199 protein-coding genes, 1 rRNA gene and 2 pseudogenes (1 of these 202 running past the window's edge) are annotated in these 203582 nt (G+C 68.5%); 95 read left to right on the top strand and 107 right to left on the bottom strand.

Going from position 1 to position 203582, the window contains the following annotated elements:
- Positions 1-291 (bottom strand): 16S ribosomal RNA (locus ACIQF0_RS24485); the annotation flags it as partial.
- A gap of 577 nt (positions 292-868) precedes the next feature.
- Positions 869-2143, bottom strand: a complete 1275-nt coding sequence (tyrS, locus tag ACIQF0_RS24480) for a tyrosine--tRNA ligase (protein WP_401032789.1) — start codon at positions 2141-2143, stop codon at positions 869-871.
- Between the two features lie 112 nt (positions 2144-2255).
- On the opposite strand from tyrS, the gene ACIQF0_RS24475 reads away from it, so the two are divergent.
- Positions 2256-2657: a hypothetical protein gene (locus ACIQF0_RS24475; protein WP_401032834.1), complete on the top strand. Its 402-nt coding sequence runs from the start codon at positions 2256-2258 to the stop codon at positions 2655-2657.
- Here the strand turns inward: ACIQF0_RS24475 and ACIQF0_RS24470 are convergent.
- Positions 2641-3936, bottom strand: a complete 1296-nt coding sequence (locus tag ACIQF0_RS24470) for an SMI1/KNR4 family protein (RefSeq protein ID WP_401032788.1) — start codon at positions 3934-3936, stop codon at positions 2641-2643. The two genes, ACIQF0_RS24475 and ACIQF0_RS24470, sit on opposite strands and share 17 nt — an antisense overlap.
- Positions 3937-3979: 43 nt before the next feature.
- Between ACIQF0_RS24470 and ACIQF0_RS24465 the strand changes: the two genes are divergently transcribed.
- Positions 3980-5023 (top strand): toll/interleukin-1 receptor domain-containing protein, encoded by a 1044-nt coding sequence (locus tag ACIQF0_RS24465; RefSeq protein ID WP_401032786.1) that lies wholly within the window; start codon positions 3980-3982, stop codon positions 5021-5023.
- On the opposite strand, the gene ACIQF0_RS24460 is transcribed toward ACIQF0_RS24465, so the two are convergent.
- Genes ACIQF0_RS24460 through argC form a run of 9 tightly spaced genes read right to left on the bottom strand, consistent with a single transcriptional unit; the run spans position 5015 to position 12883 of the window.
- On the bottom strand, positions 5015-5617 hold the full coding sequence (locus ACIQF0_RS24460; protein WP_401032784.1) for a DNA-3-methyladenine glycosylase: 603 nt from the start codon (positions 5615-5617) through the stop codon (positions 5015-5017). The two genes, ACIQF0_RS24465 and ACIQF0_RS24460, sit on opposite strands and share 9 nt — an antisense overlap.
- Positions 5607-6998 (bottom strand): argininosuccinate lyase, encoded by a 1392-nt coding sequence (argH, locus tag ACIQF0_RS24455; RefSeq protein WP_401032782.1) that lies wholly within the window; start codon positions 6996-6998, stop codon positions 5607-5609. Before argH ends, ACIQF0_RS24460 begins: the two co-directional genes overlap by 11 nt.
- 12 nt (positions 6999-7010) lie before the next feature.
- On the bottom strand, positions 7011-7277 hold the full coding sequence (locus ACIQF0_RS24450) for an argininosuccinate synthase (protein ID WP_396425839.1): 267 nt from the start codon (positions 7275-7277) through the stop codon (positions 7011-7013).
- Positions 7270-7755: an arginine repressor gene (locus ACIQF0_RS24445; protein WP_360046870.1), complete on the bottom strand. Its 486-nt coding sequence runs from the start codon at positions 7753-7755 to the stop codon at positions 7270-7272. The genes ACIQF0_RS24450 and ACIQF0_RS24445 overlap by 8 nt, the downstream gene beginning before the upstream one ends.
- A complete protein-coding gene (gene argF / locus ACIQF0_RS24440) occupies positions 7752-8684 on the bottom strand; it encodes an ornithine carbamoyltransferase (protein ID WP_360046869.1) in 933 nt (310 codons plus the stop codon). Before argF ends, ACIQF0_RS24445 begins: the two co-directional genes overlap by 4 nt.
- Positions 8681-9814 carry an acetylornithine transaminase gene (locus tag ACIQF0_RS24435; RefSeq protein WP_360046880.1) on the bottom strand — a complete coding sequence of 378 codons (1134 nt, stop codon included), beginning with the start codon at positions 9812-9814 and terminating at the stop codon, positions 8681-8683. The genes argF and ACIQF0_RS24435 overlap by 4 nt, the downstream gene beginning before the upstream one ends.
- Before the next feature lie 20 nt (positions 9815-9834).
- Complete coding sequence (gene argB / locus ACIQF0_RS24430; protein ID WP_401032779.1) at positions 9835-10704, bottom strand: acetylglutamate kinase; 870 nt, start codon at positions 10702-10704, stop codon at positions 9835-9837.
- Positions 10701-11873 carry a bifunctional glutamate N-acetyltransferase/amino-acid acetyltransferase ArgJ gene (argJ, locus tag ACIQF0_RS24425; RefSeq protein ID WP_360046867.1) on the bottom strand — a complete coding sequence of 391 codons (1173 nt, stop codon included), beginning with the start codon at positions 11871-11873 and terminating at the stop codon, positions 10701-10703. The genes argB and argJ overlap by 4 nt, the downstream gene beginning before the upstream one ends.
- Positions 11870-12883 (bottom strand): N-acetyl-gamma-glutamyl-phosphate reductase, encoded by a 1014-nt coding sequence (argC, locus tag ACIQF0_RS24420; RefSeq protein ID WP_401032776.1) that lies wholly within the window; start codon positions 12881-12883, stop codon positions 11870-11872. The genes argJ and argC overlap by 4 nt, the downstream gene beginning before the upstream one ends.
- A 117-nt stretch (positions 12884-13000) precedes the next feature.
- Here argC and ACIQF0_RS24415 point away from each other — a divergent pair, with 117 nt between their 5' ends.
- The 3 genes from ACIQF0_RS24415 to ACIQF0_RS24405 are packed head-to-tail and all read left to right on the top strand — an operon-like array spanning position 13001 to position 16618.
- Positions 13001-14497 carry a sensor histidine kinase gene (locus ACIQF0_RS24415; RefSeq protein ID WP_401032774.1) on the top strand — a complete coding sequence of 499 codons (1497 nt, stop codon included), beginning with the start codon at positions 13001-13003 and terminating at the stop codon, positions 14495-14497.
- A complete protein-coding gene (locus ACIQF0_RS24410; RefSeq protein WP_401032772.1) occupies positions 14494-15966 on the top strand; it encodes a sensor histidine kinase in 1473 nt (490 codons plus the stop codon). Before ACIQF0_RS24415 ends, ACIQF0_RS24410 begins: the two co-directional genes overlap by 4 nt.
- 10 nt (positions 15967-15976) lie before the next feature.
- On the top strand, positions 15977-16618 hold the full coding sequence (locus tag ACIQF0_RS24405; protein WP_401032771.1) for a response regulator: 642 nt from the start codon (positions 15977-15979) through the stop codon (positions 16616-16618).
- Here the strand turns inward: ACIQF0_RS24405 and sthA are convergent, their stop codons facing one another.
- Positions 16619-18034, bottom strand: coding sequence for a Si-specific NAD(P)(+) transhydrogenase (gene sthA / locus ACIQF0_RS24400; RefSeq protein ID WP_401032769.1), 1416 nt, complete (start codon positions 18032-18034; stop codon positions 16619-16621).
- A gap of 83 nt (positions 18035-18117) precedes the next feature.
- Between sthA and ACIQF0_RS24395 the strand changes: the two genes are divergently transcribed.
- Positions 18118-19155: a 2-oxoglutarate and iron-dependent oxygenase domain-containing protein gene (locus ACIQF0_RS24395; protein ID WP_401032768.1), complete on the top strand. Its 1038-nt coding sequence runs from the start codon at positions 18118-18120 to the stop codon at positions 19153-19155.
- Here ACIQF0_RS24395 and ACIQF0_RS24390 read toward each other — a convergent pair.
- Positions 19121-20125, bottom strand: a complete 1005-nt coding sequence (locus tag ACIQF0_RS24390; protein WP_401032766.1) for a hypothetical protein — start codon at positions 20123-20125, stop codon at positions 19121-19123. The genes ACIQF0_RS24395 and ACIQF0_RS24390 overlap by 35 nt on opposite strands.
- A gap of 146 nt (positions 20126-20271) precedes the next feature.
- Between ACIQF0_RS24390 and ACIQF0_RS24385 the strand changes: the two genes are divergently transcribed.
- Together ACIQF0_RS24385 and ACIQF0_RS24380 are read left to right on the top strand one after the other, a co-directional pair.
- Positions 20272-20940: a DNA alkylation repair protein gene (locus tag ACIQF0_RS24385; RefSeq protein ID WP_360046859.1), complete on the top strand. Its 669-nt coding sequence runs from the start codon at positions 20272-20274 to the stop codon at positions 20938-20940.
- 10 nt (positions 20941-20950) lie between these two features.
- Positions 20951-21514, top strand: coding sequence for a GNAT family N-acetyltransferase (locus ACIQF0_RS24380; protein ID WP_401032764.1), 564 nt, complete (start codon positions 20951-20953; stop codon positions 21512-21514).
- On the opposite strand, the gene ACIQF0_RS24375 is transcribed toward ACIQF0_RS24380, so the two are convergent.
- The 3 genes from ACIQF0_RS24375 to pheS form a co-directional block, all read right to left on the bottom strand.
- Complete coding sequence (locus ACIQF0_RS24375; RefSeq protein ID WP_401032762.1) at positions 21483-21980, bottom strand: hypothetical protein; 498 nt, start codon at positions 21978-21980, stop codon at positions 21483-21485. The genes ACIQF0_RS24380 and ACIQF0_RS24375 overlap by 32 nt on opposite strands.
- Positions 21981-22350: 370 nt before the next feature.
- A complete protein-coding gene (gene pheT / locus ACIQF0_RS24370; RefSeq protein WP_401032760.1) occupies positions 22351-24828 on the bottom strand; it encodes a phenylalanine--tRNA ligase subunit beta in 2478 nt (825 codons plus the stop codon).
- Between the two features lie 5 nt (positions 24829-24833).
- Complete coding sequence (gene pheS / locus ACIQF0_RS24365) at positions 24834-25901, bottom strand: phenylalanine--tRNA ligase subunit alpha (RefSeq protein ID WP_360046855.1); 1068 nt, start codon at positions 25899-25901, stop codon at positions 24834-24836.
- Positions 25902-26039: 138 nt separating this feature from the next.
- Here pheS and ACIQF0_RS24360 point away from each other — a divergent pair, with 138 nt between their 5' ends.
- The 3 genes from ACIQF0_RS24360 (at position 26040) to ACIQF0_RS24350 (ending at position 31037) form a co-directional block, all read left to right on the top strand.
- A complete protein-coding gene (locus ACIQF0_RS24360) occupies positions 26040-27803 on the top strand; it encodes an HSP90 family protein (RefSeq protein ID WP_401032759.1) in 1764 nt (587 codons plus the stop codon).
- A gap of 2 nt (positions 27804-27805) precedes the next feature.
- Entirely contained in the window at positions 27806-30508 is a 2703-nt protein-coding gene (locus ACIQF0_RS24355) for a hypothetical protein (protein WP_401032757.1), read from the top strand.
- Positions 30509-30617: 109 nt separating this feature from the next.
- Complete coding sequence (locus ACIQF0_RS24350) at positions 30618-31037, top strand: hypothetical protein (protein ID WP_401032755.1); 420 nt, start codon at positions 30618-30620, stop codon at positions 31035-31037.
- Between the two features lie 15 nt (positions 31038-31052).
- On the opposite strand, the gene ACIQF0_RS24345 is transcribed toward ACIQF0_RS24350, so the two are convergent.
- From ACIQF0_RS24345 to infC, 5 genes are all read right to left on the bottom strand, one after another.
- The gene (locus tag ACIQF0_RS24345) at positions 31053-31970 is read right to left on the bottom strand and encodes a S41 family peptidase (protein ID WP_401032833.1); all 918 of its coding nucleotides are present in this window, start codon (positions 31968-31970) and stop codon (positions 31053-31055) included.
- Position 31971: 1 nt separating this feature from the next.
- Positions 31972-32814 (bottom strand): TrmH family RNA methyltransferase, encoded by an 843-nt coding sequence (locus ACIQF0_RS24340; RefSeq protein WP_401032831.1) that lies wholly within the window; start codon positions 32812-32814, stop codon positions 31972-31974.
- Entirely contained in the window at positions 32811-33200 is a 390-nt protein-coding gene (gene rplT, locus ACIQF0_RS24335) for a 50S ribosomal protein L20 (protein WP_319976984.1), read from the bottom strand. The genes ACIQF0_RS24340 and rplT overlap by 4 nt, the downstream gene beginning before the upstream one ends.
- A 79-nt stretch (positions 33201-33279) precedes the next feature.
- On the bottom strand, positions 33280-33474 hold the full coding sequence (rpmI, locus tag ACIQF0_RS24330) for a 50S ribosomal protein L35 (RefSeq protein ID WP_030481724.1): 195 nt from the start codon (positions 33472-33474) through the stop codon (positions 33280-33282).
- A gap of 50 nt (positions 33475-33524) precedes the next feature.
- The gene (infC, locus tag ACIQF0_RS24325; protein WP_360046850.1) at positions 33525-34136 is read right to left on the bottom strand and encodes a translation initiation factor IF-3; all 612 of its coding nucleotides are present in this window, start codon (positions 34134-34136) and stop codon (positions 33525-33527) included.
- Between the two features lie 287 nt (positions 34137-34423).
- Between infC and ACIQF0_RS24320 the strand changes: the two genes are divergently transcribed.
- Positions 34424-34765 carry a DUF1844 domain-containing protein gene (locus ACIQF0_RS24320; RefSeq protein WP_090012317.1) on the top strand — a complete coding sequence of 114 codons (342 nt, stop codon included), beginning with the start codon at positions 34424-34426 and terminating at the stop codon, positions 34763-34765.
- Here ACIQF0_RS24320 and ACIQF0_RS24315 read toward each other — a convergent pair.
- The 6 genes from ACIQF0_RS24315 to ACIQF0_RS24290 all read right to left on the bottom strand — a co-directional run bounded on the left by ACIQF0_RS24315 (position 34759) and on the right by ACIQF0_RS24290 (position 38443).
- A complete protein-coding gene (locus ACIQF0_RS24315) occupies positions 34759-35418 on the bottom strand; it encodes a hypothetical protein (protein ID WP_401032754.1) in 660 nt (219 codons plus the stop codon). The genes ACIQF0_RS24320 and ACIQF0_RS24315 overlap by 7 nt on opposite strands.
- Complete coding sequence (locus tag ACIQF0_RS24310) at positions 35415-36005, bottom strand: hypothetical protein (RefSeq protein WP_401032753.1); 591 nt, start codon at positions 36003-36005, stop codon at positions 35415-35417. The genes ACIQF0_RS24315 and ACIQF0_RS24310 overlap by 4 nt, the downstream gene beginning before the upstream one ends.
- A 77-nt stretch (positions 36006-36082) precedes the next feature.
- Positions 36083-36232, bottom strand: coding sequence for a hypothetical protein (locus ACIQF0_RS24305; RefSeq protein WP_401032751.1), 150 nt, complete (start codon positions 36230-36232; stop codon positions 36083-36085).
- Positions 36233-36338: 106 nt separating this feature from the next.
- Positions 36339-36719 (bottom strand): RidA family protein, encoded by a 381-nt coding sequence (locus ACIQF0_RS24300; protein ID WP_030481733.1) that lies wholly within the window; start codon positions 36717-36719, stop codon positions 36339-36341.
- A gap of 11 nt (positions 36720-36730) precedes the next feature.
- A complete protein-coding gene (locus ACIQF0_RS24295) occupies positions 36731-37477 on the bottom strand; it encodes an IclR family transcriptional regulator (protein WP_360046846.1) in 747 nt (248 codons plus the stop codon).
- Positions 37478-38443: a sugar kinase gene (locus tag ACIQF0_RS24290; protein ID WP_360046845.1), complete on the bottom strand. Its 966-nt coding sequence runs from the start codon at positions 38441-38443 to the stop codon at positions 37478-37480.
- A 97-nt stretch (positions 38444-38540) separates the two neighbouring features.
- On the opposite strand from ACIQF0_RS24290, the gene ACIQF0_RS24285 reads away from it, so the two are divergent.
- The 4 genes from ACIQF0_RS24285 to ACIQF0_RS24270 all read left to right on the top strand — a co-directional run bounded on the left by ACIQF0_RS24285 (position 38541) and on the right by ACIQF0_RS24270 (position 45106).
- Positions 38541-39821 (top strand): amino acid deaminase, encoded by a 1281-nt coding sequence (locus tag ACIQF0_RS24285; protein WP_401032749.1) that lies wholly within the window; start codon positions 38541-38543, stop codon positions 39819-39821.
- Positions 39822-39834: 13 nt separating this feature from the next.
- Positions 39835-41418, top strand: coding sequence for an amidohydrolase family protein (locus ACIQF0_RS24280; RefSeq protein WP_401032747.1), 1584 nt, complete (start codon positions 39835-39837; stop codon positions 41416-41418).
- Positions 41415-42818, top strand: a complete 1404-nt coding sequence (locus tag ACIQF0_RS24275) for a gluconate:H+ symporter (protein WP_360046842.1) — start codon at positions 41415-41417, stop codon at positions 42816-42818. The genes ACIQF0_RS24280 and ACIQF0_RS24275 overlap by 4 nt, the downstream gene beginning before the upstream one ends.
- Before the next feature lie 197 nt (positions 42819-43015).
- Positions 43016-45106, top strand: a complete 2091-nt coding sequence (locus ACIQF0_RS24270) for an alpha-galactosidase (protein ID WP_401032745.1) — start codon at positions 43016-43018, stop codon at positions 45104-45106.
- A gap of 48 nt (positions 45107-45154) precedes the next feature.
- Here the strand turns inward: ACIQF0_RS24270 and ACIQF0_RS24265 are convergent, their stop codons facing one another.
- Positions 45155-46318: a hypothetical protein gene (locus ACIQF0_RS24265; protein WP_401032744.1), complete on the bottom strand. Its 1164-nt coding sequence runs from the start codon at positions 46316-46318 to the stop codon at positions 45155-45157.
- Between the two features lie 72 nt (positions 46319-46390).
- The gene (locus ACIQF0_RS24260) at positions 46391-47551 is read right to left on the bottom strand and encodes an FAD-dependent oxidoreductase (protein ID WP_401032742.1); all 1161 of its coding nucleotides are present in this window, start codon (positions 47549-47551) and stop codon (positions 46391-46393) included.
- 76 nt (positions 47552-47627) lie between these two features.
- On the opposite strand from ACIQF0_RS24260, the gene ACIQF0_RS24255 reads away from it, so the two are divergent.
- Genes ACIQF0_RS24255 through ACIQF0_RS24240 form a run of 4 tightly spaced genes read left to right on the top strand, consistent with a single transcriptional unit; the run spans position 47628 to position 51893 of the window.
- The gene (locus tag ACIQF0_RS24255; protein ID WP_401032740.1) at positions 47628-48224 is read left to right on the top strand and encodes a TetR family transcriptional regulator; all 597 of its coding nucleotides are present in this window, start codon (positions 47628-47630) and stop codon (positions 48222-48224) included.
- A 34-nt stretch (positions 48225-48258) separates the two neighbouring features.
- Complete coding sequence (locus tag ACIQF0_RS24250; protein WP_401032738.1) at positions 48259-49509, top strand: VWA domain-containing protein; 1251 nt, start codon at positions 48259-48261, stop codon at positions 49507-49509.
- Positions 49506-50696, top strand: coding sequence for a vWA domain-containing protein (locus ACIQF0_RS24245; RefSeq protein ID WP_401032736.1), 1191 nt, complete (start codon positions 49506-49508; stop codon positions 50694-50696). The genes ACIQF0_RS24250 and ACIQF0_RS24245 overlap by 4 nt, the downstream gene beginning before the upstream one ends.
- A gap of 9 nt (positions 50697-50705) precedes the next feature.
- The gene (locus ACIQF0_RS24240) at positions 50706-51893 is read left to right on the top strand and encodes a hypothetical protein (protein ID WP_401032734.1); all 1188 of its coding nucleotides are present in this window, start codon (positions 50706-50708) and stop codon (positions 51891-51893) included.
- On the opposite strand, the gene ACIQF0_RS24235 is transcribed toward ACIQF0_RS24240, so the two are convergent.
- The 3 genes from ACIQF0_RS24235 to uvrA all read right to left on the bottom strand — a co-directional run bounded on the left by ACIQF0_RS24235 (position 51890) and on the right by uvrA (position 55545).
- Positions 51890-52354 carry an SRPBCC family protein gene (locus ACIQF0_RS24235; protein WP_360046834.1) on the bottom strand — a complete coding sequence of 155 codons (465 nt, stop codon included), beginning with the start codon at positions 52352-52354 and terminating at the stop codon, positions 51890-51892. The genes ACIQF0_RS24240 and ACIQF0_RS24235 overlap by 4 nt on opposite strands.
- A gap of 129 nt (positions 52355-52483) precedes the next feature.
- Positions 52484-52666: a hypothetical protein gene (locus ACIQF0_RS24230; RefSeq protein WP_360046833.1), complete on the bottom strand. Its 183-nt coding sequence runs from the start codon at positions 52664-52666 to the stop codon at positions 52484-52486.
- The gene (gene uvrA, locus ACIQF0_RS24225; RefSeq protein ID WP_360046832.1) at positions 52666-55545 is read right to left on the bottom strand and encodes an excinuclease ABC subunit UvrA; all 2880 of its coding nucleotides are present in this window, start codon (positions 55543-55545) and stop codon (positions 52666-52668) included. The genes ACIQF0_RS24230 and uvrA overlap by 1 nt, the downstream gene beginning before the upstream one ends.
- Before the next feature lie 224 nt (positions 55546-55769).
- On the opposite strand from uvrA, the gene ACIQF0_RS24220 reads away from it, so the two are divergent.
- The gene (locus ACIQF0_RS24220; RefSeq protein WP_401032731.1) at positions 55770-56522 is read left to right on the top strand and encodes a maleylpyruvate isomerase family mycothiol-dependent enzyme; all 753 of its coding nucleotides are present in this window, start codon (positions 55770-55772) and stop codon (positions 56520-56522) included.
- Between the two features lie 47 nt (positions 56523-56569).
- On the opposite strand, the pseudogene ACIQF0_RS24215 reads toward ACIQF0_RS24220, so the two are convergent.
- Positions 56570-57529: pseudogene (locus ACIQF0_RS24215) on the bottom strand (acyltransferase family protein); the annotation flags it as partial.
- A 139-nt stretch (positions 57530-57668) separates the two neighbouring features.
- Here ACIQF0_RS24215 and ACIQF0_RS24210 point away from each other — a divergent pair.
- Positions 57669-58346 carry an MBL fold metallo-hydrolase gene (locus ACIQF0_RS24210; protein WP_401032729.1) on the top strand — a complete coding sequence of 226 codons (678 nt, stop codon included), beginning with the start codon at positions 57669-57671 and terminating at the stop codon, positions 58344-58346.
- Positions 58347-58359: 13 nt separating this feature from the next.
- Here the strand turns inward: ACIQF0_RS24210 and ACIQF0_RS24205 are convergent, their stop codons facing one another.
- Entirely contained in the window at positions 58360-59490 is a 1131-nt protein-coding gene (locus ACIQF0_RS24205; RefSeq protein WP_401032727.1) for an HIRAN domain-containing protein, read from the bottom strand.
- A 216-nt stretch (positions 59491-59706) separates the two neighbouring features.
- Here ACIQF0_RS24205 and ACIQF0_RS24200 point away from each other — a divergent pair, with 216 nt between their 5' ends.
- The gene (locus tag ACIQF0_RS24200; protein WP_401032725.1) at positions 59707-60807 is read left to right on the top strand and encodes a hypothetical protein; all 1101 of its coding nucleotides are present in this window, start codon (positions 59707-59709) and stop codon (positions 60805-60807) included.
- An 11-nt stretch (positions 60808-60818) separates the two neighbouring features.
- Here ACIQF0_RS24200 and ACIQF0_RS24195 read toward each other — a convergent pair whose 3' ends face one another.
- Complete coding sequence (locus ACIQF0_RS24195) at positions 60819-61400, bottom strand: hypothetical protein (protein ID WP_401032723.1); 582 nt, start codon at positions 61398-61400, stop codon at positions 60819-60821.
- Between the two features lie 113 nt (positions 61401-61513).
- Between ACIQF0_RS24195 and ACIQF0_RS24190 the strand changes: the two genes are divergently transcribed.
- The 5 genes from ACIQF0_RS24190 (at position 61514) to ACIQF0_RS24170 (ending at position 66448) form a co-directional block, all read left to right on the top strand.
- Complete coding sequence (locus tag ACIQF0_RS24190) at positions 61514-63106, top strand: hypothetical protein (RefSeq protein ID WP_401032721.1); 1593 nt, start codon at positions 61514-61516, stop codon at positions 63104-63106.
- Between the two features lies 1 nt (position 63107).
- Complete coding sequence (locus tag ACIQF0_RS24185; protein WP_401032719.1) at positions 63108-64394, top strand: hypothetical protein; 1287 nt, start codon at positions 63108-63110, stop codon at positions 64392-64394.
- A gap of 45 nt (positions 64395-64439) precedes the next feature.
- Positions 64440-65396 carry an amidase family protein gene (locus ACIQF0_RS24180; RefSeq protein WP_401032717.1) on the top strand — a complete coding sequence of 319 codons (957 nt, stop codon included), beginning with the start codon at positions 64440-64442 and terminating at the stop codon, positions 65394-65396.
- Positions 65393-65713: a hypothetical protein gene (locus ACIQF0_RS24175; protein WP_401032715.1), complete on the top strand. Its 321-nt coding sequence runs from the start codon at positions 65393-65395 to the stop codon at positions 65711-65713. Before ACIQF0_RS24180 ends, ACIQF0_RS24175 begins: the two co-directional genes overlap by 4 nt.
- A gap of 78 nt (positions 65714-65791) precedes the next feature.
- Entirely contained in the window at positions 65792-66448 is a 657-nt protein-coding gene (locus ACIQF0_RS24170) for a hypothetical protein (protein ID WP_401032713.1), read from the top strand.
- Here the strand turns inward: ACIQF0_RS24170 and ACIQF0_RS24165 are convergent.
- Positions 66445-66987 (bottom strand): NAD(P)H-dependent oxidoreductase, encoded by a 543-nt coding sequence (locus tag ACIQF0_RS24165; protein WP_360046826.1) that lies wholly within the window; start codon positions 66985-66987, stop codon positions 66445-66447. The two genes, ACIQF0_RS24170 and ACIQF0_RS24165, sit on opposite strands and share 4 nt — an antisense overlap.
- Before the next feature lie 62 nt (positions 66988-67049).
- On the opposite strand from ACIQF0_RS24165, the gene ACIQF0_RS24160 reads away from it, so the two are divergent.
- From ACIQF0_RS24160 to ACIQF0_RS24145, 4 genes and pseudogenes are all read left to right on the top strand, one after another.
- The gene (locus ACIQF0_RS24160; protein ID WP_401032711.1) at positions 67050-67640 is read left to right on the top strand and encodes a TetR/AcrR family transcriptional regulator; all 591 of its coding nucleotides are present in this window, start codon (positions 67050-67052) and stop codon (positions 67638-67640) included.
- Positions 67641-67644: 4 nt separating this feature from the next.
- Positions 67645-68022 carry a DUF1801 domain-containing protein gene (locus tag ACIQF0_RS24155; protein WP_401032709.1) on the top strand — a complete coding sequence of 126 codons (378 nt, stop codon included), beginning with the start codon at positions 67645-67647 and terminating at the stop codon, positions 68020-68022.
- Between the two features lie 11 nt (positions 68023-68033).
- Positions 68034-68477 (top strand): annotated as a pseudogene (rnhA, locus tag ACIQF0_RS24150) (ribonuclease HI); the annotation flags it as partial.
- A gap of 274 nt (positions 68478-68751) precedes the next feature.
- Positions 68752-69165, top strand: a complete 414-nt coding sequence (locus tag ACIQF0_RS24145; protein ID WP_401032707.1) for a PPOX class F420-dependent oxidoreductase — start codon at positions 68752-68754, stop codon at positions 69163-69165.
- 109 nt (positions 69166-69274) lie between these two features.
- Here ACIQF0_RS24145 and ACIQF0_RS24140 read toward each other — a convergent pair whose 3' ends face one another.
- Both ACIQF0_RS24140 and ACIQF0_RS24135 read right to left on the bottom strand, forming a co-directional pair.
- Complete coding sequence (locus ACIQF0_RS24140; protein ID WP_401032705.1) at positions 69275-69898, bottom strand: class I SAM-dependent methyltransferase; 624 nt, start codon at positions 69896-69898, stop codon at positions 69275-69277.
- A complete protein-coding gene (locus tag ACIQF0_RS24135; RefSeq protein WP_401032703.1) occupies positions 69895-71031 on the bottom strand; it encodes a PLP-dependent aminotransferase family protein in 1137 nt (378 codons plus the stop codon). The genes ACIQF0_RS24140 and ACIQF0_RS24135 overlap by 4 nt, the downstream gene beginning before the upstream one ends.
- A gap of 74 nt (positions 71032-71105) precedes the next feature.
- Between ACIQF0_RS24135 and ACIQF0_RS24130 the strand changes: the two genes are divergently transcribed.
- The 3 genes from ACIQF0_RS24130 to ACIQF0_RS24120 are packed head-to-tail and all read left to right on the top strand — an operon-like array spanning position 71106 to position 72794.
- Complete coding sequence (locus tag ACIQF0_RS24130; RefSeq protein ID WP_401032701.1) at positions 71106-71561, top strand: GyrI-like domain-containing protein; 456 nt, start codon at positions 71106-71108, stop codon at positions 71559-71561.
- 37 nt (positions 71562-71598) lie between these two features.
- On the top strand, positions 71599-71910 hold the full coding sequence (locus tag ACIQF0_RS24125) for a metalloregulator ArsR/SmtB family transcription factor (protein WP_330273547.1): 312 nt from the start codon (positions 71599-71601) through the stop codon (positions 71908-71910).
- Between the two features lie 2 nt (positions 71911-71912).
- Positions 71913-72794: an SRPBCC domain-containing protein gene (locus tag ACIQF0_RS24120; RefSeq protein WP_401032699.1), complete on the top strand. Its 882-nt coding sequence runs from the start codon at positions 71913-71915 to the stop codon at positions 72792-72794.
- Positions 72795-72848: 54 nt separating this feature from the next.
- Here ACIQF0_RS24120 and ACIQF0_RS24115 read toward each other — a convergent pair whose 3' ends face one another.
- The 4 genes from ACIQF0_RS24115 to ACIQF0_RS24100 form a co-directional block, all read right to left on the bottom strand.
- On the bottom strand, positions 72849-74372 hold the full coding sequence (locus ACIQF0_RS24115; RefSeq protein ID WP_401032698.1) for a hypothetical protein: 1524 nt from the start codon (positions 74370-74372) through the stop codon (positions 72849-72851).
- 347 nt (positions 74373-74719) lie between these two features.
- On the bottom strand, positions 74720-75583 hold the full coding sequence (locus ACIQF0_RS24110) for a helix-turn-helix transcriptional regulator (RefSeq protein WP_401032696.1): 864 nt from the start codon (positions 75581-75583) through the stop codon (positions 74720-74722).
- Between the two features lie 167 nt (positions 75584-75750).
- The gene (locus tag ACIQF0_RS24105; RefSeq protein ID WP_401032829.1) at positions 75751-75915 is read right to left on the bottom strand and encodes a DUF397 domain-containing protein; all 165 of its coding nucleotides are present in this window, start codon (positions 75913-75915) and stop codon (positions 75751-75753) included.
- 133 nt (positions 75916-76048) lie between these two features.
- A complete protein-coding gene (locus ACIQF0_RS24100) occupies positions 76049-76876 on the bottom strand; it encodes a hypothetical protein (RefSeq protein WP_401032694.1) in 828 nt (275 codons plus the stop codon).
- 71 nt (positions 76877-76947) lie between these two features.
- Between ACIQF0_RS24100 and ACIQF0_RS24095 the strand changes: the two genes are divergently transcribed.
- Positions 76948-77682 (top strand): class I SAM-dependent methyltransferase, encoded by a 735-nt coding sequence (locus ACIQF0_RS24095; protein WP_401032692.1) that lies wholly within the window; start codon positions 76948-76950, stop codon positions 77680-77682.
- Here ACIQF0_RS24095 and ACIQF0_RS24090 read toward each other — a convergent pair.
- Positions 77661-77873, bottom strand: a complete 213-nt coding sequence (locus ACIQF0_RS24090; RefSeq protein WP_360046812.1) for a hypothetical protein — start codon at positions 77871-77873, stop codon at positions 77661-77663. The two genes, ACIQF0_RS24095 and ACIQF0_RS24090, sit on opposite strands and share 22 nt — an antisense overlap.
- 29 nt (positions 77874-77902) lie before the next feature.
- Positions 77903-78964: a DNA polymerase IV gene (locus tag ACIQF0_RS24085; RefSeq protein WP_401032690.1), complete on the bottom strand. Its 1062-nt coding sequence runs from the start codon at positions 78962-78964 to the stop codon at positions 77903-77905.
- A 10-nt stretch (positions 78965-78974) separates the two neighbouring features.
- Here ACIQF0_RS24085 and ACIQF0_RS24080 point away from each other — a divergent pair, with 10 nt between their 5' ends.
- Entirely contained in the window at positions 78975-79421 is a 447-nt protein-coding gene (locus tag ACIQF0_RS24080; RefSeq protein WP_401032688.1) for an NUDIX domain-containing protein, read from the top strand.
- Here ACIQF0_RS24080 and ACIQF0_RS24075 read toward each other — a convergent pair.
- From ACIQF0_RS24075 to ACIQF0_RS24065, 3 genes are all read right to left on the bottom strand, one after another.
- Positions 79408-80571, bottom strand: a complete 1164-nt coding sequence (locus ACIQF0_RS24075; RefSeq protein ID WP_401032686.1) for an endonuclease — start codon at positions 80569-80571, stop codon at positions 79408-79410. The genes ACIQF0_RS24080 and ACIQF0_RS24075 overlap by 14 nt on opposite strands.
- Before the next feature lie 71 nt (positions 80572-80642).
- Entirely contained in the window at positions 80643-81548 is a 906-nt protein-coding gene (locus tag ACIQF0_RS24070; protein ID WP_401032684.1) for an NADP-dependent oxidoreductase, read from the bottom strand.
- Positions 81549-81627: 79 nt separating this feature from the next.
- The gene (locus tag ACIQF0_RS24065) at positions 81628-82137 is read right to left on the bottom strand and encodes a DinB family protein (RefSeq protein WP_401032682.1); all 510 of its coding nucleotides are present in this window, start codon (positions 82135-82137) and stop codon (positions 81628-81630) included.
- A gap of 49 nt (positions 82138-82186) precedes the next feature.
- Here ACIQF0_RS24065 and ACIQF0_RS24060 point away from each other — a divergent pair, with 49 nt between their 5' ends.
- Genes ACIQF0_RS24060 through ACIQF0_RS24045 form a run of 4 tightly spaced genes read left to right on the top strand, consistent with a single transcriptional unit; the run spans position 82187 to position 85766 of the window.
- Positions 82187-83329 carry a GNAT family N-acetyltransferase gene (locus ACIQF0_RS24060; protein ID WP_401032681.1) on the top strand — a complete coding sequence of 381 codons (1143 nt, stop codon included), beginning with the start codon at positions 82187-82189 and terminating at the stop codon, positions 83327-83329.
- Positions 83330-83369: 40 nt separating this feature from the next.
- Positions 83370-84035, top strand: a complete 666-nt coding sequence (locus ACIQF0_RS24055; RefSeq protein ID WP_401032679.1) for a hypothetical protein — start codon at positions 83370-83372, stop codon at positions 84033-84035.
- Positions 84023-84619 (top strand): TetR/AcrR family transcriptional regulator, encoded by a 597-nt coding sequence (locus ACIQF0_RS24050; protein WP_401032677.1) that lies wholly within the window; start codon positions 84023-84025, stop codon positions 84617-84619. Before ACIQF0_RS24055 ends, ACIQF0_RS24050 begins: the two co-directional genes overlap by 13 nt.
- A 4-nt stretch (positions 84620-84623) precedes the next feature.
- Entirely contained in the window at positions 84624-85766 is a 1143-nt protein-coding gene (locus ACIQF0_RS24045; protein WP_401032675.1) for a cysteine desulfurase-like protein, read from the top strand.
- Here the strand turns inward: ACIQF0_RS24045 and ACIQF0_RS24040 are convergent.
- Entirely contained in the window at positions 85759-87372 is a 1614-nt protein-coding gene (locus ACIQF0_RS24040; RefSeq protein WP_401032673.1) for a hypothetical protein, read from the bottom strand. The two genes, ACIQF0_RS24045 and ACIQF0_RS24040, sit on opposite strands and share 8 nt — an antisense overlap.
- Before the next feature lie 81 nt (positions 87373-87453).
- On the opposite strand from ACIQF0_RS24040, the gene ACIQF0_RS24035 reads away from it, so the two are divergent.
- Both ACIQF0_RS24035 and ACIQF0_RS24030 read left to right on the top strand, forming a co-directional pair.
- Positions 87454-87639 carry a hypothetical protein gene (locus ACIQF0_RS24035; RefSeq protein ID WP_330273531.1) on the top strand — a complete coding sequence of 62 codons (186 nt, stop codon included), beginning with the start codon at positions 87454-87456 and terminating at the stop codon, positions 87637-87639.
- Positions 87626-88546, top strand: coding sequence for a YihY/virulence factor BrkB family protein (locus tag ACIQF0_RS24030; protein ID WP_401032670.1), 921 nt, complete (start codon positions 87626-87628; stop codon positions 88544-88546). The genes ACIQF0_RS24035 and ACIQF0_RS24030 overlap by 14 nt, the downstream gene beginning before the upstream one ends.
- Here ACIQF0_RS24030 and ACIQF0_RS24025 read toward each other — a convergent pair.
- On the bottom strand, positions 88517-88882 hold the full coding sequence (locus tag ACIQF0_RS24025) for a hypothetical protein (protein WP_360046799.1): 366 nt from the start codon (positions 88880-88882) through the stop codon (positions 88517-88519). The two genes, ACIQF0_RS24030 and ACIQF0_RS24025, sit on opposite strands and share 30 nt — an antisense overlap.
- A gap of 136 nt (positions 88883-89018) precedes the next feature.
- On the opposite strand from ACIQF0_RS24025, the gene ACIQF0_RS24020 reads away from it, so the two are divergent.
- Positions 89019-89693, top strand: coding sequence for a GNAT family N-acetyltransferase (locus ACIQF0_RS24020; protein WP_401032668.1), 675 nt, complete (start codon positions 89019-89021; stop codon positions 89691-89693).
- Here the strand turns inward: ACIQF0_RS24020 and ACIQF0_RS24015 are convergent.
- The 3 genes from ACIQF0_RS24015 to ACIQF0_RS24005 all read right to left on the bottom strand — a co-directional run bounded on the left by ACIQF0_RS24015 (position 89690) and on the right by ACIQF0_RS24005 (position 91402).
- Positions 89690-89905 carry a hypothetical protein gene (locus tag ACIQF0_RS24015; protein ID WP_360046797.1) on the bottom strand — a complete coding sequence of 72 codons (216 nt, stop codon included), beginning with the start codon at positions 89903-89905 and terminating at the stop codon, positions 89690-89692. The two genes, ACIQF0_RS24020 and ACIQF0_RS24015, sit on opposite strands and share 4 nt — an antisense overlap.
- Positions 89902-90060: a hypothetical protein gene (locus tag ACIQF0_RS24010; protein ID WP_401032665.1), complete on the bottom strand. Its 159-nt coding sequence runs from the start codon at positions 90058-90060 to the stop codon at positions 89902-89904. Before ACIQF0_RS24010 ends, ACIQF0_RS24015 begins: the two co-directional genes overlap by 4 nt.
- An 85-nt stretch (positions 90061-90145) precedes the next feature.
- Complete coding sequence (locus ACIQF0_RS24005; protein ID WP_401032663.1) at positions 90146-91402, bottom strand: helix-turn-helix domain-containing protein; 1257 nt, start codon at positions 91400-91402, stop codon at positions 90146-90148.
- Positions 91403-91499: 97 nt separating this feature from the next.
- On the opposite strand from ACIQF0_RS24005, the gene ACIQF0_RS24000 reads away from it, so the two are divergent.
- Complete coding sequence (locus ACIQF0_RS24000; RefSeq protein WP_401032662.1) at positions 91500-92255, top strand: EI24 domain-containing protein; 756 nt, start codon at positions 91500-91502, stop codon at positions 92253-92255.
- Here the strand turns inward: ACIQF0_RS24000 and ACIQF0_RS23995 are convergent.
- Complete coding sequence (locus ACIQF0_RS23995; protein WP_401032660.1) at positions 92245-94209, bottom strand: beta-propeller domain-containing protein; 1965 nt, start codon at positions 94207-94209, stop codon at positions 92245-92247. The genes ACIQF0_RS24000 and ACIQF0_RS23995 overlap by 11 nt on opposite strands.
- Before the next feature lie 56 nt (positions 94210-94265).
- Positions 94266-95072 (bottom strand): S1 family peptidase, encoded by an 807-nt coding sequence (locus ACIQF0_RS23990; protein WP_401032658.1) that lies wholly within the window; start codon positions 95070-95072, stop codon positions 94266-94268.
- A 169-nt stretch (positions 95073-95241) separates the two neighbouring features.
- Between ACIQF0_RS23990 and ACIQF0_RS23985 the strand changes: the two genes are divergently transcribed.
- The 7 genes from ACIQF0_RS23985 (at position 95242) to ACIQF0_RS23955 (ending at position 104197) form a co-directional block, all read left to right on the top strand.
- Complete coding sequence (locus ACIQF0_RS23985; protein ID WP_360046791.1) at positions 95242-95616, top strand: FKBP-type peptidyl-prolyl cis-trans isomerase; 375 nt, start codon at positions 95242-95244, stop codon at positions 95614-95616.
- Positions 95617-95757: 141 nt separating this feature from the next.
- Positions 95758-96288: a YbaB/EbfC family nucleoid-associated protein gene (locus ACIQF0_RS23980; protein ID WP_401032655.1), complete on the top strand. Its 531-nt coding sequence runs from the start codon at positions 95758-95760 to the stop codon at positions 96286-96288.
- Positions 96289-96323: 35 nt separating this feature from the next.
- Complete coding sequence (locus ACIQF0_RS23975) at positions 96324-96632, top strand: type VII secretion target (RefSeq protein WP_360046789.1); 309 nt, start codon at positions 96324-96326, stop codon at positions 96630-96632.
- Positions 96632-101437: a hypothetical protein gene (locus tag ACIQF0_RS23970; protein WP_401032653.1), complete on the top strand. Its 4806-nt coding sequence runs from the start codon at positions 96632-96634 to the stop codon at positions 101435-101437. Before ACIQF0_RS23975 ends, ACIQF0_RS23970 begins: the two co-directional genes overlap by 1 nt.
- Positions 101438-101444: 7 nt before the next feature.
- Positions 101445-102305, top strand: a complete 861-nt coding sequence (locus ACIQF0_RS23965) for an immunity 49 family protein (protein ID WP_401032651.1) — start codon at positions 101445-101447, stop codon at positions 102303-102305.
- Positions 102306-102321: 16 nt separating this feature from the next.
- Positions 102322-103167, top strand: coding sequence for an immunity 49 family protein (locus tag ACIQF0_RS23960; protein ID WP_401032649.1), 846 nt, complete (start codon positions 102322-102324; stop codon positions 103165-103167).
- Positions 103168-103297: 130 nt separating this feature from the next.
- A complete protein-coding gene (locus ACIQF0_RS23955) occupies positions 103298-104197 on the top strand; it encodes a hypothetical protein (protein WP_401032647.1) in 900 nt (299 codons plus the stop codon).
- Here the strand turns inward: ACIQF0_RS23955 and ACIQF0_RS23950 are convergent.
- On the bottom strand, positions 104194-104715 hold the full coding sequence (locus tag ACIQF0_RS23950) for a hypothetical protein (RefSeq protein WP_401032645.1): 522 nt from the start codon (positions 104713-104715) through the stop codon (positions 104194-104196). The two genes, ACIQF0_RS23955 and ACIQF0_RS23950, sit on opposite strands and share 4 nt — an antisense overlap.
- Before the next feature lie 53 nt (positions 104716-104768).
- Between ACIQF0_RS23950 and ACIQF0_RS23945 the strand changes: the two genes are divergently transcribed.
- On the top strand, positions 104769-105314 hold the full coding sequence (locus tag ACIQF0_RS23945) for an HdeD family acid-resistance protein (RefSeq protein ID WP_401032644.1): 546 nt from the start codon (positions 104769-104771) through the stop codon (positions 105312-105314).
- On the opposite strand, the gene ACIQF0_RS23940 is transcribed toward ACIQF0_RS23945, so the two are convergent.
- The gene (locus ACIQF0_RS23940; RefSeq protein ID WP_401032642.1) at positions 105256-106425 is read right to left on the bottom strand and encodes a glycosyltransferase 87 family protein; all 1170 of its coding nucleotides are present in this window, start codon (positions 106423-106425) and stop codon (positions 105256-105258) included. The genes ACIQF0_RS23945 and ACIQF0_RS23940 overlap by 59 nt on opposite strands.
- Positions 106426-106581: 156 nt before the next feature.
- Here ACIQF0_RS23940 and ACIQF0_RS23935 point away from each other — a divergent pair, with 156 nt between their 5' ends.
- Genes ACIQF0_RS23935 through ACIQF0_RS23925 form a run of 3 tightly spaced genes read left to right on the top strand, consistent with a single transcriptional unit; the run spans position 106582 to position 108226 of the window.
- Positions 106582-107166 carry a DNA-binding protein gene (locus tag ACIQF0_RS23935; protein ID WP_401032640.1) on the top strand — a complete coding sequence of 195 codons (585 nt, stop codon included), beginning with the start codon at positions 106582-106584 and terminating at the stop codon, positions 107164-107166.
- A gap of 27 nt (positions 107167-107193) precedes the next feature.
- On the top strand, positions 107194-107850 hold the full coding sequence (locus ACIQF0_RS23930) for an RES family NAD+ phosphorylase (RefSeq protein ID WP_093596775.1): 657 nt from the start codon (positions 107194-107196) through the stop codon (positions 107848-107850).
- 4 nt (positions 107851-107854) lie between these two features.
- Positions 107855-108226: a hypothetical protein gene (locus ACIQF0_RS23925; RefSeq protein WP_401032638.1), complete on the top strand. Its 372-nt coding sequence runs from the start codon at positions 107855-107857 to the stop codon at positions 108224-108226.
- Here the strand turns inward: ACIQF0_RS23925 and ACIQF0_RS23920 are convergent.
- Entirely contained in the window at positions 108219-108377 is a 159-nt protein-coding gene (locus tag ACIQF0_RS23920; protein WP_401032836.1) for a hypothetical protein, read from the bottom strand. The genes ACIQF0_RS23925 and ACIQF0_RS23920 overlap by 8 nt on opposite strands.
- Positions 108378-108453: 76 nt before the next feature.
- Positions 108454-110313 (bottom strand): alpha/beta fold hydrolase, encoded by a 1860-nt coding sequence (locus ACIQF0_RS23915; RefSeq protein WP_401032636.1) that lies wholly within the window; start codon positions 110311-110313, stop codon positions 108454-108456.
- An 89-nt stretch (positions 110314-110402) separates the two neighbouring features.
- Here ACIQF0_RS23915 and ACIQF0_RS23910 point away from each other — a divergent pair, with 89 nt between their 5' ends.
- Entirely contained in the window at positions 110403-111605 is a 1203-nt protein-coding gene (locus tag ACIQF0_RS23910; protein ID WP_401032634.1) for an amidohydrolase family protein, read from the top strand.
- Positions 111606-111800: 195 nt separating this feature from the next.
- Here the strand turns inward: ACIQF0_RS23910 and ACIQF0_RS23905 are convergent, their stop codons facing one another.
- Positions 111801-112805, bottom strand: a complete 1005-nt coding sequence (locus ACIQF0_RS23905) for a TerC family protein (protein ID WP_360046778.1) — start codon at positions 112803-112805, stop codon at positions 111801-111803.
- A gap of 527 nt (positions 112806-113332) precedes the next feature.
- Here ACIQF0_RS23905 and ACIQF0_RS23900 point away from each other — a divergent pair.
- The 3 genes from ACIQF0_RS23900 to ACIQF0_RS23890 are packed head-to-tail and all read left to right on the top strand — an operon-like array spanning position 113333 to position 117112.
- Positions 113333-116008, top strand: a complete 2676-nt coding sequence (locus ACIQF0_RS23900; RefSeq protein ID WP_396425798.1) for an alpha/beta fold hydrolase — start codon at positions 113333-113335, stop codon at positions 116006-116008.
- Positions 116001-116189 (top strand): hypothetical protein, encoded by a 189-nt coding sequence (locus tag ACIQF0_RS23895; protein WP_360046776.1) that lies wholly within the window; start codon positions 116001-116003, stop codon positions 116187-116189. The genes ACIQF0_RS23900 and ACIQF0_RS23895 overlap by 8 nt, the downstream gene beginning before the upstream one ends.
- The gene (locus ACIQF0_RS23890) at positions 116186-117112 is read left to right on the top strand and encodes an ABC transporter permease subunit (RefSeq protein ID WP_360046775.1); all 927 of its coding nucleotides are present in this window, start codon (positions 116186-116188) and stop codon (positions 117110-117112) included. Before ACIQF0_RS23895 ends, ACIQF0_RS23890 begins: the two co-directional genes overlap by 4 nt.
- A gap of 3 nt (positions 117113-117115) precedes the next feature.
- Here the strand turns inward: ACIQF0_RS23890 and ACIQF0_RS23885 are convergent, their stop codons facing one another.
- Entirely contained in the window at positions 117116-117508 is a 393-nt protein-coding gene (locus ACIQF0_RS23885) for a VOC family protein (protein ID WP_360046774.1), read from the bottom strand.
- 56 nt (positions 117509-117564) lie between these two features.
- Between ACIQF0_RS23885 and ACIQF0_RS23880 the strand changes: the two genes are divergently transcribed.
- Positions 117565-117945, top strand: coding sequence for a VOC family protein (locus tag ACIQF0_RS23880; protein WP_401032631.1), 381 nt, complete (start codon positions 117565-117567; stop codon positions 117943-117945).
- On the opposite strand, the gene ACIQF0_RS23875 is transcribed toward ACIQF0_RS23880, so the two are convergent.
- The 5 genes from ACIQF0_RS23875 to ACIQF0_RS23855 form a co-directional block, all read right to left on the bottom strand.
- Positions 117942-118289, bottom strand: coding sequence for an MmcQ/YjbR family DNA-binding protein (locus tag ACIQF0_RS23875; protein ID WP_360046772.1), 348 nt, complete (start codon positions 118287-118289; stop codon positions 117942-117944). The genes ACIQF0_RS23880 and ACIQF0_RS23875 overlap by 4 nt on opposite strands.
- A gap of 8 nt (positions 118290-118297) precedes the next feature.
- Complete coding sequence (locus ACIQF0_RS23870) at positions 118298-118729, bottom strand: MarR family winged helix-turn-helix transcriptional regulator (RefSeq protein ID WP_319977063.1); 432 nt, start codon at positions 118727-118729, stop codon at positions 118298-118300.
- Between the two features lie 156 nt (positions 118730-118885).
- The gene (locus tag ACIQF0_RS23865; RefSeq protein WP_401032628.1) at positions 118886-119554 is read right to left on the bottom strand and encodes a DUF6193 family natural product biosynthesis protein; all 669 of its coding nucleotides are present in this window, start codon (positions 119552-119554) and stop codon (positions 118886-118888) included.
- Between the two features lie 55 nt (positions 119555-119609).
- On the bottom strand, positions 119610-121772 hold the full coding sequence (gene uvrB, locus ACIQF0_RS23860; RefSeq protein WP_319977065.1) for an excinuclease ABC subunit UvrB: 2163 nt from the start codon (positions 121770-121772) through the stop codon (positions 119610-119612).
- 55 nt (positions 121773-121827) lie between these two features.
- Positions 121828-122922 (bottom strand): DUF5685 family protein, encoded by a 1095-nt coding sequence (locus ACIQF0_RS23855; protein ID WP_360046768.1) that lies wholly within the window; start codon positions 122920-122922, stop codon positions 121828-121830.
- A 50-nt stretch (positions 122923-122972) separates the two neighbouring features.
- Here ACIQF0_RS23855 and ACIQF0_RS23850 point away from each other — a divergent pair, with 50 nt between their 5' ends.
- Positions 122973-123482 (top strand): DUF402 domain-containing protein, encoded by a 510-nt coding sequence (locus ACIQF0_RS23850; protein ID WP_360046767.1) that lies wholly within the window; start codon positions 122973-122975, stop codon positions 123480-123482.
- A gap of 88 nt (positions 123483-123570) precedes the next feature.
- On the top strand, positions 123571-124089 hold the full coding sequence (locus ACIQF0_RS23845; RefSeq protein WP_093596810.1) for a DUF402 domain-containing protein: 519 nt from the start codon (positions 123571-123573) through the stop codon (positions 124087-124089).
- On the opposite strand, the gene coaE is transcribed toward ACIQF0_RS23845, so the two are convergent.
- From coaE to rpsA, 3 genes are all read right to left on the bottom strand, one after another.
- The gene (coaE, locus tag ACIQF0_RS23840; RefSeq protein ID WP_401032625.1) at positions 124065-125213 is read right to left on the bottom strand and encodes a dephospho-CoA kinase; all 1149 of its coding nucleotides are present in this window, start codon (positions 125211-125213) and stop codon (positions 124065-124067) included. The genes ACIQF0_RS23845 and coaE overlap by 25 nt on opposite strands.
- A gap of 10 nt (positions 125214-125223) precedes the next feature.
- Positions 125224-125769, bottom strand: a complete 546-nt coding sequence (locus ACIQF0_RS23835) for a hypothetical protein (RefSeq protein ID WP_401032623.1) — start codon at positions 125767-125769, stop codon at positions 125224-125226.
- A 677-nt stretch (positions 125770-126446) separates the two neighbouring features.
- Complete coding sequence (gene rpsA / locus ACIQF0_RS23830) at positions 126447-127937, bottom strand: 30S ribosomal protein S1 (protein WP_319977070.1); 1491 nt, start codon at positions 127935-127937, stop codon at positions 126447-126449.
- Between the two features lie 179 nt (positions 127938-128116).
- Here rpsA and ACIQF0_RS23825 point away from each other — a divergent pair, with 179 nt between their 5' ends.
- The 5 genes from ACIQF0_RS23825 to ACIQF0_RS23805 all read left to right on the top strand — a co-directional run bounded on the left by ACIQF0_RS23825 (position 128117) and on the right by ACIQF0_RS23805 (position 133081).
- Entirely contained in the window at positions 128117-128950 is an 834-nt protein-coding gene (locus ACIQF0_RS23825; RefSeq protein WP_360041091.1) for a class I SAM-dependent methyltransferase, read from the top strand.
- 11 nt (positions 128951-128961) lie between these two features.
- Entirely contained in the window at positions 128962-129882 is a 921-nt protein-coding gene (locus ACIQF0_RS23820) for a GNAT family N-acetyltransferase (protein WP_401032620.1), read from the top strand.
- A 78-nt stretch (positions 129883-129960) separates the two neighbouring features.
- Complete coding sequence (locus ACIQF0_RS23815; protein WP_401032618.1) at positions 129961-130590, top strand: hypothetical protein; 630 nt, start codon at positions 129961-129963, stop codon at positions 130588-130590.
- The gene (locus tag ACIQF0_RS23810; protein ID WP_401032616.1) at positions 130587-132503 is read left to right on the top strand and encodes a YhgE/Pip family protein; all 1917 of its coding nucleotides are present in this window, start codon (positions 130587-130589) and stop codon (positions 132501-132503) included. The genes ACIQF0_RS23815 and ACIQF0_RS23810 overlap by 4 nt, the downstream gene beginning before the upstream one ends.
- On the top strand, positions 132500-133081 hold the full coding sequence (locus ACIQF0_RS23805) for a TetR/AcrR family transcriptional regulator (RefSeq protein WP_360041103.1): 582 nt from the start codon (positions 132500-132502) through the stop codon (positions 133079-133081). The genes ACIQF0_RS23810 and ACIQF0_RS23805 overlap by 4 nt, the downstream gene beginning before the upstream one ends.
- Here the strand turns inward: ACIQF0_RS23805 and ACIQF0_RS23800 are convergent.
- Both ACIQF0_RS23800 and ACIQF0_RS23795 read right to left on the bottom strand, forming a co-directional pair.
- The gene (locus tag ACIQF0_RS23800) at positions 133072-133575 is read right to left on the bottom strand and encodes a hypothetical protein (RefSeq protein ID WP_401032614.1); all 504 of its coding nucleotides are present in this window, start codon (positions 133573-133575) and stop codon (positions 133072-133074) included. The two genes, ACIQF0_RS23805 and ACIQF0_RS23800, sit on opposite strands and share 10 nt — an antisense overlap.
- Positions 133575-134159: a DUF4328 domain-containing protein gene (locus tag ACIQF0_RS23795; protein WP_401032612.1), complete on the bottom strand. Its 585-nt coding sequence runs from the start codon at positions 134157-134159 to the stop codon at positions 133575-133577. The genes ACIQF0_RS23800 and ACIQF0_RS23795 overlap by 1 nt, the downstream gene beginning before the upstream one ends.
- 120 nt (positions 134160-134279) lie before the next feature.
- Here ACIQF0_RS23795 and ACIQF0_RS23790 point away from each other — a divergent pair, with 120 nt between their 5' ends.
- Positions 134280-134756: a hypothetical protein gene (locus ACIQF0_RS23790; protein ID WP_401032610.1), complete on the top strand. Its 477-nt coding sequence runs from the start codon at positions 134280-134282 to the stop codon at positions 134754-134756.
- 4 nt (positions 134757-134760) lie between these two features.
- On the opposite strand, the gene ACIQF0_RS23785 is transcribed toward ACIQF0_RS23790, so the two are convergent.
- The 10 genes from ACIQF0_RS23785 to ACIQF0_RS23740 form a co-directional block, all read right to left on the bottom strand.
- Positions 134761-135273 (bottom strand): hypothetical protein, encoded by a 513-nt coding sequence (locus ACIQF0_RS23785; protein ID WP_401032608.1) that lies wholly within the window; start codon positions 135271-135273, stop codon positions 134761-134763.
- Positions 135270-135842 carry an AAA family ATPase gene (locus tag ACIQF0_RS23780; RefSeq protein ID WP_360041118.1) on the bottom strand — a complete coding sequence of 191 codons (573 nt, stop codon included), beginning with the start codon at positions 135840-135842 and terminating at the stop codon, positions 135270-135272. The genes ACIQF0_RS23785 and ACIQF0_RS23780 overlap by 4 nt, the downstream gene beginning before the upstream one ends.
- Before the next feature lie 87 nt (positions 135843-135929).
- Entirely contained in the window at positions 135930-136133 is a 204-nt protein-coding gene (locus ACIQF0_RS23775) for a cold-shock protein (protein ID WP_086665400.1), read from the bottom strand.
- A 181-nt stretch (positions 136134-136314) separates the two neighbouring features.
- Positions 136315-136830: a hypothetical protein gene (locus ACIQF0_RS23770; protein ID WP_360041121.1), complete on the bottom strand. Its 516-nt coding sequence runs from the start codon at positions 136828-136830 to the stop codon at positions 136315-136317.
- A gap of 37 nt (positions 136831-136867) precedes the next feature.
- Positions 136868-137914, bottom strand: a complete 1047-nt coding sequence (locus tag ACIQF0_RS23765) for a Gfo/Idh/MocA family protein (protein WP_401032605.1) — start codon at positions 137912-137914, stop codon at positions 136868-136870.
- Positions 137915-137919: 5 nt separating this feature from the next.
- Positions 137920-138390 (bottom strand): hypothetical protein, encoded by a 471-nt coding sequence (locus tag ACIQF0_RS23760; RefSeq protein WP_401032603.1) that lies wholly within the window; start codon positions 138388-138390, stop codon positions 137920-137922.
- Positions 138387-139214: a carbohydrate ABC transporter permease gene (locus tag ACIQF0_RS23755; protein WP_401032601.1), complete on the bottom strand. Its 828-nt coding sequence runs from the start codon at positions 139212-139214 to the stop codon at positions 138387-138389. The genes ACIQF0_RS23760 and ACIQF0_RS23755 overlap by 4 nt, the downstream gene beginning before the upstream one ends.
- Positions 139211-140026, bottom strand: a complete 816-nt coding sequence (locus ACIQF0_RS23750; protein WP_401032599.1) for a carbohydrate ABC transporter permease — start codon at positions 140024-140026, stop codon at positions 139211-139213. Before ACIQF0_RS23750 ends, ACIQF0_RS23755 begins: the two co-directional genes overlap by 4 nt.
- Entirely contained in the window at positions 140026-141276 is a 1251-nt protein-coding gene (locus ACIQF0_RS23745; protein WP_401032597.1) for an ABC transporter substrate-binding protein, read from the bottom strand. The genes ACIQF0_RS23750 and ACIQF0_RS23745 overlap by 1 nt, the downstream gene beginning before the upstream one ends.
- A gap of 9 nt (positions 141277-141285) precedes the next feature.
- Positions 141286-142551 (bottom strand): Gfo/Idh/MocA family protein, encoded by a 1266-nt coding sequence (locus ACIQF0_RS23740; RefSeq protein ID WP_401032595.1) that lies wholly within the window; start codon positions 142549-142551, stop codon positions 141286-141288.
- 116 nt (positions 142552-142667) lie between these two features.
- Between ACIQF0_RS23740 and ACIQF0_RS23735 the strand changes: the two genes are divergently transcribed.
- Positions 142668-143573 (top strand): nucleoside hydrolase, encoded by a 906-nt coding sequence (locus ACIQF0_RS23735; RefSeq protein ID WP_401032593.1) that lies wholly within the window; start codon positions 142668-142670, stop codon positions 143571-143573.
- Here the strand turns inward: ACIQF0_RS23735 and ACIQF0_RS23730 are convergent.
- From ACIQF0_RS23730 to ACIQF0_RS23720, 3 genes are all read right to left on the bottom strand, one after another.
- Positions 143566-145032 (bottom strand): hypothetical protein, encoded by a 1467-nt coding sequence (locus ACIQF0_RS23730; protein WP_360041141.1) that lies wholly within the window; start codon positions 145030-145032, stop codon positions 143566-143568. The two genes, ACIQF0_RS23735 and ACIQF0_RS23730, sit on opposite strands and share 8 nt — an antisense overlap.
- A gap of 176 nt (positions 145033-145208) precedes the next feature.
- Positions 145209-145670 carry a hypothetical protein gene (locus ACIQF0_RS23725; protein ID WP_401032591.1) on the bottom strand — a complete coding sequence of 154 codons (462 nt, stop codon included), beginning with the start codon at positions 145668-145670 and terminating at the stop codon, positions 145209-145211.
- A gap of 24 nt (positions 145671-145694) precedes the next feature.
- Positions 145695-146207: a GNAT family N-acetyltransferase gene (locus ACIQF0_RS23720; RefSeq protein WP_330273482.1), complete on the bottom strand. Its 513-nt coding sequence runs from the start codon at positions 146205-146207 to the stop codon at positions 145695-145697.
- Between the two features lie 77 nt (positions 146208-146284).
- On the opposite strand from ACIQF0_RS23720, the gene ACIQF0_RS23715 reads away from it, so the two are divergent.
- Together ACIQF0_RS23715 and ACIQF0_RS23710 are read left to right on the top strand one after the other, a co-directional pair.
- Complete coding sequence (locus ACIQF0_RS23715; RefSeq protein ID WP_360041147.1) at positions 146285-146731, top strand: helix-turn-helix domain-containing protein; 447 nt, start codon at positions 146285-146287, stop codon at positions 146729-146731.
- 86 nt (positions 146732-146817) lie between these two features.
- Positions 146818-148278: an alkaline phosphatase family protein gene (locus tag ACIQF0_RS23710; protein ID WP_401032589.1), complete on the top strand. Its 1461-nt coding sequence runs from the start codon at positions 146818-146820 to the stop codon at positions 148276-148278.
- Here ACIQF0_RS23710 and ACIQF0_RS23705 read toward each other — a convergent pair.
- Positions 148275-151274, bottom strand: coding sequence for an AfsR/SARP family transcriptional regulator (locus tag ACIQF0_RS23705; protein WP_401032588.1), 3000 nt, complete (start codon positions 151272-151274; stop codon positions 148275-148277). The genes ACIQF0_RS23710 and ACIQF0_RS23705 overlap by 4 nt on opposite strands.
- Positions 151275-151362: 88 nt before the next feature.
- Positions 151363-151965 (bottom strand): TetR/AcrR family transcriptional regulator, encoded by a 603-nt coding sequence (locus ACIQF0_RS23700; protein WP_401032586.1) that lies wholly within the window; start codon positions 151963-151965, stop codon positions 151363-151365.
- Positions 151966-152028: 63 nt separating this feature from the next.
- On the opposite strand from ACIQF0_RS23700, the gene ACIQF0_RS23695 reads away from it, so the two are divergent.
- Both ACIQF0_RS23695 and ACIQF0_RS23690 read left to right on the top strand, forming a co-directional pair.
- The gene (locus tag ACIQF0_RS23695; RefSeq protein ID WP_401032584.1) at positions 152029-152475 is read left to right on the top strand and encodes a DUF1453 domain-containing protein; all 447 of its coding nucleotides are present in this window, start codon (positions 152029-152031) and stop codon (positions 152473-152475) included.
- Complete coding sequence (locus tag ACIQF0_RS23690; RefSeq protein WP_401032583.1) at positions 152462-153676, top strand: aminotransferase class V-fold PLP-dependent enzyme; 1215 nt, start codon at positions 152462-152464, stop codon at positions 153674-153676. The genes ACIQF0_RS23695 and ACIQF0_RS23690 overlap by 14 nt, the downstream gene beginning before the upstream one ends.
- On the opposite strand, the gene ACIQF0_RS23685 is transcribed toward ACIQF0_RS23690, so the two are convergent.
- From ACIQF0_RS23685 to polA, 5 genes are all read right to left on the bottom strand, one after another.
- Positions 153660-154724 carry an Hsp70 family protein gene (locus ACIQF0_RS23685; protein WP_401032581.1) on the bottom strand — a complete coding sequence of 355 codons (1065 nt, stop codon included), beginning with the start codon at positions 154722-154724 and terminating at the stop codon, positions 153660-153662. The two genes, ACIQF0_RS23690 and ACIQF0_RS23685, sit on opposite strands and share 17 nt — an antisense overlap.
- 56 nt (positions 154725-154780) lie before the next feature.
- A complete protein-coding gene (locus tag ACIQF0_RS23680) occupies positions 154781-155950 on the bottom strand; it encodes a DUF2716 domain-containing protein (protein ID WP_401032579.1) in 1170 nt (389 codons plus the stop codon).
- Positions 155947-156576, bottom strand: a complete 630-nt coding sequence (locus tag ACIQF0_RS23675) for a SecDF P1 head subdomain-containing protein (protein ID WP_401032577.1) — start codon at positions 156574-156576, stop codon at positions 155947-155949. The genes ACIQF0_RS23680 and ACIQF0_RS23675 overlap by 4 nt, the downstream gene beginning before the upstream one ends.
- Before the next feature lie 41 nt (positions 156577-156617).
- Entirely contained in the window at positions 156618-157775 is a 1158-nt protein-coding gene (locus tag ACIQF0_RS23670; protein ID WP_401032575.1) for a glycosyltransferase, read from the bottom strand.
- 172 nt (positions 157776-157947) lie between these two features.
- The gene (gene polA, locus ACIQF0_RS23665) at positions 157948-160734 is read right to left on the bottom strand and encodes a DNA polymerase I (protein WP_401032573.1); all 2787 of its coding nucleotides are present in this window, start codon (positions 160732-160734) and stop codon (positions 157948-157950) included.
- Between polA and ACIQF0_RS23660 the strand changes: the two genes are divergently transcribed.
- On the top strand, positions 160727-161086 hold the full coding sequence (locus ACIQF0_RS23660) for a hotdog fold thioesterase (protein WP_360041733.1): 360 nt from the start codon (positions 160727-160729) through the stop codon (positions 161084-161086). The genes polA and ACIQF0_RS23660 overlap by 8 nt on opposite strands.
- Before the next feature lie 77 nt (positions 161087-161163).
- Positions 161164-162336, top strand: coding sequence for a lipase family protein (locus tag ACIQF0_RS23655; protein WP_401032571.1), 1173 nt, complete (start codon positions 161164-161166; stop codon positions 162334-162336).
- Positions 162337-162790: 454 nt separating this feature from the next.
- Here ACIQF0_RS23655 and ACIQF0_RS23650 read toward each other — a convergent pair whose 3' ends face one another.
- From ACIQF0_RS23650 to ACIQF0_RS23630, 5 genes are all read right to left on the bottom strand, one after another.
- Positions 162791-163507, bottom strand: coding sequence for an ABC transporter ATP-binding protein (locus tag ACIQF0_RS23650; protein WP_360041183.1), 717 nt, complete (start codon positions 163505-163507; stop codon positions 162791-162793).
- Positions 163504-164325 carry an ABC transporter ATP-binding protein gene (locus ACIQF0_RS23645; protein WP_360041186.1) on the bottom strand — a complete coding sequence of 274 codons (822 nt, stop codon included), beginning with the start codon at positions 164323-164325 and terminating at the stop codon, positions 163504-163506. The genes ACIQF0_RS23650 and ACIQF0_RS23645 overlap by 4 nt, the downstream gene beginning before the upstream one ends.
- Positions 164322-166034: a branched-chain amino acid ABC transporter permease gene (locus tag ACIQF0_RS23640; RefSeq protein ID WP_401032568.1), complete on the bottom strand. Its 1713-nt coding sequence runs from the start codon at positions 166032-166034 to the stop codon at positions 164322-164324. Before ACIQF0_RS23640 ends, ACIQF0_RS23645 begins: the two co-directional genes overlap by 4 nt.
- Positions 166031-166945, bottom strand: a complete 915-nt coding sequence (locus ACIQF0_RS23635; RefSeq protein ID WP_360041192.1) for a branched-chain amino acid ABC transporter permease — start codon at positions 166943-166945, stop codon at positions 166031-166033. Before ACIQF0_RS23635 ends, ACIQF0_RS23640 begins: the two co-directional genes overlap by 4 nt.
- A 77-nt stretch (positions 166946-167022) precedes the next feature.
- Positions 167023-168249, bottom strand: coding sequence for a branched-chain amino acid ABC transporter substrate-binding protein (locus tag ACIQF0_RS23630; RefSeq protein ID WP_360041195.1), 1227 nt, complete (start codon positions 168247-168249; stop codon positions 167023-167025).
- A 225-nt stretch (positions 168250-168474) separates the two neighbouring features.
- On the opposite strand from ACIQF0_RS23630, the gene ACIQF0_RS23625 reads away from it, so the two are divergent.
- Positions 168475-170106 (top strand): hypothetical protein, encoded by a 1632-nt coding sequence (locus ACIQF0_RS23625; RefSeq protein ID WP_401032565.1) that lies wholly within the window; start codon positions 168475-168477, stop codon positions 170104-170106.
- Here the strand turns inward: ACIQF0_RS23625 and ACIQF0_RS23620 are convergent, their stop codons facing one another.
- From ACIQF0_RS23620 to ACIQF0_RS23605, 4 genes are all read right to left on the bottom strand, one after another.
- Positions 170107-170718, bottom strand: a complete 612-nt coding sequence (locus tag ACIQF0_RS23620) for an ANTAR domain-containing response regulator (RefSeq protein ID WP_093596918.1) — start codon at positions 170716-170718, stop codon at positions 170107-170109. It abuts the gene before it with no gap.
- Positions 170719-170760: 42 nt separating this feature from the next.
- Positions 170761-171582, bottom strand: coding sequence for a hypothetical protein (locus ACIQF0_RS23615; protein ID WP_401032563.1), 822 nt, complete (start codon positions 171580-171582; stop codon positions 170761-170763).
- Positions 171583-171786: 204 nt separating this feature from the next.
- Positions 171787-172329, bottom strand: coding sequence for a hypothetical protein (locus ACIQF0_RS23610; RefSeq protein ID WP_401032561.1), 543 nt, complete (start codon positions 172327-172329; stop codon positions 171787-171789).
- A gap of 56 nt (positions 172330-172385) precedes the next feature.
- Positions 172386-172742: a PLDc N-terminal domain-containing protein gene (locus ACIQF0_RS23605; protein ID WP_401032827.1), complete on the bottom strand. Its 357-nt coding sequence runs from the start codon at positions 172740-172742 to the stop codon at positions 172386-172388.
- Between the two features lie 484 nt (positions 172743-173226).
- On the opposite strand from ACIQF0_RS23605, the gene ACIQF0_RS23600 reads away from it, so the two are divergent.
- From ACIQF0_RS23600 to ACIQF0_RS23590, 3 genes are read left to right on the top strand one after another with little or no spacing between them, the layout of a single operon-like run.
- Positions 173227-174813: a thiamine pyrophosphate-binding protein gene (locus tag ACIQF0_RS23600; RefSeq protein ID WP_401032560.1), complete on the top strand. Its 1587-nt coding sequence runs from the start codon at positions 173227-173229 to the stop codon at positions 174811-174813.
- A gap of 29 nt (positions 174814-174842) precedes the next feature.
- The gene (locus ACIQF0_RS23595; RefSeq protein ID WP_401032558.1) at positions 174843-176222 is read left to right on the top strand and encodes an ArnT family glycosyltransferase; all 1380 of its coding nucleotides are present in this window, start codon (positions 174843-174845) and stop codon (positions 176220-176222) included.
- An 18-nt stretch (positions 176223-176240) separates the two neighbouring features.
- A complete protein-coding gene (locus ACIQF0_RS23590) occupies positions 176241-176726 on the top strand; it encodes a DUF664 domain-containing protein (protein WP_401032556.1) in 486 nt (161 codons plus the stop codon).
- A gap of 16 nt (positions 176727-176742) precedes the next feature.
- Here the strand turns inward: ACIQF0_RS23590 and ACIQF0_RS23585 are convergent, their stop codons facing one another.
- Positions 176743-177660, bottom strand: a complete 918-nt coding sequence (locus ACIQF0_RS23585; RefSeq protein WP_401032554.1) for a LysR family transcriptional regulator — start codon at positions 177658-177660, stop codon at positions 176743-176745.
- A gap of 82 nt (positions 177661-177742) precedes the next feature.
- Between ACIQF0_RS23585 and ACIQF0_RS23580 the strand changes: the two genes are divergently transcribed.
- The 6 genes from ACIQF0_RS23580 to ACIQF0_RS23555 all read left to right on the top strand — a co-directional run bounded on the left by ACIQF0_RS23580 (position 177743) and on the right by ACIQF0_RS23555 (position 184385).
- Positions 177743-179227 carry an aldehyde dehydrogenase family protein gene (locus ACIQF0_RS23580; RefSeq protein ID WP_401032552.1) on the top strand — a complete coding sequence of 495 codons (1485 nt, stop codon included), beginning with the start codon at positions 177743-177745 and terminating at the stop codon, positions 179225-179227.
- A 43-nt stretch (positions 179228-179270) separates the two neighbouring features.
- On the top strand, positions 179271-180368 hold the full coding sequence (locus tag ACIQF0_RS23575) for an NAD(P)/FAD-dependent oxidoreductase (protein WP_401032825.1): 1098 nt from the start codon (positions 179271-179273) through the stop codon (positions 180366-180368).
- Between the two features lie 8 nt (positions 180369-180376).
- The gene (locus ACIQF0_RS23570; RefSeq protein ID WP_401032550.1) at positions 180377-181495 is read left to right on the top strand and encodes a Glu/Leu/Phe/Val dehydrogenase; all 1119 of its coding nucleotides are present in this window, start codon (positions 180377-180379) and stop codon (positions 181493-181495) included.
- Entirely contained in the window at positions 181492-182577 is a 1086-nt protein-coding gene (locus ACIQF0_RS23565) for a CoA transferase (RefSeq protein ID WP_360041228.1), read from the top strand. The genes ACIQF0_RS23570 and ACIQF0_RS23565 overlap by 4 nt, the downstream gene beginning before the upstream one ends.
- A gap of 1 nt (position 182578) precedes the next feature.
- Positions 182579-183739 carry an acyl-CoA dehydrogenase family protein gene (locus ACIQF0_RS23560; RefSeq protein WP_360041231.1) on the top strand — a complete coding sequence of 387 codons (1161 nt, stop codon included), beginning with the start codon at positions 182579-182581 and terminating at the stop codon, positions 183737-183739.
- 103 nt (positions 183740-183842) lie between these two features.
- Positions 183843-184385, top strand: a complete 543-nt coding sequence (locus ACIQF0_RS23555) for a TetR/AcrR family transcriptional regulator (RefSeq protein WP_401032547.1) — start codon at positions 183843-183845, stop codon at positions 184383-184385.
- Here ACIQF0_RS23555 and ACIQF0_RS23550 read toward each other — a convergent pair.
- Genes ACIQF0_RS23550 through ACIQF0_RS23535 form a run of 4 tightly spaced genes read right to left on the bottom strand, consistent with a single transcriptional unit; the run spans position 184382 to position 187226 of the window.
- Positions 184382-185077: a peptidylprolyl isomerase gene (locus ACIQF0_RS23550; RefSeq protein ID WP_360041237.1), complete on the bottom strand. Its 696-nt coding sequence runs from the start codon at positions 185075-185077 to the stop codon at positions 184382-184384. The genes ACIQF0_RS23555 and ACIQF0_RS23550 overlap by 4 nt on opposite strands.
- Before the next feature lie 59 nt (positions 185078-185136).
- Positions 185137-185469, bottom strand: a complete 333-nt coding sequence (locus ACIQF0_RS23545; protein ID WP_360041240.1) for a lipoprotein — start codon at positions 185467-185469, stop codon at positions 185137-185139.
- A gap of 60 nt (positions 185470-185529) precedes the next feature.
- Positions 185530-186156, bottom strand: coding sequence for a response regulator (locus ACIQF0_RS23540; protein WP_401032545.1), 627 nt, complete (start codon positions 186154-186156; stop codon positions 185530-185532).
- Complete coding sequence (locus tag ACIQF0_RS23535; protein ID WP_401032543.1) at positions 186153-187226, bottom strand: sensor histidine kinase; 1074 nt, start codon at positions 187224-187226, stop codon at positions 186153-186155. Before ACIQF0_RS23535 ends, ACIQF0_RS23540 begins: the two co-directional genes overlap by 4 nt.
- Positions 187227-187334: 108 nt before the next feature.
- On the opposite strand from ACIQF0_RS23535, the gene ACIQF0_RS23530 reads away from it, so the two are divergent.
- From ACIQF0_RS23530 to ACIQF0_RS23510, 5 genes are all read left to right on the top strand, one after another.
- Positions 187335-188018, top strand: coding sequence for an ABC transporter ATP-binding protein (locus ACIQF0_RS23530; protein ID WP_401032541.1), 684 nt, complete (start codon positions 187335-187337; stop codon positions 188016-188018).
- Positions 188015-189790, top strand: coding sequence for an FtsX-like permease family protein (locus ACIQF0_RS23525; RefSeq protein WP_401032538.1), 1776 nt, complete (start codon positions 188015-188017; stop codon positions 189788-189790). Before ACIQF0_RS23530 ends, ACIQF0_RS23525 begins: the two co-directional genes overlap by 4 nt.
- Positions 189791-189844: 54 nt before the next feature.
- Entirely contained in the window at positions 189845-190045 is a 201-nt protein-coding gene (locus tag ACIQF0_RS23520; RefSeq protein WP_093596979.1) for an antitoxin, read from the top strand.
- Positions 190046-190149: 104 nt separating this feature from the next.
- Positions 190150-192180 (top strand): NACHT domain-containing protein, encoded by a 2031-nt coding sequence (locus ACIQF0_RS23515; protein WP_401032536.1) that lies wholly within the window; start codon positions 190150-190152, stop codon positions 192178-192180.
- Positions 192181-192232: 52 nt separating this feature from the next.
- Positions 192233-192931, top strand: coding sequence for a hypothetical protein (locus ACIQF0_RS23510; RefSeq protein WP_401032535.1), 699 nt, complete (start codon positions 192233-192235; stop codon positions 192929-192931).
- A gap of 5 nt (positions 192932-192936) precedes the next feature.
- Here ACIQF0_RS23510 and recQ read toward each other — a convergent pair whose 3' ends face one another.
- Together recQ and ACIQF0_RS23500 are read right to left on the bottom strand one after the other, a co-directional pair.
- A complete protein-coding gene (recQ, locus tag ACIQF0_RS23505) occupies positions 192937-194934 on the bottom strand; it encodes a DNA helicase RecQ (RefSeq protein WP_401032533.1) in 1998 nt (665 codons plus the stop codon).
- Between the two features lie 39 nt (positions 194935-194973).
- On the bottom strand, positions 194974-196824 hold the full coding sequence (locus tag ACIQF0_RS23500) for a Xaa-Pro dipeptidyl-peptidase (protein ID WP_401032531.1): 1851 nt from the start codon (positions 196822-196824) through the stop codon (positions 194974-194976).
- Positions 196825-196925: 101 nt separating this feature from the next.
- On the opposite strand from ACIQF0_RS23500, the gene ACIQF0_RS23495 reads away from it, so the two are divergent.
- The 4 genes from ACIQF0_RS23495 to ACIQF0_RS23480 form a co-directional block, all read left to right on the top strand.
- Positions 196926-197864 (top strand): maleylacetate reductase, encoded by a 939-nt coding sequence (locus ACIQF0_RS23495; RefSeq protein WP_401032529.1) that lies wholly within the window; start codon positions 196926-196928, stop codon positions 197862-197864.
- 91 nt (positions 197865-197955) lie between these two features.
- On the top strand, positions 197956-199248 hold the full coding sequence (locus ACIQF0_RS23490; RefSeq protein WP_401032527.1) for an alpha/beta hydrolase-fold protein: 1293 nt from the start codon (positions 197956-197958) through the stop codon (positions 199246-199248).
- On the top strand, positions 199245-201695 hold the full coding sequence (locus ACIQF0_RS23485; RefSeq protein ID WP_401032526.1) for a phosphatidylglycerol lysyltransferase domain-containing protein: 2451 nt from the start codon (positions 199245-199247) through the stop codon (positions 201693-201695). Before ACIQF0_RS23490 ends, ACIQF0_RS23485 begins: the two co-directional genes overlap by 4 nt.
- A 64-nt stretch (positions 201696-201759) precedes the next feature.
- Positions 201760-203582: the 5' portion of an ATP-binding protein gene (locus ACIQF0_RS23480; RefSeq protein ID WP_401032524.1), read on the top strand. The gene runs 343 nt beyond the window's last position; only the first 1823 of its 2166 coding nucleotides appear in the window; it begins with the start codon at positions 201760-201762; its stop codon lies beyond the right edge, outside the window.

The raw sequence follows: 203582 nt of genomic DNA, 5'->3' as shown, positions 1-203582 counted from the left end.
CTCAGGCCGGCTACCCGTCGTCGCCTTGGTAGGCCATTACCCCACCAACAAGCTGATAGGCCGCGGGTCCATCCCATACCGCCGGAACTTTCCACCACCGATCATGCGATCAGTGGTCGTATCCGGTATTAGACCTCGTTTCCAAGGCTTATCCCAGAGTACAGGGCAGGTTACCCACGTGTTACTCACCCGTTCGCCGCTCGTGTACCCCGAAGGGCCTTACCGCTCGACTTGCATGTGTTAAGCACGCCGCCAGCGTTCGTCCTGAGCCAGGATCAAACTCTCCAATAAGGATTGTGTTTGATCGCTCCAGACGGAATATGTCTGGCATCAATCTAGTCTTGCCTCAAAGGAACTACCTCGACGAGGAGGTAATTCATATATTACTGGCTGTGTTTCGGCACGCTGTTGAGTTCTCAAAGAACACGCGCACACCGCAGCTAGTCTCACGGAGAGAGTCGCTTCCGGGGCTGTGTCGTAACTTAAGCTTTGTGGTTGAAACTTCCGACGCCCTTGGCCTCTGAGCTCAGAAGAGCTACCGGCTGGGTCTTCGTCGTTTCCAGATCACCCACTCTACCACAGTCCGTGGAAGCTTGGTTCGTGATCTGTGTCGCGCTCCGTTCCGGTGTTCCCGGCCCGTTCCTCGCTGACATGGAGAAAGTTACACGCACGCCAACGCAGGGTCAAATCGGGGGCATCACGGTCGCCTGCGGTTAAGAAACCGCAGGTCAACAGCCCCGTACAGGACCCATGAACAAGCTATCGCAGGCCCGATCCCCACACACTGTGACCGCGATCACATCCAGAAAGATCGAAGGCCGCCGGTCCCAGGTGGGATCGGCGGCCTTCTGCGACCAGAACGTGCAGGTCAGAGCTCTACGTGCACGCTCGCGTTGTTGCGCTTGCCGCGTCGAAGCACCAGCCACTTGCCGTGGAGCAGGTCCGAAGACGCCGGCTTCCACTCCTCGTCGGTCACCTTCGCGTTGTTCACGTAGGCGCCGCCCTCGTTGACCGTCCTCCGCGCGGCACCCCGGCTGTCCGCCAGGCCGGACGCGATCAGCAGGTCGACGATGGTGGGCTCGTCCGCCAGCCGCACCTGGCCCTTGGGCGCCTCCGCGAGTGCCGCTTCCAGCACCGACGCGTCCAGGTCACGCAGCTCGCCCCGGCCGAAGAGCGCCGACGACGCGAGGATGACCTGCTGCGTCGCGCGTTCGCCGTGGACCAGGTCGGTGAACTCCTGTGCGAGACGCTTCTGCGCGGCACGTTGGTGCGGCGCCTCCGCGGTCTGCTTCTCCAGCTCGTCCAGTTCCTCACGGGTGAGGAACGTGAACAGGCGCAGGTAGTTCAGCACCGTGACGTCGTCGGCGTTCACGAAGTACTGGTACCAGGCGTACGGCGACGTCATCTCCGGGTCGAGCCACAGGTTGCCGCCGCCGGTGGACTTGCCGAACTTGCGGCCCTCGGCGTCGGTGACCAGCGGCGCGGTCAGCGCGTGCACGTGCTTGCCCTCGACCCGGCGGATCAGGTCGACGCCGCCGACGATGTTGCCCCACTGGTCCGAGCCGCCGACCTGCAGCGCGGTGCCGTACTTGCGGTGCAGCTCGAGGTAGTCGTTCGACTGCAGCAGCAGGTAGCTGAACTCGGTGTACGACATGCCGTCGCCTTCGAGACGGCGCTTGACCGTCTCCCGCGACAGCATGACGTTGATCGAGAAGTGCTTGCCGACGTCGCGCAGGAACTCGAGCGCGCTGACCTGGCCCGTCCAGTTGAGGTTGTTCTCGACGACCGCGCCCGTGGGCGAGTCGTCGAAGTCGACGAACCTCTCCAGCTGGCCGCGGATGCGCTCGGCCCACTCGGCGACGGTGTCCAGCGAGTTCAGCGTGCGCTCACCGCTGTCGCGCGGGTCGCCGATCATGCCCGTGGCGCCACCCGCCATCACGATGGGCCGGTGCCCCGCCTTCTGGAAGCGCCGCAGCATGAGCAGCGGGACCATGTTGCCGGCGTGCAGCGACTTCGCCGTGGGGTCGAAACCGCAATAGAGCGTGAGCGGGCCGGCGTCCAGGTCCTTCCGGAGTGCGTCGAGGTCGGTGGACGTCGCGATCAGGCCGCGCCAGGACAGTTCGTCAAGGATGTGCTCGCTCACGGCACTCATTGTCGCCTACCTGGTCCAACGGGTTTCGACCCGGTGCTCCGACGGGTATGCCGCCCGCATGACGGACCCACGTGATGCGGAGTTACGCCGGCCGACCGAGCGCATGCCGCGCGTGAACGAGCCGGTTGTCGAGGAGCAGCAGGTCGTCGAGCGCGACGCCGACTACCGCAGGGTACGGACGGTGCGGACCGTCTGTGCGGTCATTGACGTCGTGTGCTGGACGTTCGCCATCGTGCTGTTGGTGCACATCTTCCTGGTGATCGCGGGTGCGAACGCCGGCAACGGGTTCTTCCAGTTCGTCGCGGGGTGGGCGGACGGCATCACCCTCGGCCTGGACGGTCTCTTCACGCCGGAGAACGCGTCCGTCGCCACCCTCCTCAACGAGGGCCTGGCCGCGCTGCTGTGGCTGGTCATCGGCGGTCTGCTGACCACGCTGATCACCCGCGTCGCGTTGCCCGTCGGACACCGTCGCGCCTGGTACCGCAGGACTACGGCCGTCCGCTGACGAGGCGGCGCGGCAACTCCACGCCAAGGCTCCCGGCCCAGTCGAGAGCCTTGGCGAGCGAGTGTTCGCCGGTGAGGGTCGCGGCGGCGGGGCGCACCGTGCACCGCCGCCACTGCTCCGCGTTCAGGGTCAGGTGATCCACCTGCGGCAGCGACTCGACGTCGACGTCCGCGCGTGACACGTCGAGGACGCGCAGGTTCGGCAGGGCGGGCAGTTCGACGCGCGCGCCTTCGACCTTGAGACGGGTCAACCGTTCGAACGCGGGCACGTCGACGCTTGTCGCGGTGACTTCGAGGCGTTCCAGTGCCAGATGCGCCAGTCCGTCGATCCGCAGACGTCCTCCGCTCAGTTTCAGGTCCCGCAGGTCCGCCATGCTCGCGAGCGGCGCCAGATCGGCGTCGCCCAGCTCGCGCAGGCCGAGCTCACGCAGCGTGGGGAACTCGCTCCCCAGGTACGCGACCACGTCGACCTCGTAGTCCGTGACGTCGTAGTGGCCCTTCATGCCGGACGACTCAATGCGTTCGGGCGAACGGTGCCATTCGGTCACGGAGTCCGCGAGGAGTTCGAGCGGGTAGCAGCCCAGAGAAGGCTGAATGACCTGGCCTAGGCGACCACGCGGGCCGGGAGCGAGGTCGACGCACAAGGCTTCGCCTGACGGATACCGCACGATCGGCACCCAGAGCGGGTGGTGTCCGACGAGCCGCACGGTGTCTCGCGGCGCGGTGTGCGGGATCGGCTCCGCCCAGTTGTCCGGGTCGTGCGCCAAGAAGGCTTCGTCGTCCAGAAGTTGTTGCCACACAGCAAGAATCTCGTCCGCGGGCAGCAGCACGTGGTCGCCGAACTCGGTGACACCGCTGCGGTACAACTCGTGCACCTCGGCCGGCAGCGGTACGCCGAGCTCGGCTTCGACGGCCGCCAACGGGCCGGTCGACGTCACTTCGGTGCGCTCGTACGGCGGGATGACGTGACGTGGCCGTGGTTCGAACACGACCGTGTAGCTCGGCGGCAGGGAGCCGGTGCTCTGATAGATGCCGTCGGTGAGTAGCGCCGTGAACGCCCCGTCCGGCTCGACTCGCATCTCCACGACCACGTTGCCGTCAGAACCGAGAGCGACCAACGACTTGAGGTGGCGCACGCGCTCGCTGTGTTCTGGCGGCTCGGACGTGACCCTGTGGTTCGTGTACCCGCTGTCGCAACTGGCGCGCAGCGTCAGGTAGTCCCATCCCGGCTTGGCCTCGGCGACGAGTTCGGCGGCCACCTCGGCCAGCAGCTTCTCCACGTACGTCCCCCCAGAACGTCGAATGGACCCGTACCTTGTCCCGGTGGCCGAGTACGAGTTCGACGTCGCCCCCTCGTTCGCCGAGCAGGACCGCGCGCAGGTCGAGCCGATCGTGCGGCGCTTGGAAGAGCTCGGCGTCAACGTCTACTACGACGAGGACCAGCTCGTCGCGCGGTGGGGCCGCAACCTGATCGAACACATCGCAGAGACGTTGACGGACAAGGTCCGGTACGTGCTGATGTTCACCTCACGGCACTACGTCGAGCACTCGCTGGCACGGCACGAACGCCAGACCGCCCAGACACGGGCGTTGGAGCAGCAGAACGAGTGTCTGCTGCCCATCAAACTCGACGACACCAAGGTGCCTGGTCTGCTGTCGAGCATCGGGTTCCTGGACCTGCGAGCGCACAGCACCGAGGTGATCGCGCAGTCCGTCGTGCAGAAGCTCGCGCAACACCGCGCCGAGTTCACGTCCACTACTCCGATCACGCCCAAGTCCGTGGACGCGCTGGTGCGGGAGAAACCGCGCGGCTGGGAGTACCTGCTCTACGCGACTGTTGTGGCGCAAGGACTTGCGGAGTTGCAGCAGAAGTACCGCGAGCACTTCCTGCGCTACTCGCCGCGCAACGGGACGGTCGAGCACGGCAACGGGATCGACCTGATCCGCGATCGCAACGTGTTGCTGAGCGAGATCATCAAGGTCGCGGTGGACTCGGTCTTCACGGCGGACACCCAGGAGGCCGCGTTCGGCAGGTCCGGCGAGGCGGGGGACGCGGACCAGATCGTGCACCTCGGCGAGCTGTTCGTGCGGACGTTCGACGAGATCCTCGACTGGGCGCGCGGCATCCACGGGACCAGTTACGCGAACGAGCAGGCCCGTGTCGCGGCGCGGGTGCAGGCGCGGTTCGCCGACCGGCAGCTGGAGGCGATGCACGGGGTGGCGCGGGATCTGCGCGAGGTGGCGGACACGCTGGTCGAGCGATTGACGGCCGGGGAGCGGATCGACATGACGGTGCCGCTGGTGTTCGAGGTGGAGCCTGCCCTGGAGCTCGAGTTCAAGGCCGCGCTGGACAGGCTGTCACGCTGACGAGCGGCGTTTGCCGCCTCTCTTGTAGGTCGACACGGCCGGAGAGTCGATCCAGAACCGCCACGGCACGTCCATCGCCACCGCGACACCGACGCGTGGGCCGGCGTGCACCTTCACCGCCGGTTCGCCTGCATAGAGACGCACGGGCGATTCAGCGGACGTCAGGTCGAGGCCGTTCTGCGTCCGGTCGAGCCCCAGGACCTTGCACAGCCGTGCGGGGCCCTTGGCCAGTTCGGCGGCGGAACGGGAGGCCGGGCGGCGCGAGAACGCGATGTCCTCACCTGCGACGACTTCGCCCGCGCGCAACAAGACCGCGCCTGGGACGCCGTCGGTCAGGGTGACGACGTTGGCGCAGAAGTGCATGCCGTAGACGAAGTAGACGTAGAGGAAGCCGGCCGGGCCGAACATGACCTCGTTGCGCGGGGTCCTGCCGCGGTAGCAGTGGGACGCCGGGTCGTCGCCGCCCCGGTAGGCCTCCACCTCGACGATGCGCACTCGCACGCCGTCGGCCTCCAGGAACGAACCGAGGAGGAGCCGGGACGCATCGACCGGGTCGATGGCCAGCTCCTCCCTGGTCAGCAGCCTAGAACTCACGTGCGGAGGCAGCTTTCGCCACGAGTGCGTCCAGCTGTTCGCGGACGCGGACGGGGGCCGTGCCGCCGTGGGCGTCGCGCGAGGCGATGGAGCCCTCGACGGTCAGCACCGAACGGACCTCGGAGGTCAGGGCGGGCGAGATCGCGAGGAACTCCTCGTCGGTCAGGTCCTCCAGGCCGACGCCGCGGGACTCGGCCGCGCGGACGCACGCACCGGCGGCCTCGTGGGCCACGCGGAACGGAACGCCTTGGCGCACAAGCCATTCCGCGATGTCGGTGGCCAGGGTGAAGCCCGCCGGAGCGAGAGAGGCCATGCGAGCGACGTCGAAGCGAAGCGTCGCCACCATGCCCGCGAAGGCCGGGAGCAGGAGCTCCAGCTGCTCGACCGAGTCGAACAGCGGTTCCTTGTCCTCCTGCAGGTCGCGGTTGTACGCGAGCGGCTGGGCCTTCAGCGTCGCCAGGAGTCCGGCGAGGTTGCCGATCAGACGGCCCGACTTGCCTCGCGCGAGTTCGGCGACGTCCGGGTTCTTCTTCTGCGGCATGATCGAGCTGCCGGTGGACCAGGCGTCGTCGAGCACCGCGAAGCGGAACTCGGCGGTGGTCCAGATGATGATCTCCTCGGCCACCCGGGAGAGGTTCACGCTGATCATGGCCAGCACGAACGCGATCTCGGCGGCGAAGTCGCGGGACGCGGTGCCGTCGATCGAGTTCTCCACCGGGGCGTAGAAGCCCAGGTCAGCGGCCACCTTCGCGGGATCCAGCCCCAACGAGGATCCCGCGAGAGCGCCGGAGCCGTAGGGGGAGAACCCGGCGCGCTTGTCCCAGTCGTGCAGGCGGTCGACGTCACGCAGCAACGCGTGGGCGTGCGCGAGAAGGTGGTGCGAGAGCAGCACGGGCTGTGCGGACTGCAGGTGCGTGCGGCCCGGCATGACGGCACCGAAGTGCGTCTCGGACTGCGCGGCCAGCGCGTCCACCACGTCCAGAACGCCGGCGGAAACCCGGCGAGCCGCGTCGCGCAGCCACATGCGGAACAGGGTGGCGACCTGGTCGTTGCGGGAACGGCCGGCGCGCAGCTTGCCGCCCAGCTCGGTGCCGGCGCGGTCGATCAGGCCGCGCTCCAACGCCGTGTGGACGTCCTCGTCCTCCAGCACCGGGGTGAAGGCGCCGGACTCGACGTCGGCGAGCAGCTCGTCGAGCGCCTTCTGCATGCCGGCGAGTTCGTCGTCCGACAGCAGTCCCGCGGCGTGCAGCACACGGGCGTGCGCGCGCGAGCCCGCGATGTCGTACGGCGCGAGCCGCCAGTCGAAGTGCGTCGACAGCGACAACCGTGCCATCGCCTCGGCCGGTCCCGACTCGAACCGGCCACCCCACAAAGAACTCATCACACGCAACTTTCAGCTAGCGAAGTCGTAAAGCGATTCTTCCGAACGGGCCACCAGCCCGACCACGCGCCCCTCGTACAGCGCGACGTCGACCTCGCCGGAACCCGAGGTCAGTGCCATCCGTGCGACCCGCACCGCGACCGATCCCAGACTGGACCGCACGACGCCGGCACGGAAGTTGAGCTCGCGGACGGCCTCGGCGACGGAGACGGTCTCGCCGTCCACCGCCACCACGACACCCGCGTCGAACGTCAGAACGGCGTGCACGGGCTCATTCATCGACGTGACCAGCGGCCAGCGAGGTGATCCGGTCGGCGAGCTCGGAGCCGGTCATCGGCTCGCGGGCCACGACGAGGATCGTGTCGTCACCCGCGATCGTGCCGACGACCTCGTGCAACGCCGCGCGGTCCAGCGCGGACGCCAGGAACTGCGCGGCGCCGGGAGGAGTGCGCAGCACGGCGAGGTTGCCGGAGAAGTCCGTGGACACCAGCAGTTCGCCCAGCACGCGGACCAGGCGCGTCGTTCCGCCCTGGACGCCGCGCACGGGGCTGCCGTCCTCGGGGATCACGTAGACCGGCGCACCGCCGTCAGGGCCGCGCAGCTTGACCGCGCCGAGCTCGTCGAGGTCGCGCGACAACGTGGCCTGCGTGACGTCGATGCCTTCCGACGCAAGCAGTTTCGCGAGCTCGGACTGGCTGCGGACGGCACGCTGCGCCACCATCTCGACGATGCGGCCCTGACGGGCGGTGCGAGTCATGACGACTGCTCCAGCAACCACACGAGCAACGCCTTCTGCGCGTGCAGCCTGTTCTCGGCCTCCTGCCACACCAGCGACTGCGGGCCGTCGAGCACGTCGTCGGTGATCTCCCAGCCGCGGTGCGCCGGCAGGCAGTGCAGCACCGTCGAGTCGGGCTTGCCCGTGGCCTCCAACAACGACGCGTTCACCTGGTACGGGCGGAACGGGCCGACGCGGTCCTTGCCGTCGTTCTCCTGCCCCATCGACGTCCACGTGTCGGTGACCAGCACGTCCGAACCGTCGACGGAAGCGAGCGGGTCGCTGATCAACGCCACCGAACCACCGGTCTCGGCGGCACGCTTCTTGGCGTCCTCCAGGAACTGCGGGTTCGGCACGAACCCGGCGGGCGCGCCGATCCGCACGTGCATGCCGGCCGTGGCCCCGCCGAGCAGCAACGAGTGCGCCATGTTGTTGGCGCCGTCGCCCAGGTACGTCAGCGTCAGACCGGCCAACCGGCCATAACGGCGGCGGATCGTCTGCAGGTCCGCGAGCACCTGGCACGGGTGGAACTCGTCGGTCAGCGCGTTCACCACGGGAACGCGCGACACGGACGCCATCGCCTCCATGCGCGCCTGGGCGAACGTCCGCCACACGACCGCGTCGACGTATCCGGACAGGATCCGCGAGGTGTCCTCGATGGTCTCCTCGCGGCCCAGTTGCATCGACCGGCCGTCGATGATCACCGGGTTGCCGCCGAGCTGGGCGATGCCGACCTCGAACGACAACCGGGTGCGCGTGGAGTTCTTCTCGAAGATCACCGCGACGGACTTGGGTCCCGCCAACGGCTTCGCGGAGAAACGGTCCGCCTTGTAGGTGTCCGCGAGGTCGAGCACCGCGGCCTGTTCCGAAGTGGACAGGTCGTCGTCGCGCAGGAAGTGCCGCAAAGTCACTGCGTCTCCTCGAAGAAGGTGGGAAGCGCGGCGACGAAGGCCTGCGCGTCGGACTCTTCCAGAACCAGGGGCGGGGCGAGCCGCAGCACGTCGGGCTGGATCGGGTTGATCAGGTAACCGGCCTTCTGCGCGGCCGCCGCGGCCTTCGCCGAGACCGCCTCGCGCAGCGTGATGCCGAGCAGCAGGCCGGCTCCCCGCACACCGGAGATCGCGGGGTGGTGCAACGCCTCCACCCCCGCGGCGATCTCCTTGCCCACGGACGAGGCGTGCTCCAGCAGGCCTTCCGAGGCGATCGTGTCGAGCACCGCGAGTCCGGCGGCGCAGCACACCGGGTTGCCGCCGTAGGTGGTGCCGTGGTGGCCGGGCTTGAACAGCTCCGCCGCCGCGCCGAAGCCGATCGTCGCGCCGAGCGGCAGGCCACCGCCGATGCCCTTGGCCAGCGTCATGATGTCCGGCACGATCCCGGCCTGCTGGAACGCGAACCAGGTGCCGAGGCGGCCGACGCCGGTCTGCACCTCGTCGAGGATGAACAGCGCGCCGTGCTCGGCGGTGATCCGGCGGACCTCCTGCAGGTAGCCGGCGGGCGGCACCATGACGCCCTGCTCTCCCTGGATCGGCTCGACGATGAACGCCGCCGTGTCGTCGTCGATCGCGGCCTCAAGCGCTGCCACGTCACCGAACGGGACGTGCGAGACACCGGGCACGAGCGGTTCGAACGGCGCGCGCTTGGGCTCCTGGCCGGTGAGCGTCAGCGCGCCCATCGTGCGGCCGTGGAACCCGCCGAGCGTGGAGACGATCTTGGTGCGGCCGGTGAGGCGTGCCATCTTCAGCGCGGCCTCGTTGGCCTCGGCGCCGGAGTTGCAGAAGAAGACCTTGCCGGGCTCCCCCGCGATGTCCAGCAGGCGTTCGGCGAGCTTCAGCGCGGGCTCGTTCACGTACAGGTTGCCGGTGTGGCCGAGCTTCGCGATCTGCGTCGAGACCGCCTCGACGATCGCCGGGTGCGCGTGACCGAGAGCGTTGACCGCGAGACCCGTCAGCAGGTCGACGTAACGGTTTCCGTCCGCGTCCCAGACGTGCGCGCCCTCACCGCGTTCCAGCTGCAGCGAAGGTGTGCCGTAGTTGTCCATCATGGACTGTTGCCACCGCGTGGTCACTTGTCCCCCAAGACCATGGTTCCGACACCTTCAGTGGTGAAGACTTCGAGCAGAACGCTGTGGGCCAGCCTGCCGTCGATCACGTGCGCCTGCGGAACACCGCCGCGCACCGCGCGCAGGCAGGCCTCCATCTTCGGCACCATGCCGCTTTCCAGGTCCGGCAGGATCTTCTCCAGCTCCGCGGCACGGATCTGGTTCAGCAGCGACGAGCGGTCCGGCCAGTTCGCGTACAGGCCCTCGACGTCGGTCAGCACGACGAGCTTCTCCGCGCCGAGAGCGACCGCGAGAGCACCTGCCGCCGTGTCCGCGTTCACGTTGTGCGGCACGCCGTGGATGTCCGGCGCGACCGACGACACGACCGGGATGCGGCCCGCGCGCACGATGTCGAGCACCGCGTCCGGGTTGACCTCGGTAATGTCGCCGACGAGACCGATGTCGACCTCTTCGCCGTCCACGATCGCACCGCGGCGGGTGGCCGTGAACAGGTGCGCGTCCTCGCCGGAGATGCCGACGGCGTAAGGACCGTGCTGGTTGATCAGGCCGACGAGCTCACGCCCGACCTGCCCGACCAGGACCATCCGCACGACGTCCATGGCCTCCGGCGTCGTGACGCGCAGGCCGCCGCGGAACTCGCTGTGGATGCCCAGCTTGTCCAGCATCGACTTGATCTGCGGGCCGCCGCCGTGCACGACGACCGGGCGCAGGCCGCACAGCCGCAGGAACACCATGTCCTCGGCGAACGCCTTCTTCAGCTCGTCGTCGACCATGGCGTTGCCGCCGTACTTGACGACCACCAGCGCGCCGCGGAAACGCTCCAGCCACGGCAGCGCTTCTACGAGGACCGCCGCTTTTTCTTGTGCGTTCATGAGGAGTAGGCGCTGTTCTCTTCGACGTAGTCGTGGGACAGGTCCGTGGTCAGCACGGTGGCTTCGGCGTCACCGACGTTGAGGTCGATGACGATCTCGACGTCACGGCCCGACAGGTCGGCTTCGCTGCGGTCGCGGTCGCGGGTCCCGTTGCGGTAGAGCGACACTCCGTTGATCAGGATCTGGAGCACGTCCGGGTCGATCTCGGCGTCCGCGCGGCCCAGCGCCATCGCGATGCGGCCCCAGTTCGGGTCGCTGCCGAAGAGCGCGGTCTTCACGAGGTTGTCCTCGGCGACCGTCCGTCCGATGTGGACGGCCTCGGCCTCGGTGGCGGCCTGCCTGACGGTGATGCTGATTTCCTTCGTCACGCCCTCGGCGTCGCCCTGCAGCTGCTTGACCAGGTCGCCCGCGACCTCGGTCAGCAGCGCGGTGAAGTCCTCGAACGTGGGCTCGACCCCCGAAGCACCCGAGGCCAGCACCAGCACGGTGTCGTTGGTGGACGTGCCGCCGTCGACGTCGAGCCGGTCGAACGTCCTGGAGGTGGCCAGGCGCAACGCCTTGTCCAGCGAGTCGCCGGAGATCTTGGCGTCGGTGGTGATGACCGACAGCATCGTGGCCATGTTCGGCGCGAGCATGCCCGCGCCCTTCACGAACCCGCCGACGGACCAACCGGCGTCCGAGGCCTTCCACGACTGCTTCGGGCGGCTGTCGGTGGTCATCACGCCGGTGGCGGCGTTGAGCCCGGCCTCCACCGAGGAGTCCAGCTCCTTCGCGACGTTCTCGACACCGGTGAGGATCTTGTCCATCGGCAGGCGCTCGCCGATCAGGCCGGTCGAGCAGACCGCGACGTCGACGGCGCCGGTGCCGAGCACCTCGGCGACCTTCTCCGCGGTGGCGTGGGTGTCCTGGAAGCCCTCGGGGCCGGTGCACGCGTTGGCACCGCCGGAGTTGAGCACGACCGCGGTCAGTCGCCGGGACCCGATCACCTGCTGCGACCACAACACCGGCGCGGCCTTCACCTTGTTCGTGGTGAAGACACCCGCGGCGGCGTCGGAAGGCCCGTCGTTGACGACGAGCGTGAGGTCGAGAGCGCCGGATTCCTTGATTCCGGCGGCGATCCCGGCGGCCCGGAAGCCCTGGGGGCCGGTGACGCCCTTGTTGCGGTTCACGGAGCGACTCCAACGGTCGAGAGGCCGGTCGTTTCCGGCAGTCCGAGAGCGAGGTTCATGCACTGGACAGCGGCACCGGCGGTGCCCTTGGCCAGGTTGTCGACGGCGGCCACGACCACGAGCCGGCCCAGGTCCTCGTCGACGGTGACTTGCAGCTGGACGGCGTTCGAACCGAGAACGGCGTTCGTCGTCGGCCAGAGACCTTCGGGCAGGAGGTGCACGAACGGCTCGTCCGCGTACGCCTTCTCGTAGGTCTCGCGAACGTTTGCAGTGTCTTTGAGCTGCGCCGAGCAGGTCGCGAGGATGCCCCGCGACATCGGCGCGAGCACCGGCGTGAAGCTGACCTTGATCGGACGACCGGCCGCCGCGCTCAGGTTCTGCGTGATCTCGGGCGTGTGCCGGTGCGCGCCACCGACGCCGTACGCGCTCGCGGAGCCCATCACCTCGGAACCGAGCAGGTTCGTCTTCAGCGACTTGCCTGCGCCGGACGTGCCGGACACGGCGACGATGACGACCTCGTCCTCGATCAGGTCCACGGCCGGAGCCAACGCCAGCGAGGACACCGTCGGGTAGCAGCCCGGAACGGCCACGCGGCGTGCGCCGACGAGCGCGTCCCGCCCGTTGGGAAGCTCGGGAAGTCCGTACGGCCAGGTGCCCGCGTGCTCGCCGCCGTACCACCGCTTCCAGTCGTCGGCGCTGGTCAGCCGGTGGTCGGCACCGCAGTCGATCACGACCGTGTCGTCGCCGAGTTGCTCGGCCAGCGCGGCTGAGTGACCGTGGGGAAGTGCGAGGAACACCACGTCGTGGCCCTGGAGGGTGTCGACTGTGGTGTCTTGTAGCTGTCGGTCCGCGAGCGGCAGGAGGTGCGGCTGGTGCTTGAGCAGCCTGTCGCCGGCGCTGCTGTTGGCCGTCAGCGCGCCGATCTCGATGTCCGGATGGCCGAGTAGCAGGCGGAGCAGCTCGCCACCCGCGTACCCGCTGGCGCCCGCGACCGCGATCCTCACTGTCATGCGCATGATTATGCACGGTCATGCAAACTCACTCAACAGGAGCGTGGCCACCTGGCCACCCGATCGGGGCCACCTGGCGCTGTGGGGCGCTCACAGCGGTCGACGATGATGATCCGCGTGAACGTGAAGGTGCGCGACGGGTTGTGGGCGGCGGGTGCCTTCCTGTTGGCGCTGGTGACGCTGTTCGCGCCGCTCGGCAGGCCTGTGCACTGGTCGTTGATCGTGGCGTCCGCGCTGTGGGCGGCCGCGTTGGTGCCGATCAGCGCGCGCTGGCCGAGGTGGGCGATCGTGCTCACCGCACCCCTCAACGGCGTCAACAACCTGCTCGCCATCGCCCCGACGTCGCTCGTGGTCTTCCGCGCCGCCCGATCCATCCGTTCGCAAGGGCAGCTGTGGGCACTGGTCGGCCTCACCGCGGTGCTGCAGGCGGCGTTTGGCGGGCTGCACTCGTGGCTGGCCGGGGACAGCTTCACCGAGTACCTGCTCGGCACGCTGTTCTCGGTCTTCTTCCTGCTGATCTTCCCCGCCGTGTCCGGGGCGCTCATCGGGCGGCGCAAGCCGTTGACGCAGGTCCTGATGGAGCGCAACGACTACTTGGAGCACGCGCGCGCATTGACCGCGAGCACCGCGAGGTCGGCCACGCGCGCACACATCGCGAGCGAGATGCACGACATGCTCAGCCACCGGCTCCGGCAGCTGACCGCGCACGCGGGCGCGCTGGAGCAGTCCGCCGCCGAGCAAGCTCCTGAACTACGCGAACAGGTCGAGCTGATCCGCAAGACGTCCGCGGTCGCGATGGAGGAACTGCGGGAGATCCTCGGCGTCCTCGGTGCGTCCACCGAACACGCCGAAGACGCCGGCACGCGCGCGGACGTCGAACGGATCGTGGCCGCGTCTGCCGCGGCGGGCCTCTCCGTTCACCTCGACTGGACGGGCTCCGACCTCGCCGATGCCGACGCACGGCTGCGCAGAGCGGTGCATCGGGTCGTGCGTGAAGCACTTACGAACGTGCACAAGCACGCGCCATCAGCCCGCACGCTCGTGTCCGTGGCGGTCGCCGACCGGGTGCGGGTCGAGGTCGTCAACGGTCCCAGCGGCGAGCCCCGGGGTGCCGGTACGCGCCGCGGTCTCATCGGTCTGGAGGAACGGGTCGGGTTGATCGGCGGGTCCTTCCTCGCCGAGGTGCCCACCGGCGCGGGGTTCCGGGTGACGGCCACCCTGCCTCTGCACCCGGTCGTGCAGGAGGAGACCGGGGCCGCGGGTGCCGTGACGGAGGCGCCGCCGCCGATCACCGCCGAGATCCTGACCGTGCCGCGCGTGGTCGGCAGCGGGTGCCTGGCCATGCTCTCGCTGGTCCCTGCTCTCGGCACGGCGTTCGTGCTGCTCATCGTCGCGATCTTCGGCCGCGGCGAGATCACCCGGCAGGAGTTCGACGCGTTCCAGCCGTCGGTGACGCACGAGCAGGAGATCACCGAGACGTACGGCTTCGGTGTGCTCTCGGAGCACGGCGGCTGCTTCCGCTACCACGTGAAGGACACCACCGACCGCGACTTCGAGCTCTGCTTCGACCGGCAGTCGGGTCTGATGACCTCGAAGAAGGAGCTCGCCCGATGAGGTTCGTCTGGCCCGCGCTCGCGTTCCTGGTGGGCCTGGTGCCGCTGATCGCCCCGCTGGCACCGGTCCCCCACTCGGCGCTGACGGTCGCCACGGCGTTGTGGATCGCGGCGCTCGTGTGGCTCGCCCCGCGCAAACCCGAGTGGGCGCTGCTGCTGACTGCTCCGCTCTTCGCGGTCAACAACCTGTGGGCGCAGGCCATCACGACGTTCGTGGTCTTCACCGCGTGCCGCCGCATCCCACGCCTGGGCCGGTTGTGGGCGCTGCTCGGGACAATGACGGTGCTGCAGAGCGTCTTCAGCATGTTCCAGGAGAGCTATCGGAGCATGCCGCTCTGGGAGGCGTTGGCCGGCTCGGTCATCGGCTCGGTGTTCTTCGTGCTCTTCCCCGCCGTGTCGGGCATGCTGCTCGGCCGCCGCAGGCCGATGGTCCGGCTGTTGCAGGAGCGCAACGAGTACCTCGAACGCGCCCGTGCGCTGACCGCCGCGTCGGCCCGTTCCGAGGAACGCGCGCACATCGCCGGCGAGATGCACGACATGCTCGGGCACCGGCTCAGCCTGATCTCCATCCACGCCGGGGCGCTGGAGCTGACCACGGCCCGCAAGGCCCCGCAGCTGCACGAGCAGGCCGAGCTGATCCGCACCACGTCGTCGCTCGCGATGGCCGAGCTGCGCGAGATCCTCGGCGTGCTGCGGACGAACCCCGAACCCGAGTCGCTCGACGAGGACACCGGCACCCGTTCCGACATCGCCGCGCTGGTCGAGGGTTCCGGGCTGGGCGCGTCGCTCGACTGGTCCGGCGAAGACCTGCACGGCGCCGATCCCCGCACGCGCCGCGCGGTACACCGGGTCGTCCGCGAGGCCCTGACCAACGTCGCCAAGCACGCTCCGGCCGCCCGCACGCGGGTGCAGGTCGCGGTCCAGGGCGGCAGGGCCCGCATCCAGGTGCTGAACGGGCCGACCGCGGCCGCGCAGGGCAAGGGCACCCGGCGCGGCCTGATCGGCCTGGAGGAACGGGTCGGGCTGCTCGGTGGCTCGTTCAGCGCGGGCCAGCCGGTCGAGGGCGGTTTCCGGGTGGCGGCGGACGTGCCGCTGACCCCGCCCGCCCAGGCGGACCAGGCCACCGCCGAGGTCACCGAGGTGCCGCCCCCGCTCGCCGCCGAGGTGCTGACCGTGCCGCGGGTGGTGGGCGGCGGTTGTCTCGGGCTGCTGGCGCTGCTGCCGATCGCCGGTGCGCTGTTCGTGCTGCTGCTCTTCGCGTTGCTCAACCCGACGCAGATGAACGCGCCGTACTTCGACTCGCTGAGGGTGGGCGTCACCGACGAAGGGGACATCTACGAGGAGTTCGGCGTCGGCCAGCTCGGCGTGGACGGCTGCTCGCGGTTCAGGACGTCGCACAACCCGGACCTGCAGTACAAGCTGTGCTTCCGCGACGGCAAGTTGGCTTCGAAGGAGCAGGAGCGCCCGTAGGGTGGCTCGCGTGATCCGAGTTCTCATCGCCGATGACGAGACGTTGATGCGTGCGGGCATCCGGTTGATCCTGGAGAACGACCCCGAGATCACCGTGGTGGCCGAGGCGAGCGACGGCAGGCAGGCCGTCGAGCTGACGTTGAAGCACACGATCGACGTCGCGTTGCTCGACATCCGCATGCCCGGCGGCGATGGCCTGAAGGCCGCCGAGCAGATCGCGTCGAGGGTCAACGTCGTCATGCTCACGACGTTCGGCGAGGACTCCTACGTGGCGCAGGCGTTGAAGGTCGGCGCGACCGGGTTCCTGCTCAAGGACACCCCGCCGCAGGAGCTGATCACCGCCGTCCGCAAGGCCGCGCGGGGCGAACCGATCCTCGCCCCGCAGATCACCAAGCGCCTGATCGAGAAGCACCTGCTCGCGCCGAACGACGGGTCGGACGCGCGCCGCAAGATCGACGCGCTCACCGAGACCGAACGGGGCGTGCTCAAGCTCGTGGGCGAGGGGCTGTCCAACACCGAGATCGGCGAGCAGCTCTTCATGGCGACCGGCACGGTGAAGGCGCACATCAGCCGGATCCTGCCCAAGCTGGAGTGCGCCAACCGCGTGCAGGCCGCCATCGTGGCGCACGACGCCGGCCTCACCCGGTCGTGATCACCGGGTCGTGAAGCGGTCCAGCGCCCGGATCTTGTTCGTGGCGTCCAGTGCCGCGATCTTGTAGGCCTCGGACAGCGTCGGGTAGTTGAAGACCGTGTCGACCAGGTAGTCGACGGTGCCGCCGCAGCCCATCACGGCCTGGCCGATGTGCACGAGGTCCGTGGCACCGGTGCCGAACACGTGCACGCCGAGGATCTTGCGGTCCACAGTGGACACCAGCAGCTTCAGCATGCCGTACGCGTCGCCGATGATCTGGCCGCGCGCGAGCTCGCGGTAGCGGGAGATGCCCACCTCGTACGGCACCGCGGACGAGGTGAGCTCGGTCTCCGTCGCGCCGCAGTAGGAGATCTCCGGGATCGTGTAGATGCCGATGGGCTGCAACGCCGTCAGGTCGTGCACCGGCTCGCCGAACGCGTGGTACGCGGCCAGGCGGCCCTGGTCCATCGACGTCGCGGCCAGCGCCGGGAAGCCGATCACGTCACCGACGGCGTAGATGTGCTCGACGGGCGTGCGGTAGTGCTCGTCGACGCTCAGCCGGCCGCGGTTGTCCGCTTCCAGCCCGGCGGCGGCGAGCTCCAGTTTCTCGGTGGTGCCCTGCCTGCCCGCGGAGTACATGACGGCGGAGGCCGGGATGCGCTTGCCGGACGCCAGCGTCGTGATGGTGCCGCCCTGCGACACCTCGACGTTCACGACCTTCTCGCCGAAGCGGAACGTCACGGCCTGGTCGCGCAGGTGGAACTTCAGCGACTCGACGATCTCCGGGTCGCAGAAGTCGAGCATCTTCTCGCGCTGCTCCACGACCGTGACGCGGGTGCCGAGGGCCGCGAACATCGACGCGTACTCGATGCCGATCACGCCCGCACCGACCACGACCAGCGACGACGGGATCTCGGTGAGCGCGAAGACCTCGTCGGAGTCGAGGATCCGCTCCTCGTCGAAGTCCACGACGGACGGGCGGGCCGGTGTCGTGCCCGTCGCGATGACGATGAACTCGCCGGTGATCGTGGTGTGGTCGCCGCGGTGGGCCCCGTCCACCGTCACGGTGTGCTCGTCCACGAACCGGCCGAAGCCGTTCAGCAGATCGATGCCGTTGCGGTGCAGTTGCGCGCGCACGACCTGCACCTCACGGCCGATCACGTGCTGCGTGCGCGCCATCAGGTCGTTGATGGTGATGTCCTGCTTGACGCGGTAGCTCGCGCCGTACAACTCGCGCTGGCTCATGCCCGTCAGGAACATGACGGCTTCGCGCAGCGTCTTCGACGGGATGGTTCCCGTGTTCGCGCAGACACCGCCGACCATCTCCTGCTTGTCGATGATCGCTACCCGCTTGCCCAGTTTCGCACCCGCGATCGCCGCCTTCTGGCCACCAGGGCCAGAGCCGATGACGATCAGGTCGTAGTCGTACGGCGTCATGGTCGTCAGCCTACTAAGACGGATTCGATTCCACCCCCGAACGAAATATGAACCTTGCGATGAATTGTGTCGTGCGTGAGTCCATGACAGGACTTCGCACCTTCCGTCTTCCCGCGACCGTCACCGGTTCGGACGACGACGCCGCGCTCGGCCGCCGGCTCATCGAGGCCTGGCAAGCCGACGGGATCCTGCAGATCGCGACCGACGCGACTCAGGACCGGACCACAGCGGAGGCAATGGCCGCCAGCAGAAGGTTCTTCCACGGATTGACGCTCGAAGAAAAGTCACGGTTTGTGAGCGACCTGACCTATTCCGGTTACATCGCGTCCGGAGAAGAGGTCACCGACGGCATCGCGGACTATTCGGAGATCTTCACGATCTGCAAGGACGTTCCGCTCGACGACTACCGCGTCACGGGCAAATGGCCGTGCCACGGTCCGGTTCCCTGGCCGGACGACAGCTACCGCGACGCCATGCGGGCGTTCATGACGATGCTGGGCGGCACCGGCGAACGTGTCCTTCAGCTGACAGCTCTGGGCTTCGGGCTCGACGTCGACGCGTTCACCAGGCTCACCGCGGACGGCTGGCACCACATGCGCGTGCTGCGCTTCCCCACCAGGTCCGAGACCGACCGCGGCATCGGCGCCCACACCGACTACGGGATGCTCGTGCTGGCCGTGCAGGACGACGTCGGCGGCCTCTTCGTCCGCCCGCCGATCGACGGCGAGGACCGGCCGCGCAACTGGCTCGCGGACGAGTCGGCGGCAGGCTGCTTCCAGGACGCCCACGGCTGGAACTTCGTCGCACCGATCGAACGCGTCGTCACTGTGTTCCCCGGCGACGTCCTGCAGTTCCTCACCGGCGGCAAGCTGCTGTCCACGCCGCACAAGGTGCTGCTCAACACCCGCGAGCGGTTCACGATGGCCTACTTCCACGAACCGAACTTCGAGGCCGTCGTGCGTCCGCTGGACGACCCGGACGGCGACACCATCCACTACGGCACGCACTTCACCGCGATGTTCATGCGCTGCTACCCGGACCGCGTCACCACGCGCCGGATCATCGAGGAGGACCGGCTGAAAGTGCTCAGCGAACTCCGGTCCGGGACTCGCCACTCCTGAACGGCAGCACCAGGTCGAGCAACCGGACCCTGGCGCGGTAGTCGGCGACGCGGTCCGCGAACGGCCGCTGCACGATCCTGTGCACGGCGTCCGCGCTCAGCCGCTCGTAGGCCGGAACCGTGTCGTTGCTCAGGAAGTCCCAGCGCGACACCCGGTCCGCGTAGTTGAACGCGGGCAGCGGACCGCCGAACAACGACCGGTACTGCGCCGGGGTCTTCCCGCCCGGCACCGGCATCGGGCCGGCGACCGTGATCGCGTACGTGACCATCTCGCCGGGCGGTAACAGCCGCGACCGCATGCGGTCGAACTGGTCGGCGATCACCAGGTTCTGCTCGCGGGACGAGAACTCGAGGACCGCCTGCGCCGGATCCGCCCACGCCGCGGTGGTGTCCGGGTCGATGACGCCCGCGTCGCGCAACTCCTGCACGGCCTGGATCCCGCCGTGCAGGTAGGCGGCGTGCATCGCGCCGAGGTCCATGAAGATGTGCTTCTGCATCGACATCAGCATCGACGAGAACCAGCGCAGTTCCGGGACCGTGCCGAGATCGAGCATGCCGGCGGCGAACGCGGGCGCGCCGATGTTCGCGAAACCCATCCACCGCAACGTGTCCGGGTACGTCAGGTAGAGCTTCGCGTAGAAGTCGTAGACGGCGAAGATCACCGCGCGGTTGGAGGCGGCGGAGCGTTGCGGGTCCCACTCGGACAGGTTGACGCCCGCGTCCTCGGCGGCGCGGACGATCCAGTAGTGCCACAGCAACGCCTTGAAGCGCGTGGGGGCAATGCCCTTGGCCCGGTATCCGGTCAGCGCCTGCTCCAGCGCGGCACGGTCGGACGGCAGATCGGGGTGCACTCCACCCCGCTGTTCGCCGTTTCCGTTCACCAGCGGCAGATCCAGGTAATCCACCGTGTCCGCTTTGGTAGCACCCATGCTGCCGAGCACGAGCGCCGCCACAACCATGAGCACGCGCATGAACGCGAACTGTATAGGGGCCAAGCACCCATTCTGTTCACAGAAGCCCCCGGTCAAGTGATGTTTTGCGAGTTCGTTAGCACTTTCGGTACCGATGGGGCCATAAATCTCAACAGGGCTACTCCTAATGCCTATACCGTTTGGGCGTGACACTTAAGGTTTCCTTGATCGACGCGGTTCGAGCGGGACTCGAGGAGCTCGCGGATCCGGTGAAGGCGCCGGAGATGCAGGCGTACATGAAGTCCGACATGCCGTTCCTGGGAGTGCAGAAACCCGGACGAGTGGCGCTGCTGAAGTCACTGCCGCAGTTGCACGACCGGGACGAGTGGCTCGACGCGATCCAGACGTTGTGGCGCGAGGCCACCTATCGCGAGGAACGCTACGTCGCGCTCTCGCTGAGCGGGGATCGCCGATTCCAGTCCGTCGACCTGATGCCGTGGTTCGACGAGATGATCGTGACCGGCGCGTGGTGGGACTACGTGGACGAGATCGCGTCGAAGCGCGTCGGTCCGCTGCTGCGCTCGACGCCGGACGTCGTGCGGCCGTTGATGCTGAAGTGGTCCGTCGACGCGGACAGGTGGCGGCGGCGGACGTCGGTGATCTGCCAGCTCGGGTTCAAGGGCGCGACCGACGTGGAGTTGCTGACGGCGTGCGTCGACGCGAACGCGGACGATCCCGACTTCTTCCTGCGCAAGGGGATCGGCTGGGCGCTACGGGAGTTCGCGAAGACCGAACCGGGCTGGGTGCGCGCGTTCGTCGAGGCACGGCCGGGGCTGTCGCCGTTGTCACGGCGCGAGGCCCTCAAACACCTCTAGTGTCGATCACATGGAGGGCACGCACGTCAGGCTGGAACCGCTGTCGCTCGACCACGCCGAGGGGCTGTTCGAGGTCACCCGTGACCCGGACATCTGGACGTGGCTGCTGAGCAGTCAGCCGTCCAACGTCGACGACATGCGCGCGTGGGTCTCCGAGGCGATCGCGTCACGGGAGGCGTTCGCTCAGATCGAGGTGGCCACCGGACGTGTGGTGGGCACGACGTCGTTCTACGAGGTCGTGCCGGAGCACCGCAGGCTGGTGATCGGCTACACGATCGTCGGCAGCGAGTGGCACGGCACGGCGATCAACCCCGAGGCGAAACTGCTACTGCTGTCCGAGGCCTTCGACGTGCGCGGCGCGCTGCGGGTCGGCTGGTACACCGACGCCGCGAACGTGCGCTCGCAGCGGGCGATCGAGAAGCTCGGCGCGTCGAAGGACGGGGTGCTGCGGGCGAACGTCACGAGGCCGGACGGAACGCAGCGGGACACGGTCGTCTACTCGATGGTGCCGGCGGAATGGCCGGCGGCACGGGAACGGCTGGCTAGCCGTGTTTCGCGCGACCTGAGTAGGTGAGCGGGAAGACCAGTTCGGCGCACTCCGCCGGCACGTCCTGGGCGACCTCGACCTTCATCGTGACCTCGACCGCGCCCCCGGCGGGGATGTCCACGATGTCGGTGAGCGGGACGACGGTCAGCACACCGGCCGGGCAGCCTTCGACGCGCTGCTGGGTGGCGTCGAGCGGCTGACCGGGCACCGCGGACAGGCTCTCGACGATGATGCCGACGGGGTTCGGGTTGGACAGCCGCACCTTGCGCTCGCCCACGGCACCCGGCTTGAGCTCCACGGCCGCGCCGGAGATGTCGTTGATCTCGAACGGCTTGAGCTGCTGCATGCCGGACTCGCCGCTGCTCACGGAGTACGCCATCGCGGGCTGCACGGGGTCTGGCCAGGTGAGGTGCATGGCCGCCACGACCGCCGCGCCGAGCATGAGGATCGTCAAGGACACGGCGATCTCAAGGCGCGGACCCAGACTACGCATGGCGCAACTCTCCAGAGTTGTTGCTCCCAGGCGGTGGGTTCGCCAATAGCTCCCCACCGGACCGGCGACCAGACTCGCCCGGTGGTTCATCGCTTCGCCCCTCGGCCCTGGCGGGCCGCGTGGCCAATCTTGGAGAACCTTCACGTACTGCGCAAGCGTCCGACGGTTGCCGATTTCCCCTTGTAATGAAGGACCTTTGGCACCTTGACAGCTACGCAGGGCTACCACCTGCTGGTTTGATCCCAAATCCCGCAATTCGGCATTCAGCCGAACGAGCGAACTTTCATGGGCAATTCATCAGTGTGTCCTGGTGACGTGGAAAGGCCCGGGGTTCGTTGACGAACCCCGGGCCCTCGTCCGTCGTGGCCGATCAGGCGCGCAGAGCCGCGCCGAGCCGTTCGCCGGCGGCGGCGACGGCGGCATCGCGGGCCGCGGTCGCCTCCTCGACGGTCAGCGTGCGGTCCGGCGCCCGGAAGCGCAGCGAGTACGCGAGCGACTTTTTGCCCTCGCCCAGCTGCTCACCCGTGTACACGTCGAACAGGCGGATGTCCTCGAGCAGGTCGCCCGCGGACGCGCCGAGCACCTCGGACACCGACTGCACCGGCACGGAGGCGTCCACGACCAGCGCGACGTCCAGCAGCACCGGCGGGTAGGCCGAGACCATCGGGGCCGGGCGGTGGTCGTCCAGCGGCAGCGCGTCCAGGTCGAGCTCGAACGCCACGGTCCGCTTGGGCAGGCCGAGCGCCTCGATCACCTTCGGGTGCAGCTCACCGGCATGCCCGACGGGCCAGTCACCGACGCGCAGCTCGGCACAGCGGCCGGGGTGCCACGGCAGCAGGTCCGACGCCACGACGCGCAGGGTGACCCCGTACGCCTGGGCGGCGCGACGAGCGGCCTCGACGGCGTCCGACCAGTCGGCGATGCGGCCCTTGCCCCACCAGCCGGCCAGTTCGCGGTGGCCCGTGAGGACACCGGCGACGTGCAGCGGCTGGTTCGGCAGCGCTGCCAGCAGCGAGGCCACCTCGGCCTCGGTCGGCCTGCGGTCCACGCCGAGCGCGGGCACGGGCACCTGCTGCGCGCGGGGCAGCGTCACCTGGGCGATGTTGTAGAGCGAGACGTCCTTCGCACCACGGGCCAGGTTCCGTTGGAGGGTCTCCAACAGGCCCGGCAGCAGTGTCGTCGCGAGGACGTTCTTGTCCGCCTCCAACGGGTTCAGCACGCCGACCGCGTTGCGCCGGATGTCGTCGGCGGCCAGACCGAACGCGTCGAACACCGACGGGTCGATGAACGGGAACGGCTTGACCTCGACGAAACCGTCCTCGGCCAGCGTGCGCCACACCGTGCGGCGGCGACGCTGCTGCTCGGTCAGGCCGCGGCCTGCGGGGGCGGGCGGCAGCACGGAGGGAATCGTGTCGTAGCCCTCCAGTCGCAGCACCTCCTCCACCAGGTCTGCGGGCTGCACGAGGTCGGAGCGCCACGTCGGCGGCACGGCCGTGACGATCGTCTGGCCGTCGTCCGAGGTGGTCACGGAGACCTGGCAGCCGATCTGGCCGAGCCGGCGAGCCGTGACGCCACGGGCGTAGCGCACGCCCGCGATGCGGTCCGGCAGGTCGATCGGCATCGAGACGGCCTCGGGCAGAGCCGGCGCGCCCACGTCGGTGCGGCCGGGCTTGATCTGGCCCTCGGCGTAGTGGTTGAGCAGCTTCGCGGCCCGCTCCAGCGCCACCGGTGCCAGCGCGGGGTCGACGGTGCGCTCGAAGCGCTTCGCGGCCTCGGACGGCAGCTTGTGCCGCCGGACCGTGCGCGCGATGGACGCCGGGTCCCAGTTCGCGGCCTCGAGCAGGATGTCCGACGACTTGTCGCCGACCTCCGTCGAGGCGCCGCCCATGACACCGGCGAGCGAGATCACGCCGGAGTCATCGGCGATCACGATGTCGTCGACGTCGAGAGCGCGGACCGAGTCGTCCAGCGTCGTCAGCTTCTCCCCCGCGTGCGCACGGCGAACCGTCAGCGCGCCGGACAGCGAAGCAGCGTCGAACGCGTGCAGCGGCTGGCCCAGTTCGAGCATCACGTAGTTCGTGACGTCGACCGGCAGCGAGATCGACCGCATGCCCGCGAGCATCAGGCGGCGGCGCATCCACCACGGCGTGGGCGCGGTCGGGTCGACACCGGTGACCCGGCGTGCGACGAACCGCGAGCAGCCGGTGCGGTCCTCGATGTGGACCGGCCACGCCTCGCCCTCGGGCTCGGGGACCTCGATCAGGCCCGGGTCGCCGAACGGCACGTCCAGCGCGCAGGCGATCTCACGGGCGAGGCCGCGGACCGAGAACGCGTAGCCGCGGTCCGGGGTCGGCGCGAGCTCGATGACCGTGTCGTTCAGGCCGAGCAGCTCCAGCGCGTCGTCGCCGGGCTGCGCGGTGCCGGTGGGCAGCACGAGGATGCCGGAGTGGTCGTCGCCGATGCCGAGCTCGTCGGAGGCGCAGATCATGCCCTGGGACACGCGGCCGTACGTCTTGCGCTCGGCGATCGAGAAGCCACCGGGCAGCACGGCGCCGGGCAGCGCGACGACGACCGAGTCGCCCTCGACGAAGTTCGTGGCGCCGCAGATGATGTTGTTGACCTGCTCGGGGCCGACCTCGACCTGGCAGTAGCGGATCGGCTTCTTGAACTCGGTGAGCTCCTCGATGGCGACGACGCGACCGGCGACGATCGGGCCGGTCACGGGACCGAGCGGGCTCACCTCCTCGACCTCGATGCCGATGCGGGTGAACGCCTCGGCGAGCTCGTCGGGCGTGGGGACTTCGTCGAAACCGAGGTGTTCGACCAGCCAGCTGACCGGGATGCGCATCCGGATCAGGCCTCCGTTCCGAATGGCTGGGTGAAGCGGACATCGCCTTCGACCATGTCGCGCATGTCCGGCAGGCCGTTGCGGAACTGCAGCGTGCGCTCCAGGCCCATGCCGAACGCGAAGCCCGAGTAGACGTCCGGGTCGACGCCGGTGGCGCGCAGGACGTTGGGGTTGACCATGCCGCAGCCGCCCCACTCGACCCAGCCCGCGCCGCCCTTCTTCTCCGGGAACCACACGTCGACCTCGGCCGACGGCTCGGTGAAGGGGAAGAAGCTCGGGCGCAGGCGGGTCTTCGAGTCCTCGCCGAACATCGAGCGCGCGAACGCGTCGAGCGTGCCCTTGAGGTGGCCCATCGTCAGGCCCTTGTCGACCGCGAGGCCCTCGACCTGGTGGAACACCGGGGTGTGCGTCGCGTCGAGCTCGTCGGTGCGGAACGTGCGGCCGGGGCACACCACGTACACCGGGAGCTCGCGGTCGAGCAGTGTGCGGGCCTGCACCGGCGAGGTGTGCGTGCGCAGGACCAGCTGCGAGTCACCCGGAGCGATGTAGAACGTGTCCTGCATCGAGCGGGCCGGGTGGTCCTTGCCGAAGTTCAGCGCGTCGAAGTTGAACCACTCGGTCTCGAGCTCGGGGCCCTCGGCGATCTCGTAGCCCATGGCCACGAAGACGTCACCGATGCGCTCGGCGAGCGTGGTGATCGGGTGGCGCGCGCCGCGCGGGAAGCGGTCCCAGGGCAGCGTGACGTCGACGGACTCCTCGCGCAGCACCCGCTCGTCGCGCTCGACCTGGAGCACGGCGTGGCGCTCGTCGAACGCCGTCTTGATCGCGGACTGCGCCTCGTTCACCCTCTTGCCCGCCTCGGCCTTGGCCTTGGGGGGCAGGGCACCGATCTCGCGGCGGGCCAGCAGCACGGGCGACCGGTCACCGAGGTGGCCGGGCTTGACCGCGGCCAGTGCCTCGAGGTCGGCAGCTCCGGCGAACGCCTCGCGCGCCTTCTGCACGGCCGCGTCGAGGTTCTCGGCCGACAGCGCCGCGACCTGCTTCGGGTCGTACGGGTCGTTGGCTCCGGACATGGTTGGTGGACAGCTCCCAGGTTTTTGATCCACACGCGGGACACTCGGTAATCAACAGGCCGATCCTAGTGGGTGCGCTGTTGACCGCTCCGGGAGCTTCCGTTAAAGAGCGGCATCGACCCTCATGTCGTCCCTAGGATGGGCGGCATCATGTCGCACACCTTCCGCGTCGACCTGCGCGGCATCATCGACCTGCTCAGCCACCACCTGTACAGCAGCCCGCGCGTATACGTGCGCGAACTGCTGCAGAACGCCGTCGACGCGATCACGGCACGGCGCGAGCTCGACCCGTCCTGCCCCGCCGACGTCACGATCACCTGCGGTTCCACGCTGACGATCACCGACACCGGCGTGGGGCTCACCGAGACCGAGGTCCACGAGCTGCTGTCCACGCTCGGCCGCACGTCGAAGCGGGACGACCTGGGGTTCGCCCGCGAGGGGTTCCTCGGCCAGTTCGGCGTCGGCATGCTGTCGTGCTTCCTGGTCGCCTCGTCCGTGACGGTCGTCACGCGGTCCTCCCGCGGTGGTCCGGCCGTGCGGTGGGAGGCGGACTCGTCCGGCAACTACACCGTGTCCGTTGTGGACGGTGACGTACCGGTCGGTACGACGGTGGAGCTGAGTGCCTCGCGCGGCAACGAGCACTGGCTCGAAGCCGACGTCGTGCGGCCGTTGGTGAGCGACTACGGCGATCTGCTGCCGGCCGCGGTGACGCTGGACGGGGCTGTCCTGACCCGCGGCGAACGGCCGTGGGACGACGAGGACGCCGATCTCTCCGAGTACTGCGAGCAGGTACTGGGGTTCACGCCGTTCGAGGCGATCCCGATCGAGGTCGAGGCGGCGGGACTGACCGGGGTGGCGTTCGTGCTGCCGTCCGGGGTCCATCCCGGGACGCGACAGACGCACCGGGTGTACCTGAAGCGGATGCTGGTCGGCGACAACGTCGAGGGCCTGCTGCCGGACTGGGCGTACTTCGTGCGGTGCGTGGTCGACGCGTCCGCGATCCGGCCGACGGCGTCACGCGAGTCGCTCTACCAGGACGAGATGCTGCTGGCGGTGCGCGAGGAGCTGGGCGAGCAGATCCGCGACTGGCTGATCAGGCTGGACGCGATCGAGCCGCGCCGGGCCGGTGAGCTGCTGGCCGCGCACCACCTGGGCATCAAGTCGCTGGCGCGGTCGGACGACGAGATGCTGCGGCTGGTCGAGCGCTGGCTGCCGTTCGAGACCACCGAGGGCGCGATCCCGTTGCGGCAGTTCAAGCGCAAGCACGGCGCGATCCTCTACATCCCGGACGTCGACGAGTTCCACCAGCTGGCGCCGGTCGCGGCCGCGCAGGGCCTGGGGCTCGTGAACGCCGGCTACGCCTACGACATGGAGCTGCTGAACCGGCTCAGCGCGCTGGACGGTCCTGCCGTCGCGCGCCGGGTCGCGCCGTCCGAACTGCTGGCGGCGCTGGCCGATCCGGAACCGGAGATCGAGACGGCGCTGCGGTTGCGGCTGGCGGAGGGCGCTGCGGCGCTGGACCGGCACGACTGCGACGCGGTGATCCGCGACTTCGACCCGGTCTCGTTGCCCGCGTTGCTGATCAGCAACGCGGAGCAGCAGCGCAAGCTCGACACCGAGCAGACCGCCGAGGAGGTGACGGACCCGTTGTGGGCGGAGCTGCTCGGGCAGCTGACCGCGGGCTCCGACTCCTCACGGCCGGAGCAGCTGGTGCTCAACTGCCGCAACCCGTTGGTTCAACGGCTGGCGCGGTTGAACGACCCGTCGCTGGTGGAGCTGACGCTCGAATCTCTGTACGTGCACGCCGTTCTGCAGGCTCGGCGAGCGATGCGACCGAAGGACACGGCGGCGCTGAACCGCTCGTTCCTGGAACTGCTGGACCGCGCCGTTGGGGGTAAGTGAACATGGCCGACTTCACCGCTGAAGACGCGGAGAGGGCGTTCCTGGAGGCCTACAACATGCCCACGGGCATGCCGAAGCACGAGGCGCTGGAACGGGCCGCGCGCATGTCCGACGCGCTCGGGCACCTGCCGCTCGGGGTGTCGTGCCGGACCGCGCTGATCGACTCGGCCTACTACCTCTCGCGCTACGACCTGATGCTCGCGCCGTTCGCGTGGGTGCGGGCCGCGGAGGAGAAGGATCCCGAGGCGTTCAACGAGTACGAGGTCCACTCGCTGAACTGGGCGCACAAGTGGATCGCGACGGGCCTGCGCCGGGACCCGAAGTTCTCGCTGGAGCAGCTGCAGGCCGTGATCGGGCAGCTCGCGGACCGCTACGGGAAGCTCGGTTTCTCGGTGCAGCCGGTGCACGGCGCCCGTGCCGAGTACGCGTACCACATCGGTGACATGGTCGGCCTGGCCGAACAGCTCGGGCGTTACCTCGCCACCGAACGCGGGCCGATGGCGGACTGCGAGGCCTGCGTGATCGAGGAGCAGGTCTGGATGCTGGCGCGGCTGGGCCGTCATCAGGAGGCCGCCGCGCACGGCTGGGAGGGCCTGTCGGGCAACACCGGCTGCGCCACGCAGCCACAGGGCATCCTGTCCGCGCTGCTGTGGCCGTTGCTGGAGACCGGTGAGGTCGAGAAGGCCGCGCACGCGCACACCACGGCGTACCGCTTGATCAAGGACGACGAGATCACGTCGTACGTGCACGAACACATCCGGTTCTGTGCTTTGACGGGCAACCTGTCGCGCGGCGAGGACATGCTGCGGCGGTCGCTGCACAAGGTGACGGGCGTGCAGCTGCCGGCGGACGAGATGTCGTTCGCGGAGTGCGCTTCCGTTCTGCTGCGGCGCCTTCCGGCCGACACGGTGTTCGAGGTCCCCGCCGTCGGCACGCGGACGGCCGCCGAACTGCTCGAGCGGCTGTCGAAGCGCGCGATCCAGCTGGCGAAGCAGTTCGACGAGCGCAACGGCACGTCAGCGTGGGTCGACCGGCTCACGCAGTCGTTGGAGCAGAAGGACTACCCGGCGGTCGAGCTCGCGGTGCCGGCCGCACCGGTGGCCGCTCCGGTCGAGGAGTCCGTCGTGTTCGGCGACCCGGTGGAGATCGCCGAGTCGATGGTGCTGCTGTACGAGCAGGGCGACTTCGTGAAGGCGCGGCGGATGCTCGACTCGCTGCCCGCGGACATGGACTCGTTGCTGCCACCCGATCTCGCGGCGCACGCGGGCATCCGGCGGATGACGACCGGGCTGGTGCAGTTCGACCCGGCGGCGTTCGACGAGATGCTGACGGCGCTGCCCGCGGACCTCGCGCTGCGGTACCAGGCGCGTCTCGCGATGGGTCTCGCCGGCGGCCTGGAACTCGCCGAACGGTGCCTGGCCGAGGCGACGACGGACTACACGCGGACGGTCGCGGCGCTGACGCTGGCCGAGTTGCACGACGACGCGCACGCACACGAGCGGGCCGACGAGATGATCGCACTGGCGTCCTCTTTGGACGTTCCGGAGCTGCGCGGCCGGGTCGTGATCGAGTCCGCGGAGCACAAGGCGCGGCAGCAGGACGTCGAAGGCGCGTACGCGGACGTTCTCGCGGCCATGGCGGGCGAGCTGCCGTTGAACGCGCGGTTCGAGGGCTACCGGCTGCAGCTGCGGCTGGAGACCGTGCTGCGCAAGGTCACGGAGGCGGTGGCGACGGCGCGCGCGTTCGTGTCGGCGTTCCCGCTGCCGGAGTCGGCGGAGGCGCGCTGGTACCAGGTCGCGGCGATCCAGGAGCTGGACCAGGAGGGTGCCTGCCTGGGCGATCTCCGCGAGGCCGTGGCGATCTCGCGGGTGCACCTGTCCCCTGGCCACACCGCGCACTTCTGCTTCGCGCTGAGCGGCGGATACGTGCAGACGGACCGGTTCGTCGAGGCCGCCGAGGTGCTCGAGGAGTCGTTGCGGCTCCTGCAGGACGGCCAGGAGGACCTGCGGTTGCAGGTGGTGTTCCGGCTCGGGCAGGTGTGCCGCAAGCTGGGCGAACTCCCGGCGGCCGAGCGGTACCTGCGCGAGGCGTCCGAACTGCTGCCGCCGGAGGAGACGGGGCGGCGGGCGTTCCTGCTCGACGCGCTCGCCTCGGTGCAGGGGCGGCTGGACAAGCACGACGAGGCGATCGCGTCCTGGCGTGCCGGTGCCGCGTTGTGGCAGCAGGAGGGCAACCTCTCGGAGGCGATCGGCTCGCTGGTCGAGCTGGCGTCGAGCCTGCCCGACGACGAGATCACCGAGACGCGCGCGGCCGTGGACGAGGCCGAGGCGCTGCTGCCGTCGCTGGACGACCCGACCGAGGTCACCCGCAGGCAGGCGGAGATCGCCGCGATCCGCGCGTGGGTGCACGGCCAGACCGGTGAGTTCGCGCTGGCGATGAAGCAGTACCGCGACGCCGAGGCGCTGGTGGTGTCGCTGGGCGACGAGGGCTGGCGGGTGTTCGTCGTGCTGAAGGCGGCGCACGTGCTCCTCAACGCCGACGACGCCGAGGGCGCGGAGACCGAGGCGCGCCGGGCGGCATCGCTGCTGCCCGACGACAACCAGGTCTCCAACGTGCTCTCGATGTTGTCGGAGGCGTTGCGGCGCCAGAACAAGCCGTCCGGCACCGATCCGCTCGTGCGCGAGTTGACCGCCCGGCTCGACTAGTCGCCGAGCGGAGTTCTCCTTCAGAATCAGCTTCCGACGTGACGGGGGCTGATTCTCGAGCCGCCGCGCGGTTTCGGCGCGTATTTCTTGGGGGTTGACCATGGTGGACATGTGGATGTTGTCCGTTGCCGCGGCACTCGTCGATTCCGTGGAGGAGTGGGACTCCGCGGCTCTGACGCAGCTGGAGGAAGCGGTCCGTGCGGTGCCCGGTCTGAGCGATGCGCTGGATGCGGCTCGCGCGGGAGAGGAGTCCGACAGGATCCACCTCGCGGCGGAACTGGCGAACGGCCTCAAGGCCGCCTATGACGGTGGTGGCGCTTTCTCCGTCCTGCTCGACACCGTCTGGCCCGAGGTGCTGTTCGGTCCCACGGCGAAGAAAGCGCACAACGTCAACACCGGCGCCATCCACGGCAACCTGGTCCAGCTGGGTGTTGTCGGCTCGATCACCCTCTCCGATCGGCCGAGCTCGGCACGGTCACGATTCCCGTTCTTCAGCTCTGGCCGACGCGCCAAGAAGCAGCGCCCGTGACCGGACGCCGGCACATCAGCGAGACAGCGCCTTCTCGTAGGCGACCTCGAAGGCCTCGTCCGCGGGCACGCTGATGTGCGGGACGACGCCGACGCCTTCCCAGTTGGTGCCGGAGACCGGGTTGATGGCGCGGCCGTTGGGAATGGACGACTTGAGGTGCGGGCCGACCCGGTAGCGGTCGCCGGGGTGGGCGCCGCCCTTGGTGGTCTCACCGACGAGGGTCGCGCGCTCGTTCTGCTGGAGGTCGTAGCTCAGTTCCTCGCCGCCGGAGAACGTGCGGGCGCTGGTGAGGACGTAGACCGGCTTCGTGCCGCCGAACTTCGGGCCGGGCACGTGCGGGAGCGTCCGGAACTGGTAGGTGGCGTCTTCCGGGCGGTTGTAGATGTCGTTGAGGTGCACGGGTTCGTCGAAGAGGTAGCTGCAGACCAACGCGACCGTGTGCGGGTCGCCGCCGCGGTTCTCGCGCAGGTCGATGATCAACGCGTCGGTGTGCGCGATGAGGTTCATCGCGGCGACGTAGGCCGGCGTGGCGATCTCGGCGTCGTGCAGCAGGCGGATCTCGAGCAGGCCGACGTTGCCTTCGAGCCGCTCGACCTTGTGGATGCCGAACGCGTCCTGCTCGGCCTCCTTCTTGTAGGCCACCGGGTCCCAGGCCGACTCCTGGCCGGTCTCGGGGACCTCCTCGACGCTGTGGAGCAGGCGGAGGTGCTTGTCGCCGTTGACGCTCTGCAGGTCCGCGGTCACCTTGGCCGCGAACTCCTCGTCATCGTCCACATCGGAGTAGGCGCCCTCGCCGAGGCGAGCGCGCAGGACTTTCGCGATCTCGTTGGCAGTGTCCGGAAAGACGTAGTAGGAAGCGAGCTGGGAGCACAGAAGTTCGATCTCTGATTCGCGCACGGGGCGCACAGTAATCGCGCGCCTGGCACCCGTCAGCTCAATTCCGCTGGTCCCTGGCGGAGGCGTAAAGGCAGACAGCGGCCGCCGTCGCGAGGTTCAGGCTCTCGGCGGCGCCGTACAGCGGCACCTTCAGCGACGTGTCCAGCTTCGCCACCACGTCGTCGGGCAGGCCGTGGGCCTCGCTGCCGAACACCCACGCGGTGGGCTGCGCGAGGTCGCCGTTCGCGGAGGCCTCGACCAGGTCCTGTTTCGCGTAGCCGTCGGCGGCCACGAGCCTCAGGCCGGCCTGGCGGCACGCGGCGAAGACCTCGTCGGCGTCGCGGGACCGGGCGATCGGCAGGTGGAAGAGCGAGCCGGTGGAGGCGCGCACGCACTTGCCGTTGTGCGGGTCGACCGTGTCGCCCGCGAAGATCACCGCGTCTGCACCGGCCGCGTCCGCCACGCGCGTGACTGTGCCCGCGTTGCCGGGATCGGAGACGCCGTAGAGCACGGCGACGAGACGCGGGGTGCCTTGCAGCGCCTGGTCGAGAGGCTGCGGGACGGCGTCGCAGACCGCGACGATGCCCTGGGGCGTCACGGTTTCCGACAGCGAGTCGGCCGCCTTGTCGGTGACCTCGCTGATCCGGATGCCCTGTTCCGAGGCGGTCTGGAGCAGTTCGGCGTTGCGCTGCGCGGCCGTCGCCGTGACGAAGAGTTCGTGCACCTCGCCGCCCCGCCAGGCGAGTGCCTCACGCACGGCCTGGGCGCCCTCGACGAGGAAACGGCCCGCCTTGTCGCGGCCCTGGCGGCGGGTCAGGTGGCGAGCAGCAACGACCCGAGGCGTCCGTTCGGTGAACGGATCTGCCTCGGGTCGGTGGTGCGCGCGAGCGTTGTCGCTCAGGCCTGGCTCCCGGCCGGAGCGTTCACGTCGGCCGGGAGCGCCTTGCGGGCGATCTCGACGAGCGCCGTGAAGGCGGTGGCGTCGTGGACGGCGAGGTCCGCGAGGATCTTGCGGTCGACCTCGACACCGCCCAGGCGCAGGCCCTGGATGAGGCGGTTGTAGGTCATGCCGTTCGCACGGGAGGCAGCGTTGATGCGCTGGATCCACAGCTTGCGGAAGTCGCCCTTGCGCGCACGGCGGTCGCGGTACGCGTAGTTGAGCGAGTGGAGCACCTGCTCCTTGGCCTTGCGGTACAGCCTCGAGCGCTGGCCGCGGTAACCGCTCGCCAGCTCAAGAACGGTACGACGCTTCTTCTGGGCGTTTACAGCCCGCTTGACGCGTGCCACGGGTACATCCTGTCGATCTCATGGGGAAACCGGCGTCGGGGGCCGGTTTCCCGAATTAGCTAGGGGGTGTCGAAGCGGGTCAGAGACCCAGCAGCTTCTTGATGCGCGGAGCGTCGTGCTCGGACACGACCGCGGTGCCGCTCATGCGACGCGTCACCTTGCTGGACTTCTTCTCCAGGATGTGGCGCTTGCCGGCCTTCTCCCGAAGGATCTTGCCGCTGCCAGTGACCTTGAAGCGCTTCGAGGTCCCGCTGTGCGTCTTGTTCTTCGGCATTTCCGTCCTCGTCTCGTGCTACCCACCGGGTCCGGGGGCGGGCGTGCGTCCTACGCCTCTTCCGAAGCGGTGTCGTCCGCCTCGGTCGCGTCGTCGTCCTGCTTGACCACGCGCGGCTTGATGTTCTTGTGCGGCGCCAACACCATGATCATGTTGCGGCCGTCCTGCTTCGGGTTCGACTCGACGAAGCCCAGCTCCGCGACGTCCTCCGCCAGCTTCTGCAAAAGCCTGTAGCCGAGCTCGGGGCGCGACTGCTCGCGACCGCGGAACATGATGGTCACCTTGACCTTGTTCCCGTGCGAGAGGAAGCGGGCCACGTGGCCCTTCTTCGTCTGGTAGTCGTGCGGGTCGATCTTCGGGCGGAGCTTCTGCTCCTTGATGACCGTCAGCTGCTGGTTCCGACGAGACTCGCGAGCCTTCTGCGCCGTCTCGTACTTGAACTTGCCGTAGTCCATGAGCTTGCAGACCGGCGGGCGAGCCTGAGCGGCGACCTCGACGAGGTCGAGATCCGCTTCCTGCGCGAGTCGGAGCGCGTCCTCGATGCGAACGATCCCGACCTGCTCACCATTCGGCCCGACCAGACGAACTTCCGGCACCCGAATGCGGTCGTTGATGCGCGGCTCGGTGCTGACGGGTGCACCGCGGTTCGAGGGACTTGTCATTCACGTCCTTTGAGACTCGGTTGCGCCAAAAACAAGAGCCCCGTCACCGTCTCCCGGTGAAGGGGCCCGCTTCCGACCGATCTCACACCAGAACCGCTGACACCCGTGTGCCGGTAGCCTGGTGGACCGGACCCGGCCACCTCAAGAAGCGGTGAACGCGGGTGGGAGCGGGGCTCCACTTGCCGCTCTCGCACTAACGAGAGCTGGTCGCGTCCGAAATACTAGCAGACGCTCTTGTCAACCCCCGAATCGCGGCCCTGTGACGTCCGCTTGCTTGAATGTAGGGCGTGACCGATCCGCTTGAAGACAGCATCCGTGACCTGGGCGATGTTCCCAGCATCGAGGTGATCAGCCGGGCCGCGGTGATGCTGCTGTCCGCCTCCGCGGAGCGCCTGGGCCTCGCCGACCCGGACCCCGACAACTCCCCGCGCCGCGACCTCGACGAGGCCCGCCGCCTGATCACCGGCCTCGCCGGCCTGGTCACGGCCACCTCGGAGTACCTCGGCCCGCACGCGGCCCCGTTGAAGGACGGCCTGCAGTCGGTGCAGCGCGCGTTCCGCGAGGCCTCCGCCGTGCCGGACGAGCCAGGCCAGGGTCCCGGCGAGAAGTTCACCGGTCCCGTCTACTGATCCGCCCTGACCACGACCGGCTCCCACGGCTCCGCCCTGACCTGGAACACCGCGCTGGCCCGTTGCCCGGTGGCGGCACGGAAGGTGATGGCGGAGCCGTTGTGGAGCGGTCCCACCTCCAGATGCTCGACCGGCGGCTCGTCGTCGTACTGGGAGAGCCCGAGCACCCGGCTGCCCGGCACCACGGACACCGTGAGCTGCTCGATGACCGCGGGCCCGCCGAAGTAGCTGAGCCGGAACTCGTCGGGCGCGCCGGGCGTGATGGCGAACGTCGGCATGCCGCTGCGGCTGCCGCGCGAGGCGATGACCTCGACGAGTCCGTTGACCTGCGCCGTCATCTGTTGGGCGATGAGCTGCGCCTCGTCGGCCGTCACCCGTGACGCCGCGGCCGCCTCCGCCGCCTTCCCGACGGCCTCCTCGGCCTTCGCGGCGGCCTTCTTCGCCTCCTCCGCCACGTTCTTGGCCTGGAAAGCGCTCGCCGTGGCCTGCTCGACGGCCTTGCGCGCGGCCTGCGCCTCCTCCTGGGCCTTGGCGGCGGCCTCCTGAGCAGCCTTCGCGGCGTCCTGGGCGCGTTTCGCCTCGCGGGCCTGCCACAACGACACGGCCACCGCGCACATCGCCACGACCGCGGCGATCACCGACAGCGCGATCATGCCCGCACCCCCACCGACGCGAGCTGACGTCGCGCCAACTCGTCGATGACGTCCGTGTCGCCGGTCCGCCAGGCCACCGCGGGATCACCGTCGAACTTGCCGAGCTCCCGCGGCGACAACGATGTGAGCGCTCTCAGGGCCAGCAGGTCGGGCTTGTCCCGCAACCGCGCGGTGTTGGCGGCCTTGCGGGCGTACCGAAGCCTGATCGGCAGCCACGTGATGAGCAGGAACAGCACCGGGATGACCACGAGCGCGGTGGCGAGCCAGAACGCCGAGTCCTGCACCACGCCGATCTGCGCGTTGCCGGCGTTGGTGAGCGTCTCGCCGGCCTTGCTGCCGTTGCCGAGCGCCCCCGCCAGGTCCTCACCCACGAAGGGCACACCCCTGGCCTTGCCGGCGGCGTTGGTGAAGGCGTCCCTGATGCTGCCGCCCGCGCTGACCAGTCCATCTCCCGGCGCCCGCAGTTCGAGCACCCAGTCGTGAACGGTGGTCGCCACCCAGATCCAGAGCGCGACCCAGCCGACGGCGAGGAGGTCGGCGATCAGTTGACGCGTGAACCTGACCGGTCTGTCCGCGTACCACTTCATAAGCGGATGCTGCCACAACGGTCAGCGGGGTCTTACCGCTGTGAGCGGTAAGACCCCGCGACGCTGTCGCGAACGCCTCAGACGGCGTGCAGCACAGCCGCCACGAACGCCTCGGGCGCCACCGGACCACGCGGGAAGTCGTGATCGGCATCGAGCCAGCCAACGTTGAGCATCTTCTCGTCGGACTCGAAGTACTCGTACGGCGAGAGATCCTGGTAGTAGGTCATCTTCGCGCAGCTTCCAGTTGTTCGGTGCTTTCACCGCGGGGCCTGTCGCCGCCACGAAAAGAGGCACCCTCCCGGCAGGAGGATGCCTCTTGCGACGAGCGGTGGATCAGTCGACGACGGCCAGCGCGTCGATCTCCACCAGCAGGCCGGCGGGCAGCCCGACGTAGACGGTGGTGCGGGCGGGCGCCGGGTCCGTCACGAACTCGCCGTAGACCTCGTTCAGCTCCGCGAAGTGCGCGGTGTCGGTCAGGTAGACGCGGATCATCACCACGTCGTCGATGGACGCGCCACCGGCGGCGAGCACGGCGTGCAGGTTCGCGAACGTCTGGCGCGTCTGCTCGGCGACCGTGGTGCCGACGATCTCGCCCGACTTCGGGTCGAACGCGACCTGGCCTGCCACCTGCAGGATGTTGCCCTTGCGCACACCCTGCGAGAAACGGGCCACCGGCTGCGGAGCGTCAGCGGTCTTGATCTCAACCTTGGACAACGTAATTCCCCTTATCTTGGAACATAACCGCATTCGACTGATGCAGCTTCGGCGGTGGCGAGCAGGTCTGGCAGGTGCGACAGCAGGCCGTCGAAGTCCAGCAGCACCTTCGGCACGGACATCGACACGGCCGCGAGCACCTCGCCGCGCGCACCCTTGATCGGGGCGGCGATGCAGTGGATGAAGTCCTCGTGCTCGGAGTTGTCGACGGCGTACCCGTTGGCGCGCACGCGTTCCAGCTCGGCCAGGTACGCGGTCGGGCCGATGATGGTGTTCGCGGTCAGGCGCGGGAACTCCATGCCGGCCAGCACCTTCTGCAACGCCGGAGCGGGCAGGTCGGCCAGCAGGATCTTCGCCACGGCCGTGCAGTGCAACGGCGCGCGACGGCCGATGCGCGAGTACATCCGCATCTGGTGCCTGGACTCGTACTTGTCGATGTAGATCACCTCACCGTCCTCGTAGGACGCGAGGTGGACGGTGTGGCCGAGCCGGGAGTTCAGGTCGCGCAACGCGGACTCGGAGGCGCGGCGGACGTCGCGTTCCTCCAGGGCCAGGTTCGCGAGGTCGAACAGCGCGGTGCCGAGGCGGTAGTGGTGCACGCCGTCGCGCTGCACGAACCGGTGCGACTCCAGCGTGCGCAGCAACCGCAGCGTCGTCGACTTGTGCACGCCGATCACGCCGGACAGCTCGTCCAGCGTCTTCGGACCCGACGCGAGCTGGTTCACCAGCGTGAGCGCGCGGTCGAGGCTCTGGCTCATCTACACCTCCAGGCGGGCGGACGCCCACGTCTGCGGATCGGCGTGCAGCAGCGGATCTGTCACGTCGTCCGGCAAAGGATCTCCGACGTCCTCCGCGGTGAGCAAAGCGGACGCCGCCTGCAGGTGCCCGGCGCGCAGCCGCACCGACGGACTCTCCCCCGCCAGGGTGGCCGCGAGGAAGCCCGCCGCGAACGCGTCGCCGGCGCCGACCGGTTCCACGACCTCGACCTTCAGCGCCGGTTCGAAGTGCGACGACCCGCCTTCCAGCAGCGTCGCGCCGTCGGCACCCTGCTTGACCACCAGCGACCTCGGGCCGGGCAGCAGCTGCCGCAACCGCGCGGGATCGCCCGTGCCCCACACCAGTTCCGCCTCGTCGGAGCCGGCCAGCACGACGTCGGCCATGTCCGCGAGTTCCCGCAGCACGCGCGGGTCGCGGTCGGTCCACAGCGCCGGACGCCAGTTCAGGTCGAACGAGATGCGGAACCCGTGCCGCGGCCGTCGCAGCAACTCGCGCATCATCGCGAGGCACGAGTCGGACAGGGCGGGCGTGATCCCGCTGAGGTGCACCAGCTTCACCTCGCCGAGGCCGAGCCGGTCGATCATCTCGAGCCCCATGCCCGACGCCGCCGAACCGCGCCGGTAGTAGCGCACCGGGCTGCCGTGCGGCGAGGCCTCCTTGACGTAGAGGCCGGTCGGGCGGGACGGGTCGATCCGCACGCCGGACACGTCGACGCCGAAGCCCTTCACCGTGTCGAGCACCGCGAGCCCGAACGAGTCGTCGCCGACCGCGCTGACCCACGAGGACCGCACGCCGAGGCGGGTCAGGTGCATGGCGACGTTGGACTCGGCGCCACCGACGGCCCGGTGCCAGGTGCGCACCAGATGCACAGGACCGGGTTCAGCCGGAACCATCATCACCATGGTCTCGCCGAGACACACGACACCGCCGACGTGTTCGAACCGCATGCGTGCTCCAGAGGTGTTCGTTGACGGCGGCGAGTACGAATGCTACACAACACGGCATCACATCGCGCAATGGGAGTTGCAAAATATGCAACATCTGATGGAGATGGACCTTTCGGCCGTCGCGGACATCAGGTCGGAACACGTCAGCTGGCGCTTCAAGGGCCTGCCGTCGAGCACGTTCGGTGCGACCATCGGCGAGGTCGCCGAGCGGCGCCTCGACCTGTTCGCCGACGAGTTCGTCGGCCCGCTCGTCGTGCTGGACGCGGACGCGTTGACGCACAACCTGACGACGATGTCCAAGTGGTGTGACAACCACGGCGTGAAGCTGGCACCACACGGCAAGACGACGATGGCGCCGCAGCTGTTCCAGCGGCAGATCGAGCACGGCGTCTGGGCCCTGACCGCGGCCAACGCGTCGCAGCTGCGGGTCTACCGGGCGTTCGGGGTGAGCCGGATCCTGCTGGCGAACCAGTTGCTCGACCCGGCGGCGTTGCGCTGGCTGGTCGCCGAACTGGACAGCGACCTGGGCTTCGAGTTCAGCTGCTGGGCCGACTCCGAGGCCGGCGTCGCGCTGATGAGCGAGACGCTGCAGGAACTCCAGCCGTCACGGCCGGTCGACGTGATCGTCGAGCTCGGCGCTCCCGGAGGACGAACGGGCGCGCGGGACCTCGAGACGGCGCTGGCCGTCGCGCGGGCGGTGGCCCAGAGCCCGGTGCTGCGGCTGGTCGGCGCGGGTGGCTACGAGGGCGCGCTGGCGCACGACGCCTCCGAGTCGTCGCAGTCCGTTGTGGACGGCTACCTCGACGACCTGCGCACGCTCGTGCTGCGACTGGCCGACGCCGGACTGTTCGACGAGCTGGACTCGGTCATCGTCACCGCCGGCGGCAGCGCCTACTTCGACCAGGTGGCGGCGACGCTGGCCAAGCCGTGGCCGATGCCGGTGACCCCGGTGCTGCGCAGCGGCGCGTACATCACGCACGACGACGGTTTCTACCGCGGGATCTCACCGTTCTCACGCATCGAGGGCGTCGAGCCGTTCAAGAGCGCTCTGCGCGCGTGGGCCCAGGTGACGTCACGGCCGCAGCGCGACCTGGCGCTGCTGACGATCGGCAAGCGCGACGCGTCGTTCGACGAGGGTCTGCCGGAGCCCCAGCTCGTGCGCCGCGGTGACGGCGCGATCGCCCCGCTGACCCAGGCCCGCGTCACGGCCCTGAACGACCAGCACGCGTTCCTGTCGCTGGGGCCGGAGTCCACGGTCCGCGTCGGCGACTGGATCGGGCTCGGTCTCTCACACCCCTGCACGGTGTTCGACAAGTGGCAGCTCATCCCGGTCGTGCAGGGGACGACCGTGGTCGACCTGATCCGCACCTACTTCTAGAAGGAGTGCACCGATGGACGACGTCGTCCTGCGCGGACCACTGATCGCCGACGGCACAGGCGCACCCGCTCACCGGGCGGATGTGGGGATCAAGGACGGCGTCATCTCGTCCATCGGCACCGGGATCTCGGCCACGCGGTCGATCGACGCGGACGGGCTGGTGCTCGCGCCGGGGTTCATCGACATGCACTCGCACTCGGACCTGCGGATCCTCGCCGAACCCGACCACCTGGCGAAGGTCTCGCAGGGCGTCACGACCGAGGTGCTCGGTCAGGACGGGCTGTCGTACGCGCCGGTGAACGACGAGGTGCTGGCGACGCTGCGGGGCCAGCTCGCCGGGTGGAACGACGACCCGGCGGGCTTCGACTGGAACTGGCGCTCGGTCGGCGAGTACCTCGACCGGCTCGACCAGGGCATCGCGGTGAACGCCGCCTACCTGGTGCCGCAGGGAACGCTGCGGATGCTGGCCGTGGGCTGGGACGACCGGCCGCCGACCGAGTCCGAAATGGACACGATGAAGGCCGTTCTCGCGCGGTCACTGGCCGAGGGCGCTTTCGGCATGTCGTCCGGGCTCACCTACACGCCCGGCATGTACGCGGACACGTCCGAACTGGTGCAGCTGTGCGAGGTGGTCGGGCGGCACAACGGGTTCTACAGCCCGCACCACCGCAGCTACGGCGCCGGCGCGTTGGAGGCGTACGCCGAGATGGTGGACGTCTCGAAGCGCTCCGGCTGCCCGTTGCACCTCGCGCACGCCACGATGAACTTCCCGGTGAACAAGGGCAAAGCGCCCGAACTGCTGGCACTGCTGGACGACGCGATCGCCCAAGGTGCCGACATCTCGCTCGACACCTACCCGTACCTGCCGGGCGCGACGTACCTGTCCGCGTTGCTGCCGTCGTGGGCGACGGAGGGCGGACCGGAGAAGGCGCTGGCAAGGTTGTCCGATGTGGACACCCGCGAGAAGATCCGCGCCGAGATCGAGGAGACCGGCTCGGACGGCTGCCACGGCGTGCCGGTCGACTGGGACTCCATCGAGATCAACGGCGTCCGCAACGACCGCAACGCGCACCTGGTCGGAGCCAGCGTGCACAGCTCGGCGCTGCGGCTGGGCCGTTCGCCCTCCGAGCTGTACTTCGACGTGTTGGTCGACGAACGCATGGGTACCTCGTGCCTCATGCACGTGGGTCACGAGGAGAACGTGCAGGCGATCATGAAGCATCCGGCGCACACCGGCGGCAGCGACGGGCTGCTCGTAGGTGACCGGCCGCACCCGCGCGCGTGGGGCACGTTCCCCCGCTATTTCGCGCGCTATGTCCGCGAACTGGGCGTGCTGAGCCTGGAGGAGTGCGTCGAGCACCTCACCGGCCGCGCGGCCAAGCGTTTGCGGCTCACCGACCGGGGTCTGGTCCGCGAGGGCTACGCGGCCGACCTCGTGCTGTTCGACGCCTCGAGGATCGCCGACACGGCGACGTTCGACCAGCCTCGGCAGCAGGCCGCCGGCATCCCGTACGTGTTCTGCAACGGGGTGACGGTGATCGACGAAGGAACCGCCACCGGCTCATTGCCAGGCCATTCACTCAGGAGCCGCCCGTGATCAACTGGCTGCAACATTCGACACCCGGTCTGCTCACCCTCGCGGTGGTCAGCATCGCGGTGTTGCTGCTGCTCATCATCAAGTTCAAGGTCGAGCCGTTCATCGCGCTGATCGTCGTGGCGCTGCTGGTCGCCCTGCTGGCAGGCGTGCCGGTCGAGGCGCTGGTCGGGTCGGCGCAGAAGGCCTCCGACTCGTTGCTGGAGAAGGGCTTCGGCTCCATCCTCGGGCACATCGCCGCGATCATCGGTCTCGGCACGCTGCTCGGCGCGATCCTCGAGGCGTCCGGCGGCGCGCAGGTGCTGATGGACAAGCTGATGAACGCGTTCGGCGAGAAGAAGGCGCCGGTCGCCATCGGCCTCGCGGGCCTGATCTTCGGCGTGCCGGTCTTCTTCGACATCGGCATCTTCGTGCTCGCACCGCTGGTCTACGTGGCGGCCAAGCGCAGCGGCAAGTCGATCGTGCTGTTCGCCATGCCGTTGCTGGCAGGCCTTTCGGTCATGCACGCGTTCATGCCGCCGCACCCCGGACCGGTGGCGGCGGCCGGTCTGCTGAAGGTGTCGCTCGGCTGGATCATCATCATGGGTCTCGCGGTGGCGATCCCGTCCTGGTTCGTCGGCGGTGTCCTGTACTCGTACTGGATCGGCAAGCGCCTCAACGTGCCGGTGCCGGAGGAGATGCTGGCCGCGGCCGAGCTGGCGCGGGCGGAGAACGGCGAGGACGATCGCGACCCGCCGTCGCTCGGACTGGTGCTCTCGATCATCGGCCTCCCGCTGGTGCTGATCCTCGCCGGCACGTTCGGGTCGATCCTGCTCACCAAGGGATCGCGCCTGTACTCGGTGGCGACGTTCTTCGGCACGCCCGCGGTGGCGTTGACGATCTCGGTGCTGCTCGCGTTCTGGCTGCTGGGTTTCCGGCGCGGCATGACGCGGGAGAAGGTCGCGGAGCTGTCCGCCGCGTCCCTGAAGCCGGTGGCGATGATCCTGCTCGTGGTCGGTGCCGGTGGCTTCTTCGGCGCCGTGCTGGCCGCGACGGGCATCGGCAAGACGCTGGCGAACGAGCTGTCGGGCATCGGCCTGCCGGTGATCGCGCTGGCGTACGTGATCAGCTGCGTCATCCGCATCGCGCAGGGTTCGGCGACGGTCGCGATCGTGACGACCGCGGGCATCGTCGCGCCGGTGGTGGCGGACCTGGGCTACTCGCAGCCGCAGCTCGCCCTGGTCGTCATGGCCATCGCGTCCGGTTCGATCATCGCCTCGCACGTCAACGACGGCGGGTTCTGGATCGTGTCGCGGTACTTCGGCCTGTCGGTCAAGGAAACGCTGCAGTCGTGGACGGTCCTCGAGACCATCCTCTCGGTGGTCGGTTTCGTCGTCGCGGGGTTGCTCAGTCTGGTTGTCTGATCGGGTGCTTCGGCACCTGATCCGCCTGTTCGTGATCGCGGCGGTGGCGAGGAGCTCCTCGCCGCCGCCGTGGTCGCGAAGGCTCTGAAGTGCACGATCTAAGACAGAAATCAACATTTTCCACCGCTTGACAACCTCCCGCCCACATCTGAGGATCGGCACATTGTTCATTTGTGTTTGATGTGGACGGGGCCCGCATGAGCAACACGGAGGTCGTGCACCTGCACGACGACACCTCCAGCGTCGTCATCACCCTCGCGGGCGCGAGCCTGCCTGTCGTGGCGCACTGGGGGCGAACGCTCGGAGACGTCGATCAGGCCGCGTTGAACGGCCTCGTCGACGCCGTCTCGTGGACCAACCCGAACAACGCGCCGGACGACCCGGTGCCGCTCGCGCTGCTGCCCGACGCAGGTGCCGGCTACGTCGGCAGGCCGGGCCTGCGCGGCCACCGCGGCGGCGAGCACTTCGCCCCGGCGCTGGCCGTCACGTCGTTCTCCGGCGAGGACGGCTCGATCTTCCGCTACGTCGCGTCGGACGAGGCCGCCGAGCTGACCGTGAGCGGCACCGTCGAGCTGCTGCCGTCCGGGATGCTCCGGCTCCGGCACGTCGTCCGCAACGACGGCACGACGCCGTACTCGTTGGAGGGCCTGGAAACCGCGCTCCCCGTCCCCTCGCACGCCGCCGAACTGCTCGACTTCACCGGCCGCTGGGCTCGCGAGCGCGCGCCGCAGCGGCAGGCGTTCCACTACGGCTCGTGGGTGCGGGAGAACCGTCGCGGCCGCACCGGACATGACGCGACCATCGGGTTGCTGGCCGGCACGCCGGGATTCTCGTTCCGCGACGGCGAGGTGTGGGCGCTGCACGTGGCGTGGAGCGGCAACCACGTGACGTACGCGGAGAACCTCGTCGACGGCCTGCCCGTCCTGGGTGGCGGCGAACTGCTGCTGCCGGGTGAGATCACGCTGGCGCCGGGCGAGGAGTACACCTCGCCGTGGCTCTACGCGGCGTATTCGAGTGCGGGCATCGACGGCATCAGCGCCGCGTTCCACCGGCAGCTGCGGGAGCGGTCGCTGCGGCCGCGCCCGGTCGTGCTCAACACGTGGGAGGCCGTCTACTTCGACCACGACCTCGCGCGGCTGACGTCGCTGGCCGACACCGCCGCGGCCATCGGGGTCGAGCGGTTCGTGCTGGACGACGGCTGGTTCCGGCACCGCCGCGACGACTCCGCCGGCCTGGGCGACTGGTACGTCGACGAGACCGTGTGGCCGGACGGGCTGACCCCGTTGATCAAGCACGTCCGCGCGCTCGGCATGGAGTTCGGCCTCTGGTTCGAGCCGGAGATGGTCAACACCGACTCGGACCTCTACCGCGCCCACCCGGACTGGGTGCTCGGACCGCGTCCCGGCGTGCTGCCTCCGCCGTCGCGCAACCAGCAGGTGCTGAACATCGCGCACCCCGAGGCGTACGCGTACATCCTCGACCGCATCTCGTCCGTGTTGTCGGACAACGACATCGCGTTCGTGAAGTGGGACCACAACCGCGACCTGATCGGCTCGCGGGTGCACGAGCAGACCGCCGCGTACTACCGGCTCCTCGAAGAACTGCGGCTGCGGCACCCGCACGTGGAGATCGAGAGCTGCTCGTCGGGTGGCGGGCGGATCGACCTCGGCGTGCTCGCGCACACCGACCGAGTGTGGACGTCGGACTGCAACGACGCCCTGGAACGCCAGCTGATCCAGCGGTGGACCGGCGTGTTCCTGCCGCCGGAGCTGATGGGCGCGCACGTCGGCCCCACGAAGTCGCACACCACCGGACGCGTGCACGACCTGTCGTTCCGCGTGGCCACGGCGCTGTTCGGGCACTTCGGCATCGAGTGGGACATCAACTCGGCCACCGACGAGGAACGGGCCGGGCTGCAGGCCGCGATCGAGTACTACAAGGACGTGCGGGCGTTGGTGCACACCGGTGTCACCGTGCACTCCGACCACCCGGACCCCTCTGCCTGGGTGCACGGAATCGTTGCGGCCGACCAGTCCGAGGCTCTGTTCGGGTACGTGCAGCTCGCGACGTCGGTGCAGAACAAGCCCCGCCGGGTGCGGCTGCCCGGACTCGACCCGGCGCGGACGTACCGGGTGTCGTTCGACGCCCCGGCGGGACGGCCCAGGCTGATCCAGCGGCTGCCCGCGGACTGGAAGTCCGTGGAACTGCCCGGTTCCGTGCTGTCGGAGGTCGGGATCCAGCTGCCGGTGCTCGAACCGGAGCAGGCACTTCTGTTGCGTCTCAAGTGAAAAGAGCCCCGGCGGGAAAAATCCCGCCGGGGCTCCTTCTCTCCCCTGTTACTGGCCGGCGCGACTTCCGTCGGCCTTGGTCGCCCACCACTTTCCGCCAACGCCCTGCCCGTTGGCATCACCGCAGACCTTGTCCCCTGCGAACAGGTACTGCGGCCACCCCGCGATGGTGAGCTGTTTCTTCCCGTCCCGCTCGATCGTCCCCACGAGTGCGGCGTCCACGCCCTGCACCTGGAAGCCCTCGCTGACGAAGGCGGGCGGCCATTGCCCCGCGCAGTCGCCGGAGCAGGTGCTCGTCGGCGGTTCCGCGGAGTCGTTGTCGAACCGGTAGAGCGTCATGCCGTCGGAGTCGGTGGCGACGACGCCTAGGTCCCCGACGGTCGCGCTGGTCAACGCGATCGCCTTGTTCTGCTGGGCCTTCTTGCCATCGGTGGCCGTGGCGAACCACTTCGGCACCGTGACGCCCTTGGCCTCACCGGGCTTGCTGTCGTTCTTGAACGTGTACTGCGGCCAGTTCGCGACGGTGAGCTGCTTCTTGCCGTCCGCGCGGGTGACCGTGCCGAGCAGCTTCGGGTCGACGCCCTTGACCCGCGGCGTGTCGCCCTCCACCAGCACCGGCGGCCAGCTCTCGGCACAGCCACCGTCGCAAGTGGACTTCGACGGCTGGGCCGTGTCGCCGTCGAACCGGTAGAGCGTGAGGCCGGCGTTGTTGGTCAGCACCGCTCCCAGCCCGGCGATGACGCCCGTCCGCGCGGCGAGCTGGGTGCGGGCGCCGTCCTTGCCGGTGGCGAACCACTTGCCCTGCAGGCCCTGCCCCTTGGTCTCGCCGGGCTTGGTGTCCTTGGCGAACCGGTACTGCGGCATGCCGTCGACGGTGATCTGACGGCTGCCGTCCTTGCGGACGATGCTGCTGACCAGGTTCCGCTCGACGCCGGTCACACCGAAGTTCTCGTCCTTGACGGTCGCCGGCGGCCACGCCGCGGCGCACTCACCGTCGCAAGTGGACTCCCCCGGCTTGTCGCCGTCGAACCGGTAAAGAGTGAACCCCTCGACGTCCGTGACCACCGGGCCGAGGTCCACGTTCTCGGCGACGTTCAACGCCACCACGGCTTCTTGCTGCTGCTGCGCCACCGGCTTGCTCTCCGGCGTCCCCGCGCAGGCGGTCAGCGAGATCAACCCCAACGCGACGACCGCAACGCTCTTGCGGATCATCATGAACCTCCTGGCTAGTGCCACCCAACGCCACTCACACGCAGAGCGGGCCAGAACGGTTCAAACTAATTTTCAGAACATCGCGCGCTTCAACGCGGGCACGGCGCTCGCGGTCCTGAGCACGGTCTTGAAGATGGTCCGCGCGACCGGGCCGCCGTCGGCGAACTGGCGGGCGGCCTTGAGCGAGTCGCGCACGGCCGCGAAGCCGTAGTCGTACATTTCCCTCTCGTACCGGGCGATCGCGTCGCCGCCCTCGGCGATGCACCGCGCGAGCAGCTGTGCGTCCTTGAGCGCGATGTTCGCGCCAACGCCCCTCATCGGCGTCATCGCGTGGATGGCGTCGCCCAGCAACGTGACGTTCGTCGGCTGCCAGCGTTCGATCGGCCTGGACGACCGGATGCGCCACTCACTGATCGTCCCCGCAGGCGAGGCAGCGACGATACGATTCAGCTCGGGGCTCCACCGCGAGATCCGGCCGAGCACCTCGCGACGCAGGTCCTGTCCATCGTGGACGGTCAGATCGGCGGCCGCGTAGGCCCACATCAGGTAGGGACGCACGTTGTCGAACAACGGGTCGTCCTCGTTGTCGGTCACGCCCAGCCCGTCGTGCACGACCAGGAACATGCCGGCCCTGCTCGTCGGGATGATCGAGTTGGCCCTGACGACCAGGCTCCGCGGCACCCAGTCGTTGTCGTCGAGGTACAGCTTCCCGGCGATCGCCGTGACCCCGATCTTCTCCGTGCCCGCGTGTGGCAGGTACTGCTCGCGCACCCGTGACCGGATCCCGTCCGCGCCGACCAGCACGTCGCAGCTCTCGACCGTGCCGTCCTCGAAGTGCAGCCTGATGTCGTCGCCCTGCTCGTAGCGCTCGAACCGCTTGCCGAACCGCACGTCCAGCCCGTCGAGCAGCACCTGCCGCAGCGTGATCCGGCTGGCCGAGTAGTGCTTCTCCTCGTCCGGGTCGAGCACGAGCAGCGGCTTGAGCTGCTCGGTCAGGAAGCCGAACCCGTTCTCGCTGGAGCCCGCACTCCGTTCGAACCGCTCCCAGTTCGCCGCGGGCAAGCACTCCCGCAGCGCAGCGGCACCGTCCGGGTTGATGTGCACCCGGTACCCCTGCAGGCGGTCCGTGCGCGAGAGGTCCCGCTCGTACACCGCCACGTCCACGCCGGCCCTGCGCAACCCGTGCGCCAGGCACAGCCCGCCGATTCCCCCACCGATCACTGCGATCCTCATGCCGTCGAGTTTCAACCGCTTGGTTGATTAAGTCAACCCATTGGTTGATAAAGCACCCGTCGGCTACCGTGTCGCCGTGGATCAACGCCGCTCTCCCAGCGCCTCCGAACGCAAACGCGACCCGGAACGCACGCGGGCCCTGCTCCTGGAAGCGGCCGCGGCGGAGTTCGGCGCGAAGGGCTACGCGGCCACGCGCACCACGGACATCGCGGCGCGGGCGGGCGTGAACAAGCAGCTGATCTCGTACTACTTCGGCGGCAAAGAGGGTCTGTACAAGGAACTCGCCACGAGCTGGCACGGCACCGCCGCCGAGATGGCCAGTACGGAACAGCCGCTGGGCACCGTGCTGGCGGGGTTCGTGCACACGACCCTCACCGACCACGGACGCCTGTGGGCCTGGTCGAACCTCGCGGAGGACAGCCCGCCCACCGACGAGGCGTTCCTGCGCGCCCAGGTCGAGCAGATGCGCGAACGCCAGGAGGCCGGCGAACTGCCCGCCGACCTCGACCCGGGACTTCTGCTGCTGGCACTGATGGCGGCCGCCTCCGCGCCGCTGACCCTGCGGCACACCGCGCGCCAGATCACCGGCGAGGACCCGGCGACGCCGGAGTTCGCCACGAAGTACGCGGAGCAGCTCGCGTCGCTGGTGCGGCACCTGTCCGGCCGAACCTGACTTCTTTCGCGCCCAAACTCGCTACCGTTTTCGCATGGACGAGATCCGGCTGTCCGTCGACGCGGCGAACGAGTTGTCGAAGACGGCCTCCGAGGCGATCCAGAAGGCCCACGAGGAACTCGAAGAGCCCGCCGCGGATCCCAAGTACACGGTGCACCTGGGCAAGGCCAAGGGCGTCATCGTCGGGGACAACGCGCGGCAGTGGAACACGTTCTGGGAACTGCCGAAGAGCGTGCGGCGGCTGCTGATCGTCCTGCTCGCCGGTCTGCTGATCGCCGGAAGCTCGTTCGCGGTGGTGCGGTGGGTCGTGCCGATGTTCGCCCCCGTCTACAAGACGACGTTCCTGATCGACGCCGCCGAGGGTGATCTGGCGAGCGTCACCGGTGCGTTGACGACCGTGGTCGGCAACTCGGGTGAACGCGATTCCCAGTCGTTGCGCAGTTTCGGCGGCGAGTGCGGTTCGGACACGAACACCACGCAGCTCGTCGGGTTCGGCACCGGCAACCGCCAGGAGATCGCCCAGGCCGCGCAGTCGGTGCGACAGGGCGCGAAAGCCACGCTGCAGCGCGGAATCGTCGAGGCGGTCAGCGACTTCACCACGCCGTTCTCGCTGAACGCCAGGCAGGTCAACCGGATCATCGTCGTGACCAGGCACGGCAAGGACGCGTGCGACCCCGACGACGAGTTCGTCCAGTCCCAGATCCGGGACCGGGTCGCGGCGGCCGGGCTGTCGATCGAGTTCCGGTTCATCGGCTACCAGGTCGACGACGGCGGCGACGAGCTGACGGAGTTGGCCAAGCAGCTCAAGCAGCAGGAGCCGACGTTCACGGACTCGCCGGAGGCGCTGAAGCGCGCGCTCGAGTGGTTCACCACCATCGAGCCGGTGCTGCGGTCGTCGCAGTCGGTCGTCAACGTGCTGAACCCGACCGTGGACAAGCTCAACTCGGCGACCGAGGCGATCAAGAGCGGCCGGTTCGACCTCGCCGACGCCGCGATGGCCGAGGCCAGGGACGCCGTCGTCGACTTCGAGATCAAGGACCTCGACGGCCGCACCAGCTCGGCGGAAGCGGTGCGGCTGCGGGACATGGCGGTGCGGTTGCGCACGTTGCAGGCCGCGGTGATCGAGGCGGCGGAGGAGTTGCTCGGCTCGGCTCGTTCGGGACGGAACCTAGCGGAACCGCTCGCCGTCTACTCCGATGCCGCCGACGCGTACAACGCCGAGGCGGGACACATGACGGACGAGCTCACGGCGCTGCGCGCGAAAGGTCCAGGGGGAACGCGATGAAACGCTGGCCGCTGGCGGCAGGTGCCGTGGTTCTGGTGCTGGGGCTGGCGACCGGCGGGGCGTGGATGTCCCTGACGCCTGACCACCGCACGACGTTCCTCGTCGACGCCTCCGAGTCGGCGGACTTCGGCGAGGTGGCCGACGCCGTCGGCGCCGCCGCCTCGAACATGTCCGCCGACGACTCGTTGGCACTGCGCCGTTTCGGCGGCACCTGCGACTCTCCGGACACCTCGGAACTGGTCACGCCCGGCACCGGGCAGGCCGCCGAGATCGCCGGCGCGGCGCGGTCGATCACGCCCAGCGGCAGGGCGACCCTGCTGAGCGGTGTGGTTGCGGCGATCGACGACTTCGCGCGCACGTACCCGTTCCGCGGCTCTGTCACCAACCGGGTCGTCGTGATCGCACGTGGTGGTGCCGACGCCTGCGGCAAGAGCACGGACGAGGTCCGTTCGATCATCAACGAGCACACGGCGCGGGCGGGCGTGAAGATCGACTTCCGGTTCGTCGGCCACCGGCTCACCGCCGAGCAGGTCAAGGTCCTCACCGAGATCGCGGCCGCCACCGACGCGCGGAAACCCGTTCTCACCAAGACTTCCGACGAGCTCGTCACCACCATGAAGGAGATCTCGGTCCCCGCGGACCTCGTCGCCAAAGAGGTGAAGACGGCTCCGTGCGACGGCGTGACCCCCGAAACGCTCGCGGCGGCGCACCCTCTGGGAGCCGACGTGCGCTACTTCGACATCCAGTGCCAGCAGGACAAGTTCGTTCTCGCGAAGGCGAACACCACCGCCGCCCAGTACGACAACCTCCTGCTGACCTTCGAGCTCCAGGGCGACACGTGGAAGTACCAGAGCTCAGGCACTTCGCTGCCGTGCGGCTCGATTCCGCAGGAGGTCTGGAAGCAGTGGAACATGGTGTGCGAGTTCGATCCCGTCGTCTGCCGTGACGGCGAGAGCAAGGTGACGGACCTCGACGGGGTCGGGTGTCCCACGGCCATCGACATCGCGGACCGCTACCGGGCGGCGATCAGCGCGCAGCAGGCACAGGGTCAGGGCCTGTTCTGGGACTCGGGCGAGTGGTCGTGCGCCTGGCCGTACGAGGACGGCTACTCGCATGCCGAGACACCGCTGAGGTGCGTGCGGACAACGGACAACAAGGCCGTGCGGCTCGGCGACTACCAGAGGTGAGGTGACGGGATGAAGCGTTGGCTGCTGGCGGGGATCGCCGTCGTGGCGGTGCTGGGGCTGACCTTCGGCGGCATCGTCGTGCTGCTGACACCCGACCACCGCACCACGTTCCTCGTCGACGCGTCCGAGTCCGCGGACTTCGGCGAGGTGGCCGACGCCGTCGGGGCCGCCGCGTCCAACATGTCCGCCGACGACTCGTTGGCACTGCGCCGCTTCGGCGGCACCTGCGACTCCCCCGACACCGCCGAACTGGTCACACCGGCCACCGGGCAGGCCGCCAGGATCGGGGACGCGGCCCGCGCCATCACTCCCAGCGGCAAGGCGACTCTGCTGAGCGGCATCCTCGCCGCGATAGACGACTTCGCGCGCACGTACCCGTTCCGCGGCTCCGCAACCAACCACGTCGTGGTGATCGCCCGCGGTGGCGCCGACGCCTGTGGCAAGAGCGCCGACGAGGTCCGTTCGATCATCAAGCAGCACACGGACAAGGTCGGCGTGAAGATCGACTTCCGGTTCGTCGGCCACCGGCTCACCGCCGACCAGGTGAAGGTCCTCACCGAGATCGCCGCCGCCACCGACGCGCAGGAACCGCGCCTCACCAAGACCTCCGGCGAGCTGGTCACCACGATGAAGGAGATCTCGATCCCCGCGGACCTGGTGGCGCAGGAGGTGAAGACGTTCAAGGCGTGCGAGACGGTGACCCTGGAGGTGCTCCAGCCGCTGCACCCGGTGAAGGACGATCAGCAACGCCCCGCGCTCCTGACCGAGTTCGACTGCCGGCAGGACCGCTACGTCCTGGCTCGGGCGAACATCGCCCCGGCCATCCCCGGGATCTGGCTGCCTGTCGTGTTCGAGTTCCGGGACCAGGCGTGGCACTTCGTGGATGCCCACAACGAGATGTCCTGCGGCGACGTGCCTCTGGAGGTGTGGAAGCAGTGGGGTGCGGGCTGCGTGCCCGATCCGGTCGTCTGCCGCGAGGGCGAAGCGAGGGTGGCCGACGAGTCCGGGTCGCTGGGCTGCCCGGCCGCGATCGAGGTCGCCGACCGCTACCAGGCCGCGATCAACGCAGGCCAGACGGACGGGGCGAACCTGAGCTGGACCTCCGGCGAGTGGGCCTGCGCCCGGCAGGCTCTCGGGCCTCCGCTGCGCTGCACCCGCATCACCGACGGAGCGAACATCGAGATCGGTGCCGGCTAGGAGTCGCGGCTGGCGGCCTTGGCCTCGAGGACCTGCTTCAGGCCCTTGAAGCCGCCGCGCATCATCATGTCGTGGTTGCCGCGGAAGAACGGCTTCGCGATGAGCACCAGACGCCGCAACAGCGCCTTGTTGACCACTACTTCCTGGTCGAACATGAGGTCGGTGCCGCCGTCACGACCGGTGATCTCCCAGCTCGCATAGCCTTCGAGATCACCGGACAACGTCGCACGGAGAAGTCCGGCCTGCTGGTTCCGGATGCTGTGCCTGACCTGCACGACGAGGTCGAACGGCAGGAACGACCGGCACCTGAGCTCGCCGGTCTCGTCGTCGATCTTCGTGGCTTTCCGGATCTCGGTCCACCACAGCGGGTAGTTCGCGATGTCGGACAGCACCTCGTACACGACGTCCGGGGGCGCGTCGACGTGCCACACGCTGCGGAAGCGATAGCGGTTGAGTGACACGGCCGCCATCATCCCGGATACCACGTCCGAGTGACAGATCCTCGACGAAACTCACACCAGACCGCGAATTCCTCGCGGTGGGGCATACGGCTCTAGTGAGACTTGAGCGCCTCACTAGGCCGGCCTAGTTCACTTGTCGACTAGATGAGGAAGCCGTTCCAGGGTCCGCAACCAGCTGACAGCCGCGACGCGCCGGAGTGCCTGCTCCGACGAGTCGAGCGCCTCGACGAGGCTGAAGGGGTACGCCACGGGCTCCCCGCGCGACGCCTGAAGGGCGCGCTCGCGGTAGGCCAGCGCATCGAGTGGAATCATCACCCTGCTGCTGACACCTCCTCGTTCTCGAGCACCTGCAGCAAGAACTGCCCCGTGTAGCTCTTCTCGACCTGCGAGACCTGCTCGGGTGTGCCCTCTGCTACGACCATACCGCCGCCGGAGCCCCCTTCGGGACCCATGTCGACGATCCAGTCGGACGTCTTGATGACGTCGAGGTTGTGCTCGATGACGATGACGCTGTTCCCCTTGTCCACCAGGCCGTTGATCACGCCCAGCAGCTTGCGGATGTCCTCGAAGTGCAGGCCCGTCGTGGGCTCGTCGAGGATGTAGACCGTCTTGCCCGTCGAGCGCTTCTGCAGCTCCGACGCGAGCTTCACGCGCTGCGCCTCACCGCCGGACAGCGTCGGCGCCGGCTGGCCCAGCCGCACGTAGCCCAGACCCACCTCGACCAGCGTCTTCAGGTGCCGGTAGATCGCGTTGATCGGCTCGAAGAACGTCGCGGCCTCCTCGATCGGCATGTCGAGGACTTCCGAGATCGTCTTGCCCTTGTAGTGCACTTCCAGCGTCTCGCGGTTGTACCGCGCGCCCTTGCAGACCTCGCAGGGGACGTAGACGTCCGGGAGGAAGTTCATCTCGATCTTGATGGTGCCGTCGCCCGCGCACGCCTCGCAGCGGCCGCCCTTGACGTTGAACGAGAAGCGGCCCGGCTGGTAGCCGCGGACCTTCGCCTCCGTGGTCGCCGCGAACAGCTTGCGGACGTGGTCGAACACGCCGGTGTAGGTGGCCGGGTTCGACCGCGGGGTGCGGCCGATCGGCGACTGGTCGACGCGCACCAGCTTGTCGACCTCGTTCAGCCCGTTGATGCGGGTGTGGCGGCCGGGCACCTGGCGCGCACCGTTGAGCTTGTTCGCGAGCACCGTGGCCAGGATGTCGTTGACCAGCGTCGACTTGCCGGAACCGGACACGCCCGTGACCGAGGTCAGCGTGCCGAGCGGGAACGACACGTCGATGCCGCGCAGGTTGTGCTCGCGCGCGCCGACGACCGTGAGCTGGCGCTTCTTGTCGATCTTGCGGCGCTTGGCGGGCATCGGGATCGACTTGCGACCCGACAGGTAGGCGCCGGTGATCGACTCCTTGTTCGTGAGCAGCTTCTTGTACGGGCCGCTGTGCACGACCTTGCCGCCGTGCTCGCCGGCGCCGGGGCCGATGTCGACCACCCAGTCCGACGCACGGATCGTGTCCTCGTCGTGCTCGACGACGATCAGCGTGTTGCCGAGGTTGCGCAGCCTCGTCAGCGTCTCGATCAGCCGGTGGTTGTCGCGCTGGTGCAGGCCGATCGACGGCTCGTCCAGCACGTAGAGCACGCCGACCAGGCCGGACCCGATCTGCGTGGCGAGCCGGATGCGCTGCGCCTCGCCGCCGGACAGCGTGCCGGACGCGCGGTCGAGCGAGAGGTAGTCGAGGCCGACGTCGAGCAGGAAGTGCAGACGGGCCTGGATCTCCTTGAGCACCGCGCCCGCGATCATCGACTCGCGCTTGCCGAGCTTGAGGCCGTCGAGGAAGTCCGAGCACTCCGAGACGCTCATCGCGCAGACCTCGGCGATGGACCTGTCGCCCTTCTTGCCGTGGTGCAGCGTGACGGCGAGGATCTCGGGCTTCAGTCGCGTACCGGCACACGCGGGGCACGGGACCTCGCGCATGTAGCCCTCGTACTTCTCCCGCATGTAGTCGGACTCGGTCTGCTCCTGACGCCGTTCGAGGAACGGGATGACGCCCTCGTAGTTGGCGTAGTAGGAGCGCTCACGGCCGTAGCGGTTCTTGTAGCGGACGTGCACCTGCTCGTCGATGCCGTGCAGGATCGCCTTCTGCGCCTTGGCGGGCAGGAGACGCCACTGCTGGTCCATCCGGAAGCCGATGGTCTCGCCGAGCGACTGCAGCAGCCGGATGAAGTACTCCGCGGTCTGCCCGCCGGCCCACGGCGCGATGGCACCGTCCTCGAGGCTCAGCTCGTCGTCCGGGACCACGAGCTCCGGGTCGACCTCCTTGCGCACGCCGATGCCCGTGCAGACGGTGCACGCGCCGTACGGCGAGTTGAAGGAGAACGACCGCGGCTCCAGGTCCTCGATCGCGAGCGGGTGGCCGTTGGGGCACGCCAGGTTCTCGGAGAAGCCCCTGATCCGCTTCGGATCGGTCTCGGGGAGGTCGACGAACTCCAGCTCGACCAGGCCGTCCGCGAGCCGCAGCGCCGTCTCGACCGAGTCGGTGAGGCGCTGCTTCGACGAGGCCTTGACGCTCAGGCGGTCGATCACGACCCCGATGTGGTGCTTCTCCTGCTTCTTGAGCTTGGGCACCTCGGCGAGCGCGTAGACGACACCGTCGACCTTCGCGCGCGAGTAGCCCTGCGTCTGCAGGTTCTGGAACAGGTCGACGTACTCGCCCTTGCGGCCGCGGATGACCGGCGCGAGCACCTGGAACTTGGTGCCTTGCTCCATCGCGAGCACCTGGTCGACGATCTCCTGCGGCGTCTGCTTGCCGATCGCCTCGCCGCACTGCGGGCAGTGCGGCTTGCCGGCGCGGGCGTAGAGCAGGCGCAGGTAGTCGTAGACCTCGGTGATCGTGCCGACGGTCGACCGCGGGTTGCGGCTCGTGGACTTCTGGTCGATCGAGACCGCGGGCGAGAGGCCCTCGATGAAGTCGACGTCGGGTTTGTCCATCTGACCGAGGAACTGGCGCGCGTAGGCCGAGAGCGACTCGACGTAGCGGCGCTGGCCCTCGGCGAAGATCGTGTCGAAAGCCAGGCTCGACTTGCCGGAGCCGGACAGCCCCGTGAAGACGATCAGGCTGTCCCGCGGCAGGTCGATATCCACGCCGCGCAGGTTGTGCTCGCGGGCGCCGCGAACAACAAGACGGTCTGCCACTGGGGTCCCTTCGGCTGCGATTGGCGGGTCACTCACGCCACACTCTCCCGAACAAGCGTTCGAAGAGTACTAGCATCGTTTCGGAGGCTGCGACCGACCCGCCGACCATGCTAGGGCTGACCCCTGACAAAAACGGTTCCGTCGCCTGTCGCATTCCCCTGAACAGGCTTTACTCATAGTCTGGTCACTTCGATCAGAGCCTCAACGTCGGGGAGAGGCAGCACATGACCTACACGCCGTCCACTGAGCAGACGTCCGTACCCGCGCCGCGAGGTGTGCCGGACAGGCACATCAACGCCGTGCGCCAGGCTACGGACGTGCTCTACGAGGTCGTCGAGGAGCTGGACGAGACCGCGGTGCGCGGTCCGAGCCTGCTCCCCGGATGGACCCGCGGACACGTCATCACCCACCTCGCGCGCAACGCCGACGCGCTGGTGAACCTGCTCACCTGGGCCAAGACCGGGGTCGAGCACCAGGCCTACGCGTCGCGCGCGGACCGCGACGCGGACATCGAAGAGGGTTCGCGCCGCATCCTCCAGGTGATCAAGGCCGATCTCGACTCCGCGTGCCAGCGGTTCGAGACGGCGTGCCGCGAGTTCCCTGCCCACGCGTGGCGTTCGGAGGTCACCGCACCCAAGGGGCAGGCGATCCCGGCGTCCACGGTGCCGTTGTTCCGGCTGCGGGAGATCTGGATCCACCTCATCGACCTCGACGCGGGCGTCGGGTTCGACGACCTGCCCGCCGACTTCGTCGAGGAGTTCCTCGACGACGCCGTGCGGCAGTTCGAAGGCAGGGTCGACTCGTTCGCCGTCGAGGTGACCCTGCCGGACGGGAGTCAGCGCAGCTGGGCGGTCAACGGCCCGGCGAGCCGCAACTCGGTGAGCGGGTCGGCGAGCGCCGTCCTGGGGTGGCTGACGGGCAGGACCGACGGCGCCGACCTGCGCGGTGAGCTGCCGGAACTGCCCGACTGGATCTGAGTGAGCAGCTTGTAGGCGGGGCGTTCGACGAACTTCGTCAGCGCCCAGCCGAGCACCAGCGCCGAGGTGACGAAGCCGGCGAGGATCCACCAGGACCGCAGCCCAACGGCGTGCATGCGGTCCATCACCACGGTGCCGATCTGCTGGTGCACGAGGTAGACGCCGTACGAGATGCCCGCGAGCCACGTGATCGGTTTGGCGATCGGGCTGAAGAACACCCAGTCGGGTCCGGCGGCCGCCGCGCACACCATGAGCAGCAGTACGGCGAAGCCGAGCGTCGATCCGTACTCGGTCGTGTGAATCGCCTGCGCGATCAGGGTGGCGACGAGGAGCGCGGCCAGGTGCGGGGTCTTCAGCCTGTCCTTGTGCCACAGCCAGATCGCGATGCCGGCGGCGAACAACTGCGCCCTGTGCAGCGCGAACCCGTTGTAGATGGTGAACAGCGCGTGCGAGTGGTCCAGCAACGGCCGTAGCAACAGCGGCGTGACGATGAGCGCCCAAAGGAAGACGCGGAGCTTCGTGCCTCTCAGCCGCTTCACGAGCAGAGCACCGGCGATGAACGCGGCGATCTGCACGGGCACGGTCCAGTAGGCGAAGTCGACGATGTTGACGTCCGGCATCCACTGGTTGATGAGCAGCAGGTTGTAGACGACGTCTCTGCCGTCGAGCTGACTCCACCCCTCCGGCGCGATCCATCTCTGCACCGCGTAGGTGAGCAGCACCGCCGCCATGTACGCGGGCAGCAGTCTGGCGAGTCTTCTCCACAGGAACCGGCCGGGTTCACCGCTGTTCAGCGAGGCACAGGCGAAGAAAGCCGAGACGACCATCAGCGTGCTGGCGCCCATCGACATCGGGAACGTGAACGGCAGCGGCCCGAGATCGGGGTGACTGCTGACGCTCGTGAGCGTGGCGTGGTGGAGCAACACGCACCCGATGGCGACGACGCGAAGGACGTCCCAGCTGACCCTGCGGGCCGTCCGGGGCTTCTGTCGTTGCGCTGGAATCACGAGAGGCGGGGACCTGTTCGTTTGGTGCTTTCGGAGTACTCGGACGTCGAAGCTTGATCCTTACTTACCCTATGAGTGAGACCTGTATGCAACCTGAAGGTGTGCGTCTCGCCGCATCGAGCGACTACCGTCTGCCACCGTGGACGTACTCGAGAACTACACCGGTCACGTCGATCCAGAGGGCCCCGCCGCCCGCCGCACCCTGGACGCGCTGACCATCACGAAGATCTCCGTCGGACCGATGGACAACAACGCCTACCTGCTGGTTTGCCGGTCCACGAACGAGGCGTTGCTCATCGACGCGGCCAACGACTACGAGCGCCTGTCCGACCTGTTCGGCCACATCCCGAACCGCCCGAGACTGCGCACGATCGTGACCACGCACCAGCACGCCGATCACTGGCAGGCACTCGGCGCCCTCGCCGGAGCCCACGGCGCGAACACCGTGGCGCACGAACTGGACGCCCCCGTCCTCCCGATCCCGCCGGACGTCCTCGTGGACCACGGCGACACCATCAACGTGGGAGAAGTCCCGCTCTCGATCATCCACCTGCGCGGCCACACCCCAGGCTCGATCGCCGTCGTCTACGACGACCCGACCGGCCACCCGCACCTCTTCACCGGAGATTCACTCTTTCCGGGGGGTGTGGGGAAGACCACGTCCGCGGACAACTTCGCATCGCTGATCAACGACGTGGAGGACAGGCTGTTCGCCGTGCTGCCCGACGACACGTGGTTCTACCCCGGTCACGGCGACGACTCGACGCTCGGCAAGGAACGCCCGTCCCTCGCGGAGTGGCGTTCGCGCGGCTGGTGACGCCAGGAGTGCGTCAAGCCTGCTGAACCACCCGCTGCAGTTGCCGCACGAAATCGTGCGGCAACTCTTCTGGGGGCGAGATGTTGAGCTTCGCCTCGACGACCAAGGCATTTCCGGTCAGCACGACATCGGCGTAGCAGGTGATTCCGGCCTCCTGGAGCGGGCGCACGATCGGCAACAGCTTGGCCGACGTCTGCTTCGTCAACTCGCCGATTTCCTGGCCGTCGACGTACACCATCACGACTTCGCTCTTCGAACGCGGACCGGTGCGCTCCAGTACCCGGAGACTGGCGACGACCAGTGCCTTGCCCTGCGGATGAACACGAGTCATCAGCGGTCCGAGCACATCCAGGTGATCACTTTCCCGGGTCAGCTGATAAGAGCGCCCTGAAGGAATGACCATGTGACGCGAGCGGCCGTCGATCTCGTTGATCGCGAAGAGAACCGCGGGGTCGGCCAGATCGAGCGACACGCTCGCGATGAAGTCCCCCGGTCCACGGCGCCACCAGACTCGCGCACGACACTGGGCGACTTTTCCAGCTCGTTCCACCGACTGCAGTGGGATCGCGTATTCGGCAGCCGACTCGCGTGGCAGATAGCCGACCACTCGCCTCTCGATCAACACCTGGACCGCGTTGCGATCATGACGGTTCGACGGTTCGCGGCGCAATTGAGCCACCATTTCCCGTTCACCGGTCGTCGTGGCGCCGGCCAGACCGCGCAATTCCTTGAAGTAGTGCGACTCGCCGACCACTTCCTGACCGAACCAGCCACGTCCGCGCAGCATGAGTGACCTTCCCACAACCTGCTCCGCCGATGCGGAGCGCGGTCGCGCAGACTGCCGCCGTGGAGCTTCAGTTGTGGTCACGACTCCCTCGCAGAGTGAGAGCAGTCCACGGTACAACTGCTCGAAATCCGCTTGCTGCTTGCGGGTGAAATGCAGCTGACAGGGAAGTTCGTCTCGAACGACGAGATCCAGCCGGCCGTTTCGAAACAAGCCCGCTCTGGTCATCGATGCCGACACCAGCTCCGCACTGGTCACCACGAGCCTGCTTCGGCCCAGCGCCACTTTCGCCAGCACGTTCTTCGGCTGAACGACGAGCCGCCGGCCATCGAAGTCGACAGAGATTCCGTACCCGTCCACCGAATACTCCTATCGACTCGTGGCGCGCCTAGCGGCGCCGGCTCAACCGCGTAGTCGTCCTGCAAACGGGTCTCCGTTACAGACCGTCGCAGAGCATCGCCTCCATCGGCGCGCGAACCACCCGCGAGATTCACTCGTCCGGCGGGCCATTCGCGGATTTGCGACGAGCATGATCGAGGTGGTGGTTCGCACTGACTCTGGGGAAAGGGCGAAGCCATGTCCTTCAGTCCGTTGGTCGCGATGAAGAGCAAGATGGGCGAGTTCGAATCACTCCACCATCTCGGCGACCACGGTGATTCCACTCCGAGAGTCATCATCGAACTGCTCGATTCCGTACAACCGGAAGGTCGCGGGCTGCTCATGCCCGCACTGGTCGAAGCAGCGGTGCGGATGGCGGAGCGCGGTCGCCCTGTCTGGATCGACCCACACCTGCTGAGCCCAGCGGCTGCGCTCGCTCGCGACCCCGGCGGGGCGCTCGAGCACCTGGACAACCGCATCGAGAACGCATTGGCTGACAACCTCGGTCTCCTCGCTCCTGACGTCCCGGCCCTTGTTCCCGTCATCCCGGTGTCGGCGACCGATGACCAACTCAGAACAGTCGCGTTGCTACAGGAACACCGGCCGCGAGAGATCGCGGTCCGCTTTCGGGACCTCCGCGGCGCTGCAGGTCAGCTGGGCGACCGTCTCCGTCACATCGCCCGCGTGGCACGACTCGACGACAACGCGATGCACGCTGTCATCGACCTGGGCCACGTGGAGATTGTTCACCCGCACCAGGTCGGACTGGCGTTGTCACTCGCGAGGACGTTGACCGAGCACCTGGGCCCGGCTTCGACGACGCTGCTCGCAGGTTCGGCACCTGCTGCCCGGCACGGTTTCGCCACCGCAGTCCGGGATCGGCCCGAGGTACGAATCTGGCGCGAGGTCGCGGACGGAGTGAGCGGCGCACAGATCAACTACGGCGACTACGGCGTGGCCCACCCGCACCCGCCGGCTGCGAGCACCCCAGGGCCTCGCACCATCAACCCCTACCTGTTCTACACAGTGCCGAACTGCGTGATCACGATGCGACGCCCGCTCGTCAGGGAGTCCGGCAAGGTGGCACCGGGCGCTGCCGCCGAGGCGTTCACGGACCTGGCCGACGAGCTCGTGGCCCGGCCGGAGTTCGCCGGCAGCGGCTATTCGTGGGGCGACCGCGAACTGGCAGGATGCCGACGAGGAGGAGGTCAGACCGCGAGCGGGGTCTCACGGTGGATCGCGATGGCCATGTCGCATCACCTGGAACACCTGACCCGCCGGGCACCATCCGAGCTGTGACGTTCCCGCTGTCAGCCGACCACGTCCAGCAGGTCCAGATAGCCGGTGGTCGTGCGCCACAGGGCGTCCGAGTACGGGGTGAGCTTGCCGGGGCTCCAGCGGCGATCGGTGTAGTCCTGGTTCGCCTGCCGCAGTGCCCTCAGGCTCACCTCGAACTCGTCCTCGACGCGCTTGCGCAGTTCCTCCTCCGACGGCGCGGCCGTGCGCACCAGCTCGCCCGTGCCGTCGCTGACCGCCACGAGCGTTTCCTCGCTGACGCCGTCCGCCGCGCTCCAGACCAGCGCGGGCCGTTCGATGCGGTGGTTCCACACCGGGGCGTCCTTCGACCGCCAGCGGGCCTCGAACGGGTTGCGCGACAGCCTCGTCGAGTTCGCCCAGTGCTCGGCGCCGACCGGCTCGGTCATCCACGGCACCTCGTCCACCGGCAGGTCGGTGACCAGCGCGACCTCGATGACGTCGAGGTCGCGCGGCACGTCGAGCAGATCGCCGAAGACCCACAGCTCCATCACCTGGAAGCGGAAGAACGAGGCCGGCAGCTCGCCGCACTTCTGGGCGAGTTCGGCCAGGTGGTGCGCGGCGCGAGTCCATTTCACGAGGTGGATCATGCCTGACCGGGTGGCCAGGGCTTTGACAGGTGTAACCAACAACGAGCGTCGAGCGACGCTACTCACAGGCCTTCTCACCGAACCCATCGACGGAGCCCCATGTGAGCGATGCTCAACGATTCGCCGACTTCCGCGTTGGAGCAGTGCGTCCGCCGCGGAGCCCTACGCTCGTCAAGCGCATCGCCGAGTTTCTTGAGGCGTTCCCCGAGGCATCGATCCACCGACAAGCCCTACAGTTATTGGGATCCGATTGGGTATTTGCGGCTCCAGACAAGAAGAATCCTGATTGCTGGACCATCTACATCCGCTTCGGCAGTGTGATCGAGAATCTATTCGACATAACTCGCGAAATTGTTGCATACTACTCGCCATACGAAGACTTGCAGATTCGATCCTTTGATCGACTCGAACGAGCCGTGCAACTCGGCACCCGCTCAGTAACACCTGACTTGCGCGCACTTTACAGCCGCGACAGCGCCAATCGCAAAAAAGTGCGCGACTGGGCCAAGGGTGCAGTCACAACAATTCCACTGGATGTTAACGACACCAGCGTTGTAGAGGCGGCCGCTGACCTCTTCTCCATACTTGCCGAGTTCCTGTCAACGCGCGATCTCTACTATGAAACCCTGCCAGTTACCGGAGAAGATTTCTTCGGTCGACGCACGCTCTTGCTGTCACTCATGCGGGATATTCAAGAGCACCGCGTATGCGGCGTCTTTGGGCTGCGAAAATCCGGAAAGACGAGCGTTGTAAGACAAGTGATGGCAGCCCTGGAGGAGTCGTCCGATCCATGGGCCCTGGCTTTCGTCGATCTCGAAACGCTGCCGAGTCCACCAACTGATCCTATTCAACAACTCATCAAGCGGGTCACCTACGCCCTGATACAGGGACTCAGACCCTTGCAGCTTCGGACGCACGAGCTAAAGCAGCTCGACACAAACGCATCTATTGAGTCCTTTGCACAAGCACTGAAAGCATGCCTGATAGATGCAGACAGAAAATCAGTCAAAGTTCTGCTGGCGCTAGACGAGATCGAGTTCTTGCTGGCCGGAGACATAAACGACTCATCTCGCTCCAATATAGCACAGTTCCTAGCAATACTAAGATCTCTTGTGCAAGAGCACGAAAGCTTTCTAATCCTCTTCTCTGGACTCACAAGCAGCATCATCGAGTCCGGCAGACTCTTTGGTCGCCCAAACCCGCTCTACTCATGGGCAAAGCCATACTTCGTAACACCTTTGTCAGCAGAGGACGCTCAGGATTTGATCGTGACCCTAGGGGGAAGAATGGCGGTCGACTGGAGCCCTGAAGCACAGGAGGAGGTGTATACCGAGACAGACGGCCACGCGTTCTACGTCCGTTCACTTTCCTCATCCGTCGTCAAGCAACTACCGCCGCGCCAGCGGCTCTTTCGAATCGAACGCGAGCTCGTACAAGGTGTCCTTCGCAGCTGGAAACGCGCCGAAGCCGCCCGCGTTCGAGAGATATTTGAAACCCTGGAGGCCTACTATCCAGACGAAAGAACCTTGCTGGATATTGCCATAAGCAGCCCCGCAGACCTTGCCGACATCGCAGATGAGCATCCGACTGAAACTGAGCATCTTCTGAATCTTGGCTTACTCAATGAAGGACAGGCAGGAGAACTATCTGTCAGCGCAATAGCCCAGCTGAACCCAGCTCGAAAGCAGCGTTGACATGGATCCCTTGCTTCAACACTACGCAAGCTCCATCGTGCGCCAACTCTCATTACGCAGAATGCTATTCGTTCAGGCAACAGGAAACTTTGAAGACAGCCAAAACTCTGTCTTCTCTGCAATTCAGGATATTGCACCCGATGCCACAGGACTTCCAACACGACTGGTCAGAACTCTCGAAAATTCGGACCTAACTTCTACGCCACACACAATCATGCTGACAGACCTGGAACTAATCGCAGACAGCGCTAATGCATCATGGCTAGCACACATTCGCCCAACTTTCGTCGACGCAGTTGAGCACGGATCACTTCTACTCATCTTCAGCAGGGTTCCACGACTGAGACTTGCGGTAACCGCAGGCTCGTTAGTGTCAATGGATTGCCCACACTACCGATTCAAAAAACCAGATCAGCTCTCACTCGACGAACTGATGACTAACATAAAAATCAGCGATAGAAAGAACATCGAAGCCTGGTCGCAAGGCCAGCCTACCCTGCTACGACAACTTGTTAATATCGCCAGAATCGACATTTCAAACCGAAAGAAGCTAGCGCGCAGCGATGCCGCACTGCGCGAAACGGCGTTTAGAATTTTTTCTCAACTTGGCCCAGATATCTCCACTTGGCTAGAGCATTGGGTTTGCCAGTACGACGAAACGCCCGACAAGTCTGATATCCCTGGCGAAATTCTTGAAGCACTCACCGAAGCAGGTCTAGCATCCACTAAGGAGTCAACAGGAAGCATCGACCTACTACCCGGGCCCGGCCGCGATATTTTTCTCAGAGCCCTACACGACTACATTGACAGCATCGTAGTTCCACCCGAACGCTGGCCAAACATGTCCGCTTCACTATTTCGCCTGGAGCGAATGATTCGCCTCGCGGTGAAGCACGCCTACGTCAATAAGTTCGGCGAAAGCTGGAAGCAGAATCTTCCTGTCCCCTGTTTTTCAAAAGCGGTGAGTCGAGCACTCCAAGAAGCACCAAGACACGGAACCGCAGAGACGATCCCGAATCCTCTGGAATGGATGACCCTAGGCGAACTCGCCAGCGCAGTTGAAACCTACTGTGACCAGCACGGTCCTCTGGGCGAAATCTCTCAGAGAGTCTGGAAGTCGCTCTTTCAAGAGGTAGAGCCTGTCAGGAACAGGGCGGCACACATGAGGTTGATGAAGTACGGGGATGCCGAAATTCCGCGACGCTGGATTCGCGAGCTTAAAATGCGTGCTCCAGCCGCATTCAGCAGTCAAGCCGACTACGGTGACGAGCAAACAGTTTTGAACTAGAGCTGTTCCAGCAGCCATTGAATGATTACAGCCCTGGTGTCCAGAATGATCTCCCTCTCCCAGGTTCCAGACGCGCTGGCGCGGCTGGATCTCGTCGAGCCCACGCTGTGTGCGTTCCACGAGGTCTTCCGCACGCCCTCTCTCGAGGTCGACCCCTCGCTGCCGTTCGCGGGCATGCCCATCGCGGTGAAGCGCGGCGAGCGACGGAGCCACCGTGAGGCGTTGATGGCCATGGGGTGCGTGCCGATCGGCCTGACCACCACGCCCGACGGCAGCACCCCGTGGCAGACGTGGGGCCGCAACTCTCGCGGCCTCACACGCAACCCGTGGAACCTGGACCGCACGCCGGGCGGTTCGTCCGCCGGTTCGGCCGTCGCGGTGGCGTCCGGCGTCGTGCCGCTGGCCACGGGCGTCGACGGCGCGGGGTCGATCCGCGTCCCGGCCGCGTGGTGCGGGGTGTTCGGCCTGAAGACGACCTCCTCCGAACGGGCCGCGGTCGGCGTCTTCGCCCGCGACCCCGCCCTGCTCGCGACCTATCTGGGCGTCACGGCGGACAGCACGCCCACTGCCGTGTGGTCGACGGACCTGGGCTTCGCCTCGGTGGACGACGAGCAGGCGTCGATCGCCTGGCAGGCGGCCGCCGCGCTACGGCCGCGCCCGGTCTCGTTGTCGCTCGAGGACCCCGCCGACGACTGGTTCGCCGGCCGCTGCGGCCCGAACGCCGAGCTGGACTCGTTGTTCGAGACCGCGGACCTGCTGCTCACTCCGGTCACGCCCGGCCCGCCGCACGGCCACGACGGGCCGGGCGCGCGCATCAACACAGCGCTGACCTGGGCGTTCAACCTCAGCGGGCACCCGGCGATCAGCATCCCGGCCGGGTTCGACTCGTGCGGCCTGCCGGTCGGGCTCCAGGCCGTGGCCCGGCACGGCCGGGAAGCGGACCTGGTCGCCGCCGCACGCTTGATCTCCAGTGCGGTGGAGGTTGCACCCTGGCCACCATGAACCTCGTCGTACGCGCCGAACACCAATCCCTGTGGCTGTGCTTCGAGCCGTGGGCCAACCAGCACACGCTGCTGCCCGGCACGTCGGTCGTGGTCCGGTTCCCGGACGAGGTCGCCGTGGAGGTCGTGCACCATCACGACGGCATGACGTTCTTCAACGTGGGGCCGCACCCCGACCTCTACGCGGAGGACGGAACCGCGTTGGAGATCTACAGCGAGTACATGCCGCCGTTTCCCACCCACCTGCCGCTCGACGCGCTCAAGCTCGTCATGGACATCATCCCGCCGATCCGCACCGAGCCGGACCGCCTGAACTGACCCGATCGAGTGGTTTGACTCCAATCCACCTCGCCGAGCCCGTCACGTGCTGTGTCCTCTCGCCAGAGGAGGACACGAATGTGGAGACGCATCGGTGGGCCGGGAGGCGGGTCGGATCCCGGCGGAGGCAAGGCGGGCGCGGTGGTGGTCGCGGGGGTGCTGGCGATGTCGGTCGCCGCCGGCACCGGTGGGCTGTCCGTCGGCGGCGGGGCCTCGACGGTCGCCGTCGACTCGGGCGGGGTGAACCTCACCAGGGCGAGGTCCGAGGGCAAGAAGTCCGCCCGCAACGGTGACGCGGACGGTGCGTGGCGTCAGATGAACATGCGCACCCTCAAGCGCACCGCCAAACCGGCGCTGGAGTGCGTGTCGCACTCCTTCGGCCAGGTGCGGGACCACTTCGTGCGCAACCCGTGCAAGTCGCTCGACCGGACGCTCTTCGCCGTCGGTGACGATCGAGGCAACGTCGCGGTCGTGTCCGTGGCGTGGGTCGGCTTCCGGAACCGGCGTGACGCGAGCGCGTTCAAGAAGCTGATCGACGTGCACGGCACCGGCGACGTCACCCCGCTCGCCACTCCACTGCTCGACCTGGCGGACGTCCGCTTCACCGGACTGCACTACCAGTCGCGATCGGACGGCGGCACGGTCGTGATCGCCGAGACGGAATCGGTGTCCGGCCAGGTGAGCGGTGAGACGCTGGACGCCATGGCGGACATCGCGAGCTGGCTGCCTCGTTAGGCGGCGACCGCTCGCACCGACCTCAACGCGGACGCCCACGCCACCAGTTCGTCGAGCATGGCGTTGAGCTCCTCGTGCTGCTGCGGCTCCCCCTGCAGTTCGCCACGGCCGAACGCGACCTGAGTGCGCACGGTCGCCACCTTCAGTTCCGCCAGCACCAGCCGCAACTGTTCGACGGCACGCAGGCCGCCGTTGCCTCCCAGCGACACGAACCCGGCCGCCTTGTCGTTCCACTCCGCGTACAGGTAGTCGAGCGCGTTCTTCAGCACGGCCGGGAACGAGTGGTTGTACTCGGGCGTGACGAACACGAAGCCGTCGTACGGCGCGATGAGCGACGCCCACTCTCGCGTGTGGGCGTGCGCGTACTCGCCGAAGATCGCGGGCACGGGCTCGTCCAGCAACGGCAGGTTCACCTCCTTCAGGTCGATGAGCTCGAACGAGGCGTCGTCACGGGCGTTGGCGACGTTCACGACCCACTGCGCCACGCCCTCGGAACGACGGCCGGGACGCGTGCTCCCCAAGATCACTGCGATTCGCATGGCGACCAAAGTACAACGCTCGTGGTACTTAGTGCAACGAACGTTGTACTAAGCTTCGAGGCATGCGACCGGACAAGCGGCAGGCGATCCTGCGCGGGGCGTTGAGCGTGTTCTCGCGCGACGGCTACTCGCGGGCGAGCATCGACGCCATCGCGAAGGAGTCGGAGGTGTCGACGCGCACGCTCTACAACCACTTCGCGGACAAGGCCGACCTCTTCCGCAACGTCATCCAGGCGAGTGCGAGCGAGGCCGCGCAGGACCAGATCGCGATCATCGAACGGCACTTCCACAAGGTCACGGACCTGGAGAAGGACCTCACGGCGTTCGGGAAGGCCATGTGCGCCGAGCACGGCAACGCCACGCACTTCGCCCTGGTGCGGCAGATCAACGCCGAGCTCACCCACATCCCGGCCGAGGCGATCGAGGCGTGGCAGGAGACGGGACCGCGCAGGGTGCAGCGGGAGCTCGCGGCCCGGCTCGGCGGGCTCGGGTTCACCGATCCGCGGCGCGCGGCCGTGCACCTGATGCTGCTCACGATGACGGGCGAGCCCTCCATCAGGGGGACGCGCCCGGATGACGACGACATCGCGGCCGGCGTCAGGGTCTTCCTGCACGGGCACGATGTCGAGAAACAGCGAACGGCGGCGACATAGGGGCATGGACACACGTGTCGACGACTACATCGCCGGGCTGCCGGAGTGGCAGCAGGACATCTGCCGCGAGGTGCGCAGGCTCGTCCACGAGGCCGACCCGGACGTCGAGGAGACGATCAAGTTCACGAACCGGCCGTACTTCGTGCTGGACGGCAACGTCTGCGCGTTGCTCGGCACCAAGGACCACGTGAACGTGATGCTCTACGACAAGGCGAGCGTGCCGGACCCGCACAACATCATCACGAGCGGCCACGGCAACAAGACCGCGCGCATGATCTCCGTGTACCGCGACCAGCCCATCAACGCGCCCGCGCTCGTCGAGATGTTCCGCCACATCATCGCCGCCAACCGCCGTCGCAAGGGTGTCGGACCACGTCGGTAGCCTCATGACGCATGGCGGTCGAGATCTACACCGACGGTGCGTGCAGCCCCAATCCCGGACCGGGCGGCTGGGGCGCCGTGCTGCGCTACGGCGAGCACGAGAAGGACATGTACGGCGGTGACATCGGCCCGACGACGAACAACCGCATGGAACTGATGGCGCCCATCATGGCGTTGGAGAGCCTCACCCGCCCGTCGACCGTGGACCTGTACACGGACAGCACTTACGTCCGCAACGGCATCACCTCGTGGGTGCACGGCTGGAAGGCGAACGGCTGGCTCACCAAGGCCCGCGAGCCGGTGAAGAACTCCGACCTGTGGCGCCGCCTGGAAGAGGCCGCCAACCGGCACGAGGTGGAGTGGCACTGGGTCAAGGGCCACGCTGGCCACCCGGAGAACGAGCGCGCCGACCGCCTCGCCGTGCGCGGGGTCGAGGAGGTGACGGGCCGGGAAGTCAAGCAGCCCCAGGCAAAGCCGAAGAAGGCGGCCAAGCCCAAGCAGCCACGCGAACTGAGCGGCGAGCCGTGTGGCGCGCCCACGAAGAAGGGCACCCCCTGCCCGATCACGGCAGGCGCGAACGGACTGTGCCACGTGCACGACCCGGCGTTGCAATGTGGCGCTCTCACGAAGAAGCGCGTGCCCTGCACCATCGCGACCGGCGGCGGCCGCTGCGAATACCACCAGGATTCGTTGGAACTGTTCCCGCAGCAACCGGCGTAGCGTCGCCGTCATGCTCCCCGAATCCGCCAGATCAGTGCTGGAGTCCAACGCGCTCGGCCACCTCGTGACGCTCGGCGCGGACGGCTCCCCGCAGGTCACGATCGTCTGGGTGGGGCTGGACGGCGACGAGATCGTCTCCGGCCACCTGGCCGCGCACCAGAAGGTCCGCAACATCCGCAACGACGGCCGTGTGGTGCTGTCCATCGAGACGCCCAACATCAACGACCACGGCCTGCAGGAGTACCTCGTCGTCCACGGCACCGCCCGCATCACCGAGGGCGGGGCGCCGGAACTGCTGCAGCGCCTCGCGCACGTCTACCTCGGGCCGGAGGTGAAGTTCCCGCCGATGGACAACCCGCCGGCCGGGTTCGTCACGCGCATCAAGGTCGACCGCGTCGCGGGCGTGGGTCCCTGGGCCTCATAGCGGGAGTAGACCGCGGGCTGGCCCGTGCAGTTCGGGCCGGCCTTGGCACGACGCACACTGGCGACGTCGAAGCTCGCCCGAACCGCCGCCGGGTGTGGGTCCCTGGGCCTCATAACGGCTCGTAACGGGAGTGGACCGCGGGCTGGCCCGTGTAGTTCGGGCCGGCCCTGTCGTCCGCACCCAGGTAGACGAACGGCAACAGCGGTCGGCCCGGCCCCTCGTAGCCGACCAGACGCCTGCGGCCGTCGTAGCTGAACCCGGCCCCACGCAACGCTGTGGTCAGCGCGCGACCGAACAGGGTGCCGTCGACACGACGCACACCAGCGACGTCGAAACTCGCCACGAACCGGCCTCCGGGCGTGAGCCAGGACGCGGCGCGGGTCAGCAGACCGAGTTTGTCGCCCACGTAGTGCAAGCCGTGCACGCAGGTCACGAGGTCGACGGATTGCGCGGGCTCCCACTGGTCGACCGGCGCGACGACGAAACTCAGCCCCGGGCGGGCCGGCACGTGGTGGTCGACCAGGTCCACCCCGATGATCGTCACGTCGTCCCGCGCGGCCTCGGCGAGTGCTTTTCCCGAACCACAGCACAGATCCACCCACAGAGCACCGGGTCTCAGCAGCAGGTCGGTCCCCAACTCGCGGCGATAGCTCGCCAGGCCTCGTTCCCGGTTCATCTCGCAGTTCGCGACGACCGACGAACTCCACAGCGCCTCGTCGTCCAGCAGGCTCACCGCAGCACCTTCGCCAGACGCGCCATGCCTTCCCCGATCTCCTCCACCGTGTTGGCGGTGAACGACATCCGGAACGTCGCGTCGTCCGGCGTGGTCGCGAAGAAAGGCGCACCAGGCACGAAAGCGACGTCGTGCAGCAAAGCCTCCTTCAGCAGCACGGCGCTGTCCGCGTCGCCGGGCAGCCGCAGCCACACGAACATGCCGCCGTCCGGGTCGCTCCACGTCGTGCCCGGCGGTGTGGTGGCGGGCAGCGCGGCGATCATCGCGTCGCGGCGGGCGCCGTATTCCGTGCGCAGGCGGGCGATGTGGGCGTCGAGGTCGTTGTGCGTCAGGTAGGCCGCGGCGGCCGCTTGGTCCACTGTGGACGTGTGGAGGTCGGCCGCCTGCTTCACGATCACCAGGGTGCGCAGCAGGTCTGCCTGGGCTCGTAGCCAGCCCAGGCGCATGCCGGGGGCGCCCACCTTCGAGAAGCTGCCCAGGTAGATGGTTCTGTCGCTGATCGAGGCGAGTGACGGCACCGCCGAGCCGCGGTAGCGGAGTTCGCCGTACGGGTCGTCCTCCACGATCCACAGCGAGTTCGCCGCGACGATCTCCGCGATCTCCGCGCGGCGCGGGGCGGAGAGGGTGCGGCCTGTCGGATTTGCGAAAGTCGGGACCAGATAGAGCAAATCGGGCTTTTCCGCTGCCACCACGGATCTCAGTGACGAAGGAACCAGGCCGTCGGAGTCGCTCGCGACGGGCACGATTCGGGCGCCGGTCATCTGGAAGCACTGCAACGCGGCCAGATATGTCGGTTCCTCGACCGCCACGACGGTGCCCGGCCCCAGCAGTGCGGTGGCCACGAGGGTGAGCGCCTGCTGGGAGCCGGTGGTGATCAGGACGTCCGAAGTGGGCAGTCCTGAGCCGGTCAGGCGCGCGGAGACCAGGGCGCGCAGGTCCGGATTTCCTTCTGTGGGGGCATATTGCAGCACGGAGCGGTCTCGCAGGGCTAGGTCGTAGGCGGCGCGCACACCGTCCAGGTCGAACAGTTCGGGAGCGGGAAGGCCGCCCGCGAAGGAGATGACCTCGGGACGGGAGGTCAGCGCGAGCAGGTCGCGCACCGGGGAACTAGCCACGGAGAGGGTGCGGTGCATGAACTTCACGTTAATCGGACCCCGCTCCAGCCGAACGCCGATTTTCTGTCAGTGGTCGTGGCTAGCGTGGAGGCATGGACATCGAGACACGTGGAGAGCAGCCCTACGCCGCCGTCAGGGCCACGGTGACGCTGGAGACGTTCGCCAAGATCGCCGACCGTTTTCCCGAGGTCATGCAGTGGCTGGCCGATCGCGAGTTACCGGTCACCGGAGCGCCGTTCCTGCGGTACTTACGCGTCTCCGGCGAGGAGTTCGAGGTCGAGGCCGGCATCCCGACCGTTGCCGAGGTGCCCGGCGACGGTGAGGTGTTCACGGCCACGCTGCCCGCCGGTCAGTACGTGGTCGCGCTCCACGAGGGCAGTCCGGACGGGCTGGCCGCCGTCACCGATCAGCTTCTCGCCCACACCGTCCAGTTCGACCGTGAGGGCGACAGGTGGGGAGCGCGCCTCGAGACGTACTTCACCGATCCGGCGGTGGAGCCGGACCAGAGCAAGTGGACGACGGAGGTGGCCATTCGCCTCGCGGGCTGAGGTAGCGCGTATATGCCGATCGAGCTATATTGCTGGTATGGCATCTACTTTCGCCGTGCTGGCGGATCCGAGTCGCCGGGAGATCCTCGACCTGCTGCGTGAACGCGAGCAGCCGGTCGGCTATCTCGTCGACCGGCTGACGCTCGCCCAGCCGACCGTCTCGAAGCACCTGAAGGTGTTGCGCGAGGCCGGTCTGGTCGAGGTGCGCACGGACGCCCAGAAGCGCTGGTACCGGGTGTCGCCAGGTCCTCTGGCGGAGATCGACGCCTGGCTCGCGCCGTACCGGCGGATGTGGGAGAAGAGCCTCGACGCACTGGAACGCCGGCTCGACGAGATCGAAGGGGACTGACCGTGGACGCCGAACTGCGGATGATCGAGGGCAAGCCCGTGCTGCGTTTCGAGCGCGTGCTGCGGCACTCGCCGGAGAAGGTCTGGCGGGTCGTCACCGATCCCGCCGAGATGAAGCACTGGTTCCCCGCCGAGGTCGACGTCGACGGCCGGAAGATGCGCTTCACGTTCCCGGACGCGGCACCCGTCGACTCCGACGGCGGCGAGGGCGAGGTGCTGGAGTCCGATCCGCCGAAGGTCTTCGCGTTCCGCTGGCTGAACGACGTGCTGCGCTTCGAGATCCTGCCGCGCGAGGACGGCTGCCTGCTGGTCTTCACCGCGGTCGTCACGAACAGGCTGTCGGTCGGCCGCGACGCACCAGGTTGGATCACCTGCCTGGACGCGCTGGTCGCCCACGCCGACGGCACGAAGTTCGAGCCGCCGACGGAGTGGCTGTCGCGCATCGAGCACTACGTCCGGCTCTTCGGCCTCGACGAGGGCACCGACGAGCCAGGCGGCGTGCGCTTCGTCCGCGATCTGGTCTGGACACCACTGGACGACGTCTGGAAGGTCCTCACCGAAGGCACCGAGGACGCGGTACCGGTCCGTGCCGCACACCCCGGCATCACGCCGGGCGAGGTCACGAGGTCCGAGGCACCGCACCTGCTGGAGTACGAATGGCTCCAGGACGGCGAGCCGAAGGGCAAGGTGCGCTGGGAGTTCGAGCACGTGCCGCTGCAGGGCACGACGGTCACACTCGTCCAGGAGAACGCCCACGGCCCCGAAGCGCTCGCGGCCTGGCACGTGCACCTGGAACTGTTCTTCGCGGCCACACAGGGCGAGATCCGCTGCCCGTGGCCCGCGGACCGCGAGAAGGAACTGACCAAGCGCTACGCGGAGCGCTGACCGAAGGCACCGGACCCCGGACGCGGCCGTCGCGCAACGGCCGCGCCGCCGGGGTCAAGCGTGCTGCACGCGGTCGACGAGGCAGGCCCAGTCCGGCACGCACCGCCGGCCGAGCCTGCTCGCCGTCCGCAGTTCGTGCGCCAGCACGGCCAGCCGCCGGTCCCGCGGATCGGGCGCGAGGTCCTCGAGCCGCTGCACGTCGGCCGCGCTCAGGCGGAAGCCGACGAGCTTGGTCGAGTCGATCCTCGCGACCGTCCACCAGCAGGCCGCCGCCGCGTAATCGCAACCCAACGTCCGGAACTGCTCCTCGGCGTCGAGGAGATCCCGCAGCGCCTCTGACTTCTCGCGGGTGGCGAGCAGCAGGTCCGCACGCACCTGCCGCGACCTCGCGACCACCTCGGGGTAGTCCGCGGTGGCGATGACGCTCGTGACGAACTCCTTGCCCTCGTTGTACTTCCGCGCCGTGAGGCAGAGCCGCGCCTGCAGGACGGTGAGCCAGTGGTACGGCTCGGTGCCCGGTGTCAGCAGGCCCTCGGCCACCCCCGCGCTCTCCCACGCGGTCTCCAGGAGGTCCCGGTCGCCCGTCGTCTCGTACAGCAGCAACTGCTTCTCCGCGTGCAGCGAGGCGCACACCCCGACCTCCTCGCTGGTCGGTCCGCCGATGGAGCGGAACGACGTGGTCGCGAGGATCAGCAGATGCTCGCAGTTGCGCAGGTAGAACTCGCGGTCGTACGGCATCGCCTCCATCGCCATGTGCAGGAAGACGCGCGCGTGGGCGCGCTGTCCCCGCGCGGCCGTGGGCAGGTCGCGGTACTTCTTCGCGATCTGCGTCCCCTCCTCGGCCACCGACGCCGCCTGGCTGAAACGGTGCTCCCGCAACAGGTGCCATGCCTTCCCCGAGACGAGGACCTTCGCCATCAGGGATCCTTCCCCCTTCAACGGCGACGTCGACGAGAGCGTCTTCAGGCACACCTGCGACAGCCGGCTGACCAGCCTGACATCGCCGTGCGCCTTGGCGACGCCGACCACCGAGTCGAACGCCCTCGCGAGTTCGAGGTCGCTCTCGCCCTGCTCCACCAGTTCGTGCGCGAGCCGGTACGCGAGCTCCGACGACGGCGGATGCGCCTCCAGAGCCGCCAGCATCAGCCGGGTCCGGTGCGCCACCCCTTGTTCCACCTGCATCACTTCACCCCCGTTCCCCACCTCGAGCGCGCCGAGACTGCGCACCAGTTCCTCCTCGCCGAGTCGCGTGCCGGGATCGAACCGGTGCAGCACCAGCTGCTGCAGGACGGACGGCAGCGCGTTCGCGTCGACGTCCGGCGGCACCACCGGCAACACGGCGCATCCGTTCGCGCCGCCGTGGTGGTAGATCTTGTGCCGCACCAGCCCCGCTTCGTAGCGCACTCCCCTGCGCTCGACGAAGTCGTTGGACTGCAACGCTTTCACGTAGTCGTCCGACACGATGACGAGAACCGTCCTGTCCCGGACCGCGGTCTCCATCCAGGCCGGAATGGACAGTGGACGGATGATCGGGAGATCGCCGTCCCAGAGCACGTCGAACCCGCGGGACCGCAACACCCCCACCACCGCCGAGGCGGCAGGACCCCCATCGCTACTGCTGTAGCTAACGAATATGGCCATCGCAGCGCCCTCTCCCGTGATGCGCTACGAGGGGGTGGGTGCGATTTCTGGTGTCCTTGCGCATGATGAGCCTCCTGCGGGTGTGGTCGCTCTCCGGTCAGCGAAGACCGGCGTGGCGAGGAGCAATCACCCGAGCGGAACCTGGATGGCGGCACTCATCTGGGATCGAACGTCATAGGCTTGCCTACGGCGACATTGCCTCGCCTCATCGGACTGGGGTTCGGGTCGTGGTCTGCCATCGGACGGGTGGCTGTTGGCGCAGCCACCCGCCCGGCCTTAGCGATTCAGGCCCCTCCTAGCTCTTTCAGTCGTCGGTCGATCACCTTGGGCGTCTCTCCAGCCGGCAGCGCGAAGTCCTCCAGCTGGATGAAGTAGTTCAGGAACTCCTTGAGCTCCGGCCCCGCCGTCATCAGCTCGTCGCGGCCGGGATGTTCGAGCAGCAAAGCGAAGTCCTCCTCCCCTTCGGAGAACTCCAAGATCGAGAACGAACCCTTCATCGCCGGATGGATGCCGGCGGAGAACGGCAAGATCTGCACGGTCACGTGATCGAGCGACGCGACCTCCTTGATGCGTTGCAACTGCCTGCGGAGCACACCCTCGTTGCCGATGACCCGGTGCAGGACCGACTCGTCGAGGATGATCGAGATCTCCGGGCCATCCGGGTCCAGCACCGACTGACGGTGCATCCGGATCTCCACACCGCGTTCGACGACGGCGTCCGTGTTCCCGTAGCTCTTGACCAGTGCGTGTGCGTAATCCGGAGTCTGCAGCAGTCCCGAGACGACGTTGAGCTGACTCTGCCGGATGCGGACGGCAGCGGTCTCCAGCTCGACGTACTTCGCGAACTGCTCGCTGAACGAGCCTCGGTACTTCTCCATCCACGCCGACTTCGACTGCCGGATCGCCCTGGTCATGCCCACCAGCTCGGTGACCCGGTCGTCGTCGCGCACCCCGTAGTGGAAGAGGAGCGCCTGCACGTCGGTGACAGAGATCTTGTTCTCCCCCTTTTCAATCCTGATCAGTTTCGAAACAGACCAGTCCATCGCATCAGCAACGGCCTGCTGACTGAGACCGAGTTCGTCCCGCGTCTGCTTCAGCTCACCGAGCAGGCGCTTCTGCAGCACGACGGGACTTTCCTTGCGGGGCAACGCCACTCCTCAATCTGCTAGGTAGCAGAATGGTAGCCCTCAATTGGAGGGACTCCACAATGGTTGGCCACCAATTGACCACTTTCAGACGGAAAGATCGCAGAAAGCGGCCACGCAGATCAAATCGCGGACTCCATCAGAGTGGAGACGTCACCCGTTCGGCGAACTCACGAACGAGCGAGGGCGAGGAACGCGTGCCAACCAGCCCGCGAGACCGTGAGTCGCCGGCCCCCGGCATCCTTGGAGTCCCGAATCAGCACCCACCGGCGGTCACCAGCGCACTCAACACAAGCACTGCCTTCGTTGCCGCTGTAAGAGCTGCGCTTCCACATGAAGTCCGCCGCCATTGGTCGCCCTCCCGGCAAGGTCCCCGACCCGACAAGGCCACACCTGAGCGTAGATCCGGCTAGTTGATCGATCTACCGCCAGAGGTCGCCTACTCGAACTTGTTGCCATCACGTGGAATCAGAGCGTGGCGAACCGGTCCACGCCCACGCCGCTGATCAGCAGCCGCTCCTTGCGGTTTCCCGTCAACCGCGCAGTCCAGTCGACGAACCCACCGTCACCGATCTCCACGCCGTCGCGGAACACCTTGAAACACAGACCTTTGTAGTAACCAGTGTCCCGGGACGGGTCTGCGGGCAGATCGCCGCGCACCACCTCGAACCGCGGATCCAGCACCGTCACGCGGAACTCGACGTCACCACACGCCTCACGCAGGAACGCGACGTGCTCCGCGAAGTGCTCGACCTCGAAGGCGAGCGAGCCGCGATCACGTCCGGCGGACACCGCGGCGAACAACGTGAAATGCGCGAACCTCCCGGCACCGCTGAACAACTGCGCCCGCACCACTCGCTGGATAGCGGCGAGACGCACGTCGTCAGGGCCGGACTGGCGCAACAGCGCGGCTTCCAACGCCAGCGCGTTCGTCGGGTCGGCCGCGACCTCGGTGCCGCGCATGGTCGACAGGACGTTGTTCTGGTCCATCAGGGCAACTGCGGAGCACGTCCCCAGAGGTGCCACGGGCGCGAGGCCCAGCACGGAGAACGTCGGCGGCAGCGCGGCCAGCAGGCGGTCCTCCGCCGCGCGCAGCACGTCAAACGGCACCGATGAAGGCGCTACGAACCGGTCAGACCGGTACTGCCGCAACACATCCGCGCCGGACAACGCGCCGGCACGTCGCCGCGCCAACGCGAGCAGCAGGCTCGTGAGATCGCTGCCGGACAGGCCCGCGAGCCGGTCCAGCACCTCGTCGCCGCCCACCGATCGCAGTACCCGCGCCAAGACACCCATGCCTGCCATGATCCGCGTCCGAGCCAGCGGATTTCTGCGAGCACCGCGGTGGATCACTAGGGTCGGGAAGCATGACGGAGATCCAGGAAGGCGAGCTGTGGGGGCGCAAAGCCGCGCAGCGAGCGGCGCTCGGCGCGAAGATGTCCATGCCTGCCTGGAAAACCGCGATCGAACGCACCGGCATCACGCACGGCACGACGGTCCTGGACCTGGCGTGCGGCAGCGGCGAGTTCTGTGCCGCCGCAACGGAAGCGGGCGCGAAGGCGACCGGGATCGACATCTCGGAAGCCATGATCGCGCTGGCGCGGCAGGCGAGCACCGCCGAGTTCCACGAGCTCCCGCTGGGGCGACTGCCTTGGCAGGACGGCACGTTCGACGTCGTGACGGCGTTCAACGCGCTGTTCTTCGCAGCGGACCCCGACGAGGCGTTCGCGGAGGCGGTCAGGGTCAGCAAGGACTACGTGGTCGTGTGCGAGTGGCATCCGGAGCACGCGAGCGACCTGCTGGTCGTCGGCAGGGCCGTGCGAGGGCCGGGTGGACGCAGGGGTGCGAAGCTGCCTGAGCCGCACGAGAAACTCACGATCGACATTCCTCAGGAACATCCCGACGAGGCCACGATGCTGCACAGCTTCCTGAGCGTGGGCAGCTATCAGCGCATCATCGAGAGCGAGGGGGAGGAAAAAGTCGTGGAAAAAATCCGGGCCGCCGTTGAACCGTTCCGAACCCCAGACGGCGCCTATCGATTCTCGAACAAGTACCTGATGTCCGTCTTCCGCAAGAACGATCAGGCGGCGAGCACCTGGTAGCCCGCGCTGGTCAGTGCCGCGGGGCCGGAACGTGCGCTGATCAGGCCCGCAGTGGTCAGGCGCAGGCCGGCGAACTGGTCGGCGCAGCACAGGCCGTCGACGAGCAGGGAGCTTCCGGCGATCTCGCAACGGCCGTCGGCCACTGCTCTGAGAACGGCGCGGTCGCGGTGGGTGAGCGATGAGTCGGTCATCTTCTTCTCCTAGCCTTCAAATCCTCTACTTACTGATACGTCGAAGGAGAAGGCTTCGGTTCGACATCTTCGTCAGAGAATTCTGCGCGCACCCCCAGAAGGCGTACGGCGCGGCCGTGTTCGAAGCGGTCCAGCACGACCAGAGCGGCCGCGGCCAGCTCGTCGGCGGAGGACGTCGGCGCAGGCAGCTTCATCAGACGGACCTTCGTGAAGAACGGCACGAACCGCACCTTCACGCCCACGCGCACGGCTGGACGTCCCTCGGCGACCACGTCCGCGGCGACCTGATGCGCCAGCGCCACGACCTCGCGGCGGATGTCCGCCAGCGAGGCGAGGTCCTGTTGGAACGTCTTCTCGTGCGACCGGGACTTCACGACCCACGGCGTCGCGCTCACGACCGTGTCACCGGCGCCCAGCCCGACGGTCCGGTAGTACGGGCCCATCCGCGGCCCGAAGCGGGCGGCCAGCACGTCCACCGACGCGGAGGCCAGGTCCGTCACGGTCACGAGCCCGAGTTCCGCGAGCTTGCGCTCGGTCTTCGTGCCGATCCCCCACAGCGCGGACGTCGGCCGGTGCCCCATCACCTCGACCCAGTTCTCCCGCGTGAGCCGGAAGACGCCGGCGGGCTTGCCGAACTCGGTCGCGATCTTGGCCCGCAGCTTGTTGTCGCCGATGCCCACCGAGCAGTGCAGGTCCGTCGCCGACAGCACCGCCGCCTGCAACGACCGCGCGAACTCGACGGGATCGTCCGTGGAAACCCCGACGAACGCCTCGTCCCAGCCCATCACCTCGACGACCACGGGGAACGAGCGCAGCACGGCCATCACGTCCGCCGACGCGGCCTCGTAGAGGGCGTGGTCCACCGGCAGGTAGACGGCGTCGGGCAGCTTCTTGAACGCGGTCCGCAACGGCAGGCCGGAACGCACGCCGAACTCGCGCGCCTCGTAGGACGCGGTGGCCACGACCGCGCGTTCGGTCGGGTCGCCGTTGCCGCCCACCACCACGGGCCTGCCGCGCAACGACGGATCGCGCAGCACCTCGACCGCCGCGATGAACTGGTCGAGGTCCACGTGCAGGACCCAGTCCGCCATGCTGGACAGTATGAAACGGTCGGCCGGAATCCTGCTCTTCAGACGACGCGAGCAGCTGGAGGTGCTTCTCGGGCACATGGGCGGCCCGTTCTGGGCCCGCAAGGACGCCGGCGCGTGGTCCGTGCCGAAGGGTGAGTACACCGACGACGAGACGCCCGAGCAGGCCGCACGGCGCGAGTTCGAGGAGGAACTCGGGCTGCCGGTGCCGGACGGCGAGCTGATCGCGCTCGGCGAGGCCAAGGGCTCCGGCAAGGTCATCACGGTCTGGGCGCTCGAAGGCGACCTGGATCCGGAGACCGTCACGCCGGGCACGTTCGAGATGGAGTGGCCGCCGAAGTCGGGTCAGCGCAAGACGTTCCCCGAGGTCGACCGCGTGCAGTGGTTCAGCGTGGAAGAGGCGAGCGCGAAGATCGTCTCCGCGCAACGCCCCTTCCTCGACCGACTCACGGCCAAATAGAGTCCACCCACCGGTAGTTGTCGATGAACGGGTTCCGGTTGTGCTGGAAGCTGTCGTAGATCACCTGGTTGCGGCGCTGCTCGAACGCGTCCGGCGGGTCCTGGAGGTTCCACTGCTTGAGCACTGACAGCTTGCCCATGTAGGGCGCGGAGCCGTTGGAGACCGAGTTGTTGATCTCCAGGTTGACGTAGCCGTCGTTGCCCTCGTAGCGCACGGCCATGTAGAAGATCATGCGCGCGACGTCGCCCTTCACCGCGGCGCGCGGCTCGAACGAGTCGCTGTCGTACTTGCTGCCCGACGCCTCTGGGACCGCGTTCCCGCCGTTGTCGAAGTCGAGGTTGCCGCGGGTGGCGTTGACCGACACGTCCTCGGGACGCAGGTGGTGGATGTCGGTGCCGGGACCGGTGGCGGTGCCGAAGTCGCCGTGCGACTTGGCCCAGACGTGCTCACGGTTCCAGTCGTTCGCCCCGCCGCCGTTGGTCGACTTGGACTGCGTGCGGCCGCTGTACAGCAGGATCACGTTCGCCGAGTTGTTCGGGTCCTGGTCGGTGACCTTCAGCGCGTCCCAGACCTGGTCGTAGCTGAGCTTGGTCTGGTTGCGGATGATCGAGTTCAACGCCGACTTCAACGCCGCACCCTGCTTGTCGCAGGCCGTCGCGTAGTAGGCGATGCAGTTCCCCGGCGGACCGCTGGTGGTGGTCGTGGTCGGCGGAGTGGTCGTGCTGGTCGGCGGCGTCGTGCCGGCGAACGCGAACGCGGTGGACGAGGTCAGCCCGGCGTGCGAGAAGTACGCGCTCAGGGAGCCCGTGACGTCGATCTGCTTGCCCAGCAGCGACGGGTTCGACCGCATGCCCCACGAGGCGCGGAACGCCGACGGGATCTGCACGTAGACCATGTTCGAGGTGCTGGTCGTGGAGGCCGAGTCGGCCAGCGCCAGCGCGTAGTCGTTCGGATAACCCGAACGGATGACCGTCGTCGTGGCCGTGGGTTGGCCGACGACATACCCGCGGACAGTCGCCGACGACCCGTTCTGGGTCGCGATCGCCTGCGCCACGGTGAACGGAGCTGCTGCGACAGCGGCGGTCGATCCGTAAAGGCCGACCGCCGCCAGCAAAGCGACAACTAAGGCAAGTGGACTCCACCGCGCCATGAGCACTCCCCGATCGTGTGGATGTTTGTCACACGATCGGTGTACATGGTCAACGCACGGTTAACGAGGGGTCACGGCACCAGGACGACCTTGCCCGTCGTACGGCCGGACTCGACGAGCTCGTGGGCCTTGCCGGCCTCCGCCAGCGGCACGACGTGGTCGATCTGCACCTTGAGCTGCGGCAACGCGGCCAGGTCGGCACCGGACGCGACGACGCCCAGGAACAACTCGAACCGGATGCCCAGCTTGGAAGCTCGGTCAACGTCAAAACCCGGGTTCCCCGGAATGATCGACACGAGCACCCCGCCGGGCTTGATCACCTTCGCGGACCGCTCCGCGTACTGCCCGCCGACCGTGTCCAGCACGACGTCGACCGGCTCGATCTCGGTGAAGTCCCGGTGGCGGTAGTCGATCACCTCGTCGACGCCGAGCGAGCGCAGGAAGTCGTGCTTGGCCGCCGACGCCGTGCCGATCACGTACGCGCCCCGCGCCTTGGCGATCTGCACCGCGACGTGCCCGACGCCGCCGGCGGCAGCGTGGACCAGCACGCGCTGACCAGCCGTCACACCGGCCCGTCCGACGAGGGTCTGCCACGCGGTCAGCGCCACCATCGGCGTCGCGCCCGCCTGCTCGACCGTCAGCCACGACGGCCGCCGCACCAGGTCGGCGGCGTTCACGACGGCGTACTCGGCGTAGCCACCGCCGGTGCCGGGGAAGGTCAGCAGCCCGTAGACGTCCTCACCGGCCACGAAGCCCTCGGCGTCCTCCACCACGGTGCCCGCGACGTCCCAGCCCAGCGTGAACGGCGGCTCGCCGAGCGCGGGGAACCCACCGCCGCGGACGTAGGTGTCGACCGGGTTCACAGCCGCCGCACCCACCTCGACCAGCACCTGGCCTGGTCCGGGCACGGGCGTCGCCGCCTCCGCGACCTCCAGCACGGACGCGTCGCCCACGGTCTTCTGCGTGATGACTCGCATGATGATCCCCTCCGACGTTCTCGACGGGCACCATCTTGCAGTTTGCGCCAACTTCTAGAAAGTAGGCACTTGCAGGTGCCTAACTCTCCCTTAGGTAGAGGTCCCGGAGCAGCGCGATCTCCGCGGCGTGGTGGATCACCTCGCGGTTGATGTGCAGCACCAGGGTCGCCATCGGCTCCGCCGCGAACGGTCCCTCCGCCGGACCGACGGCCTTCGACAGGTCCGCCGTGCGCGCGCCGGCCATCCACGCCGCGTAGGCGTCGTCGAGCTGCTTCAGCGCGTCATCCGCCGTCATCGCGAACTGCCAGGTCGCGTAGTCGGCGGGCGGGCCACCGAAGTGCGAGGCCGTGCGCGCGTTGAACACGCCCACGATGATGTGCGCCATCCGCCACGCGATCGTGGTGACCGGGACGGGCTCGGGTGCCGGGTACTGCCAGTCGATCGTGTTGTCCGGACGCACGGTCCACGCGTCGGGCACGGGCTCCCAGAAGTACTCGTCGTCGGTCATGCCTTCGAGCCGTGGCCGCAACTGCACGTTCCAGTGGAATTCGAGCTGGTCCGTCAACTGCTTGTTCCAGTCCATGCGCACGACCGTAAATCCGTTTGCGGACAACCACCGCCCTGGAAACACTCCGGCCGTGGAAATCCGCACCTCACGCCCGGAAGACCTCCCCCAGGTCGAGAAGCTCGTCGTCTCGCGCATGGACCCCAGCGACGGCGTCGACGCCCGCCTGCTGATGACCGATCCGGACGCGGGCTGCGACTGGGTCGGAGTCGCCGACGACGCCGGCCGGATCGTCTCCACCCTCACGTTGATGGACGAGACGGTGGAGCTCGCCGGCCTGGACATCCCGGCGGGACAGATCGAACAGGTCGCCACCGACACCGAGCACGAGGGCAGAGGCCTGGTGCGACAGCTGATGGGCTGGGCGCACGACAGGTCGGCCGAGCGCGGTCACCTGCTCCAGTTCGTGATGGGCGTCCCGTACTTCTACCGCCAGTTCGGCTACACCTACTCGATCCCGATCAAGCAGACCCGCCCGCTCGTCCGGAAGCCCGAAGCCGTTGCGGGACACACGATCCGGCGCGCGACCAAAGCCGACATCCCGGTGCTGAACAGGCTTCAGGACGACGCCCAGCAGGGCGCGGACCTGCGCGTGGGTCACGGCACGCCGTGCTGGCGCTGGCTGATCGACCGCACCGGCTCGATCACCTGGATCGTCGACCGCGACGACATCCCGGTCGCCACCGGGCGCAGCACGCCGGAGGAAGAGGGCGACGTCGTGCTCGGCGAGATCGCCGGCATCGACGACGACGCGGTGAAAGCCTTGGTGGCACTGGTGAATCCGGCCGAGGCCGGCGAACGGCACCCGGCGCTGGAGGAGTACCTGGGAGCCAGGCGAGCGGACCTCGACCAGTACCTGGTGCGCATCCCGAGCATCCCGAGGCTGCTCGAACACCTGCGGCCGGTCTTCGCGCAACGCCTGCGCGGCCACGACCCCGACGAGGTGGTGCTCGGCTTCTACCGCACGCACGTCCGCTTCCACTGGGACGGCGAGGAGATCGGCCCGTACGAGTGGGGCGGCACGTTGCTCGGTCCCGGTTCGCAGGGCGGCGCGGGCATCGCCCCGGACCTGCTGGCGCCGTTGCTGTTCGGCCCACACGGCATCGACGGGCTGCGCCGCCTGTTCTCCGACGTCTACCCCGGCCCGAAGGAAGCCCTGATGACCAGGCTGTTTCCGCCGGTCACGAGCGATTTCCTGACCTTCTACCTGCCGTGAGCCCAGAATAAACCGAGCGCTCGGTCTAGTATTGAGTGCCATGACGACTGTGCAGGAGACCGCGGCGGTCCGGTACGGCATCTGGGTCGCGTGCCCGGCCGCCGGCGCCGCCGCGGGCTGGGGACTCAAGCTGGCCGCCGGGTGGATCACGACGCTGAGGTGGTTTCCGTTCCAAGGTGTGTTCGAGCTGGTCACGGACATCCCGGAGCCCTGGGCGACGCTCGCGGCACTGGCCGTCGGCGCGGGCGCGGGCTTCGTGTTCGCGTTGTTCTGGGCGAGCGAGATGATGTCGGTCGAGGTCTCGCCGAGCCGGATCACGCTGCACAAGGACGACAGGACGTTCGGCTTCGGCCGCGAGGAGGTCGAGTCGGCGTTCGCGGACGGCAAGCAGCTCGTGCTGTTGTCGCCCAGCGGCATCGAACTGGCCCGCGAGACGTCCGACCTGAACAGGTCCAGACTGGAACGGGCCTTCACCGAGCAGGGCTACCGGTGGCGTGACGCGGACCCGTTCGCCGGTGAGTTCCGGATGTGGGTCGAGCACGCGCCCGAACTGCCGGCGGACGTGAACGCGCTGTTCACGGCCCGCAGGAAGGCCATCGCGAAGTACGAGAACGCGGAGGCCGCAGAATTGGCGCGGGAGATCCGCAAACGCGGCGTCTCCGTGCGGGACGAGAAGAAGAGGCAGTACTACAGGTGCGAACGGTAGACCCGGTCAAGCACGCGGAGAAGAAGCGGCACATCACCGACACCGCGGCGGGGTTGTTCGCGCAGAAGGGTTTCGAACGCACGACCGTCGCGGACATCTGCAGGGCCGCGGACATCAGCACCGGCAGCCTCTTCCACTACTTCCCCACCAAGCGGGCGATCTTCCGCGAGATCTTCGTGCAGGACGCCGAGGACAACGCGCAGATGTTCGCCAAGGCCCGTGAACTGAGCCCGTGGGACGGCGTCCTGCTGATGGTCGACCATCTGTGCGTGCCCGCGCTCGACCGGTCCGTGGCGGGGCTGGTGCTGGAGGTCGTGGCGCAGGCCAGCCGCGATCCGGAGCTGTGGGAGCTCGTCGGCCGCAACGAACAGGTGGTGCGCGACGAGCTGGCCGACCTGCTGCAACAGGCGCACGACGCCGGCCAGATCGCCCTCCCGGTGAGCGCGCTGACGGCCGCGAGCTGGGCTCAGGCACTGGTCGACGGTCTGTTCGGCAGGCTGATCGACCCTGACTTCGACGCGACCGAACAGGTGATGACCCTACGGTTGATCCTTTCCCGATTCGTGGGTGCTCCAGCACCATGAGGTCATGGCCTACGACGTAGCTGCGGTTCGCGCCCACTTCCCCGCCTTGCGCGAGGGCGCCGCGCACTTCGACGGGCCCGGTGGCGCGCAGGTGCCCGACGTCGTCGGCGAGGCGGTCAGGGCGACGCTGACCTCGGCGGTCTCCAACCGCGGCAGCGTGACGGCCGCCGAACGCCGGGCCGAGGAGATCGTGCGGACGGCCCGGCGCACGATGGCGGAGTTCCTCAACGCCGGCAGCATCGTGTTCGGGCGCAGCATGACCCAGCTGACCTACGACTTCGCCCGCACGCTGTCGAAGAACTGGCGGCCGGGCGACGAGATCATCGTGACCAGGATCGACCACGACGCGAACATCAGGCCGTGGGTCCAGGCGGCCGAGGCTGCCAGGGCCACGGTGCGATGGGCGCCGTTCGACCGCACGACCGGTGAGCTGCCCGTCGAGTCGGTGACGAAGCTGCTGTCCGACCGCACCCGCGTCGTCGCGATCACGGCGGCGTCGAACCTGCTCGGCACGCGTCCGGACGTCGCCGAGATCGCCCGGGCGGCGCACGAGGCGGCGGCGTTCGTCTACGTCGACGGCGTGCACTACACACCACACGTGCCGGTCGACGTCGAGGCGTTGGACGCGGACTTCTTCGTGTGCTCGCCGTACAAGTTCCTCGGCCCGCACCTCGGCGTGCTGGCGGCCGCGCCGGAACTGCTGGAGACGTTGCGGCCGGACAAGCTGCTGCCCTCGACCAACGCCGTGCCGGAACGGTTCGAGCTGGGCACGCTGCCGTACGAGCTGCTGGCCGGGACGACCGCGGCGGTCGAGTTCATGCGAGAGCTGGACGGCCTGGAGGAGCACGAACTCGGCCTTCGCGAGCAGTTGGAGAACGGGTTGCAGGAACTCGGCGTGCGCATCTACAGCAAGGCTTCGTCGCGCACGCCGACCGTGCTGTTCTCCGTCGACGGACTGGACCCCGCCGAGGTCTACCGCAGGCTCGGAGCGGAGGGCGTGAACGCGCCCGCCGGCCACTTCTACGCGCTCGAGTGCTCGCGGTGGCTCGGTCTGGGCGACAAGGGTGCCGTGCGCGCGGGCATCGGGCCCTACACCGACGAGTCCGATGTGGACCGTCTGCTCAAGGCCGTGGCCAAGCTCAGATGAACAGCACCAGCGCGGCGTAGATCGCGCCGATCAGCACGCTGATGTTGAGCTTGCGGGTCACGCGCTCTCCTTGGTGATCGGCGATCAACGACCGGGCGCGCGCCCACATCAGCTTCTCGCCCGCCTGCCTGTCCGGCAGGTGTGGTGTCGTGAGAACGTCGCCGTGCGGCCCGAACGCGAGCATGAGCTGAGGGCCGGAGCGACGCACACCGTGCAGCTGCGCCCACGGCACGCGGTAGGTGAAGACGCCGGTGTAGAGCACGACCGAGTTGTGGTCCAGACGCAGCATCGGCTGGAACCGAGTCACCGCCGACAACACGCACTGGATGCCGATCAGCCCGAGGATGATGAGCTCCGGGTAGAACTTCAGCGCGATCAACGCACCGGCGGCGCCGAGCAGCAGCGCCACGCCCTCGATCCGGCGGCGGTCCCCCGGCCAGATCGCGTGCGGCAGCTCGACCGGCGTGCCCGCGGTGACCGGCTCGCCCGGCAGGTGTGCACTGTGGACGACGTGGCGCGGGCGGACGCGGTTCAGCGTGCTGGTCGCCACGACCTCGCCCTCGACGAGCAACGCCACCTGGCCGCCGAGGTGCCACTCCCCCGCGACGAGGACCTCGGCGGGCTCCAGTTGCACCGGCGGGTCCTCCTCGCCGCGCCACACGCGGCCGAACTCCTCGGTGTCGTGGTAGAGCGGCTCCTCCAGCCCGAGATCGGCGAGCGTGGTGAGCGTGGCGATGTCCTTCTTGTCGTACCGCAACAGGACCCGGCGCGGCCCGATCTGGTGGATCCGCAACCGGAGGGCCTTCACCGGGCCCGTCCACAACGCGCGGCGGCGGCGTTCCCGCGCGGCCAGCATGATCGCGAAGAACACGGCGGAGCCACCGATGGTCAGCCACCACGTGACGTCCTCGGGTTCGTTCGCCATCCGCACCCACGTGCCGTCCGCGAGCACCGGCACCTCGTCACCGACCTGATAGGACTCCGGCGCGAGCGGCTCGAACGCGGTGCGCTGCCGGTCCGGCAGCTCCACCCACACCTCGTAGGTGTTCTTGATCTCGACGACCTCGGCGTCGACGCGGCTGGCGTTCGCGATGTGCTGCTCGATCGCGTCGTTGGTGAGGCTGTACTGCACGAACGTCAGGAACCCGAAGAGGACCAGCAGCACGGCGACGATGCGGAGAACTCCGCGTTGGGGCGGCAGGTCCGGCAGCGAGACGATCGTCGCGCCCGCCGCCTCGTGCTGGTCCGCACGCGACCTGACCGTCCACGCCGCGACCAACGCGCACGCACCGGCGTGCAGCCCGAACGCCAGGTTGGCCACCGCACTGCCGTCGAGCATGAGGTCCATCGCGCCGAACACCACGCCCATCGCGCAGCCCGTGAGCACACGGTTGAACAACAGCAGCAACGGCGTGGCCAGCAACGGAACCACCGCGAGAGAGAACAACGGATCCGGCAGGCACGGCTGCGCGACCGTGCACGGTGCCTCGTTCGCGCTCACGGCGAAGTAGAAGGCGGCGATCCACCCACCGACGAGCCCGACCTTGGTCACCCACCACGGAACCGCGGCTGCTTGCCAGCGCTGGACGTCCACGGGACCGATCATGACATGTCCATTGCTCCGAACGGCGCGATTCGCCCTTGAACAAATGGGTATCCGCAGCTCAACCACTTAGGAGGTGGACACATGCTGGCCATCATCGCCGCAGTTTCGTTCGGCCTCGCGCTGATCCTCGATCTGGCGAAGGTCGCGCTCGGTGACGTGATCACCGTGAACACGCTGATCGTGCTCGGGTTGTTGCTGCTCGCGTTGCACCTCGCCGGTGTCGGCACCGGCACCCGGTCCTTCGGCTGGCGCCGTGCCCGCAGGTAAGACCGTTGAAGGCCCCACCAAGCTGCCGAAAGGCGCTTGGTGGGGCGTTCTCAAACGGACGGTCAAGGAGTTCAACGACGACAACCTGACGGACTGGGCCGCGGCGCTCACCTACTACGCCGTGCTGTCGCTGTTCCCCGGGATCATCGTCCTGACGTCCGCGCTCGCCCTGCTGGGCGACACGACGACGCAGGAACTCCTCAAGTACGTCGACCAGGTCGCACCGGGTGAGGCCGGCAACCTGGTGAAGTCGTCCATCGAAGAACTGCAGAAGAGTCAGAACGCCGCAAGCCTGCTGGGCATCATCGGTCTGCTGACGGCGCTGTGGACCGCGTCGGGCTACCTCGGTGCGTTCATGCGCGCGTGCAACGCCATGTACGACGTGGAGGAAGGCCGGCCGTTCTGGAAGACCGTGCCGCTGCGGCTCGCGTTGACGCTCGGCGCGGTGATGCTGGTGTCCCTCACGCTCGGCGCGCTCGTGCTGACCGGCGGGATCGCGGACACCGTCGGCGAGGCCGTCGGACTCGGCGACACCGTGGTCACCGTGTGGGACATCGTGAAGTGGCCGGTCATCCTGCTGCTCGTCAGCCTGGCGTTCGCGGTCCTGTACTGGGCCGCGCCGAACGTCCGGCAGCAGGGCTTCCGCTGGGTCAGCCCCGGCAGTCTTCTCGCGATCGTGCTGTGGGTGCTCGCGACCGTCGGTTTCGCCGTGTACGTCGCGAACTTCGCGTCCTACAACAAGACCTACGGCTCACTGGGCGGCGTGATCGTCTTCCTGGTGTGGCTGTGGATCTCGAACATCGCCGTGCTGCTCGGCGCCGAGCTCGACGCGGAACTGGACCGCGGCCGGCGGATCACCGAAGGCGAGCCGGACCCCTCACCCGAGCCGCGTGATCTCGCTCGGTAGGTCCGCCTCGACCGCCGTCCACACGCCGTCGGGCCCGGCTTCGACGCGCTCGCTCGTGTCACCGGGGACGAGCACCCACAGCTGGTCCTTCTGGGACAGCCACACCACGCCGATGCCGTCCGCCCGCGAACTCGTCGCGTACTCATAGGACTTGCGGAACACGTCACCGCCGTTGCGGTCGGTCACCCGCACCTCGCTCGCGCTCTCGGCGTGCGCGACGAACTTCCCGCTCGGCGACTGCTTGGGCGCGCCCGGCCGGGCGAAGCGGTCCTCGCGGTCGCTGCCGCAGCCGGTGAGGACCAGGAGCAGGGCGGCCAACGCCGCCAAGGCCCTCATGAGAGGTCGCTGCGCGAAATGCGGTGCGTCATACCGCCAAAGGTAGCTAGCGTGATCTTCCATGCGGAGTGTTCTTGAAGAGTTTTACGACTCTGTGCCCCGACCGGGATCTCGCGTTGAGGAACACGGCGAGCTGGTGCTGTTCGTCCAGGCGGGCGACGGTTACCCGTACTACGCGCGGCCCCGGTTCCCCGGCGGGCAGCCGACGGTGGCGGACGTGCTGAAGGTGCGGGAGCGGCAGCGCGAACTCGGTGTGCCCGAGGCGTTCGAGTGGGTGCACGAGACGACGCCGGGCCTGCTCGACGTCGCCGTCGAGGCCGGCTTGGAGGTGCTCCAAGCGCCGTTGCTGGTGCTCGATCCCGAGAAGCTGCCGGAACCGCATCCGCACGTGCGCGTGCTCGACACACGGCCCGTCGAGGTGTCCGTCGTGGCGGAGCTGGCGTTCTCCTCGCCGGGCACGGCAGCGGGTGAAGCCGGTGTGGCGGAACGGGACGCGGCGCTCGAAGGCGCCGTCCCGATGAGCACCCGGCACCGTCACGCGGTCGCCGACCTGCCAGGCGAGGGCGTACTGGCGGTGGGCACCGCGCAACGGGCGGGTGACGTCGTGGAGATCGCGGGCATCGGCACGTTGCCGGCGGCACGGCGACGTGGCCTCGGTGGTGCGGTCACGGCGGAACTGGCGCGCGATGCCCTGGAACGGGGCGCCGAGCTGGTGTTCCTGTCTGCGGGAAGCCTGGAGATCGCGCGGGTCTACGAACGCGTCGGGTTCCGCAGGTTCGGTACGGCCTGCATCGCCTCGCCCGCTGGCTAACGGGGCATCGGCACGCGGTACAGGCAACCGACGCACGGCATTCCAGAGGGCTGGGAGAGCAGTTCGGCCTCGCCCTCATGGATGAGTTCGCCGCAGTACGCGGTCAACGCGAGCAGTGTGTCGTCGTCGGGCACGGGTACGAGGTGGCACGTGCGTTGTGTCTCGCCTACGACACCCGCACGCTTGCGGACCAGCAAGACAGGCATGCTCATGCCTTCACCTCGGCGTCGTCCACCACACACACGACGGCGTGCGTGGTGGCGTAGAACTTGAGCCGGTAAGGGCCCGAGCTCTGCTCTGCCACTGCCGCGCAGAACCTCTCGGTGACCTCTTCCGAGCGCGGCGTTCGTTCGGCTAGGTCGATCACCCCTAGATCGTGCGGGCTGCCCCGCGAAATGGGCAGGGTTCTATACGATTTGCGGGTGCCGTATGCGGAACTCGCATACGGCTGGCTACCGGAGCTGGGCCGTGAGCTCGGCGATCGCCGGCGTCGCCGCCCACGGTCCGAGCCTGGCCAGCTCGTTCACGATGAGCTGCGACCCCGTCACACGGGCCAGGTCCAGTGCCGCGAACCCCAGTTCGACGGCCTGGTCGACGTCACCGTTGGCGGTGTGCGCGTAGGCGAGGGTGGCCGTGTGCACGCCCTGCTCCCACTGGCAGACGCTGCCCCACCGCGGCATGAGCTCCGTGTACGCGTCGATGGCGCGCCGGTGGTCGGAAAGCGCGACCATGCTCGCGGCCCGTTGCATCTGGACGTGCAGGTCGGTGAAGCAGTAGCCGATCGAGTACTCGTCCGTGAGCGGCCGTTCCACGTTCTGCACCAACGCCTGTGCGAGGTCGAACCGCCGCATGCACGCGTTCTGACCCGCTCGGGCAAGACCGCGTGCCTCCTGCCGCAACGCCATCGCGCGCACGACCGGGCTCACCCCGGTCTCGCGCTGGGCGGCCCGCGCCAGGCCGATGACGCGGTCGTCGTCGCCGTCGGCCTCGGCGAGCTGGCTCATCCGCACGTAGCAGTACGCGACGACGTCCCTGTCGTCCGCGGCCTGGCCCTGCTCCAACGCCCTGGACGTCCACGCGCCGGCGTTGCGCAGGTCGCCGACCTCCTCGAACAGCCAGCCGTAGAACTCCGCGTACATCGCGCCCGTCCCGAGCAACCGACGGCGGATCTCGCCACGCGCGTTGCGGCGCAAGGCGTCGATGACGTCGTACATGCTGCGGACGGCGGGCATGAGGGCTCCGGTCGCCCGCCAGTTGTGCGCGTCGTTGACGATCCGGCGCAGCACGAGCAGCTGGCTCACCGCGTCGTCGTTGTCCGCGCTGAAGACGGCGGAGGCGCACAACGCCATCAGCGCCTTGCCCTCCATGCCGACGACCAGGTCGCCGGAGGGCACCGGCACCGTGCGGTCGGTCAGGCCGAGCAGGTGGGCGGGGATGCCGAGCAGCCGTTGCAACGTGCGCAGGACGCGCATGTCGTAGGCGATGTTGCTGCCCGACTCCAGGCGGGAGATCGCGGACTGGGAGAACCCGGCCAGCGTGCCCAGTTCGTCCTGACGCAGGCCGTGCGCCTTGCGCGCGATCGCGACCACGGCGCCGGGCGACTCCGCGGCGACCGCCTCGCGCACGTCCCTCGACTCCCAGATGGACGGCGGCAGCATCGGCAGCGGCCCGTCCGGGACGACGACGGCGTTCCTAGCTGGGTTGCTCAACCTCAACGCCTCCCGCACTCGGACCGCCATCATGCCGCGCCTCGCGAAATCACTCCACCTCGTCTCAACAGGGCACGAAACCGACTATCCTGCGCGCGTGATCAAGGACTTCGGTGCCGGTGTCGGTTTGCTGCTGCGTGGGTTCAGCCTGGTGTTCAGCTCGCCCAAGCGCGTGCTGATGGGTGCGTTGCCCGCGGTCATCACGGCCGTGCTGATGATCGGCGGCTGGGTGCTGCTGGTCACGAACATCGACTCGATCGCCGGATGGCTCACCGGCTTCGCGGACTCGTGGAGCGACACCTGGAAGAGCGTCGTCGAGGTCGCCGTCGGAATTTCGGTGATCGCGGCCGGGCTCGGACTGAGCGTGCTGCTGTTCACCGCGATCACGCTCATGATCGGCGGCCCGTTCTACGAGTACATCTCGGAAGAGGTCGAGGACGAGCTCGGCGGCGTGCCGGAGGCGGAGCAGATCGGCTGGTGGCGCGGGTTCCTGGTGGGACTGCGCGGCACGCTCCTGCTGGTCGGCACGTCGATCCTGTTCGCGATCCCGTTGTTCTTCTGCGGGTTCATCCCGATCATCGGGCAGACCGTCGTGCCGGTGCTGGCCGTGCTCATCAACGGCTACCTGCTCGGCATCGAGCTGACCGGCATCCCGTTCACGCGCCGCGGCCGGACGTTCAAGCAGCGCAGGCAGATCCTCGCGACGCGCCGCGGCCTGGTGCTCGGGCTCGCCGTGCCGACCTACCTGCTGTGCCTGATCCCGCTGGCCGCGCTGGTCGTGATCCCGGCGGCGATGGCAGGCGGCACGGTGTTGTCGCACCGCCTGCTCAACGGAGACCGCGCTACTGCGTGAACGGCAGCCAGGCCTGCTGTGCCAGGCCGCTGCGCGCGTTGACCTGCACGCCCGCGTTGGAGATCGACCACAGCTGGTCGCCGATGACGATCGTGCGCCTCGGGCCGCCGTAGTTGTTCGGGCTGGACGGTTCGACGATCTTGCCGTTGTCGCGCAACTGGTTGCCCTCGACGCGCAGCACCAGCGAGGAGACCTCGGGACTCGACCGGTAGGCCGACACCGGGATGACGAGCGTGCCGTCCTGCGGCCAGAAGAGGAACGCGTGCGGGTCGAACTGGGCCTCTGAGTTCGAGTTCGGCAGGTGGTACTGCGCGAGTCGTTGCGGTGACGCGGGATTGGCCACGTCGAACAGCGACACCTGCGTGCCGGTCGTCCTGCCCTGCTCGGTCGCCTCCTGGCCGACGCCGATCAGCTTCCCGTCGCCCGCGGGGTGCAGGTAGGCGGAGAAGCCGGTGATCTTCAGCTCGCCCGTCACCCTGGGCTGCTTGGGATCGCTCAGGTCGAGCGTGTAGAGCGGGTCGGTCTGGCGGAACGTGACGACGTAGCCCAGCTTGCCGATGAACCGGACGCTGTAGATCCGCTCGTTCTTGCCCAGCCCGCCGACCTGGCCCACCTTGGCGAGCTGGTTGCCCTCGCGGCGCAGTGTCGTGACGAAGCTCTCCGACGGCGCGGGCGCGATGTTCTGCTGCGGCACCACGTCCGCGGGCATCCGCCAGCAACAAGGGCCTTCGGTGCCCGTGGTGGTGGCGACGCGGAGGACGCCCTCGTACTCGGACAGCGAGTACTGGTTGAGCAGCGTGCCGTTCACGTCACCGGAAGCAACGTGCTTGGGCGGGCCGGGGTTGCCGATGTCGAACTGGTGGATCGCCGTGGTGATCGGGCGCTGAACCGGTGGCCTGGAAGGAAGTTCCGGCAGCAACCGGTGGTCGTCGGCGATGTAGAGGCTGCGGTCGGTGCCGTAGACGGTGTCGCCGTCGGCCACGATCGAGACCGGCTGACCGGTGCCGAGCTGACCGGAGAGCTCGAAGGTCAGCACGGTCAGCATCGACGTCGCGCTCGGTGCGGCCGGACGGCTGACGTTCGCGCAGTCGACCAGGGTTCCGCTCGACTTGGCGCCGTTCTCGGTGAGCTCGTAGCGCGGCAGCCACGACCCGATGGGCTCGTTCTGCAGGATCTCCTTGTTGCGGCGCAACGATCCTGCTTCGTTGGTCGTCTGGTCCGGGTACACCCACGGCAGGCGCGGCTGCGAGCGGACGACGACGCGGGCGGTGCCGCCGATCTGGCGGGCGTCGAGGTAGAAGCCGTCGGTCTTGAGGCTGCTGATCTCCTTGAGCCCCTTGAGGTCCACGAGGACGAGCTCGGTGGCGGTCTCCGGCGCGATCGACGGGCGGTCGGGCGGCAGCGACGGCTTCATCATCGGCACGGGGCCGTCGGCGACCACGAGTGCGCGGTCGCCGGAGACCAGCAGCTGGCTCGCCCGGCGCTCACCGAGGTCGACCGTGCCGGTGATGGTCTTGGACGCGACGTCGATGACGCGCAGCTTGCCGTCGGCGATGGAGACGACGCGTTTTCCGTCCGTCTTCACGATGTCCGGCTCGTCGACGCCCTGCTCGTGGACGTTCGTCGTCGAGTGGCCCTGCTGCTGCGTGGGCGGAGTGGCGGCGGTGGGAGCGTCGGGCACGCTCTTCTGCGCGACGCCCGCGCTGTTGTCCGTCGCCGAGCTCTCCATGGTGAGGAACCGGTGGCCGCCGAGGCCGTACGCACTGACGTACGGGGACATGGCGCGGCGCAGTTCGGTCAATGCGTTGTCACATGAATCGAACGCGACAAGGCGCACCGGCCCGTAGTCCACGATCGGTGGTGGTGCGAGGGTCTCGTCCCGCACCGCGGAGCTCACGCTCACTCCGGCGACGACCAGCACGGCGGCGCCGGCCAACAGCTTCTTGCCGTTCATGTCTCCAGGACGTAAGCGAGGCCGGAAAGGGTTGCCCCTTCCCGGCCTCACGTTTTTTACAGCTGTGCCTGGATCTGTGCCGCGTAGGTGGAGACGCGGGTGTAGACGCCGGGGTAACCGGCGGCCGCGCATCCCTCGCCCCACGACGTGATGCCGATCAGCTTGCCACCGGCCACGAGCGGGCCACCGGAGTCGCCCTGGCAGGTGTCGGTGCCGCCCTGGGCGTAACCGGCGCACACCATGTGGGTGGCCTTGTAGTCGCTGCCGTACGAGCTGGTGCAGCTGGAGCTGCTGGTCAGCGGCACCGTGGCGCGCAGCAGGTAGCGCGAGGCCGAACCACCGGAGGACGTGGTGCCCCAGCCGAGGATCGTCGAGCTGGTGCCCGCGTTGTAGAGGGCGCTGTCCGCCGAGGTGGCGAACGGGATCGGGGTCTGCGACAGGTTGCGATCGAGCGTGAGCACCGAGACGTCGTAGCCGAGGGTGACGTCGCGGTAGCTCGGGTGGATCCAGATCTTCGTGACCCGGGCGACGGTGCCCGCGGTGGAGTTCTTGTCGTCGCGGCCCGCCACGACCCGGACCGCGGACGCCGAGTCGCCCTCGGTGCAGTGCGCGGCGGTGACGACCTTGTTGGGAGCGACGAGAGTGCCGCCGCAGTACTGGAAACCACTGCTCGTGGCGAGGTAGACGACCCAGGGGTAGGTGGACGTGCTCGCGCGCGTGCCGCCGACGATCTGGGTGCCGAACTCACCGTCGGTGGCCGGAGTCGGAGCTGCTTCGGCCACGCTGACGCAGGCCATGGACAGCGTTGCCGCCGCCAGTGCCGCGCCGAGCAGTGACCGGAGGCGGTGCAGGGTTGCCGCCATGATCATCTCCTTCTTCTGTTGTGTCCCCCGGCCGCGGGGCCGGTGGTGATTAAAGAAAGACATGAGGACTCCTGGCCGGGTAGGGCTGGTCCGCGTAGGCCATTCGGCCGCGCCCGCCCCCGCGTGATTGGATCGAGCGCGAACAACCCCGTTCCGAGAGGAAGTTGTGATGGCCCCCACGAAGCCTGAGGTCGACCCGCACGACGGCCCGGCGCCCGCCGACCTGCTGATCGAGGACATCACCGTTGGCGACGGTGCGGAGGCCACGGCCGGTCAGTTCGTGTCCGTGCACTACGTCGGTGTGTCGCACTCGTCCGGTGAGCAGTTCGACGCGTCCTGGGACCGCGGCGAGGCGTTCCAGTTCCCGCTCGGCGGCGGCCGTGTCATCCAGGGCTGGGACCAGGGCGTCCAGGGCATGAAGGTCGGTGGCCGCCGCAAGCTGGTCGTCCCGCCGCACCTGGGCTACGGCGCGCGCGGTGCCGGTGGCGTGATCAAGCCCAACGAGACGCTGATCTTCGTCGTCGACCTGCTGGGCATCAACTAGCACGTGACTCAACGGCGTCCCACTGGTCCGATCAGTGGGACGCCGTTGGTCTGCACAGCCGATTTGACCTCATGGTGGAACGAGATCGGATCCGGCTGCGTCATCCTTTGAGTCCGCCGCCGCTTTGGGAGGGAATCACCGGTGCCCGAGGACATCGCCGGATCCGAGCAGATGCTCGCGAACTGGAACCAGAACATCCAGGAACGCGCCGCGCGCTATCAGGAGATGGCGACGCGCGTTCAGGGGATGACGATCTCCGAGCGGTCGCAGGACGGCTCCATCGAGATCCTGGTCGGGTCCAACGGGATCCTGCAGAACCTCGTGATCAACGAGTCCGCCTCCGGCAAGCGCATGTCCGAGGTCAGCGGCGAGATCATGAAGCTGCTGCAGCGCGCGCAGTCCCGGATTCCCGAACTGCTGCAGGAAGCCATGGCCGAGACCATCGGCACGCAGGACGAGACGGCCAACGTGCTGTTCAACGAGGCCAAGAAGAACTTCCCGGCGCCGCCGGCCGAAGAGCCGACGCGCACGCCGTACGACCGCAACGAGATCAACTTCCGGGTGGAGGACGAAGCACTGCCTCCGCCCCGCCCGACCCAGCCGCCTCCCCCGCGCCGCCGGCCGCCGTCAGACGATGACGACGACTTCGGCGGGGAGTCCGTGCTCTCCTGATCTTTCTGTCCGCTGCTCGAACTTGAGGGGGTTCGATGACTTCCGGTGGTTTCAACGTCACCTCGGACGTGCTGGAAGCGCACGCCAAGGCCTTGGAGGGCCTGCACGGGCGACTGCAGGGGGCAGTGGACGCGGCGAACACCGTGTCGATGCCGACTGACGCGTACGGGATCATCTGCCAGCCGTTCCGGATGTTGCTCGATCCGGTCGAGCAGTGGGGCATGGACGCGTTGAAGGGCGCGGCGGAGGCCATGGAGGCCACCGCCAAGAAGGTCACCGAGACCGCGAAGCACTACCAAGAGGTCGAGGACCAGATCACCCGCACGCTGAAGGGTGGCGTCTGATGTCCTCACCGAACCCGTTGGTGGCGCAGGCCCCCGCCGAACCGTCCGGCTTCTTCAACGCCGGCACCGGTGACAACGGCTGGGCGACCGGCTTCTCCATCGCCGACTCGGCGGTGGACGCGTACAAGGGCATCTCCGAGGGCAGCTGGATCGAGGGCGGCCTCGGCGTCGTCGGTCTCGTGGCCGACGCCGCCTCGATGGCGATCGACCCGTTCGGCACGCTGCTGTCGTCCGCGGCCTCGTTCCTGATGGAGCACATGCAGCCGTTGAAGGAGGCGCTGGACTGGCTGGCGGGTGACCCGCCGGTGATCCAGTCGTACTCGACGACGTGGGGCAACGTCTCGCAGGAGCTCGGCAAGATCGCGGGCGACTACAAGGCCGCCGTCGACGGCACCGGTTCGTGGACCGGTGGCGCGGCCGACGCCTACCGCAAGGCCGCGGGCGAGCAGCTGGACGCGTTGTCCGGCGCGGCCTCCACCGCTGGTTCGGTCGGCACCGTCGTCGGTGTGATGGGCATGGTCGTCGGGTTCGTGCGCGAGATGGTGCGCGACCTGATCGCCGACCTCGTCGCGAAGCTGATCACTTGGGTGCTGGAGGCCGTGTTCACGCTGGGCTTCGGCACGCCGGTGATCGTGGCGCAGGCCGTGACCGCGATCTCGAAGTGGGCCACCCGGATCGGTGAGCTGATCCAGAAGCTCATCAAGACCATCAAGAAGGTCTCGCCGCTGCTGGGCAAGCTGGTCGAGATCTTCACGAAGATCATGAAGGTCGTCGGCAAGCTGGTCGGCAAGGTGACCGGGCTCGACGTGATCTCCACGAAGTCCATCAAGCCCGGTGGCCTGTTCCACAGCACCAACGCTCCGGACCTCTCGCCGTCTTCTCCTGGCTCGCCTTCGTCTCCGGGTTCGCCTTCGTCTCCTGGCGGGTCGCCTTCTTCACCGTCCTCTCCGGACACTTCGCCGTCCTCGCCCTCTTCGCCTTCCTCACCGTCCTCTCCGGACAGTTCGCCGTCGTCTCCTTCCTCGTCCTCGCCGCCGGGGTCGCCTTCCTCGCCGGGGTCGCCCTCCTCGCCGTCGTCACCTTCTTCACCTTCGTCGCCGGACGCGCCTTCGCGTGCTCCGGACAGCTCGTCGCCCTCGTCCGCGCCGTCGCCTTCCCGCGCCCCGGACAGCTCGGCGCCCGACGCCCCGTCGCGGGCCCCCGACAACGCCTCGGCTCCTTCGGCCCCGCGTTCGCCCGACAGCTCTCCCGGTTCTCCCGGCTCGCCTTCGTCACCGGCGGCCCCGAGCGCCCCGCACACCTCGTCGACCCCGGACGCACCGGCGCCGGCCCGCAACACGGGCCAGACCGTCCAGTCCTCGGTGGCACCGCCGGAGGCACCTCTCCGCCCGGACGCCCCGCAGGCCCCCACCCGCGCCCCGGACACCTCCCCGTCGTCGACGCCCTCCCAGGCGGGCCCGATGGGCGGCGGCGCCCCGAACGCCGGTGGCGGCGCACCGTCGTCCCCCGCGGGAGGCCGTCCGCCGACGGGTCCCGGCCAGGGCTGGACCGGTACCCCGGGCAGCCGCGGCGACCTGGGCTCCAGCGCCCCCGCGCCGCGCTCCCCCGACATGTCGACGTCGGCGTCCCGCGCGGACGCCCCAGCCCGTCCGACGTCGATGCCGAGCGCACCGTCGTCCCCGTCGATGCCGTCCTCCCCTTCGGCACCTTCGATGCCTTCCGCGCCGTCGGCGCCTTCCGGCGGAATGCCTTCTGGCGGCGGCGTGCCACACGCCCCCTCGGGCGGCGCCCCGCACAGCCCGTCGACCGGCGGCCCTTCGGCCGGCTCGCCGAACGCGGCGCGCCCCGACGCGACTCCCCCGAGCCGCGCCACCACCCCTTCGGCGGCCGCACCGCACGCCCCGTCCACCCCGACCATGCCGCCGGCGCACAGCCCGTCGGCGGGAGCACCGCACGCCCCCGCGGCAGGCGGCCCGTCCGCGCCGAACGCCCCTCGCGGCGACGCCCCGATGCGCCCGCAGTCGTCCGCACCGACGGCTCCGAACGCACCTTCGGCCCGCACGGACGCCCCGAACGCACCGTCGTCACGCCCGGACGCACCCCAGGGCCGCCCCAACACGGGCCCGTCCGGCCCGCACGGCGGACCGTCGCGCCCTGACGGACCGCACGGCAACACGACGCCGTCGTCACGTCCCGACGCACCGCACAACGGCCCGTCCGCACCAACGCGCCCAGGCTCGCCGAACGCACCGCACGCACCGAATGCACCGCACGGCGGCCCGAACGCACCGCACGCTCCCAACGCGCCACATGGCGGCCCCAACACGCCCCACGGCGGTCCCAACGCGCCGCACGGCCCGAACACGCCTCATGGCGGCCCCAACGCGCCCCATGCACCTAACGCGCCGCACGGCCCGAGCGCGCCCCACGGCGGCCCGAACGCACCGCACTCGCCTAACGCACCGCACTCGCCTAACGGACCGCACTCGCCTAACGGACCGCACGCACCTAACGCACCCCACAGTCCAAACACCCCGCACGGCCCGAACGCGCCCCACGGCGGCCCCAACGCACCGCACGCGCCCAACGCACCGCACGGCGGCCCCAACGCGCCCCACGCGCCCAACACTCCGCACGGGCCCAACGCGCCCCACGGCGGCCCGAACTCGCCGTCCCGCCCGGACGCGCCCCACGGCGGTCCGTCACGTCCCGACGCCCCCCACCGCCCCGACGCACCGCACCGGCCCGACAGCCCGTCCCGCCCGGACGGCAGCGGCCCCGGCAACCGTCCCGACGGCACCCGCCCTGACGGTTCACGTCCCGACGGTTCACGTCCGGACGGCTCGCGTCCCGACGGCACCCGGCCCGACGGCTCACGTCCCGACGGCACCCGGCCCGACGGCACCCGCCCGCACACCCCGGACGGCCCCCGCCACCGCGGCACCGACACGGCCGAGGCCCCCCACCGCGCCCCGGACAGCACCCACCCGGAAGCCGCGAGCCCGAACCGTCCCGACGCCGGCACGCCTCACCGCCCGGACGCCGACGCGCCCCACCGCCCCGACGCGGACGCGCCGCACCACGGCCCGGACGGCGACAAGCCGCACGACAACACCCCGGACAAGCCGCACGACGGCGACCCCGACAGCCCGAACCACCACGACCAGGACGCCCCGCCCGCGGACCGCCCCTCCCCGGAGGAGGCGCACCAGCGGCACGCCGAGACCACCCCGTCCGGCGTCTCGCACCACGGTGGCGACCCGGACATGGGCGACCTGCCGCACCGCGTTCCCAACGACCCGCGCTACTTCACCGCGGACGTGCACGTCACCCCGGACGGCAGGGCCCGCATCGGCGGCCACGACTACACGCCGAAGGAGTACGCGGACATGCTCCGCCGCTCCGGCTACGACGGCAGCAAGCCGGTCCGCCTGATCGGCTGCGACGCCGCCAGCAACGACTTCGCGAAGCAGCTCTCCAAGCACCTCGACGCGCCCGTGCTGGCCCCCACCAAGCCGGCCTGGACCGACGCCAACGGCCGTGTCTTCACGAGCGACCCCGAGATCCGTCCCGACGGCACCCGCCAGCCGAAGATCCCGCCGAACGGCGAGTGGGAGACCCACCACCCGGACGGGTCGTCCACGAAGACCGGCGACGACGGCTTCGCGCCCGGCACGCACGACAAGGACAAGGACCTCGACCCGACCGACGCCAGGGACCGCGGCGACGACGGCAACGGCAAGCGCCACATCGATCCCGAGCCCGTGGAGATCGAGACGCGCAACCCCAAGGCGTCGATGGAGGAGAAGGTCAACGACCCGGACTACCGGAAGAAGTACTACCTCGACGAGGACGCGCAGGGGCGTACCCCGCGCAAGGACCAGAACGTCGTCGACGCCAACGGCGATCCGGTGCCGCCCGTGCGCAAGCAGGGCGACGAGTACGTGTTGTCCGAAGACCAGACGCCGATCCCGCCGGACTTCCACAAGGACAAGGTGGACAGCTCCCGCGGTGACGACGTCGACCCGGAGCTGAGGCGCGAGAACCAGGACCTCGTCGACGAACGCCGGCAGGAGAACCAGAACCAGAAGGACGCCGAGACCAGCTCACCCGAGGAGAAGGCGGCCCAGGCGCGTCTCACCAAGATCGGCGAGGAGCTCGGCGACCGGGCGGGCATGCACTCGACGCCCGAGATCTACCCCGGTCCGCCGCCGCCCTCCCGGATCGACCCCGGCCTGCCCGGCAGCGGCCGGTTCGACCAGGTGTGGGAGACCGGCGACGGCAGGCTCGTCGTCGTCGAGGCGAAGGGGCCGAGCGCCGGCCTGAACAACGCGCTCAACGGCGACAACGTCCTCGTCAAGCAGGGTCACGACACGTACTTCGAGAAGATCGCCGAGGAGATGCGCGACCGCGAGCTCTCTCCCAAGGCGGAGAAGAAGATGCGTGCCGACCTCGAGGGCCAGGGCATGAGCAAGACCGACGTGGACCAGGCCGTCAACGACCTCAAGGCCGCCTACCTGCGGGAGAACGAGCTCGGCGACCGTCTGCTGACGGCCAGCCGGGACCCGAACCACCCCGGTGTCGAGTACGTTGTGACGCAGGCCAAGGTCAAGGAGATGAGCCTCGACGACTACCTCCAGAAGCACCACGCGGAGGACGTCAAGGACCTGACTCCGGAGGAGCTCGACGCCTACAAGCGCGAGCACGGCTACAACGACAAGTACCCGGGCGGACGCGTGGACGTCTACGACGGTTACGAGACGAAGCACTTCAAGATGAAGTGGCAGACGGAAACCGAGGAGTGAGCCCCAGGTGGTCGAGGTCAGCCGACACGAGGTCGATCCGGACTGGTCCGCCAAGCAGCTGGCCAAGATCGAGCGGCGCATCGAGGAGACGGTCGACTCCCTCGAGAACGTCCGCACGATCGCGCTCAGCGGGCTGATGAGGGACGCGCTGGCCCACCTCGGTCACCGGTGCGCGGTCGACCCGCTGGGCAGCAACGGCGACACCTGGGACAGCCTGCTCTTCGCCGCGGAGGTCGGCGCCGCGATCTACGCCGTGGCCACGGCCGAGGAAGGCGCGCAGGTCGAGATCACGCTGCGGGGCAAGCAGATCCCGGTCACGGCGACGGGTCCCGTGTACTTCGCGTCCGGTGGCACCTGGCTCACCACGAACTACCTGGCCGCCATCGCCAGGGATGTCGCGAAGACGGAACAGCTGAGCGCGGTGCCTCTTGAGGTGCTGCGCGCCTCCGGCAGCGAAGAGCCCGACTACGTCTTCCTCATGGTCGACATGTTCCAGAAGTTCAACCTCCAGCAACCCGGCGTGCACGAGGCGCTGAACGCTGCGCTGAAGGCCACCGGCCCGGACGAGATCGACCCGGTGCACCGCGAGCACGTGCGCGTCGTCGCCTTCCCGCAGCTGAACCTGTTCCACAACATCATCAACACCGGCCAGGAGCAGCAGTTCAACCAGGCCCTCGCGGAAGCGCTGGAGTTGTTCAAGGAACTCTGGTCGACGGAGGAGAACGAGGAGTCCCCGAACGGGTACGTCGCCATCGGCCCCCTCGGGCTGGCGAGCGTCGCGCACGACGCGGGCATCCCCATCGAGGTCACGTCGGAGTACCTGCCGCCGTACCTGTACAACGGCTCCTGGACGCACGAGGGCCTCTGACCGACCGGCCACCACGATGCACGAAATCCTCAGGCACGAGATCGACGTGGAGTTCGCCCGCGCTCAGGTGGACACGCTCCAGCGCCTGATCGCGTCGGCGCTGGAGGACGTCGAGTCGGACCCGGACGCGCTGAGCGCCGCGCGCAGGCGGGCGCTGACGCGCTTCGAGTACCTCACCGCGCTCGACCCCGCCGCGGACGAGGAAGAGACGTGGCAGGCGGCCGTGTTCGCGTCCCAGACGGCGAACGCGGTCTTCGCCCGCACGTCCAAGTCGGAGGACTTCGTCCGTTACCGGCTGGGCGACCGGGAGTACCGGTTGCCCGTGCTCGGCCCGAACCACCACGCCACCCCGGTCGACTGGCTGACCGCGGCCTGGCTCGCCATCATCACGCGCAGCGAGCAGCGCGTCGCCGAACTGTGCGCGGTCGGCAAGTACACGTTGCTCGGCAGCGGCGCGAAGGTCGAGGAGTACGTCGGCCCCTGGGTCGACACGATGCAGCGCCACCTCCGCGGCGACCAGGTTCCGCCCGCGTTGCTCGAGTCCGTGATCGACCTGACCGATCCCAGGCGGGCGAGGTTCGCCTCCGGCGACTTCATGCTGCTCGTGGCGTACCCGCCGGTGAACGTCCTGTTCCGCGTCCTGCGCGGCGGGCCGGAGGACTTCACCGACGCACTGGTGCAGGCGACCAGGGCGCACCGCGACCACTGGCGTCAGGCGGGCTTCGCGGACAACCCCGACGGCTTCGTCGCGCTCGCCTTGCTCGCCGTGGCGATCCGTGGCAGGGACAACGGGTTCCCGGTCGAGGTCGAGTCCGGCTACCTGCCGGAGAACCTGCTGAGCGGAGCCCTGTCGAACCGCTGACCGGTGGAACCGCAGGGCCGGACACCCACTCAGAGTGGTGCGAACGGCGTGGGGTGTACGACCGGCCCGCGCGCGTCACGGCAGCCCGATAAGATCAGCGGGCTTTCACGGGGAGAGGGGCGAGGACCACATGAGCCAGCCGGCTACACCGCTGAGCGAGCAGGACCAGCAGCAGCTGGTGCGGCAGATCGGCCGTGCCATGCTGCCTGCCGTACCGCAGGGCTGGCAGCGCATCCGGGCCGAGTACCGGGCCGCGGGCCGGCACATCGAGGTCGACCTGGCGTTCGCGGGGCCCGATGGCCAGCTGCGACCGGTGCGGCCACCGATGGACGTCGTGCAGATGTTCGGGCACCTGCGCGGGGGCATGTACCACCCCGAGCGCGGCACGTGGCTGAGCGCGACGTACGAGATCGAGGCGCCGGCGGCGTTCACGGTGGACTTCAACGCCGAGGACGAGCCGCGCTGGCGGAACGCGCCGCCGCCCATCGGTTTCCGCGACGAGCTCCAGACGTTCCCGCGGCCGGACCGGATGATCCCGGACTGGTGGCGTCAGCGCGTCGGCCTGCCGCCGCTGCCCGCGCCCGAGCCGGAACCCCAGCAGCCGCAGCAGGAGTACCAGGTGCCGGCCGCGCAACCGGACCAGCCGCAGGCGGGCTCGGACGAGCTGCGCACGGCTCGCGTGTACGACGGCAAGAACGACGACGGCCGCATCATCGTGAACCGTCAGCCGGTCGACCCGCAGCTGCTCGACGGGCTGCTCACCTACCTCGAGTCGGCGCCGGTCGTGCTGGCCGCGCGCAGCTACGACCTCGACGAGTTCTCGCAGAGCGGCGAGCAGGACGTGCCGCTGAACTTCCGCACCGACGGCACCTGGATCTGGGCCGGCGCCGTGCCGCACTACCTGCGCAAGTACGGCCTGCCGCCGGAGCCCGAACTGGTGGCGCACGCGGCAGCGCGTGGCTTCCAGGTCGCCGAGGTGAACGAGCAGACGCAGGACCGGGCAGTCACGATCATCACGGGTCAGGGCTAGTCGAGGGTTTTGAGGTACGCCTCTCCCCGCGGGGAGAGGCGATACCCCACCCGCAGGGACTCGGTCAGTCCCTTGGCCTTGAGCTTGCGGACGTCCGCCTTGAACGGCAGCTTCTCGCGGCCCATCGAGGCGGCCAGGTCCGCCGCCCGCACCCCGGGGTTCGCCGCGATCAGCCGCAGCAGCGCCAGGGCGGCCTCCGTCAGCTCCACTCCGTCCACATCGGACGACGAACGCAGCTCGACGCGCGGATCCTCGCCCGCGAAACGCAGGCGGATCCGGTAGAGCGAGCCCTCCCGTCCCTCCACAGAGGACTTCAGCGCGGCGACGGTCGGAAACCCGGCCGCCAGCGCCTCGGCACGGGTCACCCGCGACACGACCTCGATCTCGTCGATCGAGAGGACGCCCAGCGACGTCCGCAACCTCCCGCCGGCGCGCACGGTCGGCCGTTTCCACCGCCGGAACTGGAGCGTGATCTCGCCGGATCGGATGCGTTCCCAGTCAGCCACTCGGATCAGCACCGGTCGAGGGTCTCAGGTTGCCGAGCCCAGCAACAGCCGAGACGATCCTGAACATGCAACGGTGGTGGCTTTTCACGGTGCGCGGGGTGTTCGCGGTCCTGTTCGGCCTGGCCGCTCTGGTCTGGCCGGGCCTGACACTGCTGGCGCTGATCATCCTCTGGGGCGCCTACGCGCTCTTCGACGGCGCGATGATGCTGTACCTGACGCTGACCCACAAGGAGTGGCCCGCGCGCTGGGCGCTCGGCCTCATCGGCGTGCTGGGCCTGGTCACGGGCTTGATCGCGTTGTTCTGGCCGGGCATCACGGCGACCGCGCTGCTGCTCCTCATCGCGGCGTGGGCGCTCGTCACGGGCGTGCTGCAGATCGTCGACGCCATCCGCCTGCGCAAGGTGATGACGAACGAGTGGTTCTACGTCGTCACCGGCGCGCTCACGGTGCTGCTCGGCATCATCCTGATCGTGAACCCGGCCGCGGGCGCGCTGGCGTTCGTGATCACCATCGGCGTCTTCGCGATCCTGTGGGGCGTGGTGCTGGTGCTGTTCAGCCTGCGGTTGAAGCAGCTCGACGGCGGTCTCGCACAACCCGCACCGCGAGTGTGACCAGCACGGCGACCCCGACGAACACGTAGAGGTTGCCGATCAACTGCTGCCACCACGCCCAGTTCCGCTCGACGTCGTTGTCGCGCGGGAAGAGCCAGTGCGGCCCGATCGCGAACACCGCCACGACCGCCCACGAGGCCCAGTGACGGCGCAACGCGGGCCGTGAGAGCAGCACGAGCGCGGGTGCGATCCAGATCCAGTGGTGCCCCCACGACACGGGCGAGATCAGCAGCCCGCCGATCGCCACGACGAAGAACGCCTCGACGTCCCCGAGCTGCGAGGCCAGCCACCACACGGCCGCCACGACGAGCAGCGCCAGCACGAGCCACACGCCGACCTGGGCGCCGTTCTCCAGGCCGAAGCGGGCGAGCGTGCCGCGGATGGCCTGGTTCGACGCGTAGGTGAGGCGCCCGACGCGGCCCGGATCGAGCAGCGCGTGCGTCCAGTACTCCTTCGCGTCACCGAACGAGATGAGGAACCCCAGCAGCCCAAAGAAGAAGAACGAGCCGATGGACACGAACACAGGCTTCCACTGCCGTCGGGCCACGAAGTACAACGCGAAGAACGCCGGCGTCAGCTTGATCGCGGCCGCGAGCCCGATCAGCGCGCCCCGAGGCCACCAGCGCGTGCGTTCCAGCAGGCAGTCGGCCATCACCAGCAGGCCCAGCAGCAGGTTGATCTGACCGAACCACAACGTCTCGCGCAACGGGTCGAAGATCGACGAGACCGCCGCCGCGCCCAGTCCCCACTTCACCGCCTCCGGTCCCCAGCCGAGCACGCGGCCCGCCGCGATCAGGCACAGCCCGGTGAGCATCGCGAGGTTCGCCGCGGCCACCGCGAAGATCGCGACCCCGAGCGGCACGAGCGCCAGCAGGCTGAACAGCACGGCGGCGATCGGCGGGTAGGTGAACGGCAGGTCGGGGCCACCGAGAGGTTTCGCGAAGCCCTCGACGTAGAGCGGGATGTCCTGGAGGAACGCCGCGCCGCCGTTGCGGTAGACGCGCAGGTCGAGCGACCACCCCGGCGGGCGGAACAGGACGTAGGCGATCGTGGCGACCATGACGGCGGCCCACGCCACCACGACCCGCTTGGCGGTGCGGTCGAGCTGCATCCGGGAATGGTATCGATGTGCCAGATGAGGCCCACGTCACCGGTCCGGACCGGGAATTCTCACGTAGCGTCGTCGCGTGAGCGCGCAACGTCGAACGTTTCCGGTTGAGCCGTTCGTAGGGCGCACAAATGCGCACGCACGGGATATTCTGTGCGCATGAGTCCTGCCCTGGAGACGGTGCTGGCCAAGGCCGGCCTGCAGGTGAGTCCCGACGAGTTCCTGGCCCTCGTGACCGACGCGGCACGAAGGCTCGCCCCGCCACACCCGGAACCGGCCACGTACTTCACGCCGGACCAGCAGGCGGCACTGACCGACGTGGGCCTGGACCTCTCGCCGGCCAGCCCGTCCGACGCGAAGCCACGCACCCGCACGGTCGTGGCCCACGCGGTGCTGCGCGACTCGGCGCTGACCGTGAACGAGGCCGCGCGCCAGCTCCAGGTCGACACGAGCCGCATCCGGCACCGCCTGGGCGTCGGCAGGCTCGTGGGCTGGAAGGACAGGGGCAGCTGGCGCCTGCCCGCGTGGCAGTTCGCGGGCACCGGCGTGCTCCCGGGCCTCGAAACCGTCCTGGCGGAGATCCCGTCGGACCAGCCGGCGCTCGTCGTCGCCGCGTTCATGACCACCCGCCAGGAGGACCTGCCCGTCGACGGCAAGCCCGCGACCCCGCGCGAGTGGCTCCTCGCCGGAGGAGACCCCCGGCGCGTCGCCACCCTGGCCTCCACGCTCGGCACACCTGCCTGAGCGTTCCCGAACACCGACAGGACCCGAATGTCACGGCTTCCGCAGCCGCCTGCCCCTGCCGTGCTCCAAGCACACCTGCGCCGCACCGAGGACGTGGTGGCGGTGCACCGGGCGACCCGCCTGGTGCGCGTGTTCACGGCGAAGGGCTCCCACCCGCAGCGCTGGAACACGTTCCGCTACACGGGCCCGCTCCCCCACGCCCGCTTCGACGCGCAGCAACCGGCCGACGACGGCAGCCCGGTCCAGGACCACGAGAACGGCGTCCTCTACTTCGGCCTGTCCGTGCGCACGTCGATCGCCGAGGTCTTCCAGGCCACGTCGATCGTCGACCGCCGCACCCGCTCGCCGTTCCTGGTCGTTCTCCGGCCGCGCCGCACGCTGCGGCTGCTGGACCTGGGCGGGTTGTGGCCGACGCGCGTCGGGGCCTCGCAGGAGATCTCGACCGGGCCGAAGATCGTGACCCAGGCCTGGTCGCGGGCGATCCGGGCGGCCTATCCGGAGCTGGACGGGCTTTGGTACCGGTCGTCGATGGACTCGGGCGACCCGGCGATCTGCCTGTGGGACCCGCCGGGGGCCTCCGGACTGCCCGCGGCGCCGGACGTGTTGCTGCCGTTGGACCATCCGGGTCTCGATCTCCCGTTGGCGCGTGTGTGCGAAGAGCTCAACTACACGTTGCTGGGGTGATCACGTGGAGCCACGCGAAGGTATGAGCACGCGGATGCCGTCGGGGGCGGCCGACGCGCACCGGCTCGAAGCGTGGACCGTCGAAGGCGACCTGCTCGGCTCGTGGGAGGGTGCGGAGGCCTCCGCGGTCCTGGCACTCGTCGCGAGCCTCCCGACCGGAGAACCGGCACGGTGCTTCTCCCCCGGATACGCGATCTGGGCGCACACGGCCGACGGCCAGGCGCTGTTCGACCTGGAGTTCTGCTTCGAGTGCTTCTGGGTGGGAGTGCGGGAGGCGGGGGAACGGCAACGCCTCGTGGCGTTCGACGCCGACTCCCCGCCGGCCCAGGAACTTCTGGCCCGCTTCGAGGCATTCACGTCAACCGAGCTCAGCTAGCTTCCGCCCGCATGGTCACGTACAGCTGACCGTCCGGGAACTGGTCAGCAACGCGGTGGGCCCAGCGCAGAGCCAGAGCGGTCTCACCGACGCCCGCTGCGCCGTCCAGTGCGGAGATGACCACGGCGCCCGAGTTGGCGCGAGATTCCAACCGCGCCGGACACCGTGTTCTCGTCCATCGGAACACCCTCGTACCCGGCGCGGCGGCAGACCAGCGGCCGAACGGGTCAGGCTTTGAGGTAGCGGCCCCACCACTCCAGCACCGCGTCGAAGCGCTGCCTGCGGTGCCGCGGCTGCCCGGTGCGGGTCAGCTCGTGCCCCTCACCGGGGAAGATCAGCATCTCCGCCTCGACACCACGCCGCTTCAACGCCACGAACATCCGCTGCGCCTGCTCCAGCGGGCAACGCCAGTCCTGTTCGGAGTGGACGACGGCGAACGGCAGGTTGATCTTCTCGGCGTAGGTCAGCGGCGACATCGCGCGCTGCGCCTCGGGATCGTTGCCGCAGTAGGCGTCGGCGAAGAAGTAGCCGATGTCCGACGAGCCCGAGAACGAGTCCCAGGCGTTGACGGCGCGCTCGCTCCAGGCCGCCTTGAAGCGTTCGCCGTGGTGCGCGGACAGCCACGACGTCATGAAGCCGCCGTAGGAGCCGCCCATCACGCCGACACGGTCGGCGTCACAATCCTCGCGGGCGAGGGCAACGTCCAAAAGGGACAGGACGTCGTCCACGTCGACGGAGCCGAACTTGCCGATCACGGCCTGGCCGTGGGCCTGACCGTAGCCGGCGGAACCGCGCGGGTTCGGCAGCACGACGGCGTATCCGGCGGAGGCGTAGACCTGGGCCTCGTCGAAGAAACCCCAGCTGTGGTACATGAACGGGCCGCCGTGCACCGCCATGACGACCGGGTGCGGGCCGTCACCTTCTGGCAGCACGAGCCAGCCGTGCACCGGGTAGCCGTCGGAGGCGGAGCCCTCCAGTTCGACCACGCGGCGTGCCTCGACCGACGAGAACGCCGTGCGCACACCGGTTCCGACGAACTCGACCTGACCAGGGCTGTCCGGAGTGGACACGACGGCGACCACGGTGGACCCGTCCGTCGCGAACGACCGGACAGCGGCCGACGAACCCGCCAGCACCTCGCCGGCCCCGCCGTCGAACGGAATCCGGCGCAGCTCCAGCGCGCCGCGGTTGCGCACGGCGAGCAGGATGCCGGCGGAGTCGGCCACGGGCTGGCCAGAAAGCCGTTCCACGTCAACGGTTTCGCCGTCGGTGAGCCGGACAGGAGAGGAGCCGTCGAGCGACGCCTTCCACAGACCGAGGTTGCGTGCGACGGCATCGATGCCGGAGAACTCGGTGCCCAGCCAGTAGAGCGAGCCGTTGGCGACGAACGGCATCGAGGCCTCGCCGGCGGCGCGCACCAGCAACGACGCCGAGCCGCCGGCTGCGGGAACGGTGTACAGGTCGGAGTGCAACGTCTCGGCCACGCCGAGGTCTCGCGGCGCCACGAACACGAGCGTCGAGTCGTCGATCCACGCCGGGTCGGAGACGTCGAAGGAACCGTCGGTCGCCTCGGAAACCGTGCCGTCGAGGGAGACGACGTGCAGGCGCGGGCGGCGGTCGGCGAGGAAGCCGACGTCGTCCACCCGGTAGTCCAGGCGCGTGATGCGACGCGGCGCCTCGGCCTCGGGGCCGTCGTCGGTCGTGCCGTAGCGGCCTTCCTCCGGCACGCGGGCGACGAAGACGAGCCGCGACGAGTCCGGCGACCACACCGGGGCGCCGGCGCCGAGCGGGAGATCGGTCAGCTTGCGGGGCTCGCCGCCGTCCACCGGAACGACGTAGAGCTGCGGCTTCGATTTTCCGCTGACGCGCAGGAACGCGACCAGCCGGCCGTCGGGAGAAATGCGCTGCGCATTGTCACGATCACCGTGCGTCCACGGTGTTGTCGTGCCGTCCGGGAACACCCGGTGCAGACCGCCCCGATAGGTGTTCTTGTCGAGATCGGGCGTGGTGATGCTGACCAGCACCAGGTCTCCGGACACGGCGACGGTGCCGGGCGTGGTGAGCAGCTGCAGGTCTTCAGGGCGCACGGCCAGGACGTTAACAGAACTTGTTAGCAAGGCTCAGAGTTATTTGTTGACCGATCACAAAAATTGACTCAGCGCATAGATTCCCGCGTATGACGCGCATCGTGTTCTCTGGGGGCCGGGTCTTCACCGGCCGGACGACCGAGCCCGGCGACGTGGTCGTCGAGGGCGACCGCATCGTGGACGTGGGCATCGGACTCGATGGTGACACCAAGGTCGACGCGACCGGCCACACGATCCTGCCGGGACTGTTCGACTGCCACGTGCACTTCATGTTCAGCGGTGCCGACCTCGTGCGGTCGCTGAACACGCCGTTCTCGCTGCCGTTCTACGAGGCGATCGGGAACATGAAGGCGACGCTGCAGTGCGGCATCACGACGGTCCGCGACGCGCTCGGCGCCGACCTCGGTGTCGCGGAGGCGGTCCGGCGCGGCCTGATCCAGGGCCCGCGCATGCAGATCGCGGTCAACATGGTCTCGCAGACCGGCGGCCACAACGACGACTGGATGCAGTGCGGCGCGCACATCTCGCCGCCGCTGCACCCCGGCCTGCCGGACACCGTCGCCGACGGCCCGGAGGAACTGCGCAAGGTCATCCGCACGCTGGTCCGCCACGGCGCCGACATCATCAAGATCGCGTCCAGCGGCGGCGTGATGTCCCCGCGCAGCAACCCTCGCCACGCGCACTTCCGCGACGAGGAGATCGCGATGATCGTGCAGGAGGCCAACGCCGCGGGCATCGCGGTCATGTCGCACGCGATGAGCGGCGACGGCATCCTCACGGCCGTGCGCAACGGCGTGCGGTCCATCGAGCACGGCGTGTTCCTCACCGACGAGGGCGTCGACGAGATGATCAAGAACGGCACCTGGCTCGTGCCGACGCTGATGGCCCCGCGCATGGTCCTCGACCAGGCCGCGGCGGGCATGGCGATCTCGGACGTCATCCTGGACAAGGCCAACGCCGTTGTCTCGCAGCACTTCCAGGCGTTCCAGAAGGCGCACCAGGCGGGTGTGAAGATCGCGATGGGCACCGACTCCGGCGTCGGCCCGCACGGCGACAACCTCAACGAGCTCACGCTGATGGTCGAGTACGGCATGTCCCCGGCGGAAGCGCTCTACGCGACCACCACGTCCGCCGCCGACCTGATGCGCCTCGGAAACGAACTCGGCGAGCTCGCACCGGGCAAGCTCGCGGATCTCGTTCTCGTGGAGGGGGACGCCGAGCAGCACGTGAAGGCCGGAACGCTGAAGCAGGCGGTCCGCGCCGTCTACCAGAACGGCGTCTCCGTCAGCTGAGTCCAGCTGCTCCGTTCGAGGGGACTCCACCAGGAGGAAGGAGTCTCGGGGCCAGAGGGCTGCACGAGGACTGGCACCGGCCGGACGCGGTCGACCTGACCTGCCGCACCGCTCCCTGAAGCCGAGGACGGCGCCCGAAAACAGAAGCGGCACGTGCGTCCACAGGACACACGTGCCGCGCTGTTCGTCTGTCAGTCAGTGGCCGGCGTCGGCGCCGACGTGCTTCACGGAGTCCGGGTCGCGCCGCACCTTGAGGAGGCTGGCGACCGTCGTGATCGCCAGCACGCCGATGATCACCGACAGCGAGACCTCGATGCCGATCGTCGGCACGTGGAAGGGCTCGCCGCCGTTGAGGAACGGCAGGTTGTTGGTGTGCAGGGCTTCCAGGATCAGCTTGACGCCGATGAAGCCGAGGATCACCGCCAGGCCGATCGACAGGTAGACCAGCTTCTCCAGCAGGCCGCCGAGCAGGAAGTACAGCTGGCGCAGGCCCATCAGCGCGAACGCGTTGGCCGTGAACACCAGGAACGGTTCCTTGGTGAGCCCGAAGATCGCGGGGATCGAGTCGAGCGCGAAGAGCAGGTCGGTGGAGCCGATCGCGACCATCACGATGAACATCGGGGTCACGAAGCGCTTGCCGTCGATCTTGATGAACGAGTTCGAGCCGTGGTAGTCGTCGGTGACCGGGAAAACCTTGCGCACCATGCGGAGCATGAGGTTCTCCTTGTACTCCTCTTCCTCGTCGTGGTTCTCCCGCGCCAGCTGCCAGCCGGTGTAGATGAGGAACGCGCCGAAGATGAAGAACACCCAGCTGAACTGGCTGATGAGCGCCGCGCCGGCCGCGATGAAGATGCCACGCATGACGAGCGCGATCAGGATGCCGATCAGCAGCACCTTGTGCTGGTGGATCGCGGGCACCTTGAACGTCGTCATGATGATCAAGAAGATGAAGAGGTTGTCGACGCTCAGCGAGTACTCGGTGATGTACCCGGCGAAGAACTCCGTGGCGTACTGACCACCGGAGAAGTACCAGATGCCGAGACCGAAGAGGGCCGCCATCGCGACGTAGAAGATCACCCAGCGGGCTGCTTCACCGATCGTCACCTCATGGGGTTTTCGATCGACGATCACCAGGTCCACCGCGAGCAGTACGAGCAGACCACCGATCGTCGCGAGCCACATCCATGCGGGGACGTTCACAACCCAACCTCCGGGATTCTCAGCGCATGCCAGATAAACCCGGAGGTCTCCTCCGCCGCCGAGATGATCCTCGAACGACCGACGGCACCGGGAGCTCCACGCCGAGCTCCGTATTGACGACACCGCCGCTTAGGGAGTACTCCCCTCCATGCTGCGTCAATATTGTGCTCCACGAAGTGCGGTTAGCGCCACACAGGGTGAGCAGACCCACGTAACCAGGTGCAACGGGAATACGCTGCGTGTCGTTCGGGCCGGAACCGCCGTTACCTGAAGCCGCGCTGAAGATCCACTCATGCTGAGACCGCGACGGGATCCTGACAGGCGGTTCTCAGCAAAACTCGCATATCGTCATCCACGTGTCCCGCCTATCCCGCCTTCGCGGCAGGTGGACGATCCCCGCATTGATCGTGGTCCTCGCCCTCGTAGCAGGTGGCGTGTACTTCACTCGATCCGGAGACGACCCCGTAGCCGTTTCCTTCAAAGAAGCGAACATCGACGCACCTGAGAGCCCTGACAGCGCTCAGACGGTGACGATCGAGACACGCCTCTACCTCCCCCAGCAGACGCCCGCGCCCGCGATCATGCTCGCGCACGGCTTCGGCGGCAGTCTTCGCAGCGTGCACACCCAGGCCGAGGAGTTCGCCCGGCGCGGTTTCGTCGTTCTGACGTGGTCCGCGCGCGGTTTCGGCCGCAGCACGGGCCAGATCGCGCTGAACTCGATCGACCGCGAGGTCCGTGACGCGCAGAAGCTCCTCGACTTCCTCGGCACACGTGACGAGGTGCAGAAGGACAGCGGCGGTGACCCCCGCGTGGGCGTGACAGGCGCGTCGTACGGCGGCGCGTTGTCGCTGCTGCTCGCGGGTGTCGACAAGCGCGTCGACACCATCGTCCCCGTCATCACCTACAACGACCTCGCTCAGTCGCTGCTGCCGAACTCGGCGCTGGCGACACCGCGGGCGGACGCCACCCCGTCCGCCACCGCGTTCGGCGAGGACGGCGTCTTCAAGCGTTCGTGGGCGGGCATCTTCTTCTCCGCGGGCATGACGTCGATCGACCTCTCGTCCCCCACGGGCGACGCGCCCGAGACGGGCCAGCGGGAGTCGTCGAACCAGCAGGCCACCGTGCCGCAGCAGCAGCCGGGTGGGAACTCGGGTGGCCAGGGCCAGCAGCCGCCCACGCCGTCGCTCGGCGCGTGCGGCCGCTTCACGCCCGAGGTCTGCACCGCCTACACCGAGGTCGCCACGACGGGCAGCGCTTCGCAGCAGACGCTCGAACTGCTGCGCAAGTCGTCCCCGGTCGCCGTGACCGACCAGATCAAGCAGCCGACGATGCTGGTGCAGGGCGAGCAGGACACCCTGTTCGGCCTCGACCAGTCCGACGCCACCGCACGCCAGATCGCGGCGGCCGGCGGCCAGGTCAAGATGGTCTGGTACGCGGGCGGCCACGACGGCGGCAACCCCGGCACCGCGCTGCGCGGTGAGATCGCCGACTGGATGGACTTCCACCTGCGCGGCAAGGGAACCGACCCCGGCACCGGCTTCGAGTACACGGTGCAGGGCGCGTTCCGCTCGTCCGGCCAGCCGTCGCTGCGCACGGTCATCGCGCCGTCGTACCCCGGTCTCGCCCAGGGTTCCTCCACCGAGCGCAAGACGCTGAAGCTGAGCGGACGCGAGCAGGTCGTGGTGAACCCGGCGGGCGGCAACCCGGCGTCGATCAGCAACCTGCCCGGTCTGGGTTCGGCCTTGTCGCGGTCGTCGGCGATCTCGTCGCGGCTGTCGCTCGACATGCCGGGCCAGGCCGCGGTGTTCACCTCGGAGGAGCTGACCTCGCAGGTGCTGCTGACCGGGTCGTCGACGGTGAAGCTGCGCGTCGCGCGCGGTGACCAGACCTCCGGCGAGGCGATCCTGTTCGCGAAGCTCTACGACGTCGCCGCGGACGGCACCCGCACGCTGCCCGGCTCGATCGTCGCGCCGTTCCGCGTGGCGCTGCCCACGGACGGCTCGGCCGCCGAGGTGACGGTGACGCTGCCCGGCACCGTCCGTCCTGTTGAGAGCGAGCACAAGCTGGCTCTCGTGGTGTCCACGACGGACCAGGCGTTCGCGAACGCCGAGCAGCCCGCCGCGTACCGGATCTCGCTGGCCTCCGACGAGCTCTCGGTGCCGGTGGTGCCCGGCCGCAACGTCACCGAGGGTTTCCCGGTGGAAGCCTTGTGGGGCATCGTGATCGCGCTGCTGGTGCTGATCGGCGCCGGCATCATCGCGATGTTCCGCCGGCGCATGGCGCAGGACTCGGACCCCGACCTCGCCGACGTGCCGCTGGTCATCTCGAACCTCACGAAGGCCTACCCCGGCGGCGTGACGGCGGTGAAGGACCTGTCGTTCCGCGTGGAGCACGGCATGGTGCTCGGTCTGCTCGGCCCCAACGGCGCCGGCAAGACCACGACGCTGCGCATGGTGATGGGCCTGATCCACCCGTCCGAGGGCCACATCCGGGTCTTCGGCCACAAGGTCACGCCGGGCGCTCCGGTGCTGTCGCGCATCGGGTCGTTCGTCGAGGGCTCCGGCTTCCTGCCGCACCTCTCCGGTGCCGCGAACCTGCACCTGTACTGGGCGGCGACCGGCCGGCCGGTGGACGAGGCGCACTTCGAGCAGGCGTTGGAGATCGCGGGCCTCGGCAAGGCGGTGCACCGCCGCGTGCGCACGTACAGCCAGGGCATGCGCCAGCGACTGGCGATCGCCCAGGCGATGCTGGGTCTCCCGGACCTGCTGATCCTGGACGAGCCCGCCAACGGACTCGACCCGCCCCAGATCCACCAGATGCGCGAGGTCCTGCGCCGCTACGCCGCGGCGGGCCGCACGGTCGTCGTGTCGTCGCACCTGCTGGCCGAGGTGGAGCAGACCTGTTCGCACGTGGTCGTGATGCACAAGGGTCAGCTCGTCGCCGCCGGCGAGGTGGCCGACATCGCGGCGGGAGGCGGCGAGGCGACGTTCCGCGTCGACTCCCCCTCGAAGGCAGCCGATGTCCTGCGGGGCCTCGAAGGCGTGCACGACGTGCACGAGGACGAGGACGCCGTGCACGCGTCGATGAACGGTGTCCCGCGCTCCGTCGCACTGACCGCTCTCGTGGCGGCCGGGGTGGCAGTGGACCAGGCGGGCCCGCGACGCAGGCTGGAAGACGCGTTCTTGGAGCTGGTCGGTGAATGACTTCCTGATGGCAGCGGCGTCCGCCACGGCGGACGCCCCGAACCCCGCCGCGATCGAGGTGCTGGCCGACGCCGGCCTCGACGTGGCAGACGAGATCGCGGCGACGCCCGCGTTCGCGCCTGTGCGGACCGCTAACCCGAACCGCACGAAGGCACCGATCCGGCAGGAGGTGGACCAGTGAACGACAACGGAGTCCACACCGATCCCGGCGCGCTCAACGACCTCACCGACGCGGCCGCGCTGCAGCACACCAAGGTGGCGCCGGACGGCTCGTCGGTCGGGTACAAGGCGCGCCGCACGCTCCGCATCCACGTGGAGCTGCAACGGCAGATCCGCCGCCGCAGGACCCAGCTCGTGCTGGGCTTCCTGGTGCTGCTGCCGTTCATCCTCGCGGCGAGCTTCGAGATCGGTCAGTCCGACCCGAACCGCCGCTCCGGTGGCTTCGTGGACCTCGCGACCGCCAGCGGCATCAACTTCGTGGTGCTCACGCTGTTCGTGAGCAGCAGCTTCCTGCTGCCGATGATCGTGGCGCTGTTCTTCGGCGACACGATCGCGTCCGAAGCGTCGTGGTCGAGCCTCAAGTACCTGCTCGCCGCACCGATCCCGAGGCACCGCCTGCTGCGGCAGAAAGCCGTCAGCAGCGGCATCCTCAGCGTCTTCGCCCTGGCCCTGCTTCCCGCGGTGGCTCTGGGCGTCGGCGTGGCCTGGTACGGCGCCGGCGAGGTGGTGAGCCCGACCGGCGAAGCCGCCCCGTTCGGCGACGGCGTGCTCGGGATGGCGCTCGCGGTCGTCTACATCGCGATCAACCTGTTCTGGGTCGCGGGCCTCGCGATGTTCCTGTCCGTGTCCACCGACGCACCTCTCGGCGCGGTCGGCGGCACGGTGCTCGTCTCGATCCTGTCGCAGATCCTCGACCAGATCGAGCCGCTCGGGGACCTGCGCAACTACCTGCCGACGCACTACGCGATGGCGTGGGCCGACCTGCTCTCGACCGACATCGACTGGTCGGAGATGACCCGCGGGGCGTTCTCCGCGCTCGTCTACGGCGGCATCTTCACGCTGCTCGCGGCACGTCAGTTCAAGACGAAGGACATCACCAGCTAGCCATCACTGCACGCAGAACTCGTTGCCCTCGGGGTCGAGCATCACGACCCAGTGGCCCTTGTTGTCGTTGAACTCGCGAACCCGCGTGGCACCAAGGGAAACGAGCCGATCAACCGCCTCCAGCCCGGCGTTCACGTCGAGGTGGAGGCGGTTTTTCGCGGTCTTGCCCTCCGGCACGCGCTGGAAGAAGAACCGCGGCCCCTTCCCCTCGGGATCGATGATCGCCGAGTAGTCGTTGACCGACTCGAAGGGGATCTTGTTCTTGACGGCGAAGTCCTCCCACGACTCGAAGCCGGGAGGCGGCGGCTGCAGCACGTAACCGAGTGCGTCCGCCCAGAAAGCGGCCAGCTTGCCGGGGTCAGCCGCGTCCATCGTGACCTGGATTCCGATAGCCATGACGCCACCGTAGAAGCCAATGCGGACACCCACTGTCCGGAGTAGCGTGCCGTCCCATGTTGCGTCCTGTGCACTTCGAGATCCACGCCGCCGATCCCGAGCGGGCGCGGAACTTCTACAGCTCCGTCTTCGGCTGGAAGATCGAACAGTGGGGCGACATCCCCTACTGGATCATCACCACCGGAGACGACGACCAGGCAGGCGTGAACGGCGGCCTGCTCCCCCGCCGGGGCCCCGACCCCGCCGCGGACGCGCCGGTCAACGGTTTCGTCATGACGATCAGCGTGATCGACATCGACGTCGCCATCGCCGCCATCGAGGTCAACGGCGGCACGGTCGCACTGCCCAAGGACAAGATGCCCGGCGTCGGCCTGCTCGCGTACTACAAGGACACCGAGAACAACATCTTCGGCATCCTCCAGCCGGAAGAGCGCTAGGCGGGCCGCTTGCTCTTGGGCAACCGCGCGACGACGGCCTCGTAGGAGCCGTCGACCAGCTCCAGCAGGTCGTCGTCGGGCACGGAACCCTTGAGCGCGATGGTGTTCCAGCCGTACCGGCCGACGTAGCCGCTCACCGTGACGTCGCCGGGAAAGCGCTCTCGCCACACCGCGGCGGCCTCAGCGTCGACGCCGCACTTGAGCCCGACCGTGTGCACGTCGAGCCCGATGAAGGCGAACGCCTTCCCACCGACCTTGCACACCAACTCGGCCTCGCCCCACGGATACGTCTCTTCCGCGCCAGGCTTGCCCGCGCAGTACACGATCAACTCATCCAGTGTCACAACAGGAATTATCGCGCGCCGAACACCGCGACGAAACGAGTGAGCAGCCGGGCGAACTCCGCCCGCTCCTCCTCGCTCCAGTCCGTCATGGCGGCGGCACAAGCACTTTGCCGCGCCCGGTGCAGCTCAGCGGACGTGGCGCGCCCTCTGGGCGTGCGCACGAGCAACACCCGCCGGCCGTCTGCCTTGTCCGCGATCCTCGACACCAGCCCGGCGTCGACCGCACTGGTGACGAGCTTGCTGGCCCGAGGTTGATCAACGTGCAAAGCCAGGGCAACACTGGAAACCGTGGCCTGAGCCCCGGTCCGTTCTGCCGTTTCCACAACGTCGAGCACGTCAAAGGCCGGTACGGCCAACTCGGCCAGCGCCCGACGTGACTGACTGCGCCGCACAGCGATCAGCGCCTGCTCCACCGCGGCGAGGTGGGAGTCCACATCCACCCCGAGATCATGGCCGTCCCGCGCCCTGACGAAAGCTGTCCGCGCACATCTCACCCCAGAGGGCGATTTACGCGCGACGCGCGAATCGTTATACGCGAGCGGGATTACCCGCCGCAGTCACCGATCTCACCGTCAGCAACGTCCATAGTGGACGAACTAGCGGCCGGAGTCGCGTGAACGAAGATCCTCAGGAGACGGCACGCCGAGCCGGTCCATCTCGGTCAGGCACACCCGGACCGCCTCGGCGGCGTCGTAGGTGATCTCGGGTGCCACCTGCCGGCTCTCGGCGACCGTGAACCGTCCGGCACCGGCCGGCCGCACCCACGGGCCTGGCACCCAGTATTCGTCCGAGGTCGGCCGGAACGACATCCACCACATCGACTTGAACGGGTACATCCGCCGCAGCCGCGGTTCCCGCATCGCCGCCTCGACGAACTCGCCCAAGCCGTCCTTCTTGTTCGCGCGGTACTGCTGCCAGCTGAGCTCGGTCCGGTCGCCGCTCTCGTACGCGTCGGCCACGTCGACGAAATCGGCGAACGGCCACGCAGCGGCCAGCTCTCGCGGGGTGGCGCCGCCGAGCCAGGCCGCGGCAGATCCGGTGACCTCGGCCAGTTCGGTCGTGGTCACCCGGCTCAGGCGCATCTCCCGCAGTTCGTGCCGCACGTAGAACAGCCGCTCGTCACCGACCGGTGTGACGAGCGCAGCACGATCACCTCTGCTCGCCACCACGAAGCCGCCGAAGGCGCGCGGCGCGTCACGCAGGTCGATGTCGCAGCCGGGGCAGGCGGCCTGAAGCACGGCCGTGATGCCGCCCGCGTCGACCACGTCCTGATAAAAGCGATTCCCCCATGCCGTCCCGAGCTACCCGCGCGACGCGGGGTCACTTGACGCCGGCGGCGTCCATCCCTCGCAGTTCCTTCTTCAGGTCCTGGATCTCGTCCCGCAGCCGGCCCGCCAGCTCGAACTGCAGATCCCGGGCCGCGTTCATCATCTGGTCGGTCAGCGACTGCACCAGGTCCGCCAGCTCGGACCGGGCCATGCCGGCCCGCTCGTGCGAGGCGACGACGCCGGAGGAACGACCGCCCTCACCGGTGGCCCGCTTGCCGCGGGACTGGTTGCGGCCGGAACCGCCGACCGGCACCTCGTCCTCCACCTCGGAGTACACGGCCTCGAGGATGTCGGTGATCTTCTTGCGCAGCGGCTGAGGGTCGAGGCCGCGTTCGAGGTTGTAGGCGACCTGCTTCTCGCGCCGGCGGTTGGTCTCGTCGATCGCGTGCCGCATCGAGTCGGTGATGCGGTCCGCGTACATGTGGACCTCACCGGACACGTTTCGCGCGGCACGGCCGATCGTCTGCACCAGCGACGTGCCCGAGCGCAGGAAGCCTTCCTTGTCCGCGTCGAGGATCGCCACCAGCGACACCTCGGGCAGGTCGAGGCCTTCCCGGAGCAGGTTGATGCCGATCAGCACGTCGAAGTCGCCCAGCCGCAGCTGCCGCAGCAGCTCGACGCGGCGCAGGGTGTCGACCTCGGAGTGCAGGTAGCGGACCCGGATGCCCAGCTCCAGCAGGTAGTCCGTCAGGTCCTCCGCCATCTTCTTGGTCAGCGTCGTGACCAGCACCCGCTCGTCGCGCTCCGCCCGTTCGCGGATCGAGTGCACCAGGTCGTCGATCTGGCCCTCGGTCGGCTTCACGACGACCTCGGGGTCGATGAGGCCGGTGGGGCGGATGACCTGCTCGACGAACTCGCCGCCGGCCTGGCCCATCTCGTACGGGCCCGGCGTCGCCGACAGGTACACGACCTGGCCGATCCGGTCGGCGAACTCCTCCCAGGTGAGCGGGCGGTTGTCCAACGCCGACGGCAGCCGGAAGCCGTGCTCGACCAGGTTGCGCTTGCGGGAGGCGTCGCCCTCGTACATGCCACCGATCTGCGGCACCGTCACGTGCGACTCGTCGATGACCATCAGGAAGTCGTCCGGGAAGTAGTCGATCAGCGTCGCCGGCGCGGTACCGGCGCCGCGGCCGTCGATGTGGCGCGAGTAGTTCTCGATGCCGTTGCAGAAGCCGACCTGCTTCATCATCTCCAGGTCGTACTGGGTGCGCATGCGCAGGCGCTGGGCCTCCAGCAGCTTGCCCTGGCGCTCCATCTGCGCGAGCGTCGTCTCCAGCTCCGCCTCGATGTCGCGGATCGCGCGCTCCATCCGCTCCGGGCCCGCCACGTAGTGCGTCGCGGGGAAGATCCGGAGGTCGGAGACCTCCTTCACCACGTCGCCGGTGAGCGGGTGGAGGTAGAAGAGCTTGTCGATCTCGTCGCCGAAGAACTCGACGCGGATCGCGAGCTCCTCGTAGGACGGGATGATCTCGACCGTGTCGCCGCGCACGCGGAACGAACCGCGGGTGAACGACATGTCGTTGCGGGTGTACTGGACGTCGACCAGCAGGCGCAGGAACGCGTCGCGGTCGACCTCCACACCGGTCTCCAGCGGGATCGAGCGGTCGAGGTACGACTGGGGCGTGCCCAGGCCGTAGATGCACGACACCGACGCGACCACGATGACGTCGCGCCGGGTCAGCAGCGACATCGTGGCCGAGTGGCGCAGGCGCTCGACGTCGTCGTTGATCGAGGAGTCCTTCTCGATGTACGTGTCCGTCTGCGGGATGTACGCCTCGGGCTGGTAGTAGTCGTAGTAGCTGACGAAGTACTCCACCGCGTTGTGCGGGAAGAGCTCCTTCAGCTCGTTCGCCAGCTGGGCTGCCAGGGTCTTGTTCGGCGCCATCACCAGCGTCGGCCGCTGCAGCTTCTCGACCAGCCACGCCGTGGTCGCCGACTTGCCGGTACCCGTGGCACCGAGCAGCACCACGTCGCGCTCGCCGGCGCGGACGCGACGTTCCAGGTCGGCGATGGCCGCCGGCTGGTCGCCGGCGGGCTGGTACTCGCTGACCACGCGGAACTGCCCGTCGGTGCGCTCGATGTCACCTACGGGACGGTGCTCGGAGTGCGCCTTGACGGTGCTTTCCTCTGGCGGGAGCTCGGTTGCGAAAGCCACGGGAAGCACGTTACGCCGGAGGTCTGACAATTTCCGATTGAGCCTGGTCAGAGGCCTAATCGCAGGGGCAGCAGCAGCAATCGCAGCAGTCGCAGTCGCACCCGTCGCAGTCGAACGGGTTGTCCCGCCGCTTGTCGCTCCAGGGACCGGGGAACGGGTCGCGGCAGCAGAACTGGCACGTCCCGCACTCGTAGAGGAACGCCCCGCAGCCGCTGAAGCACCCGCGCGGCTGGGGCTGCCAGTTGAGCCTCGGGTAGGCCCACAGCCCGCTGCCGGGATCCGACCACCTGTGCTTGTGCGGGTCCCGGTTCTTGCGCCCGAACACCCGGATGACCGACTCCTCCAGCTCGTGCACCATCAGCCGGTGCATGAGCCGCGCGTCGACGAACTCCACCTCGTCGAGCGCCAGCTTGATCCCCGTGAGGGCGTCCAGGCACAGCCGGTGCGCCTCGGCGACGGGGGTCCCGGTGGCGATCAACGGGTTCCACGCACCCGATGCGCGGTCGGCCTCCAGGTCCTCCGCGGCGTCGATCAGGTGCGCGACCCGTCCGAACAGCCGCCCCACCTCGCGCAACGGCTCGACGTTCTGCGGCTTGCCGGCGAGCACGGCGGTCTGCGCGACGGCGAACCCGGTCGCGGTCTCCGTGGGTTCGGTGACCACGAGCACGGAGCTGCCGAGCCCCGCCCCGCCCTCCACCTCGGGCTGCCGGCGCACCGCGTCGACCATCACCGACGCGTCGAACCCGAGGTCGGACGCCGTTTCCAGCCCCTTGGAAGCCCAGCGCTGCGCCACCGCACGCCCGGCCCAGCCCACCCGGCCGGCGAGCCCGTCGCCGTCGTCCACGTGGTCCTGGATCTTCAACGACGCCAGCACGAGCGACACCGAGGCCGCCAGCCGCGCCCCGGAACCGACGGCCACGTCCGCGGACTTCATGCCGCGCAACGCACACGGCCCGGCGGTCCGCCGCGAGACGCCGGACTGCGCCTCCACGGCGGCCGAGATCATCAGCCCGTCGTAGTTCGTGACGAGGCGCGAGAGATGACCGTGCTCGTCGCGCAGCGACAGGCACATTCCACAAAGGTGTGAGAGCCACGCGGACCGCAGCTCAGCGCCCATTCTGTTGCGGCAGGGGCGGATGATCCCGAACATGCGCGGCATCCTAAGTGGCCGCGGGGCCCAACGATGGCAGTATCGCGGACGTGGCACACATCCATCCGCCGAAGATCGAGTACTTCGACCTGGACGCCAAGAGCAACACCGATCCCAAGGGACAGCTGCGCAGCGTCGACGAGTTCCGTCTCACGCCCACCGGCCTCTACATGTTCCGGCCGCTCGCGGGGCATCCGAAGATCAGCCACTTCGAGAGCTGGTTCCTGCCCAAGCTCAACATCCGCGTCACGCGCCAGTCGTGGCACCGGGGGCACGAGCTCGACTTCGACTTCTACGTCGACGTCGTGGAGATCAACGCGATCGGCAGCGTCTGGAAAACAACCGATCTGTACCTCGACCTGATAGTCCGAACGGGTCACAGCACAACCGTTCTGGACACGGACGAGTTGATCTCCGCAGTTCAGCACAACCTGCTCTCTCCGCAACGCGCGCAATGGGCGCTGGAAACCACCTACTCGGCGGTGTCCGGCATTTCAGCGCACGGTCACGATGTGGTCAGGTGGCTCACCTCTTCGGGTTGTCCTACGTCCTGGCGTTAGTACACAGAGCGTGTTCGTCACCTGACCGTGACGTAACAAATCGACCCGGCGTGTAACTGCGAGCACATATTTGACTACGCTCGGCGGCGTGGGAGCGGTCACTACACCTCAGTTGGTCGATGTCGTCGACACCATTTCGGGCGTGCGCGCTTATTCGTCCGGTGGCTCACGAACTCTTAGTTCGTGCAACGTCGAACGGTGGGGTCTGCGAATCGAGCATCCCACTCCGGAAGACCCGTTCTCGGACTCCGAGGTCACCTGGCTGATGCCCGAACTGGGCGTGCGCCTGACCACTTACCGCCCGCGTTCCCGGCACGCGCGCAGCACTCCGAGCGTGCTGTCCGCGGTGCGGGTCGAGCGCGACCACCGCCACTGGCAGACGACGGACCTGCTGCTGGGCCTGGCCGTCCCGGGCGGCACCACGGCCCGCATCGTGCGCAGCGAGGAGTTCGCCGCCGCCGTGGCTGGCCGCGTGCTCCGGCCGGGCGACGCCGACCAGGCGCTGCGCACGGTCCACCGCACCCTCGAAGAGCTGAGCAACGTCAACCACAACCTGACGTCGTGGCTGACGTGGCACGGCATCTACGACTCCTGGCCGCCCCTGTAGGCCTCGACCCGCGCGGCGGCCGCGTGCACCCAGGGATCCTTCGCCTCACCGTAGGCGAACCCGGTGGCGTCGGCCGCAAACCGCTGGGACAGCTCCAGCTTCAGGTTCGCGTACTCCTCGCGCGCCGAGGCGTCGTGCCGCAGCCAGTCGCGGAAGTCGACCGCCCACCGCCAGTTCGGAGCACCCTCGACCCGCAGGTGCAGGTTCACGCGCCGCCCAGGGTCGGCCCCGGCGTGCAGCCGCTTGCTCCAGTCACCCTCGCCACGCGGCGTGTCCTCGTACGGCCCGACGTACGGGAACCCGGCCTGCGCCAACGCTTCCCGCAGATCGTCCGCGGTCTCCATGTCCTCGACGGCCAACTGGAAGTCGAGCACGTCCTTGGCCGCGAGCCCCGGCACCGCCGTGGACCCGATGTGCTCGACGTGCCGCCCACCGGCCGCCATGCTGATCCGGCGCGCGATCCGCCGCGCCTGCGCAGGCCACCGCTCGTCGTAGGGCACCACGATCGGCGGGCCGGACGCGTAGGCCCCGGTCCGCAGGTTCTTCTCGAATCCCACCAACCGGTCCCACAACGTAGTGACGTCCGGAACCTCACCGCTGTTGTCCAGCCACACGTCCGCAACGGCCCGCCGCTGCTCATCGGTGGCCTGCGCGGCGATCCGGTTCTCGGCATCCTGCCGATCCATGCCGCGACTGCCAACCAGCCGCCCCAGCCGCGTCGCCGAGTCCGCGTACACGACGATCACCAGGTGGTACACGGCCGCCATGTCCCGCTCCACCAGCAACGGGATGTCGTGCACGACGATGGCGTCCTCAGGAGCCTCAGCCATCCGCTGCCCGGTCAACGCCCCGATCCGGGGATGCGTGATCCCGTTGAGCGTCTGCCGAGCCTCCTCGGAGGCGAACGCCTTGGCCGCCAACGCCGCCCGGTCAAGCGACCCGTCAGCTCGGAGCACGTCCTCACCAAACGCCCGAACGACCTCCTTGAGCCCGTCAGTCCCAGGCTCAAGCACCTCACGCGCAAGCTTGTCCGCGTCGATGACCACGGCGCCGCGCTCCACGAGCAACCGCGCGACCGTCGACTTCCCAGACCCGATTCCCCCGGTCAACCCCACCCTGAGCATGCGGGTCAGGTTAGACGGGCGGCGTCATCGACTGCTGGGCGAGTACCGGCAGGACCGCGACCAACTTCTCCTTGGGGATGAAGTTGTTCCGGTTGCGCACCACGAAGGTCGACTTCCCGAGCGACCCGATGAGCAACTGCTCGTCCTTGCCCTCGACCAACGTCCCCTTCTGCTTGCCGACATCGACCTCGGTGACCTTCGCCCCCTCGGCCCGCTCAGCCTCAACACTCTCGTTGACGCGAGTACGAGCCGTCAGGTCATCGGTGTACGTGGACAGCCCGATGACGATCTTGGCGTCCGGCAGGTTCTTCTTCTCGGGAATCCCGTAGTAACAGTCGATCTTCCCGGTCCGCCCGATCCCGGGCTCCTTGATGCCGACGATGATCCGAGGCTCCCCGCCAAGCTCCTGCCCGAGCGTCGCGTTCATGACCTCAGCGGGCACCACGAGCTCACAGTCGTCAGGCAACGCCCGATCCACCATCACCGGAACCCGCGACGGAGTCGTGGGCGGCGTGATCCGAGGAATCTGCGGCGGCGGCGCCTGAGTCTGAGGCACAGCAGCAGAACAGGCCGTGCAGACCGCCAACAGACCCGCGCCCAGTACCACGAAGAACTTGTTCCCACGCATAGGTTTGTCAACCTACACAACGAGGTTGGCCCTCCACCACAGAGTGAACGGGTGTCGCCCACACACAAACGTGGAAGCGCAACAGAACCCAGATCACCGCGAAGCCGAAGGCGAGCCGTCCTTTCCGAACGGGCTGGGCGGTGGGGTCCCGTCACGAGTCGCGCCACAGCTCTTGCTGCATCAGGTCAGGGGTGTCAACTCGACACGCTTTTCGTCGAGTTGACACCCCTGACCTGATGTGGCCCGCTCTTGGTGCGGCTCGTGACGGGACCCCACCGCCAACGCAACCTTCTACGCAACGCGCAGCCGCCCAAAGCAACAGGCGTGCCATCTACCCGCAGACGGCGCCACCCCCCCGATCAGATTGCCGGGGGTCTGGGGGCAGAGCCCCCAGGGGAAGCAAGCAAGGCGACCAGGCCGCCCGCACGGTGACCACCCGCAAGGTCGCCGCCCGCAAGGAACCGCACGCTAACGCAGGCGTCCCCCCGATCTCGGAACCCCTACAACTCAACCTACTCAGCACCCCTGACTGAACTCAGGCCCCCACACCCAAAGGGTGCAGGGGCCTGAGTTCAGTCAGCTACAAGCCAGGGGAATCCCCAGACTCACATGCCGCCCGACAGCTTCTCCCGCAGAGCAGCAAGCTGCTCGTCAGAAGCAAGCGTGCCACCGGACTGAGCCGGCGCGCCAACGGACGCGGAAGGAGCGTCGCCACCGGAGGTGTAGTTGCCCGCACCCTCGGCCGAAGCCTCTTCCTCGGCCTCGGCGGCCTTGCGGATCTGCTTCATGTGGGCCTCGTAACGAGTGTGCGCCTCGGCGTACTGGCGCTCCCACTCCTCACGCTGCTTGTCGAAGCCCTCGCCCCACTCCTGCGACTCCGGGTCGAAGCCCTCGGGGTAGATGTAGTTGCCCTGGTCGTCGTACTCGGCGGCCATGCCGTACTGGGTCGGGTCGAACTCCGTGTCGACCGTGAAGCCCTCGTTGGCCTGCTTGAGCGACAGCGAGATGCGACGGCGGTCGAGGTCGATGTCGATGACCTTGACCATGACGTCGTCGCCGACCTGGACGACCTGCTCCGGGATCTCCACGTGGCGCTCGGCCAGCTCGGAGATGTGGACCAGGCCCTCGATGCCCTCGTCCACGCGGACGAACGCACCGAACGGAACCAGCTTGGTGACCTTGCCCGGCACGATCTGGCCGATCGCGTGGGTGCGGGCGAACTGGCGCCACGGGTCTTCCTGCGTCGCCTTGAGCGACAGCGACACGCGCTCGCGCTCCATGTCGACGTCGAGGACCTCGACGGTGACTTCCTGGCCGACCTCGACAACCTCGGACGGGTGGTCGATGTGCTTCCAGGACAGCTCCGAGACGTGGACGAGACCGTCGACGCCACCCAGGTCCACGAAGGCACCGAAGTTGACGATCGAGGACACGACGCCCTTGCGGACCTGGCCCTTCTGCAGCTGGTTGAGGAACTCGCTGCGGACCTCGGACTGGGTCTGCTCGAGCCACGCGCGGCGGGACAGGACCACGTTGTTGCGGTTCTTGTCCAGCTCGATGATCTTCGCCTCGAGCTCACGGCCGACGTACGGCTGGAGGTCGCGGACGCGACGCATCTCGACGAGCGAGGCGGGGAGGAAGCCGCGGAGGCCGATGTCGAGGATGAGACCACCCTTGACGACCTCGATGACCGTGCCCTTGACGGGCTCGTCCTTCTCCTTGAGCGCCTCGATGGTGCCCCACGCACGCTCGTACTGAGCGCGCTTCTTGGAGAGGATCAGACGGCCTTCCTTGTCCTCCTTCTGGAGAACAAGCGCCTCGACCTCGTCACCGACCTTGACGACCTCGTTGGGGTCGACGTCGTGCTTGATCGACAGTTCGCGCGAGGGGATGACGCCCTCGGTCTTGTAGCCGATGTCGAGCAGGACCTCGTCCCGGTCGACCTTGACGATCGTGCCCTCAACGATGTCGCCATCGTTGAAGTACTTGATCGTCTTGTCGATAGCTGCGAGGAAGTCCTCCTCCGTCCCGATGTCGTTGATCGCGACCTGCTTGGGAGCAGCGGCAACGGGGGCGGTGGTGGTGTCGGTGGACATTAGGTAGGTGGCTCCGGTACGGATTGGCATTGATTGGCTGGTAGTGGTGCGCGCGCAGCGACACAGCGACCTGGAATCCCGCGGTTCTGGATCATGGGCAGCACTAACCCACTACGCACGCGATATCGTACGCGGCCGCGAGACGCGCAAGCAAACCAGCCCCCATGTGAAGGAGCAGTGTGTCCAACCAGCACGCGAGCGCGGAACAAGCGCTCGGCACCACCGGCATCGTCAAGCGCGGGGCGGACGCCGCCGAGTCGCGCGTGGCGAACCGAATCTGGTGGGACGCGGACGCCGACGACTACCACGAGACGCACGGCGACTTCCTGGGCGCGGCGGACTTCGTCTGGTGCCCGGAGGGCGTGCGTGAAGAAGACGTCAGGTTCCTGGGTGAAATCGCTGGTCAACGGGTCCTGGAGGTCGGCTGCGGCAGTGCCCCGTGCGCACGCTGGCTCAAGGACAACAAGGCGGACGTCACCGCCTTCGACATCTCCGAGGGCATGCTCCGGCACGCCCGCGTGAACAACGCCGCCACCGGCATCGACGTCCCGCTCGTCCAGGCCAGCGCCGACCAGCTCCCGTTCAGGGACGACTCCTTCGACGCCGCCTGCAGCGCGTTCGGCGCAGTGCCGTTCGTCGCGGACGTCGAAGAAGTTTTTCGCGAACTCGCCCGCGTGCTCCGGCCGGGCGCGCCCTGGGTGTTCTCGGTCAACCACCCGATGCGGTGGATCTTCCCCGACGACCCCGGCCCGCTCGGTCTCACGGTCACGCAGTCGTACTTCGACCGCACCCCCTATGTAGAGGTGGACGACGAGGGCAAGGCCACCTACGTGGAGCACCACCGCACGCTCGGCGACTACGTCCGCGCGCTCACGAACACCGGGTTCGTGGTCGAGGACCTGGTCGAACCCGAATGGCCGAAGGGCCACACCCGCAACTGGGGCCAGTGGAGCCCCCTGCGCGGCAAGCTCTTCCCCGGCACCGCGATCTTCCGGACCCGCCTGACGTCGTAATCTCAACGGCCATGACCTCGGCACGCGGACTAGTAGCGGCCCAGTCAGCACGTTTCGCGTCGCTGGATCCGTTGCTCCCTCCCGCCACCGAACCGCCGATGGACGGCCACGTCATCACGGCGGCGCTGGCGGACGGCACGCGCGTGGCCGGGGTCATCAGCCACCAGAGCTTCGAACCGCACTCGACCACGCGGCTGTGGTCGACGGCCGAGGTCTGGGAGATGCTGCCCCTGGTCGGGGAGGCGCAGGGCATGGACGCGCTGCTCACCCGCTTCCGCCGGCACCTCGACTCGCAGGAGATAGGCGACGACACGGCGTGCGTCGTGCACTGGCCGAGCCGCGACAGCAAAGCCGCACGAACGTTCCTGGATCACGGCCTCGTGCCGCTGTCCGTGCTCGCCGTGCGCCTGAAAACGCCGACCCAGCACATCTCCCGCACGCTCACGATCCGCCGGGCGACCCCACACGACCTGGAGACCGTGCTGGAGCTGTCACTCGCGGAGCTGGAGTACTCCTCCTACGTCGGCTCGACGATCGTGCGGCCCGAGGCCGCATCCACCAAGCGCCGCGCTCTCACCGAGCGGCTCAAGAACGCGAGCCCCATCTGGCTCGCCGAACGCGACGGCATCGCCGTGGCGCTCGCCGAGTGCGCGATCGTGTCGTCCGAGCCCGGCACGATGGCGGCCGCGCGACTCCCCCGCGGCCGCTGGGGCTATGTGAACTGCGTCTCCGTGCTCGCGGGCGCCCGCGGCACCGGCATCGGTCAGCAGCTTCTCGCCTACGCCCACCAGGAACTTCACCGGATGGGCACGGTCGGCACCTACCTCTATTACAACCCGCCGAACCCGCTGAGCAGCGTCTTCTGGCCGCGGCAGGGCTACCGGCCGCTGTGGACCGTCTGGGAAGTACGCCCCGCCTCCGCCCTTAGATGACCTATGTCCGAGTTGCAGAGCGCCGAAGGCTGCGGGAGAATTTGTACTGACCGGTCAGTTTAAACGGAGGGTAAAGCCGTGGAGATCCACGCAAGTCGAGCAGGCGTCAACGGGGGCCATGGTCCCCTGCTCCGGCCGACTTCGCTGATCGTGAAGCCCGGCGAGCTCACGCTGGTCGCGGGCGAGCCCGGCACCGGTCACACGGCGTTCGGCCTGCTGCTGTCTGGCCGCATGAAGCCGTCCACGGGCACCGTGTCGCCGGACGCGAAGACGCTGCGCAAGCGCGTCGTGCTGATCGACGCCCCCGAGGTGAACGAACCGGAAGAGGCGCTCAGCCTGTCCGCCGTCGTCGGCGAGGAGCTCGCGATGAACGGCATGCCCTCCGGCAAGAAGGCAGTGCACGACTGGTTGGTGGAGCACGCCGCCGATGAGCACGCGGCCAAGCGCTTCGAACACGTGCCGGCGCGCACGCGTTGCGCCGTGATGCTCGACCTGGCCGCCGCACGCCCTGGCGTCACGGCGCTGATCCTCGACTGCCCAGACCGCTACCACCCCGACCCGCGCGAGTGGTTCGCACTGGCCCACGACCACGTGACCCCCGAACGGTCCGTCGTCGTCCTGTGCTCGAACTCCTCCGCACACATCCTCGACCTCCCGCACGCGCGCCTTGGTGAGGACAACGACACCAAGATGGAGATCTCCGCATGAGCGCCCTTCGGATGGCCTTCAACGAACTCCGCCGGATCACCTCCGGCAAGCTCCCCAAGCTCGCCGTCCTGGCGCTGGCGCTCGTGCCGCTGCTGTACGCGTCGCTGTACCTGTACGCCAACAAGGACCCGTACGCGAACCTCAACCACGTCCCCGCCGCGCTGGTCGTGAAGGACAAGGGCGCCAAGGACCTCAACGCCGGCAAGGACGTCGCGGACGAGCTGCTGAACGGCAAGAAGTTCAACTGGCAGGTCGTGGACGACGCCGACGAGGGCGTGCGCAAGGGCAAGTACATCTTCGCCCTGACGCTGCCGGAGGACTTCTCCGAGGCGCTCACGTCCGCGGAGCAGAACAAGCCGCGCCAGGGCGTGCTGACCCTGACCACCAACGACGCCAACAACTACCTGGGCAGCACGATCGCGAACCAGGTCGTCTCCGAGGTGCGCAGGGCCGTCACGGCGAAGGTCTCCACCGAGGCCGCGGACAAGCTGCTGCTCGGCTTCTCCACGATCCGCCAGGAGACGACCAAGGCCGCCGACGGCGCCAAGCAGCTCGCGGACGGCAGCGCGACGTTGCGCGACAAGATCGGCGAGCTCGACAGCGGCGTCCAGCAGCTCTCCACGGGTGCGGTGACGGCGGCCAACGGCGCCGCGCAGCTCCGCGACGGCACGCACGAACTCCGTTCGCAGACCGCGGCGCTGCCCGACGGCGCGAAGAAGATCGCGGACGGCGCGCGCCAGGTCGCCACCGGCAACGAGACCGCCGCGACCCAGGCCGAGGAGTACGCGAAGAAGGCCCAGGCGCTCGTCGGCGTGCTCGACCAGGCCAACGGCGACATCGCGAACCGCTTGCGCGCCTTGGGTTTCACCGAGGAGCAGGTGCAGAACGTGCTGGGCACGATCGGCCAGGTCCGCAAGCCGGTCGACGACGCCAACGGCAAGGTCCAGGGCGCCGCCGGTGATCTCCGCAAGCTCGCGACCGGCGCGGACCAGGTGGCCGACGGCGCCGAGCAGCTCTCGTCCAAGATGCCCGGCCTGGTCGCCGGCGTCGCCAAGCTGGACGACGGCGCGACGAAGCTCGCCGACGGCAACGCGCAGCTCCGCGACGGCCTGCAGAAGGCGGCGACGGGCACCCCTCAGCTCAAGGACGGCGCCACGAAGCTCGCGAGCGGTGCGGCGGAGCTGAGCGACGGCCTGTCCGGTGGCATCAACAAGATCCCGGACCAGGACGACCCGACGCGCGCCGCGATCGCGCAGGCGATCGGTGACCCGGTGGCGGTGCGCGGCCTGTCCCAGACGAAGGCCGCCACGTACGGCGCCGGCCTGGCCCCGTTCTTCCTGGGCCTGGCGACGTGGATCGGCGCGTTCGTGCTGTTCCTGCTGCTGCGTCCGCTCTCCCGCCGTGCGCTCGCCGCCGGTCAGTCCGCGCTGCGTGTCGCGTTGGGCGGCTGGCTGCCAGGTGCGTTGCTCGGCATCGTGCAGGTGCTGGTGATGTTCACCGTCGTGCGGTTCGTGGTCGACATCGAGCCGTCGAACCCCATCGGCACGTTCGGGTTCCTCGCACTGATGTCACTGACGTTCGTGGCGATCCTGCACGCGCTGAACGCCGCGTTCGGTGCCGTGGGCAAGTTCCTGGGCCTGATCCTGCTGATCCTTCAGCTGGTCAGCGCGGGTGGCACGTTCCCGTGGCAGACGATCCCCGTGCCGCTGTACCCGCTGCACTACGGCCTGCCGATGGGCTACGCGGTCGACGGCCTGCGCCACCTGATGTACGGCGGCGACCTGGGCAGCGTCGGAAAGGACGCGCTGATCCTTCTCGCCTGGCTGCTCGGGGCCCTAGCCTTGACTTCCGTGGCGGCCTACAAGCAGCGGGTGTGGACAGCGTCCAAGCTGAAGCCGGAGCTCGTGCTGTGAGCGCGCGAACGACAGCGACCAAGCAGAAGCTCTTCGACGCGGCGTTGAAGCTGGTCGGCGAACGGGGCGCGGCCTCGGTGACGGTCGACGAGATAGCCGCGGAGGCCGGCGTCGCCAAGGGCACGATCTACTACAACTTCGCTTCGAAGGACGCCCTCGTCGAAGCGCTGCTGCACCACGGCGTGGAGATCCTCGCGGGCCGGCTGCGGTCCGCGGAGGGGTCCGAGGACTCGCTGGAGGCACTGGTCGACGAGATGCTCGGTTTCTGGGCCGAGTACCCGGCGTTCGGCCAGCTGCTCGTCTCGGAGCTGTGGCGCACGCCGGGCCAGTGGCACGGCACTCTCTCGTTGCTGCGCGACGACATCGTGTCGATCGTGCGCGGTCAGATGAAGCGCCTGTCCGACGCGGGCCGCCTGCCGGAAGGCGTGGAGGTCGGCACCGCGTCGGCGGCGTTGTTCGGCACGTTGCTCGTGATCGCGCTGGACTGGCAGGTGTTCCAGCCGGAGCGGTCACGGGCGGAGGTGCGTGACTCCGTCATGCTGCTGGTGCGGGGGATGCGCTCGGCGCGTCAGAGCTGAGCGATCCGCTCCGGTCGTTGCAGAGCGGAGACCTGGGCGATCACGACGACGGCCAGCGCCGCGGCCACGACGGTGAGCACCGCGGACAGCACCGCCGCCGCGCGGTAGGCGGGCCCGTCGACGAACGTCTCGGCCACGTTGGCGAGCATCATCGCGAGGAACGCGTACTGCCAGGGCTTGATCCACGGGCTGGGCACCCGTTCCTCGAACGGCCTGTCGTGCTGCGCCACGTCGGACGCCCGCCACACGTCCGCCATCTGCTTCGCCTCGCGCAGCCCGATCGCCGTGGCGTTGACCGAGGCGCGCCGGACCCAGATCACGAACGCGACCGCGGCGGGCAGCAACAGCAGCGACGCGAGCACGTCCCGCCTCGCCTCACCCGTGCTCAGGTCGAGTGCTGTGCCGAGCACGCTCGCCACGGCGACCAGCACGATCAGGCCCTGGGCCACGTACCCGGTGATGCGGACGTCTCTCAGTTCGATGTGGCCGCTCATCACGCCTCCACCTGGACGGGAACGGCTTCCTGCCTCTCGCCGACCCGCTTGATCATCTGCGCCGCCAGGACAGCCGCGACGACCAGACCCGCGGTGGAGACCGTCGACAGCAACGCGAAGTCGTCCAGCGCTGCGCGGCCGGCGATCAGGCCGAGCGCGTTCGAGCCGATGTAGGTGATCCACCAGCCGGTGACGAGGCCGCTCTGGGGTCGCTTCTGGAGCCCGACCATGGGCTGCGTCCGATCAGACCCGCGCCAGATGTCCTGCATCACCGCGTACGGGATGAACAGGTTCGCGAACGGGATGATCCAGCCGACGATCACCCACATGTTCGTCCAGCGGTGCTGGTGCCTGGACGTGATGGTGTCGGAGTTGAGCCGTGCCTGGCGCATCCAGGCGATGAACAGCACACCCGCGACGACCTGCACCAACAGCGCGACGAAGCTGGCGGCCAGGACCGTGGCCTCGTCGACGGAGATCCACAGCAGCGCGGCCGTGACGACCTGGGTCGCCGCGGAGAACGCGATCGCCCCCGTCGCCGCCGTGCCGAACCCGCGCACAGATCTGACAACCTCAGAACTCATTCGACTTCCCCCCGAATGCACACGTCCCCCGACGTCGGCACCGAGCGTACGACGTCAACGCCCGATCGAGCGATGCGTTTGACCGAGCAGGGCCACATGCCCGCAGGTACGAACGAAGACATGCCGAAACTGCTGAGCATCGCCACCGTCCTGCTCGCGACCATCGCCCTCACGGCGTCCCCGGCGCAGGCCGACCCCGTGCCACCGGCGCCCGTCCCGGTGAAGGCCACCGCGGACTTCCAGGAAGCGTTGTTCACCCCCGTCGCCGGTGTCCTCGACTTCGAGGAGACAGCCGACGGCATCAAGGTCGCCGGCGAGTTCAAGAAGGGCTTCGCCTCCGACGCGCCGTCGGACTACCAGCTGGTGGTGCTCGACAACGCGGAGGTGATCCTGGACTTCACCAAGGACTTCCAGAAGGTCGCCGAGATCGAGGCGGCGGAGGTCACGACGTTCGAGTTCGTCACGAAGACCAAGCAGAAGATCGCGGACATCCGCAACGAGGACGTGGTGGTCCGTCAGCTCGTGGACGTGGCCGCCGGCATCAAGGTGCAGGCGGAGATCGGCCGGGCGAAGGTGCAGAAGACCGAGGTCCGGTAGCGCGTCAGCGGGCGTCCTCGTGGTGCAACGAGGGCGCCCGTCCCGCCAGACCTCGTTCGACGGCCTCCAGCACCGCACGGTTCGTGCGCAGCACCGCGTCGTGCGCGAACGCGCCGAGCAACACCTGCTGCGTCGGATGCGGGAGCACGGGGTCAGGTACAGGCGCGGACGTGTGCACCTCCACCACCGGTGCGTCTTCGGCGAGAAGGTGCCGCACGGCGTTGAGCACGCCCACGCGATAGCTGTCGTGCACCCAGGCCACCAGCAGGTTCACCAGCTGGCCGTCGAGCTCGTCCTCGACCTCCGCCGCGAGGTTCGCGGGGTGCTCCCAGTCGGCCCTGACCCACGTCGGCCGATGTCCCCGCGAGATCGACGCCCGCGCCGCCCGTCCGGGACCGTCGTCGGCCATCAACGGCTGCGTGCGCGACGGCAGCACCACCCGCCACCCGCGTGCCACGAGTTGTCCCGCGCAGCCGGCCAGCATGCCGGTCCCGCCGAGCACCAGCGCCGTTCTCATCGAGCACGCTCCTCCCCGACCGAGGCGAGCGGGCCCGAGAGCCACCGCTCCACCTGCCGCTGCCCGCGCAGCCGCACGACCACGACGTCGTCGACGAGGGCGAGCACCCTGACCCGGTTGCGCCGGTAGCTCTTCCAGCCCCACCGCAGGATGTGCCCGGGATCGGTGAAAGCCGACCACAGCGACGACTCCCGATTACCGTTCCACAGCTCCACCCCGGCCGCGCGACGTCTGATCGTGCGACTCACCAGCCGTCGCATCACGACCGGGAACCGGTGGTCGAGCCACACCACCGTGTCCGCCCGCGCGAGCAACCTGGGCCGTGCCGCCTTGTACTGGTACTCGGTGACCCAGTGGTCCTCGCGCGCGAACGCGGCCACCTCGTCCAGGAACTCCGGCCGCGGCGTCCACTGTGGACCCCAGTAGAGGCTGTCCAGCTCCACGCGCCGCAGGTCGTGCTGACGGGCGATGCGCAGGCAGAGCGTCGACTTGCCGGACCCCGCGTTGCCGGCGACGAGGATGCGCCGGGGCACGTGCGGCAGCGGATCAGCTGGTCCGAGCAACGGCATCGAGCCAGATTAGGGGAGACCGCAAGGGCCCCGACACACACGCAGGGCCCCCGGGAAGTCCCGGGGGCCCTGCGGTGTGAAACAACGTCAGAGAGCGGTGACGTTCGTCGCCTGCGGGCCCTTCTGGCCCTGCGTGACGTCGAACGAGACCTTCTGGTTCTCCTCGAGGCTGCGGTAGCCGCCGCCGTTGAGGGCCGAGTAGTGGACGAAGACGTCAGCGCCGCCGTCCTCGGGGGCGATGAAGCCGAAGCCCTTTTCGGCGTTGAACCACTTGACGGTGCCGTTTGCCATGTACTGCTCCTTCAATGCTGAAGAGCAAGCCGCACTTTGCGACTGCCCCGTGGTTGGTCGAGAGCCGACCGCCCCATCCGCGAAGAAGGAGAAGCGCTCGCAACTGAAGTTCGGCGAGCGTGATAAGCACACGAACACAAAACCGCAACCAATGAAGCAGTCTACCGCATGCCCCAGGGCTTCAGCCACGCCTTCGCTGAGGTACCGCGAACCGCTGCTGCATGATCGAGATCCGGAAGATGACGAAGCAGGCGAGCCCGGCCGCCCCGATCGCGCACAACGTCGACAGCGTCGAGAACACGACGTACAGAGGCGTGTCGAGCAGGAGCGACTCCAGCACGTCGCCCAGCACCATCGCGAGGAACGTGAGCTGCCACGGTCTGATCAGCGGACTCGCCACGCGCTGCGCGAACGGCACCTCTCGCTGGGCCGGGTCGCTCGCCTTCCACACCTGCGACACCATGCGCACGCCGTGCAGCGCGATCGCCTCGGCGTTGTGGGTGGCGCTGCGGAACCAGATGACGAACGCCACACCCGCGGGGATGACCATCATGATGGCCAGGAAGCTCCACGAGGACGATCCGCCCTGCCAGTCGTTGATCGTGCCCCAGATGGACTCCGCGGCGACCAGCGCTATCAGGCCCATGCTGACGTAACCGGTGACCCGGACGTCCTTCAGCTCGATGTAGGTGTCCAACGCAACACTCCCCGAACGCGGCGAACTGCGCGGCAGACTACCGCCCGAATCCGCAGCCGAGTTCGGTGAAGGTCGCGAGCTTCTCGGCGGCCCGCACGACGACCTCATCGATGCCGTCGAGCACGACACGGTCACCGACGCGGCGGGCGGGCAGCAGCGGCACGTCGGCCTTGCCGCACTGCTCGGCGATCGACGTGAACGCCCGTGCGGCGGCCAGCGGCGCGACCAGGGGCTCGCCGGTCTGCCGGTGCCGGATGAGGTTCTCCAGCAGATCGACGGGCGGTGCCACGGCCATGCGGTGGTCGTTGACCGTGAGTCTGTCGTCGTCGTACCACCAGACGGCCTGCCCTAGCGTTCCGTGCACGAGGACGACTGGTGGCAACGATGTCGTCGCACAGAGCGTGGTGGCGACGACGACCGGCGGTGCGCCCTCAGCCGTCACCCGAACACAGGCCGTGTCGTCCGCACTGATCGTGTCGCGGCACCGGTACAGCTCGAGTTCGACGGCGATGTCGGTCCGTTCCTCGACATCGGCGAGCAGCAGCGCGTTCTGCAGTGCGTGCGCGAACGGGTTCACGAGCGTGCCGTCCTCGCCTTGCCGTCCGGCCCAGTCGGAACGTTCGTAGTAGGCGTCCGTGCGCGTCCAACGCCCGGCGGCGCCGATGCCGGTGATGTCCCCCAGCGCGCCGGAACCGATCAACGAGCAGAGCCGCCGGTACGAGCCCGTCCCCTGCGTCTGGAACCCGACCTGGCCGACCAGCCCGCGTTTGAGCGCCTCGGCGGAGATGTCGTCGAAGTCGGTCGTCGACAGCACCGCGGGCTTCTCGACCAGCACGTCGCAGCCCAGTTCGAACGCCTCCAGGACGAGGTCGCGGTGCGTCGCGGGCGGCGAGGAGATCACGACGATCTCGGGATGGAGCTCGGCTGCCAGCGACGGCAGGTCCGGGTAGGACGGCACCGGCGCGTCCACGTCCACGACGTCGACCACCCCGACGAACGTGGCGAGGCCGTCGTGGCCGAGCCGGACCAGGTTCTCCACGTGCCGCGCCCCATGTCCCCGAGCGCCGACCAGAGCAACACGCATCGCTCTCACCCTTCTCGGGCGGACTCAGCCGCGAGCGCCAGGGGTCCGCCGATCACCAGCGCCAGCGGAGGCAGGGCCCACACCAGCACACCGGCGACCACCAACGCGGCCATCAGCATCAGCCGAGGTGGGTGGAATTTCAATGCGCCGCGCCAACCAAGACACGTTTGCGACAGCATCCAGGCTCCAACGGCCGCCGAAGCCGTCAACACCGCCACCCGAACGGGCAATGGCGCCGGGAGCACGGTGACCACTAAGAGGACGTCGAGCCCGAGCACGGCCCACGCCAGCCCGAAGATCACGCCGGGCACCCACTGCACGCGCAGCACCGACCAGAACCGTCCGGGCGGGAGCTCCGAGCGCAGCACCTCGCGGGCAGCGCCGAACGCCGAGAAGGCCGTCACGACCGGCAGCGAGGCCACGAACACGAACACCCCGAGCAGCAGGGTGTCCGCGAGCACCTCGAACCGTCTCATCCCTTCAGGCCCGTCGTGGCCACGCCGGCGACCAGGAACCGCTGGAACGCCAGGAAGAACAGCCCGATCGGCACCACCGACAGCACCGACATCGCGAACATGGGCCCGAACGAGGAGGACGACGTCTGGTCGACGAACAGCCGCAGCCCCATCGGGATCGTGTAGTTCTCCGTGGACGACAGGTAGATCAGCTGCGAGAAGAAGTCGTTCCAGGTCCAGATGAACGTGAAGATCGCCGTCGTCACCAGCGCCGGCCTCGACAGCGGCAGCACCACGTACCGGTAGTTGCGGACCGGCCCGCAGCCGTCGATCTTCGCCGCCTCGTCCAGCTCACGCGGGATGCCGCGCATGAACTGCACCATCAGGAACACGAAGAACGCGTCGGTCGCGAGCAGCTTCGGCCCGATCAGCGGCACGAAGGTGTCGATCATCCCCAGCCGCTGGAACACCACGTACTGCGGGATCAGCGTGACGTGCGCCGGCAGCATGATCGTCACCAGCGCGAACGCGAACAGCGGGCCGGAGAGCCGGAACCGCAGCCGGGCGAACGCGTAGGCCGCCAGCGAGCACGACACGACGTTGCCGATCACGGCGCCCGAGGCGACGATCGTGGAGTTGCGCAGGAACGTCCAGAACGACTCGCCGCCCGCGCCCTCCAGCGCACCCGCGTAGCCGTCCGTCGTGACGCGACCGGGGAACAGCGAGCGCAGGTTCGCCACCAGGTCCTCGACCGGGGTCAGCGACGCCGAGACCAGCCACACGATCGGATAGAGCACCAACGCCAGCGCGGCCAGGCACAGCAGGAAGGTCGCGGCCCGTCTCATCGTTCGTCTCCGTAGAACACCCAGTACCGCGAGGTCCGGAACAGCACGGCGGTGATCAGCGCGATCGCCACCAGCAGCACCCACGCCATGGCCGACGCGTAGCCCATGCGGAACTCCGTGAACCCGCGTTCGTACAGGTAGAGCGTGTAGAACAACGTCGAGTCGGCCGGTCCCCCGCGCCCGCCGCTCACCACGAACGCCTGCGTGAACGCCTGGAACGCGTGGATCGTCTCCAGCACGAGGTTGAAGAACAGCACCGGCGACAACATCGGCAGCGTGATCGACGCGAGCCTGCGCCACCACCCGGCGCCGTCCACCGCGGCCGCGTCGAGCAGGTCGCGCGGGATCTGCTGCAACCCGGCCAGGAAGATCACCATCGGGGCGCCGAACTGCCACGCGGACAGCAGCACGATGGTGAGCAGCGCGGTGTCCGGCGTGTCGACCCAGGTGTCGAAGATGGCCCGCCACGCCAGCGCCAGCCCGACCGACGCGCCCAGCAGCGAGGGCGCGTAGAAGGCCGAGCGGAAGAACGCCTGACCCTTGCCGCGCAACGAGTTCAGCAGCAACGCGACGGCGAGAGCCAGGAGCAGCTTCGCCGGCACCGACCACGCGACGTACTTGAGCGTCACGCCGACCGAGCCCAGGTAGCGCGGGTCGTCGCCGAACAGCCTGGCGTAGTTGTCGAGGCCGACCCACCGAGGTTCGTTGAACAGGTCGTAGTCGGTGAACGACAGGTACAGCGACACGACCATCGGCGCCACGGTGAGTCCGATGGCGCCGAGCAGCCACGGCGCCAGGAACAGGTACGGCACTACTTCAGTGCTTCTTCCGCGTCACGCCAGAACTCGTCCAGCGCCTGGTCGATCGTCTTCTTGCCGAACACGACCTCTTCGTGTTTGCGCTGCATCAGCTTGTAGATCGTGCCGTCGCCCTTGGGCGGGGCCGGTGGCGCGTCGCCGAGCTTCGCGTCGACGGACTTCTGGTACTCGAAGACGACTTTGTTGGCGCCGCTGATGTTCTGCGCCACGGCCTCGCGGGTCTTGAGGTTCGCGGGCAGGCCGCGGTTGGCGCCGAGGATCTTGCCCGCGTCCGGGTCGTTGAGCAGGAAGTCGATCAGCTTGACCGCCGCGTCCTTGTGCTTGGTGCGGGCCGACGCGCTGATGAGCTGCGACGGTTTGCGGTAGGAGCCGAGGACTTCCTTGCTGTCACTGGGATACGGGCCGAGCTTGAGTTCGTCCGGCCGCACGGTGTTGTAGCCGCCGTACAGGCTGTCGTAGCTGTGTTCGGACGCGGACAGCTTCTTGCCCATCGGGGTCTGCTCGGCGCCGGCGTTCAACGTGGTCACCAGTTCGGGCGGCGTGGTGGCGTTCGCGTCGCGGAAGTCCTTGGAGAGCTGCCAGAACGCCTTGAGATCGTCCTTGCCGTAGCCGAGCTTGCCGTTCTCGTAGAGCGCCTTGCCGCGTTGCCGCAGCCAGGTCTCGAAGACGTCCTCGGTGCCGCCGAAGTCCGTGGAGCCCGAGATCCCGGTGCTCGCCTTGAGCTTGCCGGCGATCTCCTTGTAGTCGGCCCAGGTCCAGCCGATCTTCGGTTCCGGCACGCCCGCAGCGGTGAACAACTTCGGGTCGTAGACGATGGTGGTGGCGTTCTGCGCCAACGGCATCGCGACCTGCTTGCCGTTCAGCTCGCCGCTGCCGGCGAAACCCGCGTTCCAGTCGGCGGTGCGGATCTCCTTGCCCACGTACGGGGTGAGGTCGAGCAGGACGTTGCGCCCCGCGTACTCGTTGAGATAGCGGTAGTCCATCTGGATCACGTCCGGCGCGTTGCCGCCGGCGATCTCGGTGGAGAGCTTCTCGAAGTAGTTCTGGAAGTTCTGGAACGACGTGGCGACCTTGACGTCCGGGTTACGGCTCTCGAACAGCCTCACCGCCTCGTTCGTGATCTTCGCGCGGTCGTCGTTGCCCCACCAGATGAACCTGATCTCCGCCTGACCGCTTCCCGAACCGCCGCCACACCCGGCCGCCACCAGCGCGCCGCCGAGCACCAAGGCCATGGCCTTGCGCACGTTCTCTCCTCATCTCAGGTCGATGACGTCGACGACGTGGACCGGTTCCCCGGTCTCGAAGCTGCGGTTGGCGGCGAAACCAGTCAGCAGCGAGAGCGTGCCGTCGTAGTGCGTTGCCTTGCGTCCCAACGGGTCTTCCTGCCCGGGCGGTCCGTACAGCGCGTCGACCATGCGTTGGTCCGCGCCACCGTGCCCGTCCCGGTCGTACTCCAGCGGGATGTCCTCGCGTTCCTCGAACAACCGCTGCACGGACAGCTTCGCCCAACCCTGCTCCGGGTTGGCGTTGACGCCGTGCACGGCCGGGTCCTGCCCCGACACCCAGGAGTTCTCGACCACTTCGAGTTCGAGACGCCCCTTGCTGCCGTTGACCATCAGCCGGTAGCCCTCCCACGGCGAGTAGGCCGTGAGGTGGTAGGTGAGGTTCGCGCCGCTGGCGTAGCGGACGAGCACCGACATGTCGTCCTCAATGGACACGCCGGGTTCGAACGGGTTCTGGTCGCGGCGATAGCCGTCCTCGTGCTGTGCGTCGACGTAGAGCTTCTTGAGCCAGTCGTTCTGCTCCAGCCGGATGTCGAACCGGCCGTCCTGGGCGTAGCCGTGACGCGTGCCGTTTTCGTCGCCGTAGAAGAACAAGCGGCCGTGCGCGTACACGGTCTCGGGCACCGAACCGACCCACCAGTTGAGCAGGTCGAAGTGATGGGTCGCCTTGTGCACCATGAGTCCGCCGGAGTTGGCCTTGTCCCGGTGCCAGCGGCGGAAGTAGTCGGCGCCGTGCCGGGTGTCGAGCAGCCACTCGAAGTGCACGGACCCGATCTCACCGACAGCGCCCTCCGCGAGCAGCGCGCGCACCTTCTCGTGGATCGGGTTGTAGCGGTAGTTGAAGGTGACCGTGACGTTGCCGTCGTTGCGGTGCACGGCATCCAGGATCTTGCCGGCCGACGGGACGTCCGTCGTCATCGGCTTCTCCGTCACGACGTCACGGCCGGCGTCGAGAGCTTCCACGATGTACGTGTCGTGGTGACGGTCGACAGTGGTCACGACGACGACGTCGACCCGTTGCTCGTCGAGCATCTTGAGGAAGTCGGCCGCGTCGTACGTGGGCACCGGCTCGACCCCCAGTTCGGCGAGCCGGTCGTTGTGGACGTTCATCCTTGTGCGGTTCACGTCGGCGAACGCGACGAGTTCGCAGGTGGCCGCGTGTTCGACCGCGATGGCGTGGACGTGCCGCTCGGCCCGCGATCCCGTGCCGACCACCGCGTAGCGCCTGCGAGCCATCTCCAGCCTCCTCTGCAAACGTTTTCCTCACGCTAGTCGCACCCGCCCTGACCTCGTCAAGGCCTCTCGGAAACGTTTTCAGCTGTTTCATGGACATGAACGGCAGGATGGATCTCATGCCGACTCCTGTGGTGCTCGACTGCGACCCCGGCCACGACGACGCGATCGCGATCCTGCTCGCGGCCGGCTCACCCGAGATCGACCTGCGCGCGATCACCACTGTGGCCGCGAACCAGACGCTCGACAAGGTCACTTCGAACGCACAACGGGTCTGCTCGGCCGCCGGAATTTCGGTGCCGATCGCCCGCGGGTCCGCGCAGCCGTTGGTGCGTCCCCTCTACATCGCGGAGGACATCCACGGCGAGTCCGGAATGGACGGTCCGGCGTTCGGCGCGCTGACCGTCGGCGTGGTGCAGGAGCACGCGATCGACGTGATGCACGCCCACATGCCGGCGACGCTGGTGGCCACCGGCGCGTTGACGAACGTGGCGCTGTACCTGCGGCGGTACGGGCCTTCCGCGGTGCGCGAGATCGTGCTCATGGGCGGGTCGACCGAACGCGGCAACACCACGCCGTACGCCGAGTTCAACATCTACGTCGATCCCGAAGCCGCTCAGATCGTGTTCTCCAGCGGTGTGCCGATCACGATGATCGGGCTGAACGTGACGCACCAGGCGTTGGTGACTCCCGAAATCGTGGCGCAGTTGAACGCACTCGGGTCGCTCGGGCGGATCTGCGGGGACCTGATGACGTTCTTCGCCGCCACCTATCGCGAGGTGTTCGGGTTCGCCGCGCCGCCGTTGCACGACCCGGTGGCGGTGGCACGAGTGATCGACCCGTCACTGGTGACGTGCGTCGAGGCGTTCGTAGGGATCGAGACCACGGGCACGTTCACGCGCGGTGCGACCGTCGTGGACCTGCACGGCCGAATGCAAGAACCGCCCAACGCCCGAGTGGCCGTCGGCCTGGACGTTGAGCGGTTCTTCGAAGTAGTGCTGGATGCCGTGAAGCGACTCAGCTGATCGACTTGTCGCCGAGCACGGCCCACTGGCTCCAGCCGGCCTTCTCCTTGTAGAAGCGGCGCACCAGCTTGCCCTCGTCGGTGCGGGCGAAGACCTCGACGGTCTTCGTCTGCGCGTGGTACATCGCGGTCGGCGGCTCGGAGACCTTGGTGGTGCCGAGCTTCGCCCAGGTGGTCCAGCCCTTGTCGCTGGCGCGGGAGTGCTCGACGAAGCCGCCCTCACCGAGTTGCACGACGTCGATGGAGCCGGTCGTCGAGTTGAAGACCGCCGACGGAGCGCCGGTGCCCTTGCCGCCCAGCGTGGTCCAGACGCCTGCCGCGTACTGCTCGACGCTGCCGGACTCGGTGCGGACGAAGACCTGGTCGACGGCGACGCTCGGGTCGCTGACGATCTTCTTGTCGCCCTGGTCCGCCCAGGCGCTGCCGTCCCACTTGACCAGCTTGCCGTCGGCGGAACGCGCGTAGACGTCCTTGTCGGCGACGGCGGGGTTGCCCTCGATCTTGCGGTCGCCGACCGGCGCCCACTTGTCCGTGAAGCGGAGCAGGAGGCCGTCCGCGCCGCGGGCCAGGACCTCGACGGCCTTGGTGCTGTCGTTCCACGTCAGCGTCGGGTCGCCCGCGACGGCCGTGTCGCCCAGTGCGAGCCACTGGCCGTCGACGCGGCGGTAGATCTTGCCGTCCTTGCCGCGCGCGAACACCTCGACGATCTGCGTCTTCGGGTTCATCAGCGCGACCGGGTCGCCGGCGAAGGCCTCGGACCCGAGCTGCTGCCAGCCGTTCCAGCGGCTCGTCTTGTGGAAGTTCGTGATGATCGTGCCGTCCGTGCCGCGCGCGAAGATCTCGAGCTGCTGCTGCCCGGTGTTGGAGATCTGCGGGCCGGCGCTGACGACGAGCTTGTCCGTCACCGGCGTCTCGCTGCCGGAGCCACCGCTGCCGGCCTCGAGGATGTTGTTGTAGCGCAGCGGCACGTACTGGCGAGCCGTGGCGGCACTCCAGACGCGCTGAACCGGCCTGCTGCCGTCCGGCCCCGCCTGCTCGCGCACGATGGGGCGCGTCTTGGCCGCGTCCGCCCACCCGATGAACAGCGCGACGTGGTTCAGGCGGTCGTTGAGCGCGTCGCCGGGACGCAGGTCGGCCCAGTCGATGCGGTGCGCGACCTGCTCGAGGATGTGCGTGGTGTACGAGATGCGCAGACCCCAGGCCATCGACACGAAGCCGGAGCAGTCCGTGCGGTAGGCGCCGTACTTGTTGCCGAAGCAGTCGCTCTGGCTGTACGGCACGCGGGCGCTGATCCACGTGCGCGAGCGCGCCAGGATCTCGCTCCGCGTGATCTTGGAGTTGGCCTCGTACGTCCCGCAGATCACCCCGCCCTCGGCGGCGACGGCGACGTCCGGCATGGCCAGCGTCGAGCCGAACGTGATGGCCGCCGCTGCGACCGCCAGCATCCCCCACCGTTTCATGCCGGTCACGTTAGCAAGACGGTGTGAAGTTTCGGTCCGGTCGAACGTCGGATGTTCCTGCGGTTGCGCACGGTCGGAGTGGCGGTTGCTCACGTGGTCGGCCTGTCCTTCCGGAGCGCTGACGGGGGCGGGTCGAGGTGTCGATGCCAGTTCCATCGGAGAAGTGGCCCAAGCGGTTACTCCAACACGCTCAGATACCGGCGCGGCACATACAGCTCCTCCCCCGTCTCATAGGGGTAGGTGACGGCGCGCAAACGTGTGCGGTACCCCCCGGCCTGCTCGTAGGCCCAGTACCGGCCGGGCTCCTCCGCCCACGCCGCGAAGATCACGACGTGCCGGGTCAGGTTGGTGCCGTCCGTGCGGATGACCACGTCGCCCGCCCGCAGTTCGGGCGCGGTGATCAGGCTGCTGACCACGGCGATGCCAGGGGTGTCGAGGCCGCCGTGCCGGTCCTCCGGCCTGCCCGGCAGGCCCCAGGCCATCGACACGAAGCCCGAGCAGTCGGCGCGGTAGATGCCGTGTTCGTTCTGGTGAAATCTCGTCTGGCTGTAGGGGACCGAGTCGCGCAACCAGGAACACGCGCGCTCCACGATCTCGGAGCGGAGGATGAGGCGGCCGGCGGCACGTGCGGTGGTCACGTGGCCATCGTCGGGGCTTGATCTCTAAATCTCCTGCAAGCTTTCTATAAGGTCGGCGTCGCTGATCTCGGCGGTCACCCAGGCCAGCGGGTAGCTGAGCTGGATCGTGTCGATCTCCCTGGTCAGCCGCACGCCGGGCAGCACCTTGCGCACCAGCGCGAGCATCGCGTGGTTGTCGGGCAGGACGTCGCCGTGCAACTGCGCGACGCCCATCCGCGCCGCGATCGAGGTCAGCTCCTCCAGCAGCAGGCGGCCCACGCCGCGGCGCTGCCACAGGTCGACCACGGCGACCGCGATCTCCGCACCGCACTCGCCGGTCTTGATCACCCTGGCGATGCCGATCGGGTCGCCTCCGACGCGGGCGCACACGGCAGCGTGACGTTCGCCGTCCACGTCGACCAGGACCCGGCGCGCGGACGCGGTCAGCCGGGGCGTCGGCGAGTGAAAGCGCAGGTAGCGGCTTCGCGCGGACAGTCCTTCGAACACCGCGTCGACAGCTTCCGGCGCGGTGTCGCGGTTGAGCTCGGTGACGCGCATGAGGATCGACCCCTCTGAGTTCGGAATCCGAACTGTAACTGAGTTCGAAATTCGAACGCAAGGGATATCCTGGAGTCATGCCGTACTCGAACTTCGCGAGCATGCCCTGCACGCTGAGCCGCCCCGCGGCGCTGCTGGGCGAGCGCTGGACGCTGCTGCTGCTCCGCCAGATCTTCCTGGGCACCCGTCGCTTCGAAGACTTCCAGGCCACGATGGACATCTCGCGAAGCGTCCTGACCGACCGGCTGAACGTGCTGTTGCAGGAGAACGTGCTCAAGCGCGTGCCCTATCACGAGGACGGCCGCACACGGCACGAGTACCGCCTCACGGAGAAGGGTCGCGACCTCTACCCCGTGCTGATGGCATTGCGCACGTGGGGCGAGAGGTGGATGGCCCCGGAAGAAGAGGAGTCGTTCCACCTGCACCACCGCGACTGCGGCGGCGGCGTGCGGGCGAAGGTCGAGTGCACCGAGTGCGCCGCCGAACTGACCGCGCGCGACGTGCAGGTGACGGCCAGGCAGTGAACTTGTACTGACAACTGCCGAAGCCCGGGTGAACTCAAGACGCACTCCATTGCTGAAGACGGTTGCAGTCAGCAAGTCTGCCTGTCATGACAAGAGCTGCTCTTGCGTTGCTGCTGCCCCTCCTGCTGGTGACCCCGGCTGCCGTCGCGGCCCCGGCGAAGACACCCAAGGTGCTCGTGATCGGGCTCGACGGCGCCCGGTACGACAAGCTTCTGTCCGCTGACACCCCGAACATCAAGGCGCTGCTGAACCGCGGCTACGGCGCCCGCAGCGCGCTGTACGGGTCGGGCATGGCCCAGACCTCCAGCGGCCCTGGCTGGTCGACGATCCTCACGGGCGTGTGGCCGGACAAGCACAAGGTGAAGGACAACTCCTTCTCCGGCAACGCCCTCACGTCGTACCCGAGCTGGCTGGAGCGCGCGAACACCGCGAAGCCGGCCCTGTCGACGTACGCGGCCGTGGACTGGAAGCCGATCAGCGACCAGATCCTGCGCACCGGCCAGGACCGCAAGTACGTGCTCGACGGCGACGCGGCGGGCTACACCGGCTCGGACGAGAAGATCACCGTCGACGCCGAGCAGCACCTGAAGACCGACGCCGCCGACGCGTCGTTCGTCTACCTCGGCCAGATCGACATCGCGGGCCACGACAACGGCGCCGACTCCTCCCAGTACGCCGCGGCGATGCGCACCAACGACGCGCAGGTCGGCCGTCTGGTGCGCGCGATCGAGTCACGGCCGTCTTACGCGTCCGAGGACTGGCTGATCATGATCACCACCGACCACGGCCACACGGCGGCGGGTGGCCACGGCGGCGACTCGCCCGAGGAGCGGATGACGTTCGTGATCTCCACCGGCTCGGCGCGCCCGGCCGTGGCGCCGAAGCTGGTGGACGTGGCCGCGTCCGCGTTGAAGCACCTCACGGTCTCCGCCCCGCTCGACGGCTACGCGCTCGGCACCGCGCCGGTCGACCCGTTCGACTCGGTGACGCTGAAGCCGCGCCAGGACGAGACCGGGGTGCCCGCTTCGGTGCTGGGCTGGACGCACCAGGGCCCGGCGGGCTGGACGGTGACCACGGCGTCGTCGATGCCGCAGGGTGTCGCGGAGTGGCAGGGCTGGTCGTTCACGACCGACGACTTCTGGACCCGCACCGCGCCCTCGCAGTCGCGTGAGGCGAACGTGCGCGCACGGGGCGTCTTCGCCGTGGCCGACCCCGACGAGTGGGACGACAAGGGCGCACCGGCGTCGCGCGGCAAGTTCGACTCGACGCTGACCTCGCCCGCCTACGACGTGACGGGCAGGTCGAGCGTGAAGCTGGACTACTTCTCGCACTACCTGCAGGAGGGCACGCAGCGCGGCACGGTCAGCGTGTCGTTCGACGGCGGCGCGGAACAGGTCGTCCGCACTCACGACGCGAACGGCCTCGCCCAGCAGATCTCGCTGAACGTGACCGTCCCGTCCGGTGCCCGCACGGCCCGCGTCTCCTGGCGTCTCTTCGACGCCGGCAACAACTGGTACTGGGCCGTCGACGCCCCGCGCCTGTCTTAGAACGTCTGCAGGGCTGAGCGCCACTCCCCGGCGCTCAGCCCCGCCAGTTCCTTGGCCTCCCGCGCGCCCAGCGACGCGAACAACTCCCTGGCACGCGACCACATCTCGTCGTCCGCGGTCGCCGCCGCAAGGTCACGCATCGTGCGGGCCTGCCAGATCGGCAACCCCAGCACGGCCCACTGGTTCAGCGCGTCCTGGAGCAGGTCCGCCGCCGCCTGGTCGCGCCCCTGCGCCAGCGCGAGTTCGCCGAGCGTCCTGGTCATCAGCGCGACCCCGAACCGGTCGCGCTGCCGCGTGCAGACCTCCAGGCACTCGGCCAGCAGGTCGTCCACGCCCTCCAGTTCGCCGATCCGCAGCAACGCCTTCGCGAGCGACTGAACCGCATACGTGGCACCAAGTTCGTCGCCAGCCTCACGCAGGACCTGCTCAGCCTGCCGGCTCAGTTCCACCGCCTCCGCGAACGCCCCCGCCGCCCGGTGACACAGGCTCAGGCCGCGCAACGCCAGCGCCTCGCCGCGCTTGTCCTCCTGCGCCCGGTAGAGCTCCACGCACCGTTCGAACGCCTGCGTGGCCTCGGCCAGATCGCCGTGGTCGCGGTGGATCGCGCCGACGCCATAGCTCGCCGCCGCGACGACCCCGTTGTCCCCCAGCGCGATCGCCTTGTCCAGCAGGTCGCGGGCCAGGTCGAACTCGGCCAGGTCGCGCCGGACCGTGCCCATGCCGACGTAGGCGACGGCGAGCGTCTCGGGTTCGTCGATGTCGGCCGCGATGTCCGCCGCCTGCTGGAAGTTCGCCAGCGCCGCCGCGAAGTCGTCCTGCTCGTACCGCAACTGCCCGAGTCCGGCGAGCAGCACGGCCTCGGCCCGCCGGTTGCCGCGTTCGCGCGCCGACCGCAGCGCGACCAGGTGGGTGCGCTGCCAGTTGCCGAACTGGTTGCGTGCCGCGAACGGCGACGAGAGCAGTGACGTGATCACGGCCGTGGTCAGTTCGTCGACGCCGAGGTCGTGTGCGCGTTCGACGGCTCGCACGACCGCGTCCGTCTCGGACTGCAGCCAGCCGGTCGGATCCTCCTCGACGTCCTCCTCCAGCCGCGGGTCCACCTCGATCTCGGCGTGCAGCCGGGGCCGCAGCCCCAGCGTCACCCGCGGCAGCTTCTTCGAGCCGGTCTCGACCAGCGAGAGCCACGTCTCCAGCAGGCGTGAGACGGCCTCCGCCGCGGGTTCGCCCGACGCCTGCTCGGCGCCGAAGAGCTGCACCAGGTCGTGGAACCGGTAGCGCACCCGGCCGATCTGGTCGACCCCGGCGACGTCCACCAGCCGCAGATCGACCAGGTGCTCCACGACGTCTTCCGCGTCGTACGGCGAGATGTCCAGCAACGGCGCCGCGACCCACGCGCCGAAGTCCGGCAGGTCGAGCACCGACAACAGGTGGAAGGCCGTGCGGTGCAAGGTGTCCAGCTCGGCGTAGTTGAGCTTGAGCGACGACCGGATGGCGAGGTCGCCCATCTCCAGTTCGTCGAGTCTTCGGCGTTCGTCGGACAACCGCTTCGCCAGCGTCTTCAACGGCCAGTGCGGCCGCGCCAGCAGCTTCGCGCCCGCCGCCCGCAACGCCAGGGGCACGCCACCGCACAACCGCGCGATCCGTTGCGCCGCCTCGGGTTCCGCGCCGATCCGCTCGGCGCCGACGATCCGCCGCAGCATCTCCTCGCTGATCTCGTCGCTGAGGAATCCCAGCTCGACCGGTTCGGCGCCCTCCAGACCGGTGAGCCTGCTGCGGCTGGTGATGATCACGAAGCAGTTCGCGTTGCCCGGCAGCAGCGGCCGGACCTGCGCCTCGCCGCGGGCGTTGTCGAGCACGATCACCAGCCGCCGATCCGCGACCGTGCGCCGGTACAGCTCGACGCGTTCGTCCGGTGCCGTCGGCTGGTCCTGGCCGGGAATGCCGAGCAGGGCGAGGAACCGGCCGATGACCTCCTGCGGTTCGAGGTTCCGGCCGCCACCGCGCAGGTCCGCGAACAGCTGCCCGTCCGGGTACGACTTCCGCAGCAGGTGCGCGGCGTGCACGGCCAGCGCGGACTTGCCGGCGCCACCGAACCCGGACACGACCGCGATCGGCGTCGCGGTGCCCGCCTCCCGTCCCTCGGTGAGGCCCAGGACCTGCTTCAACGCCTCCTGGCGGCCGATGAAGTCGCTGATGTCGGGCGGCAGGTGGTGCGGGACGACCTGCTGCGTCGTCACGGCCGCGGGGGCCGGCGTCACCGTCAGCTTCGGCGGAGCGGCCTCGAGGGTGCCGTTGAGGATCGCCGAGTGCAGGTCGCGGAGCTTCTCGCCGGGTTCGATGCCCAGCTCGTCGAGCAGGTGCTCGCGGGCGTCGCGGTAGACCTGCAGCGCGTCCGCCTGCCGTCCGGCGCGGTGGAAGGCCCGCATGAGCAGTTCCCGCGTCTCCTCGCGGGTCGGATGGGCGTTCACCAGCGCGGACAGGCGAGTGATCGCGTCCTCGACCCGGTTCTGCGCGAGTTCGCAGCGGCCGAGCCCTTCCTCGGCGCTCAGGCGGGACTCCTCGAGCGACAGCGCGTGCCCTCGGGCGAACTGCGCGTCGACCCCGTGCAACGCCGGCCCGCGCCAGAAGGCGAGTCCGTGCTGGTAGTGCGTGATCGCGGTGGCGTAGTCGTCGGCCCGTTCGGCCTGCCGCGCCGTCGTCAGGTGCTTCTGGAACAGTTCGACGTCGCTGTCCAGGTCCAGGAGATATCCCGGTGCCCTGGTGACCAGCGCCGTACCGACCGCGCGCCGCAACGACGACACGTAGGTGTGCACCAGCGCACCCGCGGTCTGCGGTGGTGATTCTTCCCAGATCAGGTCGATCAGCCGTTCCACCGGCACGACCTGACGTGGCTGCAACAGCAACGCGGCCAGCAGCGTCCTCGGCTTCGGCCCGCCCAGACTGACCTGTCTCTCGCCGACCCAGACCTCGATCGGCCCCAGTACGAGCGCTCGCACGCTCACACCCCCATCCCCCAGAACTGCGGTGTGACTAGGAGAATGCCTCATTTCCGTTGATCGCGACACGTTTCCGGGACGCGAAGTGTCAGCGCAGCGAGTCGAGGTGCCTGCGCAGCAACGACACGGTGAGGTCCGGCGTCATCCGGTCCGGGTGCAGCACTCCGTCGACGGTGAGGCCGTTGAGCAGCGACGCCAGCCGTTCGGACTCCAGGGCTACGTCGTGCGTGGCCGCGATGGTCCCGGCCTCGGTCATCACGGTCAACGCGCGGCGGCAGAGCATGCGCAGGCCGTCGTAGAGGCGTTCGGCGTGCGGCACGAGCGACGGACGGGTGCGGGAGGCGGTGACGAAGGCCAGCCACAGCACTGCCTCGTCACGCCGGCGGTCGTCGAGCGGAAGCACCTCGGAGAGCACGCGTTCGGCGGGGCGCCGTGGGTCGCTGCGGTCCTTGAGCGACTGCACGTGGGCCATGACGCGCTGGTCTATCGAGTGGATGAGGGCCTCGACGGCGAAGATGATCATGTCGTCGTGGCTGTCGAAGTAGTGCCGGATCGAGCCGATCGCGAGACCCGCCTCCACCGCCACGTTGCGCAGTGAGGCCTGTTCGACGCCGTCGCGCACGACCACGCGGAACACCGCCTCGGCGACGGTTTGGCGGCGGGCGACGGGATCGACGACTCTCGGTGACACCTCCCTTTTGTAGCATGACCCTGCTAGTTTAAGTAGCAGGGTCATGCTACTTAGGGGGATGCAATGACATATCTGCTGATCGCGGCCGGCGTGCTGTACGTGCTCGTGCGCCGGTTCACGGGGGAACCGCTCAACGCGAGGGACCTGCTGGCGCCGCCCGCGTTCCTGCTGTTCTTCGGCATCCGCGCGGTCGACGAGTTCCATCTGATCTATCTGCTCCCGCTCGCCGTCGGATTCGCGTTCGGCGCGTTCAGGGGCATGACGATCAAGCTGTTCGAGCGCGACGGCCACCTGTGGCAGCGGTACACGCCGTGGACCTTGCTCGTGTGGGTGACGTCGATCGGCGCGAGTTTCGGCTTCGCGTTGCTGCTCGACCACCACGCGCCGACGCAGCTCTCCATCGGCGTGGGCATGCTCGGCGAGCTGTGCACCGTGGGCGCCAAGGCGTTGAACACCGGGCTGCCGTTCGCGCCGGAGAAGCTGTCCAATGGACGGCATGGATCGTCGTGACTTCCTCGTGGGGGCCGGGCTGCTCGCCGTCGCACCGACCGCGTCGTCGGCCGCGCAGGGAGTGGACTGGGGCGCCGTGCGCCGAGAGTTCCGGCTGGACCCCTCGCTGACCAACCTCGGGCTGTTCTACCTCGCGTCGAACCCGCGCGAGGTGCGGGACGCGGTCGAGGAGTTCAAACGGCGCTTGGACAACAACTCGCACGACCTGATGCCCGACCAGGCGCAACAGGTCGCCGTCGCGCTCGGGCAGTACGTCGGCGGGGCCGCGGACGACATCGCGTTCGTGCCGAACACGACCATCGGGCTCTCGATCGTCTACGGCGGCCTGAAACTGCGTGCCGACCAGGAGGTGCTGCTCAACGACCAGGACCACGCGTGGCACCAGCAGGCGGCCAGGCTGGCGGCGTCACGCGTGGGCGCGAAGGTCAGGATCGGCACGCTCTACGAGAACCCGGCGAAGGCCACCGAGGACGAGATCGCCGTGCGGCTGCGGAACTCGATCACGCCGCAGACCCGTGCCGTCGGCATCACGTGGGTGCAGTCGAGCACGGGCCTGCGGATGCCCGTGCGAGCGTGCGCTTCCGTCGTCGCCGAGGCCAACAAGGGTCGTGCACAGCAAGACCGCTGCCTCCTCGTCGTAGACGGCGTGCACGGACTGGCGGCCGTCGACGAAGACGCGGCGCGCATGGGCGCGGACGTGTTCGTCGCCGGCACGCACAAGTGGCTGTTCGGGCCGCGCGGCACCGGCATGGTGTGGGTGAACCCCGAGGTGAGCAGCGAGATCGTGCCGTTGCTGCCGAACCTGAGCGACCGCAGCCAGACGGCGGCGCTCGGGCCCGGCGGCTTCCACGCGTTCGAGCACTACTTCGCGGTGCAGGCGGCCGTGCGGTTCCACCAACGGCTCGGCCGCGACCGAGTGGCGTCCCGGATCACCGAACTGGCCGGCCGCTTCAAGGACGGGCTCGCCGAGGTCCCCGGCGTCGTCGTCCACACGCCGCGCGACCCGGCGACGTCCGCGGGCATGGTGTGCTTCGACGTGCCAGGCCACACCGGCCCCGAGGTCGTGGAACTGCTGGGGCGCAAGCAGATCCAGATCACCACGGCGTCCTACCGGATCCCGTACGCGCGGGTCGGCACGTCGATCCTCAACACCCCGGAGGAGATCGACCGGACGGTGCGCGAGATCAGCGCGCTGGCTTGACGAGCCGGGGCAGCTCGGCCGTTCCGGGCGCTTCGAGCTGCACGCTGGTGTTCTCCGTCTTCACCTGAGGCTCGTTCATCGCGTCGTGCGCGAACCACCCACCACCAAGAACGAGCACGAGCAACCCAGCCGCGACGAACGGCGTAGTCGGAAGCCGCCGCTTCGGCTCGTCCTCCACACGGGGCTTCGGCAGCTCGAAAGTGGCCTGTTCCGCGGGTTCGGGCTCCAACTGCTTGGCTTCGAGGTAGGCGCCCGTGGCGGCCGCGCCGTCCGGTGCCCTCAGCACCGGGATGTGCAGCCGTTGCGCGATCTCCTTGACCACCAACGGAATCCGCGACGACCCGCCCACCAACAGCACGACGTCGGGCAGGCACAACCCGGCGCTGCCCGCCACCCGTTCCAGCGCGTCGACCGCCAGCTCGACCGACGGCCGGATGATCGCCTCGAACTCCAAGCGGCTCAGCCTGACCTCGCGCACCTCACCGTTCGTTGCGACATAAGGAATCCGGACCTCCGGATAGCTGCCGAGCAGCTCCTTGGCCTCGACACAGCTCCGCACCAGCTCACGGCTGTGCGTGCCGATCTTCGCGATCACGTGCTCCGCAACCAGTTCGTCCAGGTCGAAGCCCCCGACCTCAACCCGTTCCGGCACACCCGCCAGCAACAACACACCTTGCTTGCGCAGCACCGTGATGTCACACCCGGTCGCGCCGAAGTCGAACACCGCCACCGTGCTGTGCTCAGGCATCTGCGCGTCAGCGTCGAACGCGATGGCGGCGGCGTGCGGCGCCGGCACGAACAACACGTCCGCACGCCCCGCCTCGATGAGGTCATGGCGCAACTGTTCGAGATGCTCGTGCGGCCAGCACATCGGATGCGTCATGGCGACACGGCTCGGCGGCTCCCCGTACCGGTGCGCGAGGTCGTCGAGAACGGTCGCGATCTCCCTGGCGGGCGCCTGCTGACGCCGCGCGGTGGTAGTGACGTCGCCACCGGTGGCGACGGTGATGCCTGCGGATCCGAGATCGAGCCCAACCTGGTACGACATTGCGGGTCACCCCTCACTGCGGACACCCACAACACGTACGTCTCAGTTGGGCCGGTTCACTTCTTCTTGCCGCCGGTGCGCAGACGGGGCATCAGCGCGTCCAGTTCGTCGCTCACCTCAGCGAGGAGCTCTTCGCCCCAGACGCACAGCGAGTCCTCCCACGGATGCCCGAACGTGCCGAACCTCAGGTCGTACGGCGCGAGGATGGCGTAGTCGCCGTCGGCGATCGGGGACGCGTGCCATCGCGGCTGGCCAGGCCCGTCCACCCGATGCAGGTCGGCCGCGCTGCCCAGGTGGTACGGGTCGGCGAAGAAGATCAGTTCACCGGGCTTGACGCAGGCTTTGAGCGCACGCCGGATCGCGGGTGCGACGTCTTCGGCCGCGTCGAGGACGTTCGACCAGGTGACGGAGTCCTCGGGTTCAGTGATGCCGGGAAAGTGGTGCATGCTCGCGTTGAACTCGAACCGTCGCGTGAATCGCTTCACCAGGTCGCTGCACTCGACCCCACCCGGCCTGATGGGTGGCGCCATGACGTGCTTCCCCTCAGGCGTCCAGCGGAACGTTCGGATCGAGGTCAGCCCGCGAAATCCTTGCCGGGCCGCGAGATCACGAACCTCGCGGTTCCCCGCGACGAGCAGATGCCGCTCGTGGAACGGCCATCGCGGCGCGACGGCCTGCAGCAACGGCCCGAACTCCTCGTACGCGCCGGTCATGCCGAACTCGATGAACTTGTCGCTGACAACGGCGTGCCACCACAGCACACCGGTCAGCTCCTGGCCGCGGCGCAGCACGTACCAGGTGACCACCCCGTCCTCGTCCTGCCAGACCCTCTGCGCAGCCGCTGTCGCGAGCAGCACCTCCTCGATCTCGGCATCGTCGATGAGGCAGTGCACGTTGTCCGGCAACTGGTCCGTCGCCAGCGCACGGTCGCGTGCGGCGATCATGACGTAGGTGGGCTCGTCCTCGGAGAATCCAGACTGGGCCAGCTGGTCGGCGAGCCCGTGAGAGGCGAGGTGCCGGTGGATCCGCCACTCGACGGGCTCTTTTCGTTCCGCCGCAACGCTTTGCTGACGTTCGACCAGCGACCGCAGATCGTCCGTGATGGCGCCTGCGTGCTCGATCGTCACATGCGTGCCGTGGTGCAGGCGGACGAGTGCGCCCTCCTGCTCTCTCACGGCGCCGAGCGGTGTTCTGCCGAGTCTGCGCTCGTCGTACTCCTGGATCATCGACGCACCAGCTGCTGTGCGAGCTGCTCGGCCTCGTCCCTGGTGAACTTGCCGGAGATCTGCGTGGCGCCACCGGTGATCGGCGACTGGATGCTCGGCGCGCTCAGCACCCGTCCGTTGATCAGGATCGCGACCTGGTTGCCGACGTTGGCGGTCGTGAAGTCGCCCCAGGTCCTGGCACCCTCGGCGTCGAACTCGACGGTCACCACGAAGCCGCCGCCGTTCTGGTCGAAGCTGCTCGTGGCCTTCGCGACGCGGTCGCCGTCGAGCGCGACCGGGGCGAGGTCGTACTTGGACTCACCCGCGTCGCAGGTCACCAGCGGGGCGGCCGGGTCGTCGTTGCCGACCAGCGGGTCCGGGGCGGCGCAGTCGAGCAGGCCGAGTGCCTGCTCGCGGACGGTGGCGTCCGTGCTCTGCCGGGTCGTCCGCGCCGTCCGGACGGCCGGATCCCCCGCCTCGTGCTGCGGCACCGGGTAGCCGGACGAGGGCTTGGTCGTGGGCGTCACGCTCTCCACCTTGCGGAAGGTCAGCTTTCCCTCCAGCCACGGCTGCTTGGCCGGGGTGCCCGGCTCGGTGGCCGTGCAGGCGGTGACGGCGAGGAGCAGCACCACGGCAAGGATCTTCATGCCGTTGACTTACCACGCGGCCACCGTCCGCATCAGGCGAATCAGAGCGCCATCAGCCGTTCTGCCGCGACTCTCGCACCGTCCGTGCGCACCTGCGGGGCGACTTTCGCGGCCTGGTCGGAGAGCTGGAGTGCCTCGGCCAGAACCTCTGCCGTCACGGCTGTGGCCGAGCGGCCGATGTTCAGCCGTTCGACCTGGCTGCCCCAGTAGTACTGGTCGTACATGTGCGGCAGCACGATCTGCGGCCTGCCCGCCGCCGCGGCAGTCGTGGTGGTGCCTGCGCCGCCGTGGTGCACGATCGCGGCCGTGCGACGGAACAGCGCCTGCTGGTTCACCTCGCCGATCGCGATGCAGTCGGGGGCGTCGTCGGTGAGCTTCAGGTCTGCCCAGCCGCGTTGCAGGACAACGCGTTTGCCGAGTTCGCGGGCGGCTTCGACGGCGGCTTGGGCCGCGTCCGGGGCGCCGCGCATGCTGCCCAGACCGAAGTAGACCGGCGGTTCGCCGTCGTCCAGGAACGCTTCGAGCTCCTGGCTGAGCGGGCGTTGGTCGTCGGTCAGCCACGCGCCGGTCTGGACGAGGTCGCCGGGACCTGGCCACGGACCGAGCACCGGATCCGCGGCGAGCCACGGGGCGTCGCCGAAGATGTGGTCGCGGACGTCGTCGATCGGGTCGAGGCCGAGCTTGGCACGTTCGGCGTTGAGGGTGTCGCGCGAGAACGTGAAGTAATGGCGTTGCTGGTCCCATTGCGCGAGGTTTTCCTCGGGAGTTCCGTTCACTGGAACGCGGCCCAGCATCGCCGGTGGCGCGTGCTGCGGCGACGGCAGCGTGTTCGCGCAGAAGCTCGCGTACACGTAATGCGCGCCGATGCTTTCCGCCACGGAACGGGTCGCGTGCTGCAACGCGCCACCCGCCACCAGCACGTCCGCCTGGTCGGCCGCCTGGGTGACGACGCGGAACTGTTCCCTGACCGACTCCTCGGCCAGTCTGCGCAGCTCGGCCGGTGTGGTCTTGATGGCGGTGGCGTTGCGCAGGTTCGGGCCGACCGGCGTGAAGTCCAGGCCATTGCCGGTGACGAGTTCCTCGAAGTCGGGCGGCGCCACGACCTCGACGTCATTACCCAGTTCCCTGAGTCGCACGGCCAGTGCGGTGACCGGCTGCGCCTCTCCTCGCGACCCGATCGTGGACACCAGAAATCGCATCGTGAAACCCCTCAATCCCCTGGTCAGGCCACGAATTGTGCGGGCGACCCCGGGTCTTGCGGCAAGTCCCCCGGTGCGTTATAAGTTCCAATGGGGGAAAGGATTCTCGGCTTTGCACAACACAGCCCGCCCGAGCACTCGGCTCGGACGGGCTGATTCGCGTTGCGGGCCCTTAGTGGGCCGCGTCGTCCCAGGAGCGACCCACGCCGACCGAGACCTCCAGCGGCACCAGCAGCTGGTAGGCGTTGCCCATCTGGTCGCGCACGAGGGCCTCGACGGCCTCGCGCTCGCCCTCGGCGACCTCCAGCACCAGTTCGTCGTGGACCTGCAGGAGCATCCGGGAACGCAGGTCGGACGACTCCAGCGCACGGTAGACGCCGAGCATGGCCACCTTGATGATGTCCGCGGCGCTGCCCTGGATCGGCGCGTTGAGGGCCATGCGTTCGGCCATCTCGCGGCGCTGGCGGTTGTCCGACGTGAGGTCCGGCAGGTAGCGGCGGCGGCCGAGAACGGTCTCGGTGTAGCCGTCCTTGCCGGCCTTCTTCACGATCTCGTTGAGGTAGTCGCGCACGCCGCCGAAGCGGGCGAAGTACGCCTCCATCTGCTCGCGGGCCTCTTCGGTCGGGATGCGCAGCTGCTGCGACAGACCGAACACCGACAGGCCGTACGCGAGGCCGTACGACATCGCCTTGATGCGGCGGCGCATCTCGCCCGTCACCTCGGCGGTCGGGATCGAGAACGCCTGCGAGGCCACGTAGGTGTGCAGGTCCTCGCCAGAGTTGAACGCCGCGATCAGGCCCTCGTCGCCGGACAGCGTGGCCATGATCCGCATCTCGATCTGGCTGTAGTCCGCGGTCATCAGCTCCGCGTAGCCCTCGCCGACGACGAACGCCTGCCGGATGCGGCGGCCCTCGTCCGTGCGGATCGGGATGTTCTGCAGGTTCGGGTCCGTCGAGGACAGCCGGCCCGTCGCGGCGATCGTCTGGTGGAACGTCGTGTGGATGCGGCCGTCGTCGGCCACCGACTTCAGCAGGCCGTCCACGGTGGACTTCAGCCGCGTGACGTCGCGGTGCGACAGCAGGTGCTGCAGGAACGGGTGCTCGGTCTGCTCGAACAGGTTCTGCAGCGCGTCCGCGTCCGTGGTGTAGCCGGTCTTGGTCTTCTTCGTCTTCGGCATGTTGAGCTCGTCGAAGAGGACCGCCTGCAGCTGCTTCGGGCTGCCGAGGTTGATCTCCTTGCCGATCACCGAGTACGCGTCCTGCGCCGCCTGCTTCACGCCGGCCGCGAAGTGCGCCTCGAGCTCCGAGAGGTGGTCGACGTCGATCGCGATGCCGACGGCCTCGACCTCGTCGAGCACGTTCATCAGCGGCAGTTCGAGGTTCGCGAGCAGGTCGGTGCCGCCGATGGTGACCAGTTCCTCGTCGAGGCGGTCGGCGAGCTCGGCGACGGCACGCGCGCGCAGGATCGTGCTGGTGGCGACCTTCTGCGCTTCCTCTGACTCGTCGGAGAGCAGCGACAGCTGACCGTCGCCGGACTCCTCGGCCCGCAGCTCGCGCTTGAGGTAGCGCAGCGCCAGGTCGTCCAGGGCGAACGACCGCTGGCCGGGACGCACCAGGTAGGCGGCCAGCGCCGTGTCGGAGGACAGGCCGCGCAGCTTCCAGCCGCGGGCGCGCACGCGGCGCAACGGCAGCTTCAGGTCGTGGCCCGCCTTGGACACCTCCTCGTCGGCCAGCCACGCGGCGAGCGCCTGCTCGTCGGCCTCGTTGAGCTCCGTGACGTCGACGTACCCGCCCTCGCCGGTGGCGGTGCACAGCGCGACGCCCTCCAGGTCGGTCGTGATGCGCAGCGCGACGCCGACCCGCGTCTTGCGGGCGTTCGCGTCGAGCCACTTCTTGAGCGTGCCCGCGGGGATGGCGCCGCCGGAGACCTCGAAGCCCTCCTCGGCCTCGGGCTCCGCGGTGGTGAGCGTCTGGAACAGACGGTCGCGCAGGACGCGGAACTCCAGCTCGTCGAACAGCCGGTGCACGGCGTCGCGGTCCCACTGCTGCACCTCGAGCCCGTCGATCGCGTACGGCAGCTCGACGTCCTTGATCAGCTCGGTGAGCTGGCGGTTCATGATGATGTTCGCCAGGTTGCCGCGCAGCGCCTCGCCGACCTTGCCGGGCACCTCGTCGATGCGGTCGACGAGCTCGTTGAGCCCGCCGAACTGGTTGAGCAGCTTGATGATCGTCTTCGGGCCGACGCCAGGGGTGTTCGGCAGGTTGTCCGAGGAGTCGCCGCGCACCGCCGCGTAGTCCGCGTACTGCTCCGGGCGCACGCCGTGCTTCTCCTCGACGTACGCCGGGGTGAAGCGGCCCATCTCCGAGACGCCCTTGACCGGGTACAGCACCGTGACCTGGTCGTTGACCAGCTGGAACGCGTCGCGGTCGCCGGTGACGATCTCCACCTCGACGCCCTGCGCCACGGCCTGCGTGGTCAGCGTCGCGATGATGTCGTCCGCCTCGTAGTTCTCCTTCTCCATGGTCGGGATGGCCAGCGTGGCCAGCACGTCCTTGATCAGGGAGACCTGGCTGCGGAACTCGTCCGGCGTCTTGGTGCGCCCGGCCTTGTACTCGGGGTACTGCTCGGAGCGGAAGGTCTTGCGCGACACGTCGAACGCCACCGCGACGTGCGTGGGCTTCTCGTCCCGCAAGATGTTGATCAACATGGACGTGAACCCGTACACGGCGTTCGTGACCTGGCCCGTCTTCGTCACGAAGTTCTCGGCGGGCAGGGCGTAGAACGCTCGGTAGGCCATCGAGTGACCGTCGATGAGCAGGAGCCGCTTCACGTCTGAGTGAGTCACGAGCCCGAGTCTAGGGTGGGGGTCTGACAGTTTCGCTTGAGCCCTTGGAGCCCGCGTGACCCCCGACCTGCCTATCGAGTTCGCCGACGAGCAGTTGCACGTCAGGATGGGCATCGAAATCACCCAATGGGATGTTCAGGAGATGATCGGCACGATGCCGGTCAAGGGCAACCGCCAGCCGTTCGGCCTGATGCACGGCGGCGCGAACGCGGTGCTCGCCGAGCAGCTGGGCTCTCTCGGTTCCGCGATCCACGCCTCCGAGTTCGACAGCATCGCCGTCGGGCTCGAGCTGTCCTGCACCCATCACCGGGCGGCGCGTGACGGCGTCGTCACCGGCGTGGCACGTCCCATCCACCTCGGCCGCAGCACGGCGACGTACGAGATCGTCGTGACCGACGAGGACGGCAAGCGCACCTGCACCGCCCGCCTCACGTGCATCATCCGCCCGAAGCCCCCTGGCGCCTGACGTACTGGGGTGAACCACACCCTCGTTCTGCGGCTTGCCCCAGTGTGCGACCAAGATCATCCCGACATCGTGGAGCCATGACCTTCACGACTCGACTCACAGCGGCGGTCCTGTGCGGCGCGCTGGTCGCGGCCTCGGTCCCGGCCACCGCGTCGGCCAGGACGGCCCGCGGCGAGCTCCTCGACGTCGTCCCGGTGTCCACGATGGACACCAACCAGCTGGTCACATACCTGGGGGACCACGGCCTGGACGCCTCGCGCGTCCGCTTCGCGGTGGACGCGAAGCGAATCACCTACCGCACCATCGACGCCTTCGGGAAACCGACGACGGCGAGCGCACTGATCGCCTTACCGCGCAACGGGAACCGAACGCCACGCCAGGCCACCTGGCTGCACGGCACCACCGGCTACCGGGGCTCGGTCGCCTCGGTGGCGGACGGCAACGACAGGGCCGCGGCCCTGCTCTTCGCCTCCGCCGGCTACCTGACCACGGCCCCGGACTACCTGGGCCTGGGCACCGGCCCGGGCTACCACCCGTACGTGGACGCCCCGTCCACGGTCACCGCGTCGATCGACGCCTTGCGCGCGGCCCGCGAGCACGCCACGTCGAAGGGCCTGCGCCCGGACCCGCGCGTCATGATCACGGGCCACTCGCAGGGCGGCCACGCCGCCATGGCGCTGGGCCAGGCTCTGCAGCGAGGAGCCGACCCCCGCCTGAAGGTGGGTGCCCTGGCCCCGATCGGCGGCCCCTTCAAGCCGAGCCTGCTGGTGGCCAAGGCGACGAACGACGAGATCTCCAACGGCGTCGCGTACATGGCGTACTGGACGGTGGCGTGGAACCGCCTCCACCACCTCTACTCCGACCCGTCGGAGGCGTTCCGCGACCCGTCGATCGAGGCGCTCTTCGACGGCGAGCACCGCAACGAGGACATCTTCCCGCACCTCCCCGCGACCATGCGGGAACTGCTGACCGACTCCTACTTCGACCGCGTCCAGCACCCGACCGGCGTCCTGCGCGCGAAACTGCGCGAGTCGGACAGCTACTGCGACTGGCGCCCCGCGGTCCCGGTGACGATCTACTCCTCCGCGGGCGACCGCGACACCCTGCTCGAAACCTCCGCCTACTGCGACCAGCGCCTCAAACAGCACCACGCCCGCAGCACGCTCATCGACCTGGGCGCGGACGTGAACCACGGCAAGGCCGCCAAGCTGGCCCTGCCCCGAATCCTGGCCGACTTCGACCGCGGCTGACCGCCGCGCCGGCCGGAGCACAGAGGGCGGGGCGGAGGCCAACCTCCGCGCCGCCCGCAGCCCGCCCGCGCCGGAGCCGCGACTCAACCCCGATTCCGTCAGCTGACAACCGAAGGGAGAGAACGGAACACAGCCCGCCCTCCCCCTTCGGCCCGCCGTCTGCCGGTTCGGCACTCGGCGGCCGTCGCCAGCTCGGCACCGCACTCGGCGCCCCGCCGTCTGCCCGGCTCCGCACTCGGCGGCCTGCCGTCAGTCCGGCTCTGGACTTGGCGGAGCCACGCACAAGCCGGGAGCTGCACGTGGCTCCGCTCCACTCACAGCGGTCCACCCCGCGGCCGCGCCCCAAAACCTGCAATCCCACCCACTGCCGCGTTCCCACCCGCCAAACCTCCAGGCGGGCAAACGAAAGCGGGGCGGAGGACAAGTCCTCCGCCCCGCTCTCACAACCGAAACCTCAGTGAGCCTCACCCAGGTACGCGTCGCGCACCCGCTGGTCGGCCAGGAGCGAGTGCCCCGGACCGTCCAAAGTGGTCCTGCCGAGGTCGATCACGTAGCCGTGGTCCGACAACGCCAGCGCCGCCAGGGCGTTCTGCTCCACCAGAAGGATGGTGGTGCCGAGCGACTGGAGCTCCTTGATGGTGTCGAAGATCTTCTGCGTCATGATCGGCGAGAGACCCATCGAGGGCTCGTCGAGCATCAGCAGGCGGGGCTTCGACATCATGGCGCGGCCGATGGCCAGCATCTGCTGCTCACCACCGGAGAAGAGCCCGGCCTTGTTGTGCCGGCGCTCCCCCAGCACGGGGAAGAGGTCGTACACGCGCTGCATGTCGGCGTCGACGCCGTCGTCCTTGCGGACGTAGGCGCCGAGCTGCAGGTTCTCCTCCACGGTCATCCGCGGGAAGAGCCGGCGGCCCTCGGGGCAGTGCGCGATGCCCTCACCGAGGATCGCGTGCGCCGGGTCGTTGTGGATCGGCTTGCCCTGGAACAGGATCTCGCCGGACGCCGGACGCAGCAGACCCGAGATGGTGCGCAGGGTCGTGGTCTTGCCCGCACCGTTCGAGCCGATCAGCGACACGATCTGGCCGGCCTCGACGGTGAACGAGATGTCGCGGACGGCCTCGATGGCGCCGTAGGCGACCGAGAGGTTGCGGACTTCGAGCAGCGCGGTCATGCCTGCTCCTCCTCAGCAGAAGCAGCGGCGGCCTCGACTTCGTGCGCGACTTCCTCCGGCGGCTTGCCGAGGTAGGCCTCGACGACCCGCGGGTCCGCCCGCACGACCTCGGGGCTGCCCTCGACGAGCAGTTCGCCCTGCACGAGCACGGAAACCGAGTCGCACAGCCCGAAGATGAACTTGATGTCGTGCTCGATGACCACGACGGACACACCCGTCTCGCGGATGCGGAAGATCAGCTGCTGCGTCGCTTCCGTCTCCTGCGGGTTCATACCCGCGGTGGGCTCGTCCAGCAGCAGCACCGCCGGGTCCGTCGCCAACGCGCGCGCGATCTCCAGACGGCGCTGGTCGCCGTACGGGAGGTTGCGCGAGAGCTCGTCGTCCAGGTTGTTCAGGCCGACGAACGCGAGCAGCTCCCGCGAACGCTCGCGTGCCGCCTTCTCACCGCGCTGGTAGGCGGGGCCGTGGAACAGCGAGGCCAGCGGGCCCTGCTTCATCCGCACGTGGCGGCCGACCATGACGTTCTCCAGCACGGTCATGCTGGGGAACAGGCGGATGTTCTGGAACGTGCGGGCCACGCCCGCGTCCGTCACCTTCGCCGGGTCGCCGGGCAGGACGTTGCCCTTGAGCAGCACCTCACCCGTGGTCGGCGTGTACAGACCCGTCAGGCAGTTGAAGAACGTGGTCTTCCCCGCGCCGTTCGGACCGATCAGGCCGACGATCTTGCCTTCTTCGAGCGTCAGAGTGACGCCCTTCAACGCCTTGAGGCCACCGAAGACCATCGAGACGTCACGCGCTTCCAGTACAGGCGTGCTCATGCCTTCTTCGCCTCCACATGCGCCTCTTCGGCGTTCTCATCAGCGCGCTCGATCATCTCAGCGCGCCTGTGCGCATCGGGGATCAGGCCGACCGGCCGGAACCGCATGATCAGGATCAGCGCGAGGCCGAAGATCATGAGGCGGTAGTCCTCGAAGTCGCGGAGCTTCTCGGGCAGCACGAACAGCAGCGCGGCGCCGAGAACGGCACCCGGGATCGAGCCCATGCCGCCGAGGATGACCGCCGCGAGCAGCGTGACCGACTCGAGGAACTTGAACGACTCGTAGGACACGGTGCCGTTCTTGTGCGCGAACACCGCGCCCGCGAGACCCGCGAGCATGGCACCGATGAGGAACGCGAGGATCTTCATCTTGCCGGTGCGGATGCCCATCGCGCGGGCGGCGTCCTCGTCCTCGCGGATCGCGATCCAGGCACGGCCGATGCGGCTGAACTTGAGGTTCGCGAACACCGCCATCGTCGCCGCGACGAGCAGCACGATGAGGACGTAGTAGAGGACACCTGCGGGGAGCTTCACGGCGCCGATCGAGATCGACTTGTTGAACTCCGCGCCGAACAGCGACAGCGCCGGAACACCGGGAATCGCGTTGGAGCCGTTGGTGATGCCACCGATGTCGTTCTGCGCGGAGCGGGTGAAGATCTCACCGAACGCCAGCGTCACGATCGCGAGGTAGTCACCGCGGACCCGCAGCGTCGGCGAACCGACGATGGCGCCGAAGATGCCGGCCACGACGGCCGCGATGACCGCGGCGACCGGGAACGGCAGCGTGATGCCGAAGTGCGCGGTCGCGGCACCGGAGAAGTTCGCCGCCACGAGGGCACCGATGCCCATGAACGCCACGTACCCGAGGTCGAGCAGACCCGCGAGACCGACGACGATGTTCAGGCCGATCGCGGTGGCGGCGTAGATGCCGATGTTCGCCGCGACCGTCATCCAGTACTCGTTGCCCGCCTCGGTGAACGGCAGCAGCAGCGCGCACGCCGCCAGCACGATCACGCTGAACACGCGGTGCTGCTCGGACAGTGCCGAGAGCCAGCGCACGAACCCGACGCCGCTCAGCGCGCCGAGCAGACCGCCGGCGAACCCGAGGAACGACAGGAAGATCGCGCCCGCGTACGGGTTGGCGGAACCGACGCCACCGGTGGTCAGCATCGCGGCGACGGCGTAGAGCACCGCGCCGAACGACACCAGCAGCACCAGGTACGCGACCGGGGTGGAGACCTTGAACTTCCACTCGCCGACCGGGCCGATGCCGATGCCGTAGCCCGCGAGGATCGTCAGCACGCCGGCGACCAGGCCGACGACGCCACCGAACGCGCTGGCACCGTCGAGGGCCGTGATGGCACCGAGGCCACCGCCCTTGACCGTGATGTACGCGGCGTTGACGAACGACACGATGGTGAGGCCCCAGCCGAGAGCCCGGACGACCCGGCCCTTGGACGGGACCGGTGCGAACGCCGCGGCCAGGACGAGGACGCCCAGCACCAGGACGTGCCAGCGGAACCCGGTGACGAGGAACGGCGCGTCGAAGAACTGCAGCGTCGACTTGTCCGGCCAGTTGCCGTCGTTGAGGGTGAACGTGACCCAGGGCAGGAGCGCCGCGACGATGCCGAGAACGCCACCGGCGGCCGCGAACGGCTTGCCGAGCGGTGCGAGCGCGGAACGCTTCGCAGAAGTGTCGACCGTACTCATGCGCGCACCCTTTCCGGCTCGCCGAACAGACCCTGCGGGCGGAAGACGAGCACGAGGATCAGCACGACGAAGATCCACACGTAGTCGTACTGGGTACCGCCCGGCATGTACTGACCGGCGATGGTCTTGATCAGACCGATGATGAACGCGCCGATGACCGCGCCGCGGATACTGCCGACGCCGCCCAGGACGGCCGCCGTGAAGGCGAAGATGCCGTTCTGGAAGCCCATGTCGATGTTGATGTTGTTGAGGTAGCCGCCGAACATGATGCCGGCGACACCGGCGAGCACGGCGCCGATGATGAACGTCAGCACGATCACGCGGTCGGGGTTGACGCCCATGAGCTTCGCGGTGTCGGGGTCCTGCGCGGTCGCACGCATCGCGCGGCCCATGCGCGAGCGGTTGATGTAGGTCTGCAGGATGACCGCGAGACCGACGGAGAGCACGACGAGCAGGACGCCGGTCCAGGAGATGAGGACCGGGCCGAGCTTCAGGTTGCCCTCGGGGAAGACCTTCGGGTACGGCAGGTTGGACTTCGCGTTCGGGTAGAAGACGCGCACGGCCTCCTGCAGGAACACGGACACGCCGAGCGCTGTGATGAGCGGTGCCAGCCGGGGCGCGTTGCGCAGCGGCCGGTAGGCGAACCGTTCCATGATCACGGCGACGAGGACCGCCACCACGATGCCGCCGACGAACATGAGCGGCAGTGCCACGGCGGGCGACTTCTTGAGGTCGTCAGGAAGAAGCGTGAACGTGGCGAGGCCTCCGTACGAGGCCACCATGAAAACCTCGCCGTGGGCGAAGTTGATCAGCTGGATGATGCCGTACACCATCGTGTACCCCAGGGCGATCAGGGCGATCAACGCACCCTGAATGACCCCGTTGGCCAGCTGTTGAAGCAGGACTGACACGACTACCTCCGTAAACAACGGGGGCGAGCAAACAACGCCCGCCCCCGCCGTGGCTTCAATCAGTAATTAGGTAGTCGTCAGCCGGTGTAGGTGCCGGTCTGAACGTCCTTCCACTTGGCCGAGGTGACCTGGTAGACGGTCAGCACCTTGTTCGTGCTGTCGCCGTACTGGTCGAACTTGACCTCACCAGTGGCACCGGAACCGGCGTAGGCACCGACGTTGGTCAGCATGGCGTCACGCTTCGACTCGTCCCAGGCAGCGCCGTCGACGGTCTTGGCCAGGGCACCGATGATCGCGTTCGCGGCGTCGTAGGAGAACGCACCGTAGGCGGCGTAGTCCTCCTTGCCGAACTTCGCCTTGTACGCGTCGACGAAGGCCTTGGCCGTGGCCAGGGACTCGGTCGGGGCACCGACGGAGGTGGCGAGGTCGCCCTCCTTGCCGCCGAGCTCGATGTACTTGCCGTCGAAGATGCCGTCGCCGCCCATCAGCGGAACGTCGAGACCGTTGTCCTTCATCTGCTTGGACAGCGGGCCGGCGACCGGGTACTCACCGCCGTAGTAGACGGCCTCCGGGCCGAGGGCCTTGATCTTGGCGATGACGCCGGAGAAGTCGGTGTCCTTCTCGCCGACCTTCTCGGAGCCGACGATCGTGCCACCCTTCTTGGTGACCTGCTTCGACAGCTCGGCCGCCAGGCCCTCACCGTAGGTCTTGCCGTCGGTGATGATGGCGATCTTCTTCTTGCCGGCCTTCTCGACGAGGTAGTTGGCCGCGTACGGGCCCTGCAGGTCGTCGGTGGTGCAGACGCGGAAGTAGTTGTCGAACTGCCGCTTCGGGGCCGTCAGGAAGTCGTTACCCCTGGTCAGCGACGGGTTCGTGTTGGCGGGCGACACCTGGGGGATCTTCTTGTCCCGCAGGATCGGCTGCACGGTCTGGGCCACAGACGAGTTCAGCGTGCCGACGACACCGACAACGTTCGGGTCGGTCGACAGCTTCGTGGCGGCCTGGGCACCCTTGGCGGGGTTGGCCTCGTCGTCCTGGGCGGACACGGTCAGCTTGTAGCCCTTGACCGTGCACTTCTTGTTCGCCTCGTCCACGGCGAGCTCGGCGGACTGCTTGATGCCGACGCCGAGAGCGGACAGGTTCCCGGACAACGGGGCGACAACACCGACGGTCAGAGTGCCCTTCGACGTGTCGCAGCTGCCCCCGGTGGTGCCGCCGCCCTCGGTCTTGTTCGAGCCACAGGCTGCAAGAACAAGCAGCGAGGCGCCGACGATCGCTGCGGACTTCACAGAGTGCTTACGCACGTGATGTCCCTCCTATATCCCTGCTCCCGGCTACGCGAGATCTCCGCGCACCGCTCCATCACCCTCTCCTGAGGGATGGCCGGAACCTAGGCGATGACTGTGACCGCAGTCATCAAAGCCAATGGGCTCGTGACCATAACGCAACGCGGCGTTATGTTTCACTTAAGCAATGTCACAGACGGTAACCTTCGTTCACTCTTTGGACGGCTGCCATAACGTGGACGTATGACTCCGCGTCGTCGAGTGATCACCGCGGTGGGCATCGTCGCGATCATCGTCGCGGCGGTGCTGGTTCTGCGTGAGTCCGATGATGCCCTGAAGAAGCCCAGTTCAGAGGCCGTTCGCTTAACTAAGTACACAGCGGATTTCGTCAGGGTTTCGGAGACGCCACCCCGGCCCGGCCCGCCGTCCTCCGTATGGAGCAGCGACGGACGGGTCCAATGGGCACCTGTGCCGGGCGCGGCCGGGTACGAGGCCTTCGGAAAACTCGTCGCGTCGCCCGAGATCGCGGGCTCCGGACAGCCGGACGTGCGCGCGGTGGACGCCTTCGGCCAACGATCTTCGCCGGTCAGGGCCGAGGAGCGCCCGAGGGACGACAACTGGCGGCGGGCGGTCAGCGGCTGGCTGGACGACTTCGACGACACGTTCCTCGATCGCCGCTACCACCTGAGCGGCCGGCGCGGGTGCGTGAACCCCAGTTCGGGCTCCGGCGGCCGCCTCGTGATCGACATGCCGTGTGGAAACGACACGGCCGTGCTGCGCGCACGGACGCCGCTGCTGCTGCAGGAGTCGCCGGAACTCGGCCGCGTGGTCGTCGTGACGGACGCGGCAGGACCGCGCGGAAAACTCGTGGTCGATCTGGCGCCCGGAACGCCTGATCGACTCGGACCCATACCTCCTGCTGATGCGGTTCGGGTGGTGGTGGACGACTCCGTGGCCCCCGGAACGCGCGGTGCGGGCGTTCTGCATCGATTCGAAGTAGTGCTGACAGATAACGGCGTGCGGGTCCTCCAGGACGGCACCGAGATCGCGGCTTCATCAGTGGTGCCGCAGTGGCGTCAGGCAAGCGTGCTGATCGGCGTGACGCCTCCGGTCAGCTATCCGGGACGCGTGGAAATCGACGCGATCGGCATCTCCGGCTCGCGTGGCCCCGTGGACGAGGTGATCGAGACACCGCTCGTGGCGGGGACTCTGCGCGTGCTCGAACCCGAAGAAGAGGCACCGGGCATCGGCGTGGCGCGCGCACCGTTGCGTGGGGTCGCTTCGGCGCGGTTGCGGGCAACGGTCCGGCTCGGCGACGGCGGCGACCCGAACGGCCTGGTCGCGCAGCTCGGGTCGGCGAAGGTGCCGCTGCGGCCGGCGGTGAACGGCTGGTCCGCGGCGGAGGACAGCGAGTTGACGCTGGTCGGGGACGTGCCCGCCGAACTGCTCGGCGCGGACGGGCCGGACGCTCTGACGCCGTTCGTGCTGCGGATGCCCGGCGCGTCGCAGGCCCAGGTGCTGGAGAGCTACCTCGAGGTGCCCGGCCGGTCTCCGGTGAAGCTGGAGAACGCCCCGGACGAGCCAGCGCCCGTTTTGCCCGTGATGACGGCTGAGATCACCTCTAAGGGCCCGAACGACGCGGCCCTGGTGATCACCCTCGACGCCGCCCACGCGCGGTCAGTGGCGCCGATAGCGGGCTTCGAGGTGTACGTCGACACCTCTCTCGCGGCGACCGTGCCGATGCCCGGCGGCGTAGGTGGCCGGCACGAGCTGCAGATCTCGCTGAAAGGCAGCCACAACGTCGAAGTCCGCCTGCGTCCCGAGGATCCGGGACGGCAGACGGACTCCGTGTGGCTGGAACTGCGCCGAAGCTGATCAGCCGAAGTTCTCGATGACGGCCTCTGCGACGGCCTTCATCGTCGTGCGGCGGTCCATGGCGGTGCGCTGCACCCACCTGAACGCCTCCGGCTCGCTCAGACCCTGTTTGGTCATGAGAATGCCCTTGGCCCGTTCCACGACCTTGCGGGTCTCCAGGCGCTCGGTGAGCCCGGCGACTTCCTGCTCCAGCGCGGCCAGTTCGTTGAACCGGCTCATCGCCAGCTCGATCGCGGGCACGAGGTCCCGCTTGGCGAACGGCTTGACCAGGTAGGCCATCGCACCCGCGTCGCGGGCGCGCTCGACCAGGTCGCGCTGGCTGAACGCGGTGAGGATCACGACCGGCGCGATCCTGTTGCCGGCGATGTGCTGCGCCGCCTCGATCCCGTCGACCTTGGGCATCTTGACGTCCAGGATGACCAGGTCGGGATTGAGCTCGGTCGCGAGCTTGATGGCCTCTTCACCATCTGCGGCCTCGCCCGCCACGTCGTAACCCTCTTCGCGCAGCATCTCGACGAGGTCGAGACGGATCAGCGCCTCGTCTTCGGCGACGAGCACGCGAGGGGCCTTGCGCGTGGCTTCGGCTTGGGCCTCGGCAGCCTGCTGGGTCACCGGGGTCCTCCTGACGATCGTTCCTGCGGGCGAAAGCGCAGTCTACCGGCGGTCCGGTCGCTGATCAGGCTCACCAGCCGTGACGGCAGACACGAACTCCTCAGGCCACGGATAGGTCCGCAGTCCTTCCTCGACGTCCTCGGACGGCGCGTCGATGCGGCGCGGCGTGATCTCGCGGGTGGTCCCGAAGTCCGGGTGGCCGAGCTTCTGCCTGATCTCGTCCTCGGACGGGCCACCCGCCCACTCGACGAACCAGGCCCCGCCCATGGGGAGTGCTCGCAACCAGCTCGCGTCATGCCACAGGTGTACCCGGCGCAGGAGAGCGCTCCCAGTGGCCGCTTCGGCGATCTCGTCGTCGTTGCCGCCACCGTCGGTGTACTCGACACCGCGGTGCTCGTGCATCCAGCGCACGTAACGCATGCCGAGTTCCCACGCCTGCTCGTCGACCCCGGCCAGCACGACGCCGGCGTCTCCCGTGGTCAGCTCGGCCGACCGCCGGTACTGCCGGTGCTCGAGACCGGCGACGCCCATGCCGAACCCGCCCTCGGTGCGCGGGAGCAGTTCGAACAGGAGCGGGCCGAGAGCCCTGTCGCTCAGGTGCAGCTTCAGGGGCTCCCCCGGTTCCACGGTCCGGAACGCGTGGGCGGGCCTGATGATGCTCGCGGGCGGCATCAGCTGGAGCATGCTCGCGGCGGCGCACCCGGCGACCAGCACCTTGGCTTCGAGCCGGCGCTGGGCCTCGGTGGAGGCTTGCGGCAGCACCGAATCCCCGTCGCGGACGGCCGGGACCGCCTGGGACAGGTTCTCGCCCGTGTAGGTGCGCCGCAGATCGGCGAGCTGGTCCGTGGTGGACAGACGTGCCATGACAGCAGTCCTCGTTTCCGCCGCCCGGCTCGGCCGACAAGGACGCATGTGTCACGCGTCTACGTGGTCAGTTCGCTTCGGTGAGCAGGAGTTGCTGAACACTGCGGCGGAGAGTGCCGCTCACTGCCGGGGAGCGGCTCCAGCCTCACGTCTGCTCGGACGCCACGAACCACGTTACCGGACCGGCGCACCTGGTTTTCCGCGCTAGTCGGCGCCCACGATCAGCTTGTACTTCACGTCGACTTCCTTGTTGTTCGCGGAGCCGCGGATCACCAGCTCGTGCTCACCGGAGGCGGGAGGAGCGATCCACGCGTACAGACCGCAGCCGACCGAGTTGATCCGGCCCGCCGACGTGCCGTACGGATTGCCCGCGCGCGCCTCGTAGGTGAACGGCGTGGCGGACACCCTCGTCAGCGCCTGCGTCGAGCCGTCCATGAGCACCTCGCCCTGCGCGTTCTTCATGAACGTCTCGCAGCCCGCGACATCGGTCGCGAGGTTCACGACGGGCGCGAGCAGCGGTTTGGAGGCGGGGACGCGGCACTGCCGCTCGACCGGGCCCTCACCGAGCGAGCCGGCGAGCAGCCAGACCTCGACGGGCTGGTCACGCATGCAGTAGCGCCCGGAGGTGTCGGACACCGGGTTGCTGTTCGAGGGTTGGGAGGCCCAGGTCCACCAGCGCGCCTGGAAATCGGCCGGCGCCAGCTTGTCCGAAGTGGACGTTTGTGTTGTGGGGGGTTGTGCCGCCATTTGCGCGTTTCCGCCGCAACCGGCGAGCAGAACAACCAAGAACAGCAGGACAATCCTCACTGGTTCTCGCGTCCCTTGCGTCGTTGTTCCTCCGCGCGCTCACGGCAGCGGCGCAGGAACTCCTGATCGTCGTCAGCATCGGTGGCCGCGAACCGTCCCGGCCGGTCGTACTCGGGAAAAGCAGGAGCACCGCGCTCGTAGGCCGCGAAACGCGCGCGTCCGGTCCCCACCACCGGACGGCCAGCGACAAGCCACGCGATCGACCCCACCAACGGGAACAGCAGGACCAGAAGAAGCCACATCATCTTCGGCAGATTGCGAACCGAGCCCTCGTCGGTCGTGATGACGTCCACGACAGCGAAGATCGTCAGTCCTGTCATCAGCACTCCGAACAGCCCACCGAAGTACAGCATCTCCACCCCCAGGTCGTGCGGTCGCCGCACATATTGACACAAGGGGCCACTCCCTGAACACAGTTCACACGTCAATCATCTTGGGACCAATTCACGAAGCCGTGAATCCTTCGAAACAAAAGCCGCACGGAGGACGGAAATGCCGCCCGGCGGCGGACGAGCCGTACCAGACGGAACCTCGGGCGCAGCACGTCCCGTTCGGCCGTCAGGTCCACCGCCGCTGTCTGCCGACCCGCGCAACCAATTCCTCCCGCAGGACGAAAAGACGCGGTGGCGACGCCGAATTCGATGCCCGGCCGCACCGGCCCGAATTGCGTTTCGCACGATTCGAACGAGGTTTCGCGGGCCGGAACGTTCACACTGTCCCAGGTGGACTGGACAACGTGACGGAACCCGCCTTCGAGCCGTCCCGCGCCTGACCCTGAGCACCAGACCTGCTGCGCACCCGTTGTCCGAGCGGTAAGCGAGCCTTAGCGTCGAGCGCATGCCCAAGGGTGCCGAGAGCTTGCTGACCGTCCTGGCCGCGCACGACGTCGAAGTGGTGTTCGGCCTGCCCGGTGTCCACAACCTCGCCATCTGGGAGGCGCTGGGGAAGCACCCCGGCATCCGCATGATCGGCGTGCGCCACGAACAGACGGCGGTCTACGCGGCAGACGGCTACGCACGCACCACGGGCAAGCTCGGCGTGGCGGTCGTGACCACCGGCCCCGGCGCGGCGAACACCCTGGGCGCCACCGGCGAGGCGTGGGCGTCGGGCAGCCCGGTGCTGGTGATCGCGACGGACATCCCGTCGACGCTCCGGCGGCCCGGCGTCCATCGCGGCGTGCTGCACGAGACGCGTGACCAGAAGGCCATGTTCACACCGGTCACCAAGGCGTCGTTCGACGTGCCTTCCGCACACCAGATCGCCGCGTACACCGACAAAGCCGTCCAGCAGGCCACCCAAAGCCCGCACGGCCCGGTTTACCTGGGTGTCCCCACGGACTTCCTGTCCGCCGAGGTCCCGCACCACACCGTCACGAAGGTCGCGCCCTCTCACGAGGCAGCCGACCTCACCGAGGCCGAGAAGCTCATCGCCGGTTCCGAGAGGCCTCTGATCTGGGCTGGTGGCGGTGCGGCACGGTCCGGCGCCGGACCCGCGATCGGCGCGTTGGCCGCCAAGCTCCAGGCACCGATCATCACGACGTACGGCGCCCGCGGCCTGACGGACGGCCCTCACGTCGTACGAGGTCCGGTGCACGCACCGCCCGTCGGAAAGCTGTGGGACGACGCCGACCTCGTGATCGCGATCGGCACCGACTTCGACGGCATGATGACCCAGAACTGGTTGCAGCCGAAGCCACCCGCCCTGCTGGCCGTCAACATCGACAAGGCGGAGGCCGGCAAGAACTACCCGGCGGACGTCACGATCGAAGGCGACGCGGCCACCGTCACCGCCGCACTGGTGGCCAGCGTGACCGCCAAGCAAGCCACCGTCGACGTCGAAGCGGTCAACGCCGAAGTGCGCGCACTGGCCGAAGCCGACTCCCCCGAAGCCGTGAAACTGTTGCGAGCACTGGAAGGCACCGACGCCACGATCGTCGCCGACATGTGCATCCCCGGCTACTGGATCGGCGGCTTCCACCACGTCACGAAGCCCCGCGGCCTCGCCTACCCGGTCGGCTGGGGCACGCTCGGCTTCGGTTTCCCGGCGGCCATCGGCGCGGCGGTCGACCACCGCACGATCGCGGTGGTCGGCGACGGCGGCTTCCTCTTCGCGTGCGGCGACCTCGCCACCCTCAAACAGGAAGGCCTGCCGCTCACCATCGTGCTCGTGGACGACGGCGGCTACGGCATGCTCCGCTACGACCAGCAGATCGCGAACCACACCATCAGCGGCGTCGACCTGACCCGTCCGGACTTCGCCAAGCTCGCCGAGAGCTTCGGCATCCCCGCGGTCACCCTGAACGGCTTCGACGACCTGAAGTCCGCCCTGGACGAGGCCTCCGGCCCGTCCATGATCGTGGTCAACGCGAGCCTCGAGCCGCCGATCACCACCTCCCCGCGCTGGTACCGCAAAAACGCCACCTGATCAGGTATCTCCTGGGTACCTTCCCGTTCATGGGACGTGGTCTGGGGATCGTGCTCGCCGTGCAGGCAGTGGTGCTGACCGCGTTGTCGGGCCGCTACGGCTTCCACCGCGACGAGCTCTACTTCGTCGCGGCAGGAAAACACCCCGCCTGGGGCTACGTCGACCAGCCCCCGATCACCCCGATCCTCGCCCGCCTGTCGACAGCGGCGTTCGGCGAGACCCCTGTCGGCCTCCGCGTGGCCTCGACCCTCCTGGCGTTGGCCATCACGGTCGTGGTCGCCCTGATGGCAAAAGAACTCGGCGGCGGCTCCACGTTCGCGGCCGCCGCCTCGGCGACGTCGACGTTCGTCCTGGCCGTGAGCCACATGCTCTCCACCGCCACCGTCGACCTGCTGGTCTGGACGCTCATCGGCTACTTCGCGATCAAACTCCTGAAAACCGGCGACGGCCGCTGGTGGCTCGCCCTGGGCGCGACCGCCGGTGTGGGCCTGGCCAACAAGTGGTTGCTGCTCTTGTTGTTGGCAGCCCTGGCGATCGCACTGCTCGCCGTCGGCCCGCGTACCGTCCTGCGCACCTGGTGGCTCGCCGCCGGCGTGGCCGCGTGCGCGGTGATCGCCGCTCCCGTCGTGATCTGGCAGGCGCTGCACGACTTCCCGCTGCTCACCGTCGCCCGCGGCATCAGCGAGGACGACGGCACCGAGAACCGGATCATGTTCGTCCCGATGCAACTGCTGATGCTGTCACCGCTCCTGGTCCCGGTGTGGCTCGTCGGCTTCCGAAACCTGTGGCGCGACAGGACCTTCCGCTCGATCGCACTTGCCTACCCGATCCTGTGCGCACTGTGTCTCATCACCGGCGGCAAGCCCTACTACGCGGTCCCGTTGCTGCTGGTGCTGGTCGCGGCGGGCGCACGCCAAGCACAGGAATGGCTGTTGCGCCGCAAGGCGATCGGCAGCGTCCTGGTGGCCCTGAGCGTCATCCCCGCGGTGGTGGGCTCGCTGCCGATCCTGCCGCCCAGCGCGCTGGGCCCGGTCATCGCCATCAACCCCGAGCAGGGCGAACAGGTCGGCTGGCGCGAACTGGCCCTGACCGTCCAGGACGCGTGGCTCGAGAACGACCGCCCCGTCGTCATCACCGGCAACTACGGCCAGGCCGGCGCGATCGAGGCCTACACCGAGATCCACACCTATTCCGGCCACATGTCCTTCTACGACTGGGGACCACCGCGGCCCACCAGCACCAAGGTCCTGCTGGTCGGCTTCAGCCGGCCGCCGTTCGACGACTGCAAGGTCGTCGCCCAGCACCACAACCCCGTGGAGAACGAAGAAGACGGCACGGAGATAAAGCTGTGCACGGCCCCAAGCGAACCATGGGACACCTTCTGGCCGAAGCTCCGCCGCTACTACTGAGCTGACAAACTCGCCCAGGTGACCCGAACCTGGCCCGAGAACCTCGCCACCGACGAAGGTGTGCTCGCCTGGGAGTTCCTGGACTTCCTCCGCAAGACAGCCGTGCTGAAGGTCGAGGGCCTGACCCGCGACCAGGCCGCGGCGGCGCCGATCCGGACGTCCCCGAAGCTGACGGCGCTCGGCGTGCTCAAGCACCTCACCGCCGTCGAGCGGTACTGGCTGTGCATCGCAGGCGCGGGCCTCGACCTGCCATCGCTGTGGAAGGGCAGCCCCGACCCGTCCTGGAACCTCGAGGACGACGACACCCCGGCGTCGCTCATCCGGACCTACCAACAGGAATGGGTGAACGCCGAGGCACTCAAGAAGCTGGACCCCGGTGCGACGGCAGCGGACGGCGCGCGCACCGTGCGGTGGATCCTGGCCCACGTGGCGCAGGAAACCGCGCGCCACGTGGGCCATCTGGATCTGCTCCGCGAACTCGCGGACGGGCAGACCGGCGAATAGCTGGACGTTCTCTTCATCAGGGCTGACTCGTGTAGCCGCCCACGGTGTTCTGGCAAACCTCCCGCAGCGCAGTCACCGCGTCACGCAGCAGCGGGTTGGTGTTCGCGGTGCGGTGCACCACGTGCACATGCCTGCGCACAGGCTTGTGGCGCAACGGCATCACGTGCGTACCTGCCAGCTCCCGGTAGCCGAGCGCGGGCACGAGCGCGACGCCGACGCCGGCCGCCACGAGCGACTGCACGACCTCGTAGTCGTTGCTCCGGAAAGCGATCTTCGGCCCGAACCCCGCCGCAGCGCAGAGGCGCGTGAGACAGATCGCGCCGGAGGTTCCGTCGCGCGAGGCGATCCAGCGTTCGTCCTTGAGATCTTCGAGTCTGACGTTGTTCTTCGCGGCCGGGTGGTCCGCCGGAACCATCACCAGGAGGGATTCGTCCAGCAACGGCAGCACGGTCAGCTCTTCCGGCCATGTTCGCGGCACGAGGTCGTACACGTACACCAGCGCGAGGTCGAGCTCACCGGCCAGCACGAGCGGCAGCACGTCGTCCGGTTCCGCCTCGTCGAGGCGGAGCTCGGCTCCCGGCAGATCCGCCTGCAGTCTCGCCAGCACCTTCGGCATCACCCGCGAACTCGCCGTGGGGAACGTGCCGATCCGCAGGCGCCCGCGCAGGCCCTGCACCATCGCCTTCACCTCGTGCTCGAACCCGTCGAACGCGGCGAGCAGCTCACCGCCGCGGTCCGCGATCAGCAGCGCGGTGCTGGCAGGCCTGATCGAATGCGCCTCGCGTTCGAAGAGCGTCACGCCGACCGCCCGCTCGAACGCCGAGATCTGCTGGGACACGGCCGACGACGTATAACCGAGACTGCGCGCGGCCTCCGCGAAGGAACCCGTCTTCACGACCTCGACGAGCGTGCGCAGATGAACCGGATTGAGCACCAGCACAGCTTACGCTCGACGTCGCGAGGTCTCATCCTGCAACCTCTGGCGGATTCAGCGGAGAGCTACCAGGGTGGAGGGCATGCCCTACGTCTCCACGAACCCGTCGAACACCTCCGACGTGGTCACCGAGATCGAGCTCGGGACCAGCCGCGACTTCGTGGCCGCCGCACAACGGGCCAAGGCCGCACAACGCGCCTGGGCACGCGTGCCCGCACCCGTGCGAGGCCAGGTCATCGGCAACATCGGCCGCCTGGTCGAAGCGAACTTCGAACCCCTGGCCCAGCTCGTGACCCGCGAGATCGGCAAGCCGATCGCGGAGGCCCGCGGCGAGGTGCAGGAGATCGTCGACACCGCCAACTTCTTCGTCGGCGAGGGCAGGCGCCTCTACGGGCAGACGGTCCCCTCGGAGATGCCGGACAAGCAGCTCTTCACGTTCCGCAACCCGGTCGGCGTCGCGGCGATCATCACCGCCGGCAACTTCCCGGTCGCCGTGCCGTCCTGGTACATCATCCCGGCGTTGCTGTGCGGCAACTCGGTCGTGTGGAAACCCGCCGAGTACTCCGCCGCGTCGGCCCAGGCCTTCTACGACGTGTTCCAGGCCGCCGGCATTCCGGCCGGCGTGTTCGAGATCGTCTTCGCCGAGGGCTCGGAGACGTTCGACGGACTGGAGCAGTCGCTGCAGCAGGGCCTCGTCGACAAGGTCGGCTTCACCGGGTCCAGCGAGGTCGGTGTGCGCATCGGCGAACTGTGCGGACGCCACCTCCAGACGCCGTGCCTGGAACTGGGCGGCAAGAACCCGATGGTCGTCACCGAGGACGCGGACCTCGACCTGGCCGTGCAGGGCGCGCTGTTCGCCGGCTTCGGTTCCGCGGGCCAGCGCTGCACCTCGCTCGGCACGGCGATCGTGCACGAGTCGGTGTACGACGAGTTCCTGACCCGGTTCGTCGAGGCCGTCGCCGGCGCCGCCGTGGGCGACCCCACCGGGGATGTCCTCTATGGACCGTTGCTGGACGAGAAGTTCGCGCTGGCGTATGAGAAGTACCTCGGCTGGATCGGCGAGCACCACACGGTGCACGGCCCGACCGGCCGCGTCTCCGCTGCCAGCCCGCGCGACGGCTTCACTGGTGAGAACGGCTTCTTCTACCACCCCGCAATCGTTTCCGGTGTGCGTGACGACGACGAACTGTTCCTGCAGGAGACGTTCGGACCGCTCGTCGGCGTCATGAAGTACTCGGACCTCGACGAGGCGATCGAGCTCGGCAACAAGCCGGGCTACGGCCTGTCGTGCTCGATCTACACCACGGACCCGAACAAGGCCTTCCGGTTCCGCGCCGGCATCTCCGCCGGAATGGTGAGCGTCAACAACTCGACGTCCGGGGCCGAGGCGCACCTGCCGTTCGGCGGTAACGGCAAGAGCGGCAACGGCTCCCGGCAGTCGGGCGTGTGGGTGCTCGATCAGTTCACCCGCTGGCAGTCCATGAACTGGGACTACTCCGGGAAGCTGCAGAAGGCGCAGATGGACACTCTCGCGATCGAGGCGAACCTTGACTTCCGCCTCGCCTGAGCTGCCTGCTCAAGCGGAGGTCGTCGTCATCGGCGGCGGGGTGATGGGCACATCCATCGCTTTTCACCTCGCCGAGGCAGGAGTCCGGGATGTGGTGCTCGTGGAGCGGGATGACCTGGGGTCCGGCTCCACCTGCAAGGCAGCGGGTGGAGTGCGCGCCCAGTTCTCCGACGAACTGAACATCAGGCTCGGAGCTCGATCCATCGAACTGTTCCAGCGCTTTCCGCAGCGCCCCGGGCAGGAGATCGACCTGCACCAGGTCGGCTATCTGTTCCTCCTCTCTTCAGACGACGACGTGACGGCGTTCGAGCGCAACGTCGACCTGCAGAACTCCCTCGGCGTGCGCAGTCGAATGCTGACTGTCGAGGAAGCCCGGCGGATGTCTCCGCTGATCGAGACGGACGGCCTGCTCGCGGCGACCTTCTCCCCGGACGACGGGCACTGCACGCCTGAATCCGTCGTCCTCGGTTACGCCACCGCGGCCCGCCGATTCGGTGCCCGCCTGCACACCAGAACCACCGTGAGATCGATCGTAGGAACGGGGTCCGACACTTTTCGCGTCGAGACCGACCGCGGCGCCGTTTCGACGCCGAATCTGGTCTGCGCGGCCGGCGCGTGGTCGCGGGAGATCGGCGCGATGGTGGGCGTCGACCTGCCCGTTTCCCCGCTGCGGCGGCAGATCATGTTCACCGAGGCCATGCCGGAGCTACACGATCGGGTGACGCCGTTCACCATCGACTTCGGCAGTACCTTCTACTTCCACCGCGAGGGCCAGGGCCTGCTGTTCGGCATGTCCGACCCGGACGAGACACCGGGTTTCAAGCTGGACATGTCCGACGCGTGGCTGCCCAGGCTCACCGAGGCGATCGGCAGGCGCGCGCCGAGGCTGCTGGACGTGGGCGTGCGCGACGGGTGGGCCGGGCTGTACGAGGTGACGCCGGACCACAACGCGCTGATCGGCTCGGCCGGCCGGTTCTTCTACGCCACGGGCTTTTCCGGGCACGGTTTCCTGCAGGGCCCCGCGGTGGGCGAGATCGTGCGCGACCTCGTGCTCGGCCGCGAGCCCTTCGTCGACGTGTCCAGTTTGGACGCCTCCAGATTCGCCGCCGACCGGGCACGGCCGGAACTCAACTGCGTGTGAGGACTGTGATGGACGTACTCGAGCTCATGGACGAGTGGGGGCCGGAGAAGGTCGTCTGCGTGTCCGACCGGCGCACCGGCGTGAAAGGTGTGCTCGTCATCGACAACACCGCGCGTGGCATGGGCAAGGGCGGCACGCGGATGAGCCCGCACGTGACGGTCGCGGAGATCGCCCGTCTCGCGCGCGTGATGACGTGGAAGTGGGCCGGGGTCGACCTGTTCTTCGGCGGCGCGAAGGCGGGGATCGTGTTCGATCCTTCCTCTCCCGACAAGGAGGCGGCGCTGCGGGCGTTCGCGCGCAAGCTCTCCAACGAGGTGCCGCGCGAGTACGTGCTCGGGCTCGACATGGGCCTCACCGAACGGGACGCGGCGATCGTCCAGGACGAACTGTCGGACCGCGGCGCTATGATGGGCGCACCGGCTCAACTCGGCGGTCTTCCGTACGACGAGCTGGGCGTCACCGGGTACGGCGTGGCCGAGGTGGCGGACGAACTGATGGAGCTGCGCGGCAAACGCGTGGCGGTACAGGGTTTCGGCGCGGTCGGCGCCGCGGCGGCGAAGCGGTTCGCCGAACTCGGCGCTGTCGTCGTCGCCGTGTCCTCAGTGCACGGGGCGTTGGTCGACACCGGCGGTCTGGACGTCGCACGACTGCTGAAGCTGCGGGACGAGTTCGGTGATCTCGCGGTCGAGGAGTACGGCGGTGTCCGCGCGCTCGGTGCCGAGTTCCGGGTGCCGTGCGACGTGCTGGTGCCGGCGGCGCTGCAGGACGTGATCGACGCGGAACTCGCGGGCGAGCTCGACACCACCCTGGTGGTCGAGGGCGCGAATCTGCCGACTTCCGTTGCGGCGCAGGAGGTTCTCGCGAAGCGCGGGATCGCGGTCGTGCCGGACTTCGTCGCGAACGCCGGCGGCGTGGTCGCGGCGGCGTTCGCGATGGACGCGCGGTACTCGCCGTTCCCGGTGAACCCGGCGACGGTGCTGGAGGCCGTGTCCTCGAAGCTGAGGGCGAACGCGGCGAACGTCCTCGTCGAGGCGAGAAGTCGCGGCACCACAACACATGTGGCGGCGCGTGAGCTGGCGCAGGAACGCGTGCTGGCCGCGATGAGGCTGCGCGGGCGGGTCGCATGAGCTCGCTCGAAGGCGTGGTGATCGCGGACTTCAGCCGGGTGCTGGCGGCACCGTACGCGACGATGATGCTGGGCGACCTCGGTGCCGAGGTGGTCAAGGTCGAGCGGCCCGGCAGGGGCGACGAGACCCGCACGTGGGGTCCGCCGCACTACCAGGACGAGGCGACGTACTTCCTGTCCGTCAACAGGAACAAGACGTCGGTGCAGATCGACCTGTCGACGGAGGCGGGCCGGGAGAAGGCGCGCGAGCTGATCGCGCGGGCGGACGTCGTGGTCGAGAACTTCAAGCCGGGCACGATGAAGAAGTTCGGGCTGGACTACGAGTCGCTCGGGCGGGACGACCTCGTCTACTGCTCGATCTCGGGGTTCGGCGCGGGCAAGGGCGCGGACCTGCCCGGCTACGACCTGCTCGTGCAGGCCGTGGGCGGGTTGATGAGCGTGACCGGGCCCGGTCCGTACGAACCGGTGAAGACCGGGGTGGCACTGGTCGACGTGCTGACCGGGTTGCACGCGTGCGTCGGGATTCTGGCGGCGCTGCGGCACCGGGAGGCGACGGGGCTGGGCCAGCTCGTCGAGCTGGACCTGCTGACGGTGCTGCTGTCGAGCATGGTGAACCAGAGCGCGGGCTTCACACTGGCCGGCTCGGTGCCGAAGCCGATGGGCAACCGGCATCCGTCGATCGCGCCGTACGAGGTGTTCCCGACGGCAGACCAGCCGATCGTGCTCGCGGTGGGCAACGACCGGCAGTTCCGCCGGCTGTGCTCGGTGCTGGACGTGCCGGAACTGGCCACGGACTCGCGGTTCGTCACGAACTCCGATCGGGTGGAGCACGTGGACGAGCTGTTCGACCTGCTCGCGGCACGGCTGCGGGCGCGCCCGGCGCAGCACTGGTTCGAGACGCTGACACCGCTGGGCGTTCCGTGCGGTCCTGTCAACGATGTCGCGCGCGCGTTCGCGCTGGCGGAGTCGCTGGACCTCAGCCCGACCGCGACGATCGACGACATGACGCTCGTCGCGAACCCCATCCGCCTGTCGCGCACGCCGGTGACCTACCGGCTGCGCCCGCCGAAGCTGGAGCAGTGACGTGCAGGACCCGTTGCAGTTGCTGGACATCCCGTCGTTGCTGGGCGACGAGGAGCGCGACATCCAGGCCACCGTCGCGCAGTACCTGACCGACCACGTCCGGCCGCACATCGCCTCGTGGTTCGAGGAGGGCGTCCTGCCGCGCGAGCTCGCGCAGGAGCTCGGCAAGCTCGGTGTGCTGGGCATGCACCTCGAGGGCTACGGGTGCGCGGGCACGTCGGCGCTCGCGTACGGGCTCGCGTGCCTGGAGCTGGAGGCCGTGGACAGCGGCATCCGCAGCTTTGTGTCCGTGCAGGGCTCGCTGTCGATGTACTCGATCTGGAAGTACGGGTCGGAGGAGCAGAAGCAGGAGTGGCTGCCCCGCCTGGCCGCCGGTGAGGCGATCGGGTGCTTCGGGCTGACCGAACCGGACTTCGGCTCGAACCCGTCCGGCATGCGCACGCGGGCCGTGCGCGACGGTGCGGACTGGGTGCTCGACGGCACCAAGATGTGGATCACCAACGGTGGTCTCGCGGACGTGGCGACGGTGTGGGCGCGGACCGAGGAGGGAATTCGAGGATTCCTCGTTCCTCGCGGCACGCCGGGATTCTCGACGCGGGACATCAAGCAGAAGCTGTCAATGCGAGCATCCGTCACTTCCGAGTTGATCCTGGAGGACGTGCGGCTGCCGGAAAGTGCGCGGCTGCCGCTCGCGACTTCCTTGCGCGCGCCGCTCACGTGTCTGAACGAGGCGCGGTTCGGGATCGTGTTCGGTGCTGTCGGTGCCGCGCGGGATTCGTTGCAGGCGGCGCTGCGCTACGCCGGCACGCGCATCCAGTTCGACCAGCCGATCGCCGCGTTCCAGCTCACCCAGCGCAAGCTCGCGAGCATGACGGTGCAGGTCAGCAACTCGATGCTGCTGGCGTTGCACCTGGCGAGGCTCAAGGAGGCCGGCACGCTCAAGCCCGAGCAGATCAGCGTCGGCAAGTACAACAACGTCGAGTCGGCCATCGCGATCGCACGGGAAAGCCGGACCATCCTCGGCGCGAACGGCATCTCGCTCGAGTACTCGCCCTTGCGTCACGCGAACAACCTGGAATCCGTACTTACTTACGAGGGCACTTCCGACATCCACCTGCTATCCATCGGCCACGCGTTGACCGGAATCGCATCATTTCGTTGATCGTTCGCCCTATCCTGCACTCCGCAACGGGGTTCGCGGGTGGGAGGACGTTCTGCCGGAGGAGACAAACAGCCGCAGTGACGCGCGTCGCAACCGCAAGCGGTTGCTGGATGCCGCGACGCACGTCCTGCGGGCTGAACCAGCAACGGCGACGATGCAGTCGATCGCGCGCAAGGCAGCGCTTTCACAGGCGACGGCGTATCGGCACTTTCCGTCCGTGGAGGCGCTCGTGGTGGCCTATCACGAAGACGTCATGGCGTCGTTGATCGAGCACGGTGAACGGTCTCGCAAGACCGGCAAGGAACTGTTCGAACACCAGGCCGCGCGCTGGGTGAAGCTGCAGAACGTGCACGGCCCGGTGATAGCGCGCTTCTCGTCGCAGCGCGGGTTTCTGGAACGGCTGCAGTGCGGCGAGGCCACGGCGGCGTTGTCGTGCAGCGCGTGGGACCAGGCGTTGCGCGGTGTGCTGATCGATCTGGCGCTGCCGGACGCTTTGTTGAACGTGGCACGGTTTCTGCACAACGCGTTGTTCGCGCCGCGGGAGATCCTCGACCTGACGAAAACCGCCGGACTACCTGACGAGCAGGTGGTCCGGCGGCTCTCCGACGCGTTCTACGGCGCGCTCACGGGCTGGGCGTCGAACTAGATCCCGAGCGGGAGCACCCACTTCAGCTCGGACTTGACGTTCGGGCGGCCGTCGAGCGGGTCCTCACCGGCGATGCCACCGGCCGCGATCTTGTCCAGGGTCTTCAGGCCCTCGGGCAGGATCTGACCGAACACCGTGTAGTTCGGACGCAGGATCGAGTCCGACTGCACCAGGAAGAACTGCGAGCCGTTCGTGTCCGGGCCGGCGTTCGCCATCGCGAGGGTGCCGCGCGGGTAGATGCGGCGCAGGCCGGTCGGGTCGTTCGGCGCGGGCTGCAGGTCGGTCGGCAGCTCGTCCTTGTACTTGTAGCCGGGGCCGCCCTCCCCCGTGCTGGACGGGTCGCCGCACTGCAGCACCTTGAGCGTCGGGTACGCGGTGAGCCGGTGGCACTCGGTCTGGTTGTAGAAACCGCGGTGTGCCAGGTGGATGAAGCTGTGCGCGGTGCACGCCGCCTTGGCGCGGTCGAGCACCAGCGGGATGTCGCCCTGGTTGGTCTTCACCTTCACCAGGACCTTGCCCTTGGTGAACCACGGGTCGTGCGGGATCGACACCGGGCGAGCCGCGGGCTCCTCCGGTGTCGCGGTGTAGCCGCAGTCGGGCCGGGCCGTCTGAACCTCGGCGGACGCGGTGCCCGTCGTGATGAAACCCACGGCCAGCGCCGCCACTGCCAGTCCAGCTGCGATTCGCCTCATGCGCGTTTCCTAGTGCAGCATTGGTGGCCGGGCAAGTTTTAACGGATCACACGGGCCGCTCAGTTGTCCGTGGACTCGGTGATCTCGTACTCGCACTTCGCTTCCGCGCCGGCGTTCGTGATCTCCTTTTCCTTCTCGACGCGGAGCTTGCACGTCGCCTGGCCGGTCTGCGGCTTCACCGTGAGCGTGATCCTGCCGAGCGCGTTGGCGAGCATGGCGCGGTCCTTCACCGGCAGGTCCACGGTCTCGGACTGCGACGCGCCACCGGGGACGCTGAGCGTCATCTCGGCCTTGCCGGTGCCCTCGATGTCGTAGAAGGCCTCGTAGGTGTAGCTCTTCTGGCCGCACGCCGCGAGCGCCAGCACGGGAATCAGCAGGAGGAGTTTCTTCATGGCTCGAATTCTGGTGATGAGTGCGGGCCGGGGCTTCTGTCCGCAGACCGGTTGTGGGTCCTACTTTTGGCCGACCAGCCGGGATTCCCACGCCCAGGCGGCGATCTCGACGCGGTTGCGGGCGTCCAGTTTGGCCTGAACGCTCGCCAGGTGCGTCTTCACCGTGCCGATCGAGATGAACAGCTCCTGGGCGATCTCGGCGTTCGTACGGCCGATGGCGGCCAGCTTCACGACGTCCAGCTCACGTGCGGACAGACTGTGCGGCTGTTGCGGCGCAGGCGAGTTCATGTGCTGCAACAGCCTGACCGTGATCGACGGACTGATGAGCGCATCACCCGTGACGGCAGCGCGGACCGCTTCGACGAGCAGGTTCGGACCGGCGTCCTTCAACAAGAACCCGCACGCGCCGTTCTTCAGCGCTGTGTGTACGTACTCGTCGTGGTCGAACGTCGTGCACACCACGACGTGGACGTCGTTCGCGATCTGTTTGAGTGCTTCGAGTCCGTCCATGCGGGGCATGCGGATGTCCATCAGCGCGACGTCCGGTGTGGTGCGGCGTGCCTCGGCGACGGCCTCGACACCGTCCCGCGCCTCTGCCACGACCTCGATGTCGGACTCGGCCTCCAGAATCATGCCGAAGCCCGTGCGCACCATCGCCTGGTCGTCCGCGACGAGAACCCTGATCACGCGGTCGCCTTTCCGGTCGGGAGCGCGGCGTCGACGACCCATCCGCCGTCGATGCCCGGCCCCGCCTTGATCCTGCCACCGAGCGCCTGCACGCGTTCGGTGAGTCCGATGAGCCCGAAACCGTTGCCCTGTCTCGCGGCCCTGCCGTCGTTGGAGACCTTGACCGTCACCCAGTCGGGCGTGGTCTGGATCTGGACGTCCACTGTGGTCGCTTCCTGGGCGTGTTTCCTGATGTTGGTCAACGACTCCATTACGACGCGGTGGACCGAGCTGGCCACCTCGAGCGGCAAGGTCCCGGTGTCGCCGTGGATCTCGAGGGTGGCTCGCGGTTCGGCGGCGATCAACGGCTCGATGTCGACGATGCCCGCGACCGGCGCCACGGGGGCGTCGTCGCGGAGCATGCCGATCATGCGGCGCATCGCGGTCATGGCCTCGCCGCCGGCCTCCTCGATGCGGTCGAGTGCCTGTTTGGCCTTCGCCGGGTTGCGTTCCACGATCCGGCTCGCGCCCTGGGCGAGCACCACCATGCCGGTGATGTGGTGGCCGACGAAGTCGTGCAGGTCCCGCGCGAACTCGGCCTTCTGCTCGGCTTTGACGGCCACGACCTGCTTCTCCCGCGCGTTGCCCAGCAACCGCAGGTAGCCGACGAGCGCGAGCACCCCCGTCGCGACGACCACCAGTGCCATCGCCAGGGTGAGCTCGGTGGAACCGAGCGGGTACCGCAGCGGCTGGGTGACCAGCGCGATCACGACCCAGCCGATCAGCGGCGCGTCCCGGCCCGACCTGGCCCGATGGGCGGTGACGGCCAGGACCCCGGTCAGCGCCAGCGTCTCGGCCAGGCCGAACTCCTTGTCGAGCGGGTTGACCAGGGTGAACGCGATGCTCGCGGTGGCGGCGAGAGCGGCCAGGGCTCGATGAGGCCGCAACCAGGCGAACGCGGCCAGCACGATGCAGCCGAACGCGGCCCAACCGGTCCACGGGTAGAGGCCCGGCGACCGGAACAGGCCGTAGTAGAAGTCCACGAACGCCGCGGCGAGCAGAGCGGCGATCGCGCCGAACCTCCAGAGCATGGCCACGACCTTATGCACTTGTGCGCGGTCCGCAGATCGGCCGAAAGACAGAGGCGGACCGGGCGCAGGACTGAGGTTTTCGCCTCCGGTCCGGACTTTGCTGGCCATGTGAACAACTTCGCTTCCGCCGCGGTCGACCTCGTGAAGGTGTACGGCTCCGGCGACACCGCGGTTCGAGCACTCGACGGGGTGACCGTCGGGTTCCGGCCCGCCGCGTTCAGCGCGATCATGGGGCCGTCCGGCTCCGGCAAGTCGACGCTCATGCACTGCCTGGCGGGCCTCGACACGGCCACGTCCGGCGCGGCTCTGCTCGGCGGGAAGGACCTGACCCGGCTCTCGGACAACGTGCTGACGAAGGTGCGCCGGGATCGCGTCGGGTTCGTGTTCCAGGCGTTCAACCTGCTGCCGACGCTGACCGCCGAGCAGAACGTCCTGCTGCCGTTGAACCTCGCCGGGCGAAAGCCGGACCGCGCGTGGTTCTCGCAGCTCGTGGAGGTGCTGGGGCTGTCGTCACGGCTGTCGCACCGGCCCTCGGAGATGTCCGGCGGGCAGCAGCAGAGAGTGGCGTTGGCGCGTGCGCTGGTCACGCGGCCTGAGGTGATTTTCGCCGATGAACCGACCGGGAACCTGGACTCGCGGTCGTCGGCCGACGTGCTGAACCTGCTGCGTCAGGCCGTGCGGGAGTTCGGCCAGACGATCGTGATGGTCACGCACGACGACAGGGCTGCCTCCTACGCCGACGCCGTCGTGCGGATGGCCGACGGACAGGTCGTTCAGGCGGTCGCCGCATGAGGAAGTTCCTGCCCGTCCTGTCAATCATGATCGCGGCGTTCTTCGCCTACTCGACCGTGCTCGCCAAGGACATCACCGAACGCTCTCTGGCAGTCAAGGCCGCGCGACTGGTCGAGGTGTTCGCACTGCTCGGTGCGTTCGTCACGGTCGCCATGATCGTGGCCGCGCTGGTCTCCACGTCGACGTTCCGGATCGTGTTCGCGCAACGGATGCGGGAGCTCGCGTTGCTGCGTGCCGTCGGAGCTTCGCGGGCACGGCTGGCGCGCGGGTTGATCGCCGAGGGGGCACTGACCGGGTTGCTGGCGTCGGTCGCCGGGGTCGTGCTGGCGGTGGGCGCCGGACAGCTCGTACCGCTGGCGGGCCTGGTGGCGCCGGGATTCCCGCTCACGCCCGCGCTGATCGTGGTCTTCGGATCGTTCGTGCTGACGACGCTCGCCGTGCTGGCTCCCGCGTGGTCCGCGGCCAAGGTCTCGCCGTTGGAGGCACTGCGCACCTCGGCCGTGCAGGACGCCCAGAGCCGGATCGGCGCGGCGCGCTGGGTGCTCGGGATCCTGATGGCCTCGGGTGCGGGCGTGCTGCTGGTCCACGTCGCGATCGACGGCCTCGCCACCAAGCAACGGCCCAGCGGGATGACCGAAGACCTGCTGCTGCGCACCACCATCAGCGGTGCGCTGGCGTTCGGCGCGTTGATCACGCTCGGGCCCGCGTTGATCTCACCGTTGCTGCGGTTGATCGGCATTCCGTTGCGGCGCAGCACCATCGGGTCGCTGGCGGTGAGCGGCATCGGCGGTGCGCCGCGCCGGGCCGCCTCGGTCACCGCGGTGGTGGCACTGGGGGTCAGCCTCATCATCGCGACGCTGACGGGCGCGAACACGTTGCAGGGGCTGGGGAAGGCCGAGATGGCGAGCGCCTACCCCGCAGATCTGGAGATCACCGGACCGGTCGACGCCGGGGCGTTGAAAGCTTCCGGACTCACGGACGTGCTTCCCTACCGGCGCACCGAGATCACCGTCGACGGCCGGCTGACCATGCGCGGCACCGACCTCGACATGACCAAGCTTCGCGACCTCACGGACTTCCGCGTCGATTCCGGCGCTCTCGCGGACATGGGACCACACAAGATCATCCTGTCGACCTCCACCGCGAGCAGGCTCGGCCTGACGGCGGGGTCACCCGCGGACGTCAACGGTGTGCGGATGACCGTCGCGGCGACGTTGTTCGGCGGAGTGCCGCTCGGCAGCGCGTTGCTGCACCCGTCCGATGTGGAGGGTGAGCCGGTCGGCGCGCTCGCCAACGGGCCGAAAGAGCTCGTGCCGGCGGGGTTCGAGGTCGAGTCGCTCACCGACCACCGGCTCGCGCAGGAGAACTGGTTCACCTCGTTGGTGGCGATCGCGGTCGGACTGCTGTTCCTCACCATGTTGATCGCCGTGGTGGGCGTGGGGTCGACCACGGCGTTGTCGGTGCTCGAACGGACTCGTGAGTCCGGGCTGTTGCGCGCGATCGGCCTGACCCGCAGGGAACTCGGCCGCCTGGTCACGACCGAGTCCGGTCTGTACGGGGTCGTCGGCGCGGTGGTGGGGCTCGTCATCGGGATTCCCTACGCGTGGCTCGCGATCATCTCGCTCGGCATCGAGTGGCCTCTGCAGGTGCCCGTCGTCCCGGTCGGCGTGGTGGTGCTCGTCCTGGCCGCACTCACCGCGGGTGCGGGGCTGTTGCCTGCCCGCCGTGCGGCGCGGGTGAGCCCGGTGGCGGCACTTCACTCGATCCAGTGACGTGTACCGGATCCGAGACCGGGTACCCGAACTGCATAGGGAGGTAATGCAGTCATGGGATTCGACGAGTTGAAGAACAAGGCCAAGGACCTCATCGGCCAGCACGGTGACAAGGTCGACCAGGGTGTCGAGCGCGCCGGCCAGTTCGCCGACGAGAAGACCGGCGGCAAGCACAGCGAGCACATCGACAAGGGCGAGGACAAGCTCAAGGAAGGCCTCCGGAACTTCGGCGGCGAGCAGCAGCAACAGCAGTAGTCACGCGAGCAGGGTGGTTCGCGTGTGAGTTACACCGGATTGGAATCACTTCCGCGATCCCGGCGACCCGGTTACCGTCGTTCGCCGGGATCGCGGAGGTGAAGGTGGATCCGAGCGGGGTGACGAGGGCGGCACGACTGACGGCGTTGGCCGCGTTGTGCCTGGTCACCGTCGTTTTTCTGCTCCCGGCGGCCATCAGTGTGAGCACCGGCGGCCCTGTTCCGGGGTTCTTCGGCGAATTCGGCCGATGGTTGTGGCCCGCCGTTGGCGCGATGGTCCTCGTCGCGACAGGTCTCGCTGTCTGGGAACGTGTCCGCGGTCACGAGACCAGCAACCGCGCCGCCGCGCTCGACCGGGTCGAGTCACGGGTGAAGGCGCTGCTCGGCGCCTCGCTGGCCGCCCAGACGCAGATCAAACTCGGCGTCCTGCAGCAGCCCAAGCTCTCCGTGCGGGTCGACGGCGAGGAGATCTCGTCGCCGGACGTGGAAACCGTCTACGACCGCCTCGGCCACAGCATGGTTCTGATCGGTCCGGTCGGCAGCGGTCGGTCGACGTTGTTGCGCGAACTGTGCCTGGCGTTGGTCGAGCGAGCGCGCAACGACCCCGAGGCGCCGATTCCCGTGATCGTGGACTTGGCGACGTGGCGTGCGTACGGAACGCGCAAGCCGACGGAGTTCACGGCGTGGCTGCTGCGGGAGTTGAACCGCCGTTACGGCATCAGCCGCTCGGCGGGCACGATCTGGCTGCGCCGCGAGCGGGTGGCCGTGCTCATCGACGGCTTGGACGAGGTGCCACGCGTCGACCGCGCGCACTGCGAATCCGAACTCGCGCCGTTCGCCTCGGTCGTGACGTCGACGGAGCCGATCGAGAACCTGCCCTCGGTGTTCGTCGAGCCGTTGTCGCGCGGTCAGGTCCTCGAGTACATCGCGTCGGTCAGCCCCCGCCTCGACAGCTTGGAAGCAGCGCTCACGCCGGTGATCTGGGAGCGGCTGGACTCGCCGCTGGCGCTGAACCTGCTGGCGCTGACGCACCTGGACAAGCAGGTGGACACGATCGGCACCGACTTCGTGGGTTCGTTCGTCGTGGAAAGGCTTTCCAGCCAACGCGGCGCGGGCCCCACCATTCGCGCGTTGAAACTCCTCGCCCGGTTGGGGCGGCCGGACCTCGGTGCGCCCGTGCACATGCCTCACCGCCGTGCGTGGCTTCCGCTGCTGCCGACGCGCCCGTTGTGGTTGTTGTTCGTGCGCGCCGTGCCTGCCGCATATGCCGGTGGTGTGTGCGCCGTTGCGTTCATGACGGGACTACGCCTTGGATTGTGGCCCGCATTGGTGTTCGTGGTTGCCGCGTCTTCGTTGCTCGTGTTGGTCAACAGACTGCCGCACGTCTTTCACCCGCCGGGACGAGCCCACGGCATTCTGACTGCCGCGCTGGGATTCCTGGCCGGGGTGTTCGCGGGATTGCTGGTCGGGCTCGCCGGTTTGTGGCTGGGTGGAATCGGCACGTCGTGGCCGTACTTCGTCGCGTACGTGTTCGTGGTGGTGGCTTCTTTCTTCTTGGCGTTGGGTTTCATACCGGGTTCCGCTCCTGTGCCGTGGGCGGTGCTGATCGCCGCCGCACCGGGCGTCTCGATGATCTGGACCGGTCCGTACGTCGTGCTGGCGGGCATGGGAGTCGGCTTCTCCGCAGGTGTGGCAGGCGGAGTTTTCGCCGCAGCCGTGGGACGTGTGTGGCGCACGGTGCGCCCGGTGCAACAGCAACGCATGCGTCTGGGGCGCCCGTGGTGGGTGCAGCCCGCTGTCCCGGTTCTCGGCACGGTCGGTCTGCTGGGTGGGATCGGCGCGATGGGATCGTGGGGAACCGCACTGGGAGTAGCACTGGGTTTGCTGGTGACCCCGACCGCCGCCCGCGACTACGTCTGGCCGTTCGACGCGCTCGCCGAGGTCGCCGCGGAGGGGGTCACGCGACCCCTGTCGCTGGGCGAGTTGTCTTTCCGCCGCAAGGCTTTGCTGCACCTGGCACAGGACCGATTGCTGCTCACCCGCGTCGACGGGGAGTACCGCTTCGCCCACGTCGCCCTGCGCGACCATTTGGCGTCATGCGACCCGACGGCGCTGCTTCGGGCCACGCGCCGTTGAACCTTCCCGATCTGCGGGCCGTACGGCCTGAAAGAAAGGTCGGGTGTTGCGCATGCGCTGGTCGAAGGGCTGGATCGCGGGCGCCGGGGTCTTCTCGGTCGTCGCGGCCATCGGGGGTACGGCCTTCGCCCTTGCCGGATCCGGCGGCTCCACGTCGCAGTCGGGGGTGGCGGGTAAAGAGGTGTGTTCAGGGCAGCAGGTGAAGACGGCGAACTCGAAGGGACCGGCGGGTGTGCTGTCGGACCAGTTCCCGGTCGGGACGTTGTTGCGGCTCTCGAATCCCGCCAACGGGCGGGCGATCACCGTGTCGGTCACCGGGACGTCGACCGGGTGCGCGGTGCTGAACACCGCGGCGCTCGATTCACTCTGGTCCGCCGAAACAGGTCAGAACGGAGTGGACAGCGTTCTCCGGCGCATTCGGGTGGAGATCGTCGGAAACGCGCCGGCTCCGACACCCACCACCCGGACCTCCACTTCCCGCGTACGGGCTTCCGGAACCGTGGGACAGGTCGTCTGCGACGGCGCGACCGTCGGGTTGTCGTCCGTCGGCGGGGCGCCTGGGGCGTTCTCGTCGCAGCTTCCCGTGGGGACTTCGGTGCGGGTGACCAATCTGGACAACGGCAAGCAGACGACCGTGCCGGTCGTCGGCGTCGGAACGGGCTGCGTCGTGCTGAACAGCGCGGCCTTCGACCTGGTCGGGGAATCGGGGAAGAGCGTGATCAAGCGCGCCCAGATCGAGAGGGTGACCTGACCCGGTCACCAGTCCATCGGCTCGTCGGGCTCCTCCGGTTCCGGCCACTCGTCCACGGCGTCGCCCGAGCCCCACGCGGCGCCGCCGGTGGTCGTGGTCTTCGGCTTGGCCTTGGGGGCGGGGGCAGCCGCAGCCGCGGCAGCCGCGGCGGGTGCGGGACCACCGGCCGCGACGACCTCCAGGATCTGCTCGCCGTACTTCGTGAGCTTGGCCTGACCGACGCCGCTCACCGCGCCCAGCGAGGCGAGCGAGCCGGGACGTGACGCCGCGATGGACTTCAGCGTGGCGTCGTGGAAGATCACGTAGGCCGGGACGCTCTGCTCGCGGGCCTGCTGGGCCCGCCACTCGCGCAGTGCCTCGAAGAGCGGGCCCGCGTCGGCCGGGAGATCCACCTTCACCTTGGCCGCGCCGGACGAGGACGCCGTGCGCGTCGTCGAGCGGGCAGGCGTCGGGTCCTTGCGCATCTTGACTTCGCGCTTGCGGCCCAGGACGTCGGTGCTCGCCTCGGTGAGCACCAGCGTCGAGTACTCGCCCTCCACGGCCAGCAGGCCCTGGGCGAGGAGCTGGCGGACCACGCCTCGCCACTCGTTCTCGTTCAGGTCCTCGCCGATGCCGAACGTGCTGAGCTGGTCGTGGTCGAACTGGATGACCTTGGCGGTCTTGCGGCCCAGCAGGATGTCGATGGCCTGACCGGCACCGAACTTCTGGTTGCGCTCCTTGCGCAGCCGGAAGACCGTGGAGAGGACCTTCTGCGCGGCGACCGTGCCGTCCCACGCCTCGGGCGGCGTCAGGCAGGTGTCGCAGTTGCCGCAGGGGGCACCGCCGGGTTCGCTGAAGTACTCGAGGAGCCTGCTGCGGCGGCACGTGATGGTCTCGCAGAGGGCGAGCATCGCGTCGAGGTGCGCCTGCGAGCGGCGGCGGAACGCGAGATCGCCCTCCGACGACTCGATCATCTTGCGCTGCTGCACCACGTCCTGAAGGCCGTAGGCGAGCCACGCGGTGGACGGGAGACCGTCGCGGCCGGCGCGACCCGTCTCCTGGTAGTAGCCCTCGACCGACTTCGGGAGGTCGAGATGGGCCACGAAGCGGACGTCCGGCTTGTCGATGCCCATGCCGAACGCGATCGTCGCGACCATGACCAGGCCGTCCTCGCGCAGGAACCGGGCCTGGTTGCGCTGACGGACCGACGAGTCGAGGCCCGCGTGGTACGGCAGCGCGGGAATGCCGTTGGCCACCAGGAACTCGGCCGTCTTCTCCACCGACGAGCGGGAGAGGCAGTAGACGATGCCGGCGTCGCCTGGATGCTCGGCGCGCAGCAGGTCCAGCAGCTGCTTCTTCGGCTCCTTCTTGCCGACGATGCGGTACTGGATGTTCGGCCGGTCGAAGCTGGAGACGAACTGACGCCCCTCGTTCAGCTCCAGGCGCGTGAGGATCTCCTTGCGCGTCGCCTCCGTCGCGGTGGCGGTGAGCGCGATCCGCGGCACCTTCGGCCAGCGTTCGTGCAGGTGCGTGAGCGAGAGGTAGTCGGGCCGGAAGTCGTGGCCCCACTGGGAGACGCAGTGCGCCTCGTCGATCGCGAAGAGCGCGATCTCGCCCTGGTCGAGCAGGCGCAGGGTCGCCTCGGACGTCAGCCGCTCCGGCGCCAGGTAGAGCAGGTCGAGCTCGCCGTTGACGAACTCCGCCTCGACCATCCGCCGTTCGTCCCAGGACAGCGAGGAGTTCAGGAAGCCCGCGCGCACGCCCAGCGCACGCAACGCGTCCACCTGGTCCTGCATCAGCGCGATGAGCGGGGAGATCACCACGCCCGTGCCGGGCCGCACCAGGGCGGGCACCTGATAGCACAGGGACTTGCCGCCGCCGGTCGGCATGAGCACGAGCGCGTCGCCACCCGCGACCACGTGCTCGACGATGGCGGCCTGATCGCCGCGGAACTCGGGGTACCCGAAGACGCGCTGCAGGACCTGTAGCGCGTCTTCGAGAACGACACCGTCGGTTGAACCCATGGCGCCGATGCTAGCGAGCAGCACCGACAGTCCGGTGTGCTAGCCCAGCTCGCTCTTCGTACCAGCGGAAACACTGGAGGCGATCAGCGGAGCCGCGGAGGCGGCCGGCACCGAGCCCTTCAACGGGATCCGCACCGAGGTGGCCGCCAGGTCGACGGTCAGCCTCGGCAGCTGACTCGGGCGCACGATCGCGCTCGAGTCGGTGCCGCCGATGAGCAGGCCCAGCCGGTGCCCCGCCGGGATCAGATGGTCCGTTGTGGACAGTCGGAAGGTCATGCTGTACCTGGTTCCCGGCGTGATCGTGCGCGGAGTCGAGAGCGACTGGTAGTTGGCGAGGTCCGCCCAGCCGCGCGCGATGATCTGCGCGTCGACGTTGCCCGTCGTGGCCTCCGTGTTGCGGTAACAGGCGTCGTCGCCCGTACGGCTCTCGCCCCAGCACGACTCCGTGCTCAGGGTCCGGATGCCCTCGCCCGTACGCACCGTCGCCGGTCCGTAGTCGACGAGGTACGCCGTGAGGTGCGCGGTCGACGTCGACGACGACACCCCCACCGTGATCGACGACGTGCCCGCTACACGCAGGTCAGAGGTCAGCGCGGCCGTCGAGTAGAGCACCCGGCCGGTGTTCGAGCCGGAGAGCCAGGTCGACGGCGTCGCGTTGCCGTTGTCGGTGAACGCGGCAGTGCCGGTGCCGGGCGCCGTGCCGAGTCCCGAAGAAGAAGGACGCAACACGGTGCTGACGGTGCCCGAAGGCGGCCACGTCTGGTCGTCCACCCACTGGTCGGGCGCGCGTTCCGAGGAGACCTGCGGTTCGTTCTCGATCCCGTTCTGCACGTTCAGCAGCCAGCGGTCGAACCACCGGTGCAGCGTCGGGACCCACTCGCTGCGCCGGAAGTCGAACGGGTCGACGTGCGCGGTCTGCGAGAACCAGAGCTTCTTCGGCACCGAGGCGGGCACCGCGTCCCAAAACTGGCCGTACTGCAACGTCTTCACGTTGAGGTCGTTCAGGCCGTGGATCGCGAAGATGGACGCCTTCACGTTCGACGCGTTGCGCACGAAGTCTCGTGTCTGCCACATCGCCGTGTAGTCGCCGTTGGCGGGAGAACCGTTCGTCATCTGCGTGCGCACCGCACCACACCGCGAGCGCGCGTTGGAGTTCTCGAACTGCGAACCCAGTCCCGTCGGCGAGCTGTAACCGGGGTACGCCACGCCGTCCGAGCGGAACCAGTCGTACCAGGAGCTGATGCCCGCGATCGGCACGATGGTCTTCAGCCCGTCGATCCCGGTCGACGCGACGCCGTTCGCGATCGAGCCGTCCCACGACTTGCCGATCATGCCGACGGCACCGGTCGACCAGGAGGCGGTCTTCGTGGTGGTGCCGGTCAGGGTCGAGTAGCCGGTGCGCCGGCCGTTGAGCCAGTCGATCACGGCCGTGCCGGAGGTGATCTCCGACTGACCGCCGACGTCGACGCAGCCGCGTGACCGGTTCGTGCCGAGGAAGTCGACGAGCACGACGGCGTAGCCGCGCGGCACGAAGTAGTTGTCGTAGAAGAGCGGGAACTTCACCGGCACCCCGGCGGAGTCGTAGGTCTTGACCTCGCTCTCGTTGCCGCGCCCGGCGCTCTGGTAGTAGGGACTGGCGTCCATGATCACGGGCACGCGCCCGGTCGTGGACGGCCTGATGATGTCGGCCGCCACCCGGTCGCGGGTGCCGTCGCCGTCTAGGTCGAGCCCGGAGTCGACGTAGACCGTCTCCCGGACCGCGTCGGCCATCGAGTGGATCGGCGCGGACACGCCGCCGGACAGGCTGAACGCTGGTGTCGCCGCTGTGGCAGGGATTGGCGTCAGGGTCAGGGCCCCTGCTAACGCCACTACAACACGAACACGCTTCATGAAGATTCACGCTAAGGAGTGACGAAGTCGCCCCGTCAGAGCCGAAAGGCTTGACCCTCTGCTGTTGCGCCCGGCACTCCGCTCACGAATATTCGTTCCTCGTGAGCTTCACCTTCGAACCCGGCCGCACCCGCGTCGTCTTCGGCCGCGGCACCGTCTCCACCGTGCGCGCCGAGGTCGAACGGCTCGGTGCCACGCGGGTGCTGCTGATCGCCCGGCACGGCGGCGACAAGGTGGCGGCCGAACTCGGCCCGTTGCTCGTCACCCGGTTCACGGGCGCGGCCATGCACACGCCGGTCGAGGTCACAGAGCGCGCGCTCGTGTCGATGCGCGAGCACGGCGCTGACTGCATCGTGTCGGTCGGCGGCGGATCGAGCACAGGGCTGTCGAAGGCGCTCTCGGTGCGCGCGGGCGTGCCGCAGATCATCATCCCGACGACCTACGCGGGCTCCGAGGTCACTCAGGTGCTCGGCGAGACGGCGGAGGGGCTGAAGAAGACGCGGCGGGACGCGGCGATCCAGCCCGGCACCGTCATCTACGACGTCGACCTCACGCTGGACCTGCCGCTCGACGTCACGGTGACGAGTGCGCTCAACTCTCTCGCGCACGCCGTCGCCGCCCGAGGCAACGAGAACCCGTTGATCGACGCCATCGCGACCAAGGCGATCGAGGGCGTTTTGCACGCTTTGAGCGGAAACCCGTCCACTGTGGAGGCGCGGACCGAGCTGCTGTCCTCGGCGTGGCTCGCGGGCACGTGCCTGGCGTCCGTCCCCATGGGACTGCACCACAAGCTCGCGCACGTTTTAGGTGGTTCGTTCGGATTGCCGCATGCTGCGACGCACACGGCGCTACTTCCGCACACGGCACCGTCCGATCTGGCCAGTCGCATCCATCACACGGCCACGAGGTTCGGTGCGGCAACATCATTGCGCGAACTGGGGATGGCGGAGTCCGATTTGTCCCGTGCCGCGGAGATCGCCGGGCACCCGGACGCCCTGCGGGTCCTGACGAACGCCTGGCGCGACGCATCATCCGACTGACGGGTTGTCATTCTTAAGGCTGATGTTCACAGCTCTGAACTCAGACGAACCTCCGATGTGGTTCCTGAAGACTTCCTGAAGTATGTGGAGCATGCTCAGCCCGTTGGATCTGTCCCTGATAAATGGACCGATCCCCAAGGCCGCCACGGTCGCGGCCGCGCTCGCTCTCACGTACCTGGCAATTCGGAAGAACCGGACCTGGTGGGTCCGAGTGCTGCCGATCGTCGTGCTGGCGTGCGCGCTCGTGGTGACCGGGCTGACGCTCGTGATCAACAACGTGTGGAAACCGTGGCCGGAGCCGATGCCGATCATCCTGATGGTGTGGCTGGGCGCGGCACTCGTGGCCATCAGTCTCGCCGTGGCGAGGCTACGGCCGTCGCGGTGGTACGGACGTGTGTTCACCGTCATCGCCGCCGTAGTCGTCATCTCAAGCGCACTAACGGCCACGAACGCGCACTACGGGCTGTACCCGACCTCACGGGCCGCGCTGGAGGTGTTCAACAACCCGAGCGTCGACCTGCCGGACAGCGTTCCGGTCGCGGACGTGCTCGACCTGCCCGCCGGCAAGAAGCTGGCCGACGTCTGGACCGGCGCCGGCGTGCCGGACAAGGGCACGCTGTCCGAGATCGAGATCCCCGGCGCGATGAAGACGCGTCCGGCGTGGATCTACCTGCCGCCCGCGTACGCCGCGAAACCCCGTCCGCGGCTGCCGGTGCTGGTCCTGCTGGCGGGCCAGCCGGGCTCCCCGCGCGACTGGTACGACGCCGGCCGGATCTCCGACAACATGGACGAGTTCGCGCGCGCCCACAAAGGTCTCGCGCCGATCGTCGTCATGCCCGACTCCATCGGCTCCCTCACGGCGAACCCGCTGTGCCTCGACTCGAAGCTGGGCCAGGCGGAGACGTACCTGACCCGCGACGTGCCCAAGTGGATCAAAGAACGCCTCACGGTCGACGAACGCCGTGAAGCGTGGACGGTCGCGGGCCTTTCACACGGCGGCACGTGCTCGCTGCAGCTCGCAGTGCGCGCGCCTGACGTGTACGGCAACTTCATCGACCTGTCCGGCCAGCGCGAGCCCACGCTCGGCACGCGCGCCGAGACGGTCAAAGCCGCGTTCGGCGGTGACGAGGCGGCGTTCGTCCGCGTCAACCCGCTGGACGTCCTCGCCAAGCAGCAGTTCCCGCAGACCTCGGGCGTGATCGTGGCCGGCAAGGACGACGGCCAGTACCGCCCGGCGGGACTCGAGGTGTTCGAGGCCTGTCGCAGGGCCGGAATGGACGTGCAGTGGAAGGAACTACCGGGAGGACACGACTGGAACGTCTGGCGGCCGGGCCTCTACACCACTCTGCCGTGGCTCGCGCAGCGGACAGGACTGGTCAGATGATCGCCAGACTGTTCCGCACCGCGCCGCTGACCTGCGCGTTCCTCATCGTCTTCTGGACGGTCGGCGCGCTGACCGGTGCGATCACCGGCGCGAGCGACGACCTGCTCGCGCGCACCGGGTTCGGCACCGGAAGTCCGTTGTGGACCGTTCTCAGCTCGGCGCTGTGGTCGATGGACCTGCTGGGCTACGTCGCCACCACCGTCCTGCTGCTCGTCGCCGGACCGCTGGCCGAGCGCTCGTTCGGCGCGGCGCGGACCGCGGCGATCTTCCTGGCCACGCACGTGCTCGGCTCGTTCCTGGGGCTCGGGCTGGTGCTGATCGGACGCGACCTGCACTTCGGCTGGCTCGAGTCGCTCGTGGGCGAGGTCGCGGCAGGGCCGTCGATCGGCGGGGTCGGGCTCGTGCTCGCGCTGACGTTCCGGATGCCGCCGTTGTGGAGGCGCCGCGTCCGGCTGATGATGATCTTGTCGGTGCTGGTCCTCACACTGTGGTCAGGTTGGCTTGAAGACCTGCTCCGACTGTCCGGTGGCGTGGCCGGGTTGCTGATCGGGGCGTTGTTCCTGAAGAACGGGCCTGTGCAGAAGGCGCGTTCGCTGCAGGAGACGCGGGTGCTGGTGGCGTTGCTGCTCGCGGCGTCGGCGCTCGGGCCGGTGGTGTCGATGATGTCGCCGTACCCGAACGGACCGCTCTGGTGGTTCGCTGATGTCGTGGCGGTCGCTCAGCCGTCGCAGGAGGACGTCGACGCGGTGTGCTCGTCCGACATGGTCGAGCTGTGCCGGACGATGGTGGTTCAGCTGTCGTACGGCCGGTTCCCCGCGCTCGTGATGTCGCTGCTGCCGGCGTTGTTGCTGCTCGTGTTGGCGGAAGGACTGCGGCGCGGACGGCGGTTCGCGTGGCGGGCGGCGCTGGTGTTCAACGTGGCGTTCGCGGCGTTCATCGGTTCGTACGTCGTGTACGTCGCGCAGTACCCGGACGCCAGTCTGCTGGAGCTGTCGGTCTCGTTCGGGGTGCCGATGCTGGCACCGCTCGCGATCATCGTGGTGTTGTTGTTGACGCGCAAGCACTTCGACGTGCGTCTACCTCGGCATGCCGTGGTGAAGTTCTGGCGGTTCACGGCGATCAGCGTGGCGTTGCTGTCGGCGCTGTACGTCTTCGGCGGGTACCTGGTCCGCGACCAGTTCACGCCGGAGCCGGGGTTCGGCGCGCTGCTCGCGGACCTGCCGACGCGGTTCCTGCCGCCCGGCTACCTCGACCTGGTGCCGCTGCAGTTCTCCGCCGACGGGTTCGTCGGCGCGCTGCTGTTCGAGTACACGGGCGTGGTGTTCTGGCTGATCGTGCTGGCCGGTCTGCTGATGGCGTCGTGGCGGACGTGGCCGTCGTCGTGCGAGGAAGCGGCGACGCACGCCCGCGAACTGATGCAGCGGCACGGCGGTTCGTCGTTGTCGTACATGACGACGTGGCGCGGCAACCAGTACTGGTTCACGCCGGACGGTGAGACGGCCATCGCGTACCGCGTGGTGGCGACCATCGCGCTGACGGTCGGCGATCCGATCGGTCCGGCGCGGGTGGACGCCGTGCGCGGGTTCGCGGAGTTCTGCGCGCAGAACGGCTGGACGCCGTGTCTCTACAGCGTGGGCGCCGAGACGCGGGCCGCGGTGGAGAGCCTCGGGTGGTCCGCGGTGCAGGTCGCCGAGGACACGATGATCGAACTGGACCAGCTGAGCTTCACCGGCAAGAAGTGGCAGGACGTGCGCACGGCGTTGAACAAGGCCGCCAAGGCCGGCATCACCGCCGAGTGGTGCACGTACGCCGACGCGCCGTACGCGATCACGGACCAGATCCGTTCGATCTCGGCGGAGTGGGTGGCGGACAAGGGCCTGCCGGAGATGGGCTTCACGCTGGGCGGCCTGGAAGAACTGGCCGGCGACGGCGTGCGCTGCCTGCTGGCGGTGGACGGCGACCGCACCGTGCACGGCATCACGAGCTGGCTGCCGGTGTACGCGGACGGCGAGGTCGTCGGGTGGACGCTCGACTTCATGCGCCGCCGCACGCACGGCTTCCGCGGCTCGATGGAGTTCCTGATCGCCTCGGCGGCACAACAGCTCCAGGCCGAGGGAGCGCGGTTCCTGAGCCTGTCCGGGGCACCGCTCGCCCGGCTGGACCGGGGCGAGCGACCGCGGGCGTTGCAGCGCGTCCTGGACTTCACCGGGCAGGTGCTGGAGCCGGTGTACGGGTTCCGCTCGCTGTTCGCGTTCAAGGCGAAGTTCCAGCCGACCTATCAGCCGATGTTCATGGCGTATCCGGACTCGGCGGCACTGCCGCGCATCGCGAACGCGGTGAGCCGCGCGTACCTCCCGCACCTCAACGCACGGCAGGGACTTCGGCTCGCGAGCAAGATGATCATCCGGACCCGCGAGCGCGTGACCACGCCTGGTCGAACTCGCTAGTCCGAAAGGGTGGTGAGGAGATCCTCTTCGGCACACTTCCGCGCTGCTAGGCGAAGATGCGCCGATGACCGTGCGGGGCAATCTGCCTGCCCAGACCACGACGTTCATCGGCCGCCGAGCCGTGCTCGCCGACACCGAGGCGCACCTCGGCCGGGCACGGCTGGTCACGCTGGCGGGACCGGGCGGGGTCGGCAAGACCCGGATCGCCGTGGAGACCGGGCGTGCGCTGGCGCAGTCGTTCCAGCACGGGGCCTGGCGAGTGCGGCTCGGGGACCTCAGGGACCCGGCGGCGCTGGCCCGCACGGTGGCGACCGAGCTGCGAATCGTCGACAACGCACCGGAGGCCGGGCTCGGCCGGCTGGTGGAGTCGTTGTACGACAAGCACTTGCTGCTCGTCCTGGACAACTGCGAGCACCTGCTGGAGGCGGTCCGGCATCTCGTGCACCACCTGTTGCGCGACTGCGAGGGGCTGACGATCCTCGCGACCTCGCGGGAGCCGCTCGGCGTCTACGGCGAACATCTGCTGCGGGTTCCGCCGCTGAGCGTGGACGACGCGGTGCTGCTGTTCCGGGAACGGGCGGAGGCGGCGCCGGACCTGGCCGACGTCACCGCGTTGTGCCAGGCGGTGGACGGGCTGCCGCTCGCGATCGAACTCCTGGCCGCGCGGCCAGGCGACGTGGTGCTGTCCGAGGTACTTCAGCACCCCGAACCCGCGACGCTGGAGCAGGTGCTCGAATGGTCTGCGAAGCAGTGCACGGACGAGGAACGCCGGTTGTGGGCGCGGTTGTCGGTGTTCCCCGCGGACTTCGACCTCGCCGCGGCCGAGGCGGTGACGGGCGCGGACGTGCTGAAGCCGTTGTCCGCGCTGGTTCTCCGATCGATCGTGGCGACGGCGACGAGCCCGGTCACCGGCGAGACCCGCTATCGGTTGCTGGACACCGTGTCGCAGTTCGGTGCGCGTCTGCTGACGGACGCGGACGAGCCGTCACGTCGCCACGCGGTGCACTACAGCGAGTTCGTGGACGAGGCCGCCCGCTCGTGGTTCTCCCCCGGCGAAGCGCGGTGGATGGGCAGGCTCTGGGAGGAGTGGCCGAACATCCGTGCGGCGGTCGGGCACGCGCTGCGGACCCCTGATCTGGCCGCTGCCGGTGCGGCCGTGGCGATGAACGTGCAGCGGGCGCGTTTCACGTCGTTCGCGGGCATGCTCGGCCAGGCGTGGGACCTGCTCACGGCCGCCCGCGAGGTGATCACTGACGCCCCGCTGCGGACGTCGCTGCTGGCGCACTGCGCGTACATGGCTCAGGTTAGGGGCGACTCGGCGGCGGCGTTCCCGTTGATGAGCGAGGCACGCGCGTTACCGCGGTTACCGATCACCGACGTGCACCTGGTTCTCGCCGAAGCGACGCATCTCTTCTTCGTGGAGGGCTCTCCGGACTGCGTGCCGTTGTACGCGCACGTCGTGGAGTTGTGCCGGGAGCACTCGTCGCCGGGCGACACCTACATCACCGAACTGATGCACGCGATGGCCGCGTGCTTCCTGCTGGACGCCGAGGCCGCGGACAAGGCCACCACGGCGTTGGCGAGGCAGGCGGAGAGCAACGGCGTGAGCTGGGCGCACGCCTGGGGTCTGTGGCATCGCGGTCTCTACGAACTGCTGCACGGCGATCCGGCGCAGGTGCATCCGCTGGTGATCCAGGCGTTGCGGATTCAGCTGACGCTCGGCGACACCTGGAGCGCCCCGTTCAGCCTGTGGCTGCTCGCCTGCACATGCGCCGAACTCGGAGCGAACGACCGCGCGGCACGGCTGCTCGGCGCGCTGCGGTCGCAGGAACGGGTCGCGCGGATCTCGTTCAGCGGCATGAACCCGTTCCACCGGCTGCTGGATCG

It is taken from the genome of Lentzea sp. NPDC092896, assembly GCF_044754905.1.
GTDB lineage: Bacteria > Actinomycetota > Actinomycetes > Mycobacteriales > Pseudonocardiaceae > Lentzea.
This window is presented reverse-complemented; position numbering and strand designations above follow the sequence as displayed.

What these genes read in the sequence shown, in the direction of transcription:
- ACIQF0_RS24475 (WP_401032834.1), top strand. Translation starts at nt 2,256, where the DNA reads ATGCCGCGCGTGAACGAGCCGGTTGTCGAGGAGCAGCAGGTCGTCGAG.
- argH (WP_401032782.1), bottom strand. Translation starts at nt 6,998, where the DNA reads ATGAGTTCTTTGTGGGGTGGCCGGTTCGAGTCGGGACCGGCCGAGGCG.
- ACIQF0_RS24450 (WP_396425839.1), bottom strand. Translation starts at nt 7,277, where the DNA reads ATGAATGAGCCCGTGCACGCCGTTCTGACGTTCGACGCGGGTGTCGTG.
- ACIQF0_RS24445 (WP_360046870.1), bottom strand. Translation starts at nt 7,755, where the DNA reads ATGACTCGCACCGCCCGTCAGGGCCGCATCGTCGAGATGGTGGCGCAG.
- ACIQF0_RS24435 (WP_360046880.1), bottom strand. Translation starts at nt 9,814, where the DNA reads ATGATGGACAACTACGGCACACCTTCGCTGCAGCTGGAACGCGGTGAG.
- argB (WP_401032779.1), bottom strand. Translation starts at nt 10,704, where the DNA reads ATGAACGCACAAGAAAAAGCGGCGGTCCTCGTAGAAGCGCTGCCGTGG.
- argC (WP_401032776.1), bottom strand. Translation starts at nt 12,883, where the DNA reads ATGACAGTGAGGATCGCGGTCGCGGGCGCCAGCGGGTACGCGGGTGGC.
- ACIQF0_RS24410 (WP_401032772.1), top strand. Translation starts at nt 14,494, where the DNA reads ATGAGGTTCGTCTGGCCCGCGCTCGCGTTCCTGGTGGGCCTGGTGCCG.
- sthA (WP_401032769.1), bottom strand. Translation starts at nt 18,034, where the DNA reads ATGACGCCGTACGACTACGACCTGATCGTCATCGGCTCTGGCCCTGGT.
- ACIQF0_RS24395 (WP_401032768.1), top strand. Translation starts at nt 18,118, where the DNA reads ATGACAGGACTTCGCACCTTCCGTCTTCCCGCGACCGTCACCGGTTCG.
- ACIQF0_RS24390 (WP_401032766.1), bottom strand. Translation starts at nt 20,125, where the DNA reads ATGCGCGTGCTCATGGTTGTGGCGGCGCTCGTGCTCGGCAGCATGGGT.
- ACIQF0_RS24380 (WP_401032764.1), top strand. Translation starts at nt 20,951, where the DNA reads ATGGAGGGCACGCACGTCAGGCTGGAACCGCTGTCGCTCGACCACGCC.
- ACIQF0_RS24375 (WP_401032762.1), bottom strand. Translation starts at nt 21,980, where the DNA reads ATGCGTAGTCTGGGTCCGCGCCTTGAGATCGCCGTGTCCTTGACGATC.
- pheT (WP_401032760.1), bottom strand. Translation starts at nt 24,828, where the DNA reads ATGCGCATCCCGGTCAGCTGGCTGGTCGAACACCTCGGTTTCGACGAA.
- pheS (WP_360046855.1), bottom strand. Translation starts at nt 25,901, where the DNA reads ATGTCCGGAGCCAACGACCCGTACGACCCGAAGCAGGTCGCGGCGCTG.
- ACIQF0_RS24360 (WP_401032759.1), top strand. Translation starts at nt 26,040, where the DNA reads ATGGGCGGCATCATGTCGCACACCTTCCGCGTCGACCTGCGCGGCATC.
- ACIQF0_RS24355 (WP_401032757.1), top strand. Translation starts at nt 27,806, where the DNA reads ATGGCCGACTTCACCGCTGAAGACGCGGAGAGGGCGTTCCTGGAGGCC.
- ACIQF0_RS24350 (WP_401032755.1), top strand. Translation starts at nt 30,618, where the DNA reads ATGTGGATGTTGTCCGTTGCCGCGGCACTCGTCGATTCCGTGGAGGAG.
- rpmI (WP_030481724.1), bottom strand. Translation starts at nt 33,474, where the DNA reads ATGCCGAAGAACAAGACGCACAGCGGGACCTCGAAGCGCTTCAAGGTC.
- infC (WP_360046850.1), bottom strand. Translation starts at nt 34,136, where the DNA reads ATGACAAGTCCCTCGAACCGCGGTGCACCCGTCAGCACCGAGCCGCGC.
- ACIQF0_RS24315 (WP_401032754.1), bottom strand. Translation starts at nt 35,418, where the DNA reads ATGATCGCGCTGTCGGTGATCGCCGCGGTCGTGGCGATGTGCGCGGTG.
- ACIQF0_RS24310 (WP_401032753.1), bottom strand. Translation starts at nt 36,005, where the DNA reads ATGAAGTGGTACGCGGACAGACCGGTCAGGTTCACGCGTCAACTGATC.
- ACIQF0_RS24305 (WP_401032751.1), bottom strand. Translation starts at nt 36,232, where the DNA reads ATGACCTACTACCAGGATCTCTCGCCGTACGAGTACTTCGAGTCCGAC.
- ACIQF0_RS24295 (WP_360046846.1), bottom strand. Translation starts at nt 37,477, where the DNA reads ATGAGCCAGAGCCTCGACCGCGCGCTCACGCTGGTGAACCAGCTCGCG.
- ACIQF0_RS24290 (WP_360046845.1), bottom strand. Translation starts at nt 38,443, where the DNA reads ATGCGGTTCGAACACGTCGGCGGTGTCGTGTGTCTCGGCGAGACCATG.
- ACIQF0_RS24285 (WP_401032749.1), top strand. Translation starts at nt 38,541, where the DNA reads ATGGAGATGGACCTTTCGGCCGTCGCGGACATCAGGTCGGAACACGTC.
- ACIQF0_RS24280 (WP_401032747.1), top strand. Translation starts at nt 39,835, where the DNA reads ATGGACGACGTCGTCCTGCGCGGACCACTGATCGCCGACGGCACAGGC.
- ACIQF0_RS24270 (WP_401032745.1), top strand. Translation starts at nt 43,016, where the DNA reads ATGAGCAACACGGAGGTCGTGCACCTGCACGACGACACCTCCAGCGTC.
- ACIQF0_RS24265 (WP_401032744.1), bottom strand. Translation starts at nt 46,318, where the DNA reads ATGATCCGCAAGAGCGTTGCGGTCGTCGCGTTGGGGTTGATCTCGCTG.
- ACIQF0_RS24260 (WP_401032742.1), bottom strand. Translation starts at nt 47,551, where the DNA reads ATGAGGATCGCAGTGATCGGTGGGGGAATCGGCGGGCTGTGCCTGGCG.
- ACIQF0_RS24250 (WP_401032738.1), top strand. Translation starts at nt 48,259, where the DNA reads ATGGACGAGATCCGGCTGTCCGTCGACGCGGCGAACGAGTTGTCGAAG.
- ACIQF0_RS24245 (WP_401032736.1), top strand. Translation starts at nt 49,506, where the DNA reads ATGAAACGCTGGCCGCTGGCGGCAGGTGCCGTGGTTCTGGTGCTGGGG.
- ACIQF0_RS24240 (WP_401032734.1), top strand. Translation starts at nt 50,706, where the DNA reads ATGAAGCGTTGGCTGCTGGCGGGGATCGCCGTCGTGGCGGTGCTGGGG.
- ACIQF0_RS24230 (WP_360046833.1), bottom strand. Translation starts at nt 52,666, where the DNA reads ATGATTCCACTCGATGCGCTGGCCTACCGCGAGCGCGCCCTTCAGGCG.
- ACIQF0_RS24220 (WP_401032731.1), top strand. Translation starts at nt 55,770, where the DNA reads ATGACCTACACGCCGTCCACTGAGCAGACGTCCGTACCCGCGCCGCGA.
- ACIQF0_RS24200 (WP_401032725.1), top strand. Translation starts at nt 59,707, where the DNA reads ATGTCCTTCAGTCCGTTGGTCGCGATGAAGAGCAAGATGGGCGAGTTC.
- ACIQF0_RS24185 (WP_401032719.1), top strand. Translation starts at nt 63,108, where the DNA reads ATGGATCCCTTGCTTCAACACTACGCAAGCTCCATCGTGCGCCAACTC.
- ACIQF0_RS24180 (WP_401032717.1), top strand. Translation starts at nt 64,440, where the DNA reads ATGATCTCCCTCTCCCAGGTTCCAGACGCGCTGGCGCGGCTGGATCTC.
- ACIQF0_RS24175 (WP_401032715.1), top strand. Translation starts at nt 65,393, where the DNA reads ATGAACCTCGTCGTACGCGCCGAACACCAATCCCTGTGGCTGTGCTTC.
- ACIQF0_RS24170 (WP_401032713.1), top strand. Translation starts at nt 65,792, where the DNA reads ATGTGGAGACGCATCGGTGGGCCGGGAGGCGGGTCGGATCCCGGCGGA.
- ACIQF0_RS24165 (WP_360046826.1), bottom strand. Translation starts at nt 66,987, where the DNA reads ATGCGAATCGCAGTGATCTTGGGGAGCACGCGTCCCGGCCGTCGTTCC.
- ACIQF0_RS24160 (WP_401032711.1), top strand. Translation starts at nt 67,050, where the DNA reads ATGCGACCGGACAAGCGGCAGGCGATCCTGCGCGGGGCGTTGAGCGTG.
- ACIQF0_RS24155 (WP_401032709.1), top strand. Translation starts at nt 67,645, where the DNA reads ATGGACACACGTGTCGACGACTACATCGCCGGGCTGCCGGAGTGGCAG.
- ACIQF0_RS24145 (WP_401032707.1), top strand. Translation starts at nt 68,752, where the DNA reads ATGCTCCCCGAATCCGCCAGATCAGTGCTGGAGTCCAACGCGCTCGGC.
- ACIQF0_RS24135 (WP_401032703.1), bottom strand. Translation starts at nt 71,031, where the DNA reads ATGCACCGCACCCTCTCCGTGGCTAGTTCCCCGGTGCGCGACCTGCTC.
- ACIQF0_RS24130 (WP_401032701.1), top strand. Translation starts at nt 71,106, where the DNA reads ATGGACATCGAGACACGTGGAGAGCAGCCCTACGCCGCCGTCAGGGCC.
- ACIQF0_RS24125 (WP_330273547.1), top strand. Translation starts at nt 71,599, where the DNA reads ATGGCATCTACTTTCGCCGTGCTGGCGGATCCGAGTCGCCGGGAGATC.
- ACIQF0_RS24105 (WP_401032829.1), bottom strand. Translation starts at nt 75,915, where the DNA reads ATGTGGAAGCGCAGCTCTTACAGCGGCAACGAAGGCAGTGCTTGTGTT.
- ACIQF0_RS24100 (WP_401032694.1), bottom strand. Translation starts at nt 76,876, where the DNA reads ATGGGTGTCTTGGCGCGGGTACTGCGATCGGTGGGCGGCGACGAGGTG.
- ACIQF0_RS24095 (WP_401032692.1), top strand. Translation starts at nt 76,948, where the DNA reads ATGACGGAGATCCAGGAAGGCGAGCTGTGGGGGCGCAAAGCCGCGCAG.
- ACIQF0_RS24090 (WP_360046812.1), bottom strand. Translation starts at nt 77,873, where the DNA reads ATGACCGACTCATCGCTCACCCACCGCGACCGCGCCGTTCTCAGAGCA.
- ACIQF0_RS24085 (WP_401032690.1), bottom strand. Translation starts at nt 78,964, where the DNA reads ATGGCGGACTGGGTCCTGCACGTGGACCTCGACCAGTTCATCGCGGCG.
- ACIQF0_RS24080 (WP_401032688.1), top strand. Translation starts at nt 78,975, where the DNA reads ATGAAACGGTCGGCCGGAATCCTGCTCTTCAGACGACGCGAGCAGCTG.
- ACIQF0_RS24075 (WP_401032686.1), bottom strand. Translation starts at nt 80,571, where the DNA reads ATGGCGCGGTGGAGTCCACTTGCCTTAGTTGTCGCTTTGCTGGCGGCG.
- ACIQF0_RS24070 (WP_401032684.1), bottom strand. Translation starts at nt 81,548, where the DNA reads ATGCGAGTCATCACGCAGAAGACCGTGGGCGACGCGTCCGTGCTGGAG.
- ACIQF0_RS24055 (WP_401032679.1), top strand. Translation starts at nt 83,370, where the DNA reads ATGACGACTGTGCAGGAGACCGCGGCGGTCCGGTACGGCATCTGGGTC.
- ACIQF0_RS24045 (WP_401032675.1), top strand. Translation starts at nt 84,624, where the DNA reads ATGGCCTACGACGTAGCTGCGGTTCGCGCCCACTTCCCCGCCTTGCGC.
- ACIQF0_RS24040 (WP_401032673.1), bottom strand. Translation starts at nt 87,372, where the DNA reads ATGATCGGTCCCGTGGACGTCCAGCGCTGGCAAGCAGCCGCGGTTCCG.
- ACIQF0_RS24035 (WP_330273531.1), top strand. Translation starts at nt 87,454, where the DNA reads ATGCTGGCCATCATCGCCGCAGTTTCGTTCGGCCTCGCGCTGATCCTC.
- ACIQF0_RS24025 (WP_360046799.1), bottom strand. Translation starts at nt 88,882, where the DNA reads ATGAGGGCCTTGGCGGCGTTGGCCGCCCTGCTCCTGGTCCTCACCGGC.
- ACIQF0_RS24015 (WP_360046797.1), bottom strand. Translation starts at nt 89,905, where the DNA reads ATGAGCATGCCTGTCTTGCTGGTCCGCAAGCGTGCGGGTGTCGTAGGC.
- ACIQF0_RS23995 (WP_401032660.1), bottom strand. Translation starts at nt 94,209, where the DNA reads ATGAACGGCAAGAAGCTGTTGGCCGGCGCCGCCGTGCTGGTCGTCGCC.
- ACIQF0_RS23990 (WP_401032658.1), bottom strand. Translation starts at nt 95,072, where the DNA reads ATGGCGGCAACCCTGCACCGCCTCCGGTCACTGCTCGGCGCGGCACTG.
- ACIQF0_RS23985 (WP_360046791.1), top strand. Translation starts at nt 95,242, where the DNA reads ATGGCCCCCACGAAGCCTGAGGTCGACCCGCACGACGGCCCGGCGCCC.
- ACIQF0_RS23975 (WP_360046789.1), top strand. Translation starts at nt 96,324, where the DNA reads ATGACTTCCGGTGGTTTCAACGTCACCTCGGACGTGCTGGAAGCGCAC.
- ACIQF0_RS23970 (WP_401032653.1), top strand. Translation starts at nt 96,632, where the DNA reads ATGTCCTCACCGAACCCGTTGGTGGCGCAGGCCCCCGCCGAACCGTCC.
- ACIQF0_RS23960 (WP_401032649.1), top strand. Translation starts at nt 102,322, where the DNA reads ATGCACGAAATCCTCAGGCACGAGATCGACGTGGAGTTCGCCCGCGCT.
- ACIQF0_RS23955 (WP_401032647.1), top strand. Translation starts at nt 103,298, where the DNA reads ATGAGCCAGCCGGCTACACCGCTGAGCGAGCAGGACCAGCAGCAGCTG.
- ACIQF0_RS23945 (WP_401032644.1), top strand. Translation starts at nt 104,769, where the DNA reads ATGCAACGGTGGTGGCTTTTCACGGTGCGCGGGGTGTTCGCGGTCCTG.
- ACIQF0_RS23940 (WP_401032642.1), bottom strand. Translation starts at nt 106,425, where the DNA reads ATGCAGCTCGACCGCACCGCCAAGCGGGTCGTGGTGGCGTGGGCCGCC.
- ACIQF0_RS23935 (WP_401032640.1), top strand. Translation starts at nt 106,582, where the DNA reads ATGAGTCCTGCCCTGGAGACGGTGCTGGCCAAGGCCGGCCTGCAGGTG.
- ACIQF0_RS23930 (WP_093596775.1), top strand. Translation starts at nt 107,194, where the DNA reads ATGTCACGGCTTCCGCAGCCGCCTGCCCCTGCCGTGCTCCAAGCACAC.
- ACIQF0_RS23910 (WP_401032634.1), top strand. Translation starts at nt 110,403, where the DNA reads ATGACGCGCATCGTGTTCTCTGGGGGCCGGGTCTTCACCGGCCGGACG.
- ACIQF0_RS23885 (WP_360046774.1), bottom strand. Translation starts at nt 117,508, where the DNA reads ATGGCTATCGGAATCCAGGTCACGATGGACGCGGCTGACCCCGGCAAG.
- ACIQF0_RS23880 (WP_401032631.1), top strand. Translation starts at nt 117,565, where the DNA reads ATGTTGCGTCCTGTGCACTTCGAGATCCACGCCGCCGATCCCGAGCGG.
- ACIQF0_RS23855 (WP_360046768.1), bottom strand. Translation starts at nt 122,922, where the DNA reads ATGTTCGGGATCATCCGCCCCTGCCGCAACAGAATGGGCGCTGAGCTG.
- coaE (WP_401032625.1), bottom strand. Translation starts at nt 125,213, where the DNA reads ATGCTCAGGGTGGGGTTGACCGGGGGAATCGGGTCTGGGAAGTCGACG.
- rpsA (WP_319977070.1), bottom strand. Translation starts at nt 127,937, where the DNA reads ATGTCCACCGACACCACCACCGCCCCCGTTGCCGCTGCTCCCAAGCAG.
- ACIQF0_RS23820 (WP_401032620.1), top strand. Translation starts at nt 128,962, where the DNA reads ATGACCTCGGCACGCGGACTAGTAGCGGCCCAGTCAGCACGTTTCGCG.
- ACIQF0_RS23810 (WP_401032616.1), top strand. Translation starts at nt 130,587, where the DNA reads ATGAGCGCCCTTCGGATGGCCTTCAACGAACTCCGCCGGATCACCTCC.
- ACIQF0_RS23800 (WP_401032614.1), bottom strand. Translation starts at nt 133,575, where the DNA reads ATGAGCGGCCACATCGAACTGAGAGACGTCCGCATCACCGGGTACGTG.
- ACIQF0_RS23795 (WP_401032612.1), bottom strand. Translation starts at nt 134,159, where the DNA reads ATGAGTTCTGAGGTTGTCAGATCTGTGCGCGGGTTCGGCACGGCGGCG.
- ACIQF0_RS23790 (WP_401032610.1), top strand. Translation starts at nt 134,280, where the DNA reads ATGCCGAAACTGCTGAGCATCGCCACCGTCCTGCTCGCGACCATCGCC.
- ACIQF0_RS23785 (WP_401032608.1), bottom strand. Translation starts at nt 135,273, where the DNA reads ATGAGAACGGCGCTGGTGCTCGGCGGGACCGGCATGCTGGCCGGCTGC.
- ACIQF0_RS23780 (WP_360041118.1), bottom strand. Translation starts at nt 135,842, where the DNA reads ATGCCGTTGCTCGGACCAGCTGATCCGCTGCCGCACGTGCCCCGGCGC.
- ACIQF0_RS23775 (WP_086665400.1), bottom strand. Translation starts at nt 136,133, where the DNA reads ATGGCAAACGGCACCGTCAAGTGGTTCAACGCCGAAAAGGGCTTCGGC.
- ACIQF0_RS23765 (WP_401032605.1), bottom strand. Translation starts at nt 137,914, where the DNA reads ATGCGTGTTGCTCTGGTCGGCGCTCGGGGACATGGGGCGCGGCACGTG.
- ACIQF0_RS23760 (WP_401032603.1), bottom strand. Translation starts at nt 138,390, where the DNA reads ATGAGACGGTTCGAGGTGCTCGCGGACACCCTGCTGCTCGGGGTGTTC.
- ACIQF0_RS23755 (WP_401032601.1), bottom strand. Translation starts at nt 139,214, where the DNA reads ATGAGACGGGCCGCGACCTTCCTGCTGTGCCTGGCCGCGCTGGCGTTG.
- ACIQF0_RS23740 (WP_401032595.1), bottom strand. Translation starts at nt 142,551, where the DNA reads ATGGCTCGCAGGCGCTACGCGGTGGTCGGCACGGGATCGCGGGCCGAG.
- ACIQF0_RS23735 (WP_401032593.1), top strand. Translation starts at nt 142,668, where the DNA reads ATGCCGACTCCTGTGGTGCTCGACTGCGACCCCGGCCACGACGACGCG.
- ACIQF0_RS23730 (WP_360041141.1), bottom strand. Translation starts at nt 145,032, where the DNA reads ATGAAACGGTGGGGGATGCTGGCGGTCGCAGCGGCGGCCATCACGTTC.
- ACIQF0_RS23720 (WP_330273482.1), bottom strand. Translation starts at nt 146,207, where the DNA reads ATGCGCGTCACCGAGCTCAACCGCGACACCGCGCCGGAAGCTGTCGAC.
- ACIQF0_RS23715 (WP_360041147.1), top strand. Translation starts at nt 146,285, where the DNA reads ATGCCGTACTCGAACTTCGCGAGCATGCCCTGCACGCTGAGCCGCCCC.
- ACIQF0_RS23710 (WP_401032589.1), top strand. Translation starts at nt 146,818, where the DNA reads ATGACAAGAGCTGCTCTTGCGTTGCTGCTGCCCCTCCTGCTGGTGACC.
- ACIQF0_RS23695 (WP_401032584.1), top strand. Translation starts at nt 152,029, where the DNA reads ATGACATATCTGCTGATCGCGGCCGGCGTGCTGTACGTGCTCGTGCGC.
- ACIQF0_RS23690 (WP_401032583.1), top strand. Translation starts at nt 152,462, where the DNA reads ATGGATCGTCGTGACTTCCTCGTGGGGGCCGGGCTGCTCGCCGTCGCA.
- ACIQF0_RS23685 (WP_401032581.1), bottom strand. Translation starts at nt 154,724, where the DNA reads ATGTCGTACCAGGTTGGGCTCGATCTCGGATCCGCAGGCATCACCGTC.
- ACIQF0_RS23680 (WP_401032579.1), bottom strand. Translation starts at nt 155,950, where the DNA reads ATGATCCAGGAGTACGACGAGCGCAGACTCGGCAGAACACCGCTCGGC.
- ACIQF0_RS23675 (WP_401032577.1), bottom strand. Translation starts at nt 156,576, where the DNA reads ATGAAGATCCTTGCCGTGGTGCTGCTCCTCGCCGTCACCGCCTGCACG.
- ACIQF0_RS23670 (WP_401032575.1), bottom strand. Translation starts at nt 157,775, where the DNA reads ATGCGATTTCTGGTGTCCACGATCGGGTCGCGAGGAGAGGCGCAGCCG.
- ACIQF0_RS23660 (WP_360041733.1), top strand. Translation starts at nt 160,727, where the DNA reads ATGGGCATCGAAATCACCCAATGGGATGTTCAGGAGATGATCGGCACG.
- polA (WP_401032573.1), bottom strand. Translation starts at nt 160,734, where the DNA reads ATGCCCATCCTGACGTGCAACTGCTCGTCGGCGAACTCGATAGGCAGG.
- ACIQF0_RS23655 (WP_401032571.1), top strand. Translation starts at nt 161,164, where the DNA reads ATGACCTTCACGACTCGACTCACAGCGGCGGTCCTGTGCGGCGCGCTG.
- ACIQF0_RS23650 (WP_360041183.1), bottom strand. Translation starts at nt 163,507, where the DNA reads ATGACCGCGCTGCTCGAAGTCCGCAACCTCTCGGTCGCCTACGGCGCC.
- ACIQF0_RS23645 (WP_360041186.1), bottom strand. Translation starts at nt 164,325, where the DNA reads ATGAGCACGCCTGTACTGGAAGCGCGTGACGTCTCGATGGTCTTCGGT.
- ACIQF0_RS23640 (WP_401032568.1), bottom strand. Translation starts at nt 166,034, where the DNA reads ATGAGTACGGTCGACACTTCTGCGAAGCGTTCCGCGCTCGCACCGCTC.
- ACIQF0_RS23625 (WP_401032565.1), top strand. Translation starts at nt 168,475, where the DNA reads ATGACTCCGCGTCGTCGAGTGATCACCGCGGTGGGCATCGTCGCGATC.
- ACIQF0_RS23615 (WP_401032563.1), bottom strand. Translation starts at nt 171,582, where the DNA reads ATGGCACGTCTGTCCACCACGGACCAGCTCGCCGATCTGCGGCGCACC.
- ACIQF0_RS23610 (WP_401032561.1), bottom strand. Translation starts at nt 172,329, where the DNA reads ATGGCGGCACAACCCCCCACAACACAAACGTCCACTTCGGACAAGCTG.
- ACIQF0_RS23605 (WP_401032827.1), bottom strand. Translation starts at nt 172,742, where the DNA reads ATGCTGTACTTCGGTGGGCTGTTCGGAGTGCTGATGACAGGACTGACG.
- ACIQF0_RS23600 (WP_401032560.1), top strand. Translation starts at nt 173,227, where the DNA reads ATGCCCAAGGGTGCCGAGAGCTTGCTGACCGTCCTGGCCGCGCACGAC.
- ACIQF0_RS23595 (WP_401032558.1), top strand. Translation starts at nt 174,843, where the DNA reads ATGGGACGTGGTCTGGGGATCGTGCTCGCCGTGCAGGCAGTGGTGCTG.
- ACIQF0_RS23580 (WP_401032552.1), top strand. Translation starts at nt 177,743, where the DNA reads ATGCCCTACGTCTCCACGAACCCGTCGAACACCTCCGACGTGGTCACC.
- ACIQF0_RS23575 (WP_401032825.1), top strand. Translation starts at nt 179,271, where the DNA reads ATGGGCACATCCATCGCTTTTCACCTCGCCGAGGCAGGAGTCCGGGAT.
- ACIQF0_RS23570 (WP_401032550.1), top strand. Translation starts at nt 180,377, where the DNA reads ATGGACGTACTCGAGCTCATGGACGAGTGGGGGCCGGAGAAGGTCGTC.
- ACIQF0_RS23565 (WP_360041228.1), top strand. Translation starts at nt 181,492, where the DNA reads ATGAGCTCGCTCGAAGGCGTGGTGATCGCGGACTTCAGCCGGGTGCTG.
- ACIQF0_RS23550 (WP_360041237.1), bottom strand. Translation starts at nt 185,077, where the DNA reads ATGAGGCGAATCGCAGCTGGACTGGCAGTGGCGGCGCTGGCCGTGGGT.
- ACIQF0_RS23545 (WP_360041240.1), bottom strand. Translation starts at nt 185,469, where the DNA reads ATGAAGAAACTCCTCCTGCTGATTCCCGTGCTGGCGCTCGCGGCGTGC.
- ACIQF0_RS23535 (WP_401032543.1), bottom strand. Translation starts at nt 187,226, where the DNA reads ATGCTCTGGAGGTTCGGCGCGATCGCCGCTCTGCTCGCCGCGGCGTTC.
- ACIQF0_RS23525 (WP_401032538.1), top strand. Translation starts at nt 188,015, where the DNA reads ATGAGGAAGTTCCTGCCCGTCCTGTCAATCATGATCGCGGCGTTCTTC.
- ACIQF0_RS23520 (WP_093596979.1), top strand. Translation starts at nt 189,845, where the DNA reads ATGGGATTCGACGAGTTGAAGAACAAGGCCAAGGACCTCATCGGCCAG.
- ACIQF0_RS23510 (WP_401032535.1), top strand. Translation starts at nt 192,233, where the DNA reads ATGCGCTGGTCGAAGGGCTGGATCGCGGGCGCCGGGGTCTTCTCGGTC.
- recQ (WP_401032533.1), bottom strand. Translation starts at nt 194,934, where the DNA reads ATGGGTTCAACCGACGGTGTCGTTCTCGAAGACGCGCTACAGGTCCTG.
- ACIQF0_RS23500 (WP_401032531.1), bottom strand. Translation starts at nt 196,824, where the DNA reads ATGAAGCGTGTTCGTGTTGTAGTGGCGTTAGCAGGGGCCCTGACCCTG.
- ACIQF0_RS23490 (WP_401032527.1), top strand. Translation starts at nt 197,956, where the DNA reads ATGCTCAGCCCGTTGGATCTGTCCCTGATAAATGGACCGATCCCCAAG.
- ACIQF0_RS23485 (WP_401032526.1), top strand. Translation starts at nt 199,245, where the DNA reads ATGATCGCCAGACTGTTCCGCACCGCGCCGCTGACCTGCGCGTTCCTC.